The sequence below is a fragment of the Serratia sp. TSA_130.1 genome (assembly GCF_052691795.1).
Genome location: NZ_JBQZFS010000001.1, coordinates 450,285 through 676,227, shown reverse-complemented (window position 1 = coordinate 676,227; position 225,943 = coordinate 450,285). Strand labels below are relative to the sequence as shown.

The following is a 225,943-nucleotide window of genomic DNA, read 5'->3' as shown; positions in this document are numbered from 1 at the left end:
GGCTGTCTCCCGGTCAGGCAAGCGCAGGTTCTTCCTATGAGTGATAATAAGAGCAGGAATATTTTCCGCCAGGAGGCGGTCAATTATCAACGTCAAAGATGGACCGGCAGGGCGCTGTTAATTTCCGGCGCGTCGAGCCATGTGATTGCCGCCACCTGTTTCACTTTTATTCTGATCCTGGCGGGCGCACTCTATTTTTGCGAGTACACGCGCCGGGTCGATGTTGAAGGCGAGGTGATCAGCATCCCGCATTCCACCAATGTGTTTTCCTCCCAATACGGTTACGTGAGCCAGGCATTCCATAAAGCCGGTGACGTCGTGGAAAAGGACGAACCGCTGTATGTGATTGATGTCTCGAGAAGCACCACGTCCGGCAATGTCAGCCATATCGCGGCCAGCGAAATAAGCAAACAGATTAGCAATCTGGATTCGATAATCAGCAAGCTGAATAAAAATAAAACCGCCATGCTGGATAATTTGCGCAAACAGATCAATAGCTATGAAAACGCCTATAAAGAAACCGAGAAACTGAACCTCAGCGCCAAAGAGGGGATGGATAAAATGCGCGATAGCCTGAAAAATTACGAACACTATTTGACGAAAGGCCTGATCACCAAAGATCAGTTAAATTATCAGCGCTCGCTCTTTCAACAACAGCAAAGCTCGTATCAGGCGCTCTACAGCCAAAAGATCCAGCAAAATATTCAACTGTCGCAGTTGCGCAGCGATTTGCTGATTCGCGCCGCCGATTACGACAATCAGATATCGCAAAGCGAATCGCAACGCAGTGATTTACAACGCCAGCTGGCGGAGTCCAATGCCGGCGGCCAGGTCATTATCAAAGCGCCGCTCAAGGGGAAAATCGAGTCGCTGAGCGTGACCGCCGGGCAGGTGGTCGAGAGCGGCAGCAGTCTGGCGCAAATCAAACCGATTGATAACATCAAATATTATCTGGTTTTATGGCTGCCGAATAACAGTTTGCCCTACGTGAAAATCGGCGATGGCATCAACATTCGCTATGAAGCCTTCCCGTCGGATAAATTCGGTCAGTTTCCGGGAAAAATAGAATCCATCTCGTCGGTCCCCGCCTCCCCGCAGGAAATGTCGGAATACAGCAGCGGAAATAAAAGGGAAAGGAACGCCTACTACAAAGTGCTGGCGTCCATCAGCGACACGCAATTCAGCGATAAAGGCAAATATCTCGAAATCAGCAGCGGGCTGCAGGCCAGGGTCATCGTCTTCCTGGATAAGAAACCGCTTTATCAGTGGGCGATCGCGCCTTTGTATGACATAAAAAACAGCGTCGTGGGGCGAGTCGATGAAGGACAATAATCTTTTTGAACGGATCAACGAGAAATTAACATTCTCACTGCGCAAGCGGGTGCCGAGCATCTTGCAGTCGGAGTCATCGGAATGCGGCCTGGCGTGCCTCGCCATGATCGCCTCCTATTACGGGTTTAATGTGGATATGCTGAGCCTGCGGCAGCGATTCGGCATTTCCACCCAGGGTGCGACCCTGGGGACGATCTCTCAAATCGCGTCGCAAATCCAGCTGAAGACGCGCGCCTTGTCCTTGGACATCGACGAAATCAATCAGCTGAAAACGCCCTGCATACTGCACTGGAATATGAATCACTTCGTGGTGTTGGTTAAGGTGCAGCGCGCCGGTTTTGTCATTCACGATCCGGCCTTCGGGCGCAGAGTGATCGGGCTGCAGGAGATGTCGAATCACTTTACCGGCATCGCGTTGGAGCTGTGGCCCGACAGGGCCTTTCAAAAAGAGACCCTCAAGACCCGTTTGCGCCTGCTGGATTTGATGAAAAACATCGAGGGCCTGCCGGGGACGCTGCTCAAGATCTTTGCGTTATCGATAGTCATCGAATCGGTCAACCTGCTGCTGCCGGTGGGAACGCAACTGGTGACCGACCATGTCATTCAGGCGCATGACTACAGCCTGCTGACGGTCATCTGTTTGGGGCTGATCTTCTTCACCTTGTTCCGCGCGGTGGTCAGTATCGCCAGGGCCTGGATCTCCATCGTGCTCGGGACGCTGACCGATATTCAGTGGAAGACGACGCTGTTTGAACACCTGATGAAGCTGCCGCTGGATTTTTTCGAGAAACGGCACCTGGGGGACATTCAATCGCGCTTTTCCTCGCTGGATGCGATCAGAACCACCTTTACCAATAATATCGTCAGCGGGATCATCGACGGCATCATGACGGTCGGGCTGTTCGCGATGATGATGGTCTACGGCGGCTGGCTGGTCTGGGTCGTGGCGGGCTTCACTCTGATCTACATCCTCATCAGGATGATGACTTACAGAACCTACCGTCAATTCTCGGAGGAGCAGATCGTCAAGGCGGCCAAGGCCAACTCGCATTTCATGGAGACGCTGTACGGCATCTCGACCGTCAAGGCGCTGGGCATCAAGGAAACGCGCTCCAGCTATTGGCTCAATCTGAACGTCGATGCCGCCAATACCAATATCAAAATCACTCGATTCAATATGATGTTCGGCGGGATCAATACCTTTATCACGACGCTCGATCAGGTGGCGATCCTGTGGCTTGGCGCCATGATGGTCATCGACAATTCCATGACGCTCGGCATGTTCATGGCGTTCAATGCCTATCGCGGCCAGTTCTCTCAGCGGGCCTCGAGCCTGATCGACCTGGCGATCGGCTTGCGCATGCTGTCGCTGCACAATGAGAGGATATCCGACATCGTCTTTACCGATGCGGAGACGGAGTCCGCGCCGCGACAGGTTTTCCCCTCGGGCACGGGGATTGCCATTGAGGTAAAAAATCTTACGTATCAATATGACGCGCTGTCGCGGCCAATCTTCAAAGACCTGAACATGCGCATTGCGGCCGGCGAAAGCGTGGCCGTCGTGGGCGCCTCCGGCGCGGGCAAGACCACTTTGCTGAAGGTGATGTGCGGTTTGCTCAGCCCCACTTCCGGCCAGGTTTTGGCCGACGCGATGGATATCCATAAAGTCGGGGTGAATAACTACCGTAACGCGATCGCCTGCGTGCTGCAGGACGACCGGCTGTTCTCCGGGTCCATTGCGGAAAACATCAGCGGGTTTGAGGTCAATGCCAATAAAGAGCTGATCATGGCCTGCGCGATACACAGCAATATCCACGATGAAATCATGCAGATGCCGATGGGCTACGAAACCCTGATCGGCGAGTTGGGCAACGGCATCTCCGGCGGGCAAAAGCAACGTCTGTTTATCGCGCGCGCCCTCTATCGCCGCCCGAGTGTGCTGTTTATGGATGAAGCGACCAGCCATCTGGACGTTGAGAATGAGTCGGCGATCAACCGGGCGATATCTTCGCTGAATATTACGCGCGTGATCGTCGCCCACAGAAAGTCGACCATCGACTCGGCCGACAGGGTAGTGGTGCTGGGGGCCGAGAGCGGCGCGCCGGCAGGCGGCGGTGAATAAAGGGCGCTTGCCGGCGCCGGGGCGAAGCCGGCAATGCAGGCTGTCCCCACGGCGAAAATCGCGGTAAAATGCAGCAGTTGACCCTATCGCATTCCATCAGGCCGTCGAACCCGCTATGAAAACGCGCAAACCGCGCCGCCCGCCCGGGCGGTGGATCTATTACATCCTGCATGAAGACATGCTGTGGCCTTGCCCGGTCAAATGGGAGTGGGAGAGCGGCTATAACGCCTGGCTGCCGTTTTACTATTCCCCCACGCTGGAATTCGTCGCCGGCAACCCCGCCCGCGCCACCAAGGTCAGCAGCGGCCGACGTTAAGCGGGCCGCGCGTGCTGCTCGCCTTGCCGCCCGACGTCCGCTCACCTAAGATCATCTCATCACCCACAGGTTTTCCCGGAGCCCCCATGTTGACTCTGTTTCGCACGTCTCTTTGCGGCGCGCTGGCATTGCTGCTGCTCGCCGGTTGTCAGCAGACGGCGCATAAACCGGCGCCGCCGCTGCAGGCGCAGCTGGATCACATCGCTTCGATGCTGGCCGGCGGACACTTCCTGCGCGTGGACTGCGGGCGCAGCGAGATACCGGACGACGTGAAGCTGCAGCGCACCGCAATGCGCGCGGCGCAGCGCCGCGGCTGGGACACGCAGGCGGCAGGGTATCGGCAGTTGCCGGCGCTTACCCAGGCGCGTTACCTGACCCTGCAACAGGACAATCAGCTGCTGACGGAAAAATGCGCTGCGCTCAGCCGCAGTACTGCCCGCTTTATCGCGGCGGCGCAGGCCGATCAGGAAGATTACATGGAGTAGCGCGCCGGCATGCCTTTCGGGCGCGCTTCATGGGCGCCCCAAAATTCTTTGCAGGATAACGATTTATCGATCATCATTTGAAATGATGTTTCACTTTTACCCATCGAGCCCATCTTGAACCTGTATGCCGCACTGCGTCAGCGCGTGGAAAATACGTGCTGGTACGCCAAACGGAAAAGCTACCGCGTGCTGTTCTGGCGCGAGATCACGCCACTGGCGGTGCCCATCTTTCTGGAGAACGCCTGTGTCCTGCTGATGGGGGTGCTGAGCACCTTTCTGGTGAGCTGGCTCGGCAAAGAGGCGATGGCTGGGGTGGGGCTGGCGGACAGTTTCAACATGGTGATCATCGCCTTTTTCGCCGCGGTGGATCTCGGCACCACCGTGGTGGTGGCCTTCAGCCTCGGCAAGCGCGATCGCCGGCGGGCGCGAGCGGCGGCGCGTCAGTCGCTGGTGCTGATGACCGGCGTGGCGCTGCTGTTGGCGGCGGGCATTCACCTGGCGGGCGAGCCTATCATTGATGTGATCGCCGGCGCGGCCTCGCCGGAGGTGAAAGCGCTGGCGCTCTCTTACCTGCAAACCACGGTGTGGAGCTACCCGGCGGCGGCGATTGCGTTGATCGGCAGCGGCGCCCTGCGCGGCGCGGGCAACACCAAGATCCCGCTGCTTATCAATGGCGGCATGAATATCCTCAATATCATCATCAGCAGCATCCTGATTTACGGCATGCTGGGCTGGCATGGCCTGGGGTTCGTCGGCGCCGGGCTGGGGCTGACGATTTCCCGCTATATCGGCGCCATCGCCATACTCTACGTGCTGGCGATCGGCTTTAATCCGGCGCTGCACATCACGTTGAAAAGCTATTTCACGCCGCTCAAGATGAGCATCCTGTGGGAAGTGTTGGGGATCGGCATTCCCGCCAGCGTCGAGTCGGTACTGTTTAACGGCGGCAAGCTGTTGACGCAGATGTTTGTCGCCGGCATGGGCACCAACGTGATCGCCGGCAACTTTATCGCTTTCTCCATCGCTTCGTTGATCAACCTGCCGGGCAACGCGTTGGGATCGGCCTCGACCATTATCGTCGGCCGGCGGCTCGGCAAAGGCGAGATCGGCCAGGCGGAGCGGCAGCTGCGCCATATTTTCTGGCTGTCGACCCTTGGGCTGACCGCCATCGCCTGGGGCACCGCGCCGCTGGCCGGGGTGTTCGCCGCGTTTTATACCTCGCAGGATGATGTGAAAACGGTGGTGAAAACCCTGATCTGGCTCAACGCCGCCTTTATGCCGATCTGGGCCGCTTCCTGGGTCTTGCCCGCCGGGTTGAAAGGTGCGCGCGACGCCCGCTTCGCCATGTGGGTGACGATGCTCGGCATGTGGGGGGGCCGCGTGGTGGCCGGCTACGCGTTGGGCATCGAACTGGGCATGGGCGTGGTGGGCGTCTGGTTGGGGATGTTCCTCGATTGGGCGGTGCGCGGCGCCTTATTCTACTGGCGCATGGTCAGCGGGCGCTGGCTGTGGAAATATCCGCGGGCCAGGCGCACGGACGCCGGGTGACGATCCGCCGCCGACAGCCGCGGCAAGGTCAATACAGCAGCGTCATCGCGCTGAAGAACAACAGCGTCAAGGCGATGATGATGAGGTTTTGCGTGGCTTTGCGCACCAGTTTGCTGGCGCTCAGGCGGCTGTCGATGACGTAGAGCAGCGGCACCATCAGCAGCACATAGGCGAACATCAGCATGGCGGTAAAGGGCTGCAGGTTCATTCATGTTCCTCCTGGGCGTCATCATGGCCGATCAGGTGTATCAGTACGGCTTGCGTCTGGCGGTGCTGGCCGATAAAGGGCGACGTGGCTGGCGATGCCGGCGCGAACGTCAGGCCGGCGCGTCGCGTTTTCACCGCCGCTTGCAGAATCTTCTTTCGATGCTTCCGAGTATGGTCGACCATGCGCCTCCGAATAGGGCCGCCTGAAGGCGGCCGATCGTTGTATTGCCCATTAAGCTGGAGAGGATCGCAGCCGCTGCCGGGGCCGCAGAGGTATAATATTGCGAATGATAACCATTATCAATAATGGAGGTGAAAAAATTAAGGGTATTGCGAGGGGGCAGCCGGCGGGGCGGGAAAAGAAAAAGCACGCCTTGCGGCGTGCTTTGCGGGGTAATAACGGCGGTGGTTACTTCTGATCGGGCAGGGCGTAAGCGACCACGTAGTCGCCCAGCTTGGTGCCGAAGGAACCGTGGCCGCCGGCGTAGATCAGCACGTACTGCTTGCCGTTGACCTCATAGGTCATCGGCGTCGCCTGGCCGCCGGCCGGCAAGCGCGCTTCCCACAGTTTTTCACCGTTGGTCACGCTGAAGGCGCGCAGGTAGTTGTCCGCGGTGGCGCCGATGAAGAACACGTTACCGGCGGTGGTCACCGGGCCGCCCAGCATCGGCATGCCCATTTTGAACGGTAGCGGCAACGGTGAGCTGTCGCGCACGGTGCCGATGCGTTTTTTCCACACGATGTCGTTGGTTTTCAGATCCACGGCGGAAATGTAACCCCAGGCCGGCTGTTTGCACGGCAGGCCGAACGGCGACAGGAACGGGTTCAGGGTGACGCCGAACGGCACGCCATACTGCGGCTGTACGCCGGACTCGGTGCCGCTGCCGCCTTTATCGCCTTCCGGCGGCTCAATCGGGTTGCCTGGGCCGCGCGGGATCAGTTTGGAGACGAACGGCAGCGCGATCGGGTTGGCGATGGCGATTTCGCGATCGGTATCGACGGCCAGGCCGCCCCATTCGAACATGCCCAGGTTACCCGGGAACACCAGCGTGCCCTGCTCGGAAGGCGGGGTGAAGGTGCCTTCATAACGCAGGCTGTGGAACATCACGCGGCAGACCAGCTGATCATAGATGGTCGCGCCCCACATGTCGGCGCCGGTCAGTTTCTTCTCAGGACGGAAGGTCAACTCGGAGAACGGCTGGGTCGGTGACAGGCGATCGCCCTTGGCCGGGCCTTGCGGTACCGGTTTCTCCGGTGCCGGCACCACCAGTTCGCCGTTGGTACGGTTCAGCACGAAGATGTTGCCGGTTTTGGTCGGCACATAGATGACCGGCACTTTTTTACCGCTCTTGTCGGTAATGTCCGCCAGGGTCGGCTGCGCCGGCACGTCCATATCCCACAGGTCATGGTGGACCGTCTGATAGAACCAGGCCAGTTTGCCGGTGGAGGCGTTCAGCGCCAGCAGGCCGCTGGCGTAGCGTTCCATTTCCGGGGTGCGATCGCCGCCCCAGATGTCCGGAGTGGAAACGCCCATCGGCAGGTAAACGATATCCAGCTTGGCGTCATAGGCGGCAGGCGCCCAGGAGTTCGGCGAGTTCGGCACGAAGTGGTGCTCGTCCGCCGGGATGGCGTTCGGATCTTTCGCGCCCGGATCGAAGGCCCACAGCAGCTTGCCGCTGTTGACGTCGAAGCCGCGGATCACGCCGGAAGGCTCGCGGTTGGAGTAGTTGTCGGTCACGGCACCGGCGACGACGATCACTTTATCGGTGATCACCGGCGGCGAGGTCGGCTCGTAGTGGCCCGGCGTCGCATACGGCATATTGCTCTGCAGGTTCAGCTCACCGTTGTTGGCGAAGTCCGGGCAGGGTTTGCCGGTTTCGGCGTCCAGTGCGAACAGACGGCCGTCGTTGACCGGCAGAATGATGCGGCGTGCGCACATCGCCGGAGCGGCGTCGCCGGCGGCGCCTGCGGCTGCGGCGGTTTCGTGGTAAGACACGCCGCGACAGGTGATGTGCTGGAAGGTTGGGTTGTATTTCAGCTGCGGATCAAACTTCCATTTTTCTTTACCGGTGGCGGCATCCAGCGCGAACAGCTTCTGGTGCGGCGTACACATGTAAAGGGTATCGCGGATCTTGATCGGCGTGACTTCGTTGGTGATCTCACCCGGATCGTTGGCGGTCTTCAGATCGCCGGTCTGGAAACGCCAAACCTCTTGCAGCTGGCCAACGTTTTTGTCGTTGATCTGGCTCAGCGGCGAGTAACGGGTGCCTTCCTGGGTGCGGCCATAGGCCGGCCAGTCGGCGCCGGTGGCGTCTTTCGGTTGTACCTGGGCGGCGTCGAGGGTGCCGTTAATCTCTTGCGGATCGTTGAACACGGCATAGGCCAGCGCGATGACGGTGATCGCCAGCGCCGCGCTCAGCGCGCCGTAGGCGAATTTGCCGTTGGCCACCAGCTTGCGGTAGATAAACGGCAACACCAGCCACAGGCCGAAGAAGAAGGTGACGTCCAGGCGCGGCGTCAGCGCCCAGAAGTCCGGGCCCACTTCCCACAGGGCCCAAATCGTGGTGCCCAGCAGGAATACCGCGTACAGCAGCAGCGCGGTGGCGCGGCGGCGGAACAGCAGCCAGGAAGTCGCCAGCAGCACCAGCCCGGCGATGATGTAATACAGCGAACCGCCCAACTTGGCCAGCCAGATGCCGCCGCCGAGCAGATAAAGCCCGCTCAGCGCGGCAAACAGCGCCGTTATGACGATAAGCGGCGATAGTGACGCTTTATTTTGCATAGCAATACCCTTACCAAAAATGAAAGTCCCCGATTTAGAGATTAAGCCAAATCGGAAAAAACACGCGGTTTCTCCCTATTATTTCAGCGAGAAGCCGCTAGGGTGACGTAAAACCCATCCCGTTTTTTAACCTTAAGGTGCTTTGCCTTATTCAAAGCGATAAGACAAGGTGGCGCCGCCACCCCAGTTGCGCCCCGGCGCCGGCTCGAAGTAGCGGCCGTTGCCTTCGTTGACGATCACCGAACCGACGTATCGGCGATCGAAAACATTGTCCACCCGGCTGAACACGTCCAGCGCCCAGCGGTTCCAGGTAAAGCGATAACCGGCGTTTACGCCGGCCACGGTGTAAGAGGGAGCCTGCGCGCTGTTGGCGTCATTGGCCTGAATGTCGCTCATGTAGCGCAGTTCCGCGCCGGCGTGCCAGCCTTCCGGCGGGGCATAGGCCAGCGAGGCGTAGCCCATGTTGCGGGCGATGCCCGGCAGGCGATTGCCGGCGGGAATGGTTTGGGCCGGGGTACAAACGGCTTTGCCGCACATCTCGCTGCGGTAGGTGGCGTCCAGCAGCGTCCAGGCCATATGCAGGCGCCAGTCCAGCGCGAACTCTTGATCCAGCGCCAGTTCCAGGCCGCGCCGCCGGGTTTTGCCGGCGTTGGCGTAGCTGGTGCGCCCACCGCTGCTTTCCGCCACCACCAGCTCGTTGTCGGTATCGGTCTGGAACAGGGCGGCGCTCACCAGGCCGTTGCCGAGGCGCAGTTTGCTGCCCAGTTCGACGGTGTCGCTGGTGGACGGCTGCAGACCGATGTTCAGGCCGGCCTGGCCGTTGGGGCGATAGGAGAGTTCGTTGATGGTCGGGGTTTCAAAGCCGCGGCCGGCTGAGAGATAAACGTTCCACGCCGGATTGATTTTATAGTTGAGCGAGCCCATCGGCAGCCACTGGTGGTAGCGTTTGCTGCCGCTGTCGTCGCCGTTGCGCGGCGTGATGTAGTAGTCGGTCGAGTCGAAGCTAACCGTGCTGTAGCGCAGGCCGGCGTCCAGCGTCCAGTGCGGCGTCAGTTGCCAGGAGGTTTGCAGGTAAGGATCCAGGTTCCAGATGCGGTTTTTCTCGTTGCGCCGCTGGTCGCCTTTCTCGCCGTAGTCCACTGTGCCGTCTCGCAGAATAAAGTTTTCAAACCCCTGCCGGCGTTCGGTCATGGTTTCATAATCCAGACCGCCGATCAGTGTTACCGGTAACGAGGCGAGAGTATCCTCATGCTTCCAGCGAGTGTCAATGCCCTGATATTTTCTTTCCAGCACGATCACCCCGCCGGCGTGGGTAGGGTTAAGCTGCGGCCCGCGTGGAATGGATTGGTACTGCGTGGTGTGGCGCTCGCCGTGGTAGGCGGTCAGCGTCAGTTCGTCGCGCTCGCTCATCTGGCGCTGATAGCGCAGGCCGGCCTGGGTCTGATCGAGCGACTTGCGGGTGTTGTATTGATCCGCGCGCGGCGCCTGGCGCGGGTTTTCCTTCCATTCCGCTTCGGTCAGTCCGCCCGGATCGCCGGCGTCAATGGAGACGCTGTTGAACATCAGCGTCAGGGTACTGACGTCGTCCAACCGCACGCCGAGCTTGCCGTTGCCGAGGTTTTTCCGCGCGGCGCTGTGATCGCGATAGCCCTGAGTGGTGAAGCGGGTGCCGGAGATAGCGTAGTTGACGTCGCCGGCCTGGGTGCCGTCGCCGGTGGCGCCGGTCGCTTTCACCCCGTAGCGCCAGGTGTTGTCGCTGCCGAAATAGCTGCCGGCCTCCAGCGTTGGCGGCTGGGCGCCGGTCTGGGTGTCAACGTTGATCACCCCGCCCGAAGCGTTGCCGTACAGCGCGGAATAGGGGCCGCGCAGCACCTCGATGCGCTCGACGGAGTTGATGTCGATGTTGGAGGTTTGTCCCTGGCCGTCGGGCATGGTGGCGGGGATGCCGTCGACGTACATGCGCACCCCGCGCACGCCGAACATCGATCGGCTGCCGAATCCGCGTATCGACAGCTGCAGATCCTGCGCATAGTTTTGTCGGTTTTGAAGCTGCAGGCCCGGCACGCTGCCAAGGTTTTCCGACAGGTTAATCTGCGGTGCGGCGTTGCGCAGGTCCTGGCCGTCGATCACGCTAACGGACACCGGCGATCCCAGCTCGGTCAATCCGATGGGTTGCGCCATTACCACCAGCGTATCGCTGTCTTTCTGATCCGCCGCCAGGGCCGAACCGATGCAGACCGGCTGCAGCAATAACAGGGTTGCCGGGGTCAAGACGGGACGTTTTTTATTCATCAGATAATTCTGCCAATAATGCTGAAAAAATTGCCCGCAAGTGGGCGAAAATAGCCATTTGTGACTCCCTGTACTGGCATTCAATGGGAGGGAAACTGCATCCTGCAACGAGTATAGGATATTCCGACACCGTACGCTTTGGAATAGCGCAACTGAAAGATGCGGGTTTTCATTTAAGAAGATTCTCTTTTTTATCGCTTTTCCTGCGATGCCTTTAAATTAAATTTATTTATATTAAATATATTCCTATCTTTGTTTTTAATTTATTTACAATAGTTATTTTATTTATGAATGAAAATCCGTGAATCATTTTGAAATGACAAATTATTTTTTATTTCATTGTTTTTGTTGGTTTTAGTTTATTTGTGTTTTTGTGGCTTTATTTTTTATAAAAATAAAATAATATTCGCTCTTATGTTTTTTAAGTTTTCGCCTAACAGCTCAATCGCATAACCATCACGGTATTTATGCCATGCATAAATATCTATTCATATATTATTGGAATATATTAAAAGGGAATTGATTCATGGGCGCGATCATCGCTTCACCCTATACCCACACGTTTTGGAATGAATACGTCCTCAATCCACACTCCTGCGAGTACAACCTGGTGCTGGATCAGACCATTGAGGGGGCGCTGGACGTCGATCGACTGCGCGCGGCGGTCGAGGGCGTGTGCCGGGACTATATTCTGTTTCACCATGTCCTCGACGACAGCTCGCCGCAATTACGCTGGGTAAAGACGGAGAAGAAAATTGCGTTGGAAACGCTTGATGCCGATTGCGATGCCGGTAAATTAATCAATACGCCGTTCGATCTCCGGGAGGGGCCGCTGTGCCGCTTCTACCTGATTGAGTTGGCGCCGCAGCGCTATAATTTGATCATTGTCGTTCATCATATCCTGATCGACGGCCTGTCCGGCCAGGAGTTCTACAACGCCGTTTCCGCCTATTACAATCGCGGGGCGGCCGTGGCGCCGCCGCAGGCGAATGAAACGGACATTTGTCGATTGTACCGGCGCTATGAGGCGGATATCGCGGCGTTGAAGCAGGACTTCGCTTCCGCGTCATTCTGGGGCGACCGGTTGGCCGAATGCGCCCCGCGCGTAGCGTTGCCTTATCTCCCCGGTGAAGCCCCCGAAGCACCCGGCGCCGGCGAAGTGCGCTTTACGTTGCCGTTCGCCGAGTGGCAGGCGCTGAAGTCCGGCGTCAGGTATGCCAACCCATTCCTGATATTCAAAACGCTGTGGGCGTTGCTGATCGCCCGGCAATCCGCGCAGGACACGGTGCATATCGGTTATCCCGTCGCGCCGGACGGCGGCGAGCCGCTGTTCTTCGGCGCCCAGGTCAACACCGCGGTGTTTCCCTTAACGCTCGCCCCGCAAGCCACATTCAACCAGCTGTACCGCGCGACGCTGGCCTACAGCAAAGCGCTCAAGGTGACGGGCAAGCTGCGGCACAGCCAATTGCCGGTTTATGACATGCTGAACCTCAGCCCGGTGCGCGAGCTGAACGTCAATTTCACTCAGGCTTACCTGAAAGATGCGCCGCTGGCGCTTGACGGTTGCCGCATCGGCGTCAATCACCGTTACAACGTCGATCTGGCCGGTTCGGAACTGCTGCTGGAGTATCAGCCGACCGAGCAGGCCTTTGAGTTTCGCCTGCGTTATCGGCCCGATCTGTTCGACGCCACGCAAATGGCGGAGATGGCGGAGCAGTATCTCGGGCTATTGCAGCGTGCGCTAGCCGAACCGGACGCGCCGATAGCCGCGTGGCCGCAGCTCACGGCGCAGCAGGTTTTACGCTGCCGCGACGCCTGGGAGAGCGAGCCGGACACGGCCGACCCAGGGGCGACACTGCTCGACGGCGTGGCCCGCCAGGCGCGCCGTCATCCGGAACGCATCGCCGTAACCGATGCCAACGGTTCGCTCAGCTACCGCCAACTGGCGCAGCGCAGCGATCGCCTGGCGTTACGGCTGCGGGAAGAATATCGCCGGTTGCGCGGCGCCGCCATGCCGCCAGAGACGCTGATCCCGCTGTATCTGCAGCGCAGCGCGGAAGCGGTGGTGGCGATGCTGGCCATCATGAAGGCGGGCGGCGCCTATGTGCCGCTGGATCCCGCGGCACCGGCGCAGCGCCTGGAATATATTCTGCAAGAGGTGAACAGCCCCATCGTCCTGACGGAAAGCGCATTGCAAGGGGCGGCGCAGCGACTGGCGCCGGACGGCGTTTGCCTGGCGGCGGATGAACCGCTTGCCGATGCGGATGCCGCGAGCCTGCCGAATGTCGAAGCCCGGCAATTGGCCTACGTGATTTACACCTCCGGCACCAGCGGGCGGCCGAAAGGCACGCTGTGTGAACACCGGGGCGCGGCCAACATGGTGTGGGGTCATACGCAGCGTTTGCTGCGCAATGAATCGGGCGCGCTCAACTGCCTGCAGTTCGCGTCGCTGGCCTTTGACGCGCACGTGTTTGAAGTGTTCATGGCCCTGAGCAACGGCCACCGGCTGTTCATCGCGGGCGAGGCGCAGCGGCGCGATCCGGCGCTGTTGTGCGGCCAAATGGCGGCCTGGGGCATCGAAGCCTGTTTCCTGCCGCCGGCGCTGCTTGGCACCTTGCCAGACCTGCCGGCTTCGGTGCGCTATCTCGCGACCGGCGGCGAGGCGACCGCGCAGGAGGCGCTCGACCATTACCTGGCCTGCGGCATGCAGGTTGCCAATCTGTACGGCCCGACCGAGGCTTCGGTCAGCGCCAGTCTGAATATCTATCGCCGCAACGGCGCGCGCAATATCGGCCACGCCATCGCCAATATGCGTTGTTATGTGGTTGACGAGCATGACAATCTAATGCCGCTGGGGGCGGAGGGCGAGCTGTGTCTGGCCGGCGTCGGCCTGGCGCGCGGATACCTGAACCTGCCGGCGCTGACGGAAGCCGCATTCGTCGCCAATCCTTTTGAACTGCGTGAGCCTTACCGGCGCCTGTATCGCACCGGCGACCGGGTACGGCGCTTGGCCGACGGCAGCCTGGACTATCTTGGGCGACACGACCAGCAGATCAAGATCAACGGCTATCGCATCGAGTTGGGCGAGATCGAAATGCAGCTGCGCGCGCTGCCCGAGGTGGCCGAGGCGGTGGTGACCCTGCGCCCCGGCACGACGGACCAACTGGCGGCCTGGTATGTGCCGAAGCCCGGCGCGACGCCGCAGGCCGGCGACCTCTTGCAACGCCTGGCGGCGCAGCTGCCGCATTATATGTTGCCGTCGGCGCTGTCGGCGCTGTCGGCGCTGCCGCTGACGGTGAGCCGCAAGGTCGATTACCGGGCATTGCCGGAACCACTGCCGGTCGAGCGGCAAACGGCGTTTCGCCAACCGGGCACGCCGCTGGAGACTCAGCTTTCTACACTGTTCAATCGGCTGCTGGGCGGCCATGTCGGCATGGACGACAACTTCTTCCGCCTCGGCGGCAACTCCATTATGGCCATCAGGCTGTGTCACGAAGTGAATAAATTGCCGGGGGCGAAGATCTCGGTGCTGACGTTGAATCAGCATCCGACGGTGGCCGCGCTGAGCGAGCATATCGCCGCTCAACGGCAGGCGCCGTCGGATGAGCCGCCCATCCTCGCCGGCGGGCTGCGGGAGGGGCCGTTGTCGCTTCAGCAGTCGCGATTGTGGTTTGTTCAGCAACTGTCGGCGGACGCCACGCACTATCTGTCGCCGGTGCTGCTGCGGCTGGCGCCGGACATCGATGACCAACGTTTTGCGGACTGTCTGCAGGCGATCGTCGAGCGCCACCAGATCCTGCGTAGCCTGATTCGCCAGAATGAGCGGGGCGAAGCCAGCCAGTGGGTCAGCGACGCCGTGCTGCCGGTGCCTTTGCTGACGGTGAGCGGCGCTGAGTTTGACATGGCGCTGGCGCAGGCCTGCAGCCGGCCGATGGATTTGACGCGCGAGCTGCCGCTGCGCGCCACGCGCTATCGTTACCGCGATGCGGCGGGCGGGGAAACGGCCGTTTGTCTGTTGGTATTCCATCACATCGTCTTTGACGGTTGGTCGCTTGAGGTGCTGCTGCAGGAACTGGACGCGCGCTATCGGGGAACGTGGCGTAAGGCGACAGAGCCGGCGCTGCAATACCTCGACTATGCGTGCTGGCAACACGCGCCGGAAAATGTGCAGCGCCGGGCCGACGAATTGGCCTTTTGGCAACGAGAGCTGGCGGGCTGGCAGCCGCTCTCGCTGCCGGTGGATTTTTTGCGGCCGGCGGTCTTCGACGTACGCGGCGACAACAGCGAAGTGCCGCTGCCGGCGGCGCTGGTGAAGGCGCTGGAGGCGTTGGCGCGCCGAGAGGGCGTGACGCTGCATGCCGTGATGCTGGCGGGGTTCATGCTGTTGCTTGCCCGCTACAGCGGTCAGAACGATGTCATGGTGGGTACGCCGCTGGCGAACCGCAATCGCCCTGAGCTGGGGAGTCTGATCGGGTTCTTTGTCAATACGCTGCCTTTACGCCGGCAGATCGACCCCCGTCAGGGCGTTGCCGAGTTTGTGCGAGAGGTTGCGGCCACGACGCTGCGGGCGCAGCAGCATCAGACGCTGTCGCTGGAGGCGCTGGTGGACGCTCTGGCGCTGCCGCGCGACTTTTCGCGGCATCCGCTGTTCCAGGTCATGTTCGCGCTGGAGGGCGAGAGCGGCGCACCGGCGCGTCCGGACTGGCTGTCGGTGGTCGATCTGAGCGCGGATGAGCGCACTGCCAAGTTCGATCTGACGCTCACGCTGACGCCGCAGGGGGAGCAGATGCGCGCGCGCTTCAACTTCGCGTCGGCGCTGTTCAGCAAAGCGTCGATGGATCGGTTGGCCGGCTACTATCTCGCCCTATTGCAACAGATGGCGCGCCACGATGACTGGCCGCTGGAAAATATTCGTCTGCAGCCGCAGAGCCCGGCGCTGCCTGCGGCGCCGGCCTTTAGCTATGCGTTTGAACGCTGCCTGCAACAGGATTTCGTGCGGCATGCGCAGCGCAATCCGCAGGCCGTCGCGGTGATCGACGCGCAGGGGGAAATGACGTACGGCGAACTGCACGAGGCGGCGTTAACGCTGGCCACTCAACTGCGTGTGCAGGGCAAGATGACCGGCGACGCCATCGCCGTCGTTGCCGACAAGGGGCGCCGGCAGCCGATCGCCCTGTTGGCGGCGCTGATGTGCGGCAAGGCGTTTTTGCCGATGGAGGCGACATGGCCGCCGCAGCGGCGGCTGAAGGTGATGGCGCAGGCCGGCATCAATACGTTGCTCAGCGATGCGCCCTGGGCCTGCGACGAAATCAACCTGGTCGAACTGAATGCCGACGGGCTGGCGGCGCAGTTGCCGCTGCCGGAGAGGCGCCTGCCGGCGGTGGAGGCCGGTCCTGACAGCCTGGCCTATATCATTTTCACTTCGGGCTCGACCGGCACGCCCAAGGGCGTGGCGATCGAACATCGCAGCGCGGTGAACATGCTGGAAGGCGTTCGGCGGTATTTTGGGTTCAACGAGCGGGATCGCAGCCTGGCGCTCAGCGCGTTGAGCTTCGATCTGGCGATCTTCGATATTTTCAGCCCGTTGAGCGCGGGCGGCGCGGTTGTGATGCCGGCCGAGCGAGATCGGGTCAATCCGCAAGCCTGGTATCAGCTGATGATGACACATCGAGTGACGCAATGGTTGAGCGCACCGGCCCTGATGGAGCTGTTGCTGGACTATGTAAACGGCGCGGGGCTGGCGGTCGGGCCTGCGCCGGCGCTGCGGGCGGTGATGGTGGGGGGCGACTGGATCGCCACCTCGCTGCCGGAACGCTGCCTGGCCTGGGCGCCGCACGTCCGCTTCTGCAGCGCCGGCGGCGCTACGGAGGCGGCGATCTTCACCATGCTGTATGAGGTGCCGCGAGGCGAGAAAATTCGCTCGGTCAGCATCCCTTACGGTAAACCGTTGCCGCACCAGCGTTGCTACATTCTGGATGCCGGACGACGGCCCGCGGCGCCGGGCGTGCGCGGGGAGATCTATCTGGCCGGTGAAGGGTTGGCGCGCGGGTATTACGGCGATCCGCAACGCACCGCCGAGAGTTTCTTCTGGCATGAGGAGCTGCAGGAGCGGGTGTATCGCACCGGCGACGCGGGCCGATGGCTCGAGGACGGCAATGTGGAGTTCCTGGGGCGTCTCGATCAGCAGGTCAAGCTGAACGGCTACCGTATCGAGCTGGGTGAAATAGAGCATGCCGCGCTTGCCTATCCGGGGGTGATCGCCTGTTGTTGCGTGCTCGTCACCGACCCTCAGCCCTGTCTGGCCGCTTACTTCGTTGCCGATGAGGCGATCGCCCCGCAGGATTTGGCGCAGCATTTGAGCAGCCAACTGCCTCCTTACATGGTGCCGCAGGCGCTGATGCAGCTGGCACAGCTGCCGCTGACCGAAAACGGCAAGATAGCCCGACAGGCGTTGCCGCCGCCGAAAAGGACGGCGCGCGAGTTCGTCGCGGCGCAGAACGAGCGGGAGAACGCTTGCCTGGCGGTGTGGCGCGATCTGTTGCAGCGGCAGGATATCGGCGTGGAGGACAATTTCTTCTCGCTGGGCGGCAATTCCCTTCTGGCGATCCAGGTCTGTTACCAGCTCGGTCAACGGTTGGGGATCGAGGTGACGTTGAGCGAGCTGGGCCGGTTCCCGACGATCCGTTCATTGTGCCGTGCGTTGCTGCGGCAGGGGGAGGGCGCCGCGCCGATGTCGATCCCGCCGCTGCGGCAACGCGAGTATCCGCTCTCCGCTTCACAGCTGCAGCTGTGGTTTATCGAGAACCTGAACGGCGGCGGCAATCTTTATCATGTGCCGATGCTGTTCCGTCTCGGCGAGGAGGTCTGTCTGACGGCTTACGAGCGCAGTCTGCAGGCGGTCGTCGCCCGGCATCAGGTGTTGCACAGCCTGATTGCCCAGAAGCCGTCCCAAATTGCCGTCGCCCGGGCCTGTGAACAAACGCTTTCGCTGGAGCGCGTGGCGCTGGAGGCGGCGCGCTGGCCGGACAGACTGCGGCAGGATATCGATCGGCCGTTTGCCCTGGAGGCGGAGTTGCCGATCAGAGCGAGCGTTTACCAGGTGGCGCAGCCTGATGGCGGGCGGGTGACTTACAGCCTGATCCTGGTGCACCACCTGGCGTTTGACGGCTGGTCGCAGCCGGTGCTGCTGCAGGAGTTGGATGCGCTGTATCAGGCGCAGCGGCAAGGGCGGGAGGCTGAGCTGGCGGCGTTGCCGTTGCAATATGGCGACTATGCCGTCTGGCAGCGGCGCTGGCTGGACTCCGCGTTGGCGGATGAGGCGAAAGCGTATTGGCGACAAGCGCTGGATGGGTGGCAGGCGCTGGAGATGCCGCTCGATTTCGTGCGGCCGGCGCGCTTCGATCATCGCGGCGCCAATCACGTCATCGCGCTGCCGGAGGCCCTGACGATGCAGGCGACGCAGTTCGCCCGGCGGCAAGGCGTCACGCCGTTTGCGCTGTATCTTGCGGCCTTTAATCTGCTGCTCGGTTACTTCAGCGGCCAGCAAGACATTCTGGTCGGCACGCCGGTCGCTAACCGGCCGGTGGCGGAGACCCGCTCGGCGATCGGATTCTTCGTCAATACGCTGCCGTTGCGCTCGCAAATAGACGATGCAGCGTCGCTGAACGATTATGTGCATCGGGTTTTTGATGGCGTGCTGCAGGCGCAGCGGCATCAGAATTTACCGTTGGATCAGTTGATTGAGCTGCTGCAGGTGCCGCGCGATCTGTCGCGCCATCCGCTGTTTCAGACGCTGTTCGCGCTGGAAGAGGCGGGTGAAGCGCCGGCCTGGCTGGCGCCGCAGGATCTGTTGACACACTATCAGGCGGCCAAATTCGATTTGACGCTGAGCATACAGTCGGCGCCGCAAGGCGGCAGGGCGATCTTCAACTATGCCACCGCCCTGTTTGCACCGGCCACGCTGGCGCTGTTGGGTGAGTATTATCTGACGATCCTCACGCAGATCGTCAATCACGGGGAGCAGCGCGTCAGTCAGTTGGCGCTGGTATCGGCGAGTGAAACGGCGCGGCAGCGCGCCTTCCGTCAATCCTGTCCGCCGGCCTACGATTTCGAACGCGCCATCCATCATGATTTTATCCGTCAGGCCGAGCGCGATCCGCAGCGGGTGGCGATCGTCGATGAATGGGGTGAGCTGAACTACGGTGAGCTGTATCGGCGTGCGTTGGCGTTGTCGTTGCAGCTGCGCGAGCATGCGGATATGCGCGCCGACACCATCGCGGTGATGGTGGACAAAGGGCGGGCGCAAATCATTGCGGTGCTGGCGATCCTGATGGCCGGCAAGGCCTATTTGCCGCTGGACGGCGCCTGGCCGGAACGCCGCCGCCTGGATATCGTCGCGCAGTCGCAGACCCGGATTATCCTCAGCAGCCGGGCGTGGGCGGCCCACGGTAACGCCAGACTGTTGACGATCGATCCGCAAGGTGCGGTCAACGCGTTACCGCCGGCGCCGCCGGGTGAGCCGGTCTTGCCGGCGCCTTCCGCGCTGGCCTATGTGATTTTCACCTCCGGTTCTACCGGCACGCCGAAAGGGGTGGCGATAGAACATCGCGGCGCGGTGAACAGCATCATCGATACCTTGCACCAGCTGGAACTCGGCGCGGACGATCGCGGGTTGGCGCTCAGCGCGCTGAGCTTCGACATTTCGGTGTTCGATATTTTCGGCCTGCTGTCGGTGGGCGGCGCCATCGTGATGCCGTCCGAAACCGAACGCTATCAGCCGGAGGCGTGGCATCGGTTGTTGATGACTCAGGGGGTGACCTTCTGGAATTCCGCGCCTTCGGTGATGACGCTGCTGGTGGAGCAGCTGGAGTCCGCCGCGTCGCAGGCGCAGTGGCCGCATCTGCGCAACGTGGTGCTGGTGGGTGAGGTGATCTCGCGTTCACTGCCGGCGCGCATTCGCCAATGGCGGCCAGGGTGCCGGGTAGTCAGCGCCGGGGGCGCGACCGAAAGCTCCATTTGGTCGATTTTGTACGACATTCCGGAAACGCCGATCCTGGCGCCCAGCGTGCCTTATGGCCGGGCGATGGCCCATCAGCGTTTCTATGTGCTGGATCGCCATCTGCGCGTGTTGCCGCCCTGCTTACCGGGGGAGCAGTACATCGGTGGGGCCGGCGTGGCGCGCGGCTATTACCGCAATCCGTCGCTGACCGAGGAAAAATTCATCTACCATCCGGAACTGGGGGAGCGGCTTTATCGCACCGGCGATGCCGGGCGCTATTTGCCGGACGGCAATCTGGAGTTCCTCGGCCGTATGGATTTTCAGGTGAAAATCAATGGCTACCGCGTCGAGCTGGGGGAGGTCGAGCAATGTGCGCTGGCGTTCGGCGCGATCAAATCCTGCTGCGCCGTGGTGCTGTCAGAGGCGCATCGGCAGCGTCTGGCGCTGTATTACGTCAGTGAGGCGCCGCTGGAGGAGTCGGCGCTGCTGGCCTTTATGAGCGGGCAATTGCCGCTATACATGCTGCCTGCGGCCCTGGTGCGGCTGGAAGCGTTGCCGTACAACTCCAGCGGTAAGCTGGATCGCAAGGCGTTGCCGGCGCCGACGGCGAATGAGCCGCAGGCCTATGTCGCTCCCGCGAACGCGCTGGAGCAGCAGTTGTGCGCATTGTGGCAGGAGGCGCTGCAGTGCGAGCAGGTCGGCATGACGGACGATTTCTTCCTGCTGGGCGGCACCTCGATCAAGGCGATCTCCCTGTGCGTCGGCATGGGGGCACTGATGGCCGCGCCGGTGCCGGTGGTGCAGCTGTTGCAAAGCCGCACCCTGAAAAATCTGCTGGCCGCCAACGAGCGCCGTTTGGTCATGCCGCTTAACCGTCGGACAGACGGCGTGCCCGCGGTGTGGATGATCCACCCGGCACTGGTGGGCGCGGAGGCGTTTCATGCTTTCGCTCAGCCGTTGCAAGGGCGACTCAATTGCTATGGCGTCGATAACCATAATCTTTACCATCAACCGACCATCGACTCGCTCGGCGAGCTGGCCGAACGGTATTTGAACGACATGATTGCCGCCGGCCTGCTGCAAGACGCCGGACCGGTGCGCATTCTCGGGTGGTCGCTGGGGGGCATCATCGCGCTGGAGATCGCCGCTCGCCTGGAGGCGCGCGGCTGCCGTAACGTGCAGCTGTATCTGCTGGACAGCTTCTATCGGCAGACCACGGCGGAGCTGCCGCTGGAGCAACTGCTGCCTGCGCTGGGCATCGAGGGCGAGGCGGCGACACGCGCCATGGCCGCCGGGCAGGCGGAGCGGCGGCTGTCAGAGGGAAGGCTGAGCCGCCGATTGCAGACCACGAAAGTGACGCTGTTTAAGGCGACGGAGGGTAACCCGCAGTTGCCGGAGGCGATAACGGCGCCGCTGCTGGCGCTGGAAGATAATGGACTGGGCGCGGTTTGCGCGCAGCTCAAGATTATCCCGCTGGCCTGTCATCATCATAATATTTTGCAGTGTGAGGAGGCGATCGGACAAGTGCTCAACGATGACGTTTGATTCATGAGCCTGGTTCATAAGCTCAAGCGTATTTCGCCCCATAGTCATGGCGGCAGTCGCGTTTTACAGTCACCACACCGGAACGGCGCCGCGTCAGGCGGGGCCGGTATCAATCAGTGGGGGAGTGAAGATGCAAACACGCAAATTGGGGCGCGAAGGGCTGGAAGTCTCGGCGTTGGGGTTGGGCTGTATGGGACTGAGCTTTGGCTACGGCCCGGCCACCGATAAACGGCAGGCGATCGATCTGATCCGCGCCGCGGTCGACGAAGGCGTGACGTTCTTCGATACCGCGGAGATTTACGGTCCGTTCACGAACGAGGAATTGTTGGGCGAAGCGCTGGCGCCGGTGCGCGATCGGGTCGTCATCGCCACCAAGTTCGGTTTCGACTTGCCGCAGCCGGCGGGGCAGCAGGTGTTGAACAGCCGTCCGGAGCATATTCGCCAGGCGGTGGAAGGTTCGTTGAAGCGCCTGCGGGTGGAGACGATCGATTTGCTGTATCAGCACCGTGTCGATCCCGAGGTGCCTATCGAGGAGGTGGCCGGTACGGTGCAGCAACTGATTCGCGAAGGGAAAGTGAAGTATTTCGGCCTGTCGGAAGCCGGTGCGCAAACCATTCGGCGAGCTCACGCGGTGCAACCGGTCACGGCGCTGCAAAGCGAATATTCGCTGTGGTGGCGCGAGCCGGAGCGTGAAATCTTGCCGACGCTGGCAGCGCTGGGCATCGGTCTGGTGCCATTCAGCCCGCTCGGCAAGGGCTTTCTCACCGGCGCCATCACCGAGGACACCACCTTTGACAGCGGCGATTTTCGCAACGTGGTGCCGCGCTTCAGCGCCGAAGCGCGCCGGGCCAATCAGGCGCTGGTGAGCGTGCTGGGGCAGATAGCGCAGCGCAAGGGCGTGACGCCGGCGCAGATCGCCCTGGCCTGGCTGCTGGCGCAGCAGCCGTGGATCGTGCCGATCCCGGGAACCACCAAGCGTCACCGGCTGGAAGAAAATCTTGCGGCGGCGTCGGTGGTGTTGGCGGCGGACGAACTGGGTGAGATTGAGCGTGCGCTCTCCGCTATCGACGTGATTGGCGATCGCTACCCGGCGCATCTGCAGAAAAACGTCGGGCGTTAAGCCCCGCGCCGCAGCGCCTCAATCAGCAGCGCAAAGGCGGTGGTGTGTTGCCTGCGGCTTGGATAATAGAGGTAATAACCGGGAAACGGCGGACACCAGTCGTCCAGCGCCATCTGCAACCGCCCGTCGGCCAGCGGCTCGGCGACGGTATCTTCCGGCACAAAGGCGATGCCGAGGCCGAGCTGCGCGGCGTCGATTCGCTGGCGCAGGCTGTTGAAGGTCAGTTGCCCCTCCACCCGCACTTTGATCTCCCGGCCATCGCGGGCAAATTCCCAGGCGTACAGCCCGCCGAGGGTGGGCAGGCGCATGTTGATGCAGCGATGGTTTTGCAGCGCTTGCGGCGTAGCGGGGAGGCCGTAACGGGCGAAATAGTCAGGGGAGGCGACGGGCACCATGCGCATATCCGGCCCGATGCGCACCGCGACCATGTCCTTCGCTACCTGTTCCCCCAGCCGAATGCCGGCGTCGAATCGCCCGGCGACGATGTCGGTCAGGCTGTTGTCGATGGTGATTTCCACGTTGATATCCGGGTAATCGACGAGAAAAGTGCGCAGCACCGGCCATAGCACCGCATCCACCGCGTGTTCGCCGGCGGTGATGCGGATGTTGCCGGCGGGCCGATCGCGCATTTCACCCAGCGCGTTCAGCTCGTTTTCTATCTCCGCAAAGCGTGGACCAATGCTGTTGAGCAACCGCTCACCGGCCTCGGTGGGGGCGACGCTGCGAGTGGTGCGCGTGAGCAAACGCAGCGCCAGGCGTTCTTCTAGGCCGCGAATAGCGTGGCTGAGCGCCGATTGGGAAACCCCAAGCTGTGCCGCCGCTTTGGTGAAGCTGCGCTCCCTGGCCACCATCAGGAAAGCGATCAGATCGTTAAAGTTTTCTTTCAACATATCGGCACCGAAGAGGAGGGTGAGCGCACTGTCGCGCGTAGATTTATGAATTGAGCTCATAGCTCCTTGCGCATTCTACCCGCTAGTCGCCGGAAAAGCATGGCGCTATCTTGACATCACTCACTCATGATTATCAGCGCCGGCTGTGAGATCCGGCGCGGAGGACACGACAGATGAAAATACAACGCAGCGGTTCTATCCCATCACAGCGCGGTTCGGCGGATTACTTTACCGGGCAGGTACGCATCGACGCGCCGTTCGCCGGTGATGCGCCGGCCAGGGTGGGCGGCGCGACCGTCACCTTCGAACCCGGCGCCCGCACGGCATGGCATACGCATCCGCTCGGCCAGACGCTGATCGTCACTCAGGGGCGCGGGTGGATCCAGATGTGGGGCGAGAAGACGCAGGAGATGCACCCCGGCGATATCGTTTGGATACCGGCCGACGTCAAACACTGGCACGGTGCGACACCGGACACCGCCATGACCCATATCGCCATCGCCGAAGCGGTGGACGGTAGCCCGGTGACCTGGCTGGAGCCGGTCAGCGAGGCGGACTACCGACCATAACGCCGATCAGGCCGGGGGGCTCTGTTCGCAAAACCGCAGGCGGTTGCCGAACGGATCGGTGAGGTTGAGCTCTTTGCCCCAGTCGACAACCTCCAGCCCCGGCCTGGCATAGCGATAGTTTTTGGCCGTGAGCTCCTGGTGCAGCGCGTCGATATCGTGCACCGGGATGAAAATGGCGGCGCCGGGCGTGCTGTCGCCATAGTGTTCGCTCAGGTGCAGCGTCAGCTCTGAGCGGGCGATCTGCATGTACAGCGGCAGATCTTTGCTGAAACGGTGCTCCCACGCCAGCGTGAAACCGAGAAAATCCAGATAAAACTCTTTGGCCTTGTCGACTGAAAAGATACGCAGGATCGGAATGGCGGGGGAGAGCGTCATCATTGTTGACCTCACTGTCGCGTTAGCGGCAGCCGATATGGATATCGGCTGCGTCGGGGCCGGTATAGGCTTCGAAGTCGGTCAGGAAGCGACGTTCGATTTCCGGGTGTTGCTCGAAGTAGGCCCAGATGGCTTGCCAGCCTGCGATAACCGCCGCCGGCATGGCGCCACGGGCCTGGAACACCAGATAGCGGCCGGGTTGGATGTGCAAACCGCTCTCTGCCGCGCTGCCGGCGGTGACGTCAAACGGCCCGCTGGCGTCGGAGGCGTAATTGGAGTAGACCCCGTAAACCGGCATGGCGGGCGACGTGGCGAAAAAGTCTGACCACAGCGCCGGGATTTTAGCCGTCTCGGGCTGGGTTTCGTCCTGATTGGTGGTTCTGATTGTCAGGCCGACGACGTAAAAACCGGGCAGGTGTACCGAGAGAGGCTGCATAGAGGCAATTCCTTTTAACCGCTGAAAAGATGCCTAAAGGTAGCAAAGGCTCCCCAAAACCGCCAGACAGGGCCCCCGCAGACGCGGGGACCCTCGCATCAGGCGCCCAGGCCGCCGAGGCACAGGTATTTGATCTCGAGATAGTCTTCGATGCCGTATTTTGAGCCTTCACGGCCCAAACCGGAGTGTTTCATGCCGCCGAACGGCGCCACTTCGGTGGAGATCAGCCCTTCGTTGATGCCGACAATGCCGTACTCCAGCGCTTCGGCCACGCGCATCACCCGGCCGATGTCGCGGCTGTAGAAGTAAGCGGCCAGGCCGAACGGCGTGTCGTTGGCCAGTTCGACGGCGTCGGCTTCCTGGCTGAAGCGGATCAGGGGCGCCACCGGGCCGAACGTCTCCTCGCGGAAGATTTTCGCCGTGCGCGGCACGTCGGTCAGGATGGTCGGGCTGAAGAAATTGCCGCCCAGCGCGTCAGGCTTGCCGCCCAGCAGCACCGAGGCGCCGTGCTCGACGGCGTCGGCGATGTGCTCGCGCACTTTCTCCACCGCGTCCGGGTTAATCAACGGGCCGATGGTGACGCCGTCATCCAGGCCGTTGCCGACTTTCAGCTTGGCGACGGCGGCTTTCAGTTTGGCGGCGAAGGCATCGTATACGCCGTCTTGCACCAGAAAACGGTTGGTGCAGACGCAGGTCTGGCCGGCGTTGCGGTATTTCGAGGCGACCGCGCCGGCCACGGCGGCGTCCAGATCGGCGTCGTCAAACACGATAAACGGCGCGTTGCCGCCCAGCTCCATGCTGGTTTTCTTGATGGTGGGCGCACACTGGGCCAGCAGCTGCGCCCCCACTTCGGTGCTGCCGGTGAAGGAGAGTTTACGCACGTCCGGGTTGGCGGTGAGTTCGCCGCCGATGCCTTTGCTGGGGCCTGTTATCACGTTGCACACCCCGGCGGGCAGCCCGGCGCGCTCCGCAAGTACGGCGATCGCCAGCGCCGAGAACGGGGTCTGGCTGGCGGGGCGGATCACCCCGGTGCAGCCCGTCGCCCAGCCGGGGCCGGCTTTGCGGGTGATCATCGCCGCCGGGAAGTTCCACGGAGTGATGGCGGCGAACACGCCGATCGGCTCTTTTTGCACGATGATGCGGCGACCGGCCTGCGGCTGCGGAATCGTGTCGCCATACACCCGCTTGCCTTCCTCGGCGAACCATTCGATAAAGGAGGCGGCATAGGCGATTTCACCGCGGCTTTCGGCCAGCGGTTTGCCCTGTTCCGCCGTCATGATGCGCGCCAGATCCTCCTGATTTTCCATCATCAATTCAAACAGCCGCCGCAGCTTGCCGGCGCGCGCTTTGGCGGTCAGCGCACGCCAGGCGGGCAGCGCCTTTTTGGCGGCGGCGATGGCGCGCGCGGTTTCTTCGGCGCCGAAGGCCGGCACATGGCCGACCAGCTCGCCGTTGGCGGGGTTATGAATGGCGATCGTGTGGCCTGCTTTGGCCGGCAACCATTGCCCGTCGATGTAATTGGCCTCGCGGAACAGCGTGGGATCCTTGAGGGTAGCGCTGATGCTGGTGCTCATTGGTCTCTTCCTTTGCTGAGTTCAACAGAATGGTCTATCCCATACGGCTACCCTTTACCCTAGCAAATTTTGCCGCCGCCGTTTGTCAAGGTGGCGACAAGATGAGCGTTTTCTTCATGCGCACCTTCTGTACAAAAAACATCCGCCGGCGAGCCGATACTGAAAGAGCAGGCATATGACCCTTTTCGATGTGATTAAAAGGAGTGTGCGAATGATGAAATCAGTGGACAGGCATCTCGCGGCCTACGGCAGCGAAATGGATTTTTTGGCGTCGAGCATTGCCCTGATGGAATGGCAAGGGCGGCAGATTGACGCCGGGCAGGTGGCCGGCAATATGTCGGAGCAGCAAAGCCGCCTGTTCTTTGCGCGGTTAAATTATTTTCGTCAGCTTTATCAGGCCGCATCGGCGGCCGAACACAGCCTGTAATTTCCGATCCAGCCCCGCCGCCGCGGGGCTTTTCATTTCAGCTCAGCGGCGCCACACCCCGGTCGCCAGCGTCGCCGGCGAATACTCCAGATTACGCCCCCGCCACGGCAACGCCGCCGCAAAACGCCAGGCGCGGCGCACGTCAAATCGCCAATAGCGTTCCGCCCCTTCGACGCCGGGATCCCCTTCCGCCTGCCAGAGGATTTGCGTTTCCCCCTGCAGATGCAGCACGTCGCCGCGATCGAAATCGATGAACAGCAGCGCCGCCCGCGGTTCGGCCAGCAGATTGCCCAGCGTGTTCATGTAGCGGTTGCCGCGAAAGTCCGGCATCCACAGCGTGTCACCTTCCAGGTGGATAAAGCCGGGGCGGCCGCCGCGATGGGAAATATCCACGCCGCCCTGCGCCAGTGCCAGGTGCGCGCAGCTGGCGACGAAGCAGGTGTCCGCGGCGCGGATCAGCGCCTGCGCCGCCGCATCCAGCACGGCCAAATGCTCAATCGGCTGCGGCCGGCTGTCCACCGGGTAGAGTTCGCGGCGCTGAATGTACTGCGGGCAGTTGCCGAAGCTTTGCTGAACGAGGATTTCCACCCGGTTTTTGTCGGTGCGGCCGATGGCGCCGTTGGCGCGGTTGCGCCGCCGGTTGCTGAAATCCAGCCCCAGCGCGCCGACCGGCTTGCCGGGCAGCAACAGCGCCTGGGCGGGATCGTCGCCGCGGCGCGGCGCGCTGATGCGTAAATGCGTGTCGTCCGGCGTGCGTAAAAATCCGGGCGGGCCGGTGAACAGGGTGGCGATGGGCCAGCCTTGTTCATCCAGCGTGGCGACAAACAGGTAGGGCAGCGCGGCGAAAAACGCGCGATGCTGATCCGGCATCGCGGGGTAGATGCCGCCGCCTACGCTGCCAAACCCGGCCAGCGTCTGCGCGCGCAGCTCATCGGGATGGAACAGTTGAGGGATCATGGCGTCAGCTCCCCGCCGGTTCCGGCAGGGCCGGCATGGCAAAGAAGCCGGGCAGTGCAGCGATGCGCGCCGCCCAGCGACGTATCGCAGGGTAAGGCGACAGTGAAATGCCGCCTTCAGCCGCGACCGCCACGTAGCTGTGGCAGGCCAGATCGGCGATGGTGGGGTGTTCGGTGGCCAGGTAGTCCCGCTCGCTCAGATGCTGTTCCATCTGCGGCAGGAAACGATCGCTGACCGCCCGCGCCGCCTGATAGTCCTCCGGCACGGCGAATTGGGCGATCAGTCGGCAGGCCGCCGGGCCGTAGCGGACTTCACCGGCGGCTTTGGAAAGCCAGGCCTGCACTCGCGCCGCCGCGGCCGGCTGTTCCGGCAGCCAGTGGCTGTCCGGCGCATAGCGCTTCACCAGATAGACCAGAATGGCGTTGCTGTCGGCCAGCGTCAGATCGCCATCCTGCAAGACCGGGATCTGGCCGAACGGGTTGAGCCGGCGGAAGGCTGCGCTCTGCCGTACGTCCGCCGAGGCTTCGACCCATGCATAGGGCAGCGCCAGCATGCGCAGCAGCAACGCCACGCGATGAACGTGGCCGGAAAGCGGGGTGCCGTAGAGTGTGATGGTGGACATGGCGTTTCTCCTCAGTGCTTTTTGTCAGCATACTCTTGCGTTGAACGAGCGAAATCCGGCAATGTGGAAATTGATAATTTCACTTTTCGGAAGAATCTATGGATCGGTTAGACGAGTTGGCGATTTTCGTGGCGGTGGTGCAGCAAGGCAGCCTGGCGGCGGCCGGGCGCAAACTGCGGCGTTCGGCGCCGGCGATCACCCGGGCCATCGCCGCGCTGGAACAGCGTTTCGGCACCCGATTGGTGGAGCGCACGACCCGGCGGCTGGCGCCCACCGAGGCGGGTGCGCGGCTGTTGGAGCGCGCGCAACGGCTGCTGCAGGATTATCAGGCGGTGGTGCAGGATACCGCCGAAGCGCAGCTGAGCGGCTTGCTGCGCGTTACCTCGCCGGTGCAGTTCGGCCGCCGGTACGTGGCGCCGGTGGTGATGGCATTTCTCGATGATTACCCGCAGATGCAGATCGAAATGGTATTGAACGATCGCAATCTCGATCTGATTGACGAAGGGTTGGATATCGCGGTGCGCATCGGTCATCTGCAGGACTCTTCCCGCGTGGCGCGGCGCCTGGGGCAGGTCAGCCGGGTGACGGTCGCCAGCCCGGATTACCTGGCGCGCTGCGGTGAACCGCGATCGCCGGCGCAGCTGGCGGAGCACGCCACCATCGTCGGCACCCAGCGGCCGTCGCTGCGCGAATGGCGCTTCGGCCCGCAGGAAAACGGCGAGCGCGTGCGATTGACGCCCCGGCTGTTGCTCAACGACGTGGAAGCGCAACTGCTGGCGGTGCGCGCCGGCAAGGGCGTCGCCCGGTTGCTCTCGTATCAGGTGGCGGACGATTTGGCCGCCGGTACGCTGGTGCGGCTGTTGACGGATCATGAGCCGTTGCCGATGCCGGTACAGCTGGTGGCGCAGCAGGCGCAGCACATGCCGCTGAAGGTGCGTGCCTTTTGGGATTATGCATTTGAACGGCTCAGCGCCTTGCCGCAAATTCAGCTGGACGGGCGGGGGAAATAAACGCAAAAAGTTTCATGGGTTAAACTTTTTCATTATTCATCAGGTTTTATTTTACCGGGCGCGCATTGCTGATGCGCCCGTCTTGACAATAATTTTGTCGGTGCTAATAGTTAATTCACATCTTAAATAATAAACGAAGTTTAATATATGAAACCACTTGCGGGGAGTTATGACAACGGCGCCACGGTGGATAATGAAGCGGCTATTTTGACTTCATTTCAAACCCGCAGCGCGGCTGTTTATAAACAGACGCGCCATGAAAATAATATTGCTTATGGCAACGGCGAACGCGAAACATTTGATTGGCTCTATTCTGCAAAGCAGCATCAGGGGACGTTAATTTTTATTCACGGCGGCTATTGGCAATTTTGCGATAAGGCGGATTTCGCCTTTATCGCCGCCGGGCCGCTGGCGTTGGGTTTGGACGTGGTGTTGGTGGAATATGCGCTCGCACCGGCGGTGGATCTCGACGAAATATGCCGACAGATCGGAATGGCGCTGGATGCCATTCAGCGCCGCCTGCCGCCGCACTACGCCCATCCGGTTTATCTGTGCGGCCATTCCGCCGGCGGGCAGCTGGCGGCGCTCTGGCAGCAGCATGCGTTGGTGGATGCCGTCTTTCCCATCAGCGGCCTGTTCGAGCTGGCGCCGCTGCAACAAAGTTATGTCAATCGGGCGCTGCAGTTGACCACGCGGCAAATTGAAACGCTCAGCCCGGCGCGCCGCCTGCCGACGCGCGGCAAGCCGCTTACGCTGTATTACGGCGCATTGGAGCTGCCGGAACTGAGAGGTCAGTCGCAACACTATCATGCGGCGCTGCGCCAACGCGGGCTGCCGGCTGAACTGGTCGCGGTGCCAGGCGCCAACCATTTCACCATCCTGGATGCGTTGTTCGCCGCCGACGGCGCGCTGCTTCGCCAACTTGACCACCACGGGAACCACTGACATGCGCGAGATTGTAGAGACCGGGCTGCCGGATATCGGCCAGCCTTTTTCCTGGGCCACCCGGGGCGGCGGCATGCTGTTTACCGCCCATGGCCCGGTGCGGGCGGACGGCAGCATCGACACCGGCGCGCCGGAGCGACAGATTGCGCTGACCTTCGATAACCTGGCGCAGACGCTGAAGGTGGCGGGCAGCCACAGCGATAAGGTGCTGCAGGTGATCGTGTATCTTACCGACGTTAACGACGTTAAATGGCTCGATGATATTTACCGGAAATACTTTAATTATCCTTATCCCAATCGCTCCACGGTTATCGTCGAGAAATTGGTGGTGCCCGGAATGAAAATAGAAATTACCGTCAGCGCCATCGCCTGATTTAATTTCTCCTTAAGCCTGTCTTCATATTAATTCAATAACGAGTTAAGGATGCGTCATGTTTAAACAGATTGCACCTTCCGCCGCCGATCCTATTATGTCGCTGATGGAAGCCTATTTGCAGGATCCCAATCCGAAAAAAGTGAATTTAGGCATTGGGCTGTATTACGATCGGCAGGGGAATATTCCGCTGATGCAGGCGGTTGAGGCGGCCGAGCAGCGGTTGCTGGCGCTGCGCCGCCCGCACGGTTATCCGCCGATCGAAGGTTCGCCGCAGTTCGCCCGCCAGGTGCAGGCGCTGCTGTTCGGTGAGCAACAGGCGGCCGAGATCGCCACGGTGCAGACCGTCGGCGGCTCCGGCGCGTTGAAGCTGGCGGCGGATTTTTTGCGCCACTTTCTGGCGCGCGGTGAAATCTGGGTGTCCGATCCTACCTGGGCCAATCACTGGGCGATTTTCGAAGGCGCCGGGCTGCGGGTGAATACCTATCCCTACTTTGATGAAGCGGCGGGCGGCCTGCGTTTCGCCGCCATGCTCGACGCGTTGGACAGCCTGCCGCCCGGCAGCGTGGTCTTGCTGCACCCTTGTTGCCATAACCCGACCGGCACCGATCTGACGGCGGAGCAGTGGCGCGCCACGCTCGCCGTGCTGCAGCGACGCAGCCTGCTGCCGCTGTTCGACATCGCCTATCAGGGCTTCGGCGACGGGCTGGAGGAGGACTGCTTTGCATTGCGCGAAGCGCTGAAAACCGATCTGCCGTTTTTGGTCTGCAATTCGTTTTCCAAAAACGTCGCGCTGTACGGCCAGCGTCTGGGCGCGCTGTCGGTGCGCTGCGCCGACGCGGAAAATGCCGCCAACGTCAAAGGGGCGTTAAAAACGCTGATCCGCCGCAGCTATTCCTGCCCGCCGACGCACGGCAGCCAGATCGTGGAAACCCTGCTTGGCGATGCCGAACTCGGCGAGCTTTGGCGCGATGAGCTGGCGGAAATGCGCTCGCGCATCAAGCAAATGCGTGAACAGCTGGCCGCCGGGCTGGCGCAGGGCGGCTCTTCGCTGGATCACCGGCGCATTCGCGAGCAGCGCGGCATGTTCAGCTATACCGGCCTGAACGAAGCGCAGCTGCAGACCCTGCGGCAGCGCTACGCCATCTATCTGGTCTCGCCCGGCCGCATGTGTCTGCCGGGGCTTAACCCCGGCAACATCGACTATGTGACCGCCGCGATCCTCGACGTCACCCGCACCGCCTAACTCCGCTCGGGAACCCAGCCATGCCACAGATGAATGATTTTGAGCATATCGCCCGCCGCCAGGGCGGGTTGAACAAGCATCTTACCGCCGGGCAGATGTCGATGCTGGCGATCGGCGGCGCCATCGGCACCGGGCTGTTTCTCGGCAGCGCCTACGCCATTCAGATGGCGGGGCCGTCGGTATTGCTGAGCTACCTGATCGGTGGCGTCATTGCGCTGCTGCTGATGGGCAGCCTGGCGGAAATGACCTCCGAACACCCGACGCCCGGCTCGTTCGGCGACTACGCCGAATTCTACCTCGGCCCGCTGTTCGGTTTTCTGGTGCGTTACTCTTACTGGTCCTGCGTGGTGCTGGCGGTGGGCACCGAAGTCACCGCCATCGGCATGTACATGCAGTTCTGGTTCCCGGCGACGCCGACCTGGCCGTGGGTGCTGCTGTTCTCGGCGGCGGTGATCGTCGTTAACGTGATCGGCGTGAAATCGTTCGGCCAGGTGGAATACGCGCTGTCCACCGTCAAAGTGACGGCGATCGTGGCGTTTATTCTGATCGGCATCGGCATTCTGGCGTTCTCGGGCAACCCGGCCTATGGTCTGCGCAACCTGACCGCCGGCGGCTTTATGCCGTTTGGCGTCAAGGGCATGTGGTTCGCGGTGATCGTGTCCATCTTCAGCTACCTGAGCATTGAAATGATCGCGGTGGCCGCCGGCGAGGCGAAGAATCCGGTAATTGCGGTGAAGGCGGCGTTCAAGGGCACCATCGTGCGGCTGTTCATCTTCTACATGCTGTCGATCGCCCTGATGCTGGCCATCGTGCCCTGGCGCCAGTCCGGCACCGGCGAAAGCCCGTTCCTGATGGCGATGAACGTGATCCATCTGCCCGCCGCCGCCGGTATTTTCAACTTTATCGTGCTGGTGGCGGCGCTGTCGGCAATGAACAGCCAGCTGTATATCACCACTCGCATGATGTTCTCGCTGTCGCGCGCCGGGCAGGCGCCGGCGGCGTTGGGGCGCGTCAGCCGGCGCGGTATTCCGGTCAATGCGCTGGCGATGTCGTGCATCGGTATCGTGGTGTCTATCGTGCTGAGCCTGGTGGCGCCGGAAACCTCGTTCGCCGCCATGATGTCTATCTCGGTGTATGGCGCCTGCTTTACCTGGCTGATGATTTTCGTTACCCACCTGTTCTTCCGCCGCCGGCATCGGCAGACCCACCTGAAATTTCGCATGTGGGGCTTTCCCTATACCACCTTGCTCGGCGCCGGGCTGATGACGGCGTTGATGATCTCGACGGCGTTTACCGAATTCTTCCGCATGACGCTGTGGTTCGGTATTCCGTTCACTTTGCTGCTGGTGGCGGCTTATCACTTCCAGAGCCGCCGCGCGGCTACGCCGTCGCCGTTCAAGGCGCCGGAGGTGGAGTAATAAGGGGAGGGGCTGAGGCGCATCTCAGCCCCGGGGATTAAAGCTGGCTTTTCGGGATCAGGTGGTCGCCGAAGCTCAGGCGCCGGCGGCCCGGTTCGATTTCGGTCAGCGGCGCCACTTCGTGCAGCGAGGATTTGCAGCGCTGCACCAAATCCTGATACTCGCGGGTGCCGGCGATCTTCCAGGCCAGCTCCTGTTCGGTCAGATCGCGCAGCACGCGCGCCGGGCTGCCGACCACCAGCTTGTTGGCTTCGATCACCGCCGCGGCTTTGACGAACGCCATCGCGCCGACGATGGTGTTCTCGCCGATCTCCGCACCGTCCATCACCACCGCGTTCATGCCCACCATCGCGTTGCGGCGAATGCGGCAGCCGTGCAGGATGGCGCCGTGGCCGATATGGCCGTCTTCTTCCACCACCGTGTCCTGCTGCGGGAAGCCGTGCATCACGCAGTTGTCCTGAATGTTGGCGCCGTCGCAGATCACCAGGCGGCCAAAATCGCCGCGCAGGCTGGCGTTCGGGCCGATATACACGTGTTTGCCGACGATCACGTCGCCAATCAGCACCGCCGTCGGGTGCACGTAACTGCTGGGGTCAACGACCGGCGTCAGGCCGTCAATCTGATACACAGGCATAGCGTGAGTTCCTTAACATGTAGGGTCGCGCGGCAGGCCGCCGAAGCGCCGATAGTAGCCGGCGGCCGGCGCGGGCAGGGCGCCGATGGTGGTCTCCGCCAGCGCGCTGACGTAGTCCGTCGCGGCGCGATCGACCTGCTGATAGAGATTGATGCACAGATTGCGGGCGATCTGGCCCTCCCACTGGGCGGGCAGCAGCGCGTCCGGCAGCAGCGGATCTTTCAACACCACGCGACGGAAGAAGTGAATCAATAATAGCTTAATCTGGAAACAGCGCAGCGGCGTCAGCGCCGCCGGGTCGACTTCGCGCAGCAGCGCCATCAGCGGCCGGAAAGAGACGATAAACTCATGATAACCGGCCGCTACCTCGCTCAATGACCAGCAGTCGGCCACCAGTTTCTGCAGCGTTTGCTCGGAGCGATTGTAGGGGTAATCGGCGCGGAAGTAGATCACCTGCTCGCTGGCGTTCAATTCGCCGAGCAGCGCCGTCACGTCGGTTTGCGCATGGGTGGGGGCGGCCATCAGGTTGTTGGCGATCTGCCCGAACCCGAGCCAGCCCAGCTCTTTTTTCAGCCGCGCGCGCGCGTTTTTTTCGGCGCATTCCAGCAGCAACAGCTCCCATTTGCCGTCCCAGGCGGGCTGCTCGCGCAGATAGATCTTCGATTCGGCGTGGCGGAACTGGCGCATGCCCTGCTCGGTCACGCGGTAGAAGCTGCGGCGGCCGATTTTCTCCACCGCCAGCCACCCCTCTTTCTGCAGGCGGAACACCGAGGTGCGCACGAAGCGATCGCCGAAACCGAAGGCCTCCAGCAGCGCGCTCAGGCTGCCGAGCCACACTTCGCCGCCGCGGTGGCTGAGCGCGTCGCCGTACAGCGAAATGATCAGCGACGTGCCGCTGATCGGCTGGGCGTCGACGGCATGGCGAATGAACTCATCCAGTTTATGTTCCATATTTTTCCATGGGTTAGCCTTCGATGAGCCACAACATTACCATAATTTGATTTGGGGCGGCGTCATCCGTGACGCCGTGCGCCTCAGCGCGGCCGCAGATCGACCACGCGCTGCGCCTTGCCTTCCGAGCGCGGAATATCGCCGCAGTTGGCGATGCTGACGTCGGTGCTGACGCCCACGATCGATTTGATGTGGTGGCGCAGCTGGTGGCAGATATCGCAACGCTGCTGATGGCTGAGGCTGAGCGCCGATTCTTTCAGCTCGACGCGCACCGCCAGCGTGTCCAGATGCCCGCTGCGGCTGACCTGCAGTTGATAGTGCGGCGACAGCTGCTCGAACTGCATGATCTGTTCTTCCACCTGCGACGGGAAGACGTTGACGCCGCGGATGATCAGCATGTCGTCGGAGCGGCCGGTGATTTTGCCCATGCGGCGCATCTGGCGCGCGTCGCCCGGCAGCAGCCGGGTGAGATCGCGGGTGCGGTAGCGGATCACCGGCAGCGCCTCTTTGGTCAGGGTGGTGAACACCAGTTCGCCGTGCTCGCCGTCCGGCAGGGCGATACCGGTCTCCGGGCAGATGATCTCCGGCAGGAAGTGGTCTTCCCAAATGGTGGGGCCGCCGCCGCTTTCCAGACATTCCATCGCCACGCCCGGCCCCATCACCTCCGATAGGCCGTAAATATCCAGCGCCTTGATGCCCATGCGGGTTTCGATTTCGTGGCGCAGGGCTTCGGTCCAGGGTTCGGCGCCGAACACGCCGAGCCGCAGCGAGCAGCCGCGCGCGTCGCCGCCCATTTTGCGCTCCAGTTCATCGATCAGCGTCAGGCAGTAGGACGGCGTCACCATGATGATGTCGGGTTTGAAATCGAGGATCAGCTGCGCCTGGCGTTCCGTCTGGCCGCCGGACATCGGGATCACCGTGGCGCCGAGCCGCTCCGCGCCGTAGTGCGCCCCCAGGCCGCCGGTAAACAGGCCGTAACCGTAGGCGACGTGCACCTTGTCTTTGGCGGTGGCGCCGCCGGCGCGCAGGCAGCGGGCGACGATATCGGCCCAGTTATCGATGTCGCGCTGGGTGTAGCCCACCACCGTCGGGCGGCCGGTGGTGCCCGAGGAGGCGTGGATGCGCACTACCTGTTCCATCGGCACCGCGAAGGTGTCGAACGGGTAGTTGTCGCGCAGATCCTGCTTGGTGGTGTAGGGGAAGCGCGCCAGATCGCTCAGCTGCTTAAGATCGTCGGGGTGTACGCCCGCCTGATCGAACTTGCGCTTGTACATCGGCACATTGTCGTAGGTGTGGTGCAGCGTCCACTTCAAACGCGCCAACTGCAACGCTTCAATCTCATCGCGCGAGGCGAATTCGATCGTTTCGAGGGGCTGTGGATTTATTGTCATGGTTAGCCTCAGGGGTCAGACACGCTCAATGATCATGGCGATGCCTTGGCCCACGCCGATGCACATGGTGCACAGAGCGTAGCGGCCGGCTCGCCGTTCCAGTTCAAACAGGGCGGCCAGCGCCAGGCGCGCGCCGCTCATGCCCAGCGGGTGCCCCAGAGCGATCGCGCCGCCGTTGGGGTTGACCTGCGGGGCATCGTCCGGCAGGCCAAGCTGGCGCATCACCGCCAACGCCTGGGCGGCGAACGCTTCGTTCAGTTCGATGACGTCCATCTGCGCCAGGCTCAGCCCGGCGATCTCCAGCACCTTGCGGGTGGCCGGCAGCGGGCCGATGCCCATCAGCCGCGGCTCCACGCCGCAGGTGGCGGTGGCAAGGATGCGCGCGCGCGGCGTCAGGCCCTGGCGCGCCGCCATCGCTTCGGAGGCGACGATCAGCGCGGCCGCGCCGTCGTTCAGCCCCGAGGCGTTGCCGGCGGTGACGCTGCCGGGCTGACGGAACGGGGTTTTCAGCGCCTGCAGCTGATCGAAGGTGGTGTCGGCGCGCGGGTGTTCATCCTGGCTGAACAGGGTGACTGCGCCTTTTTTACCGGTGAGGCTGACCGGCGCTATCTCCTGCGCCAGGTATCCCAGCGCCTGCGCCCGGGCGGCGCGCTGCTGGCTGCGCAGCGCAAAGGCGTCCTGATCGGCGCGGCTGATGTTGAACTGCGCCGCGACGTTTTCGGCGGTCTCCGGCATCGAATCGGTGCCGAACTCGGCCTGCATGCGCGGGTTGACGAAGCGCCAGCCGAGGGTGGTGTCGTACAACTGCGCCTGGCGGCTGAAGGCGCTGTCGGCCTTGCCCATCACCAGCGGCGCTCGGGTCATCGATTCCGCGCCGCCGGCCAGCATCAGCCCAGCGTCGCCGGCTTTGATGCTGCGCGCCGCTATCGCCAGCGCGTCCAGACCCGAACCGCACAGGCGGTTCACCGTGGTGCCGGAAACGCCGACCGGCAGCCCGGCCAGCAGCAGCGCCATGCGCGCCAGATTGCGGTTGTCTTCCCCGGCCTGGTTGGCGCAGCCGAGGATCACATCGTCCAGCTGCGCCCAATCCACCTGTGGATAGCGCTCCAGCAGCACGCGCAGCGGCAGGGCGGCGAGGTCGTCGGCGCGCACCTGGGCCAGCGCGCCGCCATAGCGGCCGATCGGGGTGCGCACGCCGTCGCAGATAAATGCCTGATTCATGCCTGATCTCCTAAAATGCTGTGACCGAGGCGGTGCGCGCGGCCGCGAAACCAGGCGACGGTTTTGCCCTGTTGATTGACGATTTCGACGTCATACAGCCCGGTGGCTTTGCCCTGATGGCGCATCTGCGCGCTGGCGGTGAGGCGATCGCCGGCCAGCGCCGGGCGGACGAAGTCGATGCTGCAGCCGGAAGCCACCGCCGCCAGCCCCTGGCTGTTACAGGCGTAGGCGAAGGCGGTATCCGCCAGGCTGAACAGCTGGCCGCCATGGCAAGTCTGGTGGCCATTGAGCATCTGCGGGCCGACGGTCATGCTGACCTGCGCGTACCCTACGTCGACGGCATCGATGTGCATCCCCATCGCCTGAGCGCAGGTATCTTGCTGGAACATCTGTTCGGCGCAGCGCTGAGCCAGCGCGCGCGGCGTATTGGCGTTCATTGTTCGGCTCCTGAGAAAGAGGCGGGGGAAGCGTAGCGGCGCAGCAGCGGCATCGGGCGATAGCGGGCCTCGCCGTAATAGCGTTGCAGGTTTTCCAGCGTCGTCAGGATGTGGCGCCAGCCGAGCGCGGCGCCCCAGGCGAGCGGGCCGCGCGGATAGTTGACCCCGCGCAGCATCGCCAGATCGGTATCCTCGGCGCTGGCGACGCCTTTGTTCACCACGTCGAGCGCTTCGTTGGCCAGCATGGCCAGGGTGCGCATCGTTAGCAGGCCGGGGTAATCCGGCAACGGGATGACGCGTTTGCCGAGGGACTGCAGCAGACGGATCGCTTTGGCATTGTGTTGCGCGCCGTTTTGCGCCGCGCAGCTGATGGCGATGGCGGAGGCATGCGCATAGTCGGCACAGAGATCGAACAGCACCACGGGCATTCCACGTTCGTCGGCCAGTTGGCCGGCGGTTTTACCATTGGTTAACATCAGTGTAACGTCGTCGATCGTGACGTGCGGGCTGGTCTGGCCAGGTTGTTTGATCGCCCCCGCATTTTCGCTTAACAGCTGCGCCAAATCGGCCAGCGAAGACCAGTCGCCGTGCAGCGTAACGCGCTGCGGCAGCGCGGCCTGCGCCGGTGGCGCAAAGGCGATCATCTCTGCGGTGGGGCGTTGCGCGTCGTAGCGGTAGAAGCCGCGGCCGGATTTGCGGCCGAGGCGCCCGGCGGCCACCAGCTCCTGCTGCACCAGCGAGGGGGTGAAGCGCGGATCCTGGTAGAAGGCCTGATACACCGAGTCGGTCACGGCGTAATTGACGTCCTGGCCGATCAGATCGGTCAACTGCAGCGGGCCCATGGCGAAACCGCCGGCGTCGCGCATTACCGCATCCAGGGTGGCGGCGTCGGCCACCCGTTCTTCCAGCGCGCGCAAGCTTTCGGCGTAGAACGGCCGCGCCACGCGGTTGACGATGAATCCCGGCGTCGAGCGGCACACGACGCTCTGCTTACCCCAGCGCTGCGCCAGGGCTTGCAGCGCGGCGAGGGTCTCGGCCCCGGTCTCCAGACCGCTGACGATCTCCACCAGCTTCATCAGCGGTGCCGGGTTGAAGAAGTGCAGCCCGGCCATGCGCTGCGGGTGTTGCAAGGCGCCGGCGATGGCGGTGATCGACAGCGAGGAAGTATTGCTGGCGAACAGCGCCGTGGGCGAGCAGACCGCTTCCAGATCGCGGAACAGGCTCTGCTTGATCGCCAGATTTTCCGCCACCGCTTCAATCACCAGCGCGCTGTCGGCCAGTTGCTCGAGCGAATCGGCGCGTTCGAGACGCGCCAGCAGCGCCTCGGTGGTGTTTGCGTCGGCCTTGCCGCCGTCGACCCGCTGCCGCAGGCGGCGAGCGAGTTCGTCGATCGCGCGCTGGGCGGCGGCGGGGGCGATATCGAACAGCCGCACCGGGTGACCGGCGGCGGCGGCCACCTGCGCAATGCCGATGCCCATGGTGCCGGCGCCGATCACCGCCACCTGGCCGTTAAGAAGGGGCGCGTTCATGGCTATTTCCCGCTGAAGTTTGGCGTGCGTTTGGCGAAGAACGCGCTGACGCCTTCGCGGTAGTCGTCGCTGCGGCCGCCCAATCGCTGCAGATCGCGCTCCAGATCGAGTTGTTGATCGAGGCTGTTGGTGGCCGAACTGTAGATGGCTTTCTTGATTAGCCCCAGACCGTAAGTCGGCTGGGTGGCCAGATGGCGCGCCAGCGTTTGCGTGCGGTCGGCCAATTCATCCGCCGGCACCACCTGCCAGATCATGCCCCACTCCAGCGCCTGTTGGGCGCTGATTTTGTCGCCCAGCATGGCCATGCCCATCGCGCGGGCGTGGCCGGCCAGCCGCGGCAGGAACCAGCTGCCGCCGGAATCCGGCACCAGCCCCAGGCGGCAGAACGACTGAATAAAGCCGGCGTTGTCGGCGGCGATGACGATGTCGCACGCCAGAGCCAGCGCGGCGCCGGCGCCGGCCGCCACGCCGTTGACCGCGCACACCACCGGTTTGGGCAGGGCGGTCAGGCGACGGATCAGGGGGTTGTAGAAACGTTCGACCGACAGGCCGAGGTCCGGCGCCTGTTGATCGGCGCTGACGTTGCGATCGTTGAGATCCTGCCCGGCGCAGAAACCGCGGCCGGCGCCGGCGATCAGCAGGCAGCGCACGTTGTCGTCGCGTTCGGCTTGCGTCAGCGCTTCGCTCAGTTGGCGATGCATCTCGTCGTTAAAGCTGTTGAGCCGATCCGGCCGGTTGAGGGTCAGCGTCAACACGCCGGCGTCGAGATGGCTGAGAATCAATGCGTTATCCATAAATCAGCGCCCCTGATAGTTTGGCGTACGTTTTTCGAAAAAGGCGGCGATGCCTTCGCGGCGATCGTCGGTGGCGGCCAGGGTGACGAACTGCTGACGCTCCATCGCCAGCCCCTGGCTAAGGCCGGTTTCCTCGGCCTGTTTCAGCGCCTGCTTGGCGGCGCGCAGCGCCAGCGGCGCCTGACGGCTGATGCGATCGGCAATCTGCTGCGTGCGCTCCAGCGTCAGGGCATCGACGCACACTTCGCTGATAAGGCCAGCCTGCAGCGCGGTGCGGGCGTCGATGGCTTCGCCGGTCAGCACCATCTGGCTGGCGCGCGACTTACCGACGCAGCGGATCAGGCGCTGGGTGCCTCCGGCCCCCGGCATCAGGCCGAGGGTGATCTCCGGCAGGCCGAAGCGGGCGCTTTCGCCGCCGATAACGATGTCGCAGGCCAGCGCCAACTCGCAGCCGGCGCCCAGGGCATAGCCGTTCACCGCCGCCAGCAGCGGCTTGCTGAACTGCGCCAGCCGCTGCCACAGCTGCGGACGGCGATCCGCCAGCGCGGCCGGCAGATCCTGCCGTTGCAGCTCGTGCAGATCGGCCCCGGCGGCGAAGAAACGCGCCGCGCCGGCGATCACCACGGCGCCCACGCCGCTGTCGGCATCGGCCTGATCCAGCAGAAACACCAGCTGCTCCAGGCAAGGGGTGCTCAGGGCGTTGCGCGCCTCCGGGCGGTGCAGCGTCAGCGTGACCACGCGGTGCTGCTGCTGACGCAAAATAAAGGGGGTATCCATCGCGGCTCCTAGACGTCGAAGTCCAATACCACGCCGTCGCCTTTCGGCCACGACTGGCAGCTCAATACATAGCCCGCCGCCAACTGATCCGGCTCCAGGCTGTAGTTGACACCCATCTCGACCTGGCCAGCCTTCAGACGGCATTTGCAGGTGGCGCATACGCCGCCTTTGCAGGCGTAGGGCAGGTCGGCGCCCTGGCGCAGCGCGGCGTCGAGAATGCTATCGTCCTGTTCGCCGAGCTCGATATCCAACCGGCGGCCGTCGAGCAGGATTGTCACCCTGGCGGCGTTGCGATCGCCGCTGTGGCGCGGGCGGGCGACCAGGCCGCTGGTGTTGAAACGTTCGCTGTGGATGTGGTTGGCCGGGACGCCGGCCTGTTCCAGCACGGTCTGCGCGTCGTCCATCATCGATTCCGGCCCGCAGATGAAGGCGTGGTCATAGTCGCGGAAATCCAGCAGCGCGCCGCCGATCGCCGTCAGGCGTTCACGATCGATGCGGCCGCTGAGCAGCGGGCTGTCGAGGCTCTCCTGGCTGAACAGGTACAGCGGCTGAAAACGCTGCGGGTAGCGGTTTTTCAGATCCGACAGCGCTTCTTTGAACATCATCGAACGGCTGTTGCGGTTGCCGTAGATCAGGGTAAAACTGCTGCCCGGTTCGAGCTGCAGCGTCGCTTTGATGATCGACAGCATCGGCGTGATGCCGGAGCCGGCGGCGATCGCCAGGTAATTGCCGCGGCGCTCCGCCTGCGGCTGATAGCCGAAGCGCCCCTGCGGCACCATCACTTCCAGCGCATCGCCGACTTTCAGCATACGGTTGACGAAGCCGGAGAAACGGCCCTGATCAATCGCTTTTACGCCGATCTGCAGCAGGCCTTCCTGCGGTGAACTGCAGATGGAATAGCAACGCCGCAGCTCTTCGCCGTTGACCCGCGCCTTGAGCGTCAGGTGCTGGCCGGGGGTGTAGCGGTATTGGTTTTGCAGCTCTTCGGGCACCCGCAGGGTGATGGCTACGGCGTCCGGCGTTTCGCGCTCGATGGCGGCGACGTTCAGGCGATGAAAGACCGTCATGGTGTCAGCGCTCCTATATGCATTTGAAGTAGTCGAACGGTTCCCGGCAGTCGCAGCAGCGGTACAGCGCTTTACAGGCGGTGGAGCCGAACTCGCTGATCTTCTCGCTGTGGGTGCTGCCGCAGCGCGGGCAGGCGACCGGGCCGTGGGCGTGCGGCCGATCGCAGGTGTGGCCCTGCGGGGGCGCTACGCCGTATTGCCGCAGCCGCTCGCGGGCGTCGGCGTTCATCCAGTCGGTGGTCCAGGCCGGGCTGAGGCGAATGTCCACCCGCACCGGGCTGAAGCCGGCGGCCGTCAGCCGCTGCTCGATGGCGTTGAGTAAAAATTCGGTGGCCGGGCAGCCGGAATAGGTTGGGGTGAAGGTCACGCGCCAGCCGCTGCCGTCGCGCACCACGTCGCGCACCATGCCCAAATCGGTGATCGACAGCACCGGCAGTTCGGGATCGCTGATCTGCTGCAGGCAGTGCCAAATCTGCGGGATTTCGGCGGGTTGCAAACGAGTGACGTTCATCGCGGCCTCCTACCACTGACTGTTTGGATAGGCGCGCTGCAGGAACTGCATCTCCGCCAGCAGCGGGCCGAGGTGTTCACTGTGTCGGCCTTGTTTGCCGCCGTGCCGGAACGCCTGCTCGGCGGGCAGCGTCAACGTCGCCTGGCGCAGCGTCTCCTCCACCTGCGCTTGCCAGGGAGCCTGCAGCTGGCGCGGATCGACGGCGATGCCCTGTTCCGCCAGCTCAAGCTCCAGCGCGTCGGCGTGGAACAGCTCAGCGGTGAAGCGCCACAGGTTATCCAGCGACTGCTGGATCTTGCGGTGGCTGATGTCGTTGCCGTCGCCGAGGCGGATCATCCAGCCGCGGCTGAAGCGCAGGTGGTAATCGGCCTCCTTCAATGACTTGGCGGCGATGGCGGCGATCTGCGCATCGCGGCTGCGGCTCAACGCCTGATGCAGCTGCACGTGGTAGACGTCGAGCAGGAACTGGCGCACCAACGTGTCGTTGAAACCGTCGTTCGGCTGTTCCGCCAGCAACAGGTTATGAAACTGGCGTTCGTCGCGGCCGAAGGCCAGGCTGTCTTCGCTGCAGGGCGGCCCGGCCAGTTCGGCGGCGTAGCTCAGGAAGTTGCGCGCCTGGCCGAGCAGATCGAGCCCGATGTTGGCCAACGCCAGATCGATTTCCAGCTCGGGCGCGTGGCCGCACCAGGCGCACAGACGCTGGGCGAGGATCAAAGGCGTGTCGCCCTGGCGGAGCAAATAGCTGATGCGCGGATCGTTAACCGTCATGGTCGCCTCTACATGTTCTTGATGCCGTCGGGAATGGTGTAAAACGTCGGATGACGGTAGATCTTGTCTTCGGACGGATCGAAGAACGCGCCGCGATCTTCCGGCTGCGAGGCGATCAGATGGCGGGATTGCACCACCCAAATCGAGCAGCCTTCGTTGCGGCGCGTGTAGGCGTCGCGGGCGTTTTCCAGCGCCATTTGGTCGTCTGCGGCGTGCAGGCTGCCGACGTGGCGATGCGCCAACCCTTGTTTGCTGCGGATAAACACTTCATACAGCGGCCATTCAACGTGGCTCATGATCTCGGTTCCTTATGTTGGCTATGCGGCGGAAGCGGCGTTTTTCGCGGCGTGGGCCATGGCGCCGTCGCGTACCCAGGCGCCGTCTTCCCAGGCGCGGCGTTTGGCCTGCAGGCGTTCGTGGTTGCATTGGCCGCGTCCTTTGATCACTTCATGCAGTTCGCTCCAGTCGATCTCGCCGAAGCGATAGTGGCCGGCGGCCTCGTCCCAGGTAAGACTCGGGTCCGGCGCCGTCATGCCCAGCGCCTCAAGTTGCGGCACGGTGTTGTCGACGAACTTTTGCCGCAGTTCATCGTTGCTGTGGCGTTTGATTTTCCAGGCCATGCTCTGGGCGCTGTGAGGGGAGTCGGCGTCGCTCGGGCCGAACATCATCAGCACCGGCCACCAGAAGCGATCGATGGCGTCCTGCAACATCGCGCGCTGCGCATCGCTGCCGTGGGCCATCGCCATCACCGCCTCGTAGCCCTGGCGCTGGTGGAAGCTTTCCTCTTTGCAGATTTTCACCATCGCCCGCGCGTAGGGGCCGAAGGACGCGCGGCACAGCGCCACCTGGTTGACGATGGCGGCGCCGTCGACCAGCCAGCCGATCACGCCGATATCCGCCCAGTTGAGCGTGGGGTAATTGAAGATCGAGGAGTACTTCATTTTGCCGTCGAGCATCTTTTGGTAGATGTCCTGGCGCGAACAGCCGAGGGTTTCGGCGGCGCTGTAGAGGTACAGGCCGTGGCCGGCCTCATCCTGCACTTTGGCCAGCAGCACCGCTTTGCGGCGCAGCGTGGGGGCGCGCGTCAACCAGTTGGCTTCCGGCAGCATGCCGATGACTTCCGAATGGGCGTGTTGGCCGATCTGCCGAATCAGGTTCTGACGGTAAGCGTCCGGCATCCAGTCTTTGGCTTCGATAGCGATATCCGCCGCGATCTTGGCGTCGAAATGCTGCTGATACTGTGCTTCAGTTGTCATGCTCGCCTCTTGGTGATTCGTATTTTTCACATTAAACATAAAAATGTGAATCACTTTAACTAACCATAATGCTACAAACTGATAACAAAAAGATCAAACGAGATTCATGTGGTTTTGCGAGCGCACTCACAAGTGAATTGTTTATATTATTGATTTAATTTGATAAATAAAATCAATGACTCTGTGTTAACGACAGGGAAAGCGGCTTGAACGCGCTTCTTGTTCTCTTTTTGTTAAAATTGAGCTTGGCGTAAACTGGCATTTATGTGATACGTAATTAAGCTGTAGGGTGAAAATTTATGAATTTTGGAGGGCACATGCAGCAGTTACACAGTTATCTTTCTGGCGCCTGGGTGTATGGGCAGGGAGAGAGCCGCGAGATCCGCCACGCCGTGACCGGCGAGGCGCTGTACCAGGTCTGCTCCGACGGCCTGCCGTTAGCGGCGAGCCTGAGCTATGCCCGCCGCCACGGGGGGCCGGCGCTGGCGCAAATGACGTTCCAGCAGCGCGCCCAGATGCTCAAAGCGGTGGCGAAACACCTGCTGGCGCACAAAGAGGCGCTGTATCAGATTTCCTATCAAACCGGGGCGACGCGCAGCGACGGCTGGGTCGATATCGAAGGCGGCATCGCCACGCTGTTCGCCTATGCCGGCATGGCCGGCCGCGATCTGCCGGATGATACCCTGTGGCCGGAGGATGAGCTGATCCCGTTGTCGAAACAGGCGCAGTTCGCCGCTCGCCACGTATTGACCTCGCGCCCGGGCGTGGCGCTGCATATCAACGCCTTCAACTTCCCTTGCTGGGGCATGCTGGAAAAACTGGCGCCGACCTGGCTGGCGGGCATGCCGGCCATCATCAAGCCGGCCACCGCCACCGCGCAGCTGACGCAGGCGATGGTCAGGCTGATCGTCGACAGCGGGCTGGTGCCGGAAGGGGCGCTGCAGTTGGTATGCGGTGGCGTCGGCGACATGTTTGCGCACCTGGATTATCAGGATGCGGTGACGTTCACCGGTTCGGCGCAGACCGGGCAGCGGCTGCGCGCGCACCCGCGGCTGTTGGAGAAATCGATCGCCTTCACCATGGAGGCGGATTCGCTCAACTGCTGCGTGCTGGCGGAAGACGTAACGCCGGAGATGCCGGAGTTTGCGCTGTTTATCAAAGAGGTGTGCCGTGAAATGACCGCCAAGGCGGGGCAGAAATGCACGGCGATCCGCCGCATCATCGTGCCGGCGGCGCAGGTGGTTGCGGTGCGTCAGGCCTTGTTGCAGCGCCTGGCTGGGGTGACGGTGGGCGACCCGCAGCTGGAGCAGGTGCGCATGGGGGCGTTGGTCAGCCACGAGCAGCGTGATGATGTGCAAAGCAAGGTGGAGTTCCTGCTGCGCAACGGCTGCGAACCGCTGTGCGGCGCGTCGCTGGATAAGCTGGAAATCCTGGGCGACGGCGCGCGCGGCGGGGCGTTTTATCCGCCGACCTTGCTGTATTGCGCCGATCCGTTCACCCATCAGGCAGTGCACGGCACCGAGGCCTTCGGCCCGGTGGCGACGCTGATGCCGTATGCGGATACCGAGCAGGCGATCGCGTTGGCGTTGCTGGGGCAGGGCAGCCTGGCGGGCTCGCTGGTGACCGCCGACCCGGCGCTGGCCAAGCGCTTCATTCGCGCGGCGGCCTGCGCCCACGGCCGCATGTTGATTCTGGATGAACAGGCGGCGGCGGAGTCCACCGGCCACGGGTCGCCGCTGCCGATGTTGGTGCACGGCGGCCCGGGGCGCGCGGGCGGCGGTGAAGAGCTGGGTGGACTGCGCGCGGTGAAGCACTATATGCAGCGCACGGCGATCCAGGGCAGCCCGGCGATGCTGGCGGCCATCGGCGGTGAATGGGTGCGCGGCGCGCCGGTCGCCGAGCACCCGGTACATCCGTTCCGGAAATACTTCGAGCAGCTGCAGTTGGGCGACAGCCTGTTGACCGCGCGCCGTACCGTGACCGAAGCGGATATCGTCAACTTCGCCTGCCTGAGCGGCGATCATTTCTACGCGCACATGGACAAGATCGGCGCCGCCGATTCGCTGTTCGGCGAGCGGGTGGCGCACGGTTACTTTGTGGTGTCCGCCGCGGCCGGGCTGTTTGTCGATGCCGCCGTCGGGCCGGTGATCGCCAACTACGGCATGGAGAATCTGCGCTTTATCGAACCGGTGAAGATCGGCGACACCATTCAGGTGCGGTTGACCTGCAAGAAGAAGATCCGCAAGCCGCAGAAAACCGCCGAAGATCGGCCGCACGGCGTGGTGGTGTGGGATGTGCAAGTATTGAATCAGGAACAGCAGCCGGTGGCGCTGTACAGCATCCTGACGTTGGTGGCGCGCCAACAGGGGGACTTCGAGGCGTGATGCGCGCTTGCCGCCGCCGGAGCTGCCGGCGGCGGCAATCTATTCAGATCAGCGGCTGACCGCGCAGCTGTTCCAGCACTTTCAGCGGCGAGCGCTGCGGATCCTGCATCTTGTTCACCGGCAGCAAGAAGGTCTGTTCCAGCATAAACTGGCCGCCCATCGCGGCGTGCGGCGTTTGATCCGAGAAGCAAATCCAGCTGCTGCCCGGCGGAAACGCCAGCGCCAGCTGCGGCCCCTGTTGTTGATAATCGCCGTCGGCCTTCATGGCGTCATGCAACTGCAGCATCAGGTGGTCATAATGGCTGCGGCGGGTTTTGGTGATGCGTACCCGGTGCTGCAGCCAACTGCTGAAGGCGGAGTAGCGCGCCAGACGCGGCATGAAGCGTTGCGCCAGCTCAGGGAACGGTTCGCCGACGCGCCATTGGCGATGTTCACCGTGCGGATTGATGTTGGTGAAAATGCGCAGAATGCGTTCGCCGTAGTTCGGGCGCGACGGGAAAGCATCGACGTGTAGCCGGCTGTCATCTTTGCGCCAGGAGCTGCTTGCGCGCCAGGCCGAAACCGGATGCAAACGCAGGCTGCCGGTCGGATGGTGCAGCGCCTCCTGATACTCGGGCAACAGCCCGGCGATCAGCTGGCGGCAAGATTGGTAATAACGTTCCAGCAGTTGCTGAACCTGCTGCCGGCGCTCTGCGACGGCGACGCCGGTCAGCTTGCCGGACAGCGGTTGATAGCTGATGTTTTTGCGCTTCGGATCGACCAGCGCCGGATCCAGCAGCGGCATTTCCTGCTCAGACAGGGTGAAGGCCAGTTCGGGCAGAAACAGCACCTTGCCCTGTTCCAGTTCGCTGACCGCGCTGGATGCTTCCGCTGCCGCCCATTGTCGCAACGGCAGCGTCAGGACGGCCTGTTCACGCATAATATCGCCAGTAGGCATGAGATCTCCTCGCAAATCTATATCGCTTTATTCCCGCCTTTCAGGTTGCCGCGTGGTTGGCTGCACTGGCTTGCGCCGTGGCTGGCTGGAGCGACGCCAAAAGTCTTTGCGTCGGTCGCCCAAATGCAACGTGAAATTTATGGGTTCTATTATGGATGTATCAGCAGGGCGCAGTGCGCCGAAGCGTGCGATGGCTTCCTGATATATAGAATAGTCCTGCTAAGCGTATCACCGGCAATGCCAATGAAAAGTAAACGGAGGCTAAACGAGGTTCGGTGTAGGCACGAATAATCAAAAATGGCACGAATTGTCCGCGGAATAGCGCATTTTTTATCTTATTGAATTGTAATGGAAATAAATATGCTGCTTATTTATTGGCGTTATTTCATTCCGAGAGCGGGGCAAATTGGGGAAATAATGTTTCGGCGAGAAATTATTTCATTTTTGTCGTGGGAATAAATCGGGCCGCCCAATTTTGGTGGCCCGATGAGTGATTAAGCGCCGTAAATGCAGTTTTTGCCTTTTTTCTTGGCCTGATACAGCGCGCTGTCCGCCTCATTGATAAAGCTGATCGGCGTATCGTTATACATATGCGGCACTTTGGCGCAGATGCCGATGCTGATGGTGACGATGCCGTGCGGGTTGCCCTGATGCGGGATCTTCAGATCGCGCACCGCCTGGATGACGCGTTCGGCGAAAATCAGCGCGCCCTGCACGTCGGTATCCGGCAGGATAATCCCCATCTCTTCACCGCCGTAGCGCGCCAGAATATCGTTGCTGCGGCACGCCAACCCTTTCAGCGTCTGGCCGATCTGCTGCAGGCACTGGTCGCCGGCGACGTGGCCGTAGCTGTCGTTGTACTGCTTGAAGTAGTCGATATCCAGCATCAGCAGCGCCACGCTGCGGTAGTTGCGCGAGGCGCGCGCCAGCTCGTTCTTCAGCGCGATGTCAAACTGGCGGCGGTTGGCCAGGCCGGTCAGGCTGTCCAGCAGCGCCAGTTCTTCCAGCATCTGGTTGATGCTGGTCAGCTGATCGCGGGTACGCATCAGCTCGGCTTCGGTTTGCATGCTGTGCTTGATTTGCCGCAGCAGCACCGCGCCCATCGCCAGCAGGATCATCAGCAGAGAGAGGCCGCCGGCGGCGAACAGGCCGGCGTCGGTGCGCCAGTCCGCCAGCGCGTCGCGTTTCGACAGCCCGGCGGCGATCACCAGCGGAAAGCGGTTGACCCGCGAATAGCCGTAGATGCGCTCCACTTTGTCGTACAGGGAGGTGATGGTGGCGTTGCCGAATTCCGAATGCGGCAATATTTCGCTGAACAACACGCCCTTGGCGATATTTTTACCGATCGAGGCCGCCGAGTAAGGGCGGCGGTAGAGGATGGTGCCGTCCGCCAGCAGCAGATTTAGCGAGGCGTCGGTGTTGAGGGCGAAACTGTCGTAAAACTGGCGAAAATAATCGACGTACAGCGTCGCCAGCACCACGCCGCCAAAGCTGCCGTCCGGGTTGTTGAAGCGCCGCGAAACGGGGATGATCAGATCGCCGGTGGTGCGGCTGCGGATCACCTCGCCGATGTACAGACCGCCGCCATCGCGGTTTTGGTGATATTTGAAGTAATCGCGATCGGCGTTGTTGGCGTTCTTGATGAATTTGCCCGAGGAGGTCGCCAGCCAGCGGCCGCTCGCATCGTAGATAAACATCCCGTGCAGCTGCGGCAGGTTGCCGACCTGGGTTTGCATCACCCGTTGCAGCCGGGTCAATTGCGAGGGCCCCAGTCCGTCGTTCTGGAGACGTTCGGTCAGATCGAGCAGATTGCCGTCTACCTGCATGAAGGTATCGTCGGCATGCTGCGCCAGCGAGCGGGCTAGGTTGGCGGATTCATGCTCGGCGCTGCGCAGATCCCGCTGGTGCGCGTTCCAGATTTGCCAGCTGTTAAAGAGGATCAGCGTGGCGGCAACGATGATGACAAACACGCCGGCCTGAAATAATAATGGGGAGCTTTTAACGCTGCGCGGCGCCGCGGCATCCTGTATGGGTTGCTGCTGAGTCATGTCACCCTTGTTGTTTGATTACTATTCAATTTGAGTTAAGAGCAATCTTATATTTTATGCATAAATGCGCCAGACCTCTAGCCCTTAACGTGGCGATAGGGAGAAAGGCGCCTCGCACCCCGCATTTGCGGCGGTGTGAACGCGAAGGAGTAAAAGAGCCATGTCGGATTACATCATTATCGCTTTACTGACGCTGGCGGTGTATTACCCCCTCACGCTGGGGGCGCTGGCGGTGATGATGTTCTTCGCCTGGCGGCGGCGACGGTCGCCTTACTGGCGGTTGGGGCTGGCGCTGTTGACGGTGTTGTTCGCGCTTTTCGCCAAAGCGGCGTATGACTGGCACCGCTACAGCTAGCGGCGCCATGCGGGGTTATTCGACGTTGATCATCCAGTTGACGCCGAATTTGTCGGTCAGCATGCCGAAGCCTTTGGCCCAGAAGGTGGCTTGATAAGGCATCGTCACCTGGCCGCCCTGCGCCAGATTATCGAACAGTTTGCGTCCTTGTTCCGCGTCGCTGGGGTTCAGCGACAGTGAGAAGCCTTTATGGGAAGCGCCGCCGCTGTCATCCTGCGGACAGCCGTCGGAGGCCATCAGCACGCCGTCGCCAATCAGCAGACGCGCATGCATGATCGCTTCAGGATTGACGTCCTGCGGCCCGCCTTGGCGGGCTTCTTCGGGCATGTCTTTAAAGCGCATGACCATTTCAATTTTGGCATTCAACTGCTGTACATAGAAGTTAATCGCTTGCTCACAGTTACCGCTGAAGAACAAATAGGGTTGTACCAGCATGACATTGACCTCGGTTGTGGCCCGACAGGCAACGACCGGCCCTCGGGCGGGAAGAAATGATTGCTGGCGGCAATAATTGCCGTCGGTGACTTATTAGTGTAGTCCCCCTGACGTAGAATGCTCGTGCGAGGTGAGCGCCTTCGCCGCCGGCAGGGCGGGCGAAGGCACGAAGGCGGTTAATACAGCGAAGGTTCGCCGGGGGGGCGGGTTTTAAAGCGGCGGTGCAACCACATGTATTGATCGGGCGCCAGCAGCACCTGTTCTTCCACCACGCGGTTCATCATGGCCGCTGCGCGCGTTTCATCGTCCAGCGGGAAGTCCGTCAGCGGCGGCTGCACGATCAGCTCGTAGCCGCGGGCATTCGGCAGGCGGCGCGGCACGAATGGCACGATCGACGGCCGCCCCATACGCGCCAGGATATAGGTGCCGGTCGTCGTGGCGGCGTTTTCCACGGCGAAGAACGGTGCGAACACGCTGCTTTGCGGGCCGTAGTCGTGGTCCGGCGCGTACCACAGGATTTCACCCTGCTTCAGGTTGCGGATCATGCCTTTGATATCTTTACGATCGATCATGAATTTATTCGAGCGCAGCCGGCCCCAGGTCTGCACCCATTCCATCAGCTTGTTATTGTGCGGGCGGTGTACGCCGATGCCGGGGTTTTGCATGCCGAAGATGCGCGCGCCCAGCTCCAGAGTGAGGAAATGCAGGCCGATCAGCAGCACGCCTTTCCCGTTCTGACGCGCCAGCTGCATGTTTTCCATGCCGCTCACCTTAAACCAACGGGCGATGCGCCAGTCAGGCCAGAACCAGGCCATGCCGACTTCGAACAGGCCCATGCCGACGGACTCAAAATTTTTGACAATCAGCGCCTCTCGTTCGGCGGCGGGCATCTCAGGGAAACAGAGTTCTAAATTACGGCGCGCTATTTTTACCCGGCGTTTCATCAGGGGCATGGCGATTCTGCCAAGGCCGTGTCCAAGCCGATAAATGAGCGGATAGGGCAATAACACCAATAGATAGAGTATTCCCAGCCCTATCCACAGCAACCAATAACGAGGGCGCAAGAATTCGCGCTCAAAGCGTTGGTTTAAAATCATTTTTTCTGTTCTTCCTTTAATTTCGCAATGGGACCTTAACCCAAATTGTTATGGGCGAAATGATAGAGCATTTTTTGTGAGACCGGGTTTTCCATTCATGCTTTTTTTTTACGCTTTATTTAAGCGCAGACGGAAAACGGAACGAAATGAGATTTTTACCGAGGGAAGGGCGGATATTCACCGCTATTTCAACCGGCTGGCGACATTGAAAAATAAGGACACAATTCAGCGCATCGCAAAAGTGACAACCACTATGTAACCTTAGAGAAACAGCAGCGCGGCGGAACCGTCCCAAACGGCCGCCAGCGCATACAGCAGCGCGAGAATCAGGACAAAAGGGGCATTGAACATCGGCGTTTCCTCCAGGAGGCTGTGTTTAAAGTTTAGCCTGCCCAGATGACAATGGGATGAAATGCGATCGCTTTTGACGCGGTGAAATTCAGACGGACGGAAATGGGTAAACCGCTGATTTTTTACTATAGTCATAGTGTGATGTTGTGCGTTTGTCGCCGTACGCCCCGTCTTGAACGGCTGTGGGCAGAGTGTCCAGAGCAAGATCGCGGAACGGGCAGCGCCGGACGTGAAACAGGTGACGAAGTTCTCAGAGGGCGGGTCTGTAAGGATTTGACATGTCATATGAAAATGACGATCTAAGCGGTGTTGAGCAACCGAGCGACTACGTTAAAACCACCGCCTGCGAAGTGCGCAGCGGCGTAAAGGCAGCGCTCGAGCAATCATGTGCCTGCATCAAGGATAACCCTTGGGCAGGGGTAGGCGCCGGCGCCGTCGTGGGCCTGGTAATAGGATTTCTGTTAGGCAAAAGGCAATAGGGAGAGTAAAAATGGGCATCATTTCCTGGATCATTTTTGGTTTAATCGCCGGTATCCTGGCTAAATGGATTATGCCGGGCAAAGACGGCGGCGGCTTTATTGTTACCGTTATACTGGGGATCGTGGGCGCCGTCGTCGGCGGCTATATCAGCACCTTCTTCGGTATGGGGCGCGTTGACGGTTTTAACCTGGGCAGCTTCGTGGTGGCGGTCATCGGTGCCCTGGTGGTGCTTTTTGTCTACAGGAAGATCAAAGGCTAAGCAGCCGTTGCTCAACAGGGTCGCCGCGGCGGCCCTTTTTCGTGAAATCAATCCGGCTGTGCGGCACGGGCCGCAGCGGCTGAAAGGGGAATATCATGGGTCTGTTCGATAGCGTATTGGGTAACATTCTGGGCGGCGGCGCCAACGGCAAAGGCATCGACTACATCGCCATTATGCAGTGGGTCGAGCAACAAGGCGGCCTGCAGGCCATTTTGGACAAGTTCCGCCAGGGGCAGTTCGGCGATATCGTCGGTTCCTGGCTCGGTAACGGCGAAAACCAGCCGATTACCGGCGATCATGTGCAGCAGGCGTTGGGCAGCGATGCGATCAATCAATTGGCTGAAAAGCTGGGCGTCGATCCGGCCCAGGCGTCCAGCACCATTGCACAGTTCTTGCCGACGGTAGCGGATGCCGCTTCGCCAAACGGTGAAGTGCAGCAAGACAGCAATGAACTGGGCGACATGGTCGGCAAACTGTTCAAATAATGATTATGCTCCCGGCGTCTGGCCGGGGGCATTCACTCCGCTAATTCCCTCGATCGCCGTCAACGCCTGTTGCAAATGCGCCACCCAGGCGCGCACTTTCTGCGGAATAAAACGTAAAGCGGGATAGACCGCATGCAGCGCCATGGGCGGGTAGCGGTATTCCGGCAAGACGGGAACCAGCGCCCCCGTCGCCAGCTGTTCGCCGATCAGCGGCCGCTGAGCGCCACCGATGCCGGCCCCGGCCTCGATGGCCGCCAGCAGCGATAAGGTATTGTTGGCGCGAAACGTGGGCCGCAGCGCGACCATCTCGGCGCCGTGGGGGCCGAGCAGGGTGAGCGTATCGCCGTCGTTTAGGCCGCTGTAGCGAATGTGCGCATGTTTCACCAGATCCGCCGGCGAACGAGGGGCGCCATGCCTGGCCAGATAGGCCGGCGACGCGACCAGCAGGCGTTGCAGCTCACCCAACCGTTTCGCCACCATGCCGGGCGCATGCAATTCGCCGAAGCGCAGCGCCACGTCGATGCCTTCGCCGATGACGTCGGCGCGGCGATCGTCCAGCAGCAGCTCGATGGTGAGATCCGGATGACGTTTTTGGAACGCGATGGCCAAAGGGGTGATATGCCGTTGTCCGAATCCGGTCGGCGCATGCAGGCGCAAATTGCCCTGCAGCTGGTGGTGCTGGCCGTGCAATGCCTCTTCCGCTTCGTCGACCGCCGCCATAATCGGTTTGAGGCGCTGATAGTAATCATTGCCGGCCTCCGTCAGGGTGACCGCACGCGTGCTGCGAAACAGCAGCTGCGCCCCCAACTGCTGTTCCAGACCGGCGATTTGCTGACTGACCGCCGGCTGCGTCAAACGCAGATCGCGCGCGGTGGCCGACAGGCTGCCCAGCTCCGCCACCCGCATAAAGGTTTTCATTGCGTTCAGCTTATCCATGTCGATTTTGCCTATAGATATTTCTTATTAGTGTTAGTGGAAACCCTCATCTACCGCAAGTATCGCTAATCAATAACACTCAGGGTATCGATAATCCGAGGGGTGACAAAATGAACGCAAAGCGACAGGCGCTGGTGATCGGCGCCAATGGCGTGATTGGGCGCCGATTGATTGAGGAGCTGATTGACCAAGGTTGGCAAGTGGTGGGCGTCTCGCGCCGGGGCGGCGAACCGGCGCCTGGAGTGCGCCACCTGCAGGTTGACCTGCTGGATGCGGCGGCGACGCGGGACGCGCTGCGTCCGCTGAGCGCGATTAGCCACGTTTTCTATGCCGCCTATCAAGATGCTCCGGATTGGGCGGGGCTGGTGGCGCCGAACCTGCAAATGTTGCAACACGTTGTCGAAGGGCTGGAGCCGATTGCGCCGGCGTTGGAACATATCAGCCTGATGCAGGGCTATAAAGTTTATGGCGCGCATTTGGGGCCGTTTAAAACGCCGGCGCGTGAAAGCGATGCCGGGCATATGCCGCCGGAGTTTAACGCGGCGCAGCAGCAGTATCTGGAGCAGCGCCAAACAGGCAAGCGCTGGCGTTGGAGCGCCATTCGCCCGAGCGTCGTGGGGGGCTTCTCGCTCGGCAACCCGATGAATCTGGCGTTAAGCATCGCGGTTTACGCCTCGATCAGTAAAGCGCTCGGGCTGCCGCTGCGCTTTCCCGGGAAGCCGGGCGCTTACCACAGCCTGTTGGAAATGACCGACGCCGGACTGCTGGCACGCGCCACGCTCTGGGCGGCGACCGAACCTGCGGCAGCCAATCAGGCGTTTAACATCAACAACGGCGATCTGTTTCGCTGGAGCGAAATGTGGCCGAAAATCGCCGCGTACTTCGGGCTGGAATGTGCGCCGCCGTTGCCGATGACGCTGGAAAACATGATGGCGGACAAAGCGCCGCTGTGGCGCGAGCTGGCGCAACGGCACTCCTTGACCGAGCCCGATTACCGGGCGGTGGCCGGCTGGCGTTTCGCCGATTTCGTCTTTTCCTGGGACTACGACATGTTCGCGGACGGCAGCAAGGCGCGGCGTTTCGGTTTCCATCAGTTTGTCGAAACCGAGGCCATGTTTTTCTCGCTGTTCGATGCATTCCGCCGTCGCCGCATCATTCCCTGAATGCGGCATAAATTTCCCCACAGCCCCGCTGCGGGGAAAGGTCTCAGAACGTCAGCATGATTTTGCCGATGTGCTCGCTGGATTCCATCAGCGCATGCGCGGCGGCCGCCTGCTCAAGCGGGAAGGTTTTAAAGATTTGCGGTTTCAGCACGCCGCGCTCCAGCAGCGGCCAAACTTTCTCGTGCAGCTCGGCGGCAATCTGCGCTTTGTCCGCGACGCTGCGCGAACGCAGCGTCGAACCGGTATGGGTCAAGCGTTTCAAGAGCAGCGGCATCAGGTTGAGCTCTTTTACCACGCCGTTTTGCGTGCCGATTTGCACGATACGGCCTTCCATCGCTGCGGCCTGATAGTTCTTGGCCACATAGTCGCCGGCGATCAGATCGACGATCACGTCGGCGCCTTTGCCGTTAGTGGCGTCTTTGGTGCGGGCGACAAAGTCTTCGTTGCGGTAATTAATCGCCACGTCGGCGCCCAGCGCCAGGCTCGCCTGACGCTTCTCTTCTGAACCGACGGTGGTGATCACCTGGGCGCAGAAGGCTTTCGCCAGCATGGTGGCGACCGTGCCGATACCCGAGGTGCCGCCGTGGATCAACACGGTCTCGCCGGCTTTGAGGTGACCGCGCTGGAACACGTTGACCCAGACGGTAAAGAAGGTTTCCGGCAGCGCGGCGGCCTCGGTCAGGCTCAGGCCCGCCGGAACCGGCAGCGCATTGCTTTCATGCACGGCGCAGTATTGCGCATAGCCACCGCCGGCGATGAGGGCGCAAACCCGATCGCCGATCGCGAAGCGGGTCACGCCTTCACCGATGGCCACCACTTCGCCGGCAATTTCGAGGCCGGGAATATCCGAGGCGCCGGGCGGTGGCGCATAGTTCCCCTGACGTTGCAGCACGTCGGGGCGGTTAACGCCAGCGGCGGCGATTTTCACCAGAAGTTGGCCCGCTTGCGGAACCGGCACCGGACGTTCGGCGACGACCAGAACCTCGGGGGCGCCGGGTTGGCTGATCTCAATCGCTTTCATCGTGTCGGGCAGCGGTGCATTCGTTGACATGGTTACTCTCCTCATCGTGGCGGACGCGGTTATCAGGTGGCGCGTCCACAATAAAGTCTGCTGTTAGCTTAGCGAAATCGAATGAGGTGCGCGTGGTCGAATAGAGCGGTTTTGCGAGGAAGAGAAGGAGACGCCGCCGCGATGGGCGGCTGGGCATCAATCGTTAGGGGGGATGCGGAACCCTTTCAATGAAACGATAAAGTGTTCTTTTCCTTTGGAGATCTTGGCGCCTTTATCGCACCACAGGCTGGCAAGCTGGAAGAAATCGTCGCTGCCGATGTCGTAAGCCAGTTCGATTTTCTTGGCTGTGCCGGCGCGGATGAGCTTTTCTGCTTCCTGGTGGTTTGCAGCTTTAATTATGGTCATGGGCGAAATCCTTGGTGTTAAGCCAGAACGGATAATCGCTAATCATCATATGGCCATATTGTGACAGTTTTGTGATGAAAGGATGACGGTAACCGCAGGCGCGGCGTGCGGCGTGCCGCGCCTTCGCGGTGAAAATGCGTTGTCGGTTACCGATCGTGCGGGCGGACGAATGCACTTTTCTTCTGAGATTTGAAGTGTTTATAGAGCGCATAGCCCGCAATGCCGGCCAAGACGGCCAGGAGGGTAAGAGATCCTGTGGCCATGAACATCACCTCCGAATAAGAATGGCAAGGAGGCGTATTTGTGACATTCATCACTTTGCAGGGCAATGAGACCAATCTGTAATCGGAAAGGCGAGATGCGAGAAGGGCAAAAAAAAGCGCCTATAGGGAGGCGCATAAAGATTTGCAACACAGCTTGTCATGTTCAACACCAGGAGGAGTGGTGAACTGACGCCATTCTAAGCGGCCGTGATTGCGTGAGGTATAGGCATTCTCCGAAAGCGTCATTACCACTCATAGCCTAACTGAATGTTGTAATCGGGATCCTGGTTGGTGGAATAAGGATCGGATTGGCGGCGGCGATCGGTTTTCTTCACCGGGCCGTCATACGCGGGATAAGGTTTGGTGCGCGGCTTGCTGCAGCCCGGATGATCGCACTCGATGTCGACGCGAAAACCGTTTTTATCTCGCGCCTCTGCCCAAGTGATCGGCGGTTTCTCGGCCTTGGGCGCGGGCCCAGGCGACGTCGGCGGCTTGGGCGCAGGGGCGACGCTGGGATCGGGGGCTTGATAATTCAGCTCCAGCGCGCCAAGCGGAGCGCTGTAAGCGGCAAAGGCCAGCAGGGCGGCGGCGCTGGCGGCCGGTAATGTGAGCCATCTCGGCATGGTGGGTCTCCCTGGATGATTACGCCGGGCAACTATAAAACAGTAAAACGAGAATTACTATCATTTGCCTGCGGCGTAATGGGGATTCAGCTGGCGATCCCGTAGGCAGACGGGGTCAAATCCTGTGCGTTTAGCCGAGATTAACGCCCCTGCACGGCGAAAAAGGTTGCTATTGCCGCTCGCTCGTGAGTTAATGATGTCGGCCTGTGGTACAGACCTATTTATGCACGACATTTTGAGTAAAGTAGTTCAAATTTAAAGCGTTATCCCGGATAGCCCTTCTCTGACGAATTTCCTTTCCAGTGCCTCCATAAGTAACTGATGACCGGCTATCTCGCCCATGGCGGCTAACATTATTATTGAAGGAAATTAGACATGTCCAACATGATCAAAGGTCAAGTGAAGTGGTTCAACGAAGCTAAAGGTTTTGGTTTCATCACCCCAGCAGACGGCAGCAAAGACGTATTCGTACACTTCTCTGCTATCCAGGATCAAGGCTTCAAGACCCTGGCTGAAGGCCAGAACGTACAGTTCTCTATCGAGAACGGTGCGAAAGGTCCATCTGCGGCTAACGTTACCGCTATCTAATTGGCGTCTACCGCTGATTGAATAAAACCCGCCGAGGCGGGTTTTTTTATGCCTGCAATTTGACGGCGCATAAAAAAAAGCCCGCAAGTCTGCGGGCAAAAGTTCCTTGTTACTTCTTCATTTGCAAGCGCTTCTCTGGGGGGAAACGCCTGAAGACAGGTTACGCGAGGACGGCTTAAGATTCTGCGGTCAAACCGTTAAGAAAGTGAAAATCCAGGCGGCTGCTACGCTGATAGCAGAGACCGGCAGGGCTGGGGCGGTGTCCTTCACCCGGGGTTTTGTAATACACTGATGCCAATCGCAAAGAATGGGGAAGGGTATGCAGGTTAACGATCGAGTGACGGTAAAAACAGATGGCGGCCCACGGCGCGAAGGCGTCATTCTGGCCGTAGAGGTCTTCAACGAAGGTACCATGTATCTGGTGTCTCTTGAGGACTACCCGGCGGGCGTGTGGTTTTTTAATGAAATCGACAGCCGTGACGGCACTTTTGTGGAGCCTTGCGGCGCGCCCGGGCAGTAACTTCGAATAATCTCATTAATTTTCTAACGAAACTGTCTATTTTGAGATTATTTCAATGCGGTAAGAATTTTTTTATCGACGACATAAAAATACCCGTTGCGCTAGCGGGGGATAACGCAGCAGGTATTCTTTTGGTTATCCCAGCGTTTGAGAACCGGATTACGTTATCACCGGATATTTAACGATGGGTAAACAAAGTGGGGGCGTTCTCTACGGTTCAGCGGCTATTGACGAATATTCCACTAGTCAATGTGTCGGTCAAACGGACAACGTGGTAAATGATCTGCTTGTTGTGCGTTTTTATTTTCCGCTTGATGTTTCCCTTGTGGGAAGAGACCGTTTTGGCCTTTATTTGCATCTGGTCTGATATCTGGATGGTGCCTTGCCCTGACATCCACATGCGTAACATGTTCGATTCAGTTTGGCTCAGCGTCACCGGCGTTTGATCCAGAGAGGATTTCTCCACCCGTAGGGATTTTTTCTCGAGATAATGACTAAGTAGCTGATTCATAGTCTCTGGTTTGATGGATTTTGACGATATGATGACGTTCTTGCGAACATATAAATAATCGTCGAAATGTACATTGGTAATAGCCATGAAGATGAAGAATAACGTATCCGGGTGCAGTGAAATCACCCGTTTTATTCGCTCCGTGGCGTTTGCTTCATGGATGAAGCAGTCCTCGTTAATAAACACCAGGCTAGGATTCAACTTACTGCATTTTTCATGCAGGCTGTCAATGTCCTCGATGGCATTAATATGGCGTTTCTTCACGCCATGCGAAGTCAGATAGTCGGTTAACCCCAATCTGGTATAGCTACATGAATCCATGATAATCGTTGGCATATCGCACCCCCACTTAAATCCGTTTTACTGCGGTAATATGAGAAAAAGCCTAAAAAGCCGAAAGGCAAAATGGAACAATAATTCAGTGTAGCGAGTGTTCTATCAATAAACACGACGGCACTCAATGATATTTTCATACTAAACTTATTAATCGCATGAATCTATAAGTTTGGCTTAAGTCAGAGCGATCCGCTACTCGCCCGGCGTCGGCATGATGGGGCTGATTCGCACTTGGCGCCTGCGCCTGCCGGCATTGTCTGCTGATAATCTGTTCATCATGTCACGAAACAAAATTTTAGTTTGCTAGGAAAAGTCTTAAAAAAAATTCATGTGTCTTTTTTTTGAAGTCTTTTAGCGTGCTTTTTAAGTGCTCAAAAAGCACTCACTCCTGGGTTATTCTATTTTTAATCATAAAAATCATTGACTTGTGATTGTCTTGGCACCTTTCGCTAATGATAAGCGCTTCTGTTTTTATCATAACAACAAACAAAAGTTAACATTATTGCCGGAATGTGTAGCTTAATTGTTGCCATAAATCACCATTTTACAATAGGTTATGTGGATATTTATTTCATATGAAATCATTTGTGTGAATGATTATCGGTGATTGAGTGATTTTTCTAAACTATCGTCTTGCCAGCCGGTCGGCAGGGGCGGCGGCAGGTCGGAGTTGTTTCTGACACGCGCCGGTTTTAATTTGCTCTTGCACCTTTCAAAAACAGGATGTCGCGGTGAGACAAAATCAATATGGGCAGCCGATAGGCGATGCCCTCCCTCATTGGCAGCCGGCAGGCATGCCCGGGCAAGCGTTACTGTCAGGGCGGTTTTGCCGCCTGGAACCACTGAACCTCGAACGCTGGGGCGACGAGCTTTATCGGGCTTATCAAACCGCCGAGGACGACCGCGACTGGACCTATCTGTTTTGGGCGCGGCCGCAGACGCGCGAGGATTTTCAGCATTACCTGCAGGCCCTGGCGTCCAGCGCCGACAGGCGCACGATGGTGGTGATCGATCAGGCGAACGGGCGCGCGGTAGGAACCTGCGCTTTTTTGCGCATCGATCCCGCCAACGGTGCGGCTGAACTGGGCACCATCAACTGGTCCCCGCTGATGAAGCGCAGTGCGCTCGGCAGCGAGGCCATTTTCCTGATGCTGCGCCATTTGTTTGACGATCTGGGTTACCGGCGCTGCGAATGGAAATGCGATAGCCTCAATCTGCCTTCGCGTCAGGCCGCCGAGCGTTTTGGCTTTCGCTATGAGGGCACGTTCCGTCAGGCGGTCGTCGTCAAAGGACGCACGCGCGACACCGACTGGCTGTCGATCATCGATGGAGAATGGCCGGCGCTGCGCTCGGCGTTTGCCGCCTGGCTGTCGCCGGATAACATCGGCGACGACGGGCGGCAAGAACGGCGTTTGCAGGCCTTCCAGCCCGGGTGACGCGCCAGGCGTTTAGGCCGTCTCCGCCAGGCAATGGCGCAGCGAGTCCAGCGTCAGGCGAATGTCCTGTTCCTCCGTCATCCAGTTGACCAGCGCGGCGCGGATCCCCGGCTGGCCGTTATAACGCGTAGGGGTGCAACGCGCCACCCCATGCCGGCTAAGGCGTTCGAGAAAGCGATCGCGCGCCGCTTCGCTGTCGCCCTGTGGATGACTGAGGGCAAAGCACACCACGTTCATATTCACGGGCGCCAACAGATGGAAACCGTCCTCGGCCGCTAACGCCGCTCCCAGCGCCTGCGCCAGTTCGACATTGCGCTCGACGATATCTCGTATGCCGCTGCGGCCATAGGCTTTCAGCGTCAGCCAAAGCGGCAGGGCGCGGAAGCGGCGCGAATTTTCCGGCGTCAGATGCAGATAGTTGTCTGGCCGCAGCGTCGGTGCTTCCAGGTAGGCCGAATGGTTCTGAAATACCTGCATCTGCAGATCCAGATGGCGGGTAAATTGGATCGCGCTGTCATAAGGCACGTTCAGCCATTTGTGCGCATCGACGGTGATGGAATCGGCATGCTGCCAGCCCTCGAGCCTTGGGGCGTAGAGCGGCGAGCAGGCCGCCACGCCGCCGAATGCCGCATCGACATGCAGCCAAAATGGATAACGCTCTCGCAGCGCCAGCAGTTGCGGCAGATCGTCGAAAGCGACGGTATTGACCGTGCCGGCACTGGCCAGTACCAACGTTGGCTGGCCTGCGCTAGCGGCCAGCTGCCGCTCCAGCGCCGCCATATCCATGGCTTCAGACTCCGGCAGGCTGGCGACGATCGTCAATGCCTCGCGGCCGATACCGAGCATGCTGAGCGCCTTCACGCTGCTGGAATGCGGATTGGCTCCAAGAACCCGGATCGGGCCCAACGCCGCCAGGCCTTGTTGGGCGATATCCACGCCGCGCTGTTGCCCCAGCCACTGCCGACCAATGGCCAGCCCGGTGAAATTGGCCATGGTCGCGCCGCTGACCAGGCTGCCGCTGAACGTTTCCGGCAGGCCCAGCAGGGATTTCAATTGCGTCACGGCCGCCAGCTCGATCGTGGCTGCGATGGTATCATGGCTGAGCAGGCTATTTTGGTCTGTCACGCTAACCAGCCAGTCCGCTGCGACCGCCGCCGGGGTGCCGCCGCCGGTGACGAAGCCGAAATAACGCGGGCCGGCGCTGGCGGAAATGCCGGCCTGATAACGTTGCCAAAAGCGCTCCAGCGCCGCCAGGGCGCCTTCGCCGTTTTCGTCGAGCCGATCGTCGCCCGGTTGCAGCTGCTGATGCTCGAGCGGTGGGCAGACCGAGCGTTGCTGCAGCCCAGCCAGGAAATCTTCCGCCAGTTGGCGGGTGTGATCGAGGATCTGCGGAAACTGTGCGAGGTCCTGTTGTAAACGTGGGTGCATGGCGGCTCCGAAAGCGTCAGGGATGATGGGGTAAACATAGAACATTTGCCTGCCGGTCAAAATCGATGAAAAATAACCTTTTTGGATAGCCTGGTTAACCAATGATGAGTGAACGCATTCCCTTGCATGTCTTGCCGACCTTTGCGATCGCCGCCAGGTTGGAAAATTTGCGCGCTGCGGCGCAACAGGTGCATTTGACGCACGGCGCGGTCAGCCAGCAAATTCAGCTGTTGGAGCAGGCGGTCGGCTCTCCGCTGTTTGAACGGCGCGGGCGCGGTGTGCGCCTGAATGCCGCCGGGCGAGAGTTGCTGGCGGCGGTAGAGCCGGCGCTGCAGGCGCTGCAGCAGGGCGTCGCCCGCGCCCGGCGAGCGGCGGCAAGCCAGACGCTCCGCATCAGCGTGTTGCCGTCTTTTGCCCATTACTGGCTGCTGCCGCGTCTGTCGGCTTTTCATGAGGCCTGTGCCGATATTGCGCTGGATATCGATGCGTCGCTGGCGCTGCAGGATCTGTCGCAGCGGGGGTTCGATGCAGCGATCCGCATCGGCAGCGGTCAATGGGCGGGGCTGCAGGCGCAGCGCATCGCCTCGGGGGACGTGTTGCCTGTCGCTTCGCCGGATATGGCGCGAGAATGGGGGGCGGCTTTCGAGAACGGTGGCGATATTCCGTTGCTCGAGCACGACGTCAGTCCCTGGCGCGACTGGTTCAACGCGCAGGGGCGCCCGTTATGCGGGCGGCAACAGGCGTTGTTCAACGATGCCGGATTATTGATTCGCGCGGCAGAGCAAGGGTTTGGCATTGCGTTGGCGAAAAAGCTGCTGGTGCAGGATGCCCTCGACGCGGGGAGGCTGGTGGCCTTGGCCGCGCCCTGTCGCCTGAGCGATGACGACGTTTATCTGGCATGGCCGCAGACCGCCGGGTTGACGCCGGCGGTCACCCGCTTGCTGCAGTGGCTTCAGCAGCAGTTGGCGGCGATTTAGCGGCGTAGCCATTCCGGTTGCGAGGTGCCGAGCGGGGTCGCCGGCAGCGCCCATTGCAGCGCCGTGCCCTGCAGACTCAACGGCGTGCGCAGGCGTTGCGCCGCCCCCCAGTAAGTCAGTTCCGTTTCAGGGTTCTCGTCGGTGCTTTCGGCCGGTGTCAGCGGTTCCGGCCGATAATGCGTCGGGTAGGGATGCGCCAGCAGCAGCTGCGCCGTCCGCGCCAGCGACAAGCGCGCGCGATAGCCGGTGCCGCGGTACAGGCGCTGCGTCATACCGGTCAGCACCGCCGCCGCCATCAAATAGCCGGTGGCGTGATCCAGCGCCTGTACCGGCAGCGGCACCGGCAAACTGGCGCTGCGCCAAACCATGCCCGCCTCCGCCAGCCCGCAGCTCATCTGCACCAGACTGTCGAAACCGCGCCGGGTGCGCCACGGCCCGCTCCAGCCGTAGGCATTCAGGCAGACGTCGATCAGGCCCGGCGCCAGCGCGTGCCTTTCCTCCGCGCCATAGCCCAGTTTCTCCAGCGCGCCGGCGCGGTAGCCGTGCACGATCACGTCGGCGTTTCTCAGCAGGTGCTCAAACGTATGGCGATCGCGCGCATTGGTCAGATTGAGGCGCGCGCTGCGCTTGCCCAACATCACTTCGTGTTCGACCCCGGGCTCATCCCACCCGTAAGGGTCGATACGCAGCACGTCGGCGCCCAAGCCGGCGAGAAAACGCGTGGCGATCGGCCCGGCAAGAATGCGCGTCAGGTCCAGTACCCGCACGCCGTGCAGCGGCCGGGCGACGGGTAGCGTCCAGCCGGGCGATGGCGCTTCCGGCTGCAATGCGGTGTGGATCAGCGGTTCGAGCGCCACGCTTTTACCCTGAATATGTTGTCGCCACGCGGCCGCCGAACGCATTTGGGCTGCGCAGCCGCCGGCCGCGATCACCGCTTCCTCCAGCTCGCTTTTTTTCCAGGCCAGCACACGTTCCGCCAGCGCGCCTTTCTTCGATGCCGGGCCCAGCACCTGTTCCACCGCTCGCCGATGGTGTGGCGCATTGGTATGCAGGCGTATCCAGCCGTCCGCCGTGGCGTAGTCGCCGGCCAGCGCGTCCCAGGCGGCGGGCAGCGTCCAACCCAGCGGGCGTAGCGTCCAGCCGAACCAAAGCGAGGCCAGGCGTTGATCGACCCAAACCTGCTGCGCGGCGGCGCCCTCGCGCCGCAGCAGCTCGGCGCAGGCTAAACCTGCGGCGCTCCAGGCGGCGGTGGCCAATTCGGTCACGGGAAAAGCCGAAGGCAATGCGCCGGTGCCGCTTACGGTGAGGCGATCGGCGGGGGCAGGGCATTGCCCGAGGCTTTGCCAAATCTCGTCGAGCAGAGTGTGGATCAGGGGAGTCATCGGCCGCTCCTTGTGGGTAAACGGAAATATAGCCTAGCGTAGCCCACTGTCGGCGGCCTTGCTAAGGTGCGACGTCGAGAGTGCGGCCGTCGGCCAGTTTGGCGCGTACGCTGTGGGGCGCCACGCCGCCGAAAGGTTGCGCGCTGAAATTGGCGGTCAGGGTCGATCCGTCGCTGAACGTCGTCTGTTGCACCCAGCCGTCCCGATCGAGCCAGCGGAAGTCGGTTAACGCTTTATCCCACAAGGCTTGATGCAGCGGCCGGAAGGCGGCATCGGCGCGTTTTATCGCCGGTAAGCGCGCCGCCAGAGTGGTGCGGCTCAGGTGGAACATCGGCGCGGTGTTGTACAGCTGGCTGAGCAGGCTGCGGGTGGTCTGAACGTCGCTGAACTTCAGATTGTCGTAATTCCAGTGGTGGCTGCTGACGATAGCATCGTGGAAAACGGCCTGATACAGCGGCAGGCGGTAACGCGGATCGAATTCGACGGTACGGTAGGGCTGTTTCACTTTGGCGGGGCGGAAGAAAAACGCCGGTTGGGCGTTGGGCCACCAAGCGCCGAGATAATAGGGCGAGGATTTATCCTGATTCATCTGTTTATCTCCCCAGCCGAATCCCCAGGTTTCCATGCCGTGGGCGAACATCAGGCTGCGCGCGGTCACTGCGTTGCCATCCTCTGAGCCCAGCGGCAACTTAAGGGTGGCGCTGAACCAGGCGAGCCGGGCGTTGCGGGCTTCGGCCATCTGCGCCGCGCCGGTTGGGTGGTCGGGCTGATAGTCGTCGGACACCATGCCGGTGCCGTCCACATCGAGAAACAGGCTGTTCAACCCGGCCAATTGCACCAGTTCGCGCATGCGCTGTTGAGAATAGGGCAGGACACAGCCTGGATTGAGGTAATAACCCTGTTTACCGAAGCCGGGTTTCCTGCTGCCGTCTGCACGCACGATGGCGCAGGATTCCCGCAGCGTCGTCGGCAACTGCGCGGTGAGCCAGCTGTCGTTGACGCCGCGCGCGATGGCGGTATCGTAGGAGTCGTAGCTGGCGATCAGATAACCGGCCGCTTTGGCGGCGGCTACCGCTTGCGGGTGCAGGAAGGCGGCGGTCCAGTTATCGGTGCCCAACCACAGGCGCGGCAAACCGGCCTGGCGCAGCGCGTCGATCAACGGTTTGGCCAACCCTTGCCCCCAACCGTCCGCTGGGGTTAACCAGCGTCCCAGCTCCCGTTGCGCCAGCGCCCGCACTGCGGCGGCCTGGCGCTGTTGCGCCTGCAGAAAGTTGGCGTCATCCGGCGTCGCGCCAAGCGCGAACTGCGCCGTCAACGCCCGGTTGATGCCGTCGATCAGGGGCTGTTGTTGCCAGCCCTCCGGCGTTTTTCCCGCCAGCCGCAGCAGCAAGCTTCTGCTCTCGGCGTCCATCTTCTGCCGCAGCGCTTCGGCGGCGGGAGAGGCGAAGTAGTGCAGTAATCCCGGCCAATCCTTGACATCTTCCGCCGCCAGCAATTGGTCGCCCCACAGATAGATATGGGTAGCGCCGATCAGCTTTTCGCCTTCGGGCGCCTGCTTGATCTTCTCGCGCAGGCTGCTGAACCGGCCGTTTTGTTGCAGATAGTCGCGGTAACGGCGGGCGCCGGACAGCGGGGCGTTGCCGACGTGCAGCAGCACCTCGAATGCCTGTTGTTGATTGAAGCGATTGAATTGGTGGCTGGCGCGCATCGCCAGCTTTTCCTGCGCGGTGGCGAAGGCTATCTGGTTACTGAACGGCGTCAACATCAGCCAGCTGTAGACCTTACCCTGGTGTTGCAGGCTCCACAGCGGCAGTTTCAGATCCCAGTTGGTATCCAGCGGCGTCATTTCCGTCGTCAGGTAATGACGCCAGACCGCGTTGTCCAGCGGGATGCGGCTGCCTTCGCCGATCGGCAACAGCAGCGTTTCCCCCTGCGGCATATGATACCAGTTCAGGGTTTGCGGCCGATCGCTGCTGAAGCTCAGGCGCAGATCGCCGCCTTCCAGACGGGCGCTGACGTTGATTGCGCGTTGCGGCCATCGCCAGCTGGCGCGTCGTGGCGTTGCGGTAAGATCCGTTACCTGCTGCGCAGGCTTCGCCAGATTGATCGGCACCGGGCCTGCGGCGATATGCAGCGTGGCAGGGTCGAGTTCAAATTGCACGTCGCCTTGCTGCAGCAGTAAGGCATCGGCGGGAAAACTGATGAGCAGCGCCAGCGCGAGCGGGGAAAACCGTTGTTTCATCAGGGGCGTCCTTGGAAGATGAAAGAGGGCAGTTTACCGATAAGCGCACTGTCGCCCAATGTCGCCATCTTCTATTTGTGACATCGAAATATAAACGCCGTATTCCAGTTTATTTTTCGTTTAATAAATTAGCCTTTACTTCATTACCCGACGTCACTATACTCAGCCAAAATTTCAGTGGAGAAACCCAATTGGACAGTTGTAGTTGTAATAAAACAAATAAGGCAAGCTGACCAATTCTCTTCTGATTTGTTGCTTGCCGTTATCGGCGGGCAGCACCCCTCTCCAGTTATTTCTGAGCTGTGCATACCCGAATAAGAAACGTTTCCTGATGCCTGACGGTTTCAGGTGAATTGAGTTGGACGTTATTATGGTATTCTGCAGCCACAGCCTTTTCCCTCCAGGCACAGCACGCTGATTCGCTGATTTATTTTCAGCGCGATTTCGCGTGTGCTAAACAGCACATGATTTTATCTCCTGCGGTTAATTAAGGGGACAGTCATGGCTATGACTCCTTTCGTTTTGAATTTATTGCTGGCGATGTGCCTGGGCGCGGTCATTGGCGCCGAACGCCAGTGGCGCCAACGCATGGCCGGCCTGCGCACCAATGCGCTGGTGGCGACCGGCGCGGCGGTCTTTATTCTCAGCTCCATGTCCACCGATCCGGCCAGCGCCGGCCGCGTGGCGGCGCAGATCGTATCCGGTATCGGCTTCCTCGGTGCCGGCGTGATCATGCGTGAAGGGCTTAATATTCGCGGCCTCAATACCGCCGCCACGCTGTGGTGTTCGGCGGGGATCGGCGTACTGTGCGGCCTGGGCCAGCATTGGGATGCGGTGGTCGCTACGCTGGTGATCCTGTGCGCCAATATCCTGCTGCGCGAAGCCGCGCAGCGCATCAATCTGCAGCCGCATCAGCAGGCGACCGATCTGGAACTGTGCTATCGCATTCAGGTGACCTGCGGCGAGCAGGACGAAATTCTGGTGCGCACCCTGATCCTGCAGGCGCTGAACGGCGTCGCCTTGCGGCTGCAATCCTTGCGCAGCGCCGATATTTCGAGCCCGGGGCAATTGGAAGTGTGCGCGGAAATTACCGCTACGCCGGCCGCGCAAAAAGAAATCGAAGGCATTGTCTGCCGCGTCAGTCTGGAAAAAAGCGTGAGCGCCGTTCGCTGGCGCGTCGCGTCCGAATTACCGGTCTGATTAATGATATAAATATTGATTAACTTGATTATATGTTCAGGTTTATTCATGCACGCCTTGAATAACGCTGAACATTAAGGAGGTGTTATGGACGATGACCCCGGAAGGAAAATGATTCCAGCGTGGCGACAGGGTAATTCCGCCATTTAGTCACGCTAATAAAAAATTCCAAGCTGCGCATAGTCACCTGTTTATCGGGCGGGGCTTCGCTGTGCGCAGAACTAAAATAAGAGAATAGCGTTATGACTCAGATTAATGAAAGAACGCGTCGCCGTGATAAAGACGCGGTGACCTACGCCATTGCGCAAGAGGCCACCAACAGCATCGCTCAAACGCTGGCGAACCTGAAGTGCAACCGCAACGGCTTGACCCAGGACGACGCCGATGATCGGCTGGAGCAGTTCGGCGCCAACCAGGTCGCCCATGACAAGGCGCCGCATGCCCTGATCCAGCTGATCAAGGCCTTCAACAACCCGTTTATCTTCGTGCTGATGGTGCTGGCTGCGATCAGTTTCTTTACCGATTATTGGCTGCCGCTCCAGAGCGGTGAAGAAACTGAACTCACCGGCGTCATTATCATCCTGACCATGGTCACGCTGAGCGGGCTGCTGCGTTTCTGGCAGGAATACCGCACCAACAAAGCGGCGGAAGCGCTGAAATCGATGGTGCGCACTACCGCCACGGTGCTGCGCCGCAGCAGCTACAGCGCGCATCCGCTGACGCTGGAAGTGCCGATCCGCGAACTGGTGCCGGGGGATATCATCCAGCTCTCCGCCGGTGACATGGTGCCGGCAGACGTGCGTCTTATCGCCTCGCGCGATCTGTTCATCAGCCAGGCGATTTTGACCGGCGAGGCGATCCCTATCGAGAAATACGATGCGATGGGCAACGTGGCGCAGAAGTCGAGCGAAGGGGAAGTGTCCAGCGAGAACGCGCTGCTTGAGCTCTCCAACATCTGTCTGATGGGCACCAACGTCGCCAGCGGTACCGCTACGGCGGTGGTGGTGGCGACCGGCGGGCGCACCTACTTCGGCTCGTTGGCCAAGTCGATCGTCGGGACACGGGCGCAGACTGCGTTTGATCGCGGGGTGAACAGCGTCAGCTGGCTGTTGATTCGCTTCATGCTGGTGATGGTGCCGGTGGTGTTGCTGATCAACGGCTTCACCAAAGGCGACTGGAGCGAAGCGGCGCTGTTCGCGCTGGCGGTGGCGGTCGGCCTGACGCCGGAAATGCTGCCGATGATCGTCAGCTCCAACCTGGCGAAAGGGGCGATCGCCATGTCGCGTCGTAAGGTGGTGGTGAAGCGTCTGAACGCCATTCAGAACTTTGGCGCCATGGACGTGCTTTGCACCGACAAGACCGGCACGCTGACCCAGGACCGCATCATTCTCGAGCACCACATCGACGTCAACGGCGCCAGAGATAACGAGGTGTTGCACCTGGCCTGGTTGAACAGCTTCCATCAGAGCGGCATGAAGAACCTGATGGATCAGGCGGTGATCCGCTTTGGCCGCGGCAAACCGGGGATTGAAGCCCTGGGGCGTTTCAGCAAGGTGGATGAGCTGCCGTTCGATTTCGTGCGCCGCCGTTTGTCGATCGTGGTGGCGGATGAGAATGGCTGCCAGCAGCTGATCTGTAAGGGCGCGGTGGAGGAGATGCTGGAGATCGCCACCCACGTGCGCGAAGGCGATCAGACGCTGGTGCTGGACGACGCGCGCCGTGCGGCGTTGCAGGCGCTGGCCCGCGAATATAACGAAGACGGTTTCCGCGTGCTGGTGCTGGCGACGCGCGAGCTGGACGCGCAACGCCCGGCCGAACCGCTGAGCGTGGCCGACGAGCGCGATATGGTGGTGCAAGGGCTGCTGACCTTCCTCGATCCGCCGAAGGAGAGCGCTCAGCAGGCGATCGCCGCGCTGCAGGAAAATGGCGTGACGGTGAAGGTGCTGACCGGCGACAACCCGGTGATCACCTGCAAGATTTGCCGCGACGTCGGGCTGGAGCCGGGCGAGCCGCTCTCCGGGCTGCGGATTGAACAGATGGATGACGAAGAACTGGCGCGCGAAGTGGAACAGCGCACGGTCTTCACCAAGCTGACGCCGTTGCAAAAATCGCGGGTGCTGAAAATGCTGCAGGCCAACGGCCATACCGTCGGCTTCCTCGGCGACGGCATCAACGATGCGCCGGCGCTGCGCGACGCCGACGTCGGCATCTCGGTCGACACCGGTACCGATATCGCCAAGGAGTCGGCGGACATCATCCTGTTGGAAAAGAACCTGATGGTGCTGGAAGAGGGGGTAATCAAAGGGCGCGAGACCTTCGGCAATATCATCAAGTACCTGAACATGACCGCCAGCTCCAACTTCGGCAACGTGTTCTCGGTGCTGGTGGCCAGCGCCTTCATCCCGTTCCTGCCGATGCTGGCGATCCACCTGTTGATTCAGAACCTGATGTACGACATTTCTCAGCTGTCGCTGCCGTGGGACAAGATGGACAAAGAGTTTCTGCGCAAACCGCGCAAGTGGGACTCCAAAAACATCGGGCGCTTTATGCTGTGGATTGGGCCGACCTCGTCAATCTTCGATATCACGACGTATGCGCTGATGTGGTACGTGTTCGCCGCCAACAGCGTGGAACACCAGGCGCTGTTCCAGTCCGGCTGGTTCATTGAGGGGCTGCTGTCGCAAACGCTGGTGGTGCATATGTTGCGCACCCAGAAGATCCCGTTCATTCAGAGCACGGCGGCGTTGCCGGTCTTGCTGACCACCGGGTTGGTGATGGCGCTCGGCATCTACATTCCGTTCTCGCCGCTCGGCGCCCTGGTTGGCTTGCAGCCGCTGCCGTGGGAATACTTCCCGTGGTTGGCCGCTACGCTGGTCAGCTACTGCGTGGTCGCACAGTTGATGAAGCGTTTCTATATCCGCCGCTTCGGCGAGTGGCTCTAAGCCGCCTCGGCGTTCACTTCGGGGGCGAAATTCTTCGCCCCCGCACCGCTACAGCAGTTTGTTGACCAGCAGGCCGAGCATGATGGTCAGCGTGAAGGAAAACAGCGTGCCGAGCAGCACATACTCGGTACGCATCTTATCGTCACTTTGGCGCAGATCGCCGAAACGGAAGATAGATTTGGCCGCCAGCAAAAAGCCGATCGCCGGAATTTGCCCCAGCAGCACAAAGGTCAGGATCAGCGTTCTTTCCAGATAGCCAATCTGTTTGCCCGCGCGCAGCAGCGAATCGTTGTCGGCCTTGGCCGAAGGCGGCATTTGCGGCGTCCAGCGCGCCAGCAGTTGCCCAATCAGCAGGCTCATCGGCAGATAAATCAGGCTGTAGGCCACCAGCACCAGGCCGGTTTGCCAACTCCCCAGTTGCCGTCCCAACGCCGCGAGCAGTTCACCGGCATTCGGCGTCAGCCCCAGCCACAGCAAGGCGATCACCGCCAGATGCAATCCCTGATCGAGCAGAAAGCTGCGGGCCGGGCTCAGGCGGATCATGGCGGTGACTTTCAGCAAATCGATCAGGTAGTGGCTGACGGCGATAACCAGCAGGCTGACCAGCACCTGCAGTGAAGACAGTCCGCCGTGCAGCAGGCCGAAACCGGCCACCACCCAGGCGGCCAGCACCCCATGCAGCAACGCGTGCAACAGCAGAAAACGCGAACGCGCGCGATGTTGGATTTTATCTTCCACCCAACTCAGCGGCTGCAGTGGAAAATCCGCCAGCAGATGGACGATCAACAGCCAGGCCAGTAAAGGCGCATAGGTCAGATCCATAGTCAGACGATCCTGTTAATGGCGTGAATAAACCGCATGATCTCCTCATAGGCCGCGCGTTTGAGCGTGGCGGAGACCGTGGAAGCGGCTTTTTGCAGCTGCTCGGCTACGGCCGCGCCGCTGTCGGCGAACATTCTCGCCTGGACGATGCGCGCTTCGGTCTGCGACAAGCGGCCAATGACATGATCTAACATCGGCAGCAGATCGCTGACAATGGCGTTTGTCCGATCGTTGTCGGTTTTCAGAGCCAGGCGGCAATTTTTCGTCATGGCGTCCAGCGCGCTGCCGGAGTTGATAAAGGCGCTACCGTAACCGGCGGCGTCGGGCCGTTGGCTACCCAGCCCGACGGCGATGCGCGCATCCCAGTGCGCGGCGCCCATCGCCCGCAGCGCAGTGCGAATATACACCGCCAGCAACAGCCCGTCCTCCGGCGCGGCCTGCGCCTGGAAGGCATCGCCGCGAAAGATTTCCACCTGGCGCAGCCGTCCGTCGCGCTGCAGCCGATCGAGCAGGCTGTGCAGCCCGTTGAGGTAGTTGACGGTGTCTGACCGGCGAGAATCGACCAGATCGCCGCTGATTACGCTGATTGGCGTCGGCATGGCGTGATCCGTTGTGGATGGAGGATGACTATAAATTCGCACCTGAATACGAATATGTCAATAATTCGTCTCTAAAGGCGAATTTTCCGGGTTTTGGTCGGTGGAGGCGAAACGTCGGGGGCGAAGAGAAAGGGAGAGAGACGGCCGGGAATGCGCGGACCTGTCAGGCCCGCCACCGGCGGCGTAGATGGAAAGAGGCCGGCGACCGGCCGTTCAGAAGCTTTTGACCAGCACGTCACGCGGCATTTCACTGCCGTGTTTCAGCAGGTGCTCAAACGATCTTTCGCTGCTTTTCAACTGCTGCAAAAACTCCTGCGGCGACAGATCGTGCTTTTTGCCGCTCATGTAAGCCAGCGCCAGTTCTTTTGCCTGATAGCGGGAGAAATTGTACATAGTGTCCTCGATACGGTGAATGTCAGTGCTCACGATTGTAGCGAAAGAGCACATAATGAACAGCCGCTTTGGCGTATGGAATCGATAGCCGAAACTTAACTTGCCGGTTGCAACAGCTCATCGCACAGGCGTTTGATGACCTGGGTTTGCGGCAGGCCGTTGTGCAACATCTGGCGGATATGCTCCGAATCGCTGACGCCCCGGCGCACATGGCGCTCGACCGCCTGCAGCACGGCCCGATCCTCCTGCCGCTCGGCGAAGCCGCTCAGCGTGTCGAGGGTGTGCAGGATATGTGCAGTCAGGCTGCAGCGGCGCAGCGTGGCGGGATCGACGTATTCGGCGGCGAAACCGCTGCGATAGGCGTTGAGCTTGTTGTAGTTGGTGAAGGCATCGTACTCCGGCGCGATCGGCGTGCGGTGTTGCAACAGAAAATCGGCCAGCAGACGGCAGTAGCCGACCAGCAGCGTGGCGTGCGCGAGGCGCAGCGGCGTATCGCAGATGCGGATCTCTACCGTGCCCAGCTCCGGTTTCGGCCGCGCATCCCAGTAAATATCCTTGACGCTGTCGATGACGCCGGCGGCATGCAGCCGGTCATAGTAGGCGTTGAATTCGCGCCAGCTGTAGATGTGTTCCAGGCAGCCGTAATTGGGGAAAGAATTCTGTGCGCTGAAACGGGAGCTGGCAAAGCGCGTATCGACGCCCTGGTACAGCGGTGACGAAGCGCTGAGCGCGATCAGCTGCGGAAAATAGGGCGTCAGCGCATGGCACAGGTACATCGCCTCGTCTCCGTCGTTGACGCCGAGGTGGATGTGTTGGCCGAATACGCAGGCCAGCTTGGAGAGATAGCCAAAACGGCTGGCCAGCTGCCTGTAGCGCGCGTTGTCGCTGATGACCTGCTTGCGCCAGTCGTTGCTCAGGTGGCGGCCGCCGCCGCAGACGTCACAGCCCAGGCGCCGTGCGCTACGCCGGACGGTATCGGTCAGGGCGCGCAGCTCGGCGTGCAGCGCATCGAGATCGCGGTGCACCGAGCTGTTCAGTTCCACCATCGACTTGGTGAGCTCATGTTTGACGCGTCGGCGGTCGCCGACCGCGCTGACCACCCGGTCAGCCCGATCCGTAAGATCGTAGTGCTCGTCATCGACCAGCTGCAGCTCTATTTCGGTGCCGATGGAGAGTCTTTCCGACGGTTTGAATGTGAGCGGCATGGCGCCTCCCCCTCAATAACGCAACGTTAATTCAGTATAAGTCGCGGGGGGAGGCATTGCCGCCGAAGAGGCGTTAGTGCAGTTCGGCGCCGCTGCGATCGGCCAGCGCTTCCAGCAGCGGGGCGGAAGGCACGAAGAACAGGGTGCCGGTCACCGCGTGGCTAAAATCGAGCAGCCGATCGTAGTTGCCAGCCGGGCGGCCGATAAACATGTTTTCCAGCATCTGCTCGATCGGCTGCGGGGAGCGCGCATAGCCGATAAAGTAGGTGCCGAACTCGCGCAGGCCGGGGCGGCCGAACGGCATGTTGTCGCGCAGAATTTTCACCTCGTTGCCTTGCTCGTCGGTGATGGTGGTCAACGAACTGTGCGACGACGACGGTTTGACCGCTTCATCCAGCTCGATGTTGGACTGTTTATGGCGGCCGATGATCTTCTCCTGCGTTTCCACGCTGAGCGAATTCCAGCCCTGCATGTCGTGCAGGTATTTCTGCACCAGCACATAGCTGCCGCCGCTGAACGCCGCGTCTTCGTCGCCGATCACCGTGTAGTCGAAGGCTTCGTGCCCCTCCGGGTTCTCCGTACCGTCGACGAAGCCGATCATGGCGCGCTGATCGAAATAACGGAAGCCGTGCACCTCCTCGATCACCGTCACGGCGTCGCCGAGCTTGGCGGTCAACTGAGAGGCCAGTTCAAAACACAGATCCATTTCATCGGCGCGGATGTGCAGCAGGATGTCGCCAGGCGTGGCGACCGCAACGCGTTCTCCGCTGCCGATCGGGCTGAACGGATGCAGCTGGCGAGGGCGCGGCGCGCCGAACAGCGTATCCCAGGCCTCGGAGCCGAAGCCGCAGACGCAGGTGAGATTGCCCGCCGGCGCGCGTTTGCCGACCGAACGTACCACGGCGGCGATATCGCCGCACCAGGCGCGCACCGCCGCCAGATGGGCGGGAACGGGCGACAGGGTGGCGACGATGAAAATGGCATGGCGCGTGACCGGCGTGAATACGGCTTGCGGCGGGGTGTTATTTGCATTCATTGCATTCGGCTCCAGTGTGTTCGGGTGAAATAGATCAGATCAAATTAAAGTGCTCGTCGGGTTTCATCGGCGGTGGCAGCGGGCTTTGGTCGTTCATTTCCAGCAGGTTGCGCTCGATGGTGTTGCAAATGGCGTTTAACGGCAGATGGTTGGCCGACACGCCGAACGGATCCTCCAGCTCTTCGGCCAGTGAGTCCCAGGATAAGAAGGTATAGGAAATGAACACCGAAACAAACGGTGTCATGTAATGCAGATCGGTCACCAGGGCAAAAGGCAACAGGCTGCAGAACAGGTAAACGGTGCGCTGCAGGATCAGGGTATAGGCGAACGGCACCGGGGTGCTGGCGAGCCGTTCGCAGCCGCCGAGGGTGTGAGACAGTTCGCTCAGCTTATCGTCGATCAGCCCGAAGGTGATGTCGCTCAGCAGGCCCTGACGGCGCAATTTGCCGATTTCCTGGCCCAGCATCAGCAGGATGCGGTTGGTCGGCATCGGGCTGGCGATCACCTCGGCCAGCTCGTTGCCGGTGAGATTGTGGTACAGATCGGCGGTGGGGTCGGTGCCGCGCAGCTGATGCTTCAGGCTCCAGCTAAAGGCGATCAGCAGCTTGGCGACCTTTTGCTGCACCGCCGGTTCGTCCGGCAGCAGGCTTTTGATCTGGCGCAGCAGGGTGCGTTCGGTAATCAGCAGCGAGCCCCACAGGTTGCGCGCTTCGACAAAGCGGCTGTAGCCGGCGTTATTGCGAAAGCCGAGAAAAATGGCGATGGCGATGCCCAACAGGCTGAACGGCGCAATGGTCAAATGCACGCCGAGCTGTTCGTACCATTGGTAGCTGATCACCGCCACTATCGACATCAGCACGTTCAGCGACAGGCGAAAGGTAATTTTTGACAGCACGGAACCGTGCCAGGCGAACAGGCGAAAAAACCAGTTCTGGTGCGGGCGAATTATCATAACGTGGGTGCTTCCTGGTGTCCTGCTATTGAGAATAGTCGATTCTTATCCGGCGGCGCTATGCCGCCGTTGTCGATTGCCAGAGCCGTTGCGGGTGCGTATAGACGGTGGCGCGCCCCGGTTTGCTGAAGCCCACCAGCGTCAGGTTGCTGCGCTCGGCCACTTCCACCGCCAGACGGGTGGCGGCGGAGACGGCGAACAGGATCTCGACGCCGCACATGGCGGACTTTTGCACCATTTCATAGCTTGCGCGGCTCGAGACCAGCGCCGCCCCTTGCGACCAGGCCTGTTGGCTGCGGTAACCCAGCAGTTTGTCGAGCGCCACATGGCGGCCGACGTCTTCACATCCGCCGCTGAGTGCGCCGTCCGGCTGGATCCAGGCCGCCGCATGGGTGCAGCCGGTCAGTTTTCCCACCGTTTGCACTTCCTGCAGTTGAGCCAACGCCCGGTCGAGTTGGGCCAAATCGAAACGTTGGGTGAAGGGCAGCGGTGCGATGGGCTGAGCAACCTCCTGCAGCTGCTCGACCCCGCAGACGCCGCAGCCGGTGCGGCCGGCCAGGCTGCGGCGCTTCTCTTTCAGCTGCATAAAGCGGCGGCTCGAGAGCTCTACATGCACTTCAATGCCGTTGCAGGCCGGTTGTTGACGGATGTCGTAGATATCGTCGGGGGAGGTGATGATGCCTTCGGACAGCGAAAAACCGATGGCGAAGGCCGCCAGATCTTTTGGCGTCGCCATCATCACCACGTGGGAAATGCCGTTGTACACCAGGGCGACCGGCACTTCTTCCGCCAGCCAATCCTGCTGCGCCTGTGCCAGATCGTTGCGCTGCCAGACCGCGTGGCGCGACAGGCATTCCTGTTTGATATCGTCGGTTTCTGCGAAGAGCAGGTGCTTGTTCATAACGTTCTCGTGACCGTCGGTGACGAGGCGCCGACGAGGATGAATTCTTATTAGCAGGTGTGGGGATTATACAGGATTCTGATCCCGCTCGCGTAGGGAATCACGCCCTGCAGATTATCCACAGTTTTGGTGGATAACGTGTGTGCAAGGGGCAGTGAAACACTTAGCAGGCGTAAAAAAAAATCGCTCAGAAAATTATTATATTACGCGGCAAAGCGCGATCTGCAGGGGGATAGGGGGTTGCACGCGTTCGCGTTTTGTTTATGTTTTACTGTATAAATATACAGTTTGGTTATGATTATGCTGAGCAATTCAAGGTTGTATGCTTTTTCACCAGGTGAGCCCCTAACGTTACCGCTGTTTGCCGATCGCGTGGCCTGCGGTTTTCCCTCCCCGGCGCAGGACTATGTCGAGAGCCGGCTGGATATCGGCAAACTGCTGGTGCGGCACCCCAACGCCACCTACTTCGTGCGCGCCAGCGGTGAGATGGAGCGAGCAGGATGGATCAGGCACTGAATTTTTCACTCAGCTATGCGCAGCTGATCCGGGAAGCAGAAGATGCGATTAAAAAATGCAATCTGAACCAGGGCGGGATGGGTTACACCCTAGAGTTGGGTAAGCCTTCTGCCATTCTGAGTTTCTGGTACGGTCTGGCGCTGCAGGGCTATCCGGGCACAATAATGGATGAACGTGTTGATGCCGACCGGCTGCGCCTGCATGTCCTCATCTATAAGAGAGAGGAGTGACATCGTGGCAACGGTTAACGTCCGCCGGCCGTCGCCGCTGTAGCGACGGATGCTGATTGTGCTGGCCGAACCTGCGCGCCCCCTGCCTGCTGCTGTGGCGCGCGGACGGAACGATCAAGTCGCCGCCAACGGCAAAAGCCGGGAATTGAACGGGCGCATACGTTGGGTAGATACCGGGGAAAGCAGGCAGATCAGGAACGACATCAGAAAGTCCTGTACTACCGACAGATTAAGAAACTGAGCATCCGAGAAACAGCAGACGCGACAGGCTACAGTACTTCCCAAGTTTGTCGCATTTAGGCCTTCTATAAAGAAGTTGAGACTGATTAAAAAGCAGCCTTAATGTACAATAATTTTCGATATCCAAACTGACCCCATGAACAATCAATGAGTTAGAGGTGAAAGATGATTTCATACAAAAAAATCATACCTGCTCTTGTCATATTCGCTTTATCTAATGCTGTGGCATATGCGAATGATTTCGACAAATCAAATGAAGCGATGGCAATTTCAGCAATAGGTTTTTCTGGCTCAAATGCTCGTGTTGCACATGATGTTTGTGGGGCAACCAATGAGAAAATTGATAAATATAAAAAACAAATAAAAGACTCATTAACTAGAGCATTAAAGGATGAACAGTCAGAATTCGATACGCATTGGGATAATGGTTGGAAAAATGCTGATTTTTTGGTTAAGTCATTAAGTAATGATGAAGCCTATAAAAAAGAATATTGCCGAGAGGTTTTAGATGGAATTAATAATCCTGAAATGAATTAAGGATTATTCCTTATTCGGGGTTCTACGCCGGAACCCCAGATTTTTCCGTCCGCTAAAATTATCCCCGGTTGAGCAGCTTTATACCGTCAGCTCGCAGTGGACCATCAGGGGAAATGTGGCGGTACAGCGTTTGTCGGGTTATCCCAAGCTCCTGGCATAACGTACTGACTTTCGTCTCTGGCCGTCCCATTGATGCCATTGCCAGTCGCAATTTTATTGGCGTCATTTTGTAAGGCCGTCCGCCGTTCCTCCCGTGGGCTCTTGCTGAGGCAAGGCCTGCCGCTGTTCTTTGCGGCGCTGTACGCAGCAGAGACCGACGGCCGCGCGCGACTGGCTCGACACCCGCTTAGTCCCGCCCTCTGGTCAAATGCAGGCTGACGTGTACAGCCTGCAGGCAGAGGATTTCGTCTGGCAACCGGTATCGCCCGCCGTCGGCGCCGTTCGCAATGACAATCCCTCACTCATCCTGCCCATCGATACGCCAACGGTCTGAGTGCCGCATTATCCACAGTTTTGGTGGATATCATGTGTGCAAACACACGTGAAGAACGCCAAAAGCTGCAGGAAAAATCGCTCAGAAAATTATTATATTACGCGGCAAAGTGCGATCCGCAGGGGGATTGGGGGTTGCACGCGTTCGCGTTTTGTTTATGCTTAACTGTATAAATATACAGTTTGGTTATGATTATGCTGAGCAATTCAAGGTTGTATGCTTTTTCACCAGGTGAACCCCTAACGTTACCGCTGTTTGCCGATCGCGTGGCCTGCGGCTTTCCTTCCCCGGCGCAGGACTATGTCGAGAGCCGGCTGGATATCGGCAAACTGCTGGTACGGCACCCCAACGCCACCTACTTCGTGCGCGCCAGCGGCGAGTCGATGATCGACGGCAATATTCAGGATGGCGATCTGTTGATTGTCGACAGCGCCCTGACGCCGGAGCACGGCAATATCGTGATCGCTGCGGTGGACGGTGAATTCACCGTCAAAAAGCTGCAGCGCCACCCCGACGTGCGGCTGTTGCCGATGAATCCCGCCTACGCGCCCATCGTGTTCGACGACGAAGCGCAGCTGGAGATTTTCGGCGTGGTGACCTTTATCGTCTACGCGGCGCTGTAACCATGTTCGCCCTGGTAGACGTCAACTGCTTCTACGCTTCCTGCGAGACCATCTTTCGGCCCGACCTGCGGGGGCGGCCGGTGATTGTGTTGTCCAACAACGACGGCTGCGTGATCGCCCGCAGCGCCGAGGCGAAGGCGCTGGGCGTGCCGATGGGCGCGCCTTATTTCAAGATCAAAGAGGAGATGCGCCGTCGCAACGTCGCGGTGTTCTCCTCCAACTACGCGCTGTACGCCGATATGTCCCGCCGGGTGATGGACACGCTGGAGGAGATGGCGCCGGCGGTGGAGATCTATTCACTGGACGAAGCCTTTCTGCGGCTGGACGGCGTGGCGCGCTGCGAAGCGCTGGAACCGTTCGGCCAGCGGGTGCGCGATCGCATCCGGCGCGAGCTGCATTTGACGGTCGGGGTTGGCATTGCGCCGAGCAAAACGCTGGCCAAGCTGGCCAACTTCGCGGCCAAGAAATGGCGCGGCACCGGCGGCGTGGTGGATTTATCCGATCCGGCGCGCCAGCGCAAACTGCTGGCGTTGCTTCCGGTGGAAGAAGTGTGGGGCGTGGGCCGCCGCCTGACGCGCCAGCTGCAGGCGATGGGCATTCACACCGCGCTGCAGCTGGCGGACTGCGATACCCGGCTGGCGCGTAAAACCTTCAGCGTGGTGCTGGAGCGCACGATACGTGAGCTGCGCGGCGAGTCATGCCTGCAATGGGAAGATGAGGCGGCGGCGAAAGAGCAGATCATCTGTTCCCGCTCGTTCGGCCAGCGGTTGACGCACTACCCGCACATGCGCGAGGCGATCTGCAGCTATGCCGAACGCGCCGCCGAAAAGCTGCGACAGGAAAAGCGCTATTGCCGCAACGTGTCGGTGTTTATCAAAACCAGCCCGCATTCGGCGGGCGAAGGCTATTACAGCAATATGGGCACCGCCCGGCTGCAAACGCCGAGCAACGACAGCCGCGACATCATCGCCATGGCGGTGCGCGCGCTGGAGAGCATTTGGCAGGAGGGGCGGCGTTATCTGAAGGGCGGCGTGATGCTGGGGGATTTCAGCGCCGCCGCCATGGCGCAGATCGACCTGTTCGACGACTGCCCGCCGCGCCGCAACAGCGAGCGCCTGATGGCGACCCTCGATCGCCTGAATCAGGAAGGGCGCGGGCGCGTATGGTTCGCCGGGCAGGGGATCGTCAAACCGTGGCAAATGAAGCGCGACATGCTGTCGCCGGCTTACACCACCCGGCTGGCGGATATCCCGCTGGTGCGGCTGGGGGAGCGGGCGCCGCGCGCTGCCGAATCGAAGGAAGAAAAACGCCGCGGGTGACAACCGGCGGCGTGGGTAGGCTGAGTGTTACTTCACCGCAGCCGGATCCGGCTTATCGGGGGCGATGCCGTACAGCGCCATGGCGCGGTTGACCTCGCTGCGGGCGATACGGCCTTCGTCAGCCAGCAGCTTCAGGGCGGCGAGCGCGATGAAATGGCGGTTGACCTCGAAGAACTCACGCAGCGCCTCGCGGGTGTCCGAGCGGCCAAAACCGTCGGTGCCCAAGGCGATAAAGGTGCGGTCGGGCAAGAACGGTTTGATCTGATCGCCGACGATCTTCATATAGTCCGTCGCTACCACTACCGGGCCGGGATGCGCCGCCAGCAGGCTTTGTATATAAGGGACTTTCGGCGGATCTTCCGGATGCAGCAGGTTCCAGCGTTCGGCCGCCATGCCGTTGCGGCGCAGCTCGCTCAGGCTGGTGGCGCTCCAGATATCGCTGGCGACGCCAAAGTCCACGGCCAACAGCTCCGCCGCCGCCAGCGCCTCGCGCATGATGGCGCCGCTGGCGACCAGCTGAGCACGCGGGCTCTCTTGGGTTGTCGCTGCGCTCTGTTTGAGCAAATACGCCCCCTGGATAATCCCGTCCTCTACGCCCGCCGGCATCGGCGGCTGCGGGTATCCCTCATTGAGCAAGGTGATGTAGTAGTAAATATCCTCTTGCTCAACGAACATCCTGCGCATGCCGCTCTGAACGATCACTGCGAGTTCATAGGCATAGGTCGGATCGTAGGAGACGCAGCTGGGGATCACGGAAGACAGCACGTGGCTGTGGCCGTCGTCATGCTGCAAGCCTTCGCCCATCAGGGTGGTTCTGCCGGAGGTGGCGCCGAGCAGGAAACCCTTGGTGCGCGCGTCGGCCGCCGCCCAGGCGAGATCGCCCACCCGCTGCAGCCCGAACATGGAGTAGAAGATATAGAACGGGATCGTCGCGACATCGTGGTTGCTGTAGGCGGTGCCGGCGGCGATCCAGGTCGATATCGCGCCGGATTCGTTGATGCCTTCCTGCAAAATCTGGCCGTCTTTGGCCTCTTTATAGTAGCTGAGCTGCCCGGCATCCTGCGGGGTATACAGCTGGCCGAGCCAGGAATGGATGCCAATCTGGCGGAACAGGCCTTCCATGCCGAACGTGCGCGACTCGTCCGGCACGATGGGCACGATCAGTTTGCCGATGTTGGGGTCTTTGAGCAGCGCGCCGAGGATATTGACGAAGGCCATGGTGGTTGACATGTTGCGCTCGCCGCTGCCCTTAAGGAGACTGTCGAAGCGCGATAACGCCGGTATCGCCAGCGGGGCAGATTGGCCGAAGCGGGCGGGGATGTAGCCGCCCAGCGCGGTGCGCGTTGCGGTGATGTACTTCGCCGCCGCGCTGTCGGGCTCGGGCTTCAGATAAGGGATCGCTTCCAGCTGCGCATCGGGGAGCGTCAGCCCCAAACGATCGCGGAAGGCTTTCACCGCATCCTGGCTCATTTTTTTCAGCTGATGGTTGATGTTCTGCCCTTCACCGGCTTCTCCCATGCCGAACCCTTTGACCGTTTTGGCCAATACCACCGTCGGCCTGCCCGGGGTATGCATCGCCTGATGGTAGGCGGCGTACACCTTTTGCGGATCGTGGCCGCCGCGGTGCAGCGCCCAGATCTCATCGTTGCTCAGATCGGCGACCAGCGCGAGCAACTCCGGGTACTTGCCGAAGAAATGCTCCCGCACATAGGCGCCGCTTTGCGACTTGAAGGTCTGGTAATCGCCGTCGACGCACTCCATCATGCGCTGCATCAGCAGTCCGGAGCGATCTTTTTGCAGGAGTTTGTCCCAGCCACTGCCCCAGATCACCTTGATCACCTGCCAGCCGGCGGCTTTGAAGGTGCCTTCCAGTTCCTGAATGATCTTGCCGTTGCCGCGCACGGGACCATCCAGCCGCTGCAGATTGCAGTTCACGACGAAGATCAGGTTATCGAGCTTTTCTCGCCCGCCCAGCGCAATTGCCGCCAGCGATTCCGGTTGATCCATCTCGCCGTCGCCGAGAAACGCCCACACCTTTCTCCCCTGATGCGGTTTCAACCCGCGGTATTCCAGATAGCGCATATAGCGTGCCTGATAGGCGGCGGTCAGCGGCCCCAGCCCCATCGAAACGGTGGGATATTGCCAGAAATCCGGCATCAGCCTGGGGTGCGGATAGGAAGAAAGGCCGCGGCGCACGGATTCGCGGCGAAAGTTGTCGAGCTGCTCCTCGTCGATGCGGCCTTCGAGATAGGCGCGGCCGTAAATGCCGGGGGCGGAGTGACCCTGGATATACACCATGTCACCGGCAAACTCATCGGTGCGTCCGCGGAAAAAGTGCGTGAATCCCACGTCGTAAAGCACCGCGGCCGACTGGTAGGTGGCGATGTGTCCGCCGACGTTGGAATGTTTGCCGGCGCGCAGCACCATCGCCATGGCGTTCCAGCGAATAAACGCATTGATGCGCGCTTCCGCGGCCAGATCGCCGGGATACGTCGGCTGCTTATAGACCGGGATCGTATTCACGTACGGCGTGGTGACCATGCTGAAGAAATCGCCGTGTTTTCGCTGATCGGCTTCGGCCATTCTTTCCAACAAAAAATGCGCGCGTTCACGGCCGTCGATGTCGGCGACCCCTTCAAATGCCTCAAGCCATTCAGCCGTCTCTTGTGGGTCAAGATCTGCTTTTACCGCGGGTTGGTTCATAAAAGCTCCAAATGTACTTACCTGATAAGGCGCTGAGCGATACAGGAATTTATTGAATTGCATATGCAAGAGTTGCAAATGCAATAATGGCGAAAGCCACTCTATCCCTTTACAATTGCAATTGCAACTCACCGCTTTTGACGAGAAAACTGACATGACAGATAAACAACCCGACCTGTGGTTCTCCTTCGTGCGCGCGCACCGGGCAATCATCAAAAAGATAGAAACGCAATTGTCGGAGGCGGGGCTGCCGGCGTACGCCTGGTATGACGTGTTATGGGGATTGGAAAGCGGGGAAAACGGCACGCGCCGCATGCATGAACTGGCGGACGTGTTGGTGATTGAGCGTTATAACCTGACCCGCCTGATGGATCGCCTGGAAAAAGAGCGGCTGGTCACGCGTTTCCGTTCGGATGACGACCGTCGGGCCTCCTTCGCCACCATCACCGAGGAAGGTAAGGCCCTGCGGAAAAAAATGTGGGAGATCTACCGCGCGGTGGTCAAAACCCACTTTCTCAATCAGTTCAGCGAAGAAGAGATCGCACGCTTCTCCGACGCGTTGGACAACGCGATGCAGCTGGCCAGAGCGTGATCAGGCATCGGGCGTGATGTGCAGAACGCGCAGCGCATCGGCGATCAGCGTCGAGGGAATTTTCTGCTCGTCGGCCAGCAGTTTGAGGGCGCATAGCGCAATCCATTCCGCCTGCGGATAGTGAATTTCGCCCCGGGTGCGAGAATCCGAACCCACCGCGGCAAAGCGTGCGGGAATGAACCGCTTGAGCTGGTTGGCAATCAGGTGCGAGTAGTCGGTAACGGCGACGACGGGGGCATTCCCGGCGCCCAGACACGTTTTCAGATGGCATTCGCCGCCGCTGTCCTGGCGCTGCATGTCGGCGAGTTCAGCATCCTGCGCCAACCGCGTGTAGCTGGGGCAGCTCCAGATTTCGGCCGCGATGCCCCAATTTTTCAACACCTCAGCCGCCTGCTGAACGCGGGCGAGCGTTCTGCCTGCGCCGCACAGGCGAACCTGCAACGGCGAGTCCGCCGCCGCCGCGACACGATACATCCCCTTGAACGCCTGCTCTGCGACAAACGGCTCACCGGAAGCGGGGGCATCATTGTCTGCGTTGGTCGCGAGATACACCATCTTTCTCGTTCCCTCCAGATAGAGCGCGTGCAGGGCGTGATGGAGTATCGCGCCGGTTTCCCGGGCATTGGCCGGATCGAAAGGCAGCCAGTCCGGCATGGCGGTGAGCTGGAGCGGGAACCAGGCCTGCACGCCTTTCGGCAAGTCGGTACTGCCGGTATCCGCATCGCTGATGAAAATCCCCTTGCGATTGGTTTCCGGCTCAAGCCCGCGGAGCATGTCCACCGAAGGGGTGTTGACGACGTAAAACAACGGTTTCTCATAACGTTCTGATTGATGGCCAAACCAGAGCGGCCAGGCGGTGGCGTAGCGGGAGCTCGGCGGTTCGGCGCGCCTTCTGCCGTCGATGAGCCAGATGTTGCCACTGGCGTTTAGTTCGCTCAAGGCTTCCGCCGTCCAGGCGGTGGAAGAGGGAAGCGCCGCGCCGGCGTTCTGGCTGACGGAGGCCATCTTGCGGATACAGGCTTCGGCCAGGGTTCTGGTCCTGGCGGAGGCGGCAGGCATTGTTATACGTTGAGGCGACATGCGGAGCATTCCCTTTAAGTTGCAAGTGCGATGATTGTAATTGCAATTCATGGCGTGTGCCAATGACTTCTGAACAGGTCGCAGCCATCCAGGCGTGACCCGCGGCGATATATTCAGGTTATGCAGACGCGATCCTATTTGTTTCACCGACCAGACAGCCGCCATCCGTTGTCCTTATTTCTGCGGTTTTTTATAAATGACGGGCAGCTAAAAACGGTTTGCCGATAGGGATAATGCGCGTGTCAATCCGCGTTAAACGAGAATATCGGCATCTTAAAAATAAAACGAAATAAGGATGAAAGCATATGCCTGGATTTAATTATGGTGGTAAAGGAGATGGGACTAACTGGAGTTCTGAACGCGGTACGGGCCCTGAGCCGGGGGGCGGCGATAAAGGCCATTCCGGCGATCGCGATCGCGGCGGCGCCGGCGTTGGCAACAGCCCGGAACAGCAACAGATAGCGGCGATCCAAAACGATCCGGCGCTGCGCATGAAGCTGGAGGCGGTGATTAAGGCGGCGCGCAGAATTAACCCGGATGCGAAATTGCATATTGAAAGCGTCAGCCCATCCGGCACGCTGAGCCTTTCCGCCACCGGTTTGACGGCCGATCAGGCGAAGCACATTGGCCTGGGGGGGCTGGTGATGGGGGTCAACGCCAAGGGGGTGACAGTGGCGATCGGGGATATCGAAACCGGCCATGCGCGCAAGCCCTCACCCCCTGGCAAAGGCGGCAACAATGGCCTGAATGCCGGGCAGATCGGCGCCTCTTCGTTAGGCAGTTTCGTGACAGACTCGCATCGCGATCGGCCCGTCAGCGGCTGGCATGGCAACGGCAAAACCGGCGAATTCTCGACGACCCGCACGACCGGGAGTTACTACGGTTTTCATCATTTGAAGGTGGAAAAGCAAGACGGAGTGGCGACCTACAACCTCTACTATAAGGCCAATAAGAACCGGCCCGCGTTTATCGCCGTGGTGAGAGGGGATAACCTGAATGCCATGGAGGTGAAATATGCCAACGGCAAGCCGGTAAAATCACCCGGCTCGGTAAAAACGATCGTTAAGGAATTCGTCGAATATCAAAATGCGGAATTAAAAGCCATCAAGGATGGCGTCAGCCTGGCCGCAGGTATCAATAAAGATATCGCGGAAAAGATCGGCGCGAAATACGCCAAACTCGCCAAGGATTTGGAGGCGGGAATTCAAGGAAAATATATCCGCAACGTGCAAGATGCGGAGAAAACCTACGAGCAATTGACGAAGGGCCTGAACAAAAAGCTCAAGGCGCAGGACAAAGCGGCGATTGTCGCCTGGCTGAAAATGATCGATGCGGAACAGTATGCCCGCAATGCGCGGGTATTGGGCAAGGTCTTCACCGGGGTGGACTGGGCGAGCAAGGGCGCGGATCTGGTAAACGCCGCGATTGAAGGTTTCTCAACCGGCAACTGGAAAGCGTTCCGCAACCAGCTCGAAGCGCTCGGGTTGTCGATCGGCGCAGGATATACGCTTTCCGCTATCGCCGCGTTTTTCGCGCCGACGCTGGTGTCGTCGACGGTGGGCATTTTCGCCTTCGCTTACCTGTTTGGCTGGGCCACCAGTTATATCGATGCGGAACGTGCGGGGGAGCTGGAGAAGTGGGTCGCTGACCTGTAACGGCATGAGGGGGCTGGCCCCCTCATTTTATCCCTCACACCCTCTACCTCTTTCACACCACCGGCGCCACCGTCAGCAGCAGATTGGCGAAGCGGCGCCGTTCGCCGGAGGCGATCACCAGCAGCGTCCGATCCGATTTGACCGCGGCGTAAAACGCCTCGCGCGGCAGGTGCTCGATCGGGCAATGTTCTGGCAGCAGTTGCCGGTATTCGGCTTCGATAGTGTTGGTGAAGTCCGGCGGGCAGGCCATCAGCGCCGCGCTTTCCACGTTGATGCAGGCCAGCAGTTTTTCCAGGATTGGCGGGGCGGCGAGCGTGCCGGGCGCCAGGTTCAGATAGACCACGGTGGCGTCTTTCGGCGCGTGCGTCACGCAGGCGTAATTGCCGTCGGCGATCAGCACCTGGGTTTTATGCCCGCATTGCGCCAGCGCGGCGAGCAGCGGCGGGTGAGTGATGGCGGATTTGATCATAAAGCGATTCCTGAATAGGGGGCGGCTGTGCCGCCCGCAGCTGAACTACATGCGGAAGATGCCGCCGTTGATGTCGAGAGTGGCGCCGGAGATGAAGCCGTCGTATTCCGCCGCCAGGAAGGCGATGGCGCGGGCCACGTCGTCCGGCGTGCCTGCGCGGCCCAGCGGGATGCTGCGAACGGTTTCCTCCGCCGATGCCTGGGTGGTATGGCGATTATGAAAGCGGGTGCCGAGGATCAGGCCGGGCGCCACCGCGTTCACCCGGATGCCGTGCTCGCCCAGCTCCGCCGCCAGCGAGCGCGTCCAGGTGAGCACCGCGCCCTTGGTGGCGGAATAGACCAGCGAGCCGGCGTGCCCGCCGGCGCGGCCGGCCAGCGAGGCCAGGTTGATGATGCTGGCGCCGTTCGGCGCCGCCTTCAGGTGCGGCAGCGCGCTCTGGGTCACGTTCAGCATGGTGGTCATGTTTACGTCGATCACGGTTTGCCAGAAGGCGCGATCGATCTCGCCCAGCCATTTGCGCCCGACGATGCCGCCGACGTTATTGATCAGAATATCGATGCCGCCGAGAAACTCGGCGCCGGCCGAGACGCAGCGCAGCGTTTCGTCGGTGTCGATGAGATCGGCGTAGCCGTAGGCGGCCTTTTGTCCGAGTGAATGGGCCAGTGCCACCAGCGCCTTGGGGCCGCTTTCGTCGCTGTGGTAGTGAAAATAGATGTCGCACCCGGCCTTGATCAGCCGCTCTGCGGTGGCGCGGCCGATGCCCTGTTCCGCCCCGGTGATAAAGACCTTTTTGCCCGCAAGATTGCCCATGATTGACTCCTTATTGGTTCGTTAAGAATTGATGACGCCTTCACGCTGTTTGGCGCAGTAGAAAATGCAGATCAAACCGGTCGCCAGCAGGCACGAGGCCAGGAAAAACAGCCCCGGCGCGCTGCTGCCGGTCAGATCGTTCAGCACGCCCACCGCATAGGGGGCGACAAAACCGCCGATATTGCCGATGCAGCTCACCACCGCCAGCCCGGCGGCCGCGGCCGCGCCGGTGGAGATATTGGCGGGCATGGATAAGAACGGCGGCACGGCGGTGTAGATGCCGATGGCGGCAATGCACAGGAATGACAGCGCGACGAGCGGGTCGTATTTAAAAAATGTCACCGCGCCCATCAGGCCGATGGCGGCGATCACCATGCTGAGGCCGGCGAACACGCCGAGCTTTTTGGTTTTGCTGGCCCACAGGCTCCACGGATACACCAGCAGCGCGGCCAGGCCGTAGGGAATGAGCGCCAGCAGGCTGACGCGAAAGATATCGCTGCCGGAAATGGCGCTGATGATCGACGGCAGCCAGGTGCCGAAGCCGTAAATGCCGCATACCATGCCGAAGTTGAGCAGCGCGTAGAGCAGGTACTTTCTGTTTTTAATGCCCTTGAGGAAGTCGCCCAGCGTGATTTTTGAGCCGGATTTGGAGCGGCCGGCGTTGCTCATCAGCCAGGCTTTTTCCTCCACGTTCAGATAACCGACGTCCTTGGGCGAGTTCTTGATCAGGAAGGGGATCAGCAGGCCGATGACGATCGGCGGCAGCCCTTCGAGGATGAACAGCAGCTGCCAGGGGGCGAAGCCGAACCAGTCATGCTGAATATTGAGAATAAAGCCGGAAATCGGCGAGCCGACCGCGTTGGACAGCGGCTGGACGATGATGAACATGCCGAGAATTTTGGTGCGGTATTTTTCCGGGAAGAAGACCGTGAAATAATACACCACCGAGGGAAAGAAACCGGCTTCGCACACGCCCAGCATAAAACGGCAAATATACAGCTCCAGCGGCGTGCGCACAAAACCGAGCAGGGTTGCGAAGATGCCCCAGGAAATTAATATTCTGGCGAACCAGATGCGCGGGCCGAATTTAATGGTGCCGGCGTTGCTGGGTATTTCAAACAGGAAATAGCCGATAAAGAAAATTCCGGAAGCGAAGCCGAAAGCCGAGGCGGTCAATCCCAGATTATCTTCCAACGCTTTGGCGGCGTAGGCCATATTGTTGCGGTCGAGAAAGGCCAGGAAATACAACAAGATCATGAGGGGGACAATATGCAGCGTCAATTTCCTGATGGCACTGCGTTCAATATCCTTTGGCATTGTTTTTTTCATCATGGTTTTTCCCATGTGGTTAATCGGAATAATAGCGGCCCGGCCCAAAGTCATGAGCGGCGTGCTGAATAACGACGTTGCGTGCATAAAGCGTCGCGCCGTTTATTTATTGCGACGACGCTGTTTTTTCTGATTTTGGCTGCGGCGAGCCGGACGATGCTATCTGCGCATCGCCTGGGTAAGCCGTTTTTACCGTATTAACCGGCGGTTTTGACGGAACGCCGGCTGATGACCGTCGGCGGGAAGAGAAACTCGCCGGGCGGTTGTGAATCATTGTTGATGCGGCCGATCAGGCGTTCGACCATCAGCTGCGCCATCTCGGCCAGCGGCGGGCCGATCGACGTCAACCCCGGTTCGGCCAGGCCGGCAAGCGCGATATTGTCGATGCCGACCACCGAAATCTCTGCTGGCACCTGGACGCCGGCGGCGCGCAGCCCCACCATCAGCCCGATGCCCAGCGCATCGTTAATCGCCACGATGCCGTCCGGGCGCGGCGTCAGCGCGAGGATGCGGGATGCCAGCGTCAGCCCCAATTCGAACATCTCCGTGTCGCCGTAGGCGCTGGTGGCTTTGCCTTCGATCACCCGTTGGCGTTCGCTCAAGTTGTGCCCCAGCGCACTCAGAAAACCGTCGATCTTGTGGCTGCGCCCCACGGTCAGCGCCGCTTCGGTGGCGAACACGATATGTCGGCAGCCGCGTTCGAGCAGGTGCTGCGCGGCCAGACGCCCGGCGGCGAGATTGTCCATCGACACGCTGTCGAACAACCGGCTGTCGGCGGCCATCGGCTCGGCGAACGGGCTGTCATAGCTGACGATCTTCATGCCCCGCTCGGCCGCCCGGACAAAATGGGTCTGGCGGATGTCGCTCGCCGCCACGATGATGCCGCGCACGCCATGCAGAAACATATCGTCGATAAACGCGGCTTCCTCCTGTTCCTGCCTGTAGGCGTTGCCGAGCAAGACGCGGTAGCGGTGAGCGCGCGCCGCGCTGTCGACGGCGTGCGCCAGCGCCGAAAAACTCGGGTTAACGATCGACGGCAGCAGCAGGCCGATGATCTTCGCCTGTGGCGCGAGGTTCACTGCGGTGCGCGCCGGACGATAGTCCAGGGTGTCCATCGCCTGTTCGATGCGCTGACGGGTCTGTGCACTCATCTGGTGGCTGCGATTATTCAGCAGGTTCGACACGCTGCTGATGGACACGCCGGCCAACCGCGCGACATCACGAATATTTGCCATTTGCCGATCCCTTGCTGCCTGCCGTTAGCCTGCAATCTATAAGGGAAGGCGGGCGCAGGCAAGCCGCAACCGGGGCGAAACCCGCACGGGATCGCGCATTTGTGAGAGTCGTCAGGCGCAGGGCTGGTTGTTTACTAAACAGCAAAGGGCGGCGGCCATGGGGTGACGCGGATGAGTGAGATCTGCGAAGCATCTCTCGTTTATCGCCCTTCGGGGCGGCGGGTTCTGTACTATTGTTTTCTCTTTGCGGCACGTTCCAGGCCGATGGGGCGCTGGGCGCAACGGAGATCACAGATGAACAAACGGGAATTAGAAAGCGCGATTGTCACCGATTTTTCCAAACGCATGAGCTATGGCGACTACCTGTGCCTGGACCAACTGCTGGACTGCCAGCACCCGCTCTCCAACCCGGCGCATCATGACGAAATGCTGTTCGTGATACAGCACCAAACCTCCGAACTGTGGATGAAACTGATGCTGCACGAGCTACAGGCGGCGCTGCGGCTGGTGCAGCAGGACAAACTCAGCCACTGTTTCAAAATTCTCGCGCGCGTCAAACAGATCCAGCGGCTGCTGTTCGAACAGTGGGCGGTGCTGGAAACGCTGACGCCGTCGGAATACGTCGAGTTTCGCGATGTGTTGGGCAGTTCGTCGGGCTTCCAGTCGCATCAATACCGGTCGATCGAGTTTCTGCTCGGCAACAAGAACGCCGCCATGCTGGCGGTGTTCAGCAGCGATGCGGAAAAACACGCGGCGCTGAAGGCGATCCTCGAAGCGCCGAGCCTGTACGACGAATACTTGCTGTACCTGGCGCGCCACGGTTTGCCGATCCCGCAGGAGTGCCTCAAGCGCGACTGGACGCAGCCCTATCAGCGCAACCCGGATCTGCTGCCGGCGTTCAAAGTGATCTACGACAACCCGCAGACCTATTGGGAAGCGTATGAAATGGCGGAGAAGCTGGTGGATATCGAAGAGAGTTTCCATCTGTGGCGCTTCCGCCATATGAAAACGGTGGAGCGGATCATCGGCTTTAAGTCGGGCACCGGCGGTTCCAGCGGCGTCAGCTTCCTGAAAAAGGCGTTGGACCTGACCTTTTTCCCCGAACTGCTGGACGTGCGTACCGAAATCGGCGCCTGAGATAAAGAGAGAGGATAAGGGCGATGAGCGTGAGGATTATCGATAAGGCGGCGGAGAAGGTGGTGGGGGTAAGAGTGGTGGGGCCGTATCCGCAGACCATCCCGCAGAGTTCGCAGCAACTGCTGGCATGGCGGCAGCGTCACGACGTGCCGTTCGGCAAATGGCTGGTGTTGTATTGGGACGATCCGGCGGAAGTGGCGTCGGAAAAGCTGCGCGCCGACGTGGTGATGAGCGTGGCGGACGATTTCGCGCTGCCGACGGGCAGCGCGGGTATGACCGTGCAGACGCTGCCCGCTGGGCAGTACGCGGTTTACCGCGTACGCATCAGCGATGGCGATTTCGAACGGGTATGGGGCGAGTTTTACCAGAAGCTGCTGCCGGCCAGCGGCTATCAGCCGGTTGAGGGAGTGAGCTATGAACACTATCTCAACGACTGCGAGGCCGACGGCTATTTTGACCTCGAGATTTACCAGACGGTGAAGAAGTGGTGAAGGGGAAATGATAAAGAAGGCTGAATCGATAGGGGATATCGATTCAGCCTGTGATTGTCATTCCTGTTCGGTTTAGGAGCGGTGACAAGAGGAGGGAGTGTCACTCGCACTGACGTATAGGCCGTTTGATATCTATACAGTGTAGGTAGATAGGCCAAGTCTCACTTTAGCGCCTTGGAATCAAGTGCCTTGGAATCACTCGGTGGCGGTTGTGGTGGCTATTTCCCCCAAGTTCCTTTTTGATTCATTAATATCTTACCGTTCTTTATAACTGTCAGTGTGTTATCAATTTTACTGAGCATGTAGGTCGTCGATGCATTTTTAAACTCATAACTGATTATTGGGCATGGGGCTGTATTGCAATCAGCACGTGTCACTTTTCCCTGCAAAGTTACAGCAGCACCATCTTTTTTACGCTCTCCATAATAAGTAGCATCATTACAGTTTCCTTTACTGATGCAAACAGTCATGAGCTTGATAGAGAATGACTGTGTGTCAAAGTATTCTTCCTCAGTCCTCACCTTATTTCTTTTGCTGTCTGAGGAAAAATGCATGTCTTTGAAGCGTGCAGCCCAATGCAGAATATCATTATTAATAGGGGAATCTTTATCAGATGATTTGTAATTTATGATATCAGAATCAGGTACAACCCAGGCGGCATAAATTTTCCCATCGGGATTGATGACCAGAGCAGAGGCATTTTCCAGATAAAGATCTTTTAGCCACCCTTCAACAAATAACCCACCACCTGGGGTTGAATGAGGTTCACCGAACACATCAAAGTTGTTGATGTACTTTTCATAGTCTTGACCCAGTATGCTTTTAAGATTGTCAGTGACCGCTTTATCGTTGACCAGCCCGCTTACTGTGTTGGTTTTGTTATATTGTAACAGGTCTATCGCTGATGTGGATTCAATGGAGCAAAGCAAAGAAGCAGCAAACAATGTAGGTAATAAGATTTTTTTGAACATAAATCACTCGTTTGATAATTTTAAAAATTCTTCTGCTTCCCGGGCATACCGCTTTTGAAGGCCATTACCATAACGTGCCCACCAGTTGTACTGTTTACCACCCTGCGTCGTGATGGTATCTCCATATATTGCTCTATCGTATTCTACCCGAGCTTTAAGTAAATTATCCTGAAAGCTTTCCGCCGACATACTTTCAATTTTGGCTATTGCCTCCGACGTTAAGGTATCAGCCTTAACTATTCGTCCGGACTCCATGGAGTTCAGGATCGCTTGTGCGCCAGATGAGCCACGCATATGTGCCAATGAAGTTATTGCCCCTTGTTTTCCTGGATCAGAAAAGTTCAGTGCACCTGCAGACTTCGCTGATGCGCTCATTGCTTTGGATACTTCCTCAAACTCTTCAGCGCTGCCTTGGCCGTATTGGTTACGAGCAGCAAGGATTTTGTCATAAGCATTGCCATTTCCTTTTCTGAATCCGTATAACTCACGGCGCCCACCTTGTTCTCCAGCACTCCCTTCAGAGGCCATGACCGATTCAACAACCCGATTATCAATTCTGCCGGGTTTTGTTGTCGATTGAGCATTTTGCGTGATAGATGCCGGCGCCGCTGCCGCCGCCCGAGGGGCGGCGTTAACCGGCTTTCCCGGCGTACCACTCGCCTCCTCGTTCGGGAACAGCTGATCGACGGCGCTCTGGATTGCCGCCTGATGGCCACCGCCCGGTGCGGCGGTGCGCGCGGCGCCGCCAGGCTGGTTGAGATCCAGCTGGCCGCCGGTGTTGATCGCGCCATCCTCTTTTACCGTGATATTGAAACTGGTGCCGGTGATGTTGATTTGGCCGTCCGCCAGCAGTTCGATCACGCTTTCGCCGCATTCGAGCCGCAGCGATTCGCCGGAGCCGAGGGTAAAGGCATTGACCACGGCGTCGCTGCGTGTTTTGCCGGTCAGCGCGGAGGATTCACCTTTGACGCCGGTCGCCTGATTGAGCACCACCCGTTTGATCTGGTTACCGCCCACCAGATGCGTGTGATCGTTAGCGATGGTGTGGCTTTCATCGTTTTTCACCTGGGTGTCCATGTTGCGCTCCGCCTGGATCCACACCTGTTCGGCGCCGGCCTTGTCTTCGAAACGCAGGGCGTTGGCGTTGTCGGCGGTGCCGTCCTTGGTGCGGCTCATAAAGCCCATCTGGGTGGCGGCGGCCGGCAGCGCCCACGGCGGCATGCTGGCTTCGTTATAGACGCGCCCGGTGACGATCGGCCGATCCGGATCGCCGTTGATAAAGTCCACCACCACTTCGTCGTTCACGCGCGGGATCTGCACGCCGCCGTAGCCTTGGCCGGCCCAGGCGCTGGAGACGCGCACCCAGCAGGAGCTGCCGTCGTCTTTCGGCCCGAAGCGATCCCAGTGGAACTTCACCTTGATACGGCCGTATTTGTCGGTCCAAATCGATTCGCCGGCCGGGCCGACCACCCGGGCGGTCTGCGGTCCGTGGGTTTTCGGCCAGATAGCCTGCTGCGGCGGGTGCCAGGGCACGTCCGCCGGCAGGACGATGAAGTCGATGCGGTGTTCGCTGCTCTGATCGTCGCCGCTGGCGTAGCGATTCTCTTTCAGATGGTAGCTGGCCTGCAGCGTCAGATATTCGCGATTGTCGTCGGCATGCGGGGCGTTATACAGCGTGAAGGTACTGCCGGGGGCGATGCCCATGGCGGTGGCGGTGCCTCGGATCTGCTGATGTTCGGCCTGCCAGGCTTCCTGGCGCACGCGGGCGTAGAACTCCCCCTGCTGATGCTCGGTGTAGCGGCCCGGCCAGTCGTAGACGTCAATCTGCCCCGGCGTCGGCGAGACCGGGTTTTGCCGCGCCTGGAACAGCCAGGCGTTCGGCTTGCGGAAATCGTAGTCGTCCAGGCTGTAGATGCCCGGCGTGACGCGATCGGACAACGTCCACTGGCTGATGCCTTCCTCGCTGGTGCTGCCGCCGGACGGCGTCAGGTGATAGGGGATCATCTCGTAGCCGGGATAGGGCTGGTGGTGGTGGGGCGCATCCCCGAGCACCAGCGTGTGTTTGCCCATCTCATGTTTGAAATAGTAATAGATGCCCTCCAACTCCATCAGGCGGCTGATGAAGTTGAAGCTGCTTTCGTTGTACTGCACGCAGTAGCCCCACAGGCGATAGTCGCCGGTCAGCTGATCTTCCAGCTGCACGTTGTGCTCCGCCAACAGGGTCTTGACGATCTGCGGCACCGTCTGTTCCTGGAAGATGCGGAAGTTGCGATCCTTGGTCATCGGCCACAGATCCGGCTGCACGTGCAGGCTATACACCGCGTAGCGGGTGCCGCCGATCTCTTCGCTGCTGACGGCGATGGCGGTGATCTTGCCGTTCAGGTAGCGCGGGGCGCTGAGAAAGCCCTGAGTCGGGATCTCCAGCGTCAGCGGTTGGCCGAGCAGCGCTTTGCGATCGAGCCGCGCGTCGGTGCTCAGCAGTTCAATAGAGAAGTCGAAAGGGGTGGAAAGCGCTTCGATGCCGTCCAGTGAGCGGAACAGCAGCTGCTCCTGGCCCAGCGGCGTGTGCGCAATAATGCGATCCAACATGAGAACGTCCTCTGTGATTGACGTCATGCCCTGCATACTCCGGCGTTGCAGCGGCCTTGCCGCGCGGCCAATGAGGGGGCAGTTGCTCGTCAGTCTCATGAAATAGGGGAAACCCCGCCGAGGCGGAGTTTCAGAACGGGATTAGCCGGCAGTGGCCGGGTTGACCAGCCAGGTGCCGGCGGTGTCGATGCTGAGCTGCTGGCGGCGGAGCCGATCGTTGTGACGGATCTCCAGCTGATAGCGGCCCGGCGCCAGGTTCAGGCTGGCGAAGCCGTTTTCGCCCGGCGTCACCTGCTGCGGCTTGCCGTCGAGGCTGACCTGCTCACCCGGTTGCAGTTTGAAGTACACCAACGCCACCGGTTGCGCCGGCGGCGCCGCTTTTTCAGGTTCCGCCGCCGCAGGCTGCGCGGTTTGCGGCGCGCTCGGCTGCTGCGTCAGGGTTTTCTGCGCCGGTGACGCCTCGCTGTTTTGAGCGACGGCCTGGGCATCGTCCTTGCCGCCGCTCAGCCAGGCGATCGCGCCGATCACCAGCAGCGCGGCGACGCCGGCGCCGGCCATCATCGGGCGCGAGAATTGGGTGCCGCGCGCGGTAACGGTGCCGGCTGCGGCCGCAGCGGCGGCCGGGTTGGCGGCGACCAGCAAGTTCTCCGGCGCGGCGGCCGGGGTGCTGATGATTTCGTTTTCATCGGCGATCGGCAGATGCAACAGCTCGGCCATTTCGTCGATGGTCTGCGGGCGGTCTTCCGGCTTCAGCGCCAGCGCGCGATCGACGGTGCGCAGCAGCTCCGGCGAGTAGCCGGCGGGGCGGCGCTCGGTCAGCGGCTGGTAGCTGTCTTCGATGCTGCGCACCACGCTGACCGGCGGCGGCGAACCGACGATCAGCGTGTGCAGCACGGCGCCGAGCGCGTAGATATCGGTCCACGGCCCTTGTTCGCCGTCGCTGTTCTCGGTGTACTGCTCGATCGGCGCGAAGCCCGGTTTGAGCATGATCTCCGTTTCGTCCGACAGGTTGCCGATCTCTTTGCGCGCCGACCCGAAGTCCAGCAGCACCGGCAGCTGGCTCTCCTGGATCTGGATGTTATCCAGCGAAATGTCGCGGTGCAGATAGCCTTCCTGATGGATGGTGTTGATGGCGCTGAACAGCGGCGGCAGCAGCCGACGGATCCACGCCTCGTCGATCTTCTCCGGCTGCTGCGCCTGCAGGTTTTTCAGCGTGGTGCCGCTGTAAAACTGGGTGCCCATATAGGCGGTGCCGTTCTCTTCCCAGAAGCGCAACACGTGCAGCAGACCGGGATGCGAGAAGCGCGCCAGCAGACGCGCCTCCTGAATAAAGCTGTTCAGCCCGGCCTGGAAAGTTTTGCCGAAGCGTTCGCCGCGCAGCCCGATGCTGAGATCGTCGTTGCGTTTCGCCAGCGAGGTTGGCATGTACTCCTTGATGGCGATGGTGCGTTCCAGTTGGTGATCGTAGGCGCGGTAGACGATGCCGAAGCCGCCTTCGCCGATCGCTTCCTGGATCTCGAATTCATTGAATCGATAGCCGCTCGGCAGGCTGTTCGAATTCGGTTTGGTTATCCCGGTTCCCGACATAGTGATGACTCTCTGTGTTCAAAGGGCCGCCGTCTCGGCGGCCGCGGCGTTATGCCTGAAATTGACAAATGAATTCGTTGTTCTGCAGCGCGATATGCAGCTGGCGATAGCGCTGGTCGTTGGCGCTGCCGGTCAGCAGGGTGTGGCTGATCTGCGGCAGCAGGGTGTTGGTCAGGATAGCGTCGACCATGCGGCCGCCGGACTCCACCTCGGTGCAGCGGCTGACGATCTGCTCGATGACCGCGTCGTCGAAGGTGCAGACGATGTCGTGATTCTCCGCCAGGCGACGCTGAATGCGGCCCAATTGCAGGCGCACGATGTTGCCCAGCGTGGCGTCGGTCAGCGGGTAATACGGCACCACCAGCAGGCGGCCGAGCAAGGCGGCCGGGAACACCGACAGCAGCGGTTGGCGCAGCGCGCCGCTCAGCGCCTCCGGCTCCGGCAGCAGCTCCGGATCGCTGCACAACCCGGCGATCAGATCGGTGCCGACGTTGGAGGTCAGGATGATGATGGTGTTGCGGAAATCGATATGACGGCCTTCGCCGTCCTCCATCCAGCCCTTGTCGAACACCTGGAAGAAGATTTCATGTACGTCCGGGTGCGCCTTTTCGATCTCGTCCAACAGCACCACGCTGTAAGGACGGCGGCGAACCGCCTCGGTCAACACGCCGCCCTCGCCGTAGCCGACATAGCCGGGCGGCGCGCCTTTCAGCGTCGAAACGGTGTGCGACTCCTGGAATTCGCTCATGTTGATGGTGATGACGTTCTGCTCGCCGCCGTACAGGGTTTCCGCCAGCGCCAGCGCGGTTTCGGTTTTGCCGACGCCGGAGGGCCCGGCCAGCAGGAATACCCCGACCGGTTTGTTCGGATCGTCCAGCCGCGCTCGTGAGGTGCGCACCCGGCGGGCGATCAGATCCAGCGCATGGCGTTGGCCGATGACGCGCTGATTCAGGGTGTCGGAGAGCTGCAGCACCGCTTCAATCTCGTTTTTCACCATGCGGCCCAGCGGGATGCCGGTCCAGTCGGCCACCACCGCCGCCACGATGTTGGCGTCGACGGCTGCGAAGATCAGCGGCGCTTCGCCCTGCAGCGCGCTCAGCTGCTGCTGCAGTTCGCCCAATTGGGCGCGCAGCGCGTCGGCATCAGGGCGCGTTTGCGTCTCTTCGTCGGTGCTCGCCTCTTCTTGGGCGTGCAGTTGGGCGCGCAGCGTGATGATCTGCTGGATCAGCGCCAGCTCCTGCTGCCAACGCTCGGTCAACTGTTCGAGTTCCTGGCGCAGCGCGGTCAATTGGGCTTCAATCTCCTGCGGGCGCAGAGGATCGCCGATGCCGACCTTGGCCTCGCGGCGGGCGATATCCAACTCTATCTGCAGCGCATCGATGCGGTGGCGGCAGTCTTCGACCTGGGCGGGCTCGGCATGTTGGCTGACCGCCACGCGCGCGCAGGCGGTATCCAGCAGCGCCACCGCCTTGTCCGGCAACTGGCGGGCCGGAATATAGCGATGGGACAGCCGCACCGCGGCGTCCACCGCTTCATCCAGCAGCAGCACGCGGTGGTGTTGCTCCAGCGGGCTGACGGTGCTGCGCAGCATCAGCAGCGCTTTGTCTTCGCTCGGTTCGTGCACCTGCACCACCTGGAAACGTCGGGTGAGCGCCGGGTCTTTCTCGATGTATTTCTTGTATTCCGACCAGGTGGTGGCGCCGATGGTGCGCAGTTGGCCGCGTGCCAATGCCGGTTTCAGCAGGTTGGCGGCGTCGCCAGTGCCCTGGGCGCCGCCGGCGCCGATCAGGGTGTGAATTTCGTCGATAAACAGGATGATCGGCGTCGGGCTGGATTGCACTTCGTCGATCACCGCCTGCAGCCGTTTTTCAAACTCGCCCTTGACGCCGGCGCCGGCCTGCAGCATGCCGATGTCCAGCAGGCACAGCTTCACGTCGCGCAGCTGCGGCGGCACGTCGCCGGCCACGATGCGCAGCGCCAGGCCTTCCACCACGGCGGTTTTGCCGACGCCGGCCTCGCCGGTCAGCAGCGGGTTGTTCTGGCGGCGGCGCATCAGAATATCGACGATTTGCCGGATCTCTTCATCGCGGCCGGCCACCGGGTCGATCTCGCCGTTGCGCGCTCTGGCGGTCAGATCCTGGGCATACTGCGCCAGCACGCTTTCACCGCTGCGCGCCGCGCCGGGCAGGGGCTCGGCGCCGCTTTGCGCCGCCGCATCCTGGGCGTTTTCCGCCGAGTGAGCGGTAATGGCGGCGAACTGTTCCATCAGCAGATCGGCGTTGATGCGCTCGAACTGCGGGGAAATGGCCTTCAGCAGGTGGCGCAGGCTGTAGGTTTTCAGAATGCCGAGCAGCAGGTGGCCGCCGCGGATGCGCGCCGCGCCGAACTTCAATGAGCCATAGACCCAGGCGCGTTCTACCGCGCTGTCGATGTGCTCGGACAGATCGGAGATGGCGCTGGCGCCGCGCGGCAGGCGATCGAGCGCCTCGACGATGTCGCGCGCCAGCTGCGCCTCGTCCAGCGCGAAGTGGCGAACGATCTGCTGCAGATCGCCGTCCGGCGATTGCATCAGCTGATGCAGCCAGTGCGCCAATTCGACGTAGGGGTTACCGCGCAGCTTGCAAAACGCCGTCGCACTTTCCAGAGAGGTGAATAACAGGCTATCCAGTTTGCCGAATAATACCGAGCGGCTGATTTCAGACATGGTTTTCCTCAGGTCTCAGAGTGGCCTAGCGCCGCAGGGCGCCGGCCGAAATAGGGTCAGAACGGGTTTTCCAGCGGTTCAGGGCTGAAGATCAGATCGTCGAGATCGCGCTGTCGCCGATGGTCGGCCAGCCAACTGCTCAGGCCCAATCGCTGCACGCCGCCGAGCTGGATGCCGTGCGCCTGTTCCTTCGCCAGGATCAGGCGCACTTCCCAGACGAACTCGATGCCCAGGTATTGGCGCACCCAGTCGCGCAGTTGCCGGCACAGATCGGCGCCGGGCAGAAAGCGGTCATAGTCCTGCTGCGGCATCGGCCCCAGTTCGATGCGGAACTTGTGCTGGATATCCCGCACCGCGATGCCGAGAAAGGCCGACTCGCCGAGCCGCGGCGCGCCGCGTCCGGCCTTGAGCCGCGCCTGCTCGCGCGGCTCCACCCGCAGCCAGTGCGGCACGTTTTCGACGATGCGCACCGGCACCTTGAAATACTGCTGCAAAATTTTGCTCAGGCCTTCCGGATCGCGGCTGTGGCGAATCAGATGACCGGCCATAAAATGTTTAGCGTGGGCGTTGATGCTGTCGCGCTCTTGCTGCGCCGGCTGGCCGATGCCGATCAGGCTCGACAGGTACTCGTCGAAGCGCCGGTTGTCCGGGCGATCCAGCGACACCGTCGGCTGCGCGTCGGCCCAGGCGCGGTAAAACAGCAGCGTCAGCCGGTGATGGAACAGATTGGTGAACGCCAGCAGGGTGGTGTCCTGATGGTGGTACACCCGTTCGCGCACGTATTCGGTCAGGTGCAGCGGCAGCGGTCCGTTGGGGCCGAACAGGCCGAAGCTGAAGATCGATACGTCGTGCAGCGGGCTGTTGGCGCGCGGCGTCACCTGCGCCAGCGTGGAGGGCGCGAACGACAGCGAAGGTTCCTGGCCCAGGCGCAGCATCTCGTGGCGCGGCAGCGGCGCGCGCCCCAGCAGGTAGGGCTGGCCGCCCTGGGCGTCGATGCGCCGCAGCAGTTGAAACAGATCGTGCTTGTAAGGCGCGCTGCGCAGCCGCGGCCAGAAGTCGTCCGGCAGGCGATACAGCGCGTTGATCTGCGGCGGTGCCAGTTCGGTAGCGATCATCTCCGCGTTCATATCAGCGTCCTTTTGCCCATGCGCGCCTGCCAGTGGGCGATCTCGCCGCGCTGCTGGCTGGAGAGCGTCATCTCGGTGAAGGTGTTCATCGCCACCAGGCGCGAGAACAGGCGCTCCAGCACGCTGCCGAGCAGGTAAGGACTGTTGCCGGAGAACGCCTGCTCATCGACCGTCAGATCGATGGCGATGCCGCGCGCGAACACGATGGGGCCGGGTTCAGGCACTCGCCGATAGACCGGCCGCAAGTTGCAGTGGCGCACGCCCTGGATCTGTTTGGCGATCGCCGGCTCGCTCAGGTTGCCGTACAGCCCCAGCAGCTGGCGCAGGCTGGCGGCGCCCTGTTCCGGATCGCCGTCCATCATGCTGAGGTAATTCAGCTGCAGCTGACTGATCAACCGCCAGGTGATCATCCCTTCGGCCAGCGCCGGACGCGGCGGCGTAGGGCCTTTGCGCAGCGAGACCTGCTTGATCGGGATTGAATCGGGCATCACGAAATTGCCCTGATCCTGCTGCAACAGCATCAACGGCAGGTCGCGGCTGGTGCACAGCACGTCGGCGGTGAGGTATTTCAGATCGCTGTGCCACGGCGACTGCCGTTCGTCCACCAGCGATACGAACACTTCCGAACCGGCATAGCCGGTGCGGGTGCCGTAGCGGCGGGCGTGCTCCGACAGCGTGCGCTGTTCGCGCCGCAGCGAGAAGTAGGCGCCATAGTTGCCATCGTCCGCGCTCAGGGTGCTGTAAAACGGCCGAAACTCTTGCTCGTAGCGTTTTTCGCTGGCGCTGCCGCCGAGCCGCTGCACCGAAAACACTTCGTAATCCAGCGGCCGGATATTGTCGACCACCAGATGGTATTCGTGGTTCTTTTCGTTGATCGCGATGCGTTCGGCCACTTTCGGAAACAGGTTGATCACCGGCGTGCAGTGCAGCGCCAAATGGGCAACGTCGACCACCCGTTCCAGCGCGGCGTCGTGCCTATCGAGCAGCACCACGATTTCGAACTGGCGCAGCGCCTTTTTCCCTTCGCGCACGCTTTGCAACAGCGGGCGCAGGCCGTTGACGCTGAAGAACTGGAAGCGCGCCGGGAAGGCGAAATATTCTTGCAGCAGCCGGTAGCCTTCGAAGTTGCGCAGATCGTTGGGCAGCAGCGCCTGATCGGCGGCAAAGCCTTCCTGTCGCAGCCCATCCAACGCCAGCGCCCGCCGCTGCGGCTGAGCCTCCACCGTTTGGCAGACAAGCCCGACGCTGTGCTGCATCAGCAACTCCAGCAGCTGCTGCGCCTGCATGTCCGGCCCGGCCAGGTAAAACATCAATTGGTCCAGCTGCAGGTTGTTGAGCGTCACGCTTTCGTAGCACTCGAGCCGAATGCGCAGCGCGCTGACGCAGCCGCTGTGCTGCAGCCCCAGCGAGGCCAGCGGAATATCGGCCGGAATGCCGCCCAGCTCGACGCCGGCGATGCGCACCGGCTGCAGCGTGACGTCATGCGCCGTGGTGTAACTGCAGGTGATGCCGCTTTTCTTCAGCGTCTGGCTGTCCATCATGGTGCCGCGCGGCACCACGAAGCCGTTGCTGATATCGCCTTTACTGCTGTCCGGCTGCAGCTCGGCGATCGCCATCGACGGCGTCGGCGACAGGTAGTTGGGGTAGATGATCTCCAGCAAGCGCTGAGAAAAGCGCGGGAACTCGGCGTCCATTTTCAGCTGCACGCGCGAGGTGAGGAAGGCGAAGCCCTCCATCAGACGCTCGATATAAGGGTCCGCCACGTCGATGCCGCGCATGCCGAGACGGCCCGCGACCTTCGGGTACTGTTCGGCGAACTCGGCGCCCATCTCACGCAGATAGGCCAGCTCGCGGTTGTAATAATCTAACAGTTTACTGTCCATCGCCTTACCCTATGTCTTTCAGATCGAAGTGGCCGTTTTCCAGATCCACGTCGGTACGGAACAGAAACTCCAGCGGATAGGGCACGCACCACAGGCGGCCCTTGATTTCGATCGACAGCACGTTGTGCAGATCCAGCGAGCCGGTGTCCGAAATGCAGCGCACCTGCAACCCGTCGGGCAGAATGCGCGGCTCGAAATGGAGGATGGAATCGGTCAGCGCGCGCTGAATGTCCAGCCATTCGATGTCCGACATGCGCTTGCCCGCCAGCGAGGCGATGCCGTAATTCAGGGTGGAACGCCGCACCTGCGGAAAATCGCCGAGATCCAGATTGGATTCGCTGTTGACGCAGTTGAACAGCCACTGCAAATCGCGCAATACCCGGCGGCGCAGCTCGCTGTGCGACACCAGGTTGCGCACCTGCGCCTCCTGCTTTTTCTGCGGTTCGTCGTCGGTCAGCATATCGAGCAGCACCGGCTGCATTTTGTCGCGTGAAGTCAGGCGTTCGCTGTCCTGACGAGAGCGATAGCCCTGGCGGCGCAGATCGCCGCCGTCATAGTGGGGGGGGCGCTTGTCGTTCATGGTCAGGCGCTCGCGTCGAAGCTCAACTGCCGCAGGCTGTGCAGCGGGAATTCGTCGCTTTCGCTGAGCCAGGTCTTCAGGCCCAGCCCCGCATAGTGGGCGCCGTCGCCCAGCGGTTGCCATTCGGTGCGTTTGCCGAGCAGCAGCGCGTCGTCGCTGCCTTCGGGCAGCGGGTAACGGGCGGGCAGTTGGCATACCTGTTCGCGGCCATCGGTCAGGCGCACCAGCGCATGGCTCCACACCAGATCGATGGCGCTCTGTGGCGCCTGGAACTGGATCGCGGCGATGTCGGCAAACGGCACCCAGTAGTAAACGCCGTTGAGCGCCAGCTCGCACACCGGCCCGAGGCGGCCGTCACCGTCGGTCAGCCAGTCGAAACTCAGCTGCCGCTCTTGGTCGCCTTCGGCCAACATTAACCGCCCGGCGCCGGCCGGGGCGGCCTCCAGCGCCTCATCGCGCAGCGTCTGGGCCTGCTCGGCCGCCCCTTGCGCATCCTGATGCAGCGCCTGCACCATCAGTTTCAGCCAGGGATGCGCCTGCCGCAGCAGCGTCGGCGCGGCCGTGCCGGCGAATACCGCCTGGCGTTGCAGCTCGGCGTTGACCGACTGCATCAGCAGCAAGGTGGTTGGTTGGGCGATCGGTTTCAGCGCCTGCCAGGATTTCAACTGCGCGTTGGCGCGCGTCCAGTTGCCGCTCAGACACAGCAGTTGCACCAGCGCGGCGCGCAGGTCGGCATCCGCCGGTTTTGCCTTGATATCGTTCTCGACGGCGGTGATGGCCGCGGCGATCGACTGGCCTTGCAGCATGCTTGCTAATGATTTCACAGGCTTTCCTTATAATCAGTGAGTGGCGCCGTTAACCGACAGGTAGCTGCCGCTGGCGGGATCGACCCGGTCTGCGGCCAACTGTTCCACCAGCTTGAAGGTCAGCGGGGCGGCGGCGCTCAGCAGCGGCTGCCAGGCGGTTTGCGCCTGCTGCACGCGCTGTGTGATCTTGGTCTCGTCGGCGGCGTCGACACGCGGCATTTCAACGATCGCTTCACCGTTGAACGCCCAGGCGTGCAACTGCGGTTCGAAGGTCAGCAGCAGGAAGCTGCCCGGCGCCTGCGGGTTGCCGCCCAAAATGAGCCGTTGGGCGTTGGCGCTGACGACGGTCAGCGCGCGATCGCCGCCGTTAATCTTCGCCAGCGGGTAACCTTGCAGGAACCACAGCGTCGGCGAGAGGGTTTGCCCGCCGTGTTGCAGCGTGACCGCGCCGCTGCCTTGCAGCCAGCCGTCCTCGCCGCAGCGCAGCGCGTCGCCGGCGGGAATGAACAGCGCGCCGCCGGTGGCTTCGTCACCCCAGAAGGTGCGGAAGTGGCAGCCCTGCGGCAGGCTGAAACGCTGTGGCGGCGCGGTGTCCGCCTGCGCAGAGGTGACGGCCACTGCCGCAGGAATGGTCGGCGGCGGCGGGGTTTGCGGCTGCTCGGCGGTCTCTTGTTTGACCACCGGTTTCCAGCCGCGCGCTTTGGCGGCTTCGCCGGTCGCCAGCTTCTCACCGCGCTTGTCGGTCAGCGTCCAGGGCAGATGACCGGCTTTTGGGCACTGCTTTTCCAGCAGACTGCCGACGCGGGGCAGAAAGTCGTTCAACACGGCCGGATCTTTGCCTTGCGCCGAGACGATGCGCAGCGGGATGCTTTTGCCGCACCAGCTTTCCGGATTGCTGTTCTTGACGTCATCAATAAACACTTCCAGCTTCTGGCTGGGGGAGTAAACCAGGCGATAGTTCATCGCCTGCGCGGTCGGTACCGCCATCAGGGCGACGAGCCCCGGCATCCAGTATTTCATAGTGAACCTTGCTGTGAATGTGCGCCGACTCAGTCGCGGATGAGAAACCGTTCCGCATCCGCCAGCGAATGCAGCAGGGTGGTTTCCTGCGGTGAGCCAATCCAGACGGCGATAGCGCTGTAGTTATCGCTGTTATTGTTTTTCTTCCATGCCTGCTGCATCAGGGCGATCCACTCGCTGGGGGAGTTGACCATGTGCAGCGACTGTTCCAGTTCGGCCTGGCTGAAGCTGTGCCAGAAGCCGTCGGTGCACAGCAGGAAAACGTCGCCGTCTTCCAGCTGCAGCACGTCGCTGTAGGTGGCGTCGCGCTCTTCGTTGAGCCCCAGCGCGAAATACAGCAGGTTGCTGTTGATGCCGTTGGTCTGATAACCGGCGTCCTGCATCTGTTGGATCAGGCTGTGGTCGGTGGTGACGGCATGCAGGTAGCCGCGGCGGAACAGGTACAGGCGGCTGTCGCCGGCGTGCGCCCAGTAGGCCAGCTGGTAATCGCGATCGATAAACAGACTGACCAGCGTGGTGCCCATCTTGCTGTATTCGTCCGACTGCCGCTGCTGCTGGTGGATGGCGGCATTGGCGCGCGTAATGTGCTGACGAATGCTCTGGGCGTTAAGGTGCTTTTCGCCGTCGAAGTTTTGCAAAATGGTGTCGCGCGCCAGTTTGGCGGCGATATCGCCGCCCGGAAAACCGGCGATGCCGTCGCACACCACGAAGCAGGCGGCGCGGTTGCCGAGCACCTCGCCGGTCTGATCCTGGTTGGAGGCGCGGCCGCCCTGATTGGAGGTAGAGGCTATGGTGATATTCATTACGCGTCCGGTTTGGTCTGTGAGTCTTTGTATTGATTCACTTCAACGTCATAGGCGTGCAGGAAGGCTTCGCCGAACAGAGTGTGGAAATCGTCCTCGATTTCGCCGGAGGTTTGCTGATAGTTCTTCACAAAGTAGTCCCACAGCGCGGCCTTGCGGTTGGCGGGCAGCGACAGACGCGGCGCCACGCCTTCCTTGCGCGCTTCCTCTTCGAGGCGCTCCGGGTTGAACGACTGCAGCATGGCGGCGATGATGGCGCGAATGCCGGCGATCATCCCCAGCTGGTGCGCCTGCAGGTCGATCAGCGCATCGCGCACCGCCTGTTCCGGCGGCATAAAGCCCGGCATCTGGCTGCCGAACATCTGCATCAGCACCGTTTTCCCCGAAGGCAGCAGTTTGAACGGGTTGTTGGCCTCGTCGAGGATCATGGTCATCTCAGCCTTCACGCCGCGCTTGAGGATCGAGCGGGATGAGAGCAGGGCGACGGTGCCTTGCGAGAACAGGCTCAGCAGGCGGCCGGCCTGGCGGATCTGTTGTTCGTCGAAATGCGGCTGCGGCTGCAGATCGTCGAGACCGATGCCTTGCAACAGCGCCGTCAGCAGCGGCCCCTCCAAGGTGTCACCATTCGGCGCGGCGGCGTGCTGCCGCTGGGCGGACTGGTAGGCGACCGGATCGATGCCCAGGCGGTTGCCCTGGCGCGGGCGCGGAGGTTGCGCAGGCGGTTCCTGCTGGCTGAACTGCGGCGCAGGTTGGGGTTGCGGCTCGGGCGTCTGCACGGGCGGCGGCGTCGGCTGTGGGCGCGGCGCTTGCGGTTGTGCGGCGATCGGCGGCGCGGGCGGCTGTACCAGTTCCTCCGGCTGAGCCAGCGGCACGGCGCCGCCCATCAACAGCCCCAGCGGGTCGTTGCTGTTTAACGTCTCTGGCGAAGCGGGCGCGGATGAACCGCCGAACAGCGCCAGCGGATCCAGCTCTTGTTCCGGTTGCTGCGCATTCTGGACGGGGGGAGCCGGGCGCGGTGGCGCAGCCTGCTCCGCCAGCAGCGCGCTGGGGGTGGTGTCGGCCAGGATATGCTCACGCTCAAAAGTGGAGTCGGTGTTGAATAGGGCGGCCGGATCGGTTTGCTGTTGCTGCAATTGGCGCAGATCGACATCGCCCGCCAGCTGCGCCAGCGGATCGGCCGGGTTCAGCTCGCGAGCGGGGGTATCCAGCAGCGGATGATTGTCCGGATTGGCGATCGGCGGCGGTGTGACGGCGGCCGGCGCGTTCGGCGTAAATTCTTCCACCAGGCTGTCCCAGATTTCGTTGGGGATAGGCGCGGCGGATTTTTCTTTGGCGGCGGCAGCAGGGGCCGCAGCAGCGGCAACGGCCTTGGCCACCGGTTGAGCCTGCGGCGCGGCGTGCTGTTGCAGCGCGCTGACTTCAATCTGGTAATCGTCGATGCCGAGCACGTCGCCATCCTGCAGTTCAACCTGGCGGCCACGCTCCAGCGGAATATCGTTCAGCAGCACGCGGGTGACGTTGCCGCGATTGGTGATGCGGCATTCGCCGTCAGAGGAAATGTGCACGATCGCCTGCAGACGGGAAATGGCGCGCTCTTCGTCCGGCAGCACCAGGTTGTTGTCCACGCTACGGCCGATGGTGCCGCCCGGCGGCAGAAAATCGCAACTGCTTTGCGGCGGAACCTGGCCGCTTTTATTTTTTACAATGGAAAATCGCATAAGGCATTCCTGCTGATGGGGATTTTAGACTGCTTTGGGCGTATGTTGATTTAGTCATCTAATCAGATGGCTAACTTCGATTCTTTTCTTCTTTGCAATAGGTGTTTTTTGGTAGTTGAGTTAAGTAGATAAAGGTGAACATCAAACTGCCGTAGTGAATAGAGTCATAGTTATCGTTGCCTATTGGGTAGAAAAGATTAAGAAAATCATTTCCATATGCAAAAATTGAGAGCTGTAGGACTCCCATAACAACAACAATGAGACAGTTGAAAACAAACAATGGATAATTGTGTTTGCGTGCCGATATTTTTTTTAAGTAATATAATGCCACTAAAATTATGAGTGACAATGAAAAGTAGGAAAAGAAGAATCCATATGAGTAAGTTGATAGCGTGACGTCTGGAGTCATTTTCTTTGGTTGTCCTTTATGAGTTCGTACATCCCGCTGCCGGTTGTTAAATCTGATATAACCTCAATCGTCAAACCTGTTCGGCCCATCTCTTGCCAACCACGAATAAAGTCGCTATTGATATTCCTATATAATCTCCAGGCATCTGGTTTTAATGTTTTCCTGATCATTCCATATCCAGATAGGCTAAGATCTACAGTGCCATAAATTGTATCCGCAGCATCCTGACTATATCCTAGTGCTTTTGCAGTATATCGATAGGCATTTCTGACACTGCCTGATTTATCTTTTCGGAAAAGTAAATAGTAACCGTTTTCATAAATATTGTTAGTACCTTGAGCAATCAGCGGTAAGCCAAAACCGCCACACGCCATACCGAGAGTCGCTGCACAAGTACCGACTCCGGCGAATATTTGTGTTCCTCCACCGACAAAACCTATCTGCTTCAAAATAAGGTTGGTGGTGTTGTTACTCTTCTTTTTTTCTATTGATATATAGAGCGTATTTCTTCCTGCGTCGATAGCAAAAGCTTGGCGTTTAAGATGATTAGTCTCGTCTTCAATGTCCCTGATTGCCCCAGCGTAGGATGTGCAGTGTATACTGATATCCCTTTGTGCAAACTGAATAAGTTGGTCTATTTCCAGTGAGAAATTAGCTCTTGATTCGTTGGTGTATAGATACTGTCGTGAAAACGTTCTTGATAGTTTTTTGAGTTCATCGACAGATCTATCCAGATCTGCTTTTGTTTTGTATTGCATCAGGATTCCTTTCCTATTTTTCTAAACTAACATTTATTATATGTAAGGATGCGTATTTATTATCAGTTGTCGTCTTTCCCTTGGTACTTCTTGATGATGGCTTGCAACGCTTGGCTATGTACAAGATCGATGCACTTGGCCATCGTCATCGGCTCCCCAGACATGCTGTCATAGGGCTTTGCCAGAAATTCTTTTGCCAGCGCCCTGACGGCGGTATGCGCCTCCAGAGAATAATCGCCGAACTCCATGTAACCCCGAGCAGCGGCTGCGGCATCGTTTTTGACTTCTTTTGCTGAGTACCCCTCGGCGATACAGACGCTAAGCGCGTAGTTTTTGAGGTACTCGGCAGAGGAGTACTTTTCGTTGGCGGAAGCTTCAGTATTCAATACCGCCAACATGAGTAGGAACGCAGTTTTAATCGTGTGACGTAAGTGCATCGATTCGTTTTTGCATCGTATCGGCCAGGCAATCTTTGTCATCTCGGCATTTATCCCTTTGCAGTAACCAAGATTTTTGCGTGCTGTTTAAAGAGGCTGCCAGTTTTTTATCTCCTACATCGGTCGCCTGCTTTTTTGCCAACAGCCAAGCTTGAGAAACGCTTTTGTCATAGGCGGATAAATTGAAGTCTGAGCAGATAGTTTTTTCAACAACGCTTGTAGATTTAGCGCAGTCAAAAGACGCTACAGGTTTAGGATCTTTCGGTAACCGTTCTAATTGCAGTAGCGAACCATCGTACCAATTAACCAGCATTTTTTGTGGATTGAGAGCGGCAAAGCTGGAGCCTGCACCATTATCGGATGGGCCGAATGATCCGGAGTGACAAGCGATCTTGAAAAGAGAGACTTCTGCTTGGCCGTTTTCTTTCAATGCATAGTTTTTAGCCGAGATGCTTTTATCTCCGCCCATCGACTTGCCGATGAATTGATTTAGCGTGCTTCTCTCAATACTTAAGGTTGGCGCTGTGCAGACGTCTTTTTCCGGCAGATTGTTTTCTATTGATTGAGCGGAAATATTGATCACTCTTCCTAGTAATCGAGGATCGTTAAATTGATAGCTAAGCGTGCGGGTAGTCTCATTGTCTATGTTGACCTGAGTCACTTGCCATAAGCCATCAATAGTTGATGATGTTGGGGCATTAACGTTTTTTTCTGCTGCGTATGTACTGAACGATAATAAGACGCTACTGATGAGAAATTGATGTTTACTCAATTGAGTGATGTCCTTATCTCTGCAAAATACTGTCCTTAGTTTGCTAATAAACCTCCCCATAATGGGGAGGTTGTATAACAATTAAGCTTCGCGGTTTTCCTTGATGTTCCAACCTGCGCTGCTTTCGGCGCCTTTGCCGCCTTTGTCGCTCTGCTCCCAGTACTGCTGTTTCACTTTCGCCGCCTGGAAGGAGTAGGTGACGCCCACGGTGTCTTCGCCGCCTGCACCGGTGTACTGCACGGCGGTGACCAGCACGTCTTCCAGGGTGATTTTTGCGTATTCAACCTGGGTGCCGCCCGCCTTGCAAACCGACAGCTCAATCTTGGTCAGGTGTTTGCCGCTTGAGCAGTGTTTCAGCAAGGCCGGGGTTGACTTGTCGATCAGCGCGTTGACGTGCAGATCGTTGAAGCACACTTTACCGGCGCCACCGCCGCCGCCAACGCCCATATTGCCCGGTTGAGAAGCGCCCCAGGAGAAAGAAGTAATGTCGGTCCAGCCTTTGTGATTCGAATCTTTGGATTCGCCGCTGGCACCTTCAACTTTCAGGAACATATCAATAGCCATAGTTTCTTCACTCTTTATTAAGGGTTAACAGTAGTATTAACGTTACGTTGAAAAACTCAGGTAATAGCAGCAGGAATTGCAAGTGTGGTAATGCATTACCAATTTATATCCTTGTGCCATGCACCTTCTTAAATACCGAAAACTATCGGTACGGGTTACCGAGCCACTATTAAGTGCTAATGGCTCAATGCTTGATTATTTCGCGTTATCTTGATTCCACGTGCGATCTGGATTGCCTGCAATGAGCTGTCGGGAAAGCTTGTCCAATTCCGGACTATGGTACAACCGCAGGCAGTTTAAGGTGACACCTTGACTCTTGCCTTTGGTTTCACTGTGAAACTCATTGACTCTGGATTTATATTTGCCGATGAGAGCATTGATTTTCTCATCACCTGATTCGATATCGAATGGCATCCATTCTCTCATCGCATTCGCCGTTCTGGCTGCATCAAGAGAGAACGCTTTATCCGAATCGGAGACCTGTGCCAGGCAGCGTGACAATGCCAGTTCTTTTACGACCTGGTGATAAGGCATCTGTTTGATAAATGCCACCGGATCTTGAATGTCCTTGGCGAGCGATGACTGCGAGAGCCCCAACAAGGTAGTTGCCAATCCGATTGTGATTAACTTGTTCATGGCAACTCCCAAAAATTGGCTCGCGGAGTAGAGTAATTGGTTCCGGGCTCATTGAAATAGCAATGATCTGAACAACTGTTTCCGTTCCAGAAAGTGGCGTGCCCGCCCGCATTTCCCCAACCTGATACTTCAAAAAGTATTAATCCTTTTTTGTTGGCCAGTTGCGTAACAGGTAATTGAGGGTAATTAACAATCATGTCAGGTTTTCCCCACGTTTTAGTCAGGTAGGGAATCAAATCCCGCACGCGGAAAAAGTACCATTTTTTATCTGCGCCTGAGACGGTTAACTGACCTATTCTGGGAACTGGATGGCCTGTGTAATTGAGCACGTAACTCATCCTTACGGCACAGCTGTTTTCCCAGCCACCTGATTCGGCGGGTATCTCAAAGTTTCGTTTTACGGCACCGCCAATCGTATTTTTAACTTTTCCCAGAGGATCGTTTGGATCATAAATATTTTTAGCCGCAGTCCAGGCAGCCAGAAAACGGGGTCTTGTTCCCATGATTTACCTCCATGTTTTATTTATCAGGCCGCACTATCGCGGCCTGACTTCAGTCCATCAGGACGCGTCGTTTTGTTTCAGCGAAGGCAGCTTCGACACCAGGCGCAGGGAGACGGTCAGGCCTTCCAGCTGGTAGTGCGGGCGCAGGAAGAACTTGGCGCTGTAGTAGCCCGGGTTGTCTTCGATCTCTTCCACCTGCACTTCCGCCGCGGCCAGCGGTTTGCGCGACTTGGTTTCCTGCGATGAGTTGGCCGGATCGCCGTCCACGTAGTTCATGATCCAGTCATTCAGCCAGCGCTCCATATCGTCGCGCTCGCGGAAGGAGCCAATTTTGTCGCGCACGATGCACTTCAGATAGTGCGCGAAGCGGCAGCAGGCGAACAGGTATGGCAGGCGCGCGGAAAGCTGGGCGTTGGCGGAGGCGTCGGCGTCGTAGTATTCCGCCGGCTTCTGCAGCGACTGCGCGCCGATAAAGGCGGCGAAGTCGGAGTTTTTGCGGTGCACCAGCGGCATAAAGCCGTTTTTGGCCAGCTCGGCTTCGCGACGATCGCTGATGGCGATCTCGGTCGGGCACTTCATGTCCACGCCGCCGTCGTCGCTCGGGAAGGTATGGCACGGCAGGTTCTCCACCGCGCCGCCGGATTCCACCCCTCGAATGGCGGTGCACCAACCGAACTCTTTGAACGAACGGTTGATGTTGGCGGCCATGGCGTAGGCGGCGTTGGTCCAGGTGTAGTTGCCGTGGGTCGCGCCGTCGGTATCTTCTTCGAAGTCAAACTCGTCCACCGGATTGGTGCGGATGCCATACGGCAGGCGCGCCAGGAAGCGCGGCATCACCAGGCCCAGGTAGCGCGCGTCTTCCGATTCGCGCAGGCTGCGCCAGGCGGCGTATTCGGTGTTCTGGAAAATCTTGGTCAGATCGCGCGGGTTGGAGAGCTCCTGCCAGGACTCCATCTGCATCACGCTTGGCGCGGTGCCGGCGATGAACGGGCAGTGTGAGGCGGCGCCGATCTTGGCCATTTCACCCAGCAGCTCCACGTCCTGCGGGCTGTGATCGAAGTAGTAGTCGCCCACCAGGCAGCCGAAGGGCTCGCCGCCGAACTGGCCATACTCTTCTTCGTAGATTTTCTTGAAGATCGGGCTCTGATCCCAGCCCACGCCTTTATAACGCTTCAGCGTGCGGCCCAGCTCCTGCTTGGAAATGCTCATGAAACGGATCTTCAGCATCTCGTCGGTTTCAGAGTTGTTGACCAGGTAGTGCAGGCCGTGCCACGCGCCTTCCAGCTTCTGGAAATCGTCGTGGTGAATGATCTGGTTGATCTGCTGCGACAGCTTTTCGTCGATTTCCGCGATCAGCGCCTGGATGGTGCGGTAGGCGTCGGAAGAAACGGTGACGGTATTTTCCAGCGCCTGCTGCGCCAGAGTTTTCACCGCGTTCTCGACCGCTTCTTTGGCCTGATCGGTCTTCGGCCGGAACTCTTTGTTCAACAGCGCGCTGAACTCATCGCTGGAAAAAGTCTCGGTGGTTTGCAACGCATTTTGTTGCTGAGGCGAGTTGCTCATCGATTAATCCTCACGCTCGTTGTTGTCATCGTTAACCGCCGGCTTCGGCGCGTCGGTCAGGGATTTCAGCAGCGCCGGGTTTTGCAGGATCTTGGAGATCAGCTCCTCGGCGCCGTTTTTACCGTCCATGTAGGACAGCAGGTTGGAAAGCTGGGTGCGGGCGTCCAGCAGATTGTCCAGCGCGTCGACCTTGCGGGCGATAGCGGCGGGGGAGAAGTCTTCCATGCTTTCGAAGGTCAGATCGATGTTCAGCTTGCCTTCGCCGGTCAGGGTATTGTCAACCTGATAAGCGACGCGCGGCTTCAGCGATTTCATGCGCTCGTCGAAGTTGTCGACGTCGATTTCCATGAACTTGCGCTCCTCCACGCTGGCTTGCGGATCGACCGCTTTCCCCACCAGATCCGCCATCACGCCCATCACGAACGGCAGCTGGATTTTGCGCTCTGCGCCATAAATTTCGACATCGTATTCAATCTGTACGCGCGGCGCGCGGTTGCGGGCGATGAATTTCTGCCCGCTGCGGGATTTCGAGTTTGACATGATTTACTCCATCTAATGGCGATTGGGAACGCGCCTCGTCCGGCTGGGAGAGTCAGGTTCTGATTCGGGTCTGCGCAGGGGCAGACGGTATCGGGTGTCGTCAAGAGAACAAAAGTCGGCGGCTAGCTGTTCTCCTCGTTGTCGGGGCGACCGAGAATGGTCTCCAGTTGGTTAAGCCCATCGGGCGCCAAATCGCGGACGATTTGCATAAAGTCCAGCGTAATCAGTCGCTGTACCCGATCGATCATCAGCGGCGCCGGGTGGCTTGGCTCATGAAGACGAAAATAGTTTTTCACCTTGTCCAGCATCAGCTGGGCGTCATCGCGCGACTGGATCTGCGCGCTGCGCCAGTTGAGTGAGGCAGAGGCGCTCTGCACGGCGGCCGGTGGCTGCTCAGCGGCGGTTTCCTGTGTGGCGTCCGCTTCGGTGGCGGCCGGGGCCTCGCTCTGGCCGGCAAGCGCCACCAGCGAAAAGACCTTGGTCAGCGCGCTCATTTCCGGCAGCGCGCTTTCACCCAGATGGCGGGTGACTTCGCTGCGAATGGCGGCCAGGGAGTTGGCGATATGCATCACCAGCGCGCCTTCGGGGCGATCCTGTTGCGCCAGCTCATCCTGCAGCCGTGCGCGGCCGCCGGGAAAGTTGGGGCACTCTTGCTTGCTGCCGTCGAGCAGGGCGCCGGCATCGCGCAGCGAGATTTCACCGGCGGCGCTTTTCAGCAGCGGCGCGGCGCGCACGCTGGCGGCCAGCGCGGCCTTGTCACCAAGGTCGGCCAGCGCGTTGATGCGAAACAGCGGGTCGGCCTCACCGTCGAACTCCAGCGGCGGCTGCAGGGCATCCCAGTAGCGGAGTATCGCCTGGTGGATCAGCGTCAGCCCGTCGGCATAGCCCGGCAATCCGCGCAGCTGGGTCCAGGCGCGGGTGAGATACAGCATGACGCGCAGGTCTTTGGTGCGCGCCAGCAGCGAGCTTGCGAGACGCTCGACCTGCACCCAATCCGGCGCCTCTTCCGGAATGATGGTGCTGCCGAATTGCTGTTCGGCTTTGCCGGTGGCGGCGCGCGCCATGGCCAGAAAGTCGGCGTCGTATTCCAGGTTGTCGCCGCAGGGCGTGTCCGCGTCAACCGGGGCCAGCAGGGTATCGGTGTCGATAGCCATAAGATTTCCTTCAACGAGCGATGTTAATCAAACATTTGCGGGTACTGGCCGCCGCGGCCTGGGCGCGCCCAGCCGTTGGGTTCGAACAGCAATGAAAACAGCTGCACGGTGAGGTTGCCGCTGTGCACGTGGGTGTAGAGCGGGTGCCCGTCGGCCTGATTGGTCCACCAAAAGCTGGTGTACTGCGCCGGATCGAAACAGTCGGCGGCCTGCTGCCAGCCGAGGCCCGGTACGTCCGGATGCTGGAAACCGATAATCGACAAGATCTCGGAGTCCGTTTCCGCCGGCGGGCTGGGCAGCGCCGGGATCGCCTGCAGCGTGCGGTCGATCTGTTCGGCGGAGAAGCCGTTGCGCACGCCGTTCAGCAGGGTATGGCCGAGCTGTTGGTACCAGCTCGCCGCCATGTTCAGCTGTTGCGGGCGCCAATCCTGTTGGCTGAACAGGCGCAGCGCGCAGATGGGGTAACGCCGCCCGACGCGGTCGCGCGCCGGCAACAGGCAGCCCATCTGCACGTACTGGCTGCCGAGCGTGGCGGGGATCACGAAGTTCCACACCGGCGCGTTGCTGAACGGGTGATCGTTTGGCCCCTGCGCATCGCGCTGCAAATTCACCAGCCCGTTATGGAACCAGTGGGCCCAGTTGTTGACCACCGGGTCAGGCAAACGGCGTTGCAGGAAGTCACCGGCGGAAGGAAGTTTGCCGTACCAGCCGATGCTCGTCGGGGCGCTTGAATCAGTGCTCATGGTCATGTCCTTTCGGGGCTACGGGCACGAGAAGGCCGGCAGTTGGAACGGATTGCGAATGCTGTTGGGCGTGAACTCCAGCGTGACGCGGTGGCCGTCGAGATTGAACGTCGCCTGACGGCCGAGGCCGCCGGTGCCCGAAGACTGCGCCATATCCACCAGGCGGTTCAGCGCCCACGGCCCGCTGGTCACCAGACTGGCGGTGGTGCCGTTGGCCAGCGCCAGCTGCAGATGCACCTGGTTGGTATTGCGGGTGCCCGGCCAGCTGACCACCAGCGGCACCTGCGGGCCGTGGCTGTATTTGAACAGCTGCCCGTCGATATCCAGCGTCAGGTTGAGGATGTCGTTATCCATCCGCACCGGCCGCACGGTCACGCGGTAAGAGGGCGTCGCCGTGCCGTTGGCGAAAAAGGCGTCGCGGATGCGCTGCGCCTGCTGGAACGACCGCAGGATGCCTTCGCCGCCGGGCAGCGTCTTGCCGTCCACGCCGGGCGTGAAACGCCAGTTGGCGCGGGTGGTATCGACCTTGCCCTGCAGGTTGTCGCGGAAGAAGCTGTCCATCAGCCCGCTGTTCGGCGCGAACATGCGCGCCAAATCGTCCGGCGTCACTTCCTGGCGCGCCCGGGCCACCAACGGATAACGCCCGGCGATCGCCTGGCGGCAGAAGCTGCCGACCTCGAAGCTGATGCGCTTTTTCACGTTCTCCATCTCTTTGCGCTGGGTGTCGCTGCTGGCGCCGATCGCCAGCGACAGCAGCATCTGTTTGAACGGCACCGGCAAGCGGCCGGATTCGGCCTGCAGGCGCGGGATGATGTCGCTCGGCGGCGCCGACATGCCGCTGTTGGCCGCGCCTTGCACCGCCGTCAGGTAGCTGTACAGCTCATCGACCTGTTTCAGCACGCTGTCGAAAGGGATCGCCTTATTGCCTTCGCCCTGGCTTTGCGCCAGCTCAAGCAGCGGCGCGAAGTGCGCCATCACCAGCTGTTCCGGCTGGGCCGACACGTCGCCGTCGGCGTTGGCCGGCCGGTTGGTGAACAGCGCCTCCAGCGTGCGGTTGGCGTTTTGATTCAGCTTGTCTTCGGTTTTGGCCAGCAGCGAGCGGGAATCGGCGTCGCTTTTCTCGTCGCGCAGGGTGACGTTTTTGCTGACGTTAACCAGCAGATTGCGCATCGGCGACGGATTGCCGGACAGCAGGCGCGCGCTGCTGATGCGCTGGGTCAGGTTGCCGATGTTGGCCAGTTGGATATCGCCCAGCAGCTCATCCCAGGCGCTGATAAAGTCCTGCATGTACAGCTGACGGATGGTCTTGGTCAGATCGGCGCTTTTCTGCTCCGGCGTCTGGCTGTTCAACACCCAGACGTCTTCCTTGCGCAGGGTATCGGTCACCGGATCGATGTTGTCGTTGAACGCTTTCCAATACCCCTGTGAGGTGAACAGGCCCGGCACGCCGTCGGTCACCGGTTTGCCGCTTTTGCGGCTGAATGCCAGTTCGGTCTGCGGACCGGCCAAATCGACCAGGCTGACCGGCTTGATGTCGGTCTGTTTCAGCAGCAGACGCTTAAGGCGGCCGTAGACGCGTTGCGACAGCGGCGCCCGATTGAGCGCGGCCTGCGCCTGCGCCACCAACGGCTCGTCTTTGGCGTAAGGCGAGGCCTGGATCTGCGTATCCAGCAGTTGGCTCAGGTGCCATTCGATCTGCTGCAGCTGTTTTTGGGTACTGCCCTGCGGCAGGTTGCGCTGCAGGTTGAGCATCACCCAGGCGCGCAGGAATTTGCCGTCGTACTGCTTCGGCAGATACAGCATCTGGTAGGCCTTCAGCGCTTCATAGCTGAAGTCCGCGTCGCCGTGGTTATCGTTGCGCAGCGTGGCGGCGATCTGTTGCGCCACCTGCGGCAGCAGCAGTTCTTTCAGCGCTTTTTGGTACAGGGCATTGCCGGCGTCGCCGACCTGATCGCCGCGGAACAATCCCATGCGATAGGTGAACGGCGGATCGTCCAGCGAAAAGTTCTGGCTGTCCGGCAGATGCAGCAGGCTGTTGAGGAACGGCAGCAGCGAGAACATATCGCCGTTGCCCAACTGGGTCAGGCTTTGCCCCTGGCGCTCGACGCCGGGCACCTTGGCGGCCACTTCCGCCAGATAGGCCTTGTTGTTGCCGTAGCTGGTGAACCACAACATCGCCAGCACCGCCAGGATCACCGCCAGCGCGATGTACCCTGCCCAGTGCAGGGCGCGGTTGCGGTATTCCCACCAGCGGTTGCTGCCCGCCAGCCCGGACTCCTGGAAGACCACCGATTCCAGCGTCTCTTTCAGGAAGAAGCTCTGGCCTTTGGCTGCCGGGATCGGCGTTTCCTGGCCCACGCTGTCCCAGGCCGCGTTGGCCTGCGCCCCTGAGTTGGCCGGCGGCAGCTGCAGGTAGCGGTTCAGTTCGCCCATCACTCGGTCAAACGGCAGACCTTCCTGAGTGCCGCTGGTGAAGTAGATGCCGCGCGGGGTAAAGCGGGTTTCAAAACTGGAGGTGGCGAACACCTGTTCCAGATATTGGCCGAGCAGCGGGCGCAGCGCGGCGAACTCCTGCGGGAACAGGTAGCTTTCGGCTCGTTGGCGCGCATCGTGCTCCATCAGCAGCGTATCCGGCAGCGCCGCATCCAGCCGTTGTTGCAGCAGGGCGTATTGTTGTTCGAAGGCGGCGTTCAGGTTGAAGTCCGGCTGCCGCGAGCGCTCGTAAGGGAAGGTGAATCCCCAGATCTGGTCGCGCTGCGCTTTGTCGAAGCTGCCGAAATAGGCCATAAAGCCGTTGAGCAGGTCGGTTTTGGTCACCAGCACATAGACCGGGAAGTGAATGCCCAGCTGTTCGTGCAGTTCTATCAGGCGTTTGCGCAGCGCGCTGGCCTGCGCGGCGCGCGCTTCCGCGCTGTCGCTCAGCAGATCGGCGACGCTGATGGTGACCATCACGCCGTTGATCGGCTGGCGGGTGCGATATTTTTTCAGCAGCGCGACGAAGCTTTGCCATTCGCCGGCGTCTTCTTCGCGCTGGCTTTCCTGGGTGGTGTAGCGGCCGGCGGTGTCGAGCAGCACCGCGTCGTTGGTAAACCACCAGTCGCAGTTGCGGGTGCCGCCCACGCCGCGCAGCGCGGACTTGCCGAAGCGATCCGCCAGCGGAAAATGCAGGCCGGAGTTGACCAGCGCGGTAGTTTTACCGGCGCCGGGCGCGCCGATGATCACATACCACGGCAGCTGATACAGATATTGGCGGCTGAAGCGGGTCATCCAGCGATGTTTGCCGTCGCCCTGGCCCGGGGCGAAGCGCGCCTTTTTCAACAGCTGCGCCGCTTCGTCGAAACGCTGGGCCAGCGGATCGTCTGGTTTGATCTCGGGCTTGCCGTCTTCCGCCGGCACCGCTTCGGCGGCGCGCAGATTGCTCAGCAGACGGCTGTTGAACCAGGCGCTGTAGAGGCGCGGGATCAGGCGGCACAGGAACCAAATCAGGTAGATAGCGCCGATGGCGATCTGGCGGTTGAGTTCCGGCTCCAGCGGGCGATAGTCACCGATGGCGACCAGCGGGCCGATCGTCCAGATGATGAACGCCAGCGCGGTGATGCCGACAAAGCCCCACAGCAGGCGGCTGGTGATGATGGAGAATAACGTACTGAGCATTACTTTCCGGTTCCTTGCGGCAAGCCGTTGATTTCCGCCTGGGTGTTTTCCGGGGCGACCAACAGCGTAATTTCTACCCGGCGGTTCAACGCGCGGTTCACTTTGTTATCGTTCGGCGCGACGGGGTTGCTCTCGCCGCGGCCCTCGGCCTTGACCCGCTGCGGGTTGGCGAGGTGTTTTTGCAAGCGGGCGCTGACCGCTTCGGCGCGCGCCAGCGACAGCTCCCAGTTGGAGGCGAAGCGGGCGCTGCGGATCGGCACGTTGTCGCTGTAGCCGGTGACCAGGATTTTGCCGCTGACGCCGTTCATGGCGGCGGCGATGCGGTCGATGACCGGAATATAGTTGGCGCGCACCGTGGTGGCGGCGGAGTCGAACAGCCCGTCGCCTTTGAGGATCACCACGCTTTGCTGCGCTTCGTCGCGCACCACCACCAATCCTTCGGCGATCTCCTTGCGCAGGAAACTTTTCAGGCTCAGCGTCGGCGGCGCGGCCGGCGCCGGATTACCGATCGCCACCTGCGGCAGGTTGGTTTGGTAAATCGCCGCCAGCACCGGGCTGGTGTTGTCGCCCAGCCGCCAGTTGAGGGCGATAAACAGCAGCGAAGCCAGGAAGCCGGTCAGCGCCACGCAGGCCCACAGCGGCACCAGCGGACGCCACAGTTTCTGTTGTACCGGCAGATCCAGCGCATGAGGCGACAGGGGCGGGGCGTAGCCGCCGCGCACCGACCGAATCAGCTGCAGCAGGCGCTGCTTCATGGTTTCCAACTGCGAGCGGCCGTTTTCCATCACCCGGTAGCGGCCTTCAAAGCCCAGCAGCAGGCAATAATTGATCAGCTCCAGCAGATTGATGTGCTCGCGCGGGCTCTGCGACAGCTTGGCCAGCAGCTGGAAGAACTTCTCGCCGCCCCAGGTTTCGTTATGGAAGGTCACCAGCAGCCCGCTGCCGGACCACACGCTGTTGCTGCCCCACGGGGTCAGCGCCGCCGCTTCATCCAGCGCGGTGCACAGACAATAACGCGCGCCGATGATCACTTCGTATGGCAGGTTGGCGCGTTGGCCGCGGATCTCGAAGCGGCGCATTTCGTCGATCAGCTGTTGGCGCAGCTGCGCCGGGTTGGCGTGCGTGGCCGATTGGCGGATCTGCGAAATGGCGTTCAGCAGCGGGTTGGCGGCGTCCACCAGCGGGTTGGCCGCCGGCGCCATGCTATTTTCCTGAGTCATAGGTTACCGGTCCGTATGGCTGCGAATCGCCCAAAATTCCATGTCCAGCCCCGGGAATTCGCCGGCCAGGTGCAGGGCGAAGGCGCTGGATTTTTCCATCTGTTTCCACAGGTCGCCGCCTTTTTCCAGCTCGAAATAGGTGTAGCCGGCGTGATAAGGGATCTGGCGCGGCGCGACGGGCATGGTGCGTAGACCGATGCCCGGCAGCTGCAGCTGCACCAGATCGCGGATGCGCGTGACCGGGGCGATCTTCATCTGCGCCGGGAAGTGGGTCAGCAACACCTCGGCGGCCACGTCGGCGCGCACCGCCAGCACGAAGCCGAAGTCGCGCATCATTTTGGCGTCTTGCACGGTGGCGACGTTCAGACCGTGGGAGCGCTCGACCAGCGTCAGCTGAATGGCGTTGTCCTCCAGCACCACCGACAGGCCCTGACGCAGCAACAGCATCAGCTTGCCGAAGCACAGCGCCAGATTGTCGTGGTCATACACCGGCAGGCGGCCTTCCGGGGTGCGCTGCGCCGAGAAGCTGGCGAGTTCGGTGGCGAACTGCAGCCAATCGGCGAACAGGCGCTCCGGGTGCAGATGGTCGAGGTGGTAGGCATGGCTCACCTGACCGAGATGGCGGTTGATCAGCTGCAGCAGCATGAAATCGACCATTTCGGAACTGCCGCCGCGGCCCGGTTGCAGCAGGCGTTGACTCATCTGCTGGCTGCGCTGTTGCAGCAGCCCCTGCAGATCGTTGATGAAGGTCTTCAGTACCGGGTTGCCCTGACAGTTCAGCATCGGCGGGATTTGCGCCGTATCGAGACGCAGGCTGTTGTCGCCGCGCTTTTCCAGCACGCGGGTGACGCCGAGCGCCGTCCATTCGGCGTTCAGCTCGCTCTCCAGCATCAGCCGCAGGCGCAGGCGACCGAATTGCAAGGCCGCGCTGCCCACCGAGACGGCGTTGAGATCGTCGACTTCGGTCTCGTAAGCCAGATAGCGCGCCAGCGCTTCCGGGCTTTCCTGAAAGATCACGTCTTCACGCCCCGCGCGATAGGTCGGCAGAGCCAGCACCACGTTTTCACCGGTCTTGTTGTCGGCGATGGCCAGCGGCGCGGGCGCCTGCTGGGCGCCGGAGAAGCGAAACGGCGTGCCGTCGGGCATGATGCCGCTGGCGGCGTTGAGCGCGATCTTGCCCTGGCGCAGCAGCGTTTGGTCCAGATCCAGGGTGAGAAATCCCCAGAAACAGCCGCTGTGGGCCTGGCCCCAGTTGCGCATATAGCCTTCGAGATAGTTTTCCGCCTGCTGGAAATGGTGAGGGCGCAAAAACATCCCCTCAGTCCAGACAACCTTATGAGCATCTTTCATCATCACACCTATAGTTACTTCGCTTCAGCGCAGCGGTAGGTCAGTCGACCTTTTTTACGGGGCGCAGGCCACTCACGCCCGCGACGATATGCGCTTCCAGCTCATCCGGCGAGAATTGCCATACCTTGTAGAAATTGGTTTCGGTGGGTTCCGGCAGCGGCAGTGAAATGCGCCAGGTCTTGCCGTCCAGATTTTGATATTCGGCGATCACGCCGATGTAACGTGCGTCCAATGTGCTTTGCCCACCGAGCTTTTTGCCGGTCTGGCCCGGCGTCAGGAAGAACTGATCGCTGTCCAGCAGGCTGTTGCCGAGCACGCTTTTGGCGTCGTTTTGCAGACTGAAAAAGTCGGCTTCCATGAATTCCGCATCCGAGCGCAGCAGCAGCACGCGAATTTTGATCGGCGCCGGTTGCGCGCCGGCGGCGGCATTGACCTGGCGGTCAGCGTCGAAGACCAGGCTGTAACGCGCCGGCACGCTTTTCGCGGAAGACATGCAGCCGCCGAGCGCCAGCGCGCCCAGCAGCAGAAACAGCATCCCGCACCAGCGGGAAGCGATAGGGGTCGTCGTCATGGGAATCTCGTCGCCCGCAGGCGTGCTGACTACTGGAGGATCCAGGTGGCTGAGCCGGCGTTTTTGCACGCCTTGCTGTCGCCGCCGACTTTAACGCAGTCCTGCTTGGCGGCGCGCGCGCGGCGCGGCAGATCTTTGCGCAGCGTCGCTTTGTAGCGCGCTTCCGGCACGCCGGCGTTGGCCTGGATATACCCCACCAGATCGCCGCCGCGGATGGCGGAGATCGCCAGCCAGTTGTTTTCCACTTCGCCCAGCGCGTAGAACGCGGCGGCGTTGTCCAGGCTGCCGACGGCGGTGCCGGTATAATTCGGGCTGCTCATGATGCTGGCGGCGTACAGGCTGCGGTACTCCTCACCGATCGGTTTGAACTGTTTCGGCGCGCTCACCGCGGCGCGGTGCTTTAACGTGACGCCGTTGACTTCACTGCTGACGATGGCGTCGTTATTGAGCGCCGGCGGCGGTGGCGGTGGGGTGGAGCAACCGGCAAGCGTCAGGGCGGTCAACAGCGTCAGGGTAATCCGTGTTTTCACAATGTCCTCTTTTTCTTGATTGAATGGCTGTGTAATAAGGCGCCGTCATCAGGGCGCAAGCAGCAACACTTTTAATTGGCTCGGCACGATGCGCATGCCGAGCGCGTTGGTGGAATTCTGCAGGCTGAGGCTGGTCAGCCGGGTGGCCGGGGTGCCTTTGAGCAGCACGGTAAAGGCGCCGGTCAGGTGGCGGGACGGCCCCATCACCGTGCCGGAAGCGACGCCGGTGGCCACGCCGGGGTTGTCGCCGTTGGTCAGGGGCGTCACCGTCGCCATGTTGTGCGCCGGGGTGCCGACGAACAGAATGTTGAACGCGTTCGGGATGGCGGTCGGCGCCAGGGCGATATCCGGGTAGGGAATGGGCACCGGCGCCGGGCTTGGCGTCAGACAGACGTCGGGAAACGCCAGGTCCACGCCGATCATTTGGCTGTTGGCAAACATAAAAGGTCTCCGCAAGGTTATCCGACGTGGATCTGTTCCGAATCGAGCTTGGTGATGTCTTTCGAGGTAATCAGCGTGTTGCGAGCATGAATGCGGGCGTAATCTTCCGCCTGATAATCCAGCTGCCCGACGCGCACGTGCTCGGTCTGGCGCACTTTGCGAAACAGCGAGTGGCTGATCTGGCTGACCGAATGCCACAGTGACTCGCAGCGTTTGCCGACCAGGCGGCTGATGCTGACGAAAGCCGAGAGCTCTTCGCCGCTGTATTTCATCTTGTCGACGTGGCAGTCGCCGCTGTTCGCTTGCAGGGTCATGACGTCGCCGCTCAGGTTCAGCGCCTGCGCGCCGTGCAGCGACAGCGAGCCGTGCAGCGTTTCAATGTGCAGATCGCCTTCGACGCTCAGCCGCGCCGCGTTTTGCGGTTCCGCGCGCTCGAGGACGGCGATCGCCCACAGCTGGTGGCCGCAACCGGCGACCAGCACGCTATCGCCGAGGGCCGGTGTCAGCAGGCAGCTGGCCGCACGGCGGCAATGCCAGCCGCGGCCTTCACATTCCACCACCAGGCTGCCGTCCGGCAACAGGTTGACGACCTGACCGGCGGCCTGCTGGGGCGGCGCGATGTTGACGGCGCGAGTAGTGTTGACAACGCTCATGGTGATCCCCTCGTGAAGTGGTCAATACGTTCAAATGCGGCTTTGGCGCTGTGCGCTCCAGATTTCGGCGGCGTACAGCTCTTCGTCGCGCTCGAGAATGCCGCTGCGGTCGCCCCAGCGCGTTTGCTGCTGGTGGGCGCGGTGCATGCGGGTGCGCATGAAGCGCGCACGCCGGAAATCGGCGGCGCCGATGTCGGCATAACAAAAATCGGCGTAGGTCAGGTCGCTGTCGCTGAAATCACAGCGCGCCGCGCGGCTGTGCTGGAACACGCTCTGATACAGACGCGCCTGGTTGAAGTTGGCGGCGTCCAGCGTCGCTTCGCTGAAAATCGCCTGATCGAACTGCCCGCTGCGGCACTGCGCCTGAGTCAGGTTGGCCTCCAGCCACAGCGACTGCTGCGCCTGCACGCCCGTCAGGTTGGCGCGCCGCAGCGAAGCGCCCTTGAAGTTGCTTTGGCGCAGCGTCGCCTGGCTGAAGTCGACGTCGTCCAATTGGTTATCGGTAAACTGGCAGGCGATCAGGCGCTGCCCGGCGTAACTTTTGCCCCGGTGGTCGCATTCGAAAAACGTGACGCGGTCGAAATCTGCCCCTGCAAATTCTGTGTTACAGAGGGTTAAGCGAAAAAACGTGACAAGCGAAAGTCGGGCATGCTCCAACGTAGCGCCGTCGAGCGGGCTTTCGTAAAACGTGGTGCGATCGTGCTGAGTGGCGGAAAAGTTCGCGCCGGCCAATTGGCATGACATCCAGTGGCTTTGGGTGAGCGGCAGACGGCTGAAATCACCCTGTTCAAGCCGGCATTCGTTGAACATCGTCAGCTCGATATGACTCTCACTGAAGCGGCTGGCGGACATGGCGCACTGATTGAAGGCCGTTTGCTTGAGGTTCGCCCGAGTAAACAGAGCGTGCTCGAGCCGGCAATCGCTGAATACGCTGTCGCGCAGATCGCAATCGGAGAAGTCCACGCCGTTCAGGTTCAGGGCGTTGAACATTGCGCCGGCCAAATCCATACCCGCGAATGACAGGCCGTGCAAATCCTCACCGGAAATCGGTTCGCCGCGTTTCACACGCTGGCGTATCTGCTCTGGCGTTGAGGTCATACTTCTTTCCCGTTGTGGCGAGGCAATGTTTTCACTCTGGCGGTATAGGCATCGTCGAGCCGGGTCGCCTTGTCCACTTTCGACTGCGACAGATCGGCCCGGAACAGATTGGCGCCCTGCAGGTCGGCGCCTGACAGCACGCACTTTTGCAGGATCGCCGCAATAAAGTTGGCGTCGCGCAGGTTGGCGCGCGTCAGATCGCTGCGAATGAACAGGCTGCCGCTGCCGTTGGCCTGATTGAAGTCGGCCTCGTTCAGCCGCGTTTCCGACAGATCGCAATTGTTGAGGCGCGCGCGGCTGAAACTTGCCCGCTGCAACGGCATCTGACGCAAGTTGCACTGGTTCAGCGTCGCGTCGCTGAAATCCGCCTGGGGCAACAGCGTCTTTGCCGCAAAGGCGCAGGCCGTCAGGCGCGCGGCGCGGAAGCTGAGGTTTTGCGTTTCGGTATCAACCCAGGCGCAGCTTTCCAGCCGTGCCTGCTCGAATTTCACCGCCAGCAGCCGGCATTTGATGAAGCTGACTTTGTCGAGCCGGGCGTGACTGAATGTCAGTTGCTCCAGCTGCAGCTCCATCAGCGTAATGTTGGCCAACGTGGCGCGGCTGAAATCACACTGTCCGAGCAAGGTTTCGTACCCCAGCAAATCGCGTAAGGACGCCATCGTGAAGTCGCAGCGTTGAAACAACGTTTGTTGAATGTTGGTTTCATGCAGCTGCGCGCCGCCGAAATCCGTCGCTTCGCATTTCGCCAGGGCCAAAGAGGCGTGGCTCAGATCCGCCTGCTGCAAGACGGCACCGCAGAGATCGGCGCGCGCCAGCATTGCCTCGCGAAGGTCACAGCCCACCAACCGGGCTTGGCGCAGATTGGCGTTTTCCAGCAACGTGCCGCGCAAGGTGGCATGGCTGAGGTCCATGCCGGACAGATCGGCGCCGGTGAGGTCCAGGCCGCTGAGATCTTTATCGCGCTGCATGGCCGCGGTGACGCGTTGGCGAATGATCTGTGCCAGATCGCCGCTTAAACGCAGCGCCGGGCTTTGCGCCTGTGCCGACATTAAATACATTTGGTGCAGCGCGCGCTCGCTTTCCCCCAACTGCTTGTCGCTAAACGCGTCGGGGCGTTGACGCGCCTGTTGAAACAGCTGGTCGCGCTGCTGTTGGTAGCTTTCCGCGCCGGAAAGGTCGGCGGGGCCAGGGCCGTCAATATCAATGCCGTTTGCCTGCGCGTTATCGCGGATTTCACGGTAATGCGCTTCAGCGCGCTGTTCCATGCCCTCGACAAACTCGGCCAGCTGATCCAAAGCGGGCATCGGTTCAGCTGGCGGCGCGGCAAACATGTCGTCGATGTCTCGGCCTTCGCGCTGCAGACGTTGGCGGTGTTGTTCGCGTTGGTGATGCTCGTAGGCGGCGATGTTTTCCACCATCGGGCTTTGCTGCGTCGGCGTTTCCGTATCGAGCCAGGGGCCAATACAGCACTCCGGCAGCAAATCTTTTTCACGAAAAGCGTGCAGAGCGCCATGCTCTTTATCAAGCCGCCGATCGAGCACCTGCCGATAATGCGCGACGGTGCGGCTTTTACCCTCAATTTCCAGCGCCGGCATGAGCTGCATGACGTCTGCGGCATCGTCTTCATTGATGTGAAGGCTGCCCTGGTAGATCAACAGCATTTGTTCGCGATGGGGAAAGAACCACACGGTGGTGTGGCGCATCGCGACTTCCCCGAAATGCGCTTCGCCGCCGCGCAGCCGGTTAATGAAGCAGCGTGCGCGCCACGGCGGCAAACGGCCTTGCTGAACCGGCTCTGAAGGGTGCATGTTCCATATCCGGTAGGCAGCCTGAAGCGGCAAGCTGTCGCGTTGGGGAAACTGCTGATCGCTTTCTGCCATGTTGAACAGGCGCCAGTCGATATCGTTGGCGAAGCCGGGAAAACCGTGTTTCAACCAGTCGGCGTCGTAGTTTTTACCGATGCGTGAGAAGCGGCGCGGCCAGGTGATCTCCAACGCGTCAAAGCTTGCCGGCTGCGCGCTTTGCCGAGGAGACGCGAGGCGCTCCTGCAGCGGTTCAACATTGGGTAGGCGATGAATGCGGCCCTGCGGAAATGTTTCTGGAGTGGCGCCGATGCCGTGCGGATTATCGGCGAACTGAGCCCCGCCGTAAGCCCGGCGCCAGTCCAGACGCATTTCTGCAAAAGGGAGAGGAGAGGAGGGGCGATCGTTGATCCAATGACGATCGCCGAAAACCACCAGCGTTTTCTCCAGCGAATCAAGCTGGATCTTCACGGCGCAGGCGGTTTTGTCTTGTTGATGGTGGGTGTAAGCGTTGCCGGTGGCGAGAAACTCCGCACAGGCTTTCGGAATAGCCAAATCGAGCACGCCGCCGCTCAGCGTAAGTTCGTCGGCGGCCAACTGCCACAGCTCCGGTTCGGGGCACAGGCGCGGGGAAGCCCCCATGTCGGCCAAGGCCAAAATGGAAACGCCCAGATGATTTTGCCCTTGCCAAGAGAAGGGGCGATGAAGCGCGCTGAGGCGCAGAGGTTTTACGACTTTCATTGTGTGTGTAAAGCTTCCTGTGGATATCAGCCGGCAGCCAGGCTGCTTGCTCAAAAACAATCCGTTTTTCGGTTTAATAGATATCAGGCTATGTCACAACAGATGAAGAAAACGATGCGGCGTCCAGAGCCGATCGCGAATGCGGGGAGCATTTCCTCGCGTCAAAGGGATTATCAAGAGGACAGTGCGTTGTCCTTCCCGCTTATTTTACGAGCCAGCAGTACGACGGCGACGGACAATGCCGCGGCGATCGCCTTGGCGGTAAATTGGCCTGTGCTCTCCAGATGATAGGGGGCAAAAAAGCCGACGCCGGCGGTGCCCAGAATCAGCAGCGCGGTGAGCGGGGCAAAACAGCACAGTTCTATCGCCAGCGCCAGTCTGCCGGGGGCCGCCGCACCCAGGTAACCCATCAAAAAACCGGGCAAAATCAGGAACCCGATCAGCTCCGCGGGCGCGTTCACCGCAGACATCACCTGCTGGTTGTACTTCAGGATCGCCAGCATCAGTGCGACAAAGATCAGCAACCGGACGGACAATGCCGCCGTTCTGCCCGCGGGTAAGACGGTCTTGCAAATGGCGGCGATCAATACGCCGCCAACCAGGATGCCTAAGAAGGTAAACAGGATTTGTCCCCAGAGGCTGTCCTGAGTCGAAAAGGCAATAAACGCGCCCATCGTGACACTTCCTTATGCAAGGTAATTTAGCGAGCTGATGGACGACAAGTCGTTTTCACAACGTTGAAATCGGATCGCGTTGATTGAAAAGGTTCTTTTCGCTCAAAGTCGGGATAACTCTTCGATCACCGCTTTTTTGGGGTTCTTGGGATCGTACTTTATCGCGGTGAAATGACCCGGCTGATAACGCGGCAGATCAACGACGCTGATCGGGCCTTTCGCGACGGCCGTATGGTTTTTTCCGTCTTGGGCGATGTATTTGACTTCCACTTCGCAGACCGGCCGATTCCCGTCCCACAGGTTGGTCTGGCGGATGCTGACGATTTGCCCGGAGGCGGAAACTCCGTTCTCCATCACGCTGAGAGAGGAACCGATGTGTTTGAAATAGCCCCAGATATCGACCGTGATGAATTTGAAAAAACCCACCAGGCTGAGAATAGGGGCCAATAAAATCAAACCGATTACGGTGAAGATATTTTTGGCTTTGGACATGGGCATCCCTACTTATAAAAAGATCGCCAGCGCCTTGCTGCTCAATCGCAAAGAACCGTTGGTTATTAAGGCCCCAAGCTGCGTGAACGTCATGGGATCGTTGCTTAGCTTGAAATTGGTTTTGCTGATCGAAAGCGGGTTATGGGAAACATCGAACATCGTGTGCTTGACGCTCAGCCCCGTTAAGGCAAGGTTGGCGCCTATCGCGGTCCACTTATAGCCGTGGCAGTTATCTTTCCAGGTGGGCGCCGAAATAGACACGCCGTCCTCACTGGTAATGCTGATGGTTTTTGCCGTGATGGTCAGCGAACCGCTAATGGTCGTTTGCTGATCGTTTTTGTAGGTTTCTTTGACATTCCCCGTGATGTCGGTGGTCTGGCCGCCGGCCTCCACCGTCAGCGTCTGACCGCCTGCGGTGACGGTAGTGGTTTGCCCGCCGGCGGTGATGGTGGTGTGCTGCCCGCCGGAGGTGATGTTGACCGTCTGCCCCTTGTTGATGGTGTTGGTCTGTTGCCCCTCGGTAATGTCGAGGGTCTGGTCGCCCTTCACCGTGACATGCTGGGTTTGCGTAATGTTTTGCGTCTGCGCGCCGTCAAGCTTGAAGGACTGATTGCCGGTGATGTCGATCTTATCGCCGCCGTCGATAATCGTCAGGGCGCGGCCGCCTTTGATGTTCACCGTCTGGTGAGCGTTCAGGTTGGCGGTTTCCAGCCCATCGACGGTGGTGGTGCGTTTCGCTTTGTACAGGAACGTGGCGTCGCCGGTGACGGTATCGTTCTGCTGGCGACCGATGGTGGTGGTGCGACTGCCGTCAATATTGACGTTCTTGTCGTTTTCCACCGTCATGTTCATGTTGCGTTCGGCGTGCATGTCGAAAGATTCGTTGCCGGGCGAGTCTTCCAGGAACAGGAAGCTGGCATTGTCGACGCCGCCGCCTTTGCTGCGGCTCATAAAGCCCATTTTGGTGGCGTCGCCGGGAAGATCCCAAGGCGGCATGCTGTCTTCGTTGTAAACGCGGCCGGTGATGATGGGGCGATCCGGATCGCCGTTGATAAAGTCGACCACCACTTCCTCACCCACGCGCGGGATTTGGATCCCGCCGTATTTCCAGCCGGCCCAGGCGCTGGAGACGCGCACCCAGCAGGAGCTGGTTTCATTGCCGCTGCCGTGGCGATCCCAACGGAACTTGAGTTTCACCCGGCCATATTTATCGGTCCAGATGCTTTCGCCTTCCGGGCCAACCACTTCGGCGGTCTGCGGGCCATGGGTTTTCGGCCAGGGTGTGGTGCGCGCCGGGCGCCAGTTGATGTCCGCCGGCACCACCTGAAATTCGGTATGTTGTTCGCCAACGTCGTTATCGTTGCTGGCGTAGCTGTTTTCCTGCATGAAGTAACGCGCGCTGACCACCAGATAGGCGCGGTTGTCTTCCATGCGCGGCGCCTGGATCAGCTGAAAACGGTAGCCGGGCGCAATGCCCTGCGAACTGCCTTCGCCGCTCATCTGCTCATGCTGCGCTTCGAACTCCTGTTGGCGCACCTTGACGTAAAACTGGCCGTGGGCGTGATCGGTATAACGCCCGGGCCAGTCGAACACCTCGGCTTTATCCTGTGCGAACGAGGCGGGATTCTGCCGGGCCTCGAGCAACCGCGCGCGCGGTTTGCGAAAATCGTAGTCATCCAGGCTATACAGGCTGGGCGTGATGGCGTCCGAGACGCTCCAGCTGTTGATGCTGTCCTTGTTTTCCACCAGACCGCCTTCCGCGAGCTGATAGGGGATGCTGGCATAGCCGGCGAGTTCCTGATGCGCCGCCGGCGCGTCGGCCAGCACCAGCGTATGGCCGTCCTGCTGGTGCGTGAAATAGTAATAGATGCCTTCATGTTCCATCAGACGACTGATGAAATCGAAATCGCTCTCCTGGTACTGCACGCAGTACCCCCAGATGCGGTAGTCGTAACTCAGACGGTTATCGATCTTCACCTGATACTGCCCCAGCACCTGGGTCAGGATGTCGGGAACGGTCTTTTCCTGATAGATGCGAAAATCGCGGTTTTGCGTCAGGTACCACAGCGTGGGGCGCAGCACGGCGCGGTAGATATAGTAGCGGTTGCCGCCGGCTTCTCGTCCGGAGAGGGTCATACGCGTGATATTGCCGTTGAGATAACGCGGGGCCATCGGGTTGCCCCGCAGCTCCAGCGTGATTTTTTGTCCCAGCAGCGATTTCAGATCGAGGCGATTGTCAGGGCTGAGCAGCTCGACGTCGAACTCGAACAGCCCGGCCAGTCTTTCCTCACCGGAAAGGCTTCTGAACAACAGCTGATGGGCGGGCAAAGGCGTGTGCGCAATGATAAGGCGATCCATACTATATCCCCGGTTTAGGCATAGCTACCGCACGAGATTTGACGCGCGATCCCGATGGCGTATCTGTCACGAATTGAGACAGGGGCTGACGAAAGATTTAACAAAGTTTACACAAAGGCACGATTTGTGCAGTCTACAATAGAGCTCTGCATTTGCAAAATAGCCTTGTGGATCAATGCTCAATTCGTTAACTCGCTCACGATCTGGTTTTTTATTATCTAAAACATATGGATACGAGAAGATCTTTTTTTTATCCAAAATTATTGGGAAAATGGTAATACCAAATAATAAATCTGTAACACTTAAGTCAACGTGTTTATAAAACAACTCTTTTTTTCCGTGAAAAAAGTCACTGAGTATTTTTTATCCTTACCATTCGTTAGTTAAAGATGATCAAATATATAAATTTACCGAATGTTAATTCGGATGATTCCTATTTGTTCGGCGTGAAAAGCCCGCGGTGCGGGCCTCCGACGGTGAGTCTGAATGGTTGATAAAGCAGCAATTGATGCGGTTAGCGCGGAAGGGGATCGAGGGAAAGTCGGCTTATCAGGTCACAGAGCCAGATTAAGGCCGGGTCGCGTTGCGCCTGTCGGCCGGCGATCAGCTCAATGGGGAAAGGCGCGATGGCCAACTCCTCAGGCAGCGGGAGAATGCGTACGCGTTGCGGATCGGAAAAACGCCGGGCCACGCTGGCGGCCAGGGTGGCGATCAGATCGCTGTCGGCGACCACCGCCGGCAGGGCGACAATGTGTGAAAAGGTCACGGCGACGCGCCGCTGGCCGCCGATTTCCGCCAGGCGGCGGTCGACCAAGCCTCTGGCGGAGCCGTCGTCAGCCGGCGCGTACAGCCCGTGCGGCAGGCTGAGGTAGCGGGCCAGATCCCAGCGGCCATCCGCCAATTGCGGGTGTGAACGGCTGGCGATACAGACCAGATGCTCTTCAAACAACGTGCGCACATAGTGACTTTCCGCCCCGGAAAGATGCCCTCCCAGCGCGACATCCACCTCCCCGCTATCCAATTGACGGTAAATATTGCGGCGATCCAGACGCGAAACGCGAATATCGATGCCGGGTGCCGCCTGACGCAAACGGCTGATGATGGCGGGCAGCAGCAAGATATCCGCATAGTCGCCGGCGGCCAGCGTAAAACGCCGCTGCCCGGCGGTGGCCGGATCGAAACGGGCAGGGGGCGCCAACGCCAGATGGATTTGCTCAAGCACCCGCTGTATCTGCGGCATAAGCTGGTGGGCGCGCGGCGTGGGCGCCATGCCGCCGCCGCTGCGGACAAACAGCGGATCGTTGAGCAGAATGCGCAGTCGCGCCAATGCATTGCTGACGGAAGGTTGCGCGCGGTTAAGACGCCGGCCCGCGGCGGTGACGTTACGAGTCTGATACAGCGCTTCAAACACCACCAGTAAATTGAGATCGACGTTGGCTAAATTCATTTTATGAATACTCTATATACAGATAATCCATTTCCAGAATCTTACAGCGTTCCCTAGGCTGGTAGCACACGTATTTAGCCTTCAATCAGGGGAAATGATGAACAAAGTGTTAATCACCGGCATTGAGCCGTTCGACGGTGACGCGGTGAACCCTTCCTGGCAGGTCGCGCAGGCATTGGCCGGAGAGCGTATCGCCGGCGCGGAGATCGCGGTGCTCGAGTTGCCGTGCGTATTGGGCGTGGCCAACCAGCAGCTGATCGCGGCGATTGAGGCATTGCAGCCGCTGGCGGTGATCTGTCTGGGGCTGGCCGGCGGCCGAGCCGAAATATCCCTGGAACGGGTAGCCATCAATTTGATCGATGCCCGCATTCCCGACAATGCCGGTAAACAGCCGATTGACGTGCCGGTGGTTGCCGGCGGGCCGGTGGGCTATTTCAGTACGCTGCCCGTCAAGGCCGCGGTGCAGCAACTGCGCCGGCAGGGGATCCCGGCGGGTGTTTCTTACACGGCGGGCACCTATAACTGCAACCATATTTTTTATGGTCTGCGTCACTATCTGGAGACGCGGCATTCGCGGGCCAGGGGCGGATTCGTGCACATTCCGTACAGCCATGAACTGGCGGCGGCGCATCCGGGCAAGCCGAGTATGGCGCTGGCGACGATGGTGGAAGCGGTGCGCACTCTCGTGCAGGTGACGCTCACGGTAGAGGAGGATGTGCAATTCGGCGACGGTGCCGTGCATTGACAAGCAGGGCGTGGCGCGCCACGCCCTGATGCGCGTTATTCGTCAGCGACGCGGATCACCAGTTTGCCGAAGTTTTTGCCCTGCAGCAGGCCGATAAAGGCCTGCGGCGCCTGCTCCAGTCCATCGACGATGTCCTCGCGGAACTTGATCTTTCCTTGCTCGACCCAACTGCTCATCTGTTGCAGGAATTCATCAAAGCGTGAACCGTAATCGTCGAAGATGATAAAGCCCTGCATGCGGATACGTTTACGTAAGATCAGCCCTTCCAGCAACGGTAAGCGGTCCGGCCCGGCGGGTAACCCGGTGGCATTGTAATGGGCGATGATGCCGCAGACCGGAATGCGCGCTTTGGCGTTCAACAGCGGCAACACGGCGTCGAATACGGCGCCGCCGACGTTCTCATAATAGATGTCGATGCCCTGCGGACAGGCGGCGGCCAGCTGTTCGGCAAAGTCGGGGGCACGGTGATCGATACAGGCGTCGAAACCCAACTCTTCCACCACATAGCGGCATTTGTCCGCACCGCCGGCGATGCCGACGACGCGGCAGCCTTTTAGCTTCCCGATTTGGCCGACCACCGAACCGACCGCACCACTGGCGGCGGCCACCACCAGCGTTTCACCCGCCTGCGGTTGGCCGATGTCGAGCAGCCCCATGTAAGCGGTAAATCCCGGCATACCCAGCACGCCGAGCAGGCGGGAAGGGTGCGGCAGGTGCGGGCCGAGGTTGCGCAGGCCGCTGCCGTCAGACAGGGCGTAATCCTGCCAGCCGTCATAACCCAACACCCAATCGCCGACGTTGAAATCGGGATGCTGTGAAGCCGCCACGCGCGATACCGTGCCGCCCACCATGACCTGACCGATCTCCACCGGCGGCGCGTAGGAGGGGGCATCGCTCATGCGCCCGCGCATATAAGGATCCAGCGACAGATATACGGTGCGCAGCAGCAGCTGGCCGGCCTCGGGTTGTGGCACGGCGACCGTGTCGAGACGGAAGTTCGCCGCCGTCGGTTCGCCGTGCGGACGCGAAGCCAGCAGGAAGCGGCGGTTCTGTTGAGAAGGGGACATCGAAAGCTCCTTTGCGTTGCGACAAACAAGATTCGTTAAGCCTAGTCCAGGGGCGGCAAGGCAACGTTACCGAATGTGCTTAGCCTTAGAGCGGAACGATCAGCACGTCGATATGGCTTATATTGATAAAGCGGGCGGCGGAACAGGAGACCTTATTCATCATGCCGTCGCGATGATTGCCGCAGAGCAGCAGGTCGAACGGCTGATGCCGGCTGGCGTATTCCAGGCTGTCGCCAAGCTCGCCATGCACGATAAGGGTATCGGCGATCGGGTAGCCGGCGCGTTGGCGCAGTTCCTCCATAAACAGCCGGGTTTCCTCTTCCATCAGCGTGCGCAAATCGGCCAGCATCGGCCCGGCGAAATTATTGTACATTTCCGGATTGGCGAGGGTGCTTAACAGGGTGATGTTGCCGCCGTAGGGGCGGACGATAGAGACGGCCTTTTCCACCAGGCGATGGCTGTCAGGCGCGACGGCGACGGTAACCAGAACGTTTTGATACCCCATATTCCACTCCTTGTTGCATCCGTCGTGTTTCAGGCTGCCGCGTCGGGGCCTTGGATGAAATGCTGCGCTCGGATAAAGGGTAGAACCTGGCGGGGGGAATAAATGTGTTTCGCATCACGCGCGGCAATAAAAGCTGAGTTTGCTCCGGTTATATAGCAATAAAAGATAAAACCGTTGCCGCACGTAATTTCACTGAATTAAAGCACCTGCGCCCACAGCGTTTTCGGCACCTTGCCCAGATCGAACAATTTACCGGCAACCAGCTCGGCGCGACGGTGGTCGGCAGCGCGGTACATATTGCTCATTTCTGTATCGTTTTCAATGGAATAGTTCAGTTTGTCGTACACCTTCTCCAGGCTGTCCAAAGAGGAGCATTTACGGAATGTCAGCAGATATTCGAGCGTATCGGTCATGATTAAAATATAGCCTGTTAATAGTTAAAGCCGGGTGAATAACACATAGCGGCTCACGGCGACGCCGTCGAGGCAGCGATGTACGACCTGACAAAAATCATTTCAAGTGAATAAATTGCACTGGGTAATAATGTGACGCCGCCCGTGGCGGCGCTGGGATAAATCATAATATGCAAGTGCGCCATCAGCAATCTCATCCTGCTGATAAATGAAGAAATAGGGAAAGTCTCAGGGCGATGCGTCACGAACGAGAAGCTTAAGCGTCGACGTTTCGCTGCATGCAAGCGCGCGAAGCCGCGCTCGCTCTCCTTTGGCGGCGTTTTTTTTCGCCTGTCCGGAGGGCGCTCGCAGCACGAGGCGATGTATGTTGCCGCTGTCGGCATTGAAACTACGCCTGTTTGGCCTGCGCGATTATGGCAAGTAAAACAAAACTGCGTTTTATTTTATTGCAATGAACCGATGGGGCGCGGGAATTTTAATAACGTCTGGAACGGCGTGGTAATTAATGCGCCGGCAAAAAAGAAATAAAAAAACGCTAAAGCTTTAGGATGTGCTGCCGATATGTCGTTTTGGGGTAATTTAACGTTAAAAAACCATTCTTGCGCCGCGCTAATACGGAAACATATCGTTACGTCTATTGGCTTGTTCACTACGCCAGCGAATCATTGATAAGCCATAATCACCTGATGTTGAAAATTAGAACAACCCTCTGCGGAGGGTTTAAGTCAAATCCGATAGCTAATAACCTTATAGTTTACATTGGTTATTTTTCACCTGGGATATTTTTTAGCGGCTCAAATGGTTATTTATACTAAGATTGTTGCCTATATGCAGATTTTTGTTCTGTTATTTTGGTTTGGTGATGGTTTTGTTCGAATTGATCTAAAAAAGATAATTTTTTGGCTGATAAACATTGTTTTTAAGACGTTTTTTTACCTAAGGCGATTTTATGAGCAAAATGCGGGTCATAAAATGTGCGAATTTAGGGGTATTTGGCTTAATTATTTTTTATTTTTGTGATCTATGTCACATTGTATTTAAAATTGCCTCTCACTTACATTGTGTGTGCTAATGGTTCGGGGGTAGAGTTGCGCTGCTTTAGGAATAATCTTATTAAATTTGTAAAAATAGTTTCATGGTGACTAAACACTATCGAAGCAGAATGCTGTACATCCATACACGTTGGTTTACGCTCGTAGCAAATACTGAACAGTGGTCGAATTTAGCGATTGGCGAAAATTATAGCAGTCGTTTTTGAGAGATTAATTTGCCAACTTTGGGAAACAACCCAGGTCACGGGCGATAAAATTTATCACCCAGCGTATGTTTTTAAACATAGTCTGTCGGGATGGGGAATATGGGTACGTCTGAATTACTTAAGCATATTTATGACATCAATTTGTCATATTTACTTTTAGCACAGCGTTTGATCAACGATGAAAAAGCGTCCGCGATGTTCCGCCTTGGTATTGATGAGACCATGGCCGATGCGTTGGCGCAGCTGACTTTGCCGCAAATGGTCAAACTGGCCGAGACCAACCAGCTGGTTTGCCACTTCCGCTTTAACGATCACCAGACCATCGAACGCCTGACCAAAGAGTCGCGCGTCGACGATCTGCAACAAATCCATACCGGCATTTTGCTATCAAGCCATTTACTGCAAGAGCTATCGAGTAAAGACGCTAGCCCGACGAAGAAAAGAGCCTGATGATGGTTGAGAAAAGCATTGTTCAAGAAGCCAAGGACATTCAGCTCGCCATGGAGCTGATTTCGCTGGGGGCCCGTTTGCAGATGCTGGAGAGTGAAACCCAGCTCAGCCGCGGGCGCTTGATTAAACTTTACAAGGAGTTGCGCGGCAGCCCGCCGCCAAAAGGAATGTTGCCGTTCTCAACCGACTGGTTTATGACTTGGGAACAGAATATTCATTCCTCGATGTTTTATAACGCCTACCTGTTTCTGATGAAAAGCGGACAGTGCAGCGGGGTGGAAGCGGTGATCAAAGCCTATCGCCTCTACCTGGAGCAGTGCCCGCAGCAGGCTGGCGAGGCGCCGTTGCTGGCGTTGACCCGCGCCTGGACGCTGGTGCGCTTCGTCGACAGCGGTATGTTGCAGCTCTCCGCCTGCAGCTGCTGCGGCGGCGCATTTATCACCCACGCGCACCAGCCGCTGAACGGTTTCATCTGCAGTTTATGCCAACCCCCATCCCGCGCCGTAAAAAGACGTAAACTTTCGCCGCAACTGGCCGATATTATTCCTCAACTGCTGGACGAGCAGGTCAAACGCGCCATTTGAGCCGCCACGTTGCCGGCTCTCGGCAATGAATACCGACGTGTGATACGCAGGGGCGGCATGCCGCCCCCAGACATGCAGCCTGGTCTGTCGCGCCAGGGCGCGTTTGCCCCACCTTCCATCCACATTGTTAATTTAAGGAATGCGTGTGCTAGTTATTTTGGGTTATCTCGTGGTATTGGGTGCGGTGTTTGGCGGCTACCTGATCGTGGGCGGTCATCTCGGTGCGTTATATCAGCCGGCGGAGTTTCTGATTATCGGCGGGGCGGGGGTCGGCGCTTTCATCGTCGGCAACAACGGCAAGGCGATCAAAGCGACGCTGCGCGCCCTGCCGCGCCTGATGCGCCGTTCCAAATACAACAAAGATCTGTATATGGATCTGATGGCGTTGCTGTTCCGTCTGCTGGCCAAATCGCGTCAGCAGGGCATGCTGTCGCTCGAGTTCGATATCGATAATCCGCAAGAAAGTGAAATTTTCTCTAATTATCCGCGCATCCTTGCCGATAACACCCTGGTGGAGTTCATTACCGACTATTTACGGCTGATGGTGAGCGGCAATATGAATGCGTTCGAGATCGAAGCGCTGATGGACGAAGAGATCGAAACCTACGAGCAGGAAAGCGAAGTGCCCGCCGGCAGTCTGGCGATGGTGGGCGACTCCTTGCCGGCGTTCGGCATCGTCGCGGCGGTGATGGGGGTGGTGCACGCCCTGGCTTCGGCTGACCGTCCGGCCGCTGAACTGGGCGCGCTGATCGCTAACGCCATGGTCGGTACTTTCCTCGGCATTTTGCTGGCCTACGGCTTCATCTCGCCGCTGGCGACGTTGCTGCGTCAGAAGAGCGCCGAAAACGTCAAGATGATGCAGTGCATCAAAGTCACGCTGTTGTCGAGCCTGAACGGTTACGCGCCGCAGATCGCGGTCGAGTTCGGCCGTAAAACGCTGTATACCACCGAACGTCCTTCTTTCGTTGAGCTGGAAGAACACGTGCGCCGCGTGAAAGCGCCGGCGCAGCAGGCGACGGAAGAAGAAGAAGCATGAAACAGAATCATCCGGTCGTTTTGGTCAGAAAGCGCAAGTCGCATCATGCCGCCCATCACGGCGGCTCCTGGAAGATCGCTTATGCCGACTTTATGACGGCGATGATGGCGTTCTTCCTGGTGATGTGGCTGCTGGCGATCGCCAGCCCGCAGGAGCTGACGCAAATCGCCGAATACTTCCGCACGCCGCTCAAGGTTGCCCTGACCAGCGGCGACAAGAGCAGTTCCGAAAGCAGCCCCATTCCTGGCGGCGGCGACGATCCAACGCAACAGCATGGCCTGGTGAAAAAACAGGTCGATTCGCCGGACTCGCGCGCCGAAGAGCTGCGCCTGAACAAGCTGCGCGAAAAGCTGGATGAGTTGATTGAGTCCGATCCGCGCCTGAAGGCGCTGCGTCCACACCTGTTGATCAACATGATGGACGAAGGGCTGCGCATCCAGATTATCGATAGCCAGAACCGGCCGATGTTCAAAACCGGCAGCGCGCAGGTCGAGAGCTACATGCGCGATATTCTGCGCGCGATAGCGCCGATCCTTAACGACTTGCCGAACAAAATCAGCCTGTCCGGCCACACCGATGACATCCCTTACGCCACCGGCGAACGCGGCTACAGCAACTGGGAACTGTCGGCCGATCGCGCCAACGCGTCGCGTCGCGAGCTGATCGCCGGCGGCCTGGCGGAAGGCAAAGTGCTGCGGGTGGTAGGCATGGCGGCCACCATGAGCCTGAAACAGCATGGCGCCGATGATGCGATTAACCGCCGCATCACCGTGCTGGTGTTGAACAAGCAAACGCAAGAGGGCATCGAGCACGAAAATGCCGAAAGCAACGCGCTGGATATTGCCCAGCCGGACAGCCTGAAGCAGCTGGCGCCGTCGGCGACCGCGCCGGCCGGCCAAACGCCGGAATCCTCGACTACAGCCCCGGAACCCGCGGCACCAACGCCGAACGCTCCCCCGCAGGCGTCCCCGGCGATAGCCCCGGCCGACCAGGCGCCGGAACCACCGGCGGCCGCACCCGCACCGACTAACCGCGACTCACAGCCAGAGGTGACCCCGTGAGCATGGACATTAGCGATTTTTATCAGACCTTCTTTGATGAGGCGGACGAGTTGCTGGCCGACATGGAGCAACACCTGCTGGAGCTGGATCCGCTGGCCCCCGATATCGAGCCGTTGAACGCCATCTTCCGCGCGGCGCATTCGATCAAGGGCGGCGCGGCGACCTTTGGTTTTTCGGTGCTGCAGGAAACCACCCACCTGCTGGAGAACCTGCTGGACGGTGCAAGACGCCAGGAAATGAGCCTGAGCACCGAGATTATCAACCTGTTTCTGGAAACCAAAGACATTATGCAGGAGCAACTGGACGCCTATAAAACCTCGCAACAGCCTGACGCTGAAAGCTTTGAATACATTTGCCAGGCGCTGCGTCAGCTGGCGTTGGAAGCGCAACAGCAGCAGGAGGCGCCTGCGGCTCAACCCGCCGTTCAGCAGCCGGTCGCTCAGCCATCGGCCGCGCCGGCGGCGATCGAAGGCGGCATGCGCATCAGCCTGAACGGGCTGAAAGCCAGTGAAATCCCCTTGATGTTGGAAGAGCTGGGCAACCTCGGCGAAGTTAAAGACCCGCATCAGACGGAACACAGCCTGGACGTGACGTTGCTCACCTCCGCCAGCGAAGACGACATCAGCGCCGTGCTGTGCTTCGTGCTGGAACCGGAACAAATCAGCTTCTCTACGCCGACGCAAAGCGCGCCGGCCGTCGCGGAGGCGAACTTGCCGGAGACGGTCGCTGCGCCGGAACCGGCGCCAGCGCCGATCGCCAGCGCTGCGCTGCCTGCCGCCAAACCGGCGGCCGCAGCGGCGGAAGCGCCGAAAGCGCGCGCCAAGGCGAGCGAATCCACCAGCATTCGCGTAGCGGTGGAAAAGGTGGATCAGCTGATCAACCTGGTGGGCGAGCTGGTGATCACCCAGTCGATGCTGGCGCAACGTTCCGGCACGCTGGATCCGGTGAACCACGGCGATCTGCTGAACAGCATGAGCCAGCTGGAGCGTAACGCACGCGATCTCCAGGAGTCGGTGATGTCGATCCGCATGATGCCGATGGAATACGTCTTCAGCCGCTACCCGCGTCTGGTGCGCGATCTGGCCGGCAAGCTGAACAAACAGGTGGAGCTGACGCTGCAGGGCAGCTCGACCGAACTGGATAAGAGCCTGATCGAACGGATTATCGACCCGTTGACGCACCTGGTGCGCAACAGCCTCGATCACGGTATCGAAGAGCCGGCCACCCGCATCGCCGCCGGCAAGTCGGCGGTGGGCAATCTGGTGCTGTCGGCCGAACACCAGGGTGGCAACATCTGTATTGAGGTCATCGACGACGGCGCCGGTCTGAACCGCGAAAAAATTCTCGCCAAGGCCGCTTCGCAAGGGCTGGCGGTGAGCGACAGCATGAGCGACGAAGAGGTCGGCATGCTGATCTTCGCGCCGGGCTTCTCCACCGCCGAGCAGGTGACCGACGTTTCCGGCCGCGGCGTCGGCATGGACGTGGTGAAAAGAAATATTCAGGAGATGGGCGGCCACGTCGAGATCCGTTCGCAGGCCGGTAAAGGCACCACCATCCGCATTCTGCTGCCGTTGACGCTGGCGATCCTCGACGGCATGTCGGTCAAAGTGAACGACGAAGTCTTTATTCTGCCGCTGAACGCGGTGATGGAATCGCTGCAGCCGCAGGCGGAAGACTTGCACCCGCTGGCCGGCGGCGAACGCGTGCTGCAGGTGCGCGGCGAATACCTGCCACTGGTGGAACTGTATCGGGTATTCGAAGTGGAAGGCGCCAAAACCGACGCCACCCAGGGCATTGTGGTGATCCTGCAAAGCGCCGGCCGCCGCTATGCGTTGCTGGTGGATCAGCTGATTGGCCAGCATCAGGTGGTGGTGAAGAATCTGGAAAGCAACTACCGCAAAGTGCCGGGCATTTCCGCCGCGACCATTTTGGGCGACGGCAGCGTGGCCTTGATCGTCGATGTCTCGGCGTTGCAAACCTTGAACCGTGAAAAGCGTCTGACGGACGCCGCCGCATAATAATGAGTTTATTGATTTAAAAGGTGAATGATATGGCAGGATTGGCAGCCGTCAGCAAATTGGCTGGCGAAACGGTAGGGCAAGAGTTTCTGATTTTTACCCTGGGCAACGAGGAGTACGGCATCGACATCCTCAAGGTGCAGGAAATTCGCGGCTACGATCAGGTGACCCGCATCGCCAACACCCCGGCGTTCATCAAGGGCGTCACCAACCTGCGTGGCGTGATTGTTCCCATCATCGATCTGCGGGTGAAATTCTCCCAGCAGAGCGTTTCCTACGATGAGAACACCGTGGTGATCGTGTTGAACTTTGGCCAGCGCGTGGTGGGCATCGTGGTTGACGGCGTCTCCGACGTGCTGTCATTGACCGCCGAGCAGATCCGTCCGGCGCCGGAGTTCGCGGTGACCCTGGCGACCGAATACCTCACCGGCCTCGGTTCGCTGGGCGAGCGCATGTTGATCCTGGTGGATATCGAAAAGCTGCTGAGCAGCGAAGAGATGTCGCTGGTCGACAGCGTGGCGAAAAGCGTCTGATCCAAGACTCAAGGGGGCAGGGCGCTGCCCCCTTCAACCTTCACGTTCCCTGACCTGTCGCGATGCCGCCCGCCGCGCCCGGAACCCCCACTAAAAATAGTTACTTTCCCGCATAAAGTTTTGCCGCGCTGCGCCGATAACTCTCACATTCAACGTCATCAGAGCCTGTCTGCGCGGGCTTCAACAAGGGAAATCATGTTAAATCGTATGAAGGTGGTCACCAGCCTGTTGCTGGTGTTGGTGCTGTTTGGCGCCTTGCAGTTGATTTCGGGCGGACTCTTTTTCTCCTCGCTGAAAAGCGATAAGGAAAACTTTACCGTCCTGCAAACTATTCGTCAGCAGCAGCTGCAGCTGAGCGAAAGCCGCGTTGACCTGCTGCAGGCGCGCAACTCCCTGAACCGTGCCGGTATTCGCTACATGATGGATACCAACAAGATCGGCAGCGGCGCCACCATTGATGAACTGCTGGCCAAGGCGAAGGAAGAGCTGGGCGAAGCGGAAAGACACTACGCCGCGTACGAGAAAATCCCTCAGGACCCGCGTCAGGATCCTCAGGCGGCGGAACGCCTCAAGCATCAGTACGATGTGCTGTACGGCGCGCTCTCCGAGCTGATCCAACTGCTGGGCGAAGGCAAAATCAACGCGTTCTTCGATCAACCTACGCAGAGTTACCAGGACAACTTTGAGCAGAGCTACAACGTTTACCTGGAGCAAAACGGCAAGCTGTACCAAATCGCGGTCGACGGCAGCAACAGCTCCTACAACTCGGCCATCTGGACGCTGATCGTGATCCTGGTGGTGGTGCTGGCGGTGATCGTACTGGTCTGGACCGGTATCCATCACATCCTGGTACGCCCGCTGAACCGCATGATCGAGCACATCAAACAGATCGCCGCCGGCGACCTGACTCAGCAGATCGTCGTCAACAGCCGCAACGAAATGGGCGTGCTGGCGGCCAGCCTGAAACACATGCAAGGCGAACTGATTGAAACCGTCAGCGGCGTGCGCCAGGGCGCAGACGCCATCTACAGCGGCGCGTCCGAAATCGCCGCGGGCAACAACGATCTCTCTTCCCGCACCGAGCAGCAGGCCGCGTCGCTGGAAGAGACCGCCGCCAGCATGGAACAGCTGACCGCGACGGTGAAACAGAACGCCGAAAACGCGCGTCAGGCTTCGCAACTGGCGCTGAGCGCCTCTGAAACCGCGCAGAAAGGCGGCAAGGTCGTGGCTAACGTGGTGCAGACCATGCATGACATCGCCGGCAGCTCGCAGAAGATCGCCGATATCACCGGCGTGATCGACGGCATCGCCTTCCAGACCAACATCCTGGCGCTCAACGCCGCGGTGGAAGCGGCGCGCGCCGGCGAACAGGGCCGTGGCTTCGCGGTGGTGGCCGGTGAAGTGCGTAACCTGGCGCAGCGCAGCGCACAGGCGGCGAAAGAGATCAAAGGCCTGATCGAAGATTCGGTCAGCCGCGTCGATATGGGTTCCGTGCTGGTCGAGAGCGCCGGGGAAACCATGGGCGACATCGTCAACGCCGTCACCCGCGTGACCGACATCATGGGCGAAATCGCCTCGGCGTCGGACGAGCAGAGTCGCGGCATCGATCAGGTTGGCCAGGCGGTGGCGGAAATGGACCGCGTCACCCAGCAGAACGCCTCGTTGGTGGAAGAATCCGCCTCGGCGGCGGCGGCGCTGGAAGAACAGGCCAGCATGCTGACCCAGTCGGTAGCGGTATTCCGTCTGAGGCAGGAAGGCCAGGAAGAATTTAAAGCGCCTGTCACCAGCAAGGCGACGGTAACACCGGTAATCAATCATAAGAAAATGAACGCCAGCAATCTGCAGGATAACTGGGAAACGTTCTGACCGGTATCGGGCCTCTCTCGCAGAGGCCCTTTTCCCTACGTAGGCCGGTCGCCGGCCGGCTGCAAGGAGGTTCAAGTGTTTAACCGAATCCGTATCTCTACCAGCTTATTCCTGTTGTTGATGACCTTCTGCGTTCTGCAGTTGGCCAGCAGCGGCCTGTCGTATTCCGCGTTTCGCTCCGATAACCACAACCTCGACATCATCACCCTCGGCAGCCAGCAGCGCGATTCGCTCAGCCTGAGCTGGGTGTCGCTGTTGCAGGCGCGCAATACGCTGAACCGCGCCGGCACCCGCGCGGCGCTGAAACTGCCGCAGGAGCAGGTGAACGAGCTGATGAGCAACGCCCGCAGTTCGCTGCAGAAGGCCGATCTCTATTTCAATCAGTTTATGGCGGTTGAACGCAGCAGTGAACAGCAGAACCAGCAGACGGCTACCACCAAGGCCAGCTACGAGCGGCTGCGCGGCGCGCTGCGCGAGCTGATCGGCTTCCTGGAAAAGGGTGAGCTGCAGGCGTTTATGGATCAGCCGACGCAGAAAACCCAGGACCTGTTCGAGGCCGACTTCGTGCAGTACCTGCAGTTGGTGAACGGTGACATCAGCGAGGCCAGAGACGCTAATCAGTTCTCCTTCACGCTGGCGGGCCTGATGCTGGCGGGGGCGGTATTGATGCTGATCGTGGTGACTGGCAGCGCCATGTGGTGGTTGCGCACCATGCTGATACAGCCGCTGAACCAAATCCGCAGCCACTTTGAACGCATCGCCGCCGGCGATCTGGCGACGCCGATTCAGGTGTACGGCCGCAATGAAATCAGCATGCTGTTCGCCAGCCTGCAACGCACGCAGCAGTCGCTGATCGGCACCGTCGGCGCGGTGCGCGACGGGGCGGAGTCGATTCTGATCGGTCTGCAGGAGATCGCCGAAGGCAACAACGATCTCTCTTCCCGCACCGAGCAGCAGGCCGCGTCGCTGGAAGAAACCGCCGCCAGCATGGAACAGCTGACCGCGACGGTGAAACAGAACGCCGACAATGCGCGGCAGGCGTCTCAGCTGGCGCGTGACGCCTCGGCCACCGCGGCCAAGGGCGGCGAACTGGCCGGTGACGTGGTCACCACCATGCACGATATTGCCAACAGTTCGCAGAAAATCGGCGCCATCACCAGCGTGATCGACGGCATCGCCTTCCAGACCAACATTCTGGCGCTCAATGCGGCGGTGGAAGCGGCGCGCGCCGGCGAACAGGGGCGGGGTTTCGCGGTGGTCGCCGGTGAAGTGCGCAACCTGGCGAGCCGCAGCGCGCAGGCGGCGAAAGAGATCAAGGTGCTGATCGACGAATCGGTCAGCCGCGTCAAACACGGCTCGGTGCTGGTGGAAAACTCCGGCGCCACCATGCAGGACATTGTGCGTTCGGTGACTCGCGTGACCGACATCATGGGCGAGATCGCGTCGGCTTCGGATGAACAAAGCCGCGGCATCGAACAGGTGACGCAGGCGGTGACCCAGATGGACCAGGTTACCCAGCAGAACGCCGCGCTGGTGGAAGAATCCGCTTCTGCCGCCACCGCGCTGGAAGAGCAGGCCATTACCCTGGCCGACGCGGTCGCGGTATTCCGTCTGGCGGACGATAACGTCGTCGCGCCAGGTAACAGCAACAACGCAGTTTCACCCGTGGTAAAGGAAGCCCAAGATTGTTAAACCGCATAAACAGCACGTTTTTCTCCGGTGAGGCGGCATGAAACAGGCGCCGTCAACTTCTAACCGGGATACTGCGTCGATGTTGACGCAAATGGTGCAGCGCCTGCCGCTGTCGGACGTGCATTTTCGCCGTATCAGCCAGTTGATTTATCAACGCGCCGGCATCGTGCTGGCGGAGCATAAGCGCGAGATGGTTTACAACCGCCTGGTGCGCCGGTTGCGGCTGCTGGGATTGCACGATTTCGGCGACTATCTGGCGCTGTTGGAAAGCGATCCGAACAGCGCGGAGTGGCAGGCGTTCATCAACGCATTGACCACCAACCTGACGGCATTTTTCCGCGAGGCGCATCACTTCCCGATCCTGGCGGAGCATGCGCGCTCGCGGCCGAACGGCTACAGCGTCTGGAGCACTGCGGCCTCGACCGGCGAAGAGCCGTATTCGATCGCCATCACGCTGAGCGATGCCCTGGGGCAGCGGGCCGGCAGTTGCCAGGTCTGGGCCAGCGACATCGACACGCAGGTGTTGGAAAAAGCGGAAGCGGGCGTTTACCGCCAGGAAGATCTGCGCACCCTGACGCCGACCCAAATGCAGCGCTATTTTCTGCGCGGCACCGGGCCGCATCAGGGGCTGGTGCGCGTGCGGCCGGAACTGGCGGCGCGGGTGAACTTCCAGCCGTTGAACCTGCTGGCGCCGGAATGGGCGCTGCCGGGGCAATTTGACGCCATTTTTTGCCGCAACGTCATGATCTATTTCGATAAGGCGACGCAGGAGCGCATCCTGCGCCGCTTCGTTCCCTTGCTTAAGCCGGGGGGGCTGATGTTCGCCGGCCACTCCGAGAACTTCAGCCAGATCAGCCGGGATTTCTACTTGCGTGGGCAGACCGTGTATGGGCTGACCAAGGAGAGGTAATGAGTAAAATCAGAGTGTTATGCGTAGACGATTCGGCACTGATGCGTCAGCTGATGACGGAAATCGTGAACGGCCACCCCGACATGGAAATGGTGGCGACCGCGCCGGATCCGCTGGTGGCGCGCGATCTGATCAAAAAATTTAATCCTCAGGTGCTGACGCTGGACGTCGAGATGCCACGCATGGACGGGCTGGATTTCCTCGAGAAGCTGATGCGCCTGCGGCCGATGCCGGTAGTGATGGTTTCTTCGCTGACCGGTAAAGGCTCGGAGATCACGCTGCGAGCGCTGGAGCTGGGCGCGGTGGATTTCGTCACCAAACCGCAGCTCGGCATTCGCGAGGGCATGTTGGCCTACAGCGAACTGATCGCCGAGAAGATCCGCACCGCCGCCAGAGCGCGCCTGCCGCAGCGATCCAGCAGCCCGGCGCCGGCGATCCTCAGCCATGCGCCGCTGCTGAGCAGTGAAAAACTGATCGCCATCGGTGCTTCCACCGGCGGCACCGAAGCGATCCGCCAGGTGCTACAGCCGCTGCCGGCCACCAGTCCGGCGCTGCTGATCACCCAGCACATGCCGCCGGGGTTCACCCGTTCGTTCGCCGAACGGCTGAACAAGCTGTGCCAGATCACGGTGAAAGAAGCGGAGGACGGCGAGCGCGTACTGCCGGGCCATGCTTACATCGCCCCGGGGGATCGCCACCTGGAGCTGGCGCGCAGCGGCGCCAACTATCAGGTGAAGCTGCATGACGGCCCGGCGGTCAACCGCCATCGTCCGTCGGTCGACGTGCTGTTCCGCTCGGTAGCGCAATATGCCGGCCGCAATGCGGTGGGGGTGATCCTCACCGGCATGGGGAACGACGGGGCGGCGGGGATGCTGGAGATGCACCGCGCCGGGGCCTATACCCTGGCGCAGAACGAGGCGAGCTGTGTGGTGTTCGGCATGCCACGCGAGGCGATCGCCGGCGGCGGCGTCAGCGAAGTGGTCGAGTTGGACAGGATGAGCCAGCGCATGCTGGCGCAGATTTCCGGCGGCCAGGCATTGCGCATTTGATTTCAGTCCGCAGGGTTTGCCCGGCGGCGATATGACCTACGGTCGCCGCGCGGCGGCCTGCGGTTTTGCATCATTAAACGGTTAACTATTTCAGGAGTAACAATGGCAGACAAGAACCTCAGATTTCTGGTTGTGGACGACTTCTCCACCATGCGCCGCATCGTCAGAAATTTGCTGAAAGAGCTGGGCTTCAACAACGTCGAAGAAGCTGAAGATGGCGCAGATGCGCTGAACAAGCTGCGCGCCGGCGGTTTCGACTTCGTGGTGTCCGACTGGAACATGCCGAACATGGACGGGCTCGAACTGTTGCAGACCATCCGCGCCGATAGCGCGCTGGCCGCGATGCCGGTGCTGATGGTGACGGCGGAAGCCAAGAAAGAAAATATCATCGCGGCGGCGCAGGCCGGCGCCAGCGGTTATGTAGTGAAACCTTTTACGGCGGCGACGCTGGAAGAAAAGCTCAACAAGATTTTTGAAAAATTGGGCATGTAAGGAGAGGGCGATGAGAGACATTCCAATGCCTGCCAGCGATGCAGCGACCGCGGGAGAGATCATCTCCCGCATCGGCCAACTGACCCGAATGCTGCGCGACAGCATGCGCGAACTGGGGCTCGATCAGGCGATTGCCCAGGCGGCAGAGGCGATCCCGGATGCGCGCGACCGTCTTGACTATGTCGTAACCATGACGGCGCAGGCGGCGGAACGGGCGTTGAACTGCGTGGAGGCGGCGCAACCGCGCCAGGCGGAGCTGGAGTCCGGCGCCAACGCGTTGAAAGGGCGCTGGGACGAGTGGTTCGCCAATCCCATCGAACTGGACGACGCGCGTTCTCTGGTCAACGACACGCGTCAGTATCTGGATCAGGTGCCGGGCCATACGGCCTTCACCAACGCTCAGCTGCTGGAAATCATGATGGCGCAGGACTTCCAGGATCTGACCGGTCAGGTGATCAAGCGCATGATGGACGTGGTGCAGGAGATCGAAAAGCAGCTGCTGATGGTGCTGATGGAAAACATGCCGGAGCAGCCGGTGAAGGAAAAACGGCCGAACGACAGCCTGCTGAACGGCCCGCAGCTCGACCAGAACGGAGTCGGCGTGATCGCCAACCAGGCGCAGGTCGACGATCTGCTCGACAGCCTCGGTTTCTGAGGCCTTTCGGGGCGCGCGACGGCGCGCCCCGACAACAAGCCACGCAGTTTTCGTCTCATCCCCTAAATAACCCGCCTTTTTCCCCGTTGTTCCGCCAATGACATCGCCAATTTTTTGGCATGCTGACCGCCATTCTTTACCCTCCCGACACAGGAACGGCGTTTCGTGGCTGAAGACAGCGATCTGGAAAAAAGCGAGGCCCCCACGCCCCACAGGCTGGAAAAGGCGCGTGAAGACGGCCAGATCCCGCGCTCCCGCGAGCTGACCTCGGTACTGATGCTGCTCTCGGGCCTGGCGATTATCCTGATGTCCGGCAGCAACATGGCGCAACAGCTGGCGGCGATGCTCACGCAAGGGCTGAACTTTGACCACGGCATGGTCAGTAACGACAAGCAGATGCTTCGCCAACTGGGCATGTTGCTGCGTCAGGCGGTGCTGGCGCTGCTGCCGATCATGGCGGGTCTGGTGCTGGTAGCGCTCGCCGCGCCGATGCTGTTGGGGGGCATCTTGTTCAGCGGCAAGTCGATCAAGTTCGATATGAAGCGGCTAAACCCCCTGTCCGGGTTGAAACGCATCTTTTCCAGCCAGGTGTTGGCCGAGCTGCTGAAAGGGATCCTCAAAGCGACGTTGGTCGGTTGGGTCACCGGTCTTTATCTGTGGCACAACTGGGCGGCGATGCTGCATCTGATGACCCAGCAGCCGCTCGATGCGCTGGGCAATGCGCTGCAGATGATCCTGTTCTGCGGTTTTCTGGTGGTGCTGGGGCTGACGCCGATGGTGGCGTTCGACGTGTTCTATCAGCTGTGGAGCCACTTCAAAAAGCTGAAGATGACCAAGCAGGATATTCGCGACGAATTCAAGGATCAGGAAGGGGACCCGCACGTTAAGGGGCGCATTCGCCAGCAGCAGCGGGCGATCGCCCGGCGCCGCATGATGGCCGACGTGCCTAAGGCGGACGTGATCGTCACCAACCCGACGCACTACGCCGTCGCGTTGCAGTACAACGACAAGAAAATGAGTGCGCCGAAAGTGCTGGCCAAAGGGGCCGGCGAAATCGCCTTGCGCATTCGCGAGCTCGGCGCGGAGCACCGCATTCCGATGCTGGAGGCGCCGCCGCTGGCGCGCGCGCTGTATCGGCACAGCGAGATTGGACAACACATTCCGGCCACCCTGTATGCCGCGGTCGCCGAAGTGCTGGCCTGGGTGTACCAACTGCGCCGCTGGCGGCGCGAGGGCGGCCTGATCCCGAAAAAACCTGAACGTTTACCGGTGCCGGAAGCACTGGATTTTGCGAGAGAGAGTGACTCTGATGGCTAATTTGGCCTCCCTGCTTCGTTTGCCGGGCAATTTTAAAGATACGCAGTGGCAGGTGCTGGCCGGCCCGGTGCTGATCCTGCTGATTTTGTCGATGATGGTGTTGCCGCTGCCGGCGTTTATCCTCGACCTGCTGTTTACCTTCAACATCGCGCTGTCGATCATGGTGCTGCTGGTGGCGATGTTCACCCAGCGTACGCTCGAGTTCGCCGCTTTCCCGACCATCCTGCTGTTCTCCACATTGCTGCGTTTGTCGCTCAACGTCGCGTCGACGCGCATCATCTTGCTGGAGGGCCACACTGGTTCCGCCGCCGCCGGGCGCGTGGTGGAAGCCTTTGGCCACTTCCTGGTGGGGGGCAACTTCGCCATCGGCATCGTGGTGTTCATCATCCTGGTGCTGATCAACTTTATGGTAATTACCAAAGGTGCAGGGCGTATCGCCGAAGTGGGCGCGCGCTTCGTGCTGGACGGCATGCCGGGTAAACAGATGGCGATCGACGCCGACCTGAACGCCGGATTGATTGGCGAAGACGAAGCGAAGAAACGCCGCGCCGAAGTGACCCAGGAGGCCGATTTTTACGGCTCGATGGACGGCGCCAGTAAATTCGTGCGCGGCGACGCCATCGCCGGCCTGATGATCATGGTGCTGAACGTGGTCGGTGGCCTGTTGGTTGGCGTGGTGCAACACGGCATGGAACTGGGGGCGGCGGCGGAAAGCTATACGCTGCTGACCATCGGTGACGGCCTGGTGGCGCAGATCCCGGCATTGGTGATCTCCACCGCCGCCGGTGTCATCGTCACTCGCGTCGCGACCGATCAGGATGTCGGCGAGCAGATGGTGGGCCAGCTGTTCAACAATCCGCGCGTGATGCTGCTGAGTGCCGGGGTGCTGGGCCTGCTGGGCCTGGTGCCGGGCATGCCGAACCTGGTGTTCCTGCTGTTTACCGCGGCTCTGCTGGGCCTCGCCTGGTGGCTGCGCGGCCGTGAACAACAGGCGCCGAAAACGGTGGAAGATCCGGTGATGCCGGAGAATCCGCAGGCCGCCGAGGCCAGCTGGGCCGACGTGCAGTTGGAAGATCCGCTGGGGATGGAAGTGGGCTACCGGTTGATTCCGATGGTCGATTTTCAACAGAACGGCGAGCTGCTTGGGCGTATCCGCGGGATCCGCAAGAAATTCGCCCAGGACATGGGTTATCTGCCGCCGGTGGTGCACATTCGCGACAACCTGGAACTGCCGCCAGCCAGCTATCGCATCCTGATGAAAGGCGTCGAGATCGGCAGCGGTGAAGCGCAGCCGGGCCGCTGGCTGGCGATCAACCCCGGCAATGCCGTGGGCGAGCTGGCGGGAGACAAAACCGTCGATCCCGCCTTCGGGCTGGAAGCGGTGTGGATAGACAGCGCCTTGCGCGAACAGGCGCAAATCCAGGGCTTTACCGTGGTGGAAGCCAGCACCGTGGTGGCGACGCACCTCAATCACCTGATAGGGCAGTTCGCCAGCGAGCTGTTCGGCCGCCAGGAGACCCAACAGCTGTTGGATCGCGTGTCGCAGGAGATGCCGAAGCTGACCGAAGACTTCGTGCCGGGCGTGGTGTCACTGACGACGCTGCACAAGGTGCTGCAAAATCTGCTCGCCGAGCGCGTGTCCATCCGCGATATGCGCACCATCGTCGAAACGCTGGCGGAACATGCCCCGGCGCAGAGCGATCCTTACGAATTGACCACCGTGGTGCGGGTGGCGCTGGGCCGGGCGATCACGCAGCAGTGGTTCCCGGGCAACGGCGAGATTCAGGTTATCGGCTTGGATACCCAGCTGGAGCGCCTGTTGTTGCAGGCGTTGCAGGGCGGCGGCGGTCTGGAGCCGGGGCTGGCTGACCGTCTGCTGGAGCAGGCGCGTCAGGCGCTGCAACGGCAAGAGATGCTCAGCGCGCCGCCGGTGCTGTTGGTTAACCATGCGCTGCGTCCTTTACTGGCGCGCTTCCTGCGTCGCAGCCTGCCGCAGCTCGTGGTGCTGTCCAACCTGGAGATCAACGACGATCGCCAGATTCGCATGACCTCGACCATTGGAGCCGCCTGATGAAACGCTGTCTGTCCTTGTTGTGTTTGCTGGCGCCGCTAGCCGCCGGCGCGGTGTCCGGCTCCTGGGTGGCTGAAGGGGCGGGGGTCACGCTGGAACAGGGCGGGATGCGCGATGAATCCGCCGGTTTGCGGCCGCCGAACGCGCTGCCGGATGCCAATGCGCGCATCACCAGCGTCAGCTGGCGCTACCGTTTGCTGGGGCCGGAGCCCGTGGGGCTGCAGGCCCAGCTTTGCACGGTAAACCGCTGCATTCCGCTCGGCGGCGGCAGCGGCAGCAGCATCGGTCTGCAGGGCGAGCCGGCCAATGCGGAATTGCGTTTTGTCTATTACGTGCAGTCGCAAGGCGGGCTGAATCCGCCGCTGCGGGTGATTGGCAATCAGGTGATCGTCAATTATCAGTAAGATCAGGCCAGAATTTGCAGGCCGTTGCGTTCCACCAGCGTCAGCAGTTTCATCGCGGCGGAGTTCGGCTGTGCTTCGCCGCGCTCCCATTTCTGCACCGCCTTTTTGCTGACGTTGAGATACAGCGCAAACACCGGCTGACTGACGTTTTCCCGTTCGCGCAACGCGCGGATCTCGGCCGGCCCGAACTGCTTCACCGGCCGCAGGCACAGCATGTCGAAAGTGCGCATGGTCACGTCGTCGACGAAACCGGCGCGGTGCAGGCCCTGAACTTCCTGGTGGATCTCGGCAAGAATTTTACTCATCGCTTAGCCTCCGTAACTCCCTGTTGTTGACCAGCTGGTAGAGTCTGAATGGCGAATAATCCAGATACAGCGCAGCCAGATGTTTCAATCCCTGTAACTCATCCGTACTGATGTTTTCTCTCTCGCTTTTGGCAAAGCCGCGCATAAAAAACAGGCGGTCTTCATCGCGAAAAACGATCAGTACCCGATAGCCGCCACGTTTGCCTGCACCAGCCCGAGCGATGCGCTTTTTGTATACGCAACCGCCAAGATTGGCGTCGTACAGCTGATGTTGCATCTCTCGCGCCGCTTTCACTATCGTGGCATCACTGATGCGCTCGCGTGCGGCAAAACCCTAAAAGGTTTTGGTGAGATAAATGTCGGCCATTCGCTCTCCCTGCGAATCTATACCCGTCAAGGGTATATTTCAAGTGGTTTAAAAATAACCACAGGGTGACAAGCGGCCAAAGGGAAAGAAACAGCCAAATTCACGCCATGCGCAGCCTGGCGCAAAGCCTTAAGTGAATTCAAAGAGTGATAGGGAGAAAATGCGACGGGATGCGCAGAAGCCGGTTAACGCATGCCCGGTGATAGGCTCACCGGGCAAATGAGTCAGGTCAGACGCCGATTTTTCTGCCGAGCAGGCTGCCGGCGTGCGACTGGCCGTCCGGGCCATACAGCGATTTGTTGTTTTTGCTGAGGATGGCCAGCGCCTGAGCGTTATGGTCGATCTGCTGATTGAGCAGCAGGCCGTTGTGCTGGTTCTTTTCGCGCAGCGTTTGGCTGAGCAATTGAACGCGCTGCCAACGGTCGGCCAGGGGGGCGTGGCTGGCATAGGGCGCGCGTTGCCCGCAGGTTTTTTCCTGCCCCAGGCGCTGTTGCTCGAGGTAGGCGACCGTCGCCAGCAGTTGGCTTTTGGCATCGGTTACGCGCTGCAAGGCCACGCCCGGCAGCTGGCCGGAGCATAACAGATCGTGCTCTTCTTCCAGCACGCCATTGAGCGCCTGCAGCGTTTCCAACAGTTTGTCCAGCAGTTGTGCCAGCTTTTCCATAGTGATGACTTATCCTTTACCGCTACCCGCCGCCGCGTTGTCAGTCGCGTCCGGCGATCCATTGAACATCGCTCTGCGCGTCTTGCAGCAGTGCGTCGGCGATTTTGCCGGCGTCCATCTTCAGTTCACCGTTGCGGATCGCCTGCTTGATGGCCTCGACCCGGCCCATATCGATATCCTGGGTGCCCGGCTGCATCAGGCGCGCCTGCGCCTCGCTCAGTTTGACCTGCGTACCGCTGACGGCGGTTTCGGCCACGGCGGCCTTACGCGGCTGGAGCGGGTTGTCGGCCGGGGTTTCACGCGGTTGCACAGTGGAAACCGGCTGTAACCGCTGGGTGCGATCGATACTCATGGTCCATCTCCGTTTACGCCGTGACCGCTCTCGGGCGACGACGCTGCAATGAAAGTGTTGCGGCCCTGATGGCCAATAAAATGCTGCTTGATTTGTCTTATCGGCAAGGTTTGCGGAACCTTTACTTTTTTATAACGTAATGCGAATCGCGCCGTCGTCCCCGACCACGCCGCTGACGATTTGCCCGGACGCCATGCGCACGCGCACGCTGTCTTCGGCGGCGGCGTTGTTCATCGCCTTGCCCGCGCCGCTAATGCTGAATCCTTCGCCCTGTGCATTGACCTGCACCGGTTGCCCGGCCTTGATAATCCAGGCCCGGCGCAGCATGGCGAGGGTCAGCGGCTGGCCGGGGCTGATGTTGCGCAGGCTGACGGCGCCTAACGCTTTGCCCGCTTCGGTCAGCGCGCGCGGCGGCAGGGTATCGAGCCGACCTTCTTTCAACGTCAGGTCCGCCGCCGTCAACCGGCTGCCGGCGGTGATGCCGCGCGCCGAAACGAGATAGCGGCCGAACACCTGCACCTGCGTCTGGATAAAACGCCGCTCCTGGCCACAGCGCGCCGAAATGCTGACGTTGCCGCCGATCCGCGCGTTGGGCGGCAGCGACAGCTGCGGCAGTTCGCAAGCGGGCCATTGGTTCGGCGGCGTGCGCACCCGCACTTTTACCTGTACCGGTTCGCCGCTGAACTTGCCTTGGATGAAGCTTTCGATTTGCGTCGCCAGATCGTCGGCGCGCGCGTTCAGACTGCACAGCAGGCCGATAAGCAGCAGCATTTTACCTTTCATCGTCATCTTCTCAAGCTTCATCGGGATACGCGTAAGTGTACCCGCAGCGCGCGCAGGCTAAGCAGATAAATAGCGCCCCATTTTGCGTTTATTCCCGCGATAGGGTAGCGCGGGGGGCGTTTATGCTGTCGACTCCAAATTCTAACCTCGCGGAGGGAGCATGCTCGACAAACTGGACGCGGCTCTGCGCTTTGGCCAAGAGGCGCTGAACTTGCGCGCCCAGCGGCAGGAAATTCTGGCCGCCAACATCGCCAACGCAGACACACCGGGTTATCAGGCGCGGGATATCGATTTCGCCAGCCAATTGAACAAAGTGATGGAGCAGGGGCGCGTCAGCGGCAACGGCATGGCGCTCAACCTGACGGCGGCGCGCCATATCCCGGCGCAGACCCTGCAGCCGCCGCAGCTCGATCTGCTGTTCCGGGTGCCGGATCAGCCGTCGATGGACGGCAACACGGTGGACATGGATCGCGAACGCACCAACTTTGCCGATAACAGCCTGAAATATCAGACCGACCTGACGCTGCTCAACGGTCAGATCAAAGGGATGATGTCCGTACTGCAACAAGGATAAGGCGCATGTCTTTACTGAATATTTTTGATATCTCCGGCTCGGCGTTATCGGCGCAATCCCAGCGCATGAACGTCAGCGCCAGCAACATGGCCAACGCCGACAGCGTGACCGGCCCGGACGGCGAACCTTACCGCGCCAAGCAGGTGGTGTTCCAGGTCGCAGCGGCGCCGGGACAGCCGACCGGCGGCGTGCGCGTTGCCCAGGTGGTGGACGATCCGGCGCCCGAGCGTCTGGTGTATCAGCCGGGCAACCCGCTGGCGGACGCCAAGGGGTATGTGCGCATGCCGAACGTCGACGTAGTGGGGGAAATGGTCAACACCATCTCCGCTTCCCGCAGCTATCAGGCCAACGTCGAGGTGCTCAACACCACCAAGTCGATGATGATGAAAACCCTGACGCTGGGTCAGTAACCGGAGGTTCCCATGGCTATCGCCCCAACCACGAACGAGTCGTTGGACAATACCGTCATCGGTAACAACAGCAAAAATACCAACAGCCAGGATCTGCACAACAGCTTCCTGACGCTGCTGGTGGCGCAGTTGAAAAACCAGGACCCGACCAATCCGATGCAGAACAACGAACTGACCTCGCAGCTGGCGCAGATCAACACCGTTCAGGGCATCGAAAAACTCAACACCACGCTGGGGTCGATCTCCGGTCAGATCAACAGCAATCAGTCGCTGCAGGCCACCGCGCTGATCGGCCACGGCGTGATGGTGCCGGGCAGCAACATTCTGGTCGGCAGCAAGGACGGCAAAGTCAGCACCACGCCGTTCGGCGTGGAACTGGAGCGCGCCGCCGATCAGGTAACCGCCACCATCACCAACGCCAGCGGGCAGGTGGTGCGCACCATCGAAATCGGCGGTCTGACCGCCGGCGTGCATGCCTTCACCTGGGACGGTTCGCTGGATGACGGCTCCACCGCGCCCGACGGCGCCTACAAAGTGGCGATTAACGCCAAAGGCAACGGCGAGCAGTTGGTGGCGCGCAGCCTGCACTTCGGCCTGGTGAACGGCGTGATCCGCGACGGCAACGGCGCCAAGCTGGATCTCGGTCTGGCGGGCAACGCCACCCTGGAAGACGTGCGACAGATCTTATAACCCTAAGCATCAGGCTCAATCGGACGATAGCCTGACCACTATTCGGAGAATAACATGGCCTTTTCTCAGGCAGTCAGCGGCTTGAACGCGGCAGCAACCAACCTGGACGTGATCGGTAACAACATCGCCAACTCCGCGACGGCGGGCTTCAAATCCGGCAGCGTCTCCTTTGCCGACATGTTCGCCGGTTCGCAGGTCGGTCTGGGCGTCAAAGTGTCCGGCATCACCCAGAACTTCAAGGGCGGCACCACCACCGGCACCAGCCGTTCATTGGATGTGGCCATCAACGGCAACGGCTTTTTCCGCATGCAGGATAAAGACGGCGGCATCTTCTATACCCGCAACGGCCAGTTCAAGCTGGACGAGAACCGCAATCTGACCAACATGCAGGGTCTGCAGCTGACCGGCTATCCGGCGGCCGGCTCCCCGCCGACCATTCAGCAGGGCGCCAACCCGGTGCCGCTGAGCATTCCTGAAGGCATGATGAACGCGAAAGCGTCCACTTCCGGCCAGATGGTCGCCAACCTGATGTCGACCCATAAGGTGCCGGAAAACAAGACCTTCGATCCGACCAAACAGGACAGCTACAACTATACCAATACCATCACCGCCTACGACTCGCTGGGTAACGCGCACAACATCAACGCTTACTTCGTGAAGACCGAAGACAATAAATGGCAGGTCTACACCCAGGACGGCAGCGCAGCGCCAGTGAACGCCGGCACCATGGAGTTCAGCACCAGCGGTACCCTGGTGAAAACCACCAGCACCAACGGCGCGCCGGGCGAGTTCAGCATGGTGATCCCGATGACCGCCAAAGACGGCGCGCCGGCGCAAAACTTCACCCTGAGCTTCGCCGGCAGCATGCAGCAGAACGTGAGCAGCGACTCGGTGAGCAAGGTATCGCAGGACGGTTATGCCGCCGGTGAATACACGGGCTATCAGATCAACAACGACGGCACCATCGTGGGCGTCTACTCCAACCAGCAAACCCAGCTGTTGGGCCAGATCGTCATGGCTAACTTCTCCAACCCGGAAGGGCTGGCGTCGCAGGGCGATAACGTTTGGCAGGAAACCGGCGCGTCCGGCCAGCCGCGCGTCGGTCTTGCGGGCGGCGGCGGCTTAGGCAAGCTGACCAGCGGCGCGCTGGAGTCTTCCAACGTCGATCTGAGCCAGGAGCTGGTGAACATGATCGTCGCACAGCGTAACTATCAGTCCAACGCCCAGACCATCAAGACGCAGGACTCCATTCTGCAGACGTTGGTTAGCCTGCGCTAATAGGGTCGAGTTATGGATCACGCGATTTATACCGCGATGGGCGCGGCTCGCCAAACGCTGGAGCAGCAGTCCATTACCGCCAACAACCTGGCCAACGCGTCGACGCCGGGCTTTCGCGCTCAGCTCGCCGCGCTGCGCGCGGTGCCGGTTGACGGGCCGAGCCTGGCGACGCGCACATTGGTGGCCGCGTCGACGCCGGGCGCCGACATGAGCCAGGGGGCGCTGAACTATACGGCGCGCCCGCTGGATGTGGCGCTGCAGCAGGACGGTTTCCTGGCGGTGAGCCTGCCGGGCGGCGGTGAAGCCTATACCCGCAACGGCAACATCCAGATCTCCTCCACCGGGCAGTTGACGGTGCAGGGGCTGCCGGTGATGGGCGACGGGGGGCCGATCGAGGTGCCGCCGTCGGCGGAGATCACCATCGCCGCCGACGGCACCATTTCGGCGCTGAACGCCGGCGATCCGCCGAACACCATCGCGCAGATCGGCCGCCTGAAGCTGGTGAAAGCCGACGCGCGCGAAGTGATGCGCGGTGACGACGGGCTGTTCCGCCTGACGCCGGAAACCCAACAGCTGCGCGGCAATCAGTTGCAAAACGATCCGCAGGTGCGGGTGATGCCCGGGGTGCTGGAAGGCAGCAACGTCAAGCCGATGGAGACCATGGTCGACATGATCGCCAACGCCCGCCGTTTTGAAATGCAAATGAAGGTCATCCACAGCGTGGATGAAAACGAACAGCGTGCCAACTCACTGCTCTCAGTGAGCTAAGCAGCAAGGAAATAACCGATGATTCCATCCTTATGGATTGCCAAAACCGGTCTGGACGCGCAGCAGACCAACATGGACGTGATCGCCAACAACCTGGCGAACGTCAGCACCAACGGCTTCAAACGCCAGCGTGCGGTATTTGAAGATCTGCTGTACCAGACCATGCGTCAGCCGGGGGCGCAGTCCTCCGAGCAGACCACGCTGCCTTCCGGTCTGCAGATCGGCACCGGCGTGCGTCCGGTGGCGACCGAGCGGCTGCACAGCCAGGGCAACCTGTCGCAGACCAACAACAGCAAAGACGTCGCCATCAAGGGGCAGGGGTTCTTCCAGGTGATGTTGCCGGACGGCACCCAGGCCTACACGCGCGACGGCTCGTTCCAGATCGATCAGAACGGCCAGTTGGTCACTTCCAGCGGTTTCCAGGTGCAGCCGGCGATCACCATTCCGGCGAACGCGCTGTCCATCACCGTCGGCCGCGATGGCATCGTCAGCGTCACCCAGCAGGGGCAAACCGCCGCCCAGCAGGTGGGCCAATTGACGCTGACGACCTTTGTCAACGACAGCGGTCTGGAGAGCGTGGGCGAGAACCTGTATCAGGAAACCGAAAGCTCGGGCGCGCCGAACGAGAGCACGCCGGGGCTCAACGGCGCCGGTCTGCTGTATCAGGGCTACGTGGAGACCTCCAACGTTAACGTGGCGGAAGAGCTGGTCAACATGATCCAGACTCAGCGCGCTTACGAGATCAACAGCAAAGCGGTATCGACTTCCGATCAGATGCTGCAAAAGCTGACGCAACTGTAATCTGTCATTGACGGGCCCGGCTTGCCGCGCCCGTCATTCTCTTTCGTGAAACAAAGGCGATACCCGTGGTAACCACATATTCGATGGCAATCCTGCCGCGGCAGGGACAACGCTGGCTGGCGGGAATGGTGATGCTGACGCTGAGCGGCTGCGCTTATATTCCGCATAAACCGCTGGTGGACGGTGCGACCACGGCGCAGCCCGCGCCGGCCAGCGCGCCGATGCCGAACGGCTCGATCTTCCAGACGGTGCAGCCGATGAACTACGGCTATCAGCCGCTGTTCGAAGACCGCCGTCCGCGCAACGTCGGCGACACCCTGACCATCGTGCTGCAGGAAAACGTCAGCGCCAGCAAGAGCTCCTCCGCCAATGCCAGCCGCAACGGCGCCAGCAAGTTCGGCGTCGCCACCTCGCCGCGTTACCTTGACGGCCTGTTGGGCAATGCGCGCGCCGATATGGACATTTCCGGCGACAGCACCTTCGGCGGCAAGGGCGGCGCCAACGCCAACAACACCTTCAACGGCACCATTACGGTGACGGTCAACCAGGTGCTGGCCAACGGCAACCTGCACGTGGTGGGGGAAAAGCAGATCGCCATCAACCAGGGCACCGAATTCATTCGTTTCTCCGGCGTCGTCAACCCGCGCACTATCAGCGGCAACAACTCGGTCACCTCGACGCAGGTGGCGGACGCGCGGATCGAATACGTCGGCAATGGCTATATCAACGAAGCGCAGACCATGGGCTGGCTGCAGCGCTTCTTCTTAAATGTTTCACCGTTCTAAGGATTGACTGATGCTGAAAAAATGGTTTATCGCGCTGTGCGTCGGGCTGGTGTGCTTGCCGGCGGCGGCGGAGCGCATCCGCGATCTGGTGACGGTGCAGGGCGTGCGAGACAACGCCCTGATCGGCTACGGCCTGGTGGTGGGGCTGGACGGCTCCGGCGACCAGACCATGCAGACGCCGTTCACCACCCAAAGCCTGAGCAACATGCTGTCGCAGCTGGGCATCACCGTGCCGCCGGGCACCAACATGCAGCTGAAAAACGTGGCGGCGGTGATGGTGACCGCCAAACTGCCGCCGTTCTCGCGCGCCGGGCAGAACATCGACGTGGTGGTCTCATCAATGGGTAACGCCAAGAGCCTGCGCGGCGGCACCTTGCTGATGACGCCGCTGAAAGGCGTGGATAACCAGGTCTATGCGCTGGCGCAGGGCAACGTGCTGGTCGGCGGCGCGGGCGCGGCGGCCGGCGGCAGCAGCGTGCAGGTCAACCAGCTGGCGGGCGGGCGCATCAGCAACGGCGCCACCATCGAGCGCGAACTGCCGACCACCTTCGGCAGCGGCGGCGTACTCAACCTGCAGCTGAACGACGAAGACTTCACGCTGGCGCAGCAGATCAGCGACGCCATCAACCGCCAACGCGGCGGCGGCACCGCGACGCCGCTCGACGCCCGTACGATTCAGGTGCTGGTGCCGCAGGGCAACAGCTCTCAGGTGCGCTTCCTGGCGGAGATTCAAAACATCACCGTCAACGTCGGCGCAATGGACGCCAAAGTGATCATCAACTCGCGCACCGGGTCGGTGGTGATGAACCGCGATGTGATCCTCGATTCCTGCGCCGTCGCCCAGGGCAACCTGTCGGTGGTGGTCGATCGGCAGCACACCGTCAGCCAACCGACGACGCCGTTCGGCGGCGGCCAAACGGTGGTGACGCCAAACACCCAGATTTCGGTGCAACAGCAGGGCGGGTCGCTGCAGAAGGTGAACGCCAGCGCCAACCTGAACAACGTCATTCGCGCGCTGAACGCGCTGGGCGCCACGCCGATCGATCTGATGTCGATCCTGCAGGCGATGCAGAGCGCCGGCTGCCTGCGCGCCAAGCTGGAAATCATCTGATGGCGGGCGATCTGATGGCGATGTCGGGCGCGGCCTATGACGCCCAGGCGCTGAACGGCCTGAAGCGCGACGCGGCGGCCGACCCGCAGGGCAACCTCAAGCAGGTGGCCCAGCAGGTGGAAGGCATGTTCGTGCAGATGATGCTGAAAAGCATGCGTTCCGCCTTGCCGCAGGACGGGGTGTTGAGCAGCGATCAAACGCGGCTCTATACCTCGATGTACGATCAGCAAATCGCCCAGCAGATGTCGCAAAAAGGGCTGGGGCTGGCCGACATGATGGTCAAGCAGATGAGCAACGCCAACGCGGTGCCGAGCGAAACTGCGGACATGTCGCCGATGGCGCTGGACAACGAGGTGCTGCAAACGCTGCCGAACCAGGCGCTGGAGCAGATGGTGCGCCGGGCGATGCCGAAAGCCCCGCCGGCCGCCGCGCCGCTGTCGCTCAACAACGGCAACTTCGTCGCTCGTCTGTCGATACCGGCGAAGGTCGCCAGCCAGCAGAGCGGCATTCCGCATCAGCTGATCGTCGCGCAGGCGGCGCTGGAATCCGGCTGGGGGCAGCGCGAGATCCCAACCTCAGACGGCACGCCGAGCTACAACCTGTTCGGCATCAAGGCCGGCGGCAGCTGGAGCGGGCCGGTGACGGAGATCACCACCACCGAGTTCGAACAGGGCGCGGCGAAGAAGGTGAAGGCGAAGTTCCGCGTTTACGGGTCGTACGTCGAAGCGATCGCCGATTACGTCAAACTGCTGACCAACAACCCGCGCTACGCCGACGTGGCCGCCGCGCGCAGCCCGGAGCAGGCGGCGCATGCGCTCCAGCGCGCCGGGTACGCCACCGATCCCCAGTACGCCAGCAAGTTGGTCAGCGTGATTCAGCAGATGAAGAGCGCGGGGGAACAGGCGGTGAAAGCTTACACCCACGATCTGAAAGATTTGTTCTAAATCCCCGTCATTCTTGACGCCGCTGCGGCGCCAATTATTTAGGGGGTAGGCGGCAATGGAGGCTCGCTGGATGCTGACCGCATTGCCGCTTTTTTTCCTCAAGTTCTTCTCATTTTTGCCGATAACCGAAACAGGCTGAGCGAACAGGCTCAGCAGCTCAATTAAGAACCCTGTGGGCCACCGGCGCCGCAGCATAAGGAATTCCGATGTCCAATAGCTTAATCAATACCGCGATGAGCGGGCTGAATGCGGCTCAGGTGGCGCTCAGTACCGTCAGCAACAACATCTCCAACTACAACGTGGCGGGCTACAACCGTCAGACCGCGATCCTGGCGCAGAACGGCGGCATGGCCACTATGAGCGGCTTTATCGGCAACGGCGTGACCGTCACCAGCGTTAACCGCGAGTACAACCAGTTCATCACCAACCAGCTGCGCGGCGCGCAAAGCGCGTTCGGGGCGCAAAACGCCTATTACGAGAAGATTTCGCAGATCGACAACCTGTTGGCGAGCAAGACCAACCCGCTGTCGACCAACATGCAGGATTTCTTTACCAACCTGCAGAACCTGGTGAGCAACGCCGGTGACGACGCCGCGCGCCAGACGGTGCTGGGCAAGGCCAACGGCCTGGTGAACCAGTTCAACAACACCGACAAATTCCTGCGCGACATGGACAACGGCGTCAATCAGCAGATCAGCGATACGGCGCAGCAGATCAACAGCTACGGCCAACAGATCGCCAAGCTGAACGACGAGATCACCCGTTTGCGCGGCAGCGCCGGCGGCGAACCGAATGCGTTGCTGGATCAGCGCGATCAGCTGGTCACCGAATTGAACCAGCTGGTGGGCGTACAGGTCACGCAACAGGACGGCGACGCCTATACCGTTTCCTTCGCCAACGGTTTGACCCTGGTGCAGGGCAGCAATACGTATCAGGTGGAAGCCGTGCCTTCCAGCAGCGATCCTTCCCGTCTGACCATCGGCTATAACCGCGGCAACGGCGCCAGCGAAGTGCCGGAAGGCCAGATCACCAGCGGCACGCTGAGCGGCGTGCTGAAATTCCGCAGCGAAACGCTGGACGGCGTGCGCAATCAGCTGGGCCAGTTGGCGCTGGCGATGGCGGACAGCTTTAACCAACAGCATCGCGCCGGCTTCGATCTGAACGGTGACGCGGGCGGCGACTTCTTCAGCTTCAGCGGCGGCCGGGTGGTGGATAACACCCGCAACACCGGCGACGCGTCGCTGTCGGTCTCTTACACCGATACCGGCAAGGTGAAGGCCAACGATTATCGCGTCGAGTTCGACGGCAGCAACTGGCAGGTCAGCCGCCTGCCGGACAACGTGAAAGTCAACGCGACGCCGGGCACCAGCGCCGACGGTAAACCGACGCTGAACTTCGACGGGTTGGAAGTGAGCATCGACGGCAATGCGCAGGCCAAAGACAGTTTCACCGTGAAACCGGTCAGCGACGTGGCGGGCAACCTGAAAGTGGCCATCACCGATTCGTCCAAGATCGCCGCCGCCGGTAAAGACGACAGCGGCCGCGGCGATAACGAGAACGCCAAGAAACTGCTGGATCTGCAAACCAAAAACCTGGTGGACGGCAAAGCGACCCTGAGCGGCGCTTACGCCGGCATCGTCAGCGGCGTCGGCAACCAGACCGCCGCCGCCAAGGCCATCGCCACGTCGCAGGCCAAAATCGTCACCCAGCTGGGCGCGCAACAGCAGTCGATGTCCGGCGTCAACCTTGACGAAGAGTACGGTGAACTGCTGCGTTTCCAGCAGTACTACATGGCCAACGCGCAGGTGATTCAGACCGCCAGCTCGCTGTTCGACGCGCTGCTGAACATTCGTTGATTTCATTGTTAATCGGCGCCGATAACGGCGCCGGTCGCTCAGAGTAAGGAACCCACAGCATGCGCATGAGTACCGGCATGATGTACCAACAAAACATGAACGGCATCACGGGCAACCAGTCGCTGTTCATGAAGGCCGCCGAGCAGCTTTCCTCCGGCAAGCGAGTGATCAACCCGTCCGACGATCCGTTGGCGGCGTCGCGCGCGGTGATGCTGTCGCAGTCGCAGGCGGAAAACAGTCAATACACGCTGGCGCGCACCTTCGCCCGTCAGAACGTGTCGATGGAAGAAACGGTATTGGCCGGCGCGACCTCCACCATCGCGGACATGAAGGCGTTGATCGTCAACGCCGGCGGCACCGAAAGCGATAACGATCGCCAGTCGCTGGCCACCCAGCTGCAGGGGTTGAAAGATCAGCTGCTGAACCAGGCCAACAGCACCGACGGCAACGGCCGCTATATGTTCGGCGGGTATGTGAACGACAAGGCGCCGTTCGTCGACAACGGCGGCACCGTCAGTTACCAGGGCGGCGACAAGACGGTTGAGCAGAAAGTGGACGCCAACCGCACCATGACCATCGGCCATACCGGCAACGCGGTGTTCATGTCGTTGACCAGCAATCCGAAGCCCGAGCCGGACGGCAGCGCGCCGGTCAGCAACGTATTCGAGAGCATCGATATTGCGCTGAACGCGCTGAAAACCCCGCTGCAGGGCGCCGACGAGGCCACCAAGCAGCAGGTGAACGATGCGCTGGCGAAAGCCAACCGCGGTCTGGACAACTCCTACAACAACGTGCTGAGCGTGCGCGCCGAGCTGGGCAGCCAGCTGCAGGAGATGGATCAGTTGGACAGCATCGGTAAAGAGCGCGACATGACCAATCAGATCCAGATGAGCGCGCTGACGGATGCCGACCTGGCCGAGTCTATCTCGTCCTACTTCATGCAGCAGGCGGCGCTGCAGGCGTCGTACAAAACCTTCAGCGATATGCAGGGCATGTCGTTGTTCCAGATGAATCGTTAAGAGCAATACCCCGTTGCCTGACCGCGACGGGTTTCCCTTTAGTGCGCTTAGAAAACGCCTTCTCCGCCCCGCGGGGAGGGAGGCTTCTTGAAACCGGGCGCACTCGTTTGGCGCGTCGCTCGTTCTCCCACTACTGACTGAGTGACGCGCCTTTTTTTCATCAGGGAAGAAATAATACGATTGTCACCCCTGTTTAATGCGCGATGACATTATTGAAATCAGCGGTGGAAAAATCACGATGGATATTATTTCCCTGACGATAAATATCGGTGCTATTTCTTTTTCTTCACCACTTTCCATTTTTCACCGGCGGCCGTTTCGCTGATGGCAACTTTAAATTTGTTGCTTTTCCAGTGGGCCATGCCGAATAATCGGCGTGCTTTGCGGTTGCTTTTCGCTTTAATCATGATCTCGCTCCTGTAGTTAGCAAAGGTCGATGCTGCGCCCTGCAGCCGGCAGGCTGCCGGACGCATTTATTCAGGGTGTAAGTTATCTGCCGCGCATTTAACTCTGCGTGGCTGCGTTATTTTATTTTTCTCTAACCAATAAGTTTATATTATCGCCGCGGGCGACTGACGGGGTGCGGGCGATATTTTTTCTACCGGGTCTATTTTAGGTTGGGGTTTTATTTATTCAAGCCGCCGGAGACATTTGAACCTTAATCCGGATAAAAGACGTTTCTCAGGCTTTTGTCCCAAGAAAGCGTTTTTATTGCCATTTTGTCTCAGGCGGAAGAGGGGGAAAGGAAGGGGCCGCAGGGGCTCAGAAGGTCATGCCGCCGATCACCGCCGCCAGTCGATCGAAGATTTCACCGAACAGGTGCTCACAGAACGGCGCCAACATCGGCATCATCATGCCCAGCGTCATGATGCCGAAGGTCATGGTGACCGGGAAACCGATCACGAAGACCGACAGCTGCGGCGTCATGCGGTTGAGCAGGCCGAGCGCCATGTTGAGCGTCAACAGCAGGCAGATCAGCGGCAACGCCAGCATCATGCCGTTGATGAAGATCAGCGAGCCGACCTGAGTCAACACCAGGAAGCCGTTGCCGTTCAGCGGCTGCGTTTGGATCGGCAGGGTATGGAAGCTGTCCGCCAGCAGCGAAATCAGCCACAGATGGCCGTCAAAGCTGAGGAACAGCAACATCGCCAGCAGGTTGAGCAGGCGCGCCAGCACCGGCATGTTCGGGCCGCCGCTGGGATCGAAGAAAGTGGCGAACGACAGTCCCATCTGCATGCCGATCACTTCCCCCGCCAGGCGCACCGCCGCGAAGGCGAACTGCATGGTCAATCCGAGCGCCACGCCGATCAGAATCTGTTGAATCGCCAGCCACAGGCCGGCGGCGGAGAAGATGGGGATATTGCTGGCGGGCAGCGTCGGCGCAATCAGGATGACGATCAGCCCGCCAAGGCCGATTTTGACCTTTTTGCTGATTTGCTTTTCGCTGAATATCGGCGCGGTGCTTATCAGCGCCAGAATGCGCAGCAGCGGCCAAAAGTAGTGGCTGAGCCAGACGGTGAGCTGGGCGCTGTCGAAGGTGAGCACGGTCAGCCGATCAGGGTAGGCAGGTTGCTGAACAGGGTGCGCATGTAGTCCAGCAACAGATTCAACATCCAGGGACCGGCGATGATGATGGTGGCCACCACCGCCAGAATTTTAGGGATGAACGACAGCGTCATTTCGTTGATCTGGGTGGCGGCCTGCAGCAGGCTGACGACCAGGCCGCTGATCAGCGCCGCCAGCAGCAGCGGGGCGGCCAGCGCCAGCGCGACTTTCATCGCCTCGGTGCCGAGCGCCATAACCGATTCAGGTGTCATCTCGCTTTCTCCGGTCAGGGGTTACGAATAGAAGCTCTGCGCCAGCGAGCCGAGCAGCAGCTGCCAGCCATCGACCAGCACGAACAGCATCAGCTTGAACGGCAGCGAGATGGTGGCGGGCGGCACCATCATCATCCCCAGCGCCATCAGCACGCTGGCGACCACCAGGTCGATAATCAGGAACGGAATGAACACCGTAAAGCCGATCTGGAAGGCGGTTTTCAGTTCGCTGGTGACGTAGGCGGGCAGCAGGATGCGCATCGGCACCGCTTCCGGGCCGGCCAGCGGCGGCTGATTGGCCAGCCTGGCGTACAGCGCGAGATCGGTTTCGCGCGTTTGCCGCAGCATGAATTCGCGCAGCGGCTGCGCGCCTTTATCCAGCGCGACTTCCAGCCCGATTTTGTCCTGGCTGAACGGCAGATAGGCATCCTGATAAACCTTGTCGAACACCGGCGACATGATGAAGAAGGTCAGGAACAGCGCCAGCCCCAGCATCACCTGGTTCGGCGGCGCCGACGGCGTGCCCAGCGCGTTGCGCAGCAGGCCGAGCACGATGATGATGCGGGTGAAGCTGGTCATCATCAGCAGCATGGCCGGCAGGAAGGTCAGCGAGGTCAACAGCACCAGCGTCTGCACCGGCAGCGACCAGCTCTGGCCGCCGTTGGCCAGCGGCTGGCTGATCAGCCCCGGCAGTTGCGCGAAAGCCGCCGGGCTGATGAACAGCAGGGCGGCAGGGAGCCAAACCGCCGGGCGGCGGACGAGGGTATGAAGAGTCGAGGTCATGCCGATTTTTCCGGGCGTTTCAGAACTTTTTGCATCAGTTGGCGGAAGTCCGCCGGTGTCGCCGCGTCGGCCTCGCCTGCGTCTTTCGGCGGAGCGGGCAGGGTGTGCAGCGGGGTGATCTGCTGGGCGGTGACGCCCAATACCAACAAGGTGTCATCGACTTCCACCACCACCACGCGCTCGCGCTGCCCGACCTGGCAACTGGCGCGCAGGTTAAGCAGTTTGTTGTTGCGCGCCTGCGGGGCGAAACCCAGCCGACGGAACAGCCAACCGGCAAGCAGGATCAGCAGCAGAATGCCGCCGAGCGCGCTGCTGACCTGCATCAACACCGAACCGGCCGGCAGGGCCGGCGCGGCGGGCGGTTGGGTGCTTTGGACGGTAACGGGCGCCGCGGCGGTCATCAGCGGCTCAGTCGACGCATGCGTTCGGATGGGGTGATGATGTCGGTGATGCGCACGCCGAACTTGTCGGCCACCACCACCACTTCACCCTGCGCGATCAGGTAACCGTTGATCAGGATATCCAGCGGTTCGCCGGCCAGGCCGTCCAGCGCCACCACCGAGCCTTGCGACAGGCGCAGCAGCTCTTTGATGGTCATCTTGGTGCGCCCCAGTTCCACGGTCAGCTTGACCGGAATATCCAGGATCAGGTCGATATCCTGCAGGCTGCCGAGCGCATCCTGAGCTTCCAGCGACTTGAACACCCCTTCGGTGCTCGCGCCGGATTTCTCTGAAGACTGCTGCTCATTAAACGCATCAGCCCACAGATCGTCTACGGATTCCTTTCCTTCGCCAGACGGTTGCTTAGGATCACTCATTGGGCTGTTCCTCACTCAGAGCATTCAAAATAGGGTTAATCAAATGTTCAACACGCAGGGCGTATTGCCCGTTTAACGTGCCGTATTGGCTGGTCAGAACCGGTACGCCGTCCACATGGGCGATCAGGCGTTCCGGCTTGTCTATCGGTAATACATCGCCCGGTTGCAGCTTCAGGACTTTCGACAGCCGCATCGGGATATCGACGAAGTTGGCGATCAGCTCCAGTTCGGAGTGCTGCACCTGCTTCACCAGCGTTTCGCGCCAGTGGCTGTCTTCCTGCCGCGAATTTTCCAGCGGCGGGTTGGTCAACAGTTCGCGCAGCGGTTCGATCATCGCGAATGGAATGCAGATGTTGAACTCGCCGGTCAGCGCGCCGATCTCCACCTGGAACGGCGTGGTGACCACGATGTCGTTCGGCGAGGTGGTGATGTTGGTGAACTTCACCTGCATTTCGGCGCGCACGTACTCCACGTCGATCTTGTAGATGGCGCTCCAGGCGTCGCCGTAGGCGTCCAGCGCCAGGCGCAGCATGCGCTTGATCACCCGCTGTTCGGTCGGGGTGAACTCGCGGCCTTCGACCTTGGTCGGGAAGCGGCCGTCGCCGCCGAACAGGTTATCGACGGCGATGAACACCAGGCTCGGCGCGAACACGAACAGGGCAGTGCCGCGCAGCGGATTCAGGTGCACCAGGTTCAGGTTGGTCGGCACCGGCAGGTTGCGGGCGAACTCGTGATACGGCTGGATTTTGATCGGGCCGACGGTAATGTCCGGGCTGCGGCGCAGCAGGTTGAACAACCCCATGCGGAACTGCCGGGCAAAACGTTCGTTGATGATTTCCAGCGCGTGCAGACGCTCGCGCACCACGCGGCGCTGGGTGTTCGGATCGTAAGGCTTGACCTCGCTCTCTTTGCCGACCACCGCTTCGGGTTCATCACCCGCGCTGTCGCCGTTGAGCAAGGCGTCGATCTCTGCCTGTGAAAGAATGCTATCGCCCATAGTGATTACCGCAGTATGAAGGCGGTGAACAGCACGTCGCTGACCACCTGCTTCGGTTGTCCCTTAACCAGCGGCGGGCTGAGCACGTCCTTAATCTGCGCCACCAGCTGTTGCTTCCCTTGTTCATTGGCCAACTGACTCGCTTCCTGACGGGAAAGCAGCATCAGCAAGCGGCTGCGCACCTCCGGCAGAAAATCGTTCAGCTGACGGCGGGTACTTTCGTCCGGCAGGCGCAGCGTGAGGCCGATATACAGCACGCGATCCGGGTTGTTGTCCGGCGTCACCAGGTTGACGGTAAAGGTGTCGAGCGGCATGAACACCGGCGCGGCCGGCGGTTGCTGTTTGACGGCGGCCGGTTCGGCGCCGTTTTTATGCTGTTGCAGCAGCCACCAGCTGTAGCCCGCGGCGCCACAGGCGACGACGCTGATCAATACCAGCAGGATGACCAGAAGGGGGCGTTTCGGTGCTGCCGGAAGGGAGTTCTGAGACATAGCCAAATCTAATTCCTGTTGTTCCACCCGCGGCCTGCGTGGCGGCGGGCATAGCGCGCGGCAAAGCCGCACGCATGACATGTAAAGGTATTATCGCGTCTATCGCGGCGTGCAATAGCCTGAATAGACGCGCAAATGGGTGCCAGCTTGGGCGTTTGCGGCGGCTCAGGCGAAAATATCGACGCCGTTGACCGCGCTGGCCATGCGCTGCAACGCCACCGGCGCGCTGACGCCGTCGGCGGCCGCAGCCTCGCCGCCAGCGTGTTCAGCATAGCTGGAACGCCCCTGGCCATTGGAAGCCTGCTGCTGCGCCTGTTGCCATTGCGGGGTGGACTCGCCGCCCACGCTGCTCTGCCCCAGGTTGATGCCGCTCTCGGCCAGCGCGTGACGCAGCTGCGGCATCGCCGCTTCCACCGCCGCGCGCACCTGACCGTGGGCGGAGGCAATGTGCAATTGCGCCTGCTGATCGTCCAGTTTCAACGTGATCTGCAAGGCGCCCAGCTCCTGCGGGTGCAGGCGCAGCTCGGCGCTTTGCTGGCCGTTGCGGTGGAACATCAGCACCTGTTGGTTCAACGCCTGCTGCCATTCCGGGCTGCCCAGCTGCGCGTTTAACTGCGGCGCGGGCGGCGCCGTCACCAGCGCGCCGGCCGGGGCGGCCGTTTGCGTGGGGCTGGCGGCGGCCAGGGCGACGGCGTGATTGAGCGTCGTCGGCTGCTGCGTATCGCTCGCCGGCAGCGGTTGAGCGGCACTGGCGCGCTCGCCGCTGGTCGGCTGCGGGAGCGCCGCCGTGGCGCTATCGCCGTCCGGGGCCGGGGCTTTAGCGTTTGTCACCGTCGTGGCGGCTGACGCCGACGAGCGCGCGGCGGTGTTATCACCGGCCGCCGCGATGTTCAGCAGGCCGTTGCCGGGCTGCAGCGCAGTCGCATCGTCAGCGTTTTCCACCGGCAGCGGCCGCTGGCCGTCGGCCGGTTGAGTTTGGGCGACGATCGCGGCCGGCAGCATGGCGTACAGCGCCTGCAGCGTCGCGGCATCCAGCTCTTTGGCCGCGGCGATCGGCGGCTGCGCCGGTTTATCGCCGGCGACGGGCGCATCGGCCTCGGGGCGTTCAGATGAAAGCGCATCGGCTGAGATTGCCGGGTTCTGCAGCAGACCGCCGCGCTCGCCGAAGGCGGCCAGCAGTTGATTGAGCTGGTTGCGGCTCAGGGCCGGGGCGCGTTCATCGTCCGCGCTCAGCGTGACCGGCGGCTGTTTGCCATCGGCGGCGGGCGCGAAACGCGCGCCGAGCAACTGGGCGAATGCCGTCGACAGTTGACTCTCATCCAGCGCCGACGTCAGTTCAGCCAGGCCGCCGGCATCGCCGGGTAAGGCCAGGCCGGGCAGGGCGTTCAGATTCATGGGTTGATATTCCTTTGTGCACTGCGTTGAGCGAACTCATCCATCAGTTTTTGATCCCGTTTATTCTCCTGCTGCTGCTCCGCATTTAAGGCGCGGGTATGCAGGGTCTCGAAAGCGTTCAACCGCTGTTGTTTGTCTTGCCATTGCTTCACCGCATGATCCACTTTCTGCCCCCACTGCAGCAGCTGCTGGCGGTGCTGGTCGATGGCCTGTTCCAGCGTGCCGATAAACTGCTGGTAGTTTTGCCAGCGTGAGCTGTCCATGCCGTCGCAGAGCGTATGATTCAGCTTCTGGCGGTATTCGTCCTGATAGTTGAGCAGCATCGACAGCTGTTGCTCCGCCGCCTGCTGCGCCTGCCGAACCTGGCCCAGCTGTTGCGCGGCTTGTTCCACCGCGTCCTGCGCCAGATCGCGCAGGGTAATCAGGGGTGACTGTGATTTCATCGCTCTGCGCCTCTGTGACGTTAAACAATCAACTGCTGCAGCTGTTGACAGGCTTCATCATAGCCGCTGCGTTCAAAGATGCCCTGTTGCAGGTACGCCTCCATCTGCGGGTACAGCGTCATCGCTTTGTCCAGCAACGGATCGCTGCCGGCCGCGTAGGCGCCGACGCTGATCAGATCGCGGTTGCGCTGATAGCTGGCCAGCATCTGTTTGAAGGTGCGAACCCGGCGATAATGCTCCTCGTCGATCAGCGACGTCATGGCGCGGCTGATTGACGCTTCGATGTCGATAGCCGGGTAGTGGCCGGCCTCCGCCAGGCGTCGGGACAGCACCACGTGGCCATCGAGGATGGCGCGCGCCGAGTCGGCGATCGGGTCTTGCTGATCGTCCCCCTCGGTCAACACGGTGTAGAAGGCGGTGATGGAACCGCCGCCGCTGATGCCGTTGCCCGCGCGTTCCACCAGCGCAGGCAGTTTGGCGAAGACCGAAGGCGGATAACCTTTGGTCGCCGGCGGTTCGCCGATAGCCAGGGCTATCTCACGCTGCGCCATGGCGTAGCGGGTGAGGGAATCCATGATCAGCAACACGTGCTGCCCGCGATCGCGGAAATCCTCGGCGATGCGGGTGGCGTAGGCCGCCCCCTGCATGCGCAGCAGCGGCGATACGTCCGCCGGCGCGGCGATCACCACCGAGCGCGCCCGGCCTTCGGCGCCGAGAATGTTCTCGATAAAGTCTTTGACCTCGCGGCCACGCTCGCCGATCAGGCCAACGACGATCACATCCGCCTGGGTGTAACGGGCCATCATGCCGAGCAGCACGCTCTTGCCGACGCCGGAACCGGCGAACAGGCCCATGCGCTGGCCGCGACCGACGGTCAGCAGACCGTTGATGGTGCGCACTCCCACGTCCAGCACCTGCTCGATCGGCGTGCGCTGCAACGGGTTGAACGGCGCGGTGATCAGCGGCGCGCGGTAACCGGTTTCCGGCGACGGCAGGCCGTCGAGCGGTTTGGCGCTGCCGTCCAGCACGCGCCCCAGCAGCGCCGGGCCGAGCGGCAACTGCTTGCCGGCGCTTTGGCCTTCCGGCGCGATGCGGGCGTAAACCCGCGCGCCCGGCACGATGCCTTCCACTTCTTCCAGCGGCATCAGGAACAGCCGCTGGCCGTTGAAGCCGACCACTTCGCTTTCCACTTCCTGCACTTCACCGGCGTCGTGCCGTTCGATGAGGCAGGTCGCCCCGAGCGGCAGCTGCAGCCCGGTGGCCTCCAGCACCAGCCCGGTGGCGCGGGTCAGGCGGCCGTAGCGGCGCACCGTCGGCGCGCGGGCGATACGTTTTTCCAACGTATCCAGAGAGCTCAGCCAGCGGCCGAGACGCGCGGTCATCAGACTTCTCCCGGTGCCGCCAGGCGACACAGTTCATGCCAGCGCGTCGCCAGACTGGCGTCGAGATCGCCTTCTTCGGCGCTGACCTTGCAGCCGCCCGGGTGCAGTTCGCCGTCCGCCAGCAGGCGCCAGCCGTGCAGGCTGAGGGTAACCCCCAGTTGCTGCTCGACGCGGGGGTAGTCGTCCGGGTGGACCCGCAGCTGCGGTTTGCCGTTGAACATCGGCTCCTGCTGGATCAGCTGTTGGATCTGCGCGAGCAGGGCGGTGCCGTCGCACACCGGCGGCTGGCCCAGCACCTGTTTGGCGGCGGTCAACGCCAGCTGCATCAGCCGGGAAGCGATCACGCTGTCGAGCGCGTCCAGCGTGTGCTGGAATTCGGTGACCAACTGCTGCCAGTGGGCGGTCAGCGGCTGTTGCTGCTGCTGCGCTTCCAGCAGCCCTTGCTGACGGCCTTCTTCCAGACCGGACTGAAAACCGGCCTCATAGCCTTTTTGCTGGCCGTCGGCATAGCCCAATTGCTGGCCCTGTTGCTCGGCCTGCAGCCGCAGCGTCGCCAACTGCTGTTGCAATTCGGCCTGCGCGTCCGGCGACGGATCGCTGTGTTCGAGATCCGGCAGCGGCGGCAGTTCGAACGCCGGTTTCTGTTCGCCCAAATCGTTGAGCGACCAGGGCTGCCAGGGCAGGGTGTTAATGCGATCAGACATAGGTGTCCTCGCCGCCGCCGATGATCATTTCGCCGGTTTCCGCCAGGCGTCTCACCACCAACAGGATGGCTTTCTGCTCGTTCTCCACCTGCGACATGCGCACCGGGCCACGGTTGGCCAGATCGTCGCGCAGGATGTCGGCGGCGCGTTGCGACATGTTCTTGAGGAACTTCTCGCGCAGCGGCTGTTCGGCGCCTTTCAGCGCGATCAGCAGCGACTCGCCTTCCACTTCTTGCAGCAGGCGCTGGATGCTGCGATCGTCGACTTCCACCAGGTTTTCGAACAGGAACATCTCGTCGATGATCTTCTGCGCCAGCTCGCCGTCGTATTCGCGCATCGCGTCGATGACCGCTTCTTCCTGCTGGGTTTTCATCAGGTTGATGATCTCGGCGGCGGTGCGCACCCCGCCCATTTTGCTGCGTTTGAGGTTCTGACCGTCGAGCAGGTTGTTCAGCACCTCGGTCAGCTCCGCCAACGCCGCCGGCTGCACGCCGCCGAAAGTGGCGATACGCAGCATCACGTCGTTGCGCAGGCGTTCGTCGAACAGGGCCAGAATATCCGCCGCCTGGCCGCGTTTGAGGTGCACCAGAATGGTGGCGATGATCTGCGGGTGTTCGTCGCGGATCAGGTCGGCGGCGCTCTGCGGCTCCATAAAGTTGAGCGTTTCCATGCCGGTGGTGGTCTCGCGCGATTCGAGAATGTCTTCCAACAGGCTGGCGGCGCGCTCTTCGCCCAGCGCCTTGACCAGCACCGAACGCAGATAGTCGCTGGCGTTGACGCTCAGCGCCGCGTATTGCTCGGCGTCGTCTTCAAACTCGGTCAGTATTTCGCCGAGCTGTTTGTGCGACACCTGGCTCATGCCGGCCATGGTGCCGCTCAGCAGCTGTACTTCGCGCGAGGAGAGGTGCTTGAACACCTCCGCCGCGCGATCTTCACCCAGCGTCATCAGCAAGATGGCGCTTTTGTCGGTTCCGGTCAGGCTCATATCTCGTTACTCATCCATTGGCGGATTACCAGAGCGACCACGCGCGGGTCTTTGTCAGCCAGATCGCGGATCCGCTGGCTCTGGACTTCTGCGCTGACGCGCTGCTGCGATTTACGACGCTGCGCCAGCTCCTCGTTGCTCGGTTTGCTGCTGTCGACCGCTTTGGCGGCAGGCGCGTTGGCGGCGGCGATGGCGGCCTGTTGCGCCGCCTGGCGCTGTTGCAGCTGCGGCCGCACCAGTTTGCGCCACAGCAGCCAGGCAACCAGCAGCACCAGCAGATAGCGGCCCGCGTCGATCAGGCGATCGATAAACGACTGGCTCTGCCAGAACGGCAGTTCGCCACCGGTCACCTGAGCGTCGGTAAACGGCGTGTTGACCACGTTCAGGGTATCGCCACGGCTGCTGGAGTAGCCCATCGCTTCACGCACCAGCGCTTCGATCTGCGCCAGCTGTTCTTTGCTCATCGGTTGCGGTTTGCCGTCTTTATCCGCGCCGAGGTAGTTGACCACCACGGCGACCGACAGACGCTGCACGGTGCCGGCTTTTTGCTGGGTATGGCGGATGGTGCGATCGAGCTCGTAGTTGGTGGTCGCGTCGCGACGGGTATTTTGCGGCACGCCGCTGGCCGCCGCGCTGCGGGTGGTCGCGGCGTTTTGCGCGGTGGCGTTGGCGTTATTACCCGCCGCCGGCTTGGCGGTTTCAATCGGCGCCGTAGGCGGAGCGCTCGGTTGGTTGGACAGCGCGCCCGGCACGCCGCCGACCTGCGGCCCGCCTATCTGCTCGCTCAGGCTGGTTTGCTGTGAGCGGATGGCGGCTTTATCCGGCTGCTGGTTAGGTTGGTACTGTTCATCGGTTTGTTCGCGCGTGGCGAAGTCGATCTGCGCCGTGACCTGCGCACGCACGTTGGCGCTGCCGACCACCGGGGCGAGGATCGCTTCGATGCGGCGCTGGAAGCCGTTTTCGACTTCGTTGGCGTATTTCAGCTGCGAAGCGTTGAGATCGCGCCCGGTGCCGTCGGACTGGGTCAGCAGGCGGCCGGCCTGATCGACCACGGTCACGTTGCCCGGCGGCAGACCGGCGACGCTGCTCGACACCATATAAACGATGGCGTTGATCTGGCCGTCGTCCAGCGCACGGCCGGGTTGCAGGGTCAGCGTTACCGAGGCGGAAGGGGATTTTTGTTCGCGCACGAACAGCGAAGGTTTAGGCAGCGCCAGGTGAACGCGGGCGTTTTGCACCGGCCCCAACGACTCGATAGTGCGCGACAGCTCGCCCTCGAGGGCGCGCTGATAGTTAATCTGCTCGCTGAACTGGCTGATGCCGAATTTTTCCTGATCCAGCAGTTCGAAGCCGACGGCGCCGCCTTTCGGCAGCCCCTGCTGCGCGAGGCGCAAACGGGTTTCATGCACCTTTTCCGCCGGGATCAGCAGCGCTGCGCCATTCTCGGCGAAGCGATAAGGGATATTCATCTGCGTCAGCTGGGTGACGATGGCGCCACCGTCGCGGTCGTTCAGATTGCTGTACAGCACGCGGTAGTCGGGGCTTTTCACCCACAACAGCAGTGCGACGACGATCGCGATCGCGGCGGAAGCGGCGACCAGCAACGGAATTTTCGGGTTGGCGCGCAGACGGTTCCAGATGGCCTGCAGGCCGTTGTCGCGGCTTTCGCCGGCGGTTATCGAAGCACTCATTTTAGGTCTCGTCCTTCAATGGCGCTCACGATCCCGTACGGGCCGCTGAGCAGCTCCCTGCCAGGCTGATGAACGGTATGGTTAGCGTTGTGTGACAAAACAGACTCCCTGATACACATATCTTCTAAATAGCGGCGCTCCCATTTCTGGGCAGGCCATTATTCGCCTTATCAGACAATTCCGATTGCCCGATAAGCCGGGTTTTTTGCAGTTAATTAACCGCTTTAGGTCCGAAAACGCTGTGCTAGGGTGTGCATCATTGGAGAAGTACAGGGTGAAAACGTCACCCGGCGAGACGAGAGGATTGAGGACCAGATGGCGATTCAGGGCATTGAAGGGGTACTGCAGCAGATGCAGACCATGGCGGTTCAGGCCGGCAAGATGGGGCAAAATGCGGCGCCGCAGGGCGTCAGCTTCGCCAGCGAACTGACCGCGGCGCTCGGCAAGATCAGCGACACTCAGCAGACGGCGCGCAAACAGGCGCAGGACTTTGAGCTGGGCGTGCCGGGCATCAGCCTGAACGATGTGATGGTCGATCTGCAGAAATCGTCGGTGTCTTTGCAACTGGGCGTCCAGGTGCGCAACAAGCTGGTGGCGGCCTACCAGGACATCATGAATATGCCGGTGTGATGAACGTACCGTCCATTTTTCAGTGAAATTTGGCTCGGCGCCGTTAGCCTATGGCGATGGTTATAGGAGGGATAGGATAATGTGTAAATCGCTGTGCCTTGCTCTGGCCATGATGGCGTTGTCTGGATGCGCCGGCCAGAATGATGACTATCCATCGGCGCAAAAAACGGCGCCTCATCAGGATGCCGGCAAAGAGTGGAAGGCGTTTGTCGCGCCGCTGTCGGTGAAGACACAGTCGCCCGGCGAGCGTGAAATGAAACGCGCCGCCCGGCAATACTGAAGCCGTGACGCCAGTCGATGGACAAAAAAAGCCAGCTATCGAAATAGCTGGCTGAAGGTGCGATAAAACATTTATGTGATGTAGGAGCGCCGACGCACGTTCGAGGTGCGTCAACGCGAACTTCATATTTGTTATATTATAACAAATCAATGCTGCCGTGCGTTTGCCTCAGCCTGCTAACGCCACGATGCGCTGGTGGGCGCTTGCCAGCCCCTGGTCGCGGCCGTGCGGCTTCATGTCCAGCCCTTCGGCATAGATGAATTGCACGTCGCTGATCCCCATCAGCCCCAGCACCGAGCGCAGGTAGGGCGTTACGGCGTCGGTCGGATGCCCGGCGTGCATACCGCCGCGTGAACTGAAGACCACCGCATTGACGCCTTCCACCAGCCCCACCGGGTAGGTGGCGGTATAGTTGAAAGTCATCCGGGCGCGGGCCACCAGATCGAACCAGTTTTTCAGCTGAGTTGGCACGTTGAGGTTGTACATCGGCGCCCCGATCAGTAACAGGTCGCTCTCTTTCAGTTCGGCAATCAGTTGATCGGAGAGCGCCACCGTGGCTTTGGCGCGCGGGCTGACATTTTCCGCGCCGCGCAGCGCGCTGAACAGCTCGCCGTCCAACACCGGCAGATCCAGCGCCGTCAGATCGTGTTCGACGATCCGATCGTCGTATCCTTTCGCTTTGCGCGCCGCCAGATAGCGGTCAATCAGGTTATTGGTCTGCGAGTCATTTCCCATAATGCTGGATTTGAGAGCCAGTATTTTTTTCATGCTGTTGTCCTCTGACGGTAATCTGTGGTTTTCACCGGGGACTCCGGAATGACTGCAGGTTATCATTGCTTAAGGTTCACCAGTGGTGATAGGTTTTCACCTAATTGATTCCATATTGGCAACATTAAGATGAAAAGCGATCTGAGTGCGCTGCCGGCCTTTGTTGCCGTAGCGGAAGGCGGCAGTTTCGCCGCCGCCGCAGAGAAACTGCATCTGACGCGTTCTGCGGTCAGCAAAATCGTGTCGCGTCTGGAGGCGCGGCTGGGCGTGATGCTGTTTATGCGCACGACGCGCAGCCTGAGCCTGACGGACGAAGGCGCGCTGTACTATGAACACTGTCGACAGGCGTTGGCGAACGTTCAGGCGGCGGAAAACCAGCTCGACAGCGGCAAGATGCAGGTCAGCGGCCGGCTCAGAGTCTCGGTGCCGGTGCTGTTCGGCCACCTGTGCATTGCGCCCTTGTTGACGGCGCTGGCGAATGAGCATCCGTTACTGACGCTGGAAATCTCATTCAGCGACCGCAGGATCGATCTCGTCGACGAGGGATTCGATCTGGCAGTGCGCATCGGCGAACTGGCGGACAGCGGCAGTTTGGTTGCCCGACGTCTGGGCGAACATGGCATGCTCCTGTGCGCGTCGCCCGACTACGTGCGGCGCTGCGGCGAGCCGAGCACGGTGGAAGCGTTAAGCCGGCATCAGGCGGTGGGGTATCTGCACGCCGGCGCCGTGCTGCCGTGGCAGCTGCGTGGCGAAAACGGTGAGCTGCAATCGTTCAGCCCCCCGGCCAAGATGATGATGGATGATATGCAGGGGATCGTCGATGCGATATCCGCCGGCGCCGGCATTGCCTGGCTGCCGGAGTGGCTGGTGCGCGAGCGGCTGATGGCGGGGACGTTGGTGGAGATCATGCGCGGTGAGTCCAACCTCAGTTTCCCGGTCAACGTGGTGTGGCCCTATATGCCTTACCAGCCGCTCAAGGTGCGGCTGGCGGTGGACAAACTGGTGGCTGAGCTGCCCGCAAAATTGGCGCTTGTGCCGCCGCCGTTATCGCAGCGGTAATCACCGCGTCGCAACCGACAGGAAATGGGGGCAATGTCCCGAATAGAGGGGCGAACATTGTGCTGTCAGGCTTATTGAATGTGCCGGTGAGCGTTTATTATGGCCTTATTAGTAGGGTTATTATTCGAGGCAGGTCAATGAGCAGTAAAAGCGAATCCAGATGGCGCCTGATCAGTATTTTAATGCTGGCGGTGTTAGTCACGTTAATTGGCGTGTTGGTCAAACTGGATTGAAGTCTGACCAGGCGATAAAAAACCTGGCCGTTTTATTGTGCGGCCAGTAAACGCATCATGTCTTCTTCATACAGTAAGGCTAGCAGCCACAGCCCCAACAACATTATTGCCAGAGAAAATAATCGCTTTTCATTGCGCATCGTTTAATTCGCTTTCGGCGGATGGACGTGGCTTAGCGTATCTCAGCGTTGTTACAACCGTTAGGGACTTGTGTTAAATAAAGCCATTTTGTTGCGCGTCTATTTATGTTTCTCCGGCGACCATCGCCTCAACGCCCTGAGAGCCGGGTTCCATAATCCTTTGGTGGCCGCGAATGGCGGTAGGCGCGAAACCGAAGCGTTTGCGAAAACGTTCGGCGAAACGCGACGCGCTTTCATAACCCACATGCTGCGCGATGGCGGAAATCGGCCAGTCGGTCGATTGCAGCAGGGCCAGTGCGCTGCTCATCCGGACGTCGATCATCAGGTTGCGCAACGCGGTGTTTTCCATCGACAGTTTGCGGCGCAACATCACCTCACTCATCGACAGGCTCTCCGCGACTTTGGCCGCCGTCCAAATGCTGTGCGGATCGGTCGCGAGGCAGCGACGCACCCGCTGCGTCAGATCCTTGGCTTCGTTGTGAATAAAGCGAATGCCGAATTGGGCCAGCCACAGCAGAATTTCCAGCATTTTGTGCCGCACGATGATGGTGGGAAAGCGTTGCCGCAGCGTCAGCGCCAGGCCGGTGGTTTCAAAACTGTGCTTTAGGGCGCAGGGCAGATTGCGCAGCGCCAGGACGGCATCGAACGGCATCGCCGCCGGCGTTTCCTCGGCCGGAGGTTGGACGGTGAGCAACAGGGGATCGCAGGTCAGCAGTTGGCAACTGAATACGCCGTCTTCGGACGGGCCGTTAATAATGTCCACCGTTTGCCCGCCGTCGATAATCAACAGCTCGCCGGGATGAGCGACCACTTCGTGTTGTTGCCAGCGTACGCGCTTATGGCCTTGTTGTATCAGATACAGATGTGGTTGCTCAAAATAGACTGAAGGGAATAATAATTCAGTATACTGAATGATGTGCGCTGAGGCGCCAATTCCAGGACAGAGATTAATTGTACGTTCCATCGATATTCATTTCGCAGCCATTATCTGGGAATATCTTTACGCTTTGATCCGCGCTGGAGCAACATTTTTCCATGGGCCGTGAAACACAGCGGCGAGTTTTATCTATCAAAAATCAATTTCCTGATGAACAGAAAACGTCCGTGTCGGGATGATGTTTATCCATTAAAGTGAGAGCCAGGCTCGAAGCGCGCATTTTACCAATTACCCATAAACTGAATAATTCAAATGCCATAGATTAATATCCTAACGTAACCCGAGGGTAATAGCGCATAGTGCTATTTAATCCATTTTCGTCAGTATTGTCGATCTTATCGGACCTGTGGCTCTCCCAGCAGCAGCGCGCGGTCATGAAACTGGCCGTAGGTGTTGTTGACCACGTTTTGGCGCGTTGACTGTTCAATAAGCGTTTTCAGCTCATCCATCCGTTGCTGCAACAGACGTTTGAGCTCGGTTTCGTTGTCGAGGATCTGTTGCAGTTTATTGCGCAACATCTCCTGCAACGCCATGGACGGGCCGGCTTGCCCGGTAAAGGCGGCGGTTTTTTCCACCGCCGTCACGTAGGCGAATTCAAGCTCGACGAGCTCTTCCCAGCGCCCGGTTTGCGCCAGCGCGATCATCTGGCTGCTCAGGGTGTAAATTTGTTGATAAGCGGCTAACAGCTGCTGTTGACGTTCCATTACACGGCGTCCTGCGAAGGTTGGTAGTTGGGGCCGATCTGGCGCCAGGCGTCGGCGATGTTTTCCAGCAGTTTGACCACCTCGGCAATCGCCGCTTCGTCGTTGTGCAGATTGGCCTGCATCAGGCGACGCTTCATATAGTCGTATAACGCCGCCAGGTTTTCGGCGATCTCGCCGCCCTGCTGAGGATCGAGGCCGCTTTTCAGGCCGTTGTCGATGATGTTGATGGCTTTGGAGAGCGCCATGCCTTTGCCAGCGATATCGCCCTGGTTCATCAGGATGCGTGCGCGAAGCAGGGCGCTGAGCGCCCCGTCGAACAACATCACGATTAACTGGTGCGGGCTGGCGCTCATGGCGCCGCTTTCCAGACTGACCTGTGCATAGGCCTGAGTGCCGCTACGGTTATACATGCTGTTTTCTTTGCCTTGTTAAAGGGTTACTTGAACTGTTGAGCCAAATAGTTACTGGTGCCGTTCATTTTCGACATCATGGTATCCAGCTGAACGAACTGTTGTTTATAACGATCGATGGTGTTTTGAATGCTGGCCGTGACCGTGGTGATCTGGCTGTTCAGGCGATCGAGGTTAGTGTTGATGCTTTTGGTCGAGTTCTCGATGATGCCGCCGGATTTGATGTAGCTCTGGATCTCGTTGTGGATCTCGGTGGCCATGCCGGTGTCTTTGCCGTTACCGACGAAGAAGTTGCTGACCTGATCCGGCTTCTCATCCATCGCTTTCTTCAGCTTGGCGCTGTCGATTTCCAACTTGCCGGTTTTGGTGTTGGTGGAAATGCCGAGGTTGCCCAGGCCTTTCAACTCCGGGTTGTCCTGGGCGGCGCTCAGCGCGCTTTTGATCGACGACTGAATGCCGCGCAGGGTGTTGTCGCCCAGCAGCGGGCCGTTGGTTGGGTTTGGCGCTTCGCCGGTTTTCACCGGGGTGAACTTGGACAGCGAGTTGAAGGTGTCCAGCAGCGAGTTATAGCTGTCGACCCACTCTTTGATCTTGTCGGTGGTGCCGGCGGTGTTGGTGCTGATCACCAGGTGTTGCGGTTCATCGGTTTTGGTTTTGGTTTTCAGATCGATGGTGACGCCCTGCAGGGCATCGCTGATCGAGTTGGTGCTGCGTTTGATGGCCGTGCCGTTCACCATCAGCTCCGCGTCCTGCGGCGCGACCGTCTGCTTCATGGCGGTGGTGGTGCCGCGGGTGGCGTTGTAGTTCAGGATATCGCCCAGTTTGTCGTCATTGTCGACCTGGAGGGAGATCTTGTTGTTTTCGCCGGTGGTGGAAGAGCTGATCGCCAGCTGGTAGTCGTTGTCGCCGACGCGCATGATGCTGGCGGTGACGCCGGCCTTGGCGCCGTTGATGGCGTCGCGCATCTCAACCAGCGAGGTTTGATCGTCGCTGAGCGGGATTTTGGTTTCTTTCGGCGGGTTGCCGGCGGTGATGGTCAGAGAGCGGTTGGTGATGCCTTCTTTACCTAATTTTTCGCCCTGGTCGCTGACTTTCGCCTGAGTGGTCAGGGTTTGCGCCTGCGCCAGGTTCTTCACTTCCACCACATAGTTGCCCGGCACCGCCTTGGCGTTGGTGGTGATCTTGAAGGCGTCATGTTCGGTGGCGGTGGTGGCCTTGAAGAAGTCCTCTTTCGCCATCTCTTTGCTGAGGTTGTCGAATTTTTCCAACGCGCCCTTCAGCGTGCCGTAACCGGTCAACTGGGCTTTATAGCTGGATTGTTTGGTGGTGTAAGGGGTCAGGCGCTGTTGTTCCGCTTTAGTCAGCTTGTCCAGCAGGCCATTGAGGTCGAGTCCTGAGCCGAGACCTAATGAACTGATCGTTGCCATGGGTAATTCTCCTTGATTATGACTTTATTCGCTTTACGCGTTATCGGCCCAGTGATGAAAAAGTTTACCGAAAAAAACAAAAAACCGATGGCGCAATAGAAGAGGGAAAAACCGCGTTATTTCCGCCATTGCGGCGGACGCAAAAAAAATTAAAAAAATTCTAAAGGTTGTTAGGGGAGGGCCGATACCTGAGGGGACGGTGGTTGACGCCGTGGGCAAACAAGCCCGAACCTTTTAACTGTGTTGCGAAGAACGCAACTGACTCGTAAGGAAAGCAAACAATGGCACAAGTAATCAACACTAACAGCCTGTCTCTGATGGCGCAGAACAACCTGAACAAATCTCAGTCTTCTCTGGGCACTGCGATTGAGCGTCTGTCTTCCGGTCTGCGTATCAACAGCGCGAAAGACGATGCTGCGGGTCAGGCGATCTCCAACCGTTTCACCGCTAACATCAAAGGCCTGACTCAGGCTTCCCGTAACGCCAACGACGGTATCTCTCTGGCGCAGACCACTGAAGGCGCACTGAACGAAGTTAACGACAACCTGCAGAACATCCGTCGTCTGACCGTACAGGCGCAGAACGGTTCTAACTCCACCAGCGACCTGAAATCCATCCAGGACGAAATCACTCAGCGCATGTCGGAAATCAACCGTATCTCCGAGCAGACTGACTTCAACGGCGTGAAAGTGCTGAGCAGCGATCAGAAACTGACTATCCAGGTTGGCGCTAACGACGGTGAAACCATCGATATCGACCTGCAGAAGATCGATTCTGGCAAACTGGGTCTGACTGGTTTCGATGTAACCGAAAAAGGCACCAAAATTGGCTCTGCAATTGCCGATAAAGCCATGGTTAAAGATGACACCGGTAAAGATGTTGCTTTCGACCTGGCTGAATCTTCCAAAACTGGTGGCGCTTTAGAGAAAGCGACTCTGGTTTCCGGTAAAGACAAAGACGGTAAAGAAGGTTACTACATTCAGACTACTGATGCAGCGACTGGCGCAAAAACCTACGCTACTGCGAAAATCGACGACAAAGGCGTTGTAACCAAGGGTGCTGACGTTACTGACGTTAAAGATCCACTGGCAACCCTGGACAAAGCGCTGGCACAGGTTGACGGCCTGCGTTCTTCTCTGGGTGCGGTACAGAACCGTTTCGATTCTGTTATCAACAACCTGAACAGCACCGTGAACAACCTGTCCGCTTCTCAGTCCCGTATTCAGGATGCTGACTACGCGACCGAAGTGTCCAACATGAGCCGTGCCAACATCCTGCAACAGGCTGGCACCTCTGTTCTGGCACAGGCTAACCAGTCTACTCAGAACGTTCTGTCCCTGCTGCGTTAATCGTCTCTCCCGATTAACTGTCGCAAAGAAACCCCGCTTCGGCGGGGTTTTTTTATGCTCGCGCACCGCGCGGTTATTACATGGCGCAAATAAAGCCCGTTTTGTGCGACTGTTCAGCCGATTGGCATTTCGCCCCCTACGCATAATAGCGCTGACTCTCTTATCCGCAGGTTTAAGACATAGTGAGCGATCTGTATACCGCCGAAGGCGTGATGGACAAAAATTCTCTCTGGCTGCGCTACGTCCCGTTAGTGCGCCACGAGGCGCTGCGCCTGCAGGTCAGGTTGCCCGCCAGCGTGGAGCTTGACGACTTGCTGCAGGCCGGGGGAATCGGGTTATTGAACGCCGTTGAGCGTTATGACGCCCTACAGGGAACCGCCTTTACCACCTATGCGGTGCAGCGCATTCGCGGCGCGATGCTCGACGAGCTACGCAGCCGCGACTGGGTGCCGCGCAGCGTGCGGCGCCACGCGCGCGAGGTCGCGCAGGTGATGCGGCAACTGGAACAGCGTTATGGCCGGCCGGCGAGCGAGACGGAAGTGGCGCAGACGCTGAATATTTCGCTGGATGAGTACCGTCAAATTCTGTTGGACACCAATAACAGCCAGCTTTTCTCTTACGACGAATGGCGCGAGGAGCATGGCGAAAACGCGGAACCGATGCTGGAAGGGCATGAAGAGGCCAACCCACTGCATCACCTGTTGGAAGGCAGCCTGCGCCAGCGAGTGATCGACGCCATCGAGGCGTTGCCGGAGCGCGAAAAAATGGTGCTGACGCTGTATTACCAGGAAGAGTTGAATCTCAAAGAGATCGGCGCCGTGCTGGACGTCGGGGAATCCCGCGTCAGTCAACTGCACAGTCAGGCGATCAAACGGCTGCGTGCGCGGCTGGCGAACGATACCTGACGGCGGGCTGCCGCCCCCTCAACTCGATGACTCATGCGACAATCGGACTGCCCCTTATGCCAGGAATACTGTTGAAGAAACGGCCGCTTAGCCGTTACCTGAAAGATTACAAGCACAGCCAGACCCATTGCTCCCAGTGCGGTAAATTGTTGGACCGCATGGCGCTGGTGTTTCGCGGCAAGATAATCAATAAAGAAGCCATCGCGCGCATGGATCAGCCGATCGACGATGCGGTCTGGCAAAACGTGCAGCATGAGCTGACCGCACTGTGCCGCTTTTGCAGCGAGATTTCCTGCAACAGCCACCCGAGCTATTTCGACATCATGGCGTTCAAGCAGTATCTGTTCGAACAGACCGAGATGAGCCACAGCACCATTCGCGAGTACGTGGTGCGGCTGCGCCGGCTGGACGAAATGCTGGTGGCGCGTAATTACCCGGCAGACAAGTTCGCCAACTGCGCCAGCCATCAGCGCATTATCGACGATCTGCCTACCGCAGCGCACAACAACTACCGCATTGCGCTGCGCAAATACGATCAGTATCTCGCCTGGCAGCGCAGCTACTGAGATTTTCCCCGGCCGCTGGGCCGGGGTCTGCGGATCCCCCCGTGATAAAGGATGATTATTCAGTTCACATCTGCTAAATCTATCGGTTATCAGATGTTGATACTCGATTCCCTGGGGGGAAGTAGTGAACCTGCAACAACAACTGGCGCAATTTCCGCGTCTGGATCTGGTTGGCGTCGCCACGCCGCTGGAAAAACTGTCCCGTCTCTCCGATTATCTCGGCCGTGAAATCTACCTTAAACGTGACGATGTCACCCCTATGGCCCTGGGCGGCAACAAGCTGAGAAAGCTTGAGTTTCTGGCTGCCGATGCGCTGAGGCAAGGCGCCGATACGCTGGTTACCGCCGGCGCCATTCAATCCAATCACGTGCGCCAGACGGCGGCGGTGGCGGCGAAACTGGGCCTGCACTGTGTCGCGCTGCTGGAAAACCCTATCGATACCCGCGCGGAAAACTACCTGACCAACGGCAACCGCCTGTTGCTCGGCTTGTTCAACGCCGAAGTGGTGATGTGCGAAGCGCTGCACGATCCGCAGCAGCAACTGGCGGAGCTGGCGACGCGCCTCGAGGCGCAGGGCTTCCGGCCTTACGTGGTGCCGGTGGGCGGCTCCAATGCGCTGGGCGCGCTGGGATACGTGCAGTGCGCATTGGAAATCGCCGAACAGAGCCAACGCAGCAACGTGGCGTTCAGTTCGGTGGTGGTGGCGTCCGGCAGCGCAGGCACCCACGCCGGGCTGGCGGTGGGGCTGCAACAGCTGCTGCCTGAAACCGAGTTGATCGGCGTGACGGTCTCGCGCACCGTGATCGATCAGTTGCCGAAGGTGGAACAAATCCAGAAAGCCCTGGCCTGTTCGCTGAATATCGACGAACTGGCGCCGATCGCGCTGTGGGACGATTACTTCGCGCCGCAGTACGGCATGCCGAATGAAGAAGGCATGGCGGCGGTGCAGCTGCTGGCGCAGCAAGAGGGGGTATTGCTGGATCCGGTATATACCGGCAAAGCGATGGCCGGTTTGATCGACGGCATCGCCCAGCGGCGTTTCCGCGACGAAGGGCCCATCCTGTTCGTTCACACCGGCGGTGCGCCGGCGCTGTTCGCCTACCATCCGCAGGTGTAAATGCCGCTTGTTATTCCATTTTGAACTATATTTATAAAGTTATATTCCTTTATGCGGGCGGTCGCACTGTTAAAGTGCTGATATCAAAAAAGATAAATAACACACAGGGGTGTTTATGATGTTTGCGAAAGTTCGTCGTCAATGGTTGTTGGGCGTGGTGGGTATTGCGTTGGCCGCCGGTGTGACGACGCAAACCTACGCCGCCGATAACCTGCTGCAGCAGGTGAAACAGCGCGGCACGCTGATCGTTGGGCTGGAAGGCACCTATCCGCCGTTCAGCTTCCAGGGTGAAGACGGCAAATTGACCGGTTTCGAAGTGGATTTCGCCAACGCGCTGGCGCAACATCTGGGCGTGAAAGCCAAGCTGAACCCGACCAAGTGGGACGGCATGCTGGCGTCGCTGGAGTCAAAACGCATCGACGTGGTGATCAACCAGGTGACAATCTCCGATGAGCGCAAGAAGAAATATGACTTCTCCACCCCTTACACCGTTTCCGGCATTCAGGCGCTGGTGAAAAAGGGCAACGAAGGCACGATCACCAAGCCGGAAGACCTGAAGGGCAAGAAGGTCGGCGTTGGCCTGGGCACCAACTATGAGCAATGGCTGCGTGCGAACGTGCAGGGTGTAGACGTGCGCACTTACGACGATGATCCGACCAAGTATCAGGATCTGCGCGTCGGCCGTATCAACGCCATTCTGGTGGACCGTCTGGCGGCGCTGGATCTGGTGAAGAAAACCGGCGATACGCTGGCGGTGGCCGGCCCGGCATTCTCCCGCCAGGAGTCCGGCGTGGCGCTGCGCAAGAATAACCCAGAGCTGCTGGCCGCGATTGACCAGGCGATCGCCGAGATGCAAAAAGACGGCACGCTGGCGAAGATCTCCGAGAAATGGTTTGGCGCGGACGTAACTAAATAATGCACGAAAGTATTCAACTGGCGCTGGATTCAGCGCCATTTTTATTGAAAGGCGCCATACTGACGCTCCAGCTTAGCCTGGGCGGTATGGCGTTCGGCCTGTTGCTCGGTTTTCTGCTGGCGCTGATGCGCCTTTCGCCGCTTTGGCCGCTGTCGTGGCTGTCGCGCATTTACGTATCGCTGTTCCGCGGCACGCCGCTGATCGCCCAGCTGTTTATGATCTATTACGGTCTGCCGCAGTTCGGCGTTGAATTCGATCCCTTCCCGGCGGCGCTGATTGGCCTGTCGCTCAATACCGCCGCTTACACCTCAGAAACGCTGCGCGCGGCGATTTCGTCGATCGATAAAGGGCAGTGGGAAGCCGCCGCCAGCATCGGCATGACTCGTTGGCAAACCCTGCGCCGGGTGATCCTGCCGCAGGCGGCGCGCACCGCCTTGCCGCCGCTGGGCAACAGTTTTATCGGCCTGGTGAAAGACACTTCGCTGGCCGCCACCATTCAGGTGCCGGAACTGTTCCGCCAGGCGCAGCTGATCACCTCGCGCACGCTGGAAGTGTTCACCATGTACCTGGCGGCATCGCTGATTTACTGGGTGATGGCGACCCTGCTTTCCGCACTGCAAAACCGTCTGGAAGCCCACGTTAATCGCCAGGATCAGGAGTAGCGCATGAGTGCCATTGAAGTTAAGCAATTGACCAAGCAGTTCAAAGGTCAGACGGTGCTGCATGGGATCGATCTGGCGGTGGACGCCGGCGAAGTGGTGGCGATCATCGGGCCGAGCGGTTCCGGGAAAACCACCTTGTTGCGCTGCATCAACCTGCTGGAGGAGCCGGATTCCGGCACCATCCGCGTCGGCGATATCCGGATCGACGGCAGCAAGCCGCTGAGCAAACAGAAAAATCAGGTGCGCGCGCTGCGTCAGCAGGTCGGTTTCGTGTTCCAGAACTTCAACCTGTTTCCGCACCGTTCGGTGCTGGAAAACATCATTGAAGGGCCGGTTATCGTTAAAGGCGAGGCGAAAGCCAGCGCCGAACAGCGTGCTCGCGCGTTGCTGGCCAAAGTGGGCCTGAGCGGTAAAGAGGCGGCTTATCCGCGTCGGCTGTCCGGCGGGCAGCAGCAGCGGGTGGCTATCGCGCGCGCGCTGGCGATGCAGCCGGAGGTGATTTTGTTCGACGAGCCGACGTCGGCGCTCGATCCCGAGCTGGTGGGGGAAGTGCTCAATACCATGCGCTCACTGGCGGAAGAGAAACGCACCATGGTGATCGTCACCCATGAGATGAGCTTCGCTCGCGACGTGGCCGATCGGGTTATCTTTATGGATCACGGCCGCATCGTCGAACAGGGCCCGGCCAAAGCGCTGTTCGCCAATCCGCAGCATCAGCGCACCCAGCAATTCCTCGACAAGTTCCGGAATCAATAAGGCGGCGGGGGCGTTTCCCCCGACCGCATTCACTCCGCTTTCAACCATTCGTTTCGCGCGGCGGCGGCGAGAAATCCGCTGCGGCTGCCGTATCCCGGATATTGCCGAACCCGAAAGTCAATGTGTCTCGTAGCGCTCTGACGCGGCTTTCAAGCAGAGTAATCCGTCTATGTTGTTATCGTCCATGAGCGATGCCCCACCCTGTAAGGATAACAAGGCGCTAACGGCCGATCGGCCTGCGGACAATAAAAAACCCTGCACGAGGCAGGGTTTGCGTAGCGGTAAGCCCATCAGGCTGCAACGCGTGCAGCCTTGAGGATGCGTTAACCGATGGTCATCAGGCTGGCGTTACCGCCGGCGGCGGCGGTGTTGACGCTCAGGGAACGTTCGATCAGCAGGCGTTCCAACAGGATGTTGGTTTCACCGTGGGCGAAGCCCTGTACCGAGACGATGGCGCCGCCGCGCTGGGCGATCTGCTCGCACAGGGTGCGCAGCTGGTCGGCATCGCCGTGGTAGATGGCGGCGTCGAACTCGACCTTGTCCTGCTGCCAGTCTTTGCTGAAGGCGATGCGCGCCTGCACATCGTTCGGCAAGCGGCGGAACAGATTGCGTTGCAGTTCCGCTTCCGGCCACAGCGCGCAGCTGCCAACCGCCAGCACGGCGGCCAGCTGGATCAGCGCGTCGGTTTCGTTATCCGCCAGGCACAGCACGCGTTCACGCGGCAACAGGGCATAGGTATTGCGCTCGCCGGTTGGGCCCGGCAGCGGGCGTACGGTGCCGCCCTGGCCCAGTTCCGCATAGCGCTGCGCCAATGCCGCCAGTTCGCCTTGTTGGCTGGTGACCGCCCATTTCTCCAGCGATTGCAGCGCGCCTAACAGCTGCGGCCGCGCGGTGGCTTCCATCGGGCGCTCGTCGTCCTGACGGTGCAGCGTACGCTGCAGCGCGTCGTCCGGACGGTTGGCCAGCAGACGGTACAGATACAGCGGACCGCCGGCTTTCGGGCCGGTGCCCGACAGGCCTTCGCCGCCGAACGGCTGTACGCCGACCACCGCGCCGACCATGTTGCGGTTGACGTACAGGTTGCCGACCTTGGCGCGTTCGGTCACCCGGGCGATGGTTTCATCGATACGGGTGTGAATGCCCAGCGTCAGGCCATAACCGGCGGCGTTGATCTGATCGACCAGCGCGTCCAGATTGTTGCGCTGGAAGCGCACCACGTGCAGCACCGGGCCGAAGATCTCTTTCTGCAGCTCGTCGAAGCTGTCGAGCTCGATCAGCGTCGGTTTGATGAAGGTGCCGCGCGCCCACTCTTTCTCATCCTGCGCGCTGCCTTTGGCGGCCTGGTACACCTTGCGGCCTTTGGCGCGCATCGCCTGGATGTGGCGTTCGATGCCGGTTTTGGCTTCGGCGTCGATCACCGGGCCCACGTCGGTGGACAGGCGTTCCGGGTTGCCCATGCGGCATTCGGCCATCGCGCCGCGCAGCATTTGCAGCGTGTGCTCGGCCACGTCTTCCTGAATGCACAGGATACGCAGCGCGGAGCAACGCTGCCCGGCGCTGTCGAAGGCGGAGGCCACCACGTCGGTCACCACCTGTTCGGTCAGGGCGGAGGAGTCGACGATCATGGCGTTCAGGCCGCCGGTTTCGGCGATCAGCGGCGTCGGACGGCCTTGCGGATCCAGACGACCGGCGATGCTGCGCTGGAGAATGCCGGCGACGTCGGTGGAGCCGGTAAACATCACGCCGCGGACGCGGGCGTCGTTAACCAGCGTTGAGCCGACGGTTTCACCCTGGCCCGGCAGCAGCTGCAGCACGCCTTGCGGAATGCCGGCTTCCAGCAGGATACGCACCGCCTGCGCGGCCACCAGCGGCGTTTGCTCGGCCGGTTTGGCCAGCACGCTGTTGCCCGCCGCCAGCGCGGCGGCGATTTGGCCGGTGAAGATCGCCAGCGGGAAGTTCCACGGGCTGATACAGACCACCGGGCCCAGCGGGCGATGGCTGTCGTTGGCGAAATCGTCGCGTACCTGGCCGGCGTAGTAGTGCAGGAAATCGACCGCTTCACGCACTTCGGCGATGGCGTTGTTGAAGGTTTTACCCGCTTCGCGCACCAGAATGCCCAGCAGGCTTTGCAGCTGGCTTTCCATCAGCTCGGCGGCGCGTTCGAGGATCGCGGCGCGCTCCGTCGGCGGTGTGGCGAACCAGATTGGGCCGGCGGCCGCGGCGGCGTCGAGCGCGCGGCTGACTTCGCCTTCGGTGGCTTCACGCACGTAGCCGACCACATCGCCCGGCTCGGCCGGGTTAATCACCGGCTGTTCGACGCCCTGATCCAACTCGGCGTCGATGATCGGTTCCGCGCGCCATGGATGGCTGGCGCTGGTGAGCAGGGCGCTGGACAGCGAAGCCAGACGCTGTTCGTTGGACAGATCCAGACCGCTGGAGTTGGTGCGCTTCTCGCCGTACAGCTCGCGCGGCAGCGGGATGCGCGGATGCGGCAGGCCAATTTGACCTTCGCTGGCCGCCAGCGCTTCCACGGCGCTGACCGGATCGGCCACCAGCTCGTCGAGTGGCAGGGTGGCGTCGGCGATGCGGTTGACGAACGAGGTATTGGCGCCGTTTTCCAGCAGGCGGCGCACCAGGTAAGCCAGCAGCGTTTCATGGGTGCCGACCGGCGCGTAGATGCGGCAAGGGCGGTTCAGTTTGCCGTCGGCCACTTTGCCCACCACCTGTTCGTACAGCGGTTCACCCATGCCGTGCAGGCACTGGAACTCATACTGACCAGGGTAGTAGTTGTTGCCGGCCAGGTGATAAATGGCGCTCAGCGTATGGGCGTTGTGGGTCGCGAACTGCGGATAGATAAGGTTCGGCACCGACAGCAGCTTGCGGGCGCAGGCCAGATAGGAAACGTCGGTGTACACCTTGCGGGTGTATACCGGGTAGCCTTCCAGGCCGTCCATCTGGGCGCGTTTGATTTCGCTGTCCCAGTAGGCGCCTTTCACCAGACGGATCATCAGGCGACGGCGGCTGCGTTGCGCCATGTCGATCACAGCGTCGATGGCGAACGGACAGCGTTTCTGGTAGGCCTGAATCACGAAGCCGATGCCGTTCCAGCCGGCCAACTGCGGTTCGAAGCACAGCTTCTCGAGCAGATCGAGCGAGATCTCCAGACGGTCGGCCTCTTCGGCGTCGATATTGATGCCGATATCGTACTGGCGTGCCTGCAGGGTCAGCGACAGCAGGCGCGGGTAAAGCTCTTCCATCACGCGTTCGTACTGCGCGCGGCTGTAGCGCGGGTGCAGGGCGGACAGCTTGATGGAGATGCCGGGGCCTTCATAGATGCCGCGGCCGTTGGAGGCTTTGCCGATGGCGTGGATAGCCTGCTGATAGGAAACCAGGTAGGCCTGGGCGTCGGCTTCGGTCAGGGCGGCTTCCCCCAGCATGTCGTAGGAGTAGCGGAAGCCTTTTTCTTCCAGCTTGCGCGCGTTGGCCAGCGCCTCGGCGATGGTTTCGCCGGTCACGAACTGTTCGCCCATCAGGCGCATCGCCATGTCCACGCCTTTGCGGATCAGCGGCTCGCCGCTCTTGCTGATAATGCGGTTCAGCGAGCGGGACAGATTGGCTTCGTTATGGGTCGACACCAGCTTGCCGGTGAACAGCAGGCCCCAGGTGGCGGCGTTGACGAACAGCGACGGGCTGCGCCCCAGGTGCGAGTGCCAGTTGCCGTTGCTGATCTTGTCGCGGATCAGGGCATCGCGGGTCGGTTTGTCCGGAATGCGCAGCAGCGCTTCCGCGAGGCACATCAGCGCCACGCCTTCCTGCGAGGAGAGGGAGAACTCTTGCAGCAGGCCTTGCACCATGCCGGCGCGGCCGTTTGCACTTTTTTGGTTACGCAACTTCTCGGCGATGCCGTAGGCCATTTTGTGAGTAGCCTGTGCAAGATCGGCGGGTAATCGCGCCTGTTCGAGCAACATCGGCACCGCTTCGGTCTCCGGGCGGCGATACGCGGCGGTGATGGCGGCGCGGGTCACCGACTGCGGCAGAATTTGTTCGGCGAAATCGAGGAATGGCTGGTGTGACTCTTCCTGCGCTTGCGGCATAATGTCGTCCGCTTCAGGCTGACCCGCTGCGGCCAGCGCTGGAATTTCAGGAATATCGGTACCGCTCTCGAGACGCTCGAGGTAATTAAAGATGGCCTGCTTGATGAGCCAGTGCGGCGTGCGATCGATGCGCTGCGCGGCGCTCTTGATCCGGTCGCGTGTTGCCTCGTCGAGTTTCACGCCCATTGTGGTAGTGCCCATGCCTGTCCAACTCCTGTGTTTAGAACCTATCCCATCAGGCTAGACAAACAGCAGGCCGGAAAGCCTGTTGGGATAGGTTCGTGAGATGTGTGGTGTCAAGAATGCAGACAATATCCTGCATGTTGCAACTTTGTGCAACCTTGTTAAATCAGGCGGATGAGCGAAGTGTGAGTTTCATCGATTTTTTAACACGGGCAGTTGGCACGAATGTTGCGTTATTGAGCGAACGCGGCGGGGTTAATGATGCCGCAGGCGCTTTACCTTGCGGTATATAAGGGTAATAGCAGGGTGCAACTCATTTTGCTTGTCGTGAGTGCAACCTTTGAGCCCGGTAAATGTGACGCAGGGTAAACTTTGTGTAACTTTGTTGTTAAATATCTTGTTGGTTGATGAAAGGCTCATCTAGGATAACCGACGGTCAACAATTACGGGCAGAAACTATTTTACCTGCACTTGCTCGCAGGCTGCGCCACGTTCCGGCGCGGCGGCCAGTGAAATGCATTGCGCGTGGGTTTACCGGCGCCGGCTTGGCCGGAGCGAAACGCGAATAATAATGAAAGTGGAGAATTAAATGACAATGAGCACACCTATGCTGGTGACCTTCCTGGTATACATTTTCGGGATGGTGCTGATCGGCCTGCTTGCCTACCGGGCAACCAATAACTTTGATGACTATATTCTCGGCGGCCGCAGTCTGGGCAGCGTGGTGACCGCGCTGTCCGCCGGCGCTTCCGACATGAGCGGCTGGCTGCTGATGGGCCTGCCGGGCGCCATCTTCCTCTCCGGCATCTCCGAAAGTTGGATCGCCATCGGCCTGACCATCGGCGCTTACCTGAACTGGAAGCTGGTGGCAGGAAGGCTGCGCGTGCATACCGAAGCCAACAACAATGCCCTGACGCTGCCGGATTATTTCACCAGCCGTTTTGAAGACAACAGCAAGCTGCTGCGGGTGATCTCGGCCATCGTCATCCTGGTGTTCTTCACCATTTACTGCGCCTCCGGCATCGTGGCCGGCGCGCGTCTGTTCGAAAGCACTTTCGGCATGAGCTACGAAACCGCCCTGTGGGCCGGCGCTGCGGCGACCATCCTGTATACCTTCATCGGCGGTTTCCTGGCGGTGAGCTGGACCGACACCGTGCAGGCCAGCCTGATGATTTTCGCGCTGATCCTGACCCCGGTGATCGTGATCTTCGCCGTCGGCGGCATCGATACCTCGATGCTGGTGATCCAGGCGCAGAACCCGGCCAACCTCGACATGCTGAAGGGGCTGAACTTCGTCGCCATCCTGTCGCTGCTGGGTTGGGGCCTGGGCTACTTCGGCCAGCCGCACATCCTGGCGCGTTTCATGGCGGCGGATTCTCACCGCACCATCCGCAGCGCGCGCCGCATCAGCATGACCTGGATGATCCTGTGCCTGGCCGGCACCATCGCCGTCGGTTTCTTCGGTATCGCTTACTTTGCCAATAACCCGGATCAGGCCGGCAACGTGTCGCAAAACGGCGAGCGCGTGTTCATCGAACTGGCGATGCTGCTGTTCAACCCATGGGTGGCGGGCGTGCTGCTGTCGGCGATTTTGGCGGCGGTTATGAGTACCCTGAGCTGCCAACTGCTGGTCTGTTCCAGCGCAATCACCGAAGACCTGTACAAAGCGTTCCTGCGCAAAGGCGCCAGCCAGCGTGAACTGGTGTGGGTCGGCCGCGTCATGGTGCTGGTGGTGGCGTTGGTCGCCATCGCGCTGGCGGCCAACCCGGAGAACCGCGTGCTGGGCCTGGTGAGCTACGCCTGGGCCGGTTTCGGCGCCGCCTTCGGCCCGGTAGTGCTGATCTCGGTGATGTGGTCGCGCATGACCCGCAACGGCGCGCTGGCCGGCATGTTGGTCGGCGCGGTGACGGTGATCGTCTGGAAACAGTACGAATGGCTGGGCCTGTACGAAATCATCCCGGGCTTCATCCTGGGCTGTCTGGCCATTGTGGTGGTGAGCCTGATGGGCCGCCAGCCGTCTTCCACCATGACCGAACGTTTCGATCAGGCGGAAGCCGAGTACAAAACGGTATAACGCCGTTCACTGTCAGTCAGCAAGGGGCGCTCAGAGCGCCCCTTCTTTTTGCCTGTTCGCCACTGTCATTCAGCTGTAACACCTGGCGACATTTGATTAGAAAAAATCACGCTTGCGCCTCTTGTATTTCTTTTTGGCAGAATGATAATCACTCTCGTTGTATTTTACGTTTCTTTACATACTCGCCGCGGCTCATTGCGAGCCGGTTTTCTCTGCCGCCGCGGTCTTTTCAGGGGTGATTAGTTATGTTCGTTCCCTTTCTTATCATGTTCCGTGAGGGGCTGGAGGCCGCGCTGATCGTCAGCCTGATCGCCAGCTACCTGAAGCGCACGCAGCGCAGCCAATGGCTGGGCGCGGTGTGGATCGGCGTGATTGTCGCGGCGGCGCTGTGTCTGGCGCTCGGCATCTTCATCAATGAGACCACCGGCGAGTTCCCGCAGAAACAGCAGGAGCTGTTCGAAGGCATCGTGGCGGTGGTGGCGGTGCTGATCCTCACCTATATGGTGTTCTGGATGCGCAAAGTCTCCAGGTCGGTCAAGGTACATCTGGAAGGGGCGATCGATCAGGCGCTCAGCGCCGGTAAAGGGCAGGGGTGGGCGCTGGTGGCGATGGTGTTCTTCGCCGTCGCTCGCGAAGGGTTGGAGTCGGTATTCTTCCTGCTGGCGGCGTTTCAGCAAGACGTGGGCGCCGCAGCGCCGATCGGTGCGGTGCTCGGCCTGGTCGCCGCCATTGTGCTGGGCATGATGATTTACTGGGGCGGGGTGAAGCTGCATCTGGCCAAATTCTTCAAATGGACCAGCCTGTTCATTCTGTTCGTCGCCGCAGGCCTGGCCGCCGGGGCGATCCGCGCCTTCCACGAAGCCGGTCTGTGGAACCATTTCCAGGACATCGCCTTCGATTTCAGCAGCACCCTGTCGACCCATTCGCTGTTTGGCACCCTGCTGGAAGGCATTCTCGGTTATCAGGAAGCGCCGACGGTCAGCGAAGTGGCGGTCTACTTCCTGTATCTGATCCCGGCGCTGATTTTCTTCTTTCTGCCGCAGCGCGCGGAGCCGGCAGCGGCCCCGGCGCAACGTAAAATCAATCATTAATGTTTAATAGGGAATCTCGTATGTCTACTCCGTTATTTCGCCGCAAGGCGTTGCACGCAGCATTACTGGCTATCCCGGCGTTTGCGCTGAGCATCAACGCGTTGGCGGCGGACGTGCCGCAGGTCAAAGTCACGGTCAACGACAAGCAGTGCGACCCGATGCAGCTGACGGTGCCGGCCGGCAAAACGCAGTTTGTGGTGCATAACACCAGCCAGAAAAACGTCGAATGGGAAATCCTGAAAGGGGTGATGGTGGTGGAAGAGCGCGAAAACATCGCGCCGGGCTTCACCCAGAAAATGACCGCCACGCTGGAAGCGGGCGAATACGACATGACCTGCGGGCTGCTGAGCAACCCGAAAGGCAAACTGACTGTCACCGCAGCGGCCAACGGCGCGACCGACGGCAAACCGAACGCGCTGGATCTGGTTGGCCCGATCGCCGAATACAAAGTCTACGTCATCAAAGAAGTCGATGGGCTGGTGAAACAAACCAAGCTGTTCACCGACGCGGTGAAGGCCGGCAACGTGGAGCAAGCGCGCAAGCTGTATGCGCCGACCCGCCAGCACTATGAGCGCATCGAGCCGATCGCCGAGCTGTTCTCCGATCTGGACGGCAGCATCGACGCCCGCGAAGACGACTACGAGAAGAAATCTGCGGATCCGAACTTCACCGGTTTCCACCGTCTGGAGAAGGCGTTGTTTGCCGACAACTCAACCAAAGACATGGGTAAATATGCCGATCGTCTGTATCACGACACCGTAGAACTGCAAAAGCGCGTGAGTGAACTGACCTTCCCGCCGAGCAAAGTGGTGGGCGGCGCGGCCGGGCTGATCGAAGAGGTGGCGGCCAGCAAGATCAGCGGTGAAGAAGACCGCTACAGCCGCACCGATTTGTGGGATTTCCAGGCCAACGTCGACGGCGCGCAGAAGATAGTCAACCTGCTGCGTCCTTTGCTGGTCAAGGCCAATAAGCCGCTGCTGGACAAGATCGACGCCAACTTCAAAACCGTGGACACCATCTTGGCGAAGTACCAAACCAAAGACGGCTATGAGTCCTATGAGAAGCTGACCGATGCCGATCGCAATGCGTTGAAAGGGCCGATCACCACGTTGGCGGAAGATCTTTCCCAACTGCGCGGCGTATTGGGTCTGGACTGAGGCATACGGTTATGAGCAACAAGGCAGGCCCGAATAACGGGCCGCATCCGCACTCTCAGGGAGCGGCGTCGCCTTCGCGGCGCCGTTTGCTGCAAGGGCTGGGGCTGGGCGCGCTGGCGTTGGGCGGCAGCCGCCTGGCGCAGGCGGCGGGTAACGCGGCGGAGCCGTTGGCGACGCCGCAGGATGAGCGCTGGCAGAAACAGCCGTTTTATGGCCGCCATCAGGCCGGCGTGCTGACGCCGCAACAGGCGGCGATGATGCTGGTGGCGTTCGATGTGCTGGCGACCAGCAAAGCGGATCTGGAGCGCCTGTTCCGGCTGCTGACCGATCGCATCGCCTTCCTGACCCACGGCGGCAAGGCGCCGGAGGTGGACGCCAAGCTGCCGCCGCTCGATTCCGGCATCATGGGGCCGGAGATTTACCCGGACAACCTGACCATCACCGTCTCGGTCGGCGCATCGCTGTTTGATGAACGTTTTGGTCTGCAGGCGCACAAACCGCTGCGGTTGCAGAAGATGACGCGCTTCCCCAACGATGCGCTGGACGCCGCGCTTTGCCACGGCGACCTGCTGCTGCAGATCTGCGCCAACACCAACGAAACCGCTCTCCACGCGCTGCGCGACATCATTAAGCATTCGCCGGATCTGCTCAGCGTGCGCTGGAAGCGGGAAGGGTTCATCTCCGCGCACGCGGCGCGCAGCAAAGGCAAAGAGACGCCGATCAACCTGTTGGGGTTCAAAGACGGCACCGCTAACCCGAAAACCGACGACAAGCCGCTGATGGATAAAGTGGTGTGGGTCGGCGACAGCGTCGGTGAACCGGCGTGGACGGCGGGCGGCAGCTATCAGGCGGCGCGTATTATTCGTTTCCGCGTCGAGTTTTGGGATCGCACGCCGCTGCAGGAGCAGGAAACCATTTTCGGCCGCGAGAAGCACAGCGGCGCGCCGCTGGGCATGAAGCATGAACATGACGAGCCGAATTACGCGAACGATCCCGACGGCAAGGTGATCCCGATGGACGCGCACATTCGCTTGGCTAACCCACGCACGCCGGAAAGCCAAAGCAATCTGATGCTGCGACGCGGCTACAGCTATTCACTGGGGGTATCCAATGCCGGCCAGCTGGAAATGGGGCTGCTGTTCGTCTGCTATCAGGCCGATCTGGAGAAAGGTTTCCTGACGGTGCAAAAAAGGCTGAACGGCGAAGCGCTGGAGGAATACATCAAGCCGATTGGCGGCGGGTATTTCTTCGTGCTGCCGGGCGTGAAAGAACGCGGCGATTATTTGGCCAGCGGCCTGCTCAAGGCCTGAACCCGCAATGACGAGGCGGGCTCGCCTGCCTCGTTTTACGTTGACTTGCCTATTGTGCGGGACATTAAGCGACGGAGTTCAATTCAATCCGTCGCCTGCGGATTAAAAAATCTGAAGGGCACGCCGACTTTTGGTTGTGCAAAATTTAATCAAGAAACCAAAGTGTCATTCGCGGTTTTTAATTGTAATTCGTTGAAACTTATATGTTAAAAATTTTTATGGAATGACGTGTCGCGCGTGATATAGTGTTTTAGCGATAACTAAAAACCAAACATATAAAATTTTTTTACATTTTAGTAACGCGACAGGATTGAATGTCATTATACTGTAATCATCTGGCGGTAGTTTTCACACGGTGCACAGCTTGAAGCTGTAAATATCACTGCGGGGATCGCTAATGGTAAAGTCCTTGGTTGGGCTGGAAAGAAAAAATAACACATCTCCCCTGATTTCTCGTTGTAACGAGGGTTCTCTCTCCGACTCTCTTTTACCGGCAACTCCGCACTCTTATCGCTACCGAATCTCACCACTTTTTACTCCACGTTTATTGATGCAGTCCGCGTTGTCCCGTGAAGCAACGGCGCTTAAACGTTGCCGTCAATTCACATTGTCCCTTGGCTCTTATTGGCTCGGAGGAGGCCAAAACCTAATACGTGTGTGAAACATAATCGCACGGCCTGGCCGTTGCGGTAGGTGAAACAAACTGTAAGGTGCCACTATGGGTAGACAGAAAGCAGTGATCAAAGCACGTCGTGAAGCGAAACGCGTTATTCGTCGTGACGCTCGTAGTCATCGCCAGCTGGAAGAAGAGTCTGTGACCTCGCTGGTGCAAATGGGGGGAGTCGAGTCTATCGGCATGGCGCGAGACAAGCGCGATAGCTCACCCATCGAGGCTAGAACCGAAGCTCAGGGTCATTACTTATCAGCCATAGAGAATAAGCAGCTGATCTTCGCCACCGGCGAAGCCGGCTGTGGCAAAACATTCATCAGCGCCGCCAAGGCGGCGGAGGCGCTGATCCATAAAGAGGTGGATCGGATTATCGTTACCCGTCCTGTTTTGCAGGCGGATGAAGACCTCGGTTTCTTGCCGGGGGATATCTCCGAGAAGTTCGCCCCTTATTTCCGCCCGGTGTATGACATTCTGGTACGTCGTTTAGGATCTTCCTTTATGCAGTACTGCCTGCGCCCGGAAATCGGCAAGGTAGAGATTGCGCCGTTCGCTTATATGCGCGGACGCACCTTCGAAAATGCGGTCGTTATCCTGGATGAAGCCCAGAACGTGACCGCCAGCCAGATGAAAATGTTCCTGACCCGCCTGGGGGAAAACGTGACGGTTATCGTTAACGGCGACGTGACCCAGTGCGACCTGCCGCGCGGCGTGAAATCCGGTCTCAGCGATGCCCTGGAGCGCTTCGAAGAGGACGAGATGATCGGCGTTATCCGCTTTGAAAAACAGGACTGCGTGCGCTCCGCTTTGTGCCAGCGCACGCTAAACGCTTACAGTTAACCTATCCGCTAATGGAAAGGCCGCTTCGGCGGCCTTTTTTATCGCCCCCCATTTCCCCTCTCGTTTAACCTTTGTGTAAATTATTGTGGTTTTCTGTATAGATTTTCGTTGAGTTAGCGTTAATGATTAATGGGTTCCAGATTGGCGCGCAGTTTGCCTGCGCCGCCAAAAGGACATTTTCTGGGGTGTGCGCCGCGCGGCGCATTGAGTGTGGGTTCCTTGCTGCGATTCAAACATGAAATATATCATTCTGATTTTGCTTATTTTATGCGTCGTCTATGTGCATTACCGCGGACGGGTGCGCTACAACGTTTGGCGGCAGCTGTCTGACCATTCCACCTTTACCGCACCGCTGAACGTCTTCATGTATCTGTTTTCTCGTGTGCCGACTACGCCGTACCTGAAGCCGGAGCAGTTCCCTGAGCTGGCGGTACTGCGGGAGAACTGGGAAACCATCCGCGACGAAGGACAGAAGCTGATGGAGATCCAGCAGATCAAAGCGTCCGATCAATTCAACGATGCCGGTTTCAACTCGTTCTTCAAGACCGGTTGGAAGCGCTTTTATCTGAAATGGTATGAAGACAGCCATCCTTCCGCCATGACCCTGTGTCCGCAGACCACGGAACTGCTGCGCAGCCTGCCTTCGGTCAAGGCGGCGATGTTCGCCGAACTGCCGGACGGCAGCCGTTTGCCGCGCCACCGCGATCCTTACGCCGGTTCGCTGCGTTATCACCTGGGGTTGATTACCCCCAACGATGACCGCTGCTTCATTGAGGTGGACGGTGAGCGCTACAGCTGGCGCGACGGTGAAGGGGTGATGTTCGATGAAACCTATCTGCACTACGCGGAAAACCAGAGCGGGCAGAATCGTCTGATCCTGTTCTGCGACATCGAACGGCCGATGCGCTACCGCTGGGCGCAGGCGGTGAATCACTGGCTGGGGCGCAACCTGATGAGCGCCGCCACGGCGCCGAATGAAGAGGGCGATCGCACCGGCGGCGTCAACAAGATGTTCAAATATATCTATGCGATACGCCGGGTGGGAAAACGCCTGAAGGCCTGGAACCGCACCGGTTATTACATCATCAAGTGGATTTTGTTCGGGGGGATCGCCGCGGCGATATTCTTCTCGGTATAACGAAGGCAGGGGCGCACAGAGTGCGCCCCTTTTTGATCAGGCGAAGATAGTCATCATGTAGGCGGCGAACAGCGCCAGGTGGGCGGTGCCGTTCAGCACGTTGGTGCGGCCGGTTGAGAACGACAGCTGGCACAGCAGCAACACCGTCAACATCACCACGATATGCGGCGTTTGCAGGCCGAAGATCAGCGTCTGCCCGGTCAGAGTAGCGATGATGGTCACCGCCGGCACCGTCAGGGAGATGGTCGCCAGCACCGAACCGAAGAACAGGTTCATGGCGCGTTGCACCTGATTGTTCAACACGGCGCGCAGCGCGCCCAGGCCTTCCGGCGACAGGATCAACAGCGCCACCAGGAAACCGGTGAACTGCGCCGGTGCATTCATCTTGGTTAGCAGGCCTTCCAGCGGATTGGCGTTGAACTTGGTGACGGCGATAACCGCGATCAGGTGCACGATGAGCCAGGCGGCGTGCCAGGCGCTGCTGTGGGAAGAGGGTTTGCCGTGGTGCGGGTCGCCATCGTCGTCTTCATGCTCGTACACGAACAGGCTCTGGTGGGTTTTGGTCTGGATCACCAGGAACACGCCATACATGGCGGCGGAGATCAACGCCACCAGCAGCGCTTGCCCGGTGCTGAAGTTGCCGCCTGGCAGCGCGCTCGGGAACACCAGCACGATCACCGCCAGCGGGAAAATCGCCATCAGATACTGTTTGATGCCGCCCAGGTTGACGTACTGGGTGGCGAACTTGCGCCCGCCGAGCAGCAGCGCAAAGCCGACCAGGCCGGCGGAAACGATCATGATGATGGAGTACAGCGTGTCGCGCATCAGCGCCGGCGCGGCGTCGCCGGTGGCCATCAGCGCGGAAATCAGGCTGACTTCGAGGATCACGACGGACAAACTGAGGATCAGCGAGCCGTAGGGTTCGCCCAATCGGTGAGCCAGCACGTCGGCGTGGCGCACCACGCTGAAGGCGCTGCTGAGGATCCCCACCAGCGCGAGAATATTGATGCCGACGATCAGCAGAAAGTTATCGGTGCTGCCCCATAGATTTAACACCACCAGCGCGGCGATAGGGAAGATCAGCGAGTATTCGGTGTGGCGAGATTTGGTGGATCGGCCAGGATCGTGTTGCGACTTCATGAGGGTGGCACTCCTTCTCAAACAGCGTAGCCCGTCAGCGCCGGTCGCCGTGATACGGCAACGTTGCGTTTCCAGTAGGTATTTTATATTAGGATACACCCGCGGCGCCGGTGTGATGTTGTTTTATCTGAGAAAGCAATTGCTTGCTTATGTGATCAGGGTAACAAAAAAACCGCACGGGGTGCGGTTTTATTTACTTACTTTTACGCAATAACGCCAATTTTTAGCGTTAGATTTGAGAAAAGTCGTGTTTACTTGTTTAGCTCGTGGTTAATCAAGGAAAATGAGACCGTCAGTCGTCAATGTTGTCCATGATTTCATGCCGTTTATTGTGGTAACCCTCTTCATTTAGCCCCTCACGCCAGTAAGGCACGGCATAAAGACGATTACGATCGCATTGACGTTCGCGACGCAGGTAGCGGCGCAGCTCTACCACCAGGCGATCTTCACCGGCGAGCCAGAAGTGGCTTTCGCCCTGCGGCAGGGACTGCGCGCGGAACCGAGCGACCAACTCGTCGGTCTTCTCCGTGCCGCCGACGACCCAATTGACCTCAACGTCGGCGGGTTTCTTCAGGTCAATGACGTCAGCGTTGCTGTCGACGCGGACGAAAGCGCGTCCGGCACTGTGTGGCGGCAGGTTTTCCAGCAGTGCGGCCAGCGCAGGCAGTGAGGAAGGATCGCCCGCCAGGCAGTAGAAGTCGGCGGCCGGCAGCATCGGCTTGGGGCCGCCCGGGTTGCTGATGCCGATTTTATCACCGGCTTTCGCCTGGCGTGCAAAGTCCACCGCCGGGCCCTGATGATCATGAATGGCGAACTCGATGTCCACTTCCGCCAGTTCCGGACGCACGGCGCGGATGGAATAGGTGCGCACGATCGGGCGCACGGCGTCCGCAGCCCAACGCGGGCCGTTTTCGGTCAGCGTCGGCAGGTCCGGCTGCGTCTGGCCGGCGAGCGGCAAAAAGACTTTGATGTGTGCAGCGGCGGCATTGGCCGGGTAGTAACGCAGATCGGGAGCGGTAAAGGTAATGCGGCGCAGGTGCGGCGTCATGTCCTGTACGCGGCTGACGGCGATCAGGTAGGGGGCGCGTGAGCGAGGGGCTTCGGTAGTCACGGGATTCTCCTTATAGTTCGTTTGGCGGTGAGTATAACATGTCGTTTGATAATGAGAATTGTTTGCTAATTGAGACGAAACCGCATGTGGGCTAGGCTTAAGGTTCACTCATCCTGAAAGGGGAGGCCATATGCCCTACCACAGCACGAACGACTTGCCGGACAACGTTAAGCATGTGCTGCCGGAACATGCGCAGGCGATCTATAAAGAAGCGTTCAACAGCGCCTGGCAACAATACCGGGATCCCGATGAGCGGCGCGGTGACGACAGCCGGGAAGAGACGGCGCATAAGGTGGCCTGGGCGGCGGTCAAGCAAAGCTATCGCAAGGGCGACGACGAACGCTGGCATAAAAAGTAACGAATTATCACGCAGTAAAATCGCGCAGACATTATGTGGAGCCCGGCAATTAATATTATTGCTGCTCAGTACAAATACTTTTTCACTTTAACGCCGCTTTGTAACTTGATTGCACGTCAGGAAAAGAATAAGGTCATTCTTATAAGGCGCGGTGATTGAATTAATAAAAATCCGCAGCCGAAAATAAAACATCAAAGGTTCAGCAGTGGCGAGGGAAGGCGAGAAATCGTATTCCCGGGAGGTAATATCAGTGTTAACGCGAGATTTTCTGCAAAAAGCGGATTGCAAAACTGCATTCGGCGCTATTGAGGAGTCGTTGTTGCTGACGCCTGAACAGCGTGCAGCCTCGTTGGATTGCACCTTATCGCGCCGACCGGATCACAGCCCCGTATGGATATTCGGTTACGGTTCGCTGATGTGGAATCCAGTTTTCGAATCGGAAGAAGTGCGGCCGGCCACGCTGCAGGGCTGGCACCGGGCGTTCTGCATGCGCTTGACCGCCGGGCGCGGCACGCTGCATCAGCCGGGGCGCATGCTGGCGTTAAAAGCCGGCGGCCACACCACGGGCCTGGCGTTTCGTTTGCCGGAAAGCAAGTTGCGTGAAGAGTTGGAGCTGCTTTGGAAGCGCGAAATGGTGACCGATTGCTACGTGCCCACCTGGTGCGAGCTGCAGTTGGATGGCGGCGAGAAGGTTACTGCGTTGGTGTTCGTGATGAACCCGCAGCATCCGCTGTTTGAAGAAGACACCAGCTACCAGGTGATTGCGCCATTGATCGCCAGCGCCAGCGGCCCGCTGGGCACCAACGCGCAATATCTGTTTGCGCTGGATAACGAGTTGAAGCACCACGGCATGCAGGATGATTGCATCGGCGATCTGGTGCGCTGTGTACAGCAGTGGCTGCAGCAGAACCGCACCGGCGGCATCGGCAGCGAGGCCACCGCCTGAGGCTGCTGCGGGAATACGAACGGTGAGGGGCTCAGCATGCTGAGCCCTTTTTTATATCTAATGCCTATATTTAATAACTTAATTTCCACAGTGATTTAAGGCATGCTTTTATTGTGGTTATCTATCCCGTTATTTTTAAAGTCATTAGCTGTTTTTTGTCAGTTTCCCACCCCACCTGCGAAGCAGAATGATCGACTTAGTATTAAATTGCATAAGTAAAGGTTATTTCTTATTTGTTCAGACTCGTCGGACTCCGTATCAATATGGCTAACGCTACTGGAAGAAACAGGGAGACGGGGATGAACTTTCAACAATTAAAAATTATTCGTGAATCGGCGCGCTGCAACTACAACCTGACTGAGGTCGCCAATACGTTATTTACCTCGCAGTCCGGCGTCAGTCGGCATATTCGCGAGCTGGAAGAAGAGCTGGGCATTGAAATATTCATTCGCCGCGGCAAACGGCTGCTGGGCATGACCGAACCCGGCAAAGAGCTGTTGGTGGTGGCGGAGCGCATTCTCAACGACGCCAACAACATCCGTCGCCTGGCGGACGTTTTCAGCAGCAACGACTCGGGGCAGCTGCATATCGCAACGACGCACACTCAGGCGCGTTACAGTCTGCCGGGGGTGATCAAAGAGTTTCGCGCGCTTTATCCGCGGGTGCGGGTGGTGCTCAATCAGGGCAGCCCTGAGGAGATCGTCTCGATGTTGGCCGCCGGAGAAGCCGATATCGGCATCGCCAGCGAACGGCTGATGAGTGACGAATCGCTGGCGGCGTTCCCTTACTACCGCTGGCATCACACCATCCTGGTGCCGGAAGGGCATGAGTTGACGCGTCAGCCGCAGGTGACGCTGGAGATGCTCAGCACCTTGCCGCTGATCACTTACCGCCAGGGCATTACCGGGCGCGCGAAGCTGGATGCGGCGTTCAAAGCGGCGGGCCTGACCCCGGACATCGCGCTCAGCGCGCAGGACTCCGACGTGATTAAAACCTACGTCGAGCTGGGGTTAGGCGTGGGCGTGCTGGCGGACATGTCGTATGAAAAAGAGCGCGATCGCGGCTTGGTCAGTCTCAACGCCGAGCATTTGTTTGAGCCTAATACGGTATGGCTGGGCCTGAAACGCAGCCAGCTGCAGCGCAACTATGCCTGGCGCTTTATCCAACTGTGCAACCCGACGCTGTCGCTGACCGAAATAAAGGACAAGGTCTTCTCGTCGCAGCTGGACGCGGTGATTGATTACCAGATTTAACAGCGCGTCATTGCCCTGCCGGACCGGATTGCTTGCGGGCTAATGCGGGATCAGTCGTCGGTACGTTCGATCAGATGACGTTTACTTTTTCTGAACGGGCCGATGGCTTCCCATTCCGGGAGTTCTTCGGGGGGGCGAGGGTTGGCCATCTCCCAGCGATGGTACTGACGTAGAATCTCTATGGCGATGCGTTTTTGCTCTTGAATGGAGAGCGTCGGGTCGGTCAGATCCTTATTTTTCATTTTTGCTTCCTTTTTGCGCGTTATTTGTACGCACCTTATCACATTTGGCACCGTATTTTTCCAGCGATTGTATGTACTTTTTCAGTGCGTTGAAGCTGGTTTTACATGTCATGGTACCGGGTATCACTTCAAAGGCGGCCTGACGGGTATACAGCGCCAACACGCGGTGATTAATGGCGTGGCTGATCAGCATGTCCGGCGGAGACGCCGGCGTCAGCCCCTGCTCTTGCAGGTTCAGGCCATACAGATACAGAGCCTGCAAGCAGTTGCGCAGCATATTGCCTTTCAGTGGATGTTGCGTTTCGCGCAAGGAGAAATTCTCCAGCGCGACAAGTTCGATAACGTTCTCGGCCTGGAGATAACGGCACAGACAAAAGCCTGCACGGCTCAGCGGGCTGGTTATTCGCCGGTAGACAAAAGCGAAACTTATGGGCATTTGGGCATGATATTTAAAGAGAGAGCGCCAATTTAACGTATGGCCGTTTTTTCTGCCTTTTTGCCAGCGCCGGTCTTGTACCGTCAGACGAGTCATAAAGAGATCCGACTCAAGCAGCACGCTGTTCATATCTGCCAATGTTTGCTCTATCGCTCTCTCATGCCGGAGTGAGAAGCCATTTTCTGATGGATGGTTTTCCATTTGCCCGTCCTTTGGGTGACCGAGCTCACGTTAATCACCCGATGAAACAGACTCAAACCTCGACTTTCATCGCTGCGAATCGCGCCGCAAAGACAATGGGCAATTGCTGCGAGGTGCCGCGAGAGTGCGATCGGCCGCGCAATCCTTGCTCTAATAATCAAAACCCCATCTATATACATAAAAAGAATATCTATAGTGATTTAAGTACCTTCAGCTGCCGATCGCGCTCGCATACACTCGCGAAATTATTATAAATTCCATCCGCTTGGAGAGTTTCAGATGAAAGCGCTCGTTCCTTCTTTGCTGTTTTTGGCCGTGGCGGCCAGCGTTGACGTACAGGCGGCGACGCCGGCCAACACGTTGGTGATCGCGCAGTCTATCGATGACGTGGTCAGCTTTGACCCGGCTCAGGGATTTGAGTTAACCACGGTGCAGTCGTTCAACAGCCTGTATCAACGTCTGATCCAGTCCGATCCGCACAATCCCGTCGATCTCAAACCGACCCTGGCCAGCCGTTGGCAGGCCGGCGCCGATAACCGCAGCCTGACCTTCAGCCTGCGCCCGGACGCCAAATTCGCCAGCGGCAACCCGCTGCGGCCGGAGGACGTGATCTTTTCGCTTTCACGGGTGGTGAAACTCAATCTCGAACCGTCGTTTATCCTGACGCAGCTGGGCTGGAACGCGAAGAACGTGGATCAACACCTGACCAAGGTGGATGACCATACGGTAAAAATCAGCTGGGATGAAAACGTCAGCCCGGCCTTCGTGCTCAGCCTGCTGTCGGCGCCGGTATCCTCGATCGTCGACGCCAAAGAGGCGCTGGCGCATCAGCAGGGCGACGATCTGGGGCACCAATGGTTGAACAGCCACTCCGCCGGCAGCGGCCCTTACAAAATCCGCACCTATGTGCCGCACGAAGTGGTGGTGTTGGACGCGAACCCCGGCTCGCCGGAAGGGGCGCCGACGTTGAAAACCATCCTGATCAAAAACGTGCCCGATCCGGCCGCGCGCCGTTTGCTGATCGAGCAGGGCGATGCCGATATCGCCCGCAACCTGGGGGCGGACCAGATGGCGGCCCTGAAGGGCAAGGCGGGCGTCAAACCGTTGGCCATTCCTTACGCCTCGCTTTATTTCCTGCAGTTCAACGCCAAGGCGTCGCCGGCGCTCGGCAACCCGGCGTTTTGGGAGGCGGCGCGCTGGCTGTTCGATTACCAAGGCATCGCCGACGATCTGCTGAAAGGGCAGTTCCAGAGCCATCAGGCATTCTTGCCGGACGGTTATCTGGGCGCGCTCAAGGATAGGCCGTACAGCTTCAATCCGCAGAAAGCCAAAGAAATACTGGCTAAAGCGGGGCTGAGCAACGTCAGTTTCCGTCTGGACGTCAACAACCAGCCGCCGTACCTGGATATCGCTCAGGCGCTGCAGGCCAGTTTTGCTCAGGGCGGCGTGAAGGTCGAACTGGTGCCGGGCATCAGCTCACAGGTCTCCACCAAGGTGAAAGCGCTTAACTACGATGCGACGCTGACCTCCTGGGGGCCGGATTACTTCGACCCCAACACCAACGCGGCCGCCTTTGCCTACAACCCGGAGGACGGCAGCAAGACGCTGGCCTGGCGAGCCAACTGGCAGATCCTGGCGCTGAGCAAGTTGACGCTGGCCGCCACCGCGGAAAACGACACCGCCAAACGGGTGGCCGACTACCAGCAACTGCAAAAACAGGTGCAGCAAAGCTCGCCGTTTGTCATCGGCCTGCAGGCGCGCAGCCTGATCGCGGTGCGTGACAACCTCAAGGGCTATGTGCAGGGCATCAACCCTGACATGGTGTTCTACAGCAAGGTCAGCAAGTAATGGCCGCTGAACTCTCCGCCTCCGCCGGGCTAGCCCGGCGGTATTGGCGCTGGGGCGGGCGGCTGCTCGGCGGCGTGTTGTCGCTGGCGTTAACGCTGCTCGGCCTGCTGCTGTTCACCTTTATGCTGTCGCACCTGGCGCCGATCGATCCGGCGCTGCAGGTGGCGGGCGATCACGCCAGCGAAGCCACCTATGCGCAGGTGCGTCATGACCTGGGGCTGGATCAGCCGCTGCCGGTGCAATTTTGGCGCTATCTGGTGCACCTGGCGCACGGCGATCTGGGCATTTCGCGCATTACCGCCCAGCCGGTGCTGACCGATCTGTTGCGTACCTTCCCGGCAACGGTGGAACTGGCCACCTGCGCCATTATTCTCGGCGCGTTAGGCGGCATTACGCTGGCGTTTCTGGCGGTGCTCAAACCGGGAAGCTGGCTGGATAATGCGGCGCGGTTGCTGTCGCTGGTGGGTTATTCGGTGCCGATTTTCTGGTTGAGCCTGCTGGGGCTGCTGCTGTTCTACGCCACGCTGCACTGGTCGGCGGGGCCGGGGCGCCTGGATGACATTTACTTATACAGCATGGAGCCGCGTACGGGTTTCGTGTTGATTGACAGCTGGCTGTCCGGCGATCGCGAGATGTTCTACAACGCCATCAGCCACCTGTGGCTGCCGGTCGTGGCGCTGGCGCTGCTGTCGATGGCGGGCATCACCCGGCTGCTGCGCGCGGCGATGCTGGAAGAGTGCAACAAGGAATACGTGACGCTGGCGCGCTCCAAAGGCGCCGGCCGCCTGCGCATTCTGCTGCGCCACGTGTTTCCCAACGTGCTGGGGACGTTGATCACCGTACTGTCTCTCTCCTATGCCAGCCTGCTGGAGGGCGCGGTATTGACCGAAACGGTGTTCGCCTGGCCCGGCGTCGGGCGCTATCTGACCTCGGCGCTGTTTGCCGCCGACACCCCGGCGATCCTCGGCGCCACGCTGCTGATCGGCACCTGTTTCGTGCTGTTGAATACCCTGGCCGATGCCTTGACCTATCTAGTGGATCCGCGAACCCGATGAGCCAATATCTCTCTGAACACGAACCGCAAAGCGAGCCGGCCGTCGGCTATCGCACCGGTCAGCGGCTGACCACGCTGACGCTCGGCGCAGCGCTGGTGGCGATCCTGATCGTCACCGCACTGCTGGCCCCGTGGCTGGCGCCTTTCGATCCCAATTTGCAGCATATCGAGCTGCGGCTGCTGCCGCCTTCCGCCACGCATTGGTTGGGCACCGACGGTTTCGGCCGCGACTTGCTCTCCCGCGTGATTTACGGCGCGCGGCCGACGCTGATTCTGGTGTCGCTGATTCTGGTGCTGACCATTCCTATCGGTCTGCTGGTGGGCATCTGCGCCGGTTATCTCGGCGGCTGGGCAGAACGCATCTTGATGCGTCTGACCGATATTTTCCTGTCGTTGCCGAGCCTGGTGATCGCGCTGGCGTTCGTGGCGGTGATGGGGCCGGGGCTGATGAACGGCGCGCTGGCGCTGGCACTGACCAGCTGGCCGGCCTTTGCCCGCCAGGCGCGGGCCGAAACGCTGGCGCTGCGCCGCAGCGATTATCTGGCGGCGGCGCGCATGCAGGGCATCAACGGGCTGCGGCTGATGGTCGGCCACATTTTACCTTTATGCCTGCCCAGCGCGGTGGTGCGCGCGGCGCTGAGCCTGGGCGGCATCATCCTGTCCGCCGCCGGTCTGGGGTTCCTCGGCATGGGCGTCGCGCCGCCGACCGCCGAATGGGGCTCGATGGTGGCCGAAGGCAGTAAAGTGATTTTCGATCAATGGTGGGTCGCCGCCGCACCGGGCGGGGCGATCCTGTTCGCCAGCCTGGCCTTTAACCTGCTGGGCGATGGCCTGCGCGATAAAATGGATCCTCGTCATGGGCACTGATAACACCTTATTGACCGTTGAACGTTTGGCGATCGGCGTGCCGGGGCCGCAGCCGGCGGCGCTGGTGAAGAATATTTCGTTCAGCATGGGGCGGGAGCGGCTGGCGCTGGTCGGTGAGTCCGGCTCCGGCAAATCGTTGACCGCGCGTGCGCTGATGGGGCTATTGCCGCCGCCGTTGCAGCTGCGGGCGCAGCGCCTGACGCTGGGCGACGAAGACTTGACGCGCCTGAGCGAGCGCCAGTGGAGCCGCCTGCGCGGCGACCGGGTGGCGATGGTGATGCAAGATCCCAAGCATGCGTTGAATCCCAATCAGCCGATTGGCCGTCAGGTGGAGGAGCCGCTGGTGTTGCATGCCAAGCTGAGCCGCGCCGAGCGGCGTGAAAAAGTGCTGGAGATGCTGGCGGCGGTGGGCTTGCCCGATCCGGCGGCGCTGTGTCGCCGCTATCCGCATCAGCTCTCCGGCGGGATGGGGCAGCGGGTGATGCTGGCCATCGCCCTGATCAACGATCCGCAGCTGCTGATTGCCGACGAACCCACCTCGGCGTTGGATCACCAGATGCGCGATCAGGTGCTGCAGCTGATAGAAAATCTGGTGGCGCAACGTAATATGGGGCTGATCCTGATCAGCCACGATCTGCAGCAGGTGGCGCACCACTGCGAGCGGGTACTGGTGATGTACAAAGGCGAGCTGTTGGATCAGCTGCCGGCAGCAGAGCTGGCGCAGGCCACGCACCCTTATACTCGCACGCTGTGGGCGTGTCGGCCGAGCCGCGAGACGCGCGGCAAGCCGCTGCCGGTGCTGGATCGCGCGCTGCTGGAGGCATTGAAATGAGCGTGATTGCACTGGAGAACCTCAGCGTCAGCCATCGTCAGGGCTATGAACAGCGCGCCGTGGTACACGACGTTAACCTGCGTATCGAACCGGGCGAGTGCTTCGGCCTGGTGGGGCCTTCCGGCTGCGGCAAGTCCTCGCTGCTGTGGGTGTTGGCCGGGCTGAACGACAGCTGGCGCGGCGGTTTTGAACTGCTCGGGCGGCGGTTGCAGCCGGGGCAGGCGTTCACCGGCGAACTGCGGCGTGAAGTGCAGATGGTGTTTCAGGATCCTTATGCTTCGCTACACCCCAAGCACCGGCTGTTGCGCACGTTGTCGGAACCGCTCAAACTGCTGCAAGAAAGCGACATCGAACGCAAAATCAGCGCGGGCTTTCGCCAGGTAGGATTGGATCCGCGCCTGCTGGCTCGCTATCCACATCAGCTGTCGGGCGGCCAACGGCAGCGCGTGGCGATCGTGCGCGCCTTGCTGTTGCGGCCGAAGCTGCTGCTGCTGGATGAGCCGACCTCGGCATTGGACATGTCGGTGCAGGCGGAGATCCTCAACTTGCTCAACGAGCTGAAACAGGCGGGCGATCTGACTCTGGTGCTGGTCAGTCACGATGCGGATGTGATCGACCATATGTGCGATCGCGCGGTGGCGATGGCGCACGGCCGTCTCCTTGCCTGAGCCAATGCCCGTCAATGCGGCGGGCATATCCATCTTGGTAATAAATAAAGCAATTTATCGTCGTTCTTCTGTTAATTCTTACCCCCTACACTCGAAAAACAACGCAACCGCGTGATTGTGGAGAGTGTATCGATGAAACGGTTAATCCCAACCTTATTATATGGCGCGCTGGCGACCGCTTTCGGCGCGCAGGCCGCCACCCCGCCGGATACCTTGGTGGTGGTCAGTTCGCTCGAGGGCATCATCAGCCTCGATCCGGCAGAGAGCTTTGAAACCGTCAGCTCGGCCAATCTGGTCAATCTCTATCAGCGCCTGGTGGCGTCGGATCGCGGTGCGCCGCAAAAGCTGGCGCCGGACGCCGCCGCCCGTTGGCAAGCGGGCGCCGATGGGCGCAGCCTGATCTTTACCCTGAAGCCGCAGCAACGTTTCGCTTCCGGCAATCCGCTGCGTCCCGAGGACGTGATTTACTCACTGGTGCGTGCGGTGAAGCTGAATAAGGCGCCGTCCTTTATTCTCGCTGAGTTTGGCTGGACGCCGGATAACGTCGAGCAGCAGCTGAAGAAGATCGGGGATAACCAGGTGCAGCTCAGTTGGTCGGCCAACATCGGCAGCGAGCTGGCGCTGCGGCTGCTGACGGCGAACGTGGCTTCGATCGTGGATGAGAAGCTGTTGAGCGAACACGCGCAGCAGGGGGACTTCGGGAACGCCTGGCTGCGCAACCATTCGGCCGGCGGCGGCCCGTATCGGGTGAATAACTATGTGCCGCATGAGGCGCTGCTGTTTGGCCGCAACGACTACGCGCCGTCGCCGGCCCGGCTGAAAACGGTGTTATTCAAGAACGTCAGCGATGCCGGCACCCGCCGTTTACTGTTGCTGAAGGGGGATGCTGACGTGGCCTACGATCTGGGCGCTGACCAGTTCGACTCGCTGCGCAAAGCGCCGGGCGTGCGCATTGAGCAAGCCGATGCGCCCAAGGTGTATTACCTCGGTTTCAATACCGGCAGCAAAGACAACCCGGCGCTGGGCAATCCGGCGCTGTGGCAGGCGGCGCGCTGGTTGGTGGATTATCAGAGCATCGCCGAACGGTTGCTGAAAGGGCAATATCGCGTGCATCAGGCCTTCTTGCCGCAGGGATTGGACGGTGCGCTCGACGAGCGGCCGTTTAAGCTCGATGTGGACAAGGCCAAACAGATCCTGCGCGATGCCGGCATCAACGAGGGCACAAGCATCAGCCTGATCGTCATCAACCAGCCGCCGTATACCGACATCGCGCAGGCGCTGCAGGCCAGCTTTGCGCAGGCTGGGCTGCGGCTGGACATTCATCCGGTGGTGGAGAGCGATCTGTGGGGCAAGATGCGCGGCCGCGATTTCCAGGCGATCTTCACCTATTGGGGCGCCGACTATCTGGATCCGAACACCAACGCCAGCGCCTTTGCCTACAATGTGCCGGGCGGGCCGAAGACCCTGGCCTGGCGCACCCAGTGGAGCATTCCCGCCATCAGCGCGGAAACGCGTGCGGCGGCTGCGGAAGGCGACAGCGCAGCGCGCAGCGCACGTTACGCCGCGCTGCAACGGGAACTGCAGGCCAGTTCGCCTTATGTGCTGGCGCTGCAGGGGCAAACGCTGGTGGCATTACGGGACAATGTTAAAGATGCCCGGGTGGATATCGCCAACAGCATGCTGTATTTGGATCGGGTGAATAAAACGCAGCCGTGAACGAAAAATGCCCCCTCGCCGCCGAGAGGAGAGGGGGCCTGGCCGGTGTTAACGCGGCGAGCTCACCACGGCGTGCCGGCGAGATTCAGCTTATTGAGGATTGTCGGCAGGCTGTCGGTCACCAGCGCCTGCAGATCGCCGTACCAAAACTGCTGCACGCCGACCTGGTTGATATACAGATAGGACGCGATGCCCAGCGAGAAGCACAGCAACGTTAGCAGCACCCGGCTTACCGCGTCTTTCAGATTGCCGCATACCATCACCATAAAGATCAGCACGAAGATCATCATGTTGAATGAATAGCGGTTGGCCACCTCTTCAAAGCTGATGGTGGCGAAGAACACCGCGCAGTTATAAAGGAACATCAGGCGCACGGCATAGGCGGCTTGTACAAACTGAGGCGATGGCGTGCGGAACTTGTAGCGGGCGAATTGATACAGCGCCTCCACCACGCCGACGTACAGCAGCGTGATTTGGATTTTGCGCACCGGGTTATTACCGAAGTCGCCGCTGACGTAGGCTTCGGCGCGCGAGGCCAGAAAGTCGTTGCCGACGACGGCGATCAGTTTAGGCATCAGCACCGCGCCGCCGAGGTAACAGGCGGCGAACAGCGCCAGCACCGGCAGGGTGCCCACGGTGCGCCAGCGCGCGGGCAGCAGCAGATAGGGCAGAAACAGGAAAGCGGAAAAATGGCTGAAGGACGCCATCACGATCCAGAGCAGCATGCGGCCGCGGTGCTGTTCCGACACGGCCAGCACCAGGAAAGAGAGCGCCAGCCCCTGCCGCAACAGGTTGCCGTACAGCCCTTGGAAATTGTACTGGCAGCAGAACAAAAACAGGATCACGGCAAAGTAAGTGCGCGACAGGCGGTAAACGCCCAGCGCCAGCAGCGAAAAGCTGATAAGGAAGAAGGCGGCGAATGCGCCATTACCGACGCCAAACCAGGTGGCAGTCAGTTTAAACAACAGGTGCGAGACAAAGTCGGTGCCGGAAAACTGCGCCAGCCAGTCCATCAGGCCGTAGCCGCTGTACTGCTGCATCTCAAGGTAGTAGTTCACCTTGTCGTTCATCACCGGCTCGAGGTTCTTCGTCGCCAGCGGCACCGCGGATATCACGGTCAGCAGCAGGAAGGCGGTGAGATTCAGCACGCGATCGGGTTGCTGGCGCAGCAGCATAAAGGCGGCGATCAAGCCGCTGCAAATCACCAACGATAAATAGGGGGCGAACCAAACGCCTGTGATGGCGACGGCGCCCAGCAGCAGCCATTGCACGGAAGAATGCGCCTGTTCGCTGTCGGGAAGGGCGGCGAGTGGCCTGACCGGGTTTTGCATGGGATGCTCCATGGCGTGATCCAGCTGGGGAACATAACACCGGGGCCTAAAGGGACACAGTGAGTTTTGGTGAAATAGGCAAAATTTCACCGGGTTATCATCCCTTGCCGGCAGCGGAAAAATGGCCGTCGGCGAGGCTGGGTAAAAACGGTGCGAAATGCGCAGAACCGCGTTCTGCCTCGATTTCATGTGGGGTTGATGCTGTGAAATAAATGAAATTCCACTGCGGGCCAGGTGAGCCGGGACCGGTCAGCAGGCATAGCCAGCCGGCCGCCGCTAACCCGATACCGAAAGGTTGCGGCGTTCGCCAGGCTCGGCGGTTGTGCAGGCCACGCGCCAACGCGACGCCCAATCCGAACGCCGCCGCCAGAAAGACCAGCAGCGGCAACATCGTCCAGCCGAGCCAGGCGCCCAGCGCCGCCAGCAGTTTGAAATCGCCCTGGCCGATGCCGTCACGCCGCTGCGTCAGCCGGTAGAGCGCATTGAGCAGCCATAACGCGCCGTAACCGGCGACGGCACCCAGCACGGCGTCTTCCAGCGGCGCCCAGCGAGCGTCAAGGTTGCATAGCAGCCCACCCCACAGCAGCGGCTGAGTCAGTCGATCCGGCAGCCACCGATGGCGCCAGTCCAGCCAGACCAGGGCGATCAGGAGCGCCGCGGCCGGCACTAACCCCCATCGAGGCGCTGCAGCCAGGCTCAGGGGCAGCGTCGCCAACGCCAGCCCCAGTGCCGTCAGCAGCGGCCCCCGAAGGCGCAACCTCTGTGGGCGACCGTTGACACCCTCCACGCGTTCCAGCCACGTGATGAGCGCGAAGGCGATCAGGCCCGCCGACAGCAGCGCGGTGAAAAACAGCGCGTGCCACAGTAAAGAAAACAACATCCGGACTCCGCCAGTCGTAGAACAGACGGCTAAAATAACGGCAAAATGCGTATTTCATCAGGGGAAAACGCGGTCGGTTGTGAGGAATGCGCAGGCGTTCGCATCGCCACGCTGCGTATTGCAGGGGTGTACAATGCCCTGCGCGGTGGCGCGCAGCCGCGGGGTACTGTGCTTTTTATCGGCAAAATCGGCGCTAAAATGCGGTGAATTCACCTGGCGGCCGGAATGGATCGGTAAAGGGTACAAGTGACGACGTCACTGGGGAGCGATTGGGGTTTATCCTATTGTTTCTGCTCGCCAAGCCGTTAGGCTATGAGGATATAGGCGCTCCCGCCGGGCCGGGGGCGTGAGGTTTTTCAGCGCTGTCGCGGGAATGGCGGCGGCAAAGCAGTGGGTTGGCGTGCTCCAGGAAGGAGGGAAGCCAACGGTGTCATGAAAGACGTTATTCAGGCAGTACTCATCAAGACTAAAAAACGATTCTGGCGCCGACGCCAGACGGCGTGGCTGGCCGGACCGCTGGTGTGGCTGGCCGGCGCGGCGCCCGCGTGCGCCGAATCCCCACCGGCGCCGGACAGCGTTATCTCTTCCGAACAGGCCGGCGCAGATCCGGCGGCGAACTTGCCCGAACTGGGCGGTGCGCCCGACGATGCCGCGCGCGAGAAGCAGTGGGCCGAGATGGCCAAACAGCTCGGCGAAAAAGATCTGAACAACGTTTCACGTCAGCAGATGCGCAGCCGCGCTGAAGATTATTTGCTGGGGCAGGCGACTGGCGCGCTGCAGCAACAGGCGCAAGAACTGCTGTCTCCGTTGGGAACCGCCCGGCTGTCGCTGAAGATGAACGGCGAGGGCGATTTTACCGGCAGCAACGGCCAGCTCTTCAGCCCGTTGTACGACGTCGATGGGTTGTTGACCTACAGCCAAATCGGCTGGCTGCAGCAAAGCACCGGGGCGCTCGGCAATGTCGCGCTGGGGCAACGCTGGATCGCCGGTGACTGGCTGCTGGGTTACAACACGGCGCTCGACAGCGATTTCGCCCGGCAGCGCAATCGCGGCAGCGTGGGGGCGGAAGCCTGGGGGGACTACCTGCGTTTCTCCACCAACTATTACTATCCGCTGTCGGCGCTGTCGCAACAGCCCGGCGATGGGGTATTTTTCAACCGTCCGGCGCGCGGTTACGACATCACGACGCAGGGCTATTTGCCGTTCTATCGCCAAATCGGCGGTTCGCTCAGCTATGAACAGTACCTGGGCGAGAATGTCGATCTGTTCGGCAGCGGCAAGAAACAGAACGATCCGCGCGCGATGCAGCTGGGGCTCAACTATACCCCGGTGCCGCTGGTGACGATGAAGGCGTTGCATAAGATTGGTGCGGGCGGGCAGAGCCAGGATCAGGTGGAATTGGCGCTGAGCTACCGTCTCGGGGTGCCGCTGGTCAAGCAGATTTCGCCGGAGTATGTGGCGCAGGCCAAGTCGCTGCGCGGCAGCCGCTACGATCCTGTCGAACGTAAAAACGTGCCGGTGCTGGAGTTCCGCCAGCGCAAGACGCTGCAGGTGTTCCTGGCCACGCCGCCGTGGAGCCTGCAGGCGGGGGAAACCGTGCCGCTGGTGTTGGAAATCAAGGCGTTGCACGGGATTTCTCACGTCAGCTGGCAGGGGGATACGCAGGCGCTGAGCCTGACACCGCCGCACAATGCCAACGACCCGCAGGGCTGGACGGCGATCGTGCCGCCGTGGGATGACGCCCCGGGCGCCGCCAACAGCTATCGGCTGTCGGTCACGCTGGAGGACGACAAACAGCAGCGCGTGACGTCCAACTGGATAGAACTGAAAGTGGCGCCGCCGCTGACGGCGACCGCCGGTGATGAAGCGGATCAGCCGCCGATCCAAACCCTGACGCCGCCGCCGATCCCGGCGCAAACCGGGCCGCTGTACGGCGACGATTAACCGTTTTTACCCTGCAACACCCACACGGCGGCCTCGACGCGGGATTTCAGCTTCATCTTTTTCAGCAGGTGTTTGACGTGTACCTTGACGGTGCTTTCCGTGATGGTCAGGCGGCGGGCGATCAGCTTGTTCGGCAGCCCCTGGGCGATCAGCTTCAGGATATCCCGTTCGCGCGGCGTCAGTTGCTGAATATCGCGCTCGGCGCTCGGGCGGTTTTCCCGCAGGCTGGCGGCGAGGATCGGCGTCAGCGTTTCGCTGAGCACCATCTGCCCGGCCGCCGCCTGATGCAGCGCCTTAAGCAGATCCTCCGGCTCCATGTCTTTCAGCAGATAGCCATCGGCGCCCCGCTTGAGCGCGCTGACGACGTCGTCTTCATGGTTGGATACGCTGAACACCACGATGCGCCCCGACAGGTCGGTCTGGCGCAGGCGATCCAGCGTTTCCAGCCCGTTGATGCCGGGCATGTTCAGGTCGAGCAGGATCAGATCCGGATCGTGCTGCTCCGCCAGCGCGACCCCTTGTTCACCGTTGCTGGCCTCGGCGATGACCTGCAGGCGAGCGTCCATGCCGATCAGCTGTTTTACGCCGTTGCGCAGCATGGGGTGGTCGTCGATCAGTAAGATGGTGGCGGCGGTTTCTGTCGTCATGGTGTCTCCGTTAGTCGATGGCGTGGTTATCCGGCGTGAAGCTGACCCGTACCTCGGTGCCGCCGCCGCTGCGCGGTAAAATGTCGCAGCGGCCGTGCAGGCTCTTGGCGCGATCGCGCATGATGATCAAGCCGTAATGGTCGGGGCGAGAGGTCTCGGCCGGCAGGCCGCGTCCGTTGTCGCATACGCTCAGGGTCACTTCGCCGCGTTTATTGATGACCTGAATGCTTACCTCGCTGGCGGCGGCATGCTTAAGGATGTTGCTGAGCGCCTCGCGGGCGATCTGCAGCAGGTGTATGGCCTGATAGGCCGGCACCGTGCGCGGCCCCAGCTGATAATCGAGGCTGATGGTCAGGCCCAGTTTGGGGTTGAACTCCGCCACCGTCGATTGCAGCGCCGCCAGCAGACCCGGTTCGGTCAACTGCAGACGGAAGGTGGTCAGCAGTTCGCGCAGTTGGCGATAGGCGCCGTTCAGCTCTTCACGCATCTGTTGCACCAGCGCCTGGCTGGCGGCAGAGAGCGTTTCCCCCTGCATCTGCAGACAGGCGATCTGCATTTTCAGGCAGGAGAGCGATTGGGCGATGGAGTCGTGCAGCTCGCGGGCGATCGCCGCCCGCTCCTCCATCAGCATCAACTGCTGCTGGTGGTCGACCTGACGTTCGATGGCCAGCACGCTGGTCAACTGTTCCACCAGGGTATTGATCAGTTGGCGATGTTCATCGTTCAGCGGTTGCTGCGGCGCATATTGCGCCACGATCACGCCGTAGTCGCCGAGCTTGTCGCTCAGGCTCCAGCTCAGCGACGGATTGTTGGGGTACTGGCGGTCGCTGTCGTTCAGGCAGGCGCTGCATACCGGGTTATGGCAATGCTCCGGCCTTAGCGGTTGGTTGCCGCTCAGCTGCAGCAGCGGTTCCCGGCTGTCGTTTTCATACAGCCGCACCTGAATGGCGCGCAGCGGCGTCAGGGTTTGCAATTGGTTGAGCAGCGGCGTCAGGCGACTGCACAGCGGCTCGCTGGCGTGCAGCTGGCGGCTGGCGCGATAGAGGAAGCTCAGCACCTGATTTTTCTGCTGCAGGTCGGCGGTCTTCTCGGCCACGCGCTGCTCCAGCCCGCTGTAGGTGGCCGACAGCTCGTCGGACATGGTGTTCAACGCGCCGCCGAGCGATGCCATTTCATCCTGATGGCCGCGCTGCGCAAAGCGGCGGCTAAAATCACCGCGGCCTACCGCCAAGGCCATCTCCACCAGTTGCCGCCAGGGATGCAGCAACCGGCGCCGCAGGTAGCAGGTGGTGCCGATCAACAGCAGCAGCGTCAGCGCAATAAAGCCGGCCTGCACCAGCGTCACCATCAGCAGGCGGCGTTCGGTTTGCCTGTCGATATCCGACACCAGCTTATCCAACAACCGCACGAAGTGCGCGACCTGGGGCGCGGCGTCGGCCGGCTGCTGCGCGCTGCGCAGGCGAGGTTGCAGCGTCTGTTGCCAATAGTCGCGCAGGGCGTTGAAAGGCTGCGTCAACCCTTCCTGCTCCACCGAACGCTGCAGGTCGGGGCTATTTTCGTCGCGCTCCAGTTCCCGGATCAGCGCTTCGTGCCGTTCATCCAGCGGCACCTGCGCCAGCAGCCGGTAGCTTTGCATGCGCAGCGAGCCGGCCTTGTTGATGGCGTGCGCGTTGCCCTGAATGCTTTGCGACATCCAGGCGGAAATCCCCATGCCGGCCACGCCCAGCATGCCCGACAGCAACATCAGCAGGGCGACCTGATTCACGATCGAAAGCGGGGCCAACAGGCGTTTCATAAGTGCGGATTCCTGGCGTTTGGCGCCGCTGAAGCTCAGGGGCGAAGGCGGCGATGGGGCTAAACAAGTCACGATTCAGCCGTATTTTTGATTATCCCTGCGCATAACCCCATACCTCGAATGAAGTACCCATTAGTTTCCAGGGGGGCGTCGAGACGGCAAGGAAACGAAAGTGATAGTGATTAGTTGATTGATTTAAATAGATTTAATTTTTGGTTAGGGCGTACCCCTAAGGGGATGAAGGCGCTATTTCCGCCGCCAACTACTTGCATGCGGGTTGATATACATCAACTTTGCCGCCGGGGCCGCCCCCTAGGGTGTGCGGAATGATCCCCCGTGTCTGAGGTTTTTATGTCGCAACTTGCAACGCCTTCATCAAAGAAAACCGGTGCGCTGATTCAGGACTGGCGCCCTGAAGACAGCGCTTTTTGGCAGCAGCGTGGCCAGCGCATCGCCACCCGCAACCTATGGATTTCCATTCCCTGTCTGCTGCTGGCCTTCTGCGTCTGGATGCTGTTCAGCGCCGTCGCGGTCAACCTGAACAAGGTCGGCTTCAATTTTACCACCGACCAGCTGTTTCTCCTGACGGCGCTGCCGTCGGTCTCGGGCGCCATTTTGCGCGTACCGTATTCCTTCGTGATCCCGTTGTTTGGCGGCCGTCGCTGGACCGCCATCAGCACCTGCTTCCTGCTGGTGCCCTGCCTGTGGCTCGGGTTTGCGGTGCAGGACAGCAGTACGCCGTACAGCGTGTTCGTCATTATTTCCCTGCTGTGCGGTTTCGCCGGCGCCAACTTTGCCTCCAGCATGGCCAACATCAGCTTCTTCTTCCCGAAAGCGCGTCAGGGCGGGGCGTTGGGGCTCAACGGCGGGTTGGGCAATCTGGGCGTCAGCGTCATGCAGCTGGTCGCGCCGCTGGCGATTTCCTTCAGCCTGTTCGGCCTGTTTGGCGGCACGGCGCAAAACCAGGTGGAGGGGGGCCAGCTGTGGCTGGAAAACGCCGCCTGGATCTGGGTGCCGTTCCTGCTGGTCGGCACGTTGGCGGCCTGGTTCGGCATGAACGATCTGGCGGCGGCCAAGGCATCGCTGCGTCAGCAACTGCCGGTGCTCAAGCGTGGGCATCTGTGGATGCTGAGCCTGCTGTATCTCGCGACCTTTGGCTCTTTCATCGGTTTCTCCGCCGGCTTCGCCATGCTGTCGAAGACGCAGTTCCCCGACGTGGTGATCTTGCATTACGCGTTTTTCGGGCCGTTCCTGGGGGCGCTGGCGCGGCCGGTCGGCGGCGCGTTGTCTGACCGTTTCGGCGGTGTGCGGGTGACGTTGATCAACTTTGTGGTCATGGCCGTTTTTGCCGCGCTGTTGTTCCTGACCTTGCCGAGTGCGGGCGAGGGCGGGTCGTTCATCGCCTTCTACGGTATCTTTATGGTGCTGTTCCTCACTGCGGGGCTGGGCAGCGGATCGACTTTCCAAATGATCGCCGTTATTTTCCGCAAAATCACCGTCGATCGCGTTAAAGCGGCCGGCGGCAGCGATGAAAGCGCGCAGCGTGAGGCGGTAACCGATTCCGCCGCCGCATTGGGCTTTATCTCGGCGATTGGCGCCGCCGGCGGCTTCTTCATTCCGCAGGCCTTTGGCACCTCACTGGCGCTGACCGGTTCACCTGCGGGCGCGATGAAAGTGTTCCTGGTGTTTTACATTTTGTGCGTCGTGATCACCTGGGCGGTGTATGGCCGCAAGAAAAAAGCCTGAGTGTCAAACGACTTTCTCTATCCCTCCCGACAGGGGAGGGATATTTCGTTCATACCGAAACTTCTCTCTTCTCCTCCTCAGTGAAATTTTCTGCCTTTAGGTAAAATTCTCACCCCCGCTTGCCGTTTTTTTCTTTTTTTATAGTTATATCTCTCAATGTATGAATCCTTTCTCACAAAAGGTTTATATTATTCACGCGGTTTTTTCGTTTTGTTGAGCGTGTTCTTACTATTAAACAATTAATGCTTTTTCCTGCGTTTAAATGAAATTGCTTAGGAGAATACCTAATTGATGTGCGTATTATAAAATCAGCAATAGGGTTTTGTCTTAGATGCTGCGCCCGTTGGATGGAATGAACGCCGGAGTTAAATCAGATAACTCTCATTCTGTTTTTTCCGTCTTTTTGTAGTCTATCTGACGTTCAGATTAGGTGGAAAAACAGAATGAATTCAGGGCGAAGAATGAAATTTCACAATTTCATTCGATTAACAATCAAGCAACGCCGTTAGTTTTTTCTTTCTAAATCAAAGAGGTGCTAGTTTGAATTTTACGGTAGCCAGGAAAGAAATCCATGTTACCAACAGGGAAATAGAGTCGTTTGGATAAACGGAACATCCTGAATCAGGCTTAATGTAAAAAATGAAATCAGAAAATTTTTATAAAAGCCAATATCCGATGAATGCAACCTGTTGAGTTTACATTTAATTTCTTGAACATTTTTTGATATTTCTATACAAAGTGTGCAGGACAGGCACGCTAAGGAAATTAAAAGTGAATCTTGATAAAAGAATAAAGATTAGGAATCTCGATGTTCTGACTCCTGCCGGGGAGAAATTCCGTCTGCGTTGGAAGGAGTATCAAATTCTTTCGCTGCTTGTCGCCAGATCCCCCGAGCTGGTTACCCGAACGGAAATTATAGAAAATATCTGGAAAGGAACCTATTGTTCAGATTCAACGATAAATCAAACAATTAAATCCATTCGTCAGAAAATTAGCGATTCGGAACACACGCTTATCAGAACCATTCCACGCTTGGGTTACAAGGTGGAAAGTCAAGCGGCTTTTCACTTTATATCTGAAGATGAAGACTACGCCGATGATGATATATTAAACGGTAACGATGATATTGACGTTGATATTCAAGCGGAACTTTCTGAAAGTGAAAATGAATCGCCTGTAGCCAACGACGAGA

At 60.2% G+C, this 225,943-nt stretch carries 208 protein-coding genes and 4 pseudogenes (1 of these 212 running past the window's edge); 92 read left to right on the top strand and 120 right to left on the bottom strand.

All coding sequences use genetic code 11. The features are described 5' to 3' along the window. Nucleotides 1-36 precede the first annotated feature (36 nt). From ACUTQY_RS03165 to ACUTQY_RS03145, 5 genes are all read left to right on the top strand, one after another. Nucleotides 37-1,332 (top strand): HlyD family secretion protein, encoded by a 1,296-nt coding sequence (locus tag ACUTQY_RS03165; protein WP_004935276.1) that lies wholly within the window; start codon nucleotides 37-39, stop codon nucleotides 1,330-1,332. Continuing rightward, nucleotides 1,319-3,454 (top strand): peptidase domain-containing ABC transporter, encoded by a 2,136-nt coding sequence (locus ACUTQY_RS03160; protein WP_004935271.1) that lies wholly within the window; start codon nucleotides 1,319-1,321, stop codon nucleotides 3,452-3,454. The genes ACUTQY_RS03165 and ACUTQY_RS03160 overlap by 14 nt, the downstream gene beginning before the upstream one ends. Nucleotides 3,455-3,569: 115 nt before the next feature. Then, nucleotides 3,570-3,770, top strand: a complete 201-nt coding sequence (locus tag ACUTQY_RS03155) for a hypothetical protein (protein WP_015378375.1) — start codon at nucleotides 3,570-3,572, stop codon at nucleotides 3,768-3,770. Between the two features lie 86 nt (nucleotides 3,771-3,856). Further along, complete coding sequence (gene gspS / locus ACUTQY_RS03150; protein WP_033643644.1) at nucleotides 3,857-4,255, top strand: type II secretion system pilot lipoprotein GspS; 399 nt, start codon at nucleotides 3,857-3,859, stop codon at nucleotides 4,253-4,255. 114 nt (nucleotides 4,256-4,369) lie between these two features. Continuing rightward, nucleotides 4,370-5,803: an EmmdR/YeeO family multidrug/toxin efflux MATE transporter gene (locus ACUTQY_RS03145; protein WP_046687381.1), complete on the top strand. Its 1,434-nt coding sequence runs from the start codon at nucleotides 4,370-4,372 to the stop codon at nucleotides 5,801-5,803. Between the two features lie 28 nt (nucleotides 5,804-5,831). On the opposite strand, the gene ACUTQY_RS03140 is transcribed toward ACUTQY_RS03145, so the two are convergent. From ACUTQY_RS03140 to pqqU, 4 genes are all read right to left on the bottom strand, one after another. Beyond that, a complete protein-coding gene (locus tag ACUTQY_RS03140) occupies nucleotides 5,832-6,011 on the bottom strand; it encodes a hypothetical protein (RefSeq protein ID WP_015378373.1) in 180 nt (59 codons plus the stop codon). Continuing rightward, the gene (locus ACUTQY_RS03135) at nucleotides 6,008-6,193 is read right to left on the bottom strand and encodes a hypothetical protein (RefSeq protein ID WP_033643635.1); all 186 of its coding nucleotides are present in this window, start codon (nucleotides 6,191-6,193) and stop codon (nucleotides 6,008-6,010) included. The genes ACUTQY_RS03140 and ACUTQY_RS03135 overlap by 4 nt, the downstream gene beginning before the upstream one ends. 226 nt (nucleotides 6,194-6,419) lie before the next feature. Continuing rightward, on the bottom strand, nucleotides 6,420-8,792 hold the full coding sequence (locus ACUTQY_RS03130; protein WP_033650791.1) for a glucose/quinate/shikimate family membrane-bound PQQ-dependent dehydrogenase: 2,373 nt from the start codon (nucleotides 8,790-8,792) through the stop codon (nucleotides 6,420-6,422). Nucleotides 8,793-8,939: 147 nt separating this feature from the next. Further along, nucleotides 8,940-11,084, bottom strand: coding sequence for a TonB-dependent receptor PqqU (gene pqqU / locus ACUTQY_RS03125; RefSeq protein WP_033643633.1), 2,145 nt, complete (start codon nucleotides 11,082-11,084; stop codon nucleotides 8,940-8,942). A gap of 526 nt (nucleotides 11,085-11,610) precedes the next feature. Here pqqU and ACUTQY_RS03120 point away from each other — a divergent pair. Together ACUTQY_RS03120 and ACUTQY_RS03115 are read left to right on the top strand one after the other, a co-directional pair. After that, on the top strand, nucleotides 11,611-21,627 hold the full coding sequence (locus tag ACUTQY_RS03120; protein WP_342188162.1) for a non-ribosomal peptide synthetase: 10,017 nt from the start codon (nucleotides 11,611-11,613) through the stop codon (nucleotides 21,625-21,627). A 130-nt stretch (nucleotides 21,628-21,757) separates the two neighbouring features. Continuing rightward, nucleotides 21,758-22,747, top strand: a complete 990-nt coding sequence (locus ACUTQY_RS03115; protein WP_033643631.1) for an aldo/keto reductase — start codon at nucleotides 21,758-21,760, stop codon at nucleotides 22,745-22,747. On the opposite strand, the gene ACUTQY_RS03110 is transcribed toward ACUTQY_RS03115, so the two are convergent. Beyond that, entirely contained in the window at nucleotides 22,744-23,637 is an 894-nt protein-coding gene (locus ACUTQY_RS03110) for a LysR family transcriptional regulator (protein WP_033644309.1), read from the bottom strand. The genes ACUTQY_RS03115 and ACUTQY_RS03110 overlap by 4 nt on opposite strands. A 173-nt stretch (nucleotides 23,638-23,810) precedes the next feature. Here ACUTQY_RS03110 and ACUTQY_RS03105 point away from each other — a divergent pair, with 173 nt between their 5' ends. Beyond that, nucleotides 23,811-24,206, top strand: coding sequence for a (R)-mandelonitrile lyase (locus ACUTQY_RS03105; protein WP_033643630.1), 396 nt, complete (start codon nucleotides 23,811-23,813; stop codon nucleotides 24,204-24,206). Between the two features lie 6 nt (nucleotides 24,207-24,212). Here the strand turns inward: ACUTQY_RS03105 and ACUTQY_RS03100 are convergent, their stop codons facing one another. From ACUTQY_RS03100 to gabD, 3 genes are all read right to left on the bottom strand, one after another. Next, entirely contained in the window at nucleotides 24,213-24,581 is a 369-nt protein-coding gene (locus ACUTQY_RS03100) for a glyoxalase superfamily protein (protein WP_033644308.1), read from the bottom strand. A gap of 22 nt (nucleotides 24,582-24,603) precedes the next feature. After that, nucleotides 24,604-25,017, bottom strand: a complete 414-nt coding sequence (locus tag ACUTQY_RS03095; RefSeq protein WP_033643629.1) for a GyrI-like domain-containing protein — start codon at nucleotides 25,015-25,017, stop codon at nucleotides 24,604-24,606. Between the two features lie 98 nt (nucleotides 25,018-25,115). Continuing rightward, nucleotides 25,116-26,591, bottom strand: a complete 1,476-nt coding sequence (gene gabD, locus ACUTQY_RS03090) for an NADP-dependent succinate-semialdehyde dehydrogenase (RefSeq protein ID WP_342188163.1) — start codon at nucleotides 26,589-26,591, stop codon at nucleotides 25,116-25,118. A 211-nt stretch (nucleotides 26,592-26,802) separates the two neighbouring features. Here gabD and ACUTQY_RS03085 point away from each other — a divergent pair, with 211 nt between their 5' ends. Further along, nucleotides 26,803-27,018: a glycogen synthase gene (locus ACUTQY_RS03085; RefSeq protein ID WP_004935234.1), complete on the top strand. Its 216-nt coding sequence runs from the start codon at nucleotides 26,803-26,805 to the stop codon at nucleotides 27,016-27,018. 42 nt (nucleotides 27,019-27,060) lie between these two features. Here the strand turns inward: ACUTQY_RS03085 and ACUTQY_RS03080 are convergent, their stop codons facing one another. Together ACUTQY_RS03080 and ACUTQY_RS03075 are read right to left on the bottom strand one after the other, a co-directional pair. Continuing rightward, a complete protein-coding gene (locus ACUTQY_RS03080) occupies nucleotides 27,061-27,975 on the bottom strand; it encodes a pyridoxamine 5'-phosphate oxidase family protein (RefSeq protein ID WP_033643626.1) in 915 nt (304 codons plus the stop codon). Between the two features lie 4 nt (nucleotides 27,976-27,979). Beyond that, on the bottom strand, nucleotides 27,980-28,597 hold the full coding sequence (locus ACUTQY_RS03075; RefSeq protein WP_046687379.1) for a glutathione S-transferase family protein: 618 nt from the start codon (nucleotides 28,595-28,597) through the stop codon (nucleotides 27,980-27,982). A gap of 98 nt (nucleotides 28,598-28,695) precedes the next feature. Here ACUTQY_RS03075 and ACUTQY_RS03070 point away from each other — a divergent pair, with 98 nt between their 5' ends. The 5 genes from ACUTQY_RS03070 (at nucleotide 28,696) to ACUTQY_RS03050 (ending at nucleotide 33,589) form a co-directional block, all read left to right on the top strand. Continuing rightward, nucleotides 28,696-29,607: a LysR family transcriptional regulator gene (locus ACUTQY_RS03070; RefSeq protein ID WP_033643624.1), complete on the top strand. Its 912-nt coding sequence runs from the start codon at nucleotides 28,696-28,698 to the stop codon at nucleotides 29,605-29,607. Between the two features lie 147 nt (nucleotides 29,608-29,754). Beyond that, nucleotides 29,755-30,552 carry an alpha/beta hydrolase gene (locus ACUTQY_RS03065; protein WP_046687378.1) on the top strand — a complete coding sequence of 266 codons (798 nt, stop codon included), beginning with the start codon at nucleotides 29,755-29,757 and terminating at the stop codon, nucleotides 30,550-30,552. A 1-nt stretch (nucleotide 30,553) separates the two neighbouring features. After that, on the top strand, nucleotides 30,554-30,925 hold the full coding sequence (locus ACUTQY_RS03060; RefSeq protein ID WP_046687377.1) for a RidA family protein: 372 nt from the start codon (nucleotides 30,554-30,556) through the stop codon (nucleotides 30,923-30,925). 58 nt (nucleotides 30,926-30,983) lie between these two features. Continuing rightward, the gene (locus ACUTQY_RS03055) at nucleotides 30,984-32,171 is read left to right on the top strand and encodes an amino acid aminotransferase (RefSeq protein WP_033643619.1); all 1,188 of its coding nucleotides are present in this window, start codon (nucleotides 30,984-30,986) and stop codon (nucleotides 32,169-32,171) included. A gap of 20 nt (nucleotides 32,172-32,191) precedes the next feature. Then, nucleotides 32,192-33,589, top strand: coding sequence for an amino acid permease (locus tag ACUTQY_RS03050; protein ID WP_046687376.1), 1,398 nt, complete (start codon nucleotides 32,192-32,194; stop codon nucleotides 33,587-33,589). A 37-nt stretch (nucleotides 33,590-33,626) separates the two neighbouring features. On the opposite strand, the gene paaY is transcribed toward ACUTQY_RS03050, so the two are convergent. The 13 genes from paaY to paaA all read right to left on the bottom strand — a co-directional run bounded on the left by paaY (nucleotide 33,627) and on the right by paaA (nucleotide 44,925). After that, nucleotides 33,627-34,223 (bottom strand): phenylacetic acid degradation protein PaaY, encoded by a 597-nt coding sequence (paaY, locus tag ACUTQY_RS03045; RefSeq protein WP_033643617.1) that lies wholly within the window; start codon nucleotides 34,221-34,223, stop codon nucleotides 33,627-33,629. A gap of 12 nt (nucleotides 34,224-34,235) precedes the next feature. Then, the gene (paaX, locus tag ACUTQY_RS03040) at nucleotides 34,236-35,174 is read right to left on the bottom strand and encodes a phenylacetic acid degradation operon negative regulatory protein PaaX (protein ID WP_046687375.1); all 939 of its coding nucleotides are present in this window, start codon (nucleotides 35,172-35,174) and stop codon (nucleotides 34,236-34,238) included. Nucleotides 35,175-35,257: 83 nt separating this feature from the next. After that, nucleotides 35,258-36,565, bottom strand: coding sequence for a phenylacetate--CoA ligase PaaK (gene paaK / locus ACUTQY_RS03035; RefSeq protein WP_046687374.1), 1,308 nt, complete (start codon nucleotides 36,563-36,565; stop codon nucleotides 35,258-35,260). A 15-nt stretch (nucleotides 36,566-36,580) separates the two neighbouring features. Next, nucleotides 36,581-37,786: a 3-oxoadipyl-CoA thiolase gene (gene pcaF, locus ACUTQY_RS03030; RefSeq protein WP_033643615.1), complete on the bottom strand. Its 1,206-nt coding sequence runs from the start codon at nucleotides 37,784-37,786 to the stop codon at nucleotides 36,581-36,583. After that, on the bottom strand, nucleotides 37,783-38,223 hold the full coding sequence (paaI, locus tag ACUTQY_RS03025) for a hydroxyphenylacetyl-CoA thioesterase PaaI (protein WP_033643614.1): 441 nt from the start codon (nucleotides 38,221-38,223) through the stop codon (nucleotides 37,783-37,785). Before paaI ends, pcaF begins: the two co-directional genes overlap by 4 nt. Continuing rightward, nucleotides 38,220-39,752 carry a 3-hydroxyacyl-CoA dehydrogenase gene (locus ACUTQY_RS03020; RefSeq protein WP_046687373.1) on the bottom strand — a complete coding sequence of 511 codons (1,533 nt, stop codon included), beginning with the start codon at nucleotides 39,750-39,752 and terminating at the stop codon, nucleotides 38,220-38,222. The genes paaI and ACUTQY_RS03020 overlap by 4 nt, the downstream gene beginning before the upstream one ends. Nucleotides 39,753-39,754: 2 nt before the next feature. Further along, nucleotides 39,755-40,546: a 2-(1,2-epoxy-1,2-dihydrophenyl)acetyl-CoA isomerase PaaG gene (gene paaG, locus ACUTQY_RS03015; protein ID WP_033643612.1), complete on the bottom strand. Its 792-nt coding sequence runs from the start codon at nucleotides 40,544-40,546 to the stop codon at nucleotides 39,755-39,757. A gap of 3 nt (nucleotides 40,547-40,549) precedes the next feature. Further along, the gene (paaF, locus tag ACUTQY_RS03010; protein ID WP_033643611.1) at nucleotides 40,550-41,323 is read right to left on the bottom strand and encodes a 2,3-dehydroadipyl-CoA hydratase PaaF; all 774 of its coding nucleotides are present in this window, start codon (nucleotides 41,321-41,323) and stop codon (nucleotides 40,550-40,552) included. 8 nt (nucleotides 41,324-41,331) lie between these two features. Continuing rightward, nucleotides 41,332-42,390: a 1,2-phenylacetyl-CoA epoxidase subunit PaaE gene (gene paaE / locus ACUTQY_RS03005; RefSeq protein WP_033643610.1), complete on the bottom strand. Its 1,059-nt coding sequence runs from the start codon at nucleotides 42,388-42,390 to the stop codon at nucleotides 41,332-41,334. A 13-nt stretch (nucleotides 42,391-42,403) separates the two neighbouring features. Beyond that, entirely contained in the window at nucleotides 42,404-42,901 is a 498-nt protein-coding gene (gene paaD / locus ACUTQY_RS03000; RefSeq protein WP_033643609.1) for a 1,2-phenylacetyl-CoA epoxidase subunit PaaD, read from the bottom strand. A 9-nt stretch (nucleotides 42,902-42,910) separates the two neighbouring features. Next, a complete protein-coding gene (gene paaC / locus ACUTQY_RS02995; protein ID WP_046687372.1) occupies nucleotides 42,911-43,669 on the bottom strand; it encodes a 1,2-phenylacetyl-CoA epoxidase subunit PaaC in 759 nt (252 codons plus the stop codon). A gap of 8 nt (nucleotides 43,670-43,677) precedes the next feature. Then, nucleotides 43,678-43,965: a 1,2-phenylacetyl-CoA epoxidase subunit PaaB gene (paaB, locus tag ACUTQY_RS02990; protein WP_004935173.1), complete on the bottom strand. Its 288-nt coding sequence runs from the start codon at nucleotides 43,963-43,965 to the stop codon at nucleotides 43,678-43,680. A 21-nt stretch (nucleotides 43,966-43,986) separates the two neighbouring features. Next, nucleotides 43,987-44,925 carry a 1,2-phenylacetyl-CoA epoxidase subunit PaaA gene (gene paaA / locus ACUTQY_RS02985; RefSeq protein ID WP_042784922.1) on the bottom strand — a complete coding sequence of 313 codons (939 nt, stop codon included), beginning with the start codon at nucleotides 44,923-44,925 and terminating at the stop codon, nucleotides 43,987-43,989. 317 nt (nucleotides 44,926-45,242) lie between these two features. Between paaA and paaZ the strand changes: the two genes are divergently transcribed. Continuing rightward, complete coding sequence (gene paaZ / locus ACUTQY_RS02980) at nucleotides 45,243-47,309, top strand: phenylacetic acid degradation bifunctional protein PaaZ (protein ID WP_046687371.1); 2,067 nt, start codon at nucleotides 45,243-45,245, stop codon at nucleotides 47,307-47,309. A gap of 43 nt (nucleotides 47,310-47,352) precedes the next feature. Here the strand turns inward: paaZ and ACUTQY_RS02975 are convergent, their stop codons facing one another. Continuing rightward, nucleotides 47,353-48,246, bottom strand: coding sequence for a Kdo hydroxylase family protein (locus ACUTQY_RS02975; protein WP_033650811.1), 894 nt, complete (start codon nucleotides 48,244-48,246; stop codon nucleotides 47,353-47,355). A 494-nt stretch (nucleotides 48,247-48,740) separates the two neighbouring features. Beyond that, entirely contained in the window at nucleotides 48,741-50,294 is a 1,554-nt protein-coding gene (locus tag ACUTQY_RS02970; protein WP_060660554.1) for a sensor domain-containing diguanylate cyclase, read from the bottom strand. A gap of 160 nt (nucleotides 50,295-50,454) precedes the next feature. On the opposite strand from ACUTQY_RS02970, the gene ACUTQY_RS02965 reads away from it, so the two are divergent. Further along, nucleotides 50,455-50,649: a hypothetical protein gene (locus ACUTQY_RS02965; protein ID WP_033643602.1), complete on the top strand. Its 195-nt coding sequence runs from the start codon at nucleotides 50,455-50,457 to the stop codon at nucleotides 50,647-50,649. A 15-nt stretch (nucleotides 50,650-50,664) separates the two neighbouring features. Here ACUTQY_RS02965 and yjdN read toward each other — a convergent pair whose 3' ends face one another. Both yjdN and ACUTQY_RS02955 read right to left on the bottom strand, forming a co-directional pair. Next, nucleotides 50,665-51,084 carry a VOC family metalloprotein YjdN gene (gene yjdN, locus ACUTQY_RS02960; RefSeq protein ID WP_046687369.1) on the bottom strand — a complete coding sequence of 140 codons (420 nt, stop codon included), beginning with the start codon at nucleotides 51,082-51,084 and terminating at the stop codon, nucleotides 50,665-50,667. A gap of 176 nt (nucleotides 51,085-51,260) precedes the next feature. Next, complete coding sequence (locus ACUTQY_RS02955; protein WP_046687368.1) at nucleotides 51,261-52,181, bottom strand: Kdo(2)-lipid IV(A) acyltransferase; 921 nt, start codon at nucleotides 52,179-52,181, stop codon at nucleotides 51,261-51,263. 629 nt (nucleotides 52,182-52,810) lie between these two features. Between ACUTQY_RS02955 and ACUTQY_RS02950 the strand changes: the two genes are divergently transcribed. From ACUTQY_RS02950 to ACUTQY_RS02940, 3 genes are all read left to right on the top strand, one after another. After that, nucleotides 52,811-53,011, top strand: a complete 201-nt coding sequence (locus ACUTQY_RS02950; RefSeq protein WP_033643599.1) for a glycine zipper domain-containing protein — start codon at nucleotides 52,811-52,813, stop codon at nucleotides 53,009-53,011. Between the two features lie 11 nt (nucleotides 53,012-53,022). Next, complete coding sequence (locus ACUTQY_RS02945) at nucleotides 53,023-53,271, top strand: GlsB/YeaQ/YmgE family stress response membrane protein (RefSeq protein WP_004935146.1); 249 nt, start codon at nucleotides 53,023-53,025, stop codon at nucleotides 53,269-53,271. Nucleotides 53,272-53,366: 95 nt separating this feature from the next. Next, nucleotides 53,367-53,756: a YidB family protein gene (locus ACUTQY_RS02940; protein ID WP_019453502.1), complete on the top strand. Its 390-nt coding sequence runs from the start codon at nucleotides 53,367-53,369 to the stop codon at nucleotides 53,754-53,756. A 3-nt stretch (nucleotides 53,757-53,759) separates the two neighbouring features. Here the strand turns inward: ACUTQY_RS02940 and ACUTQY_RS02935 are convergent, their stop codons facing one another. Further along, nucleotides 53,760-54,692 (bottom strand): LysR family transcriptional regulator, encoded by a 933-nt coding sequence (locus tag ACUTQY_RS02935; protein ID WP_033643598.1) that lies wholly within the window; start codon nucleotides 54,690-54,692, stop codon nucleotides 53,760-53,762. 110 nt (nucleotides 54,693-54,802) lie between these two features. Between ACUTQY_RS02935 and ACUTQY_RS02930 the strand changes: the two genes are divergently transcribed. Next, the gene (locus ACUTQY_RS02930) at nucleotides 54,803-55,855 is read left to right on the top strand and encodes an SDR family oxidoreductase (protein WP_046687367.1); all 1,053 of its coding nucleotides are present in this window, start codon (nucleotides 54,803-54,805) and stop codon (nucleotides 55,853-55,855) included. A 43-nt stretch (nucleotides 55,856-55,898) separates the two neighbouring features. On the opposite strand, the gene ACUTQY_RS02925 is transcribed toward ACUTQY_RS02930, so the two are convergent. The 3 genes from ACUTQY_RS02925 to ACUTQY_RS02915 all read right to left on the bottom strand — a co-directional run bounded on the left by ACUTQY_RS02925 (nucleotide 55,899) and on the right by ACUTQY_RS02915 (nucleotide 58,158). Further along, on the bottom strand, nucleotides 55,899-56,906 hold the full coding sequence (locus tag ACUTQY_RS02925) for an NAD(P)H-quinone oxidoreductase (protein WP_046687366.1): 1,008 nt from the start codon (nucleotides 56,904-56,906) through the stop codon (nucleotides 55,899-55,901). Between the two features lie 156 nt (nucleotides 56,907-57,062). Next, complete coding sequence (locus ACUTQY_RS02920) at nucleotides 57,063-57,272, bottom strand: hypothetical protein (RefSeq protein ID WP_004935132.1); 210 nt, start codon at nucleotides 57,270-57,272, stop codon at nucleotides 57,063-57,065. 508 nt (nucleotides 57,273-57,780) lie between these two features. Beyond that, complete coding sequence (locus ACUTQY_RS02915) at nucleotides 57,781-58,158, bottom strand: hypothetical protein (protein ID WP_033643595.1); 378 nt, start codon at nucleotides 58,156-58,158, stop codon at nucleotides 57,781-57,783. 375 nt (nucleotides 58,159-58,533) lie between these two features. On the opposite strand from ACUTQY_RS02915, the gene cspE reads away from it, so the two are divergent. Both cspE and dsrB read left to right on the top strand, forming a co-directional pair. After that, nucleotides 58,534-58,746 carry a transcription antiterminator/RNA stability regulator CspE gene (gene cspE / locus ACUTQY_RS02910; protein WP_004935122.1) on the top strand — a complete coding sequence of 71 codons (213 nt, stop codon included), beginning with the start codon at nucleotides 58,534-58,536 and terminating at the stop codon, nucleotides 58,744-58,746. A gap of 319 nt (nucleotides 58,747-59,065) precedes the next feature. Continuing rightward, nucleotides 59,066-59,266, top strand: coding sequence for a protein DsrB (dsrB, locus tag ACUTQY_RS02905; protein ID WP_033643594.1), 201 nt, complete (start codon nucleotides 59,066-59,068; stop codon nucleotides 59,264-59,266). Between the two features lie 217 nt (nucleotides 59,267-59,483). On the opposite strand, the gene rcsA is transcribed toward dsrB, so the two are convergent. Further along, nucleotides 59,484-60,113 (bottom strand): transcriptional regulator RcsA, encoded by a 630-nt coding sequence (rcsA, locus tag ACUTQY_RS02900; RefSeq protein WP_019453510.1) that lies wholly within the window; start codon nucleotides 60,111-60,113, stop codon nucleotides 59,484-59,486. A gap of 794 nt (nucleotides 60,114-60,907) precedes the next feature. On the opposite strand from rcsA, the gene ACUTQY_RS02895 reads away from it, so the two are divergent. Then, on the top strand, nucleotides 60,908-61,549 hold the full coding sequence (locus ACUTQY_RS02895) for a GNAT family N-acetyltransferase (RefSeq protein WP_046687365.1): 642 nt from the start codon (nucleotides 60,908-60,910) through the stop codon (nucleotides 61,547-61,549). 12 nt (nucleotides 61,550-61,561) lie between these two features. Here ACUTQY_RS02895 and ACUTQY_RS02890 read toward each other — a convergent pair whose 3' ends face one another. Beyond that, nucleotides 61,562-62,977: a pyridoxal phosphate-dependent decarboxylase family protein gene (locus ACUTQY_RS02890; RefSeq protein WP_046688509.1), complete on the bottom strand. Its 1,416-nt coding sequence runs from the start codon at nucleotides 62,975-62,977 to the stop codon at nucleotides 61,562-61,564. Between the two features lie 101 nt (nucleotides 62,978-63,078). Between ACUTQY_RS02890 and ACUTQY_RS02885 the strand changes: the two genes are divergently transcribed. After that, on the top strand, nucleotides 63,079-63,954 hold the full coding sequence (locus ACUTQY_RS02885; protein ID WP_033643592.1) for a LysR substrate-binding domain-containing protein: 876 nt from the start codon (nucleotides 63,079-63,081) through the stop codon (nucleotides 63,952-63,954). On the opposite strand, the gene ACUTQY_RS02880 is transcribed toward ACUTQY_RS02885, so the two are convergent. Then, nucleotides 63,951-65,336, bottom strand: coding sequence for a CoA transferase (locus ACUTQY_RS02880; protein WP_046687364.1), 1,386 nt, complete (start codon nucleotides 65,334-65,336; stop codon nucleotides 63,951-63,953). The genes ACUTQY_RS02885 and ACUTQY_RS02880 overlap by 4 nt on opposite strands. Nucleotides 65,337-65,397: 61 nt before the next feature. Further along, nucleotides 65,398-67,578 carry a glycoside hydrolase gene (locus tag ACUTQY_RS02875; RefSeq protein WP_033643590.1) on the bottom strand — a complete coding sequence of 727 codons (2,181 nt, stop codon included), beginning with the start codon at nucleotides 67,576-67,578 and terminating at the stop codon, nucleotides 65,398-65,400. Nucleotides 67,579-68,079: 501 nt separating this feature from the next. Here ACUTQY_RS02875 and ACUTQY_RS02870 point away from each other — a divergent pair. Both ACUTQY_RS02870 and mgtA read left to right on the top strand, forming a co-directional pair. Continuing rightward, nucleotides 68,080-68,778, top strand: a complete 699-nt coding sequence (locus ACUTQY_RS02870) for an MgtC family protein (RefSeq protein ID WP_025303346.1) — start codon at nucleotides 68,080-68,082, stop codon at nucleotides 68,776-68,778. A gap of 242 nt (nucleotides 68,779-69,020) precedes the next feature. Then, a complete protein-coding gene (gene mgtA, locus ACUTQY_RS02865; protein ID WP_046687362.1) occupies nucleotides 69,021-71,720 on the top strand; it encodes a magnesium-translocating P-type ATPase in 2,700 nt (899 codons plus the stop codon). Between the two features lie 48 nt (nucleotides 71,721-71,768). Here the strand turns inward: mgtA and ACUTQY_RS02860 are convergent, their stop codons facing one another. From ACUTQY_RS02860 to fdhD, 7 genes are all read right to left on the bottom strand, one after another. After that, a complete protein-coding gene (locus ACUTQY_RS02860) occupies nucleotides 71,769-72,542 on the bottom strand; it encodes a DUF3307 domain-containing protein (protein ID WP_033650823.1) in 774 nt (257 codons plus the stop codon). Nucleotides 72,543-72,544: 2 nt separating this feature from the next. Beyond that, complete coding sequence (locus tag ACUTQY_RS02855) at nucleotides 72,545-73,141, bottom strand: hypothetical protein (protein WP_046687361.1); 597 nt, start codon at nucleotides 73,139-73,141, stop codon at nucleotides 72,545-72,547. A 213-nt stretch (nucleotides 73,142-73,354) separates the two neighbouring features. Continuing rightward, complete coding sequence (locus tag ACUTQY_RS02850) at nucleotides 73,355-73,534, bottom strand: hypothetical protein (protein WP_004935085.1); 180 nt, start codon at nucleotides 73,532-73,534, stop codon at nucleotides 73,355-73,357. Nucleotides 73,535-73,629: 95 nt separating this feature from the next. Beyond that, a complete protein-coding gene (locus tag ACUTQY_RS02845; RefSeq protein ID WP_033643586.1) occupies nucleotides 73,630-74,739 on the bottom strand; it encodes a YbdK family carboxylate-amine ligase in 1,110 nt (369 codons plus the stop codon). Between the two features lie 73 nt (nucleotides 74,740-74,812). Beyond that, entirely contained in the window at nucleotides 74,813-75,775 is a 963-nt protein-coding gene (locus tag ACUTQY_RS02840; protein WP_033643584.1) for a Dyp-type peroxidase, read from the bottom strand. Nucleotides 75,776-75,809: 34 nt separating this feature from the next. Then, entirely contained in the window at nucleotides 75,810-76,727 is a 918-nt protein-coding gene (locus ACUTQY_RS02835) for a bestrophin family protein (protein WP_033643582.1), read from the bottom strand. Nucleotides 76,728-76,785: 58 nt separating this feature from the next. Beyond that, entirely contained in the window at nucleotides 76,786-77,628 is an 843-nt protein-coding gene (gene fdhD / locus ACUTQY_RS02830) for a formate dehydrogenase accessory sulfurtransferase FdhD (RefSeq protein ID WP_033643581.1), read from the bottom strand. Between the two features lie 294 nt (nucleotides 77,629-77,922). Here fdhD and ACUTQY_RS02825 point away from each other — a divergent pair. From ACUTQY_RS02825 to umuC, 7 genes and pseudogenes are all read left to right on the top strand, one after another. Further along, a pseudogene (locus tag ACUTQY_RS02825) lies at nucleotides 77,923-78,114 on the top strand (DNA polymerase V); the annotation flags it as partial. 14 nt (nucleotides 78,115-78,128) lie between these two features. Then, a complete protein-coding gene (locus ACUTQY_RS02820) occupies nucleotides 78,129-78,374 on the top strand; it encodes a hypothetical protein (RefSeq protein WP_033650831.1) in 246 nt (81 codons plus the stop codon). Nucleotides 78,375-78,491: 117 nt separating this feature from the next. Then, nucleotides 78,492-78,674, top strand: a pseudogene (locus ACUTQY_RS02815) (resolvase); the annotation flags it as partial. A gap of 105 nt (nucleotides 78,675-78,779) precedes the next feature. Further along, entirely contained in the window at nucleotides 78,780-79,151 is a 372-nt protein-coding gene (locus ACUTQY_RS02810) for a hypothetical protein (RefSeq protein WP_128868515.1), read from the top strand. Between the two features lie 313 nt (nucleotides 79,152-79,464). Continuing rightward, a pseudogene (locus tag ACUTQY_RS02805) lies at nucleotides 79,465-79,644 on the top strand (SOS response-associated peptidase family protein); the annotation flags it as partial. A gap of 188 nt (nucleotides 79,645-79,832) precedes the next feature. Then, nucleotides 79,833-80,267, top strand: a complete 435-nt coding sequence (umuD, locus tag ACUTQY_RS02800; RefSeq protein WP_046687360.1) for a translesion error-prone DNA polymerase V autoproteolytic subunit — start codon at nucleotides 79,833-79,835, stop codon at nucleotides 80,265-80,267. Nucleotides 80,268-80,269: 2 nt separating this feature from the next. Beyond that, complete coding sequence (gene umuC, locus ACUTQY_RS02795) at nucleotides 80,270-81,586, top strand: translesion error-prone DNA polymerase V subunit UmuC (RefSeq protein ID WP_046687359.1); 1,317 nt, start codon at nucleotides 80,270-80,272, stop codon at nucleotides 81,584-81,586. A gap of 27 nt (nucleotides 81,587-81,613) precedes the next feature. On the opposite strand, the gene aceE is transcribed toward umuC, so the two are convergent. Then, on the bottom strand, nucleotides 81,614-84,289 hold the full coding sequence (gene aceE / locus ACUTQY_RS02790) for a pyruvate dehydrogenase (acetyl-transferring), homodimeric type (protein ID WP_046687358.1): 2,676 nt from the start codon (nucleotides 84,287-84,289) through the stop codon (nucleotides 81,614-81,616). A 154-nt stretch (nucleotides 84,290-84,443) separates the two neighbouring features. Here aceE and ACUTQY_RS02785 point away from each other — a divergent pair, with 154 nt between their 5' ends. After that, nucleotides 84,444-84,881, top strand: a complete 438-nt coding sequence (locus ACUTQY_RS02785) for a MarR family winged helix-turn-helix transcriptional regulator (RefSeq protein WP_033643576.1) — start codon at nucleotides 84,444-84,446, stop codon at nucleotides 84,879-84,881. Here the strand turns inward: ACUTQY_RS02785 and ACUTQY_RS02780 are convergent, their stop codons facing one another. Then, entirely contained in the window at nucleotides 84,882-85,961 is a 1,080-nt protein-coding gene (locus ACUTQY_RS02780) for a transketolase-like TK C-terminal-containing protein (RefSeq protein ID WP_033643574.1), read from the bottom strand. Between the two features lie 305 nt (nucleotides 85,962-86,266). Between ACUTQY_RS02780 and ACUTQY_RS02775 the strand changes: the two genes are divergently transcribed. After that, nucleotides 86,267-87,616, top strand: coding sequence for a colicin-like pore-forming protein (locus ACUTQY_RS02775; protein WP_046687357.1), 1,350 nt, complete (start codon nucleotides 86,267-86,269; stop codon nucleotides 87,614-87,616). 52 nt (nucleotides 87,617-87,668) lie between these two features. Here the strand turns inward: ACUTQY_RS02775 and ACUTQY_RS02770 are convergent, their stop codons facing one another. The 4 genes from ACUTQY_RS02770 to ACUTQY_RS02755 all read right to left on the bottom strand — a co-directional run bounded on the left by ACUTQY_RS02770 (nucleotide 87,669) and on the right by ACUTQY_RS02755 (nucleotide 91,459). Continuing rightward, nucleotides 87,669-88,085, bottom strand: coding sequence for an RbsD/FucU domain-containing protein (locus ACUTQY_RS02770; protein WP_033643572.1), 417 nt, complete (start codon nucleotides 88,083-88,085; stop codon nucleotides 87,669-87,671). Nucleotides 88,086-88,130: 45 nt separating this feature from the next. Next, nucleotides 88,131-88,895 (bottom strand): SDR family NAD(P)-dependent oxidoreductase, encoded by a 765-nt coding sequence (locus tag ACUTQY_RS02765; RefSeq protein ID WP_046687356.1) that lies wholly within the window; start codon nucleotides 88,893-88,895, stop codon nucleotides 88,131-88,133. Between the two features lie 21 nt (nucleotides 88,896-88,916). Next, nucleotides 88,917-90,152, bottom strand: a complete 1,236-nt coding sequence (locus ACUTQY_RS02760) for an MFS transporter (protein ID WP_232093723.1) — start codon at nucleotides 90,150-90,152, stop codon at nucleotides 88,917-88,919. A 269-nt stretch (nucleotides 90,153-90,421) separates the two neighbouring features. Further along, nucleotides 90,422-91,459, bottom strand: a complete 1,038-nt coding sequence (locus tag ACUTQY_RS02755) for a LacI family DNA-binding transcriptional regulator (RefSeq protein WP_046687355.1) — start codon at nucleotides 91,457-91,459, stop codon at nucleotides 90,422-90,424. 294 nt (nucleotides 91,460-91,753) lie between these two features. Here ACUTQY_RS02755 and kynA point away from each other — a divergent pair, with 294 nt between their 5' ends. Beyond that, on the top strand, nucleotides 91,754-92,596 hold the full coding sequence (gene kynA / locus ACUTQY_RS02750; RefSeq protein WP_046687354.1) for a tryptophan 2,3-dioxygenase: 843 nt from the start codon (nucleotides 91,754-91,756) through the stop codon (nucleotides 92,594-92,596). A gap of 23 nt (nucleotides 92,597-92,619) precedes the next feature. Beyond that, nucleotides 92,620-93,087: a DNA gyrase inhibitor SbmC gene (gene sbmC / locus ACUTQY_RS02745; protein WP_046687353.1), complete on the top strand. Its 468-nt coding sequence runs from the start codon at nucleotides 92,620-92,622 to the stop codon at nucleotides 93,085-93,087. A gap of 218 nt (nucleotides 93,088-93,305) precedes the next feature. Here sbmC and ACUTQY_RS02740 read toward each other — a convergent pair whose 3' ends face one another. From ACUTQY_RS02740 to ACUTQY_RS02575, 34 genes are all read right to left on the bottom strand, one after another. Then, a complete protein-coding gene (locus ACUTQY_RS02740; RefSeq protein WP_033643567.1) occupies nucleotides 93,306-94,058 on the bottom strand; it encodes a hypothetical protein in 753 nt (250 codons plus the stop codon). Between the two features lie 3 nt (nucleotides 94,059-94,061). Next, on the bottom strand, nucleotides 94,062-96,647 hold the full coding sequence (locus ACUTQY_RS02735) for a type VI secretion system Vgr family protein (protein ID WP_128868514.1): 2,586 nt from the start codon (nucleotides 96,645-96,647) through the stop codon (nucleotides 94,062-94,064). A 141-nt stretch (nucleotides 96,648-96,788) separates the two neighbouring features. Further along, nucleotides 96,789-98,234 (bottom strand): serine/threonine protein kinase, encoded by a 1,446-nt coding sequence (locus ACUTQY_RS02730; RefSeq protein WP_033643565.1) that lies wholly within the window; start codon nucleotides 98,232-98,234, stop codon nucleotides 96,789-96,791. A gap of 49 nt (nucleotides 98,235-98,283) precedes the next feature. Continuing rightward, complete coding sequence (tssH, locus tag ACUTQY_RS02725; protein ID WP_033643564.1) at nucleotides 98,284-100,938, bottom strand: type VI secretion system ATPase TssH; 2,655 nt, start codon at nucleotides 100,936-100,938, stop codon at nucleotides 98,284-98,286. A 56-nt stretch (nucleotides 100,939-100,994) separates the two neighbouring features. Next, nucleotides 100,995-102,065, bottom strand: a complete 1,071-nt coding sequence (gene tssG / locus ACUTQY_RS02720; RefSeq protein WP_046687351.1) for a type VI secretion system baseplate subunit TssG — start codon at nucleotides 102,063-102,065, stop codon at nucleotides 100,995-100,997. Then, entirely contained in the window at nucleotides 102,062-103,948 is a 1,887-nt protein-coding gene (gene tssF, locus ACUTQY_RS02715; RefSeq protein WP_033643563.1) for a type VI secretion system baseplate subunit TssF, read from the bottom strand. The genes tssG and tssF overlap by 4 nt, the downstream gene beginning before the upstream one ends. A gap of 4 nt (nucleotides 103,949-103,952) precedes the next feature. Beyond that, nucleotides 103,953-104,528 (bottom strand): type VI secretion system baseplate subunit TssE, encoded by a 576-nt coding sequence (locus ACUTQY_RS02710; RefSeq protein ID WP_033650842.1) that lies wholly within the window; start codon nucleotides 104,526-104,528, stop codon nucleotides 103,953-103,955. A gap of 2 nt (nucleotides 104,529-104,530) precedes the next feature. Further along, nucleotides 104,531-105,352, bottom strand: a complete 822-nt coding sequence (locus ACUTQY_RS02705; RefSeq protein WP_033643561.1) for a type VI secretion system accessory protein TagJ — start codon at nucleotides 105,350-105,352, stop codon at nucleotides 104,531-104,533. Between the two features lie 15 nt (nucleotides 105,353-105,367). Next, on the bottom strand, nucleotides 105,368-106,354 hold the full coding sequence (locus ACUTQY_RS02700; protein WP_046687350.1) for a hypothetical protein: 987 nt from the start codon (nucleotides 106,352-106,354) through the stop codon (nucleotides 105,368-105,370). A 29-nt stretch (nucleotides 106,355-106,383) separates the two neighbouring features. Beyond that, entirely contained in the window at nucleotides 106,384-107,157 is a 774-nt protein-coding gene (locus tag ACUTQY_RS02695; RefSeq protein WP_033643559.1) for a PP2C family protein-serine/threonine phosphatase, read from the bottom strand. Beyond that, entirely contained in the window at nucleotides 107,157-108,875 is a 1,719-nt protein-coding gene (tagH, locus tag ACUTQY_RS02690; RefSeq protein WP_046687349.1) for a type VI secretion system-associated FHA domain protein TagH, read from the bottom strand. The genes ACUTQY_RS02695 and tagH overlap by 1 nt, the downstream gene beginning before the upstream one ends. Before the next feature lie 405 nt (nucleotides 108,876-109,280). Further along, nucleotides 109,281-110,042: a DUF4225 domain-containing protein gene (locus ACUTQY_RS02685; RefSeq protein ID WP_033643557.1), complete on the bottom strand. Its 762-nt coding sequence runs from the start codon at nucleotides 110,040-110,042 to the stop codon at nucleotides 109,281-109,283. Nucleotides 110,043-110,104: 62 nt separating this feature from the next. Beyond that, nucleotides 110,105-110,440: a T6SS amidase immunity protein Tai4 family protein gene (locus tag ACUTQY_RS02680; protein WP_046687348.1), complete on the bottom strand. Its 336-nt coding sequence runs from the start codon at nucleotides 110,438-110,440 to the stop codon at nucleotides 110,105-110,107. Between the two features lie 16 nt (nucleotides 110,441-110,456). Next, nucleotides 110,457-111,251, bottom strand: a complete 795-nt coding sequence (locus ACUTQY_RS02675; protein WP_046688506.1) for a lysozyme inhibitor LprI family protein — start codon at nucleotides 111,249-111,251, stop codon at nucleotides 110,457-110,459. Nucleotides 111,252-111,332: 81 nt separating this feature from the next. Continuing rightward, nucleotides 111,333-111,815 (bottom strand): Hcp family type VI secretion system effector, encoded by a 483-nt coding sequence (locus ACUTQY_RS02670; RefSeq protein WP_004934962.1) that lies wholly within the window; start codon nucleotides 111,813-111,815, stop codon nucleotides 111,333-111,335. Between the two features lie 195 nt (nucleotides 111,816-112,010). Beyond that, complete coding sequence (locus tag ACUTQY_RS02665; RefSeq protein WP_038876774.1) at nucleotides 112,011-112,451, bottom strand: T6SS amidase immunity protein Tai4 family protein; 441 nt, start codon at nucleotides 112,449-112,451, stop codon at nucleotides 112,011-112,013. Beyond that, nucleotides 112,448-112,954, bottom strand: coding sequence for a type VI secretion system amidase effector protein Tae4 (locus tag ACUTQY_RS02660; protein ID WP_071605363.1), 507 nt, complete (start codon nucleotides 112,952-112,954; stop codon nucleotides 112,448-112,450). Before ACUTQY_RS02660 ends, ACUTQY_RS02665 begins: the two co-directional genes overlap by 4 nt. Before the next feature lie 57 nt (nucleotides 112,955-113,011). Next, nucleotides 113,012-114,517, bottom strand: a complete 1,506-nt coding sequence (tssC, locus tag ACUTQY_RS02655) for a type VI secretion system contractile sheath large subunit (RefSeq protein WP_004934958.1) — start codon at nucleotides 114,515-114,517, stop codon at nucleotides 113,012-113,014. 3 nt (nucleotides 114,518-114,520) lie between these two features. Then, nucleotides 114,521-115,057 (bottom strand): type VI secretion system contractile sheath small subunit, encoded by a 537-nt coding sequence (gene tssB, locus ACUTQY_RS02650; RefSeq protein WP_015378282.1) that lies wholly within the window; start codon nucleotides 115,055-115,057, stop codon nucleotides 114,521-114,523. A 122-nt stretch (nucleotides 115,058-115,179) separates the two neighbouring features. Continuing rightward, nucleotides 115,180-116,211, bottom strand: coding sequence for a type VI secretion system protein TssA (gene tssA / locus ACUTQY_RS02645; RefSeq protein ID WP_128868511.1), 1,032 nt, complete (start codon nucleotides 116,209-116,211; stop codon nucleotides 115,180-115,182). A 23-nt stretch (nucleotides 116,212-116,234) separates the two neighbouring features. Next, nucleotides 116,235-116,954: a type VI secretion system-associated protein TagF gene (gene tagF / locus ACUTQY_RS02640; RefSeq protein ID WP_046687346.1), complete on the bottom strand. Its 720-nt coding sequence runs from the start codon at nucleotides 116,952-116,954 to the stop codon at nucleotides 116,235-116,237. An 18-nt stretch (nucleotides 116,955-116,972) separates the two neighbouring features. Continuing rightward, nucleotides 116,973-120,608 (bottom strand): type VI secretion system membrane subunit TssM, encoded by a 3,636-nt coding sequence (gene tssM / locus ACUTQY_RS02635; RefSeq protein ID WP_033643552.1) that lies wholly within the window; start codon nucleotides 120,606-120,608, stop codon nucleotides 116,973-116,975. Continuing rightward, on the bottom strand, nucleotides 120,608-121,810 hold the full coding sequence (locus tag ACUTQY_RS02630; RefSeq protein ID WP_049272050.1) for a DotU family type VI secretion system protein: 1,203 nt from the start codon (nucleotides 121,808-121,810) through the stop codon (nucleotides 120,608-120,610). Before ACUTQY_RS02630 ends, tssM begins: the two co-directional genes overlap by 1 nt. Before the next feature lie 21 nt (nucleotides 121,811-121,831). Continuing rightward, nucleotides 121,832-123,178, bottom strand: coding sequence for a type VI secretion system baseplate subunit TssK (tssK, locus tag ACUTQY_RS02625; RefSeq protein WP_033644304.1), 1,347 nt, complete (start codon nucleotides 123,176-123,178; stop codon nucleotides 121,832-121,834). Nucleotides 123,179-123,218: 40 nt separating this feature from the next. Then, complete coding sequence (tssJ, locus tag ACUTQY_RS02620) at nucleotides 123,219-123,749, bottom strand: type VI secretion system lipoprotein TssJ (protein WP_033643551.1); 531 nt, start codon at nucleotides 123,747-123,749, stop codon at nucleotides 123,219-123,221. Between the two features lie 29 nt (nucleotides 123,750-123,778). Further along, on the bottom strand, nucleotides 123,779-124,279 hold the full coding sequence (tagV, locus tag ACUTQY_RS02615; protein WP_033643550.1) for a type VI secretion system accessory protein TagV: 501 nt from the start codon (nucleotides 124,277-124,279) through the stop codon (nucleotides 123,779-123,781). 48 nt (nucleotides 124,280-124,327) lie between these two features. Beyond that, nucleotides 124,328-124,720: a DUF4150 domain-containing protein gene (locus ACUTQY_RS02610; RefSeq protein WP_033643549.1), complete on the bottom strand. Its 393-nt coding sequence runs from the start codon at nucleotides 124,718-124,720 to the stop codon at nucleotides 124,328-124,330. Between the two features lie 17 nt (nucleotides 124,721-124,737). Then, nucleotides 124,738-125,373: a DUF3540 domain-containing protein gene (locus ACUTQY_RS02605; protein WP_046687344.1), complete on the bottom strand. Its 636-nt coding sequence runs from the start codon at nucleotides 125,371-125,373 to the stop codon at nucleotides 124,738-124,740. Nucleotides 125,374-125,403: 30 nt separating this feature from the next. Next, a complete protein-coding gene (locus tag ACUTQY_RS02600) occupies nucleotides 125,404-126,471 on the bottom strand; it encodes a pentapeptide repeat-containing protein (protein WP_046687343.1) in 1,068 nt (355 codons plus the stop codon). Next, the gene (locus tag ACUTQY_RS02595; RefSeq protein WP_046687342.1) at nucleotides 126,468-129,014 is read right to left on the bottom strand and encodes a DUF2169 family type VI secretion system accessory protein; all 2,547 of its coding nucleotides are present in this window, start codon (nucleotides 129,012-129,014) and stop codon (nucleotides 126,468-126,470) included. Before ACUTQY_RS02595 ends, ACUTQY_RS02600 begins: the two co-directional genes overlap by 4 nt. Before the next feature lie 173 nt (nucleotides 129,015-129,187). Continuing rightward, a complete protein-coding gene (locus tag ACUTQY_RS02590) occupies nucleotides 129,188-129,688 on the bottom strand; it encodes a hypothetical protein (protein ID WP_046687341.1) in 501 nt (166 codons plus the stop codon). Between the two features lie 102 nt (nucleotides 129,689-129,790). Continuing rightward, a complete protein-coding gene (locus tag ACUTQY_RS02585) occupies nucleotides 129,791-130,180 on the bottom strand; it encodes a DUF3592 domain-containing protein (RefSeq protein WP_033643543.1) in 390 nt (129 codons plus the stop codon). A 12-nt stretch (nucleotides 130,181-130,192) separates the two neighbouring features. Further along, complete coding sequence (locus tag ACUTQY_RS02580; RefSeq protein ID WP_046687340.1) at nucleotides 130,193-132,538, bottom strand: type VI secretion system Vgr family protein; 2,346 nt, start codon at nucleotides 132,536-132,538, stop codon at nucleotides 130,193-130,195. A 514-nt stretch (nucleotides 132,539-133,052) separates the two neighbouring features. Continuing rightward, nucleotides 133,053-133,985, bottom strand: a complete 933-nt coding sequence (locus tag ACUTQY_RS02575) for a LysR family transcriptional regulator (protein WP_033643541.1) — start codon at nucleotides 133,983-133,985, stop codon at nucleotides 133,053-133,055. 97 nt (nucleotides 133,986-134,082) lie between these two features. On the opposite strand from ACUTQY_RS02575, the gene pcp reads away from it, so the two are divergent. Next, nucleotides 134,083-134,730, top strand: a complete 648-nt coding sequence (gene pcp, locus ACUTQY_RS02570; protein ID WP_046688505.1) for a pyroglutamyl-peptidase I — start codon at nucleotides 134,083-134,085, stop codon at nucleotides 134,728-134,730. 35 nt (nucleotides 134,731-134,765) lie between these two features. On the opposite strand, the gene ACUTQY_RS02565 is transcribed toward pcp, so the two are convergent. The 4 genes from ACUTQY_RS02565 to ACUTQY_RS02550 all read right to left on the bottom strand — a co-directional run bounded on the left by ACUTQY_RS02565 (nucleotide 134,766) and on the right by ACUTQY_RS02550 (nucleotide 137,098). Further along, entirely contained in the window at nucleotides 134,766-135,797 is a 1,032-nt protein-coding gene (locus ACUTQY_RS02565) for an NADP-dependent oxidoreductase (RefSeq protein ID WP_046687338.1), read from the bottom strand. A gap of 85 nt (nucleotides 135,798-135,882) precedes the next feature. Beyond that, the gene (gene uspC, locus ACUTQY_RS02560) at nucleotides 135,883-136,302 is read right to left on the bottom strand and encodes a universal stress protein UspC (RefSeq protein WP_033643538.1); all 420 of its coding nucleotides are present in this window, start codon (nucleotides 136,300-136,302) and stop codon (nucleotides 135,883-135,885) included. Between the two features lie 197 nt (nucleotides 136,303-136,499). Then, entirely contained in the window at nucleotides 136,500-136,715 is a 216-nt protein-coding gene (gene ydgT / locus ACUTQY_RS02555) for a transcription modulator YdgT (protein ID WP_004934895.1), read from the bottom strand. A gap of 53 nt (nucleotides 136,716-136,768) precedes the next feature. Next, nucleotides 136,769-137,098 (bottom strand): hypothetical protein, encoded by a 330-nt coding sequence (locus tag ACUTQY_RS02550; RefSeq protein WP_128868509.1) that lies wholly within the window; start codon nucleotides 137,096-137,098, stop codon nucleotides 136,769-136,771. Between the two features lie 974 nt (nucleotides 137,099-138,072). Between ACUTQY_RS02550 and flhD the strand changes: the two genes are divergently transcribed. The 15 genes from flhD (at nucleotide 138,073) to ACUTQY_RS02475 (ending at nucleotide 154,111) form a co-directional block, all read left to right on the top strand. Beyond that, nucleotides 138,073-138,423 (top strand): flagellar transcriptional regulator FlhD, encoded by a 351-nt coding sequence (gene flhD / locus ACUTQY_RS02545; protein ID WP_033643537.1) that lies wholly within the window; start codon nucleotides 138,073-138,075, stop codon nucleotides 138,421-138,423. Further along, nucleotides 138,423-139,007 (top strand): flagellar transcriptional regulator FlhC, encoded by a 585-nt coding sequence (gene flhC, locus ACUTQY_RS02540; RefSeq protein ID WP_016927281.1) that lies wholly within the window; start codon nucleotides 138,423-138,425, stop codon nucleotides 139,005-139,007. Before flhD ends, flhC begins: the two co-directional genes overlap by 1 nt. A gap of 145 nt (nucleotides 139,008-139,152) precedes the next feature. Then, nucleotides 139,153-140,043 carry a flagellar motor stator protein MotA gene (gene motA / locus ACUTQY_RS02535; protein ID WP_015378266.1) on the top strand — a complete coding sequence of 297 codons (891 nt, stop codon included), beginning with the start codon at nucleotides 139,153-139,155 and terminating at the stop codon, nucleotides 140,041-140,043. Beyond that, nucleotides 140,040-141,104, top strand: coding sequence for a flagellar motor protein MotB (gene motB / locus ACUTQY_RS02530; RefSeq protein WP_046687337.1), 1,065 nt, complete (start codon nucleotides 140,040-140,042; stop codon nucleotides 141,102-141,104). The genes motA and motB overlap by 4 nt, the downstream gene beginning before the upstream one ends. After that, the gene (cheA, locus tag ACUTQY_RS02525) at nucleotides 141,101-143,122 is read left to right on the top strand and encodes a chemotaxis protein CheA (protein WP_046687336.1); all 2,022 of its coding nucleotides are present in this window, start codon (nucleotides 141,101-141,103) and stop codon (nucleotides 143,120-143,122) included. Before motB ends, cheA begins: the two co-directional genes overlap by 4 nt. 32 nt (nucleotides 143,123-143,154) lie before the next feature. Continuing rightward, nucleotides 143,155-143,655, top strand: a complete 501-nt coding sequence (cheW, locus tag ACUTQY_RS02520) for a chemotaxis protein CheW (RefSeq protein ID WP_025303271.1) — start codon at nucleotides 143,155-143,157, stop codon at nucleotides 143,653-143,655. 195 nt (nucleotides 143,656-143,850) lie between these two features. Next, nucleotides 143,851-145,521, top strand: a complete 1,671-nt coding sequence (gene tsr, locus ACUTQY_RS02515; protein WP_342188164.1) for a methyl-accepting chemotaxis protein — start codon at nucleotides 143,851-143,853, stop codon at nucleotides 145,519-145,521. Between the two features lie 75 nt (nucleotides 145,522-145,596). Next, nucleotides 145,597-147,213, top strand: coding sequence for a methyl-accepting chemotaxis protein (locus ACUTQY_RS02510; protein ID WP_033643533.1), 1,617 nt, complete (start codon nucleotides 145,597-145,599; stop codon nucleotides 147,211-147,213). A 37-nt stretch (nucleotides 147,214-147,250) separates the two neighbouring features. Continuing rightward, the gene (gene cheR / locus ACUTQY_RS02505) at nucleotides 147,251-148,123 is read left to right on the top strand and encodes a protein-glutamate O-methyltransferase CheR (protein WP_025159837.1); all 873 of its coding nucleotides are present in this window, start codon (nucleotides 147,251-147,253) and stop codon (nucleotides 148,121-148,123) included. After that, nucleotides 148,123-149,172 carry a protein-glutamate methylesterase/protein-glutamine glutaminase gene (locus ACUTQY_RS02500; RefSeq protein ID WP_033643532.1) on the top strand — a complete coding sequence of 350 codons (1,050 nt, stop codon included), beginning with the start codon at nucleotides 148,123-148,125 and terminating at the stop codon, nucleotides 149,170-149,172. The genes cheR and ACUTQY_RS02500 overlap by 1 nt, the downstream gene beginning before the upstream one ends. A 102-nt stretch (nucleotides 149,173-149,274) precedes the next feature. Continuing rightward, nucleotides 149,275-149,664 carry a chemotaxis response regulator CheY gene (cheY, locus tag ACUTQY_RS02495; RefSeq protein ID WP_004934862.1) on the top strand — a complete coding sequence of 130 codons (390 nt, stop codon included), beginning with the start codon at nucleotides 149,275-149,277 and terminating at the stop codon, nucleotides 149,662-149,664. A 10-nt stretch (nucleotides 149,665-149,674) separates the two neighbouring features. Beyond that, nucleotides 149,675-150,319, top strand: a complete 645-nt coding sequence (cheZ, locus tag ACUTQY_RS02490) for a protein phosphatase CheZ (RefSeq protein WP_004934858.1) — start codon at nucleotides 149,675-149,677, stop codon at nucleotides 150,317-150,319. A 165-nt stretch (nucleotides 150,320-150,484) separates the two neighbouring features. Next, entirely contained in the window at nucleotides 150,485-151,636 is a 1,152-nt protein-coding gene (gene flhB, locus ACUTQY_RS02485) for a flagellar biosynthesis protein FlhB (RefSeq protein WP_033640021.1), read from the top strand. Continuing rightward, nucleotides 151,629-153,707 carry a flagellar biosynthesis protein FlhA gene (flhA, locus tag ACUTQY_RS02480; protein ID WP_033643531.1) on the top strand — a complete coding sequence of 693 codons (2,079 nt, stop codon included), beginning with the start codon at nucleotides 151,629-151,631 and terminating at the stop codon, nucleotides 153,705-153,707. Before flhB ends, flhA begins: the two co-directional genes overlap by 8 nt. Next, nucleotides 153,707-154,111: a flagellar protein FlhE gene (locus ACUTQY_RS02475; RefSeq protein ID WP_033643530.1), complete on the top strand. Its 405-nt coding sequence runs from the start codon at nucleotides 153,707-153,709 to the stop codon at nucleotides 154,109-154,111. Before flhA ends, ACUTQY_RS02475 begins: the two co-directional genes overlap by 1 nt. A gap of 2 nt (nucleotides 154,112-154,113) precedes the next feature. Here the strand turns inward: ACUTQY_RS02475 and ACUTQY_RS02470 are convergent, their stop codons facing one another. The 5 genes from ACUTQY_RS02470 to flgA form a co-directional block, all read right to left on the bottom strand. After that, nucleotides 154,114-154,416: a helix-turn-helix domain-containing protein gene (locus tag ACUTQY_RS02470; RefSeq protein ID WP_015378258.1), complete on the bottom strand. Its 303-nt coding sequence runs from the start codon at nucleotides 154,414-154,416 to the stop codon at nucleotides 154,114-154,116. After that, a complete protein-coding gene (locus ACUTQY_RS02465) occupies nucleotides 154,409-154,693 on the bottom strand; it encodes a type II toxin-antitoxin system RelE/ParE family toxin (protein WP_232092530.1) in 285 nt (94 codons plus the stop codon). The genes ACUTQY_RS02470 and ACUTQY_RS02465 overlap by 8 nt, the downstream gene beginning before the upstream one ends. 319 nt (nucleotides 154,694-155,012) lie before the next feature. Then, complete coding sequence (locus tag ACUTQY_RS02460; RefSeq protein ID WP_033650863.1) at nucleotides 155,013-155,447, bottom strand: flagella synthesis protein FlgN; 435 nt, start codon at nucleotides 155,445-155,447, stop codon at nucleotides 155,013-155,015. A 40-nt stretch (nucleotides 155,448-155,487) separates the two neighbouring features. Further along, entirely contained in the window at nucleotides 155,488-155,799 is a 312-nt protein-coding gene (gene flgM, locus ACUTQY_RS02455; RefSeq protein WP_004934832.1) for a flagellar biosynthesis anti-sigma factor FlgM, read from the bottom strand. A 129-nt stretch (nucleotides 155,800-155,928) separates the two neighbouring features. Then, complete coding sequence (flgA, locus tag ACUTQY_RS02450; RefSeq protein ID WP_033650864.1) at nucleotides 155,929-156,582, bottom strand: flagellar basal body P-ring formation chaperone FlgA; 654 nt, start codon at nucleotides 156,580-156,582, stop codon at nucleotides 155,929-155,931. Between the two features lie 160 nt (nucleotides 156,583-156,742). Between flgA and flgB the strand changes: the two genes are divergently transcribed. From flgB to flgL, 11 genes are all read left to right on the top strand, one after another. Further along, nucleotides 156,743-157,156 carry a flagellar basal body rod protein FlgB gene (flgB, locus tag ACUTQY_RS02445; RefSeq protein WP_033643526.1) on the top strand — a complete coding sequence of 138 codons (414 nt, stop codon included), beginning with the start codon at nucleotides 156,743-156,745 and terminating at the stop codon, nucleotides 157,154-157,156. A gap of 5 nt (nucleotides 157,157-157,161) precedes the next feature. Beyond that, nucleotides 157,162-157,566, top strand: coding sequence for a flagellar basal body rod protein FlgC (gene flgC / locus ACUTQY_RS02440; protein WP_004934826.1), 405 nt, complete (start codon nucleotides 157,162-157,164; stop codon nucleotides 157,564-157,566). Between the two features lie 12 nt (nucleotides 157,567-157,578). Then, a complete protein-coding gene (flgD, locus tag ACUTQY_RS02435; protein ID WP_033643523.1) occupies nucleotides 157,579-158,256 on the top strand; it encodes a flagellar hook assembly protein FlgD in 678 nt (225 codons plus the stop codon). A gap of 54 nt (nucleotides 158,257-158,310) precedes the next feature. Beyond that, the gene (gene flgE / locus ACUTQY_RS02430) at nucleotides 158,311-159,534 is read left to right on the top strand and encodes a flagellar hook protein FlgE (protein WP_033643522.1); all 1,224 of its coding nucleotides are present in this window, start codon (nucleotides 158,311-158,313) and stop codon (nucleotides 159,532-159,534) included. Nucleotides 159,535-159,546: 12 nt separating this feature from the next. Beyond that, nucleotides 159,547-160,302 carry a flagellar basal body rod protein FlgF gene (locus ACUTQY_RS02425; protein WP_033643521.1) on the top strand — a complete coding sequence of 252 codons (756 nt, stop codon included), beginning with the start codon at nucleotides 159,547-159,549 and terminating at the stop codon, nucleotides 160,300-160,302. An 18-nt stretch (nucleotides 160,303-160,320) separates the two neighbouring features. Next, complete coding sequence (gene flgG, locus ACUTQY_RS02420) at nucleotides 160,321-161,103, top strand: flagellar basal-body rod protein FlgG (RefSeq protein WP_004934819.1); 783 nt, start codon at nucleotides 160,321-160,323, stop codon at nucleotides 161,101-161,103. Nucleotides 161,104-161,186: 83 nt separating this feature from the next. Then, nucleotides 161,187-161,888: a flagellar basal body L-ring protein FlgH gene (flgH, locus tag ACUTQY_RS02415; RefSeq protein ID WP_004934817.1), complete on the top strand. Its 702-nt coding sequence runs from the start codon at nucleotides 161,187-161,189 to the stop codon at nucleotides 161,886-161,888. A 10-nt stretch (nucleotides 161,889-161,898) separates the two neighbouring features. Further along, on the top strand, nucleotides 161,899-162,999 hold the full coding sequence (locus ACUTQY_RS02410) for a flagellar basal body P-ring protein FlgI (RefSeq protein WP_342188165.1): 1,101 nt from the start codon (nucleotides 161,899-161,901) through the stop codon (nucleotides 162,997-162,999). Next, entirely contained in the window at nucleotides 162,999-163,943 is a 945-nt protein-coding gene (flgJ, locus tag ACUTQY_RS02405; RefSeq protein WP_046687334.1) for a flagellar assembly peptidoglycan hydrolase FlgJ, read from the top strand. Before ACUTQY_RS02410 ends, flgJ begins: the two co-directional genes overlap by 1 nt. Nucleotides 163,944-164,149: 206 nt before the next feature. Then, nucleotides 164,150-165,799 (top strand): flagellar hook-associated protein FlgK, encoded by a 1,650-nt coding sequence (gene flgK / locus ACUTQY_RS02400; RefSeq protein ID WP_033643519.1) that lies wholly within the window; start codon nucleotides 164,150-164,152, stop codon nucleotides 165,797-165,799. A gap of 59 nt (nucleotides 165,800-165,858) precedes the next feature. Further along, nucleotides 165,859-166,818 (top strand): flagellar hook-associated protein FlgL, encoded by a 960-nt coding sequence (gene flgL / locus ACUTQY_RS02395; RefSeq protein ID WP_033643518.1) that lies wholly within the window; start codon nucleotides 165,859-165,861, stop codon nucleotides 166,816-166,818. A 272-nt stretch (nucleotides 166,819-167,090) separates the two neighbouring features. On the opposite strand, the gene sra is transcribed toward flgL, so the two are convergent. The 14 genes from sra to fliF all read right to left on the bottom strand — a co-directional run bounded on the left by sra (nucleotide 167,091) and on the right by fliF (nucleotide 178,323). Next, nucleotides 167,091-167,225: a stationary-phase-induced ribosome-associated protein gene (gene sra, locus ACUTQY_RS02390; protein ID WP_004934807.1), complete on the bottom strand. Its 135-nt coding sequence runs from the start codon at nucleotides 167,223-167,225 to the stop codon at nucleotides 167,091-167,093. Nucleotides 167,226-167,580: 355 nt separating this feature from the next. Beyond that, complete coding sequence (gene fliR, locus ACUTQY_RS02385) at nucleotides 167,581-168,363, bottom strand: flagellar biosynthetic protein FliR (protein WP_033632754.1); 783 nt, start codon at nucleotides 168,361-168,363, stop codon at nucleotides 167,581-167,583. Nucleotides 168,364-168,365: 2 nt separating this feature from the next. Continuing rightward, complete coding sequence (gene fliQ / locus ACUTQY_RS02380; RefSeq protein WP_004934803.1) at nucleotides 168,366-168,635, bottom strand: flagellar biosynthesis protein FliQ; 270 nt, start codon at nucleotides 168,633-168,635, stop codon at nucleotides 168,366-168,368. A 21-nt stretch (nucleotides 168,636-168,656) separates the two neighbouring features. Further along, nucleotides 168,657-169,418 carry a flagellar type III secretion system pore protein FliP gene (fliP, locus tag ACUTQY_RS02375; protein ID WP_033632755.1) on the bottom strand — a complete coding sequence of 254 codons (762 nt, stop codon included), beginning with the start codon at nucleotides 169,416-169,418 and terminating at the stop codon, nucleotides 168,657-168,659. Continuing rightward, the gene (gene fliO / locus ACUTQY_RS02370) at nucleotides 169,415-169,819 is read right to left on the bottom strand and encodes a flagellar biosynthetic protein FliO (protein ID WP_033650868.1); all 405 of its coding nucleotides are present in this window, start codon (nucleotides 169,817-169,819) and stop codon (nucleotides 169,415-169,417) included. The genes fliP and fliO overlap by 4 nt, the downstream gene beginning before the upstream one ends. Continuing rightward, nucleotides 169,819-170,235 carry a flagellar motor switch protein FliN gene (gene fliN, locus ACUTQY_RS02365; RefSeq protein ID WP_004934799.1) on the bottom strand — a complete coding sequence of 139 codons (417 nt, stop codon included), beginning with the start codon at nucleotides 170,233-170,235 and terminating at the stop codon, nucleotides 169,819-169,821. Before fliN ends, fliO begins: the two co-directional genes overlap by 1 nt. Then, entirely contained in the window at nucleotides 170,228-171,232 is a 1,005-nt protein-coding gene (fliM, locus tag ACUTQY_RS02360) for a flagellar motor switch protein FliM (protein ID WP_004934798.1), read from the bottom strand. The genes fliN and fliM overlap by 8 nt, the downstream gene beginning before the upstream one ends. Before the next feature lie 5 nt (nucleotides 171,233-171,237). Continuing rightward, nucleotides 171,238-171,723, bottom strand: coding sequence for a flagellar basal body-associated protein FliL (gene fliL, locus ACUTQY_RS02355; RefSeq protein ID WP_033643515.1), 486 nt, complete (start codon nucleotides 171,721-171,723; stop codon nucleotides 171,238-171,240). A 165-nt stretch (nucleotides 171,724-171,888) separates the two neighbouring features. Further along, entirely contained in the window at nucleotides 171,889-173,118 is a 1,230-nt protein-coding gene (locus ACUTQY_RS02350) for a flagellar hook-length control protein FliK (RefSeq protein WP_046687332.1), read from the bottom strand. Further along, a complete protein-coding gene (fliJ, locus tag ACUTQY_RS02345; RefSeq protein ID WP_033643513.1) occupies nucleotides 173,115-173,561 on the bottom strand; it encodes a flagellar export protein FliJ in 447 nt (148 codons plus the stop codon). The genes ACUTQY_RS02350 and fliJ overlap by 4 nt, the downstream gene beginning before the upstream one ends. Nucleotides 173,562-173,581: 20 nt before the next feature. Continuing rightward, nucleotides 173,582-174,943: a flagellar protein export ATPase FliI gene (fliI, locus tag ACUTQY_RS02340; RefSeq protein WP_004934781.1), complete on the bottom strand. Its 1,362-nt coding sequence runs from the start codon at nucleotides 174,941-174,943 to the stop codon at nucleotides 173,582-173,584. Further along, nucleotides 174,943-175,647, bottom strand: a complete 705-nt coding sequence (gene fliH, locus ACUTQY_RS02335) for a flagellar assembly protein FliH (RefSeq protein WP_033643511.1) — start codon at nucleotides 175,645-175,647, stop codon at nucleotides 174,943-174,945. Before fliH ends, fliI begins: the two co-directional genes overlap by 1 nt. Then, entirely contained in the window at nucleotides 175,640-176,632 is a 993-nt protein-coding gene (gene fliG, locus ACUTQY_RS02330; protein ID WP_004934775.1) for a flagellar motor switch protein FliG, read from the bottom strand. Before fliG ends, fliH begins: the two co-directional genes overlap by 8 nt. Next, nucleotides 176,629-178,323, bottom strand: coding sequence for a flagellar basal-body MS-ring/collar protein FliF (gene fliF / locus ACUTQY_RS02325; RefSeq protein ID WP_033650870.1), 1,695 nt, complete (start codon nucleotides 178,321-178,323; stop codon nucleotides 176,629-176,631). The genes fliG and fliF overlap by 4 nt, the downstream gene beginning before the upstream one ends. 315 nt (nucleotides 178,324-178,638) lie before the next feature. Between fliF and fliE the strand changes: the two genes are divergently transcribed. Both fliE and ACUTQY_RS02315 read left to right on the top strand, forming a co-directional pair. Next, nucleotides 178,639-178,953, top strand: coding sequence for a flagellar hook-basal body complex protein FliE (fliE, locus tag ACUTQY_RS02320; protein WP_033643509.1), 315 nt, complete (start codon nucleotides 178,639-178,641; stop codon nucleotides 178,951-178,953). A 79-nt stretch (nucleotides 178,954-179,032) separates the two neighbouring features. Then, nucleotides 179,033-179,233: a hypothetical protein gene (locus ACUTQY_RS02315; protein ID WP_046687331.1), complete on the top strand. Its 201-nt coding sequence runs from the start codon at nucleotides 179,033-179,035 to the stop codon at nucleotides 179,231-179,233. A 168-nt stretch (nucleotides 179,234-179,401) separates the two neighbouring features. On the opposite strand, the gene ACUTQY_RS02310 is transcribed toward ACUTQY_RS02315, so the two are convergent. Beyond that, nucleotides 179,402-180,001, bottom strand: coding sequence for an FMN-dependent NADH-azoreductase (locus ACUTQY_RS02310; protein ID WP_046687330.1), 600 nt, complete (start codon nucleotides 179,999-180,001; stop codon nucleotides 179,402-179,404). Nucleotides 180,002-180,130: 129 nt separating this feature from the next. Here ACUTQY_RS02310 and ACUTQY_RS02305 point away from each other — a divergent pair, with 129 nt between their 5' ends. Then, nucleotides 180,131-181,060 carry a LysR family transcriptional regulator gene (locus ACUTQY_RS02305; RefSeq protein WP_046687329.1) on the top strand — a complete coding sequence of 310 codons (930 nt, stop codon included), beginning with the start codon at nucleotides 180,131-180,133 and terminating at the stop codon, nucleotides 181,058-181,060. 476 nt (nucleotides 181,061-181,536) lie between these two features. Here the strand turns inward: ACUTQY_RS02305 and ACUTQY_RS02300 are convergent, their stop codons facing one another. The 4 genes from ACUTQY_RS02300 to fliD form a co-directional block, all read right to left on the bottom strand. Next, entirely contained in the window at nucleotides 181,537-182,397 is an 861-nt protein-coding gene (locus ACUTQY_RS02300) for a helix-turn-helix transcriptional regulator (protein ID WP_033643505.1), read from the bottom strand. Between the two features lie 308 nt (nucleotides 182,398-182,705). Then, nucleotides 182,706-183,074: a flagella biosynthesis regulatory protein FliT gene (gene fliT / locus ACUTQY_RS02295; RefSeq protein WP_033643504.1), complete on the bottom strand. Its 369-nt coding sequence runs from the start codon at nucleotides 183,072-183,074 to the stop codon at nucleotides 182,706-182,708. Further along, nucleotides 183,074-183,484 (bottom strand): flagellar export chaperone FliS, encoded by a 411-nt coding sequence (gene fliS / locus ACUTQY_RS02290; protein WP_004934758.1) that lies wholly within the window; start codon nucleotides 183,482-183,484, stop codon nucleotides 183,074-183,076. The genes fliT and fliS overlap by 1 nt, the downstream gene beginning before the upstream one ends. A gap of 26 nt (nucleotides 183,485-183,510) precedes the next feature. Next, complete coding sequence (gene fliD, locus ACUTQY_RS02285) at nucleotides 183,511-184,911, bottom strand: flagellar filament capping protein FliD (RefSeq protein WP_033643503.1); 1,401 nt, start codon at nucleotides 184,909-184,911, stop codon at nucleotides 183,511-183,513. A 281-nt stretch (nucleotides 184,912-185,192) separates the two neighbouring features. Between fliD and ACUTQY_RS02280 the strand changes: the two genes are divergently transcribed. The 7 genes from ACUTQY_RS02280 to tcyN all read left to right on the top strand — a co-directional run bounded on the left by ACUTQY_RS02280 (nucleotide 185,193) and on the right by tcyN (nucleotide 191,182). Beyond that, the gene (locus ACUTQY_RS02280) at nucleotides 185,193-186,260 is read left to right on the top strand and encodes a flagellin FliC (protein WP_033643502.1); all 1,068 of its coding nucleotides are present in this window, start codon (nucleotides 185,193-185,195) and stop codon (nucleotides 186,258-186,260) included. 182 nt (nucleotides 186,261-186,442) lie between these two features. After that, nucleotides 186,443-187,165, top strand: a complete 723-nt coding sequence (locus ACUTQY_RS02275; protein WP_004934752.1) for an RNA polymerase sigma factor FliA — start codon at nucleotides 186,443-186,445, stop codon at nucleotides 187,163-187,165. A gap of 56 nt (nucleotides 187,166-187,221) precedes the next feature. Further along, nucleotides 187,222-187,731 carry a flagella biosynthesis regulatory protein FliZ gene (gene fliZ, locus ACUTQY_RS02270; RefSeq protein WP_033643501.1) on the top strand — a complete coding sequence of 170 codons (510 nt, stop codon included), beginning with the start codon at nucleotides 187,222-187,224 and terminating at the stop codon, nucleotides 187,729-187,731. Nucleotides 187,732-187,855: 124 nt separating this feature from the next. Then, entirely contained in the window at nucleotides 187,856-188,848 is a 993-nt protein-coding gene (locus tag ACUTQY_RS02265) for a D-cysteine desulfhydrase (RefSeq protein ID WP_033643500.1), read from the top strand. Between the two features lie 115 nt (nucleotides 188,849-188,963). Further along, the gene (gene tcyJ / locus ACUTQY_RS02260; RefSeq protein WP_033650878.1) at nucleotides 188,964-189,764 is read left to right on the top strand and encodes a cystine ABC transporter substrate-binding protein; all 801 of its coding nucleotides are present in this window, start codon (nucleotides 188,964-188,966) and stop codon (nucleotides 189,762-189,764) included. Beyond that, entirely contained in the window at nucleotides 189,764-190,426 is a 663-nt protein-coding gene (gene tcyL / locus ACUTQY_RS02255; RefSeq protein ID WP_033643498.1) for a cystine ABC transporter permease, read from the top strand. The genes tcyJ and tcyL overlap by 1 nt, the downstream gene beginning before the upstream one ends. 3 nt (nucleotides 190,427-190,429) lie before the next feature. Then, entirely contained in the window at nucleotides 190,430-191,182 is a 753-nt protein-coding gene (tcyN, locus tag ACUTQY_RS02250) for an L-cystine ABC transporter ATP-binding protein TcyN (protein WP_033643496.1), read from the top strand. Between the two features lie 29 nt (nucleotides 191,183-191,211). Here the strand turns inward: tcyN and ACUTQY_RS02245 are convergent. Together ACUTQY_RS02245 and putA are read right to left on the bottom strand one after the other, a co-directional pair. Continuing rightward, nucleotides 191,212-191,304: pseudogene (locus ACUTQY_RS02245) on the bottom strand (type II toxin-antitoxin system HicB family antitoxin); the annotation flags it as partial. A gap of 201 nt (nucleotides 191,305-191,505) precedes the next feature. Next, nucleotides 191,506-195,477, bottom strand: a complete 3,972-nt coding sequence (gene putA / locus ACUTQY_RS02240; RefSeq protein ID WP_046687292.1) for a trifunctional transcriptional regulator/proline dehydrogenase/L-glutamate gamma-semialdehyde dehydrogenase — start codon at nucleotides 195,475-195,477, stop codon at nucleotides 191,506-191,508. 571 nt (nucleotides 195,478-196,048) lie between these two features. Here putA and putP point away from each other — a divergent pair. The 6 genes from putP (at nucleotide 196,049) to lpxO (ending at nucleotide 203,736) form a co-directional block, all read left to right on the top strand. Continuing rightward, on the top strand, nucleotides 196,049-197,533 hold the full coding sequence (putP, locus tag ACUTQY_RS02235; protein WP_033643494.1) for a sodium/proline symporter PutP: 1,485 nt from the start codon (nucleotides 196,049-196,051) through the stop codon (nucleotides 197,531-197,533). 245 nt (nucleotides 197,534-197,778) lie between these two features. Then, nucleotides 197,779-198,624 (top strand): iron uptake transporter permease EfeU, encoded by an 846-nt coding sequence (gene efeU, locus ACUTQY_RS02230; protein ID WP_033643493.1) that lies wholly within the window; start codon nucleotides 197,779-197,781, stop codon nucleotides 198,622-198,624. Between the two features lie 20 nt (nucleotides 198,625-198,644). Beyond that, entirely contained in the window at nucleotides 198,645-199,781 is a 1,137-nt protein-coding gene (gene efeO / locus ACUTQY_RS02225; RefSeq protein ID WP_046687291.1) for an iron uptake system protein EfeO, read from the top strand. 11 nt (nucleotides 199,782-199,792) lie between these two features. Next, on the top strand, nucleotides 199,793-201,091 hold the full coding sequence (efeB, locus tag ACUTQY_RS02220; protein ID WP_042784800.1) for an iron uptake transporter deferrochelatase/peroxidase subunit: 1,299 nt from the start codon (nucleotides 199,793-199,795) through the stop codon (nucleotides 201,089-201,091). Between the two features lie 718 nt (nucleotides 201,092-201,809). Further along, on the top strand, nucleotides 201,810-202,598 hold the full coding sequence (gene phoH / locus ACUTQY_RS02215) for a phosphate starvation-inducible protein PhoH (protein WP_015378226.1): 789 nt from the start codon (nucleotides 201,810-201,812) through the stop codon (nucleotides 202,596-202,598). 235 nt (nucleotides 202,599-202,833) lie between these two features. Continuing rightward, nucleotides 202,834-203,736, top strand: coding sequence for a lipid A hydroxylase LpxO (gene lpxO, locus ACUTQY_RS02210; RefSeq protein ID WP_025303230.1), 903 nt, complete (start codon nucleotides 202,834-202,836; stop codon nucleotides 203,734-203,736). Between the two features lie 36 nt (nucleotides 203,737-203,772). Here lpxO and chaA read toward each other — a convergent pair whose 3' ends face one another. Both chaA and ACUTQY_RS02200 read right to left on the bottom strand, forming a co-directional pair. Beyond that, on the bottom strand, nucleotides 203,773-204,876 hold the full coding sequence (gene chaA, locus ACUTQY_RS02205) for a sodium-potassium/proton antiporter ChaA (protein ID WP_046687290.1): 1,104 nt from the start codon (nucleotides 204,874-204,876) through the stop codon (nucleotides 203,773-203,775). A gap of 292 nt (nucleotides 204,877-205,168) precedes the next feature. Beyond that, nucleotides 205,169-205,987 (bottom strand): siderophore-interacting protein, encoded by an 819-nt coding sequence (locus ACUTQY_RS02200; protein ID WP_033643460.1) that lies wholly within the window; start codon nucleotides 205,985-205,987, stop codon nucleotides 205,169-205,171. 130 nt (nucleotides 205,988-206,117) lie between these two features. On the opposite strand from ACUTQY_RS02200, the gene chaB reads away from it, so the two are divergent. The 3 genes from chaB (at nucleotide 206,118) to cbl (ending at nucleotide 208,544) form a co-directional block, all read left to right on the top strand. After that, nucleotides 206,118-206,345: a putative cation transport regulator ChaB gene (chaB, locus tag ACUTQY_RS02195; protein ID WP_033643458.1), complete on the top strand. Its 228-nt coding sequence runs from the start codon at nucleotides 206,118-206,120 to the stop codon at nucleotides 206,343-206,345. Nucleotides 206,346-206,595: 250 nt separating this feature from the next. Next, nucleotides 206,596-207,291, top strand: coding sequence for a gamma-glutamylcyclotransferase (locus tag ACUTQY_RS02190; RefSeq protein WP_033643457.1), 696 nt, complete (start codon nucleotides 206,596-206,598; stop codon nucleotides 207,289-207,291). A 299-nt stretch (nucleotides 207,292-207,590) separates the two neighbouring features. Then, a complete protein-coding gene (gene cbl / locus ACUTQY_RS02185; protein WP_033634950.1) occupies nucleotides 207,591-208,544 on the top strand; it encodes an HTH-type transcriptional regulator Cbl in 954 nt (317 codons plus the stop codon). Nucleotides 208,545-208,594: 50 nt separating this feature from the next. Here the strand turns inward: cbl and ACUTQY_RS02180 are convergent, their stop codons facing one another. Continuing rightward, nucleotides 208,595-208,786: a hypothetical protein gene (locus tag ACUTQY_RS02180; RefSeq protein WP_033643456.1), complete on the bottom strand. Its 192-nt coding sequence runs from the start codon at nucleotides 208,784-208,786 to the stop codon at nucleotides 208,595-208,597. Further along, nucleotides 208,776-209,423, bottom strand: a complete 648-nt coding sequence (locus tag ACUTQY_RS02175; RefSeq protein WP_033643455.1) for a hypothetical protein — start codon at nucleotides 209,421-209,423, stop codon at nucleotides 208,776-208,778. The genes ACUTQY_RS02180 and ACUTQY_RS02175 overlap by 11 nt, the downstream gene beginning before the upstream one ends. Nucleotides 209,424-209,702: 279 nt before the next feature. Between ACUTQY_RS02175 and ACUTQY_RS02170 the strand changes: the two genes are divergently transcribed. The 6 genes from ACUTQY_RS02170 (at nucleotide 209,703) to ACUTQY_RS02145 (ending at nucleotide 216,408) form a co-directional block, all read left to right on the top strand. Beyond that, nucleotides 209,703-211,271 (top strand): ABC transporter substrate-binding protein, encoded by a 1,569-nt coding sequence (locus ACUTQY_RS02170; RefSeq protein WP_046687289.1) that lies wholly within the window; start codon nucleotides 209,703-209,705, stop codon nucleotides 211,269-211,271. After that, nucleotides 211,271-212,326 carry an ABC transporter permease gene (locus ACUTQY_RS02165; protein WP_046687288.1) on the top strand — a complete coding sequence of 352 codons (1,056 nt, stop codon included), beginning with the start codon at nucleotides 211,271-211,273 and terminating at the stop codon, nucleotides 212,324-212,326. The genes ACUTQY_RS02170 and ACUTQY_RS02165 overlap by 1 nt, the downstream gene beginning before the upstream one ends. Next, the gene (locus tag ACUTQY_RS02160) at nucleotides 212,323-213,192 is read left to right on the top strand and encodes an ABC transporter permease (protein WP_046687287.1); all 870 of its coding nucleotides are present in this window, start codon (nucleotides 212,323-212,325) and stop codon (nucleotides 213,190-213,192) included. The genes ACUTQY_RS02165 and ACUTQY_RS02160 overlap by 4 nt, the downstream gene beginning before the upstream one ends. Then, entirely contained in the window at nucleotides 213,182-214,024 is an 843-nt protein-coding gene (locus ACUTQY_RS02155; RefSeq protein WP_042784795.1) for an ABC transporter ATP-binding protein, read from the top strand. Before ACUTQY_RS02160 ends, ACUTQY_RS02155 begins: the two co-directional genes overlap by 11 nt. Continuing rightward, nucleotides 214,021-214,692 (top strand): ABC transporter ATP-binding protein, encoded by a 672-nt coding sequence (locus tag ACUTQY_RS02150; RefSeq protein ID WP_046687286.1) that lies wholly within the window; start codon nucleotides 214,021-214,023, stop codon nucleotides 214,690-214,692. Before ACUTQY_RS02155 ends, ACUTQY_RS02150 begins: the two co-directional genes overlap by 4 nt. 132 nt (nucleotides 214,693-214,824) lie before the next feature. Continuing rightward, nucleotides 214,825-216,408, top strand: a complete 1,584-nt coding sequence (locus ACUTQY_RS02145) for an ABC transporter substrate-binding protein (RefSeq protein ID WP_046687285.1) — start codon at nucleotides 214,825-214,827, stop codon at nucleotides 216,406-216,408. Between the two features lie 62 nt (nucleotides 216,409-216,470). Here the strand turns inward: ACUTQY_RS02145 and ACUTQY_RS02140 are convergent, their stop codons facing one another. Next, complete coding sequence (locus ACUTQY_RS02140; protein WP_033650891.1) at nucleotides 216,471-217,739, bottom strand: EpsG family protein; 1,269 nt, start codon at nucleotides 217,737-217,739, stop codon at nucleotides 216,471-216,473. A 97-nt stretch (nucleotides 217,740-217,836) separates the two neighbouring features. Further along, a complete protein-coding gene (locus tag ACUTQY_RS02135; RefSeq protein ID WP_084710297.1) occupies nucleotides 217,837-218,619 on the bottom strand; it encodes a prepilin peptidase in 783 nt (260 codons plus the stop codon). 432 nt (nucleotides 218,620-219,051) lie between these two features. On the opposite strand from ACUTQY_RS02135, the gene ACUTQY_RS02130 reads away from it, so the two are divergent. Continuing rightward, nucleotides 219,052-220,563, top strand: coding sequence for a YchO/YchP family invasin (locus ACUTQY_RS02130; protein WP_033643447.1), 1,512 nt, complete (start codon nucleotides 219,052-219,054; stop codon nucleotides 220,561-220,563). Here the strand turns inward: ACUTQY_RS02130 and narL are convergent. Together narL and narX are read right to left on the bottom strand one after the other, a co-directional pair. Beyond that, a complete protein-coding gene (gene narL, locus ACUTQY_RS02125; protein ID WP_033643446.1) occupies nucleotides 220,560-221,210 on the bottom strand; it encodes a two-component system response regulator NarL in 651 nt (216 codons plus the stop codon). The genes ACUTQY_RS02130 and narL overlap by 4 nt on opposite strands. A 10-nt stretch (nucleotides 221,211-221,220) precedes the next feature. Further along, nucleotides 221,221-223,005, bottom strand: a complete 1,785-nt coding sequence (gene narX / locus ACUTQY_RS02120; RefSeq protein ID WP_060660597.1) for a nitrate/nitrite two-component system sensor histidine kinase NarX — start codon at nucleotides 223,003-223,005, stop codon at nucleotides 221,221-221,223. Nucleotides 223,006-223,356: 351 nt separating this feature from the next. Here narX and ACUTQY_RS02115 point away from each other — a divergent pair, with 351 nt between their 5' ends. Continuing rightward, nucleotides 223,357-224,751: a NarK family nitrate/nitrite MFS transporter gene (locus tag ACUTQY_RS02115; protein WP_033650893.1), complete on the top strand. Its 1,395-nt coding sequence runs from the start codon at nucleotides 223,357-223,359 to the stop codon at nucleotides 224,749-224,751. 771 nt (nucleotides 224,752-225,522) lie between these two features. After that, a protein-coding gene (locus ACUTQY_RS02110) for a transcriptional regulator (RefSeq protein WP_342188168.1) crosses the window boundary here: on the top strand, nucleotides 225,523-225,943 show its beginning. Its footprint extends 479 nt past the window's final position; only the first 421 of its 900 coding nucleotides appear in the window; it begins with the start codon at nucleotides 225,523-225,525; its stop codon lies beyond the right edge, outside the window.

Bases quoted from the DNA above. Each gene is read 5' to 3' on its own strand.
- paaK (WP_046687374.1), bottom strand. From the start codon at position 36,565: ATGACAATAAATCCACAGCCCCTCGAAACGATCGAATTCGCCTCGCGC.
- ACUTQY_RS02700 (WP_046687350.1), bottom strand. From the start codon at position 106,354: ATGAAATACTGGATGCCGGGGCTCGTCGCCCTGATGGCGGTACCGACC.
- fliH (WP_033643511.1), bottom strand. From the start codon at position 175,647: ATGTCTGATCGCATTAACACCCTGCCCTGGCAGCCCTGGTCGCTCAAC.
- ACUTQY_RS02740 (WP_033643567.1), bottom strand. From the start codon at position 94,058: ATGTTCAAAAAAATCTTATTACCTACATTGTTTGCTGCTTCTTTGCTT.
- ACUTQY_RS03075 (WP_046687379.1), bottom strand. From the start codon at position 28,597: ATGTCCACCATCACACTCTACGGCACCCCGCTTTCCGGCCACGTTCAT.
- paaB (WP_004935173.1), bottom strand. From the start codon at position 43,965: ATGAGCCACGTTGAATGGCCGCTGTATGAAGTGTTTATCCGCAGCAAA.
- ACUTQY_RS02160 (WP_046687287.1), top strand. From the start codon at position 212,323: ATGAGCCAATATCTCTCTGAACACGAACCGCAAAGCGAGCCGGCCGTC.
- ACUTQY_RS03120 (WP_342188162.1), top strand. From the start codon at position 11,611: ATGGGCGCGATCATCGCTTCACCCTATACCCACACGTTTTGGAATGAA.
- aceE (WP_046687358.1), bottom strand. From the start codon at position 84,289: ATGAACCAACCCGCGGTAAAAGCAGATCTTGACCCACAAGAGACGGCT.
- putA (WP_046687292.1), bottom strand. From the start codon at position 195,477: ATGGGCACTACCACAATGGGCGTGAAACTCGACGAGGCAACACGCGAC.
- ACUTQY_RS02580 (WP_046687340.1), bottom strand. From the start codon at position 132,538: ATGGATCGCCTTATCATTGCGCACACGCCTTTGCCCGCCCATCAGCTG.
- ACUTQY_RS02875 (WP_033643590.1), bottom strand. From the start codon at position 67,578: ATGAAACAACGGTTTTCCCCGCTCGCGCTGGCGCTGCTCATCAGTTTT.
- fliF (WP_033650870.1), bottom strand. From the start codon at position 178,323: ATGAGTGCTTCGATAACCGCCGGCGAAAGCCGCGACAACGGCCTGCAG.
- paaC (WP_046687372.1), bottom strand. From the start codon at position 43,669: ATGACGGTTAACGATCCGCGCATCAGCTATTTGCTCCGCCAGGGCGAC.
- flgA (WP_033650864.1), bottom strand. From the start codon at position 156,582: ATGAAAGGTAAAATGCTGCTGCTTATCGGCCTGCTGTGCAGTCTGAAC.
- chaB (WP_033643458.1), top strand. From the start codon at position 206,118: ATGCCCTACCACAGCACGAACGACTTGCCGGACAACGTTAAGCATGTG.
- ACUTQY_RS02895 (WP_046687365.1), top strand. From the start codon at position 60,908: ATGCCCGGGCAAGCGTTACTGTCAGGGCGGTTTTGCCGCCTGGAACCA.
- ACUTQY_RS02950 (WP_033643599.1), top strand. From the start codon at position 52,811: ATGTCATATGAAAATGACGATCTAAGCGGTGTTGAGCAACCGAGCGAC.
- ACUTQY_RS03095 (WP_033643629.1), bottom strand. From the start codon at position 25,017: ATGCAGCCTCTCTCGGTACACCTGCCCGGTTTTTACGTCGTCGGCCTG.
- fliJ (WP_033643513.1), bottom strand. From the start codon at position 173,561: ATGAAATCACAGTCACCCCTGATTACCCTGCGCGATCTGGCGCAGGAC.
- tssB (WP_015378282.1), bottom strand. From the start codon at position 115,057: ATGTCAAACTCGAAATCCCGCAGCGGGCAGAAATTCATCGCCCGCAAC.
- ACUTQY_RS02150 (WP_046687286.1), top strand. From the start codon at position 214,021: ATGAGCGTGATTGCACTGGAGAACCTCAGCGTCAGCCATCGTCAGGGC.
- ACUTQY_RS03140 (WP_015378373.1), bottom strand. From the start codon at position 6,011: ATGAACCTGCAGCCCTTTACCGCCATGCTGATGTTCGCCTATGTGCTG.
- ACUTQY_RS03055 (WP_033643619.1), top strand. From the start codon at position 30,984: ATGTTTAAACAGATTGCACCTTCCGCCGCCGATCCTATTATGTCGCTG.
- ACUTQY_RS03050 (WP_046687376.1), top strand. From the start codon at position 32,192: ATGCCACAGATGAATGATTTTGAGCATATCGCCCGCCGCCAGGGCGGG.
- ACUTQY_RS02155 (WP_042784795.1), top strand. From the start codon at position 213,182: ATGGGCACTGATAACACCTTATTGACCGTTGAACGTTTGGCGATCGGC.
- flgB (WP_033643526.1), top strand. From the start codon at position 156,743: ATGCTCGACAAACTGGACGCGGCTCTGCGCTTTGGCCAAGAGGCGCTG.
- ACUTQY_RS02305 (WP_046687329.1), top strand. From the start codon at position 180,131: ATGAAAAGCGATCTGAGTGCGCTGCCGGCCTTTGTTGCCGTAGCGGAA.
- fliP (WP_033632755.1), bottom strand. From the start codon at position 169,418: ATGACCTCGACTCTTCATACCCTCGTCCGCCGCCCGGCGGTTTGGCTC.
- flgM (WP_004934832.1), bottom strand. From the start codon at position 155,799: ATGAGTATCGATCGCACCCAGCGGTTACAGCCGGTTTCCACTGTGCAA.
- uspC (WP_033643538.1), bottom strand. From the start codon at position 136,302: ATGGGGTATCAAAACGTTCTGGTTACCGTCGCCGTCGCGCCTGACAGC.
- fliG (WP_004934775.1), bottom strand. From the start codon at position 176,632: ATGAGCCTGACCGGAACCGACAAAAGCGCCATCTTGCTGATGACGCTG.
- tssM (WP_033643552.1), bottom strand. From the start codon at position 120,608: ATGCTCAGTACGTTATTCTCCATCATCACCAGCCGCCTGCTGTGGGGC.
- flhA (WP_033643531.1), top strand. From the start codon at position 151,629: ATGGCTAATTTGGCCTCCCTGCTTCGTTTGCCGGGCAATTTTAAAGAT.
- ACUTQY_RS02710 (WP_033650842.1), bottom strand. From the start codon at position 104,528: ATGAACGACAAGCGCCCCCCCCACTATGACGGCGGCGATCTGCGCCGC.
- paaI (WP_033643614.1), bottom strand. From the start codon at position 38,223: ATGAACGCCAATACGCCGCGCGCGCTGGCTCAGCGCTGCGCCGAACAG.
- ACUTQY_RS02860 (WP_033650823.1), bottom strand. From the start codon at position 72,542: ATGGATCTGACCTATGCGCCTTTACTGGCCTGGCTGTTGATCGTCCAT.
- ACUTQY_RS02605 (WP_046687344.1), bottom strand. From the start codon at position 125,373: ATGAGCGTTGTCAACACTACTCGCGCCGTCAACATCGCGCCGCCCCAG.
- ACUTQY_RS02565 (WP_046687338.1), bottom strand. From the start codon at position 135,797: ATGTCCCCTTCTCAACAGAACCGCCGCTTCCTGCTGGCTTCGCGTCCG.
- rcsA (WP_019453510.1), bottom strand. From the start codon at position 60,113: ATGCCAACGATTATCATGGATTCATGTAGCTATACCAGATTGGGGTTA.
- tagH (WP_046687349.1), bottom strand. From the start codon at position 108,875: ATGCGATTTTCCATTGTAAAAAATAAAAGCGGCCAGGTTCCGCCGCAA.
- tssG (WP_046687351.1), bottom strand. From the start codon at position 102,065: ATGAACGCGGAGATGATCGCTACCGAACTGGCACCGCCGCAGATCAAC.
- ACUTQY_RS02840 (WP_033643584.1), bottom strand. From the start codon at position 75,775: ATGAATGCAAATAACACCCCGCCGCAAGCCGTATTCACGCCGGTCACG.
- tssA (WP_128868511.1), bottom strand. From the start codon at position 116,211: ATGGCTATCGACACCGATACCCTGCTGGCCCCGGTTGACGCGGACACG.
- flgC (WP_004934826.1), top strand. From the start codon at position 157,162: ATGTCTTTACTGAATATTTTTGATATCTCCGGCTCGGCGTTATCGGCG.
- flgD (WP_033643523.1), top strand. From the start codon at position 157,579: ATGGCTATCGCCCCAACCACGAACGAGTCGTTGGACAATACCGTCATC.
- ACUTQY_RS02470 (WP_015378258.1), bottom strand. From the start codon at position 154,416: ATGAGTAAAATTCTTGCCGAGATCCACCAGGAAGTTCAGGGCCTGCAC.
- ACUTQY_RS03110 (WP_033644309.1), bottom strand. From the start codon at position 23,637: ATGTTGAAAGAAAACTTTAACGATCTGATCGCTTTCCTGATGGTGGCC.
- ACUTQY_RS02880 (WP_046687364.1), bottom strand. From the start codon at position 65,336: ATGACTCCCCTGATCCACACTCTGCTCGACGAGATTTGGCAAAGCCTC.
- gabD (WP_342188163.1), bottom strand. From the start codon at position 26,591: ATGAGCACCAGCATCAGCGCTACCCTCAAGGATCCCACGCTGTTCCGC.
- ACUTQY_RS02170 (WP_046687289.1), top strand. From the start codon at position 209,703: ATGAAAGCGCTCGTTCCTTCTTTGCTGTTTTTGGCCGTGGCGGCCAGC.
- ACUTQY_RS02765 (WP_046687356.1), bottom strand. From the start codon at position 88,895: ATGGGCAATCTTGCGGGCAAAAAGGTCTTTATCACCGGGGCGGAACAG.
- ACUTQY_RS02465 (WP_232092530.1), bottom strand. From the start codon at position 154,693: ATGCAACATCAGCTGTACGACGCCAATCTTGGCGGTTGCGTATACAAA.
- umuD (WP_046687360.1), top strand. From the start codon at position 79,833: ATGATTATGCTGAGCAATTCAAGGTTGTATGCTTTTTCACCAGGTGAA.
- dsrB (WP_033643594.1), top strand. From the start codon at position 59,066: ATGCAGGTTAACGATCGAGTGACGGTAAAAACAGATGGCGGCCCACGG.
- efeB (WP_042784800.1), top strand. From the start codon at position 199,793: ATGAGCAACAAGGCAGGCCCGAATAACGGGCCGCATCCGCACTCTCAG.
- pcp (WP_046688505.1), top strand. From the start codon at position 134,083: ATGAACAAAGTGTTAATCACCGGCATTGAGCCGTTCGACGGTGACGCG.
- ACUTQY_RS02280 (WP_033643502.1), top strand. From the start codon at position 185,193: ATGGCACAAGTAATCAACACTAACAGCCTGTCTCTGATGGCGCAGAAC.
- ACUTQY_RS03165 (WP_004935276.1), top strand. From the start codon at position 37: ATGAGTGATAATAAGAGCAGGAATATTTTCCGCCAGGAGGCGGTCAAT.
- ACUTQY_RS03115 (WP_033643631.1), top strand. From the start codon at position 21,758: ATGCAAACACGCAAATTGGGGCGCGAAGGGCTGGAAGTCTCGGCGTTG.
- flgE (WP_033643522.1), top strand. From the start codon at position 158,311: ATGGCCTTTTCTCAGGCAGTCAGCGGCTTGAACGCGGCAGCAACCAAC.
- ACUTQY_RS02475 (WP_033643530.1), top strand. From the start codon at position 153,707: ATGAAACGCTGTCTGTCCTTGTTGTGTTTGCTGGCGCCGCTAGCCGCC.
- ACUTQY_RS03135 (WP_033643635.1), bottom strand. From the start codon at position 6,193: ATGGTCGACCATACTCGGAAGCATCGAAAGAAGATTCTGCAAGCGGCG.
- ACUTQY_RS03085 (WP_004935234.1), top strand. From the start codon at position 26,803: ATGATGAAATCAGTGGACAGGCATCTCGCGGCCTACGGCAGCGAAATG.
- mgtA (WP_046687362.1), top strand. From the start codon at position 69,021: ATGACTCAGATTAATGAAAGAACGCGTCGCCGTGATAAAGACGCGGTG.
- ACUTQY_RS02680 (WP_046687348.1), bottom strand. From the start codon at position 110,440: ATGTTGGCGGTATTGAATACTGAAGCTTCCGCCAACGAAAAGTACTCC.
- tssC (WP_004934958.1), bottom strand. From the start codon at position 114,517: ATGAGCAACTCGCCTCAGCAACAAAATGCGTTGCAAACCACCGAGACT.
- flhC (WP_016927281.1), top strand. From the start codon at position 138,423: ATGATGGTTGAGAAAAGCATTGTTCAAGAAGCCAAGGACATTCAGCTC.
- ACUTQY_RS02610 (WP_033643549.1), bottom strand. From the start codon at position 124,720: ATGTTTGCCAACAGCCAAATGATCGGCGTGGACCTGGCGTTTCCCGAC.
- tcyL (WP_033643498.1), top strand. From the start codon at position 189,764: ATGCACGAAAGTATTCAACTGGCGCTGGATTCAGCGCCATTTTTATTG.
- ACUTQY_RS02810 (WP_128868515.1), top strand. From the start codon at position 78,780: ATGATTTCATACAAAAAAATCATACCTGCTCTTGTCATATTCGCTTTA.
- paaD (WP_033643609.1), bottom strand. From the start codon at position 42,901: ATGAACGTCACTCGTTTGCAACCCGCCGAAATCCCGCAGATTTGGCAC.
- ACUTQY_RS02630 (WP_049272050.1), bottom strand. From the start codon at position 121,810: ATGGCGCCGGCGGCCAACCCGCTGGTGGACGCCGCCAACCCGCTGCTG.
- kynA (WP_046687354.1), top strand. From the start codon at position 91,754: ATGAACAAACGGGAATTAGAAAGCGCGATTGTCACCGATTTTTCCAAA.
- ACUTQY_RS02460 (WP_033650863.1), bottom strand. From the start codon at position 155,447: ATGGAAAAGCTGGCACAACTGCTGGACAAACTGTTGGAAACGCTGCAG.
- tagF (WP_046687346.1), bottom strand. From the start codon at position 116,954: ATGAGCACTGATTCAAGCGCCCCGACGAGCATCGGCTGGTACGGCAAA.
- fliN (WP_004934799.1), bottom strand. From the start codon at position 170,235: ATGAGTGATCCTAAGCAACCGTCTGGCGAAGGAAAGGAATCCGTAGAC.
- sra (WP_004934807.1), bottom strand. From the start codon at position 167,225: ATGATTAAAGCGAAAAGCAACCGCAAAGCACGCCGATTATTCGGCATG.
- ACUTQY_RS02930 (WP_046687367.1), top strand. From the start codon at position 54,803: ATGAACGCAAAGCGACAGGCGCTGGTGATCGGCGCCAATGGCGTGATT.
- tcyN (WP_033643496.1), top strand. From the start codon at position 190,430: ATGAGTGCCATTGAAGTTAAGCAATTGACCAAGCAGTTCAAAGGTCAG.
- sbmC (WP_046687353.1), top strand. From the start codon at position 92,620: ATGAGCGTGAGGATTATCGATAAGGCGGCGGAGAAGGTGGTGGGGGTA.
- ACUTQY_RS03160 (WP_004935271.1), top strand. From the start codon at position 1,319: ATGAAGGACAATAATCTTTTTGAACGGATCAACGAGAAATTAACATTC.
- ACUTQY_RS02845 (WP_033643586.1), bottom strand. From the start codon at position 74,739: ATGCCGCTCACATTCAAACCGTCGGAAAGACTCTCCATCGGCACCGAA.
- flgK (WP_033643519.1), top strand. From the start codon at position 164,150: ATGTCCAATAGCTTAATCAATACCGCGATGAGCGGGCTGAATGCGGCT.
- ACUTQY_RS02600 (WP_046687343.1), bottom strand. From the start codon at position 126,471: ATGACCTCAACGCCAGAGCAGATACGCCAGCGTGTGAAACGCGGCGAA.
- tssK (WP_033644304.1), bottom strand. From the start codon at position 123,178: ATGAAAGATGCTCATAAGGTTGTCTGGACTGAGGGGATGTTTTTGCGC.
- paaG (WP_033643612.1), bottom strand. From the start codon at position 40,546: ATGGATAACGCATTGATTCTCAGCCATCTCGACGCCGGCGTGTTGACG.
- narL (WP_033643446.1), bottom strand. From the start codon at position 221,210: ATGACGACAGAAACCGCCGCCACCATCTTACTGATCGACGACCACCCC.
- ACUTQY_RS03060 (WP_046687377.1), top strand. From the start codon at position 30,554: ATGCGCGAGATTGTAGAGACCGGGCTGCCGGATATCGGCCAGCCTTTT.
- cheZ (WP_004934858.1), top strand. From the start codon at position 149,675: ATGAGAGACATTCCAATGCCTGCCAGCGATGCAGCGACCGCGGGAGAG.
- flhD (WP_033643537.1), top strand. From the start codon at position 138,073: ATGGGTACGTCTGAATTACTTAAGCATATTTATGACATCAATTTGTCA.
- fliQ (WP_004934803.1), bottom strand. From the start codon at position 168,635: ATGACACCTGAATCGGTTATGGCGCTCGGCACCGAGGCGATGAAAGTC.
- ACUTQY_RS02850 (WP_004935085.1), bottom strand. From the start codon at position 73,534: ATGTACAATTTCTCCCGCTATCAGGCAAAAGAACTGGCGCTGGCTTAC.
- ydgT (WP_004934895.1), bottom strand. From the start codon at position 136,715: ATGACCGATACGCTCGAATATCTGCTGACATTCCGTAAATGCTCCTCT.
- ACUTQY_RS02165 (WP_046687288.1), top strand. From the start codon at position 211,271: ATGGCCGCTGAACTCTCCGCCTCCGCCGGGCTAGCCCGGCGGTATTGG.
- ACUTQY_RS02780 (WP_033643574.1), bottom strand. From the start codon at position 85,961: ATGTCGCCTCAACGTATAACAATGCCTGCCGCCTCCGCCAGGACCAGA.
- ACUTQY_RS02595 (WP_046687342.1), bottom strand. From the start codon at position 129,014: ATGAAAGTCGTAAAACCTCTGCGCCTCAGCGCGCTTCATCGCCCCTTC.
- ACUTQY_RS03105 (WP_033643630.1), top strand. From the start codon at position 23,811: ATGAAAATACAACGCAGCGGTTCTATCCCATCACAGCGCGGTTCGGCG.
- ACUTQY_RS02140 (WP_033650891.1), bottom strand. From the start codon at position 217,739: ATGCAAAACCCGGTCAGGCCACTCGCCGCCCTTCCCGACAGCGAACAG.
- ACUTQY_RS02935 (WP_033643598.1), bottom strand. From the start codon at position 54,692: ATGGATAAGCTGAACGCAATGAAAACCTTTATGCGGGTGGCGGAGCTG.
- ACUTQY_RS02945 (WP_004935146.1), top strand. From the start codon at position 53,023: ATGGGCATCATTTCCTGGATCATTTTTGGTTTAATCGCCGGTATCCTG.
- tcyJ (WP_033650878.1), top strand. From the start codon at position 188,964: ATGATGTTTGCGAAAGTTCGTCGTCAATGGTTGTTGGGCGTGGTGGGT.
- yjdN (WP_046687369.1), bottom strand. From the start codon at position 51,084: ATGCTGGTACAACCCTATTTGTTCTTCAGCGGTAACTGTGAGCAAGCG.
- tssF (WP_033643563.1), bottom strand. From the start codon at position 103,948: ATGGACAGTAAACTGTTAGATTATTACAACCGCGAGCTGGCCTATCTG.
- ACUTQY_RS02915 (WP_033643595.1), bottom strand. From the start codon at position 58,158: ATGCCGAGATGGCTCACATTACCGGCCGCCAGCGCCGCCGCCCTGCTG.
- flgH (WP_004934817.1), top strand. From the start codon at position 161,187: ATGGCAATCCTGCCGCGGCAGGGACAACGCTGGCTGGCGGGAATGGTG.
- ACUTQY_RS02885 (WP_033643592.1), top strand. From the start codon at position 63,079: ATGATGAGTGAACGCATTCCCTTGCATGTCTTGCCGACCTTTGCGATC.
- ACUTQY_RS02130 (WP_033643447.1), top strand. From the start codon at position 219,052: ATGAAAGACGTTATTCAGGCAGTACTCATCAAGACTAAAAAACGATTC.
- ACUTQY_RS03080 (WP_033643626.1), bottom strand. From the start codon at position 27,975: ATGATCCCTCAACTGTTCCATCCCGATGAGCTGCGCGCGCAGACGCTG.
- ACUTQY_RS02695 (WP_033643559.1), bottom strand. From the start codon at position 107,157: ATGAATATCACCATAGCCTCTACCTCCAATCAGGGCGGCCGCGCCTCC.
- fliD (WP_033643503.1), bottom strand. From the start codon at position 184,911: ATGGCAACGATCAGTTCATTAGGTCTCGGCTCAGGACTCGACCTCAAT.
- ACUTQY_RS03020 (WP_046687373.1), bottom strand. From the start codon at position 39,752: ATGAACGCGCCCCTTCTTAACGGCCAGGTGGCGGTGATCGGCGCCGGC.
- paaA (WP_042784922.1), bottom strand. From the start codon at position 44,925: ATGACAACTGAAGCACAGTATCAGCAGCATTTCGACGCCAAGATCGCG.
- ACUTQY_RS02925 (WP_046687366.1), bottom strand. From the start codon at position 56,906: ATGTCAACGAATGCACCGCTGCCCGACACGATGAAAGCGATTGAGATC.
- fliZ (WP_033643501.1), top strand. From the start codon at position 187,222: ATGCCAGGAATACTGTTGAAGAAACGGCCGCTTAGCCGTTACCTGAAA.
- flgG (WP_004934819.1), top strand. From the start codon at position 160,321: ATGATTCCATCCTTATGGATTGCCAAAACCGGTCTGGACGCGCAGCAG.
- motB (WP_046687337.1), top strand. From the start codon at position 140,040: ATGAAACAGAATCATCCGGTCGTTTTGGTCAGAAAGCGCAAGTCGCAT.
- ACUTQY_RS02425 (WP_033643521.1), top strand. From the start codon at position 159,547: ATGGATCACGCGATTTATACCGCGATGGGCGCGGCTCGCCAAACGCTG.
- ACUTQY_RS02975 (WP_033650811.1), bottom strand. From the start codon at position 48,246: ATGCCTACTGGCGATATTATGCGTGAACAGGCCGTCCTGACGCTGCCG.
- ACUTQY_RS02940 (WP_019453502.1), top strand. From the start codon at position 53,367: ATGGGTCTGTTCGATAGCGTATTGGGTAACATTCTGGGCGGCGGCGCC.
- ACUTQY_RS02770 (WP_033643572.1), bottom strand. From the start codon at position 88,085: ATGATCAAATCCGCCATCACTCACCCGCCGCTGCTCGCCGCGCTGGCG.
- ACUTQY_RS02735 (WP_128868514.1), bottom strand. From the start codon at position 96,647: ATGTTGGATCGCATTATTGCGCACACGCCGCTGGGCCAGGAGCAGCTG.
- lpxO (WP_025303230.1), top strand. From the start codon at position 202,834: ATGAAATATATCATTCTGATTTTGCTTATTTTATGCGTCGTCTATGTG.
- ACUTQY_RS02670 (WP_004934962.1), bottom strand. From the start codon at position 111,815: ATGGCTATTGATATGTTCCTGAAAGTTGAAGGTGCCAGCGGCGAATCC.
- ACUTQY_RS02300 (WP_033643505.1), bottom strand. From the start codon at position 182,397: ATGGAACGTACAATTAATCTCTGTCCTGGAATTGGCGCCTCAGCGCAC.
- ACUTQY_RS02730 (WP_033643565.1), bottom strand. From the start codon at position 98,234: ATGTCGGGAACCGGGATAACCAAACCGAATTCGAACAGCCTGCCGAGC.
- cheY (WP_004934862.1), top strand. From the start codon at position 149,275: ATGGCAGACAAGAACCTCAGATTTCTGGTTGTGGACGACTTCTCCACC.
- ACUTQY_RS02350 (WP_046687332.1), bottom strand. From the start codon at position 173,118: ATGAATCTGAACGCCCTGCCCGGCCTGGCCTTACCCGGCGATGCCGGC.
- fliE (WP_033643509.1), top strand. From the start codon at position 178,639: ATGGCGATTCAGGGCATTGAAGGGGTACTGCAGCAGATGCAGACCATG.
- ACUTQY_RS02755 (WP_046687355.1), bottom strand. From the start codon at position 91,459: ATGGCAAATATTCGTGATGTCGCGCGGTTGGCCGGCGTGTCCATCAGC.
- fliI (WP_004934781.1), bottom strand. From the start codon at position 174,943: ATGACCGCGCGTCTCGGCCGCTGGCTGAGCTCTCTGGATACGTTGGAA.
- gspS (WP_033643644.1), top strand. From the start codon at position 3,857: ATGTTGACTCTGTTTCGCACGTCTCTTTGCGGCGCGCTGGCATTGCTG.
- ACUTQY_RS02870 (WP_025303346.1), top strand. From the start codon at position 68,080: ATGGCTATGACTCCTTTCGTTTTGAATTTATTGCTGGCGATGTGCCTG.
- cbl (WP_033634950.1), top strand. From the start codon at position 207,591: ATGAACTTTCAACAATTAAAAATTATTCGTGAATCGGCGCGCTGCAAC.
- fliM (WP_004934798.1), bottom strand. From the start codon at position 171,232: ATGGGCGATAGCATTCTTTCACAGGCAGAGATCGACGCCTTGCTCAAC.
- fliS (WP_004934758.1), bottom strand. From the start codon at position 183,484: ATGTATAACCGTAGCGGCACTCAGGCCTATGCACAGGTCAGTCTGGAA.
- paaE (WP_033643610.1), bottom strand. From the start codon at position 42,390: ATGACGGTCTTTCATCGCCTGAACGTCGCCGCCATCGAGCGCGAAACG.
- paaZ (WP_046687371.1), top strand. From the start codon at position 45,243: ATGCAGCAGTTACACAGTTATCTTTCTGGCGCCTGGGTGTATGGGCAG.
- cheR (WP_025159837.1), top strand. From the start codon at position 147,251: ATGAAACAGGCGCCGTCAACTTCTAACCGGGATACTGCGTCGATGTTG.
- ACUTQY_RS02145 (WP_046687285.1), top strand. From the start codon at position 214,825: ATGAAACGGTTAATCCCAACCTTATTATATGGCGCGCTGGCGACCGCT.
- pqqU (WP_033643633.1), bottom strand. From the start codon at position 11,084: ATGAATAAAAAACGTCCCGTCTTGACCCCGGCAACCCTGTTATTGCTG.
- fliT (WP_033643504.1), bottom strand. From the start codon at position 183,074: ATGGAACGTCAACAGCAGCTGTTAGCCGCTTATCAACAAATTTACACC.
- putP (WP_033643494.1), top strand. From the start codon at position 196,049: ATGACAATGAGCACACCTATGCTGGTGACCTTCCTGGTATACATTTTC.
- fliL (WP_033643515.1), bottom strand. From the start codon at position 171,723: ATGTCTCAGAACTCCCTTCCGGCAGCACCGAAACGCCCCCTTCTGGTC.
- flgJ (WP_046687334.1), top strand. From the start codon at position 162,999: ATGGCGGGCGATCTGATGGCGATGTCGGGCGCGGCCTATGACGCCCAG.
- ACUTQY_RS02685 (WP_033643557.1), bottom strand. From the start codon at position 110,042: ATGCAATACAAAACAAAAGCAGATCTGGATAGATCTGTCGATGAACTC.
- ACUTQY_RS02760 (WP_232093723.1), bottom strand. From the start codon at position 90,152: ATGATCTTGTTGTATTTCCTGGCCTTTCTCGACCGCAACAATATGGCC.
- pcaF (WP_033643615.1), bottom strand. From the start codon at position 37,786: ATGAATCAGGCATTTATCTGCGACGGCGTGCGCACCCCGATCGGCCGC.
- paaY (WP_033643617.1), bottom strand. From the start codon at position 34,223: ATGCCTGTGTATCAGATTGACGGCCTGACGCCGGTCGTTGACCCCAGC.
- fdhD (WP_033643581.1), bottom strand. From the start codon at position 77,628: ATGAACAAGCACCTGCTCTTCGCAGAAACCGACGATATCAAACAGGAA.
- narX (WP_060660597.1), bottom strand. From the start codon at position 223,005: ATGAAACGCCTGTTGGCCCCGCTTTCGATCGTGAATCAGGTCGCCCTG.
- tssJ (WP_033643551.1), bottom strand. From the start codon at position 123,749: ATGACGACGACCCCTATCGCTTCCCGCTGGTGCGGGATGCTGTTTCTG.
- ACUTQY_RS02835 (WP_033643582.1), bottom strand. From the start codon at position 76,727: ATGATAATTCGCCCGCACCAGAACTGGTTTTTTCGCCTGTTCGCCTGG.
- ACUTQY_RS02410 (WP_342188165.1), top strand. From the start codon at position 161,899: ATGCTGAAAAAATGGTTTATCGCGCTGTGCGTCGGGCTGGTGTGCTTG.
- cheW (WP_025303271.1), top strand. From the start codon at position 143,155: ATGGCAGGATTGGCAGCCGTCAGCAAATTGGCTGGCGAAACGGTAGGG.
- ACUTQY_RS02550 (WP_128868509.1), bottom strand. From the start codon at position 137,098: ATGCCGACAGCGGCAACATACATCGCCTCGTGCTGCGAGCGCCCTCCG.
- ACUTQY_RS02585 (WP_033643543.1), bottom strand. From the start codon at position 130,180: ATGTCCAAAGCCAAAAATATCTTCACCGTAATCGGTTTGATTTTATTG.
- ACUTQY_RS02180 (WP_033643456.1), bottom strand. From the start codon at position 208,786: ATGAAAAATAAGGATCTGACCGACCCGACGCTCTCCATTCAAGAGCAA.
- ACUTQY_RS02575 (WP_033643541.1), bottom strand. From the start codon at position 133,985: ATGAATTTAGCCAACGTCGATCTCAATTTACTGGTGGTGTTTGAAGCG.
- ACUTQY_RS03100 (WP_033644308.1), bottom strand. From the start codon at position 24,581: ATGACGCTCTCCCCCGCCATTCCGATCCTGCGTATCTTTTCAGTCGAC.
- efeU (WP_033643493.1), top strand. From the start codon at position 197,779: ATGTTCGTTCCCTTTCTTATCATGTTCCGTGAGGGGCTGGAGGCCGCG.
- ACUTQY_RS02665 (WP_038876774.1), bottom strand. From the start codon at position 112,451: ATGAACAAGTTAATCACAATCGGATTGGCAACTACCTTGTTGGGGCTC.
- fliO (WP_033650868.1), bottom strand. From the start codon at position 169,819: ATGACCGCCGCGGCGCCCGTTACCGTCCAAAGCACCCAACCGCCCGCC.
- umuC (WP_046687359.1), top strand. From the start codon at position 80,270: ATGTTCGCCCTGGTAGACGTCAACTGCTTCTACGCTTCCTGCGAGACC.
- ACUTQY_RS02115 (WP_033650893.1), top strand. From the start codon at position 223,357: ATGTCGCAACTTGCAACGCCTTCATCAAAGAAAACCGGTGCGCTGATT.
- ACUTQY_RS02775 (WP_046687357.1), top strand. From the start codon at position 86,267: ATGCCTGGATTTAATTATGGTGGTAAAGGAGATGGGACTAACTGGAGT.
- tsr (WP_342188164.1), top strand. From the start codon at position 143,851: ATGTTAAATCGTATGAAGGTGGTCACCAGCCTGTTGCTGGTGTTGGTG.
- ACUTQY_RS02965 (WP_033643602.1), top strand. From the start codon at position 50,455: ATGTCGGATTACATCATTATCGCTTTACTGACGCTGGCGGTGTATTAC.
- ACUTQY_RS02310 (WP_046687330.1), bottom strand. From the start codon at position 180,001: ATGAAAAAAATACTGGCTCTCAAATCCAGCATTATGGGAAATGACTCG.
- ACUTQY_RS02500 (WP_033643532.1), top strand. From the start codon at position 148,123: ATGAGTAAAATCAGAGTGTTATGCGTAGACGATTCGGCACTGATGCGT.
- ACUTQY_RS02820 (WP_033650831.1), top strand. From the start codon at position 78,129: ATGGATCAGGCACTGAATTTTTCACTCAGCTATGCGCAGCTGATCCGG.
- flgL (WP_033643518.1), top strand. From the start codon at position 165,859: ATGCGCATGAGTACCGGCATGATGTACCAACAAAACATGAACGGCATC.
- ACUTQY_RS02920 (WP_004935132.1), bottom strand. From the start codon at position 57,272: ATGACCATAATTAAAGCTGCAAACCACCAGGAAGCAGAAAAGCTCATC.
- tssH (WP_033643564.1), bottom strand. From the start codon at position 100,938: ATGTCTGAAATCAGCCGCTCGGTATTATTCGGCAAACTGGATAGCCTG.
- cspE (WP_004935122.1), top strand. From the start codon at position 58,534: ATGTCCAACATGATCAAAGGTCAAGTGAAGTGGTTCAACGAAGCTAAA.
- paaX (WP_046687375.1), bottom strand. From the start codon at position 35,174: ATGGAACATAAACTGGATGAGTTCATTCGCCATGCCGTCGACGCCCAG.
- ACUTQY_RS02890 (WP_046688509.1), bottom strand. From the start codon at position 62,977: ATGCACCCACGTTTACAACAGGACCTCGCACAGTTTCCGCAGATCCTC.
- ACUTQY_RS02855 (WP_046687361.1), bottom strand. From the start codon at position 73,141: ATGCCGACGCCAATCAGCGTAATCAGCGGCGATCTGGTCGATTCTCGC.
- ACUTQY_RS03130 (WP_033650791.1), bottom strand. From the start codon at position 8,792: ATGCAAAATAAAGCGTCACTATCGCCGCTTATCGTCATAACGGCGCTG.
- ACUTQY_RS02175 (WP_033643455.1), bottom strand. From the start codon at position 209,423: ATGGAAAACCATCCATCAGAAAATGGCTTCTCACTCCGGCATGAGAGA.
- chaA (WP_046687290.1), bottom strand. From the start codon at position 204,876: ATGAAGTCGCAACACGATCCTGGCCGATCCACCAAATCTCGCCACACC.
- phoH (WP_015378226.1), top strand. From the start codon at position 201,810: ATGGGTAGACAGAAAGCAGTGATCAAAGCACGTCGTGAAGCGAAACGC.
- ACUTQY_RS02135 (WP_084710297.1), bottom strand. From the start codon at position 218,619: ATGTTGTTTTCTTTACTGTGGCACGCGCTGTTTTTCACCGCGCTGCTG.
- ACUTQY_RS03155 (WP_015378375.1), top strand. From the start codon at position 3,570: ATGAAAACGCGCAAACCGCGCCGCCCGCCCGGGCGGTGGATCTATTAC.
- paaF (WP_033643611.1), bottom strand. From the start codon at position 41,323: ATGGATACCCCCTTTATTTTGCGTCAGCAGCAGCACCGCGTGGTCACG.
- ACUTQY_RS03065 (WP_046687378.1), top strand. From the start codon at position 29,755: ATGAAACCACTTGCGGGGAGTTATGACAACGGCGCCACGGTGGATAAT.
- ACUTQY_RS03070 (WP_033643624.1), top strand. From the start codon at position 28,696: ATGGATCGGTTAGACGAGTTGGCGATTTTCGTGGCGGTGGTGCAGCAA.
- ACUTQY_RS02660 (WP_071605363.1), bottom strand. From the start codon at position 112,954: ATGGGAACAAGACCCCGTTTTCTGGCTGCCTGGACTGCGGCTAAAAAT.
- ACUTQY_RS02970 (WP_060660554.1), bottom strand. From the start codon at position 50,294: ATGACTCAGCAGCAACCCATACAGGATGCCGCGGCGCCGCGCAGCGTT.
- efeO (WP_046687291.1), top strand. From the start codon at position 198,645: ATGTCTACTCCGTTATTTCGCCGCAAGGCGTTGCACGCAGCATTACTG.
- ACUTQY_RS02955 (WP_046687368.1), bottom strand. From the start codon at position 52,181: ATGATTTTAAACCAACGCTTTGAGCGCGAATTCTTGCGCCCTCGTTAT.
- ACUTQY_RS02590 (WP_046687341.1), bottom strand. From the start codon at position 129,688: ATGGGCGCGTTTATTGCCTTTTCGACTCAGGACAGCCTCTGGGGACAA.
- ACUTQY_RS02315 (WP_046687331.1), top strand. From the start codon at position 179,033: ATGTGTAAATCGCTGTGCCTTGCTCTGGCCATGATGGCGTTGTCTGGA.
- ACUTQY_RS02785 (WP_033643576.1), top strand. From the start codon at position 84,444: ATGACAGATAAACAACCCGACCTGTGGTTCTCCTTCGTGCGCGCGCAC.